The 230686-nt window shown below is 43.9% G+C and carries 206 protein-coding genes, 11 tRNA genes and 5 pseudogenes (1 of these 222 running past the window's edge); 84 read left to right on the top strand and 138 right to left on the bottom strand.

Annotation, left to right across the window (positions count from 1 at the left end; all coding sequences use genetic code 11):
* Positions 1–8 precede the first annotated feature (8 nt).
* A complete protein-coding gene (gene fabV / locus HRQ85_RS06150) occupies positions 9–1208 on the bottom strand; it encodes an enoyl-ACP reductase FabV (protein WP_172379019.1) in 1200 nt (399 codons plus the stop codon).
* Between the two features lie 81 nt (positions 1209–1289).
* On the bottom strand, positions 1290–1907 hold the full coding sequence (locus tag HRQ85_RS06145; RefSeq protein WP_172379018.1) for an arylesterase: 618 nt from the start codon (positions 1905–1907) through the stop codon (positions 1290–1292).
* On the opposite strand from HRQ85_RS06145, the gene HRQ85_RS06140 reads away from it, so the two are divergent.
* From HRQ85_RS06140 to HRQ85_RS06130, 3 genes are all read left to right on the top strand, one after another.
* Entirely contained in the window at positions 1906–2580 is a 675-nt protein-coding gene (locus HRQ85_RS06140) for an ABC transporter ATP-binding protein (protein ID WP_048608335.1), read from the top strand. The genes HRQ85_RS06145 and HRQ85_RS06140 overlap by 2 nt on opposite strands.
* A gap of 1 nt (position 2581) precedes the next feature.
* The gene (locus tag HRQ85_RS06135) at positions 2582–5020 is read left to right on the top strand and encodes an ABC transporter permease (RefSeq protein ID WP_172379017.1); all 2439 of its coding nucleotides are present in this window, start codon (positions 2582–2584) and stop codon (positions 5018–5020) included.
* A 532-nt stretch (positions 5021–5552) separates the two neighbouring features.
* On the top strand, positions 5553–7007 hold the full coding sequence (locus HRQ85_RS06130) for an FAD-dependent oxidoreductase (protein ID WP_172379016.1): 1455 nt from the start codon (positions 5553–5555) through the stop codon (positions 7005–7007).
* A 169-nt stretch (positions 7008–7176) separates the two neighbouring features.
* Here HRQ85_RS06130 and HRQ85_RS06125 read toward each other — a convergent pair whose 3' ends face one another.
* The 3 genes from HRQ85_RS06125 to HRQ85_RS06115 form a co-directional block, all read right to left on the bottom strand.
* The gene (locus HRQ85_RS06125; protein WP_172379015.1) at positions 7177–8127 is read right to left on the bottom strand and encodes a biotin-dependent carboxyltransferase family protein; all 951 of its coding nucleotides are present in this window, start codon (positions 8125–8127) and stop codon (positions 7177–7179) included.
* Positions 8120–8872 carry a 5-oxoprolinase subunit B family protein gene (locus HRQ85_RS06120; RefSeq protein ID WP_172379014.1) on the bottom strand — a complete coding sequence of 251 codons (753 nt, stop codon included), beginning with the start codon at positions 8870–8872 and terminating at the stop codon, positions 8120–8122. Before HRQ85_RS06120 ends, HRQ85_RS06125 begins: the two co-directional genes overlap by 8 nt.
* A 151-nt stretch (positions 8873–9023) precedes the next feature.
* Positions 9024–9767: a 5-oxoprolinase subunit PxpA gene (locus HRQ85_RS06115; protein WP_172379012.1), complete on the bottom strand. Its 744-nt coding sequence runs from the start codon at positions 9765–9767 to the stop codon at positions 9024–9026.
* 158 nt (positions 9768–9925) lie between these two features.
* Here HRQ85_RS06115 and HRQ85_RS26205 point away from each other — a divergent pair, with 158 nt between their 5' ends.
* The 6 genes from HRQ85_RS26205 to galE all read left to right on the top strand — a co-directional run bounded on the left by HRQ85_RS26205 (position 9926) and on the right by galE (position 15571).
* Positions 9926–10975, top strand: coding sequence for a TonB-dependent receptor plug domain-containing protein (locus HRQ85_RS26205; protein WP_253918832.1), 1050 nt, complete (start codon positions 9926–9928; stop codon positions 10973–10975).
* A complete protein-coding gene (locus tag HRQ85_RS26200) occupies positions 10965–11798 on the top strand; it encodes a TonB-dependent receptor plug domain-containing protein (protein ID WP_253918831.1) in 834 nt (277 codons plus the stop codon). The genes HRQ85_RS26205 and HRQ85_RS26200 overlap by 11 nt, the downstream gene beginning before the upstream one ends.
* Positions 11752–11985: a hypothetical protein gene (locus tag HRQ85_RS26195; RefSeq protein WP_253918830.1), complete on the top strand. Its 234-nt coding sequence runs from the start codon at positions 11752–11754 to the stop codon at positions 11983–11985. Before HRQ85_RS26200 ends, HRQ85_RS26195 begins: the two co-directional genes overlap by 47 nt.
* Positions 11975–12499, top strand: coding sequence for a YfiR family protein (locus HRQ85_RS06105; RefSeq protein WP_172379011.1), 525 nt, complete (start codon positions 11975–11977; stop codon positions 12497–12499). The genes HRQ85_RS26195 and HRQ85_RS06105 overlap by 11 nt, the downstream gene beginning before the upstream one ends.
* Entirely contained in the window at positions 12499–14475 is a 1977-nt protein-coding gene (locus HRQ85_RS06100; protein WP_172379010.1) for a sensor domain-containing diguanylate cyclase, read from the top strand. Before HRQ85_RS06105 ends, HRQ85_RS06100 begins: the two co-directional genes overlap by 1 nt.
* A gap of 82 nt (positions 14476–14557) precedes the next feature.
* Positions 14558–15571: a UDP-glucose 4-epimerase GalE gene (galE, locus tag HRQ85_RS06095; RefSeq protein WP_048608318.1), complete on the top strand. Its 1014-nt coding sequence runs from the start codon at positions 14558–14560 to the stop codon at positions 15569–15571.
* 339 nt (positions 15572–15910) lie between these two features.
* Here galE and HRQ85_RS06090 read toward each other — a convergent pair whose 3' ends face one another.
* On the bottom strand, positions 15911–18058 hold the full coding sequence (locus HRQ85_RS06090; RefSeq protein ID WP_048608313.1) for a TonB-dependent hemoglobin/transferrin/lactoferrin family receptor: 2148 nt from the start codon (positions 18056–18058) through the stop codon (positions 15911–15913).
* A gap of 224 nt (positions 18059–18282) precedes the next feature.
* Between HRQ85_RS06090 and HRQ85_RS06085 the strand changes: the two genes are divergently transcribed.
* Positions 18283–19170, top strand: coding sequence for a LysR family transcriptional regulator (locus HRQ85_RS06085; RefSeq protein WP_172379009.1), 888 nt, complete (start codon positions 18283–18285; stop codon positions 19168–19170).
* Here HRQ85_RS06085 and HRQ85_RS06080 read toward each other — a convergent pair.
* Positions 19162–21843: a bifunctional acetate--CoA ligase family protein/GNAT family N-acetyltransferase gene (locus tag HRQ85_RS06080; RefSeq protein ID WP_172379008.1), complete on the bottom strand. Its 2682-nt coding sequence runs from the start codon at positions 21841–21843 to the stop codon at positions 19162–19164. The genes HRQ85_RS06085 and HRQ85_RS06080 overlap by 9 nt on opposite strands.
* Positions 21844–22059: 216 nt before the next feature.
* On the opposite strand from HRQ85_RS06080, the gene HRQ85_RS06075 reads away from it, so the two are divergent.
* The gene (locus HRQ85_RS06075) at positions 22060–22623 is read left to right on the top strand and encodes an SPOR domain-containing protein (RefSeq protein WP_048612674.1); all 564 of its coding nucleotides are present in this window, start codon (positions 22060–22062) and stop codon (positions 22621–22623) included.
* Between the two features lie 179 nt (positions 22624–22802).
* Entirely contained in the window at positions 22803–23798 is a 996-nt protein-coding gene (locus tag HRQ85_RS06070; RefSeq protein ID WP_048612673.1) for a D-alanine--D-alanine ligase, read from the top strand.
* A 157-nt stretch (positions 23799–23955) separates the two neighbouring features.
* On the opposite strand, the gene HRQ85_RS06065 is transcribed toward HRQ85_RS06070, so the two are convergent.
* Entirely contained in the window at positions 23956–24924 is a 969-nt protein-coding gene (locus HRQ85_RS06065; RefSeq protein WP_172379007.1) for a tyrosine-type recombinase/integrase, read from the bottom strand.
* Between the two features lie 100 nt (positions 24925–25024).
* Between HRQ85_RS06065 and HRQ85_RS06060 the strand changes: the two genes are divergently transcribed.
* From HRQ85_RS06060 to HRQ85_RS06045, 4 genes are all read left to right on the top strand, one after another.
* Positions 25025–25393: a DUF3319 domain-containing protein gene (locus HRQ85_RS06060; RefSeq protein WP_052879566.1), complete on the top strand. Its 369-nt coding sequence runs from the start codon at positions 25025–25027 to the stop codon at positions 25391–25393.
* 3 nt (positions 25394–25396) lie between these two features.
* On the top strand, positions 25397–25708 hold the full coding sequence (gene yciH, locus HRQ85_RS06055; RefSeq protein WP_008221404.1) for a stress response translation initiation inhibitor YciH: 312 nt from the start codon (positions 25397–25399) through the stop codon (positions 25706–25708).
* 1264 nt (positions 25709–26972) lie between these two features.
* Entirely contained in the window at positions 26973–28241 is a 1269-nt protein-coding gene (locus HRQ85_RS06050) for a GGDEF domain-containing protein (protein ID WP_172379006.1), read from the top strand.
* A 288-nt stretch (positions 28242–28529) separates the two neighbouring features.
* The gene (locus HRQ85_RS06045) at positions 28530–28742 is read left to right on the top strand and encodes a hypothetical protein (protein ID WP_172379005.1); all 213 of its coding nucleotides are present in this window, start codon (positions 28530–28532) and stop codon (positions 28740–28742) included.
* Positions 28743–28989: 247 nt separating this feature from the next.
* Here HRQ85_RS06045 and HRQ85_RS06040 read toward each other — a convergent pair whose 3' ends face one another.
* The 9 genes from HRQ85_RS06040 to HRQ85_RS06000 all read right to left on the bottom strand — a co-directional run bounded on the left by HRQ85_RS06040 (position 28990) and on the right by HRQ85_RS06000 (position 37610).
* Positions 28990–29142 carry a YoaH family protein gene (locus HRQ85_RS06040; RefSeq protein ID WP_004731009.1) on the bottom strand — a complete coding sequence of 51 codons (153 nt, stop codon included), beginning with the start codon at positions 29140–29142 and terminating at the stop codon, positions 28990–28992.
* A gap of 41 nt (positions 29143–29183) precedes the next feature.
* Positions 29184–30332, bottom strand: coding sequence for a conjugal transfer protein TraF (locus HRQ85_RS06035; protein ID WP_050622381.1), 1149 nt, complete (start codon positions 30330–30332; stop codon positions 29184–29186).
* A 50-nt stretch (positions 30333–30382) separates the two neighbouring features.
* Positions 30383–31270, bottom strand: a complete 888-nt coding sequence (locus tag HRQ85_RS06030; protein ID WP_172379004.1) for a DUF2861 family protein — start codon at positions 31268–31270, stop codon at positions 30383–30385.
* A complete protein-coding gene (vxrB, locus tag HRQ85_RS06025; RefSeq protein ID WP_172379003.1) occupies positions 31270–31929 on the bottom strand; it encodes a response regulator transcription factor VxrB in 660 nt (219 codons plus the stop codon). Before vxrB ends, HRQ85_RS06030 begins: the two co-directional genes overlap by 1 nt.
* Positions 31904–33376, bottom strand: a complete 1473-nt coding sequence (vxrA, locus tag HRQ85_RS06020; protein ID WP_048608294.1) for a sensor histidine kinase VxrA — start codon at positions 33374–33376, stop codon at positions 31904–31906. The genes vxrB and vxrA overlap by 26 nt, the downstream gene beginning before the upstream one ends.
* Before the next feature lie 288 nt (positions 33377–33664).
* Positions 33665–35062, bottom strand: coding sequence for a Re/Si-specific NAD(P)(+) transhydrogenase subunit beta (gene pntB / locus HRQ85_RS06015; RefSeq protein WP_017064580.1), 1398 nt, complete (start codon positions 35060–35062; stop codon positions 33665–33667).
* A gap of 10 nt (positions 35063–35072) precedes the next feature.
* Positions 35073–36620, bottom strand: coding sequence for a Re/Si-specific NAD(P)(+) transhydrogenase subunit alpha (gene pntA / locus HRQ85_RS06010; RefSeq protein ID WP_172379002.1), 1548 nt, complete (start codon positions 36618–36620; stop codon positions 35073–35075).
* A 300-nt stretch (positions 36621–36920) separates the two neighbouring features.
* Entirely contained in the window at positions 36921–37202 is a 282-nt protein-coding gene (locus HRQ85_RS06005) for an HlyU family transcriptional regulator (RefSeq protein WP_004731023.1), read from the bottom strand.
* Positions 37203–37241: 39 nt separating this feature from the next.
* Positions 37242–37610: a late competence development ComFB family protein gene (locus tag HRQ85_RS06000; protein WP_017060104.1), complete on the bottom strand. Its 369-nt coding sequence runs from the start codon at positions 37608–37610 to the stop codon at positions 37242–37244.
* A 461-nt stretch (positions 37611–38071) separates the two neighbouring features.
* Here HRQ85_RS06000 and HRQ85_RS05995 point away from each other — a divergent pair, with 461 nt between their 5' ends.
* Positions 38072–39313, top strand: a complete 1242-nt coding sequence (locus HRQ85_RS05995) for a GGDEF domain-containing protein (RefSeq protein ID WP_048613564.1) — start codon at positions 38072–38074, stop codon at positions 39311–39313.
* A gap of 144 nt (positions 39314–39457) precedes the next feature.
* On the opposite strand, the gene HRQ85_RS05990 is transcribed toward HRQ85_RS05995, so the two are convergent.
* On the bottom strand, positions 39458–40468 hold the full coding sequence (locus tag HRQ85_RS05990; RefSeq protein WP_172379001.1) for a Solitary outer membrane autotransporter beta-barrel domain: 1011 nt from the start codon (positions 40466–40468) through the stop codon (positions 39458–39460).
* 78 nt (positions 40469–40546) lie between these two features.
* Complete coding sequence (locus HRQ85_RS05985) at positions 40547–41518, bottom strand: diguanylate cyclase (RefSeq protein ID WP_170930167.1); 972 nt, start codon at positions 41516–41518, stop codon at positions 40547–40549.
* A gap of 131 nt (positions 41519–41649) precedes the next feature.
* On the opposite strand from HRQ85_RS05985, the gene HRQ85_RS05980 reads away from it, so the two are divergent.
* Entirely contained in the window at positions 41650–42087 is a 438-nt protein-coding gene (locus tag HRQ85_RS05980; protein WP_017069091.1) for a DUF3069 domain-containing protein, read from the top strand.
* A gap of 312 nt (positions 42088–42399) precedes the next feature.
* On the opposite strand, the gene modC is transcribed toward HRQ85_RS05980, so the two are convergent.
* Genes modC through HRQ85_RS05960 form a run of 4 tightly spaced genes read right to left on the bottom strand, consistent with a single transcriptional unit; the run spans position 42400 to position 46483 of the window.
* Positions 42400–43506 carry a molybdenum ABC transporter ATP-binding protein ModC gene (gene modC / locus HRQ85_RS05975; protein WP_172379000.1) on the bottom strand — a complete coding sequence of 369 codons (1107 nt, stop codon included), beginning with the start codon at positions 43504–43506 and terminating at the stop codon, positions 42400–42402.
* A complete protein-coding gene (gene modB, locus HRQ85_RS05970) occupies positions 43503–44201 on the bottom strand; it encodes a molybdate ABC transporter permease subunit (RefSeq protein WP_172378999.1) in 699 nt (232 codons plus the stop codon). The genes modC and modB overlap by 4 nt, the downstream gene beginning before the upstream one ends.
* Positions 44202–44960, bottom strand: a complete 759-nt coding sequence (gene modA, locus HRQ85_RS05965) for a molybdate ABC transporter substrate-binding protein (protein WP_172378998.1) — start codon at positions 44958–44960, stop codon at positions 44202–44204.
* Positions 44961–45016: 56 nt separating this feature from the next.
* Entirely contained in the window at positions 45017–46483 is a 1467-nt protein-coding gene (locus tag HRQ85_RS05960; RefSeq protein ID WP_172378997.1) for a cobyric acid synthase, read from the bottom strand.
* A gap of 294 nt (positions 46484–46777) precedes the next feature.
* Here HRQ85_RS05960 and HRQ85_RS05955 point away from each other — a divergent pair, with 294 nt between their 5' ends.
* Together HRQ85_RS05955 and HRQ85_RS05950 are read left to right on the top strand one after the other, a co-directional pair.
* Positions 46778–47155 (top strand): YgiW/YdeI family stress tolerance OB fold protein, encoded by a 378-nt coding sequence (locus tag HRQ85_RS05955; RefSeq protein ID WP_048608277.1) that lies wholly within the window; start codon positions 46778–46780, stop codon positions 47153–47155.
* Between the two features lie 98 nt (positions 47156–47253).
* Positions 47254–47778: a hypothetical protein gene (locus tag HRQ85_RS05950; protein ID WP_048608275.1), complete on the top strand. Its 525-nt coding sequence runs from the start codon at positions 47254–47256 to the stop codon at positions 47776–47778.
* A gap of 193 nt (positions 47779–47971) precedes the next feature.
* Here HRQ85_RS05950 and HRQ85_RS05945 read toward each other — a convergent pair whose 3' ends face one another.
* The 4 genes from HRQ85_RS05945 to HRQ85_RS05930 all read right to left on the bottom strand — a co-directional run bounded on the left by HRQ85_RS05945 (position 47972) and on the right by HRQ85_RS05930 (position 52833).
* A complete protein-coding gene (locus HRQ85_RS05945; protein WP_081090187.1) occupies positions 47972–49579 on the bottom strand; it encodes an ABC-F family ATPase in 1608 nt (535 codons plus the stop codon).
* A 323-nt stretch (positions 49580–49902) separates the two neighbouring features.
* On the bottom strand, positions 49903–50589 hold the full coding sequence (locus HRQ85_RS05940) for a putative ATP-dependent zinc protease (RefSeq protein ID WP_050053063.1): 687 nt from the start codon (positions 50587–50589) through the stop codon (positions 49903–49905).
* A gap of 11 nt (positions 50590–50600) precedes the next feature.
* Positions 50601–51785, bottom strand: a complete 1185-nt coding sequence (locus HRQ85_RS05935; protein ID WP_017060118.1) for an amino acid aminotransferase — start codon at positions 51783–51785, stop codon at positions 50601–50603.
* 211 nt (positions 51786–51996) lie between these two features.
* Positions 51997–52833, bottom strand: a complete 837-nt coding sequence (locus HRQ85_RS05930) for an AraC family transcriptional regulator (RefSeq protein ID WP_172378996.1) — start codon at positions 52831–52833, stop codon at positions 51997–51999.
* A 203-nt stretch (positions 52834–53036) separates the two neighbouring features.
* Here HRQ85_RS05930 and HRQ85_RS05925 point away from each other — a divergent pair, with 203 nt between their 5' ends.
* Positions 53037–54464: an MATE family efflux transporter gene (locus HRQ85_RS05925; protein WP_172378995.1), complete on the top strand. Its 1428-nt coding sequence runs from the start codon at positions 53037–53039 to the stop codon at positions 54462–54464.
* Between the two features lie 135 nt (positions 54465–54599).
* On the opposite strand, the gene nrdG is transcribed toward HRQ85_RS05925, so the two are convergent.
* Together nrdG and nrdD are read right to left on the bottom strand one after the other, a co-directional pair.
* The gene (gene nrdG, locus HRQ85_RS05920) at positions 54600–55070 is read right to left on the bottom strand and encodes an anaerobic ribonucleoside-triphosphate reductase-activating protein (RefSeq protein WP_050053060.1); all 471 of its coding nucleotides are present in this window, start codon (positions 55068–55070) and stop codon (positions 54600–54602) included.
* A 155-nt stretch (positions 55071–55225) separates the two neighbouring features.
* Entirely contained in the window at positions 55226–57346 is a 2121-nt protein-coding gene (gene nrdD / locus HRQ85_RS05915; protein WP_172378994.1) for an anaerobic ribonucleoside-triphosphate reductase, read from the bottom strand.
* A 303-nt stretch (positions 57347–57649) separates the two neighbouring features.
* On the opposite strand from nrdD, the gene HRQ85_RS05910 reads away from it, so the two are divergent.
* On the top strand, positions 57650–58525 hold the full coding sequence (locus HRQ85_RS05910; RefSeq protein ID WP_172378993.1) for an endonuclease/exonuclease/phosphatase family protein: 876 nt from the start codon (positions 57650–57652) through the stop codon (positions 58523–58525).
* A gap of 108 nt (positions 58526–58633) precedes the next feature.
* Here the strand turns inward: HRQ85_RS05910 and HRQ85_RS05905 are convergent, their stop codons facing one another.
* From HRQ85_RS05905 to HRQ85_RS05885, 5 genes are all read right to left on the bottom strand, one after another.
* Complete coding sequence (locus tag HRQ85_RS05905) at positions 58634–59065, bottom strand: YeeE/YedE family protein (RefSeq protein ID WP_172378992.1); 432 nt, start codon at positions 59063–59065, stop codon at positions 58634–58636.
* On the bottom strand, positions 59062–59541 hold the full coding sequence (locus HRQ85_RS05900) for a YeeE/YedE family protein (protein ID WP_172379349.1): 480 nt from the start codon (positions 59539–59541) through the stop codon (positions 59062–59064). Before HRQ85_RS05900 ends, HRQ85_RS05905 begins: the two co-directional genes overlap by 4 nt.
* 219 nt (positions 59542–59760) lie before the next feature.
* A complete protein-coding gene (locus tag HRQ85_RS05895) occupies positions 59761–60993 on the bottom strand; it encodes a glycosyltransferase (RefSeq protein ID WP_172378991.1) in 1233 nt (410 codons plus the stop codon).
* Between the two features lie 109 nt (positions 60994–61102).
* On the bottom strand, positions 61103–61567 hold the full coding sequence (locus tag HRQ85_RS05890) for a GNAT family N-acetyltransferase (RefSeq protein ID WP_172379348.1): 465 nt from the start codon (positions 61565–61567) through the stop codon (positions 61103–61105).
* Positions 61568–61589: 22 nt separating this feature from the next.
* Entirely contained in the window at positions 61590–62687 is a 1098-nt protein-coding gene (locus HRQ85_RS05885) for a ketoacyl-ACP synthase III (protein WP_050654200.1), read from the bottom strand.
* A gap of 122 nt (positions 62688–62809) precedes the next feature.
* Here HRQ85_RS05885 and trxC point away from each other — a divergent pair, with 122 nt between their 5' ends.
* Complete coding sequence (gene trxC, locus HRQ85_RS05880) at positions 62810–63244, top strand: thioredoxin TrxC (protein ID WP_004731082.1); 435 nt, start codon at positions 62810–62812, stop codon at positions 63242–63244.
* Positions 63245–63330: 86 nt separating this feature from the next.
* Here the strand turns inward: trxC and HRQ85_RS05875 are convergent, their stop codons facing one another.
* Both HRQ85_RS05875 and HRQ85_RS05870 read right to left on the bottom strand, forming a co-directional pair.
* Positions 63331–64980, bottom strand: a complete 1650-nt coding sequence (locus tag HRQ85_RS05875) for a GMC family oxidoreductase (protein WP_172378990.1) — start codon at positions 64978–64980, stop codon at positions 63331–63333.
* On the bottom strand, positions 64973–66556 hold the full coding sequence (locus tag HRQ85_RS05870; protein ID WP_172378989.1) for a long-chain-fatty-acid--CoA ligase: 1584 nt from the start codon (positions 66554–66556) through the stop codon (positions 64973–64975). Before HRQ85_RS05870 ends, HRQ85_RS05875 begins: the two co-directional genes overlap by 8 nt.
* A gap of 369 nt (positions 66557–66925) precedes the next feature.
* On the opposite strand from HRQ85_RS05870, the gene HRQ85_RS05865 reads away from it, so the two are divergent.
* Positions 66926–67951 (top strand): AraC family transcriptional regulator, encoded by a 1026-nt coding sequence (locus HRQ85_RS05865; protein WP_048608247.1) that lies wholly within the window; start codon positions 66926–66928, stop codon positions 67949–67951.
* A 57-nt stretch (positions 67952–68008) separates the two neighbouring features.
* On the opposite strand, the gene HRQ85_RS05860 is transcribed toward HRQ85_RS05865, so the two are convergent.
* Positions 68009–68248, bottom strand: coding sequence for a hypothetical protein (locus HRQ85_RS05860; RefSeq protein ID WP_048608246.1), 240 nt, complete (start codon positions 68246–68248; stop codon positions 68009–68011).
* Between HRQ85_RS05860 and HRQ85_RS05855 the strand changes: the two genes are divergently transcribed.
* The gene (locus HRQ85_RS05855; RefSeq protein WP_029235229.1) at positions 68220–69371 is read left to right on the top strand and encodes an MFS transporter; all 1152 of its coding nucleotides are present in this window, start codon (positions 68220–68222) and stop codon (positions 69369–69371) included. The two genes, HRQ85_RS05860 and HRQ85_RS05855, sit on opposite strands and share 29 nt — an antisense overlap.
* 134 nt (positions 69372–69505) lie before the next feature.
* On the opposite strand, the gene HRQ85_RS05850 is transcribed toward HRQ85_RS05855, so the two are convergent.
* From HRQ85_RS05850 to HRQ85_RS05840, 3 genes and pseudogenes are all read right to left on the bottom strand, one after another.
* Positions 69506–69841, bottom strand: a complete 336-nt coding sequence (locus tag HRQ85_RS05850; RefSeq protein WP_048608244.1) for a winged helix-turn-helix domain-containing protein — start codon at positions 69839–69841, stop codon at positions 69506–69508.
* Positions 69842–69988: 147 nt separating this feature from the next.
* Positions 69989–70411, bottom strand: a pseudogene (locus HRQ85_RS05845) (winged helix-turn-helix domain-containing protein).
* A gap of 84 nt (positions 70412–70495) precedes the next feature.
* Positions 70496–71389 (bottom strand): AraC family transcriptional regulator, encoded by an 894-nt coding sequence (locus HRQ85_RS05840; RefSeq protein WP_086968082.1) that lies wholly within the window; start codon positions 71387–71389, stop codon positions 70496–70498.
* 50 nt (positions 71390–71439) lie between these two features.
* On the opposite strand from HRQ85_RS05840, the gene HRQ85_RS05835 reads away from it, so the two are divergent.
* Entirely contained in the window at positions 71440–72837 is a 1398-nt protein-coding gene (locus tag HRQ85_RS05835; RefSeq protein ID WP_172378988.1) for an MATE family efflux transporter, read from the top strand.
* Between the two features lie 108 nt (positions 72838–72945).
* Here the strand turns inward: HRQ85_RS05835 and HRQ85_RS05830 are convergent, their stop codons facing one another.
* Both HRQ85_RS05830 and HRQ85_RS05825 read right to left on the bottom strand, forming a co-directional pair.
* Positions 72946–73341 carry a nitrous oxide-stimulated promoter family protein gene (locus tag HRQ85_RS05830; protein WP_048608236.1) on the bottom strand — a complete coding sequence of 132 codons (396 nt, stop codon included), beginning with the start codon at positions 73339–73341 and terminating at the stop codon, positions 72946–72948.
* A 2-nt stretch (positions 73342–73343) separates the two neighbouring features.
* Positions 73344–73858: pseudogene (locus tag HRQ85_RS05825) on the bottom strand (GNAT family N-acetyltransferase).
* 97 nt (positions 73859–73955) lie between these two features.
* Here HRQ85_RS05825 and HRQ85_RS05820 point away from each other — a divergent pair.
* Entirely contained in the window at positions 73956–74165 is a 210-nt protein-coding gene (locus tag HRQ85_RS05820) for a DUF2986 domain-containing protein (protein WP_048608234.1), read from the top strand.
* A 140-nt stretch (positions 74166–74305) separates the two neighbouring features.
* On the opposite strand, the gene HRQ85_RS05815 is transcribed toward HRQ85_RS05820, so the two are convergent.
* The 9 genes from HRQ85_RS05815 to HRQ85_RS05775 all read right to left on the bottom strand — a co-directional run bounded on the left by HRQ85_RS05815 (position 74306) and on the right by HRQ85_RS05775 (position 81018).
* On the bottom strand, positions 74306–75229 hold the full coding sequence (locus tag HRQ85_RS05815; protein ID WP_172378987.1) for an ABC transporter substrate-binding protein: 924 nt from the start codon (positions 75227–75229) through the stop codon (positions 74306–74308).
* Positions 75230–75231: 2 nt separating this feature from the next.
* Positions 75232–76107, bottom strand: a complete 876-nt coding sequence (locus tag HRQ85_RS05810; protein WP_065206162.1) for a metal ABC transporter permease — start codon at positions 76105–76107, stop codon at positions 75232–75234.
* Positions 76107–76841, bottom strand: a complete 735-nt coding sequence (locus tag HRQ85_RS05805) for a metal ABC transporter ATP-binding protein (RefSeq protein WP_172378986.1) — start codon at positions 76839–76841, stop codon at positions 76107–76109. Before HRQ85_RS05805 ends, HRQ85_RS05810 begins: the two co-directional genes overlap by 1 nt.
* Positions 76841–77776, bottom strand: a complete 936-nt coding sequence (locus HRQ85_RS05800) for a metal ABC transporter solute-binding protein, Zn/Mn family (protein WP_172378985.1) — start codon at positions 77774–77776, stop codon at positions 76841–76843. Before HRQ85_RS05800 ends, HRQ85_RS05805 begins: the two co-directional genes overlap by 1 nt.
* Positions 77777–77792: 16 nt before the next feature.
* On the bottom strand, positions 77793–78389 hold the full coding sequence (locus HRQ85_RS05795) for a DUF6162 family protein (protein WP_172378984.1): 597 nt from the start codon (positions 78387–78389) through the stop codon (positions 77793–77795).
* On the bottom strand, positions 78386–78721 hold the full coding sequence (locus HRQ85_RS05790) for a hypothetical protein (protein ID WP_017079279.1): 336 nt from the start codon (positions 78719–78721) through the stop codon (positions 78386–78388). The genes HRQ85_RS05795 and HRQ85_RS05790 overlap by 4 nt, the downstream gene beginning before the upstream one ends.
* A 116-nt stretch (positions 78722–78837) precedes the next feature.
* A complete protein-coding gene (locus tag HRQ85_RS05785) occupies positions 78838–79674 on the bottom strand; it encodes a DUF4198 domain-containing protein (RefSeq protein WP_048608220.1) in 837 nt (278 codons plus the stop codon).
* A 111-nt stretch (positions 79675–79785) separates the two neighbouring features.
* Positions 79786–80304 carry a DUF2271 domain-containing protein gene (locus HRQ85_RS05780; RefSeq protein ID WP_172378983.1) on the bottom strand — a complete coding sequence of 173 codons (519 nt, stop codon included), beginning with the start codon at positions 80302–80304 and terminating at the stop codon, positions 79786–79788.
* Between the two features lie 84 nt (positions 80305–80388).
* Entirely contained in the window at positions 80389–81018 is a 630-nt protein-coding gene (locus HRQ85_RS05775) for a PepSY-associated TM helix domain-containing protein (RefSeq protein WP_050633366.1), read from the bottom strand.
* Positions 81019–81361: 343 nt separating this feature from the next.
* Between HRQ85_RS05775 and HRQ85_RS05770 the strand changes: the two genes are divergently transcribed.
* Entirely contained in the window at positions 81362–81682 is a 321-nt protein-coding gene (locus tag HRQ85_RS05770; RefSeq protein ID WP_172378982.1) for a hypothetical protein, read from the top strand.
* A 131-nt stretch (positions 81683–81813) separates the two neighbouring features.
* Here the strand turns inward: HRQ85_RS05770 and HRQ85_RS05765 are convergent, their stop codons facing one another.
* From HRQ85_RS05765 to HRQ85_RS05735, 7 genes are all read right to left on the bottom strand, one after another.
* Positions 81814–82992: a tetratricopeptide repeat protein gene (locus HRQ85_RS05765; RefSeq protein WP_172378981.1), complete on the bottom strand. Its 1179-nt coding sequence runs from the start codon at positions 82990–82992 to the stop codon at positions 81814–81816.
* Complete coding sequence (locus HRQ85_RS05760) at positions 82989–83609, bottom strand: energy transducer TonB (RefSeq protein WP_172378980.1); 621 nt, start codon at positions 83607–83609, stop codon at positions 82989–82991. Before HRQ85_RS05760 ends, HRQ85_RS05765 begins: the two co-directional genes overlap by 4 nt.
* A gap of 19 nt (positions 83610–83628) precedes the next feature.
* A complete protein-coding gene (locus HRQ85_RS05755) occupies positions 83629–84033 on the bottom strand; it encodes an ExbD/TolR family protein (protein WP_172378979.1) in 405 nt (134 codons plus the stop codon).
* On the bottom strand, positions 84030–84635 hold the full coding sequence (locus HRQ85_RS05750) for a MotA/TolQ/ExbB proton channel family protein (RefSeq protein ID WP_172378978.1): 606 nt from the start codon (positions 84633–84635) through the stop codon (positions 84030–84032). Before HRQ85_RS05750 ends, HRQ85_RS05755 begins: the two co-directional genes overlap by 4 nt.
* Entirely contained in the window at positions 84635–86011 is a 1377-nt protein-coding gene (locus HRQ85_RS05745; RefSeq protein WP_172378977.1) for a MotA/TolQ/ExbB proton channel family protein, read from the bottom strand. The genes HRQ85_RS05750 and HRQ85_RS05745 overlap by 1 nt, the downstream gene beginning before the upstream one ends.
* Entirely contained in the window at positions 86011–86778 is a 768-nt protein-coding gene (locus tag HRQ85_RS05740) for a DUF3450 domain-containing protein (protein ID WP_048612625.1), read from the bottom strand. Before HRQ85_RS05740 ends, HRQ85_RS05745 begins: the two co-directional genes overlap by 1 nt.
* A 178-nt stretch (positions 86779–86956) precedes the next feature.
* On the bottom strand, positions 86957–89050 hold the full coding sequence (locus tag HRQ85_RS05735) for a TonB-dependent siderophore receptor (protein WP_172378976.1): 2094 nt from the start codon (positions 89048–89050) through the stop codon (positions 86957–86959).
* Positions 89051–89609: 559 nt separating this feature from the next.
* Between HRQ85_RS05735 and HRQ85_RS05730 the strand changes: the two genes are divergently transcribed.
* Complete coding sequence (locus HRQ85_RS05730; protein WP_048660112.1) at positions 89610–90914, top strand: dicarboxylate/amino acid:cation symporter; 1305 nt, start codon at positions 89610–89612, stop codon at positions 90912–90914.
* A 185-nt stretch (positions 90915–91099) separates the two neighbouring features.
* Here HRQ85_RS05730 and HRQ85_RS05725 read toward each other — a convergent pair whose 3' ends face one another.
* From HRQ85_RS05725 to HRQ85_RS05715, 3 genes are all read right to left on the bottom strand, one after another.
* Complete coding sequence (locus tag HRQ85_RS05725; RefSeq protein WP_172378975.1) at positions 91100–92485, bottom strand: sensor histidine kinase; 1386 nt, start codon at positions 92483–92485, stop codon at positions 91100–91102.
* Complete coding sequence (locus HRQ85_RS05720; protein WP_172378974.1) at positions 92482–93147, bottom strand: response regulator transcription factor; 666 nt, start codon at positions 93145–93147, stop codon at positions 92482–92484. Before HRQ85_RS05720 ends, HRQ85_RS05725 begins: the two co-directional genes overlap by 4 nt.
* 80 nt (positions 93148–93227) lie before the next feature.
* Positions 93228–93701: a LabA-like NYN domain-containing protein gene (locus HRQ85_RS05715; protein ID WP_010429860.1), complete on the bottom strand. Its 474-nt coding sequence runs from the start codon at positions 93699–93701 to the stop codon at positions 93228–93230.
* A 249-nt stretch (positions 93702–93950) separates the two neighbouring features.
* Here HRQ85_RS05715 and HRQ85_RS05710 point away from each other — a divergent pair, with 249 nt between their 5' ends.
* Positions 93951–94502 carry a DUF4174 domain-containing protein gene (locus tag HRQ85_RS05710; RefSeq protein ID WP_172378973.1) on the top strand — a complete coding sequence of 184 codons (552 nt, stop codon included), beginning with the start codon at positions 93951–93953 and terminating at the stop codon, positions 94500–94502.
* A gap of 51 nt (positions 94503–94553) precedes the next feature.
* Here HRQ85_RS05710 and cobA read toward each other — a convergent pair whose 3' ends face one another.
* From cobA to HRQ85_RS05660, 10 genes are all read right to left on the bottom strand, one after another.
* On the bottom strand, positions 94554–95330 hold the full coding sequence (cobA, locus tag HRQ85_RS05705; RefSeq protein ID WP_019822801.1) for a uroporphyrinogen-III C-methyltransferase: 777 nt from the start codon (positions 95328–95330) through the stop codon (positions 94554–94556).
* A gap of 328 nt (positions 95331–95658) precedes the next feature.
* Positions 95659–96474, bottom strand: a complete 816-nt coding sequence (locus HRQ85_RS05700) for a formate/nitrite transporter family protein (RefSeq protein WP_017062558.1) — start codon at positions 96472–96474, stop codon at positions 95659–95661.
* Between the two features lie 123 nt (positions 96475–96597).
* Entirely contained in the window at positions 96598–96921 is a 324-nt protein-coding gene (gene nirD / locus HRQ85_RS05695; protein WP_017058221.1) for a nitrite reductase small subunit NirD, read from the bottom strand.
* 15 nt (positions 96922–96936) lie between these two features.
* Positions 96937–99495, bottom strand: a complete 2559-nt coding sequence (gene nirB, locus HRQ85_RS05690) for a nitrite reductase large subunit NirB (RefSeq protein ID WP_050646228.1) — start codon at positions 99493–99495, stop codon at positions 96937–96939.
* Positions 99496–100111: 616 nt separating this feature from the next.
* Positions 100112–100185: transfer RNA gene (locus tag HRQ85_RS05685), tRNA-Cys, on the bottom strand.
* A 64-nt stretch (positions 100186–100249) separates the two neighbouring features.
* Positions 100250–100336 (bottom strand) — tRNA-Leu (locus tag HRQ85_RS05680).
* Positions 100337–100416: 80 nt separating this feature from the next.
* Positions 100417–100492, bottom strand: a tRNA-Gly gene (locus HRQ85_RS05675).
* Positions 100493–100537: 45 nt separating this feature from the next.
* A tRNA-Cys gene (locus HRQ85_RS05670) sits at positions 100538–100611 on the bottom strand.
* 67 nt (positions 100612–100678) lie between these two features.
* Positions 100679–100765: transfer RNA gene (locus HRQ85_RS05665), tRNA-Leu, on the bottom strand.
* Between the two features lie 309 nt (positions 100766–101074).
* Entirely contained in the window at positions 101075–102886 is a 1812-nt protein-coding gene (locus HRQ85_RS05660; protein WP_172378972.1) for a citrate lyase ligase, read from the bottom strand.
* Between the two features lie 321 nt (positions 102887–103207).
* Between HRQ85_RS05660 and HRQ85_RS05655 the strand changes: the two genes are divergently transcribed.
* Positions 103208–103996 carry a lipase family protein gene (locus HRQ85_RS05655; RefSeq protein WP_172378971.1) on the top strand — a complete coding sequence of 263 codons (789 nt, stop codon included), beginning with the start codon at positions 103208–103210 and terminating at the stop codon, positions 103994–103996.
* 74 nt (positions 103997–104070) lie between these two features.
* On the opposite strand, the gene HRQ85_RS05650 is transcribed toward HRQ85_RS05655, so the two are convergent.
* The 6 genes from HRQ85_RS05650 to HRQ85_RS05625 form a co-directional block, all read right to left on the bottom strand.
* Positions 104071–104144 (bottom strand) — tRNA-Cys (locus tag HRQ85_RS05650).
* A gap of 66 nt (positions 104145–104210) precedes the next feature.
* Positions 104211–104297: transfer RNA gene (locus tag HRQ85_RS05645), tRNA-Leu, on the bottom strand.
* 80 nt (positions 104298–104377) lie between these two features.
* A tRNA-Gly gene (locus HRQ85_RS05640) sits at positions 104378–104453 on the bottom strand.
* 45 nt (positions 104454–104498) lie between these two features.
* Positions 104499–104572 (bottom strand) — tRNA-Cys (locus HRQ85_RS05635).
* Positions 104573–104771: 199 nt separating this feature from the next.
* The gene (gene viaA / locus HRQ85_RS05630) at positions 104772–106217 is read right to left on the bottom strand and encodes an ATPase RavA stimulator ViaA (protein WP_172378970.1); all 1446 of its coding nucleotides are present in this window, start codon (positions 106215–106217) and stop codon (positions 104772–104774) included.
* A gap of 11 nt (positions 106218–106228) precedes the next feature.
* A complete protein-coding gene (locus tag HRQ85_RS05625) occupies positions 106229–107884 on the bottom strand; it encodes an ATPase RavA domain-containing protein (protein ID WP_172378969.1) in 1656 nt (551 codons plus the stop codon).
* 288 nt (positions 107885–108172) lie between these two features.
* Between HRQ85_RS05625 and HRQ85_RS05620 the strand changes: the two genes are divergently transcribed.
* From HRQ85_RS05620 to HRQ85_RS05600, 5 genes are all read left to right on the top strand, one after another.
* The gene (locus tag HRQ85_RS05620; protein WP_172378968.1) at positions 108173–108688 is read left to right on the top strand and encodes an NUDIX hydrolase; all 516 of its coding nucleotides are present in this window, start codon (positions 108173–108175) and stop codon (positions 108686–108688) included.
* A gap of 39 nt (positions 108689–108727) precedes the next feature.
* Positions 108728–109732 (top strand): low-specificity L-threonine aldolase, encoded by a 1005-nt coding sequence (gene ltaE, locus HRQ85_RS05615; RefSeq protein WP_172378967.1) that lies wholly within the window; start codon positions 108728–108730, stop codon positions 109730–109732.
* An 88-nt stretch (positions 109733–109820) separates the two neighbouring features.
* Complete coding sequence (locus HRQ85_RS05610) at positions 109821–110135, top strand: c-type cytochrome (protein WP_172378966.1); 315 nt, start codon at positions 109821–109823, stop codon at positions 110133–110135.
* A gap of 167 nt (positions 110136–110302) precedes the next feature.
* Complete coding sequence (ylqF, locus tag HRQ85_RS05605; protein WP_029405588.1) at positions 110303–111238, top strand: ribosome biogenesis GTPase YlqF; 936 nt, start codon at positions 110303–110305, stop codon at positions 111236–111238.
* A 282-nt stretch (positions 111239–111520) separates the two neighbouring features.
* Complete coding sequence (locus HRQ85_RS05600; RefSeq protein ID WP_172378965.1) at positions 111521–112546, top strand: GGDEF domain-containing protein; 1026 nt, start codon at positions 111521–111523, stop codon at positions 112544–112546.
* A gap of 173 nt (positions 112547–112719) precedes the next feature.
* Here the strand turns inward: HRQ85_RS05600 and HRQ85_RS05595 are convergent, their stop codons facing one another.
* Positions 112720–113265, bottom strand: coding sequence for a GNAT family N-acetyltransferase (locus HRQ85_RS05595; RefSeq protein ID WP_048613495.1), 546 nt, complete (start codon positions 113263–113265; stop codon positions 112720–112722).
* A 167-nt stretch (positions 113266–113432) separates the two neighbouring features.
* On the opposite strand from HRQ85_RS05595, the gene HRQ85_RS05590 reads away from it, so the two are divergent.
* The 3 genes from HRQ85_RS05590 (at position 113433) to HRQ85_RS05580 (ending at position 116699) form a co-directional block, all read left to right on the top strand.
* A complete protein-coding gene (locus HRQ85_RS05590) occupies positions 113433–114575 on the top strand; it encodes an acyl-CoA desaturase (protein ID WP_017062601.1) in 1143 nt (380 codons plus the stop codon).
* Between the two features lie 260 nt (positions 114576–114835).
* Entirely contained in the window at positions 114836–116206 is a 1371-nt protein-coding gene (locus HRQ85_RS05585; protein WP_172378964.1) for an endonuclease/exonuclease/phosphatase family protein, read from the top strand.
* Positions 116207–116408: 202 nt separating this feature from the next.
* On the top strand, positions 116409–116699 hold the full coding sequence (locus HRQ85_RS05580) for a putative quinol monooxygenase (protein WP_172378963.1): 291 nt from the start codon (positions 116409–116411) through the stop codon (positions 116697–116699).
* Between the two features lie 392 nt (positions 116700–117091).
* On the opposite strand, the gene manA is transcribed toward HRQ85_RS05580, so the two are convergent.
* The 4 genes from manA to mngA all read right to left on the bottom strand — a co-directional run bounded on the left by manA (position 117092) and on the right by mngA (position 124335).
* Positions 117092–118279: a mannose-6-phosphate isomerase, class I gene (gene manA / locus HRQ85_RS05575; RefSeq protein ID WP_172378962.1), complete on the bottom strand. Its 1188-nt coding sequence runs from the start codon at positions 118277–118279 to the stop codon at positions 117092–117094.
* Positions 118280–118281: 2 nt separating this feature from the next.
* Positions 118282–119448 carry a glycerate kinase gene (locus HRQ85_RS05570; RefSeq protein WP_172378961.1) on the bottom strand — a complete coding sequence of 389 codons (1167 nt, stop codon included), beginning with the start codon at positions 119446–119448 and terminating at the stop codon, positions 118282–118284.
* 45 nt (positions 119449–119493) lie between these two features.
* Positions 119494–122163, bottom strand: a complete 2670-nt coding sequence (gene mngB / locus HRQ85_RS05565; protein ID WP_172378960.1) for a mannosylglycerate hydrolase — start codon at positions 122161–122163, stop codon at positions 119494–119496.
* Between the two features lie 237 nt (positions 122164–122400).
* Complete coding sequence (mngA, locus tag HRQ85_RS05560) at positions 122401–124335, bottom strand: PTS 2-O-a-mannosyl-D-glycerate transporter subunit IIABC (protein ID WP_172378959.1); 1935 nt, start codon at positions 124333–124335, stop codon at positions 122401–122403.
* 317 nt (positions 124336–124652) lie between these two features.
* On the opposite strand from mngA, the gene HRQ85_RS05555 reads away from it, so the two are divergent.
* The 5 genes and pseudogenes from HRQ85_RS05555 (at position 124653) to HRQ85_RS05535 (ending at position 129882) form a co-directional block, all read left to right on the top strand.
* Positions 124653–125369 (top strand): GntR family transcriptional regulator, encoded by a 717-nt coding sequence (locus tag HRQ85_RS05555; RefSeq protein WP_172378958.1) that lies wholly within the window; start codon positions 124653–124655, stop codon positions 125367–125369.
* A 232-nt stretch (positions 125370–125601) separates the two neighbouring features.
* Entirely contained in the window at positions 125602–126498 is an 897-nt protein-coding gene (locus HRQ85_RS05550) for a hypothetical protein (protein WP_172378957.1), read from the top strand.
* Positions 126499–126695: 197 nt separating this feature from the next.
* Positions 126696–127448 carry a DUF481 domain-containing protein gene (locus HRQ85_RS05545; protein WP_172378956.1) on the top strand — a complete coding sequence of 251 codons (753 nt, stop codon included), beginning with the start codon at positions 126696–126698 and terminating at the stop codon, positions 127446–127448.
* Between the two features lie 192 nt (positions 127449–127640).
* Positions 127641–128657, top strand: a complete 1017-nt coding sequence (locus tag HRQ85_RS05540; protein WP_172378955.1) for a polysaccharide lyase family 7 protein — start codon at positions 127641–127643, stop codon at positions 128655–128657.
* 314 nt (positions 128658–128971) lie between these two features.
* A pseudogene (locus HRQ85_RS05535) lies at positions 128972–129882 on the top strand (2OG-Fe(II) oxygenase).
* A gap of 164 nt (positions 129883–130046) precedes the next feature.
* Here the strand turns inward: HRQ85_RS05535 and HRQ85_RS05530 are convergent.
* The 4 genes from HRQ85_RS05530 to HRQ85_RS05515 form a co-directional block, all read right to left on the bottom strand.
* Positions 130047–133124 (bottom strand): efflux RND transporter permease subunit, encoded by a 3078-nt coding sequence (locus tag HRQ85_RS05530; protein ID WP_172378954.1) that lies wholly within the window; start codon positions 133122–133124, stop codon positions 130047–130049.
* A complete protein-coding gene (locus HRQ85_RS05525; protein WP_172378953.1) occupies positions 133111–134448 on the bottom strand; it encodes an efflux RND transporter periplasmic adaptor subunit in 1338 nt (445 codons plus the stop codon). The genes HRQ85_RS05530 and HRQ85_RS05525 overlap by 14 nt, the downstream gene beginning before the upstream one ends.
* Before the next feature lie 194 nt (positions 134449–134642).
* Positions 134643–135836, bottom strand: coding sequence for an outer membrane protein transport protein (locus HRQ85_RS05520; RefSeq protein ID WP_172378952.1), 1194 nt, complete (start codon positions 135834–135836; stop codon positions 134643–134645).
* Positions 135826–138081 (bottom strand): lipase, encoded by a 2256-nt coding sequence (locus HRQ85_RS05515; RefSeq protein ID WP_172378951.1) that lies wholly within the window; start codon positions 138079–138081, stop codon positions 135826–135828. Before HRQ85_RS05515 ends, HRQ85_RS05520 begins: the two co-directional genes overlap by 11 nt.
* A gap of 358 nt (positions 138082–138439) precedes the next feature.
* Here HRQ85_RS05515 and HRQ85_RS05510 point away from each other — a divergent pair, with 358 nt between their 5' ends.
* The 3 genes from HRQ85_RS05510 to dcuC all read left to right on the top strand — a co-directional run bounded on the left by HRQ85_RS05510 (position 138440) and on the right by dcuC (position 141473).
* Complete coding sequence (locus tag HRQ85_RS05510; RefSeq protein ID WP_172378950.1) at positions 138440–139144, top strand: winged helix-turn-helix domain-containing protein; 705 nt, start codon at positions 138440–138442, stop codon at positions 139142–139144.
* On the top strand, positions 139137–139643 hold the full coding sequence (locus tag HRQ85_RS05505) for a hypothetical protein (protein WP_172378949.1): 507 nt from the start codon (positions 139137–139139) through the stop codon (positions 139641–139643). The genes HRQ85_RS05510 and HRQ85_RS05505 overlap by 8 nt, the downstream gene beginning before the upstream one ends.
* Before the next feature lie 462 nt (positions 139644–140105).
* Positions 140106–141473, top strand: coding sequence for an anaerobic C4-dicarboxylate transporter DcuC (dcuC, locus tag HRQ85_RS05500; RefSeq protein WP_172378948.1), 1368 nt, complete (start codon positions 140106–140108; stop codon positions 141471–141473).
* A gap of 191 nt (positions 141474–141664) precedes the next feature.
* On the opposite strand, the gene HRQ85_RS05495 is transcribed toward dcuC, so the two are convergent.
* Positions 141665–142297 (bottom strand): response regulator, encoded by a 633-nt coding sequence (locus HRQ85_RS05495; protein ID WP_008219279.1) that lies wholly within the window; start codon positions 142295–142297, stop codon positions 141665–141667.
* Positions 142284–144014: a nitrate/nitrite two-component system sensor histidine kinase NarQ gene (gene narQ / locus HRQ85_RS05490; protein WP_172378947.1), complete on the bottom strand. Its 1731-nt coding sequence runs from the start codon at positions 144012–144014 to the stop codon at positions 142284–142286. Before narQ ends, HRQ85_RS05495 begins: the two co-directional genes overlap by 14 nt.
* Before the next feature lie 253 nt (positions 144015–144267).
* Between narQ and napF the strand changes: the two genes are divergently transcribed.
* From napF to HRQ85_RS05460, 6 genes are all read left to right on the top strand, one after another.
* The gene (gene napF, locus HRQ85_RS05485) at positions 144268–144747 is read left to right on the top strand and encodes a ferredoxin-type protein NapF (protein WP_048613537.1); all 480 of its coding nucleotides are present in this window, start codon (positions 144268–144270) and stop codon (positions 144745–144747) included.
* A 23-nt stretch (positions 144748–144770) separates the two neighbouring features.
* Positions 144771–145076 carry a chaperone NapD gene (locus tag HRQ85_RS05480; protein WP_019824440.1) on the top strand — a complete coding sequence of 102 codons (306 nt, stop codon included), beginning with the start codon at positions 144771–144773 and terminating at the stop codon, positions 145074–145076.
* Positions 145073–147562 carry a periplasmic nitrate reductase subunit alpha gene (gene napA, locus HRQ85_RS05475; RefSeq protein WP_172378946.1) on the top strand — a complete coding sequence of 830 codons (2490 nt, stop codon included), beginning with the start codon at positions 145073–145075 and terminating at the stop codon, positions 147560–147562. Before HRQ85_RS05480 ends, napA begins: the two co-directional genes overlap by 4 nt.
* 125 nt (positions 147563–147687) lie before the next feature.
* Entirely contained in the window at positions 147688–148149 is a 462-nt protein-coding gene (locus HRQ85_RS05470; RefSeq protein ID WP_017062614.1) for a nitrate reductase cytochrome c-type subunit, read from the top strand.
* A 29-nt stretch (positions 148150–148178) separates the two neighbouring features.
* Positions 148179–148760 (top strand): NapC/NirT family cytochrome c, encoded by a 582-nt coding sequence (locus HRQ85_RS05465; RefSeq protein WP_009845456.1) that lies wholly within the window; start codon positions 148179–148181, stop codon positions 148758–148760.
* Positions 148761–148771: 11 nt separating this feature from the next.
* Positions 148772–148909 carry a TIGR02808 family protein gene (locus HRQ85_RS05460; protein ID WP_010430103.1) on the top strand — a complete coding sequence of 46 codons (138 nt, stop codon included), beginning with the start codon at positions 148772–148774 and terminating at the stop codon, positions 148907–148909.
* A gap of 127 nt (positions 148910–149036) precedes the next feature.
* On the opposite strand, the gene phaC is transcribed toward HRQ85_RS05460, so the two are convergent.
* The 5 genes from phaC to HRQ85_RS05435 form a co-directional block, all read right to left on the bottom strand.
* Positions 149037–150863, bottom strand: a complete 1827-nt coding sequence (gene phaC, locus HRQ85_RS05455) for a class I poly(R)-hydroxyalkanoic acid synthase (protein WP_172378945.1) — start codon at positions 150861–150863, stop codon at positions 149037–149039.
* Between the two features lie 75 nt (positions 150864–150938).
* Positions 150939–151286 (bottom strand): phasin family protein, encoded by a 348-nt coding sequence (locus HRQ85_RS05450; protein WP_048613546.1) that lies wholly within the window; start codon positions 151284–151286, stop codon positions 150939–150941.
* A gap of 130 nt (positions 151287–151416) precedes the next feature.
* A complete protein-coding gene (locus HRQ85_RS05445; protein ID WP_029236542.1) occupies positions 151417–152628 on the bottom strand; it encodes an acetyl-CoA C-acetyltransferase in 1212 nt (403 codons plus the stop codon).
* Between the two features lie 26 nt (positions 152629–152654).
* Complete coding sequence (locus tag HRQ85_RS05440; protein WP_048613548.1) at positions 152655–153395, bottom strand: SDR family oxidoreductase; 741 nt, start codon at positions 153393–153395, stop codon at positions 152655–152657.
* Positions 153396–153925: 530 nt separating this feature from the next.
* A complete protein-coding gene (locus tag HRQ85_RS05435) occupies positions 153926–154609 on the bottom strand; it encodes an SH3 domain-containing protein (RefSeq protein ID WP_172378944.1) in 684 nt (227 codons plus the stop codon).
* 96 nt (positions 154610–154705) lie between these two features.
* On the opposite strand from HRQ85_RS05435, the gene HRQ85_RS05430 reads away from it, so the two are divergent.
* Both HRQ85_RS05430 and HRQ85_RS05425 read left to right on the top strand, forming a co-directional pair.
* Positions 154706–155281, top strand: a complete 576-nt coding sequence (locus tag HRQ85_RS05430) for a hypothetical protein (RefSeq protein ID WP_060981222.1) — start codon at positions 154706–154708, stop codon at positions 155279–155281.
* A gap of 269 nt (positions 155282–155550) precedes the next feature.
* Positions 155551–155793, top strand: coding sequence for a hypothetical protein (locus HRQ85_RS05425; RefSeq protein ID WP_017062621.1), 243 nt, complete (start codon positions 155551–155553; stop codon positions 155791–155793).
* A 169-nt stretch (positions 155794–155962) separates the two neighbouring features.
* On the opposite strand, the gene HRQ85_RS05420 is transcribed toward HRQ85_RS05425, so the two are convergent.
* Positions 155963–156421 (bottom strand): Lrp/AsnC family transcriptional regulator, encoded by a 459-nt coding sequence (locus HRQ85_RS05420; protein WP_017062622.1) that lies wholly within the window; start codon positions 156419–156421, stop codon positions 155963–155965.
* Positions 156422–156570: 149 nt separating this feature from the next.
* Between HRQ85_RS05420 and HRQ85_RS05415 the strand changes: the two genes are divergently transcribed.
* On the top strand, positions 156571–157500 hold the full coding sequence (locus HRQ85_RS05415) for a DMT family transporter (protein WP_172379347.1): 930 nt from the start codon (positions 156571–156573) through the stop codon (positions 157498–157500).
* A 158-nt stretch (positions 157501–157658) separates the two neighbouring features.
* Positions 157659–158123, top strand: coding sequence for an exoribonuclease R (locus HRQ85_RS05410; protein WP_172378943.1), 465 nt, complete (start codon positions 157659–157661; stop codon positions 158121–158123).
* 48 nt (positions 158124–158171) lie between these two features.
* Here HRQ85_RS05410 and HRQ85_RS05405 read toward each other — a convergent pair whose 3' ends face one another.
* From HRQ85_RS05405 to HRQ85_RS05380, 6 genes are all read right to left on the bottom strand, one after another.
* On the bottom strand, positions 158172–159545 hold the full coding sequence (locus HRQ85_RS05405; protein ID WP_172378942.1) for a sensor histidine kinase: 1374 nt from the start codon (positions 159543–159545) through the stop codon (positions 158172–158174).
* A gap of 66 nt (positions 159546–159611) precedes the next feature.
* Positions 159612–160343, bottom strand: a complete 732-nt coding sequence (locus tag HRQ85_RS05400) for a response regulator transcription factor (RefSeq protein ID WP_059020898.1) — start codon at positions 160341–160343, stop codon at positions 159612–159614.
* Positions 160344–160424: 81 nt separating this feature from the next.
* Complete coding sequence (locus HRQ85_RS05395) at positions 160425–161105, bottom strand: spondin domain-containing protein (RefSeq protein ID WP_050644189.1); 681 nt, start codon at positions 161103–161105, stop codon at positions 160425–160427.
* A gap of 9 nt (positions 161106–161114) precedes the next feature.
* Complete coding sequence (locus HRQ85_RS05390) at positions 161115–161798, bottom strand: spondin domain-containing protein (protein ID WP_172378941.1); 684 nt, start codon at positions 161796–161798, stop codon at positions 161115–161117.
* Positions 161791–161931 carry a hypothetical protein gene (locus HRQ85_RS05385; protein ID WP_172378940.1) on the bottom strand — a complete coding sequence of 47 codons (141 nt, stop codon included), beginning with the start codon at positions 161929–161931 and terminating at the stop codon, positions 161791–161793. The genes HRQ85_RS05390 and HRQ85_RS05385 overlap by 8 nt, the downstream gene beginning before the upstream one ends.
* Before the next feature lie 262 nt (positions 161932–162193).
* The gene (locus tag HRQ85_RS05380; RefSeq protein WP_048606344.1) at positions 162194–162535 is read right to left on the bottom strand and encodes a YggL family protein; all 342 of its coding nucleotides are present in this window, start codon (positions 162533–162535) and stop codon (positions 162194–162196) included.
* 255 nt (positions 162536–162790) lie between these two features.
* On the opposite strand from HRQ85_RS05380, the gene HRQ85_RS05375 reads away from it, so the two are divergent.
* Complete coding sequence (locus HRQ85_RS05375; protein WP_172378939.1) at positions 162791–164818, top strand: PhoX family protein; 2028 nt, start codon at positions 162791–162793, stop codon at positions 164816–164818.
* Between the two features lie 248 nt (positions 164819–165066).
* Here HRQ85_RS05375 and HRQ85_RS05370 read toward each other — a convergent pair whose 3' ends face one another.
* The 3 genes from HRQ85_RS05370 to HRQ85_RS05360 form a co-directional block, all read right to left on the bottom strand.
* Positions 165067–165687, bottom strand: a complete 621-nt coding sequence (locus HRQ85_RS05370) for a LysE family translocator (RefSeq protein ID WP_017062631.1) — start codon at positions 165685–165687, stop codon at positions 165067–165069.
* 166 nt (positions 165688–165853) lie between these two features.
* Positions 165854–167140, bottom strand: a complete 1287-nt coding sequence (locus tag HRQ85_RS05365) for a DEAD/DEAH box helicase (protein WP_019821956.1) — start codon at positions 167138–167140, stop codon at positions 165854–165856.
* A 182-nt stretch (positions 167141–167322) separates the two neighbouring features.
* Complete coding sequence (locus HRQ85_RS05360) at positions 167323–168306, bottom strand: CobW family GTP-binding protein (RefSeq protein ID WP_172378938.1); 984 nt, start codon at positions 168304–168306, stop codon at positions 167323–167325.
* A gap of 552 nt (positions 168307–168858) precedes the next feature.
* Between HRQ85_RS05360 and clcA the strand changes: the two genes are divergently transcribed.
* Both clcA and HRQ85_RS05350 read left to right on the top strand, forming a co-directional pair.
* Positions 168859–170265 (top strand): H(+)/Cl(-) exchange transporter ClcA, encoded by a 1407-nt coding sequence (clcA, locus tag HRQ85_RS05355; RefSeq protein WP_017064484.1) that lies wholly within the window; start codon positions 168859–168861, stop codon positions 170263–170265.
* 206 nt (positions 170266–170471) lie between these two features.
* Positions 170472–171452 (top strand): TDT family transporter, encoded by a 981-nt coding sequence (locus HRQ85_RS05350; RefSeq protein ID WP_050620668.1) that lies wholly within the window; start codon positions 170472–170474, stop codon positions 171450–171452.
* 140 nt (positions 171453–171592) lie between these two features.
* On the opposite strand, the gene HRQ85_RS05345 is transcribed toward HRQ85_RS05350, so the two are convergent.
* The 7 genes from HRQ85_RS05345 to hmpA form a co-directional block, all read right to left on the bottom strand.
* Entirely contained in the window at positions 171593–172408 is an 816-nt protein-coding gene (locus HRQ85_RS05345; RefSeq protein ID WP_172378937.1) for a phosphodiesterase, read from the bottom strand.
* 4 nt (positions 172409–172412) lie between these two features.
* Entirely contained in the window at positions 172413–173495 is a 1083-nt protein-coding gene (locus tag HRQ85_RS05340; protein ID WP_172378936.1) for an ABC transporter ATP-binding protein, read from the bottom strand.
* A 13-nt stretch (positions 173496–173508) separates the two neighbouring features.
* A complete protein-coding gene (locus tag HRQ85_RS05335; protein ID WP_172378935.1) occupies positions 173509–174297 on the bottom strand; it encodes an ABC transporter permease in 789 nt (262 codons plus the stop codon).
* A 2-nt stretch (positions 174298–174299) separates the two neighbouring features.
* Positions 174300–175112: an ABC transporter permease gene (locus HRQ85_RS05330; RefSeq protein WP_172379346.1), complete on the bottom strand. Its 813-nt coding sequence runs from the start codon at positions 175110–175112 to the stop codon at positions 174300–174302.
* A gap of 48 nt (positions 175113–175160) precedes the next feature.
* Positions 175161–176198, bottom strand: a complete 1038-nt coding sequence (locus HRQ85_RS05325; protein WP_172378934.1) for an ABC transporter substrate-binding protein — start codon at positions 176196–176198, stop codon at positions 175161–175163.
* A 23-nt stretch (positions 176199–176221) separates the two neighbouring features.
* Complete coding sequence (locus HRQ85_RS05320; protein ID WP_172378933.1) at positions 176222–177235, bottom strand: substrate-binding domain-containing protein; 1014 nt, start codon at positions 177233–177235, stop codon at positions 176222–176224.
* A 422-nt stretch (positions 177236–177657) separates the two neighbouring features.
* A complete protein-coding gene (gene hmpA / locus HRQ85_RS05315) occupies positions 177658–178854 on the bottom strand; it encodes an NO-inducible flavohemoprotein (protein WP_172378932.1) in 1197 nt (398 codons plus the stop codon).
* Positions 178855–179222: 368 nt separating this feature from the next.
* On the opposite strand from hmpA, the gene norR reads away from it, so the two are divergent.
* A complete protein-coding gene (gene norR / locus HRQ85_RS05310; RefSeq protein ID WP_017072223.1) occupies positions 179223–180815 on the top strand; it encodes a nitric oxide reductase transcriptional regulator NorR in 1593 nt (530 codons plus the stop codon).
* An 89-nt stretch (positions 180816–180904) separates the two neighbouring features.
* On the top strand, positions 180905–181264 hold the full coding sequence (locus HRQ85_RS05305; protein ID WP_017062638.1) for a glutaredoxin family protein: 360 nt from the start codon (positions 180905–180907) through the stop codon (positions 181262–181264).
* Between the two features lie 109 nt (positions 181265–181373).
* On the opposite strand, the gene HRQ85_RS05300 is transcribed toward HRQ85_RS05305, so the two are convergent.
* Positions 181374–182009: an OmpA family protein gene (locus tag HRQ85_RS05300; protein ID WP_017631828.1), complete on the bottom strand. Its 636-nt coding sequence runs from the start codon at positions 182007–182009 to the stop codon at positions 181374–181376.
* A 269-nt stretch (positions 182010–182278) separates the two neighbouring features.
* Here HRQ85_RS05300 and HRQ85_RS05295 point away from each other — a divergent pair, with 269 nt between their 5' ends.
* The 6 genes from HRQ85_RS05295 to HRQ85_RS05270 all read left to right on the top strand — a co-directional run bounded on the left by HRQ85_RS05295 (position 182279) and on the right by HRQ85_RS05270 (position 187876).
* Positions 182279–182905 carry a thioredoxin domain-containing protein gene (locus HRQ85_RS05295; RefSeq protein ID WP_019821972.1) on the top strand — a complete coding sequence of 209 codons (627 nt, stop codon included), beginning with the start codon at positions 182279–182281 and terminating at the stop codon, positions 182903–182905.
* A 76-nt stretch (positions 182906–182981) separates the two neighbouring features.
* The gene (locus HRQ85_RS05290) at positions 182982–183455 is read left to right on the top strand and encodes an FKBP-type peptidyl-prolyl cis-trans isomerase (RefSeq protein ID WP_017062642.1); all 474 of its coding nucleotides are present in this window, start codon (positions 182982–182984) and stop codon (positions 183453–183455) included.
* Positions 183456–183627: 172 nt separating this feature from the next.
* Positions 183628–184218 carry a TetR/AcrR family transcriptional regulator gene (locus tag HRQ85_RS05285; protein WP_050646195.1) on the top strand — a complete coding sequence of 197 codons (591 nt, stop codon included), beginning with the start codon at positions 183628–183630 and terminating at the stop codon, positions 184216–184218.
* Between the two features lie 143 nt (positions 184219–184361).
* Complete coding sequence (locus HRQ85_RS05280; RefSeq protein ID WP_172378931.1) at positions 184362–185393, top strand: NADP-dependent oxidoreductase; 1032 nt, start codon at positions 184362–184364, stop codon at positions 185391–185393.
* Between the two features lie 35 nt (positions 185394–185428).
* Entirely contained in the window at positions 185429–186049 is a 621-nt protein-coding gene (locus HRQ85_RS05275) for a glutathione S-transferase family protein (protein WP_172378930.1), read from the top strand.
* 150 nt (positions 186050–186199) lie between these two features.
* Positions 186200–187876 carry an RluA family pseudouridine synthase gene (locus tag HRQ85_RS05270; protein WP_172378929.1) on the top strand — a complete coding sequence of 559 codons (1677 nt, stop codon included), beginning with the start codon at positions 186200–186202 and terminating at the stop codon, positions 187874–187876.
* Between the two features lie 80 nt (positions 187877–187956).
* Here the strand turns inward: HRQ85_RS05270 and HRQ85_RS05265 are convergent, their stop codons facing one another.
* Positions 187957–188337: a DoxX family protein gene (locus HRQ85_RS05265; protein WP_172379345.1), complete on the bottom strand. Its 381-nt coding sequence runs from the start codon at positions 188335–188337 to the stop codon at positions 187957–187959.
* A gap of 117 nt (positions 188338–188454) precedes the next feature.
* Here HRQ85_RS05265 and HRQ85_RS05260 point away from each other — a divergent pair, with 117 nt between their 5' ends.
* The gene (locus HRQ85_RS05260) at positions 188455–189351 is read left to right on the top strand and encodes a LysR family transcriptional regulator (protein WP_172378928.1); all 897 of its coding nucleotides are present in this window, start codon (positions 188455–188457) and stop codon (positions 189349–189351) included.
* Positions 189352–189402: 51 nt separating this feature from the next.
* On the opposite strand, the gene HRQ85_RS05255 is transcribed toward HRQ85_RS05260, so the two are convergent.
* The 3 genes from HRQ85_RS05255 to HRQ85_RS05245 all read right to left on the bottom strand — a co-directional run bounded on the left by HRQ85_RS05255 (position 189403) and on the right by HRQ85_RS05245 (position 191822).
* Positions 189403–189696 (bottom strand): YkgJ family cysteine cluster protein, encoded by a 294-nt coding sequence (locus HRQ85_RS05255; RefSeq protein WP_081090056.1) that lies wholly within the window; start codon positions 189694–189696, stop codon positions 189403–189405.
* Between the two features lie 175 nt (positions 189697–189871).
* Positions 189872–191056 carry a D-alanyl-D-alanine carboxypeptidase family protein gene (locus HRQ85_RS05250; RefSeq protein WP_048606313.1) on the bottom strand — a complete coding sequence of 395 codons (1185 nt, stop codon included), beginning with the start codon at positions 191054–191056 and terminating at the stop codon, positions 189872–189874.
* A 178-nt stretch (positions 191057–191234) separates the two neighbouring features.
* A complete protein-coding gene (locus HRQ85_RS05245) occupies positions 191235–191822 on the bottom strand; it encodes a DUF4136 domain-containing protein (RefSeq protein ID WP_050634262.1) in 588 nt (195 codons plus the stop codon).
* 268 nt (positions 191823–192090) lie between these two features.
* Here HRQ85_RS05245 and HRQ85_RS05240 point away from each other — a divergent pair, with 268 nt between their 5' ends.
* Entirely contained in the window at positions 192091–192345 is a 255-nt protein-coding gene (locus HRQ85_RS05240) for a YgjV family protein (protein WP_017068159.1), read from the top strand.
* Between the two features lie 135 nt (positions 192346–192480).
* On the opposite strand, the gene HRQ85_RS05235 is transcribed toward HRQ85_RS05240, so the two are convergent.
* The gene (locus HRQ85_RS05235; protein ID WP_172378927.1) at positions 192481–193944 is read right to left on the bottom strand and encodes a sensor domain-containing diguanylate cyclase; all 1464 of its coding nucleotides are present in this window, start codon (positions 193942–193944) and stop codon (positions 192481–192483) included.
* 240 nt (positions 193945–194184) lie between these two features.
* Positions 194185–197352, bottom strand: coding sequence for a chitinase C-terminal domain-containing protein (locus HRQ85_RS05230; protein ID WP_172378926.1), 3168 nt, complete (start codon positions 197350–197352; stop codon positions 194185–194187).
* A 451-nt stretch (positions 197353–197803) separates the two neighbouring features.
* Here HRQ85_RS05230 and HRQ85_RS05225 point away from each other — a divergent pair, with 451 nt between their 5' ends.
* On the top strand, positions 197804–199390 hold the full coding sequence (locus HRQ85_RS05225) for a BCCT family transporter (RefSeq protein WP_172378925.1): 1587 nt from the start codon (positions 197804–197806) through the stop codon (positions 199388–199390).
* 151 nt (positions 199391–199541) lie between these two features.
* Here the strand turns inward: HRQ85_RS05225 and HRQ85_RS05220 are convergent, their stop codons facing one another.
* Positions 199542–199904, bottom strand: a complete 363-nt coding sequence (locus HRQ85_RS05220; protein ID WP_172378924.1) for a RidA family protein — start codon at positions 199902–199904, stop codon at positions 199542–199544.
* 281 nt (positions 199905–200185) lie between these two features.
* On the opposite strand from HRQ85_RS05220, the gene HRQ85_RS05215 reads away from it, so the two are divergent.
* A complete protein-coding gene (locus HRQ85_RS05215; protein WP_017108085.1) occupies positions 200186–200632 on the top strand; it encodes a DUF417 family protein in 447 nt (148 codons plus the stop codon).
* Positions 200633–200707: 75 nt separating this feature from the next.
* Here HRQ85_RS05215 and HRQ85_RS05210 read toward each other — a convergent pair whose 3' ends face one another.
* The 5 genes and pseudogenes from HRQ85_RS05210 to HRQ85_RS05190 form a co-directional block, all read right to left on the bottom strand.
* Positions 200708–201184: a GNAT family N-acetyltransferase gene (locus HRQ85_RS05210; RefSeq protein ID WP_052878581.1), complete on the bottom strand. Its 477-nt coding sequence runs from the start codon at positions 201182–201184 to the stop codon at positions 200708–200710.
* Between the two features lie 77 nt (positions 201185–201261).
* Positions 201262–201726 (bottom strand): acyltransferase, encoded by a 465-nt coding sequence (locus HRQ85_RS05205; protein ID WP_060981195.1) that lies wholly within the window; start codon positions 201724–201726, stop codon positions 201262–201264.
* A gap of 114 nt (positions 201727–201840) precedes the next feature.
* A complete protein-coding gene (locus tag HRQ85_RS05200; protein ID WP_172378923.1) occupies positions 201841–201990 on the bottom strand; it encodes a hypothetical protein in 150 nt (49 codons plus the stop codon).
* A 94-nt stretch (positions 201991–202084) separates the two neighbouring features.
* A complete protein-coding gene (locus HRQ85_RS05195) occupies positions 202085–202441 on the bottom strand; it encodes a hypothetical protein (protein WP_172378922.1) in 357 nt (118 codons plus the stop codon).
* Positions 202442–202653: 212 nt separating this feature from the next.
* A pseudogene (locus tag HRQ85_RS05190) lies at positions 202654–203890 on the bottom strand (RidA family protein).
* Between the two features lie 781 nt (positions 203891–204671).
* On the opposite strand from HRQ85_RS05190, the gene HRQ85_RS05185 reads away from it, so the two are divergent.
* Both HRQ85_RS05185 and HRQ85_RS05180 read left to right on the top strand, forming a co-directional pair.
* Entirely contained in the window at positions 204672–205106 is a 435-nt protein-coding gene (locus HRQ85_RS05185; RefSeq protein WP_172378921.1) for a hypothetical protein, read from the top strand.
* A 12-nt stretch (positions 205107–205118) separates the two neighbouring features.
* Positions 205119–205643: a hypothetical protein gene (locus HRQ85_RS05180; protein WP_172378920.1), complete on the top strand. Its 525-nt coding sequence runs from the start codon at positions 205119–205121 to the stop codon at positions 205641–205643.
* 83 nt (positions 205644–205726) lie between these two features.
* On the opposite strand, the gene HRQ85_RS05175 is transcribed toward HRQ85_RS05180, so the two are convergent.
* Entirely contained in the window at positions 205727–206611 is an 885-nt protein-coding gene (locus HRQ85_RS05175) for an AraC family transcriptional regulator (protein ID WP_108093106.1), read from the bottom strand.
* A 193-nt stretch (positions 206612–206804) separates the two neighbouring features.
* On the opposite strand from HRQ85_RS05175, the gene HRQ85_RS05170 reads away from it, so the two are divergent.
* The 6 genes from HRQ85_RS05170 to HRQ85_RS05145 all read left to right on the top strand — a co-directional run bounded on the left by HRQ85_RS05170 (position 206805) and on the right by HRQ85_RS05145 (position 212784).
* Complete coding sequence (locus tag HRQ85_RS05170) at positions 206805–207953, top strand: iron-containing alcohol dehydrogenase (protein WP_048615371.1); 1149 nt, start codon at positions 206805–206807, stop codon at positions 207951–207953.
* A 224-nt stretch (positions 207954–208177) separates the two neighbouring features.
* A complete protein-coding gene (locus tag HRQ85_RS05165; RefSeq protein ID WP_050644212.1) occupies positions 208178–208924 on the top strand; it encodes an amino acid ABC transporter ATP-binding protein in 747 nt (248 codons plus the stop codon).
* Positions 208924–209721, top strand: coding sequence for an amino acid ABC transporter permease (locus HRQ85_RS05160; protein WP_081230535.1), 798 nt, complete (start codon positions 208924–208926; stop codon positions 209719–209721). The genes HRQ85_RS05165 and HRQ85_RS05160 overlap by 1 nt, the downstream gene beginning before the upstream one ends.
* Before the next feature lie 12 nt (positions 209722–209733).
* Positions 209734–210543, top strand: a complete 810-nt coding sequence (locus HRQ85_RS05155) for a transporter substrate-binding domain-containing protein (RefSeq protein ID WP_017093706.1) — start codon at positions 209734–209736, stop codon at positions 210541–210543.
* A gap of 177 nt (positions 210544–210720) precedes the next feature.
* The gene (locus tag HRQ85_RS05150; RefSeq protein WP_172378919.1) at positions 210721–211647 is read left to right on the top strand and encodes an amino acid ABC transporter permease; all 927 of its coding nucleotides are present in this window, start codon (positions 210721–210723) and stop codon (positions 211645–211647) included.
* 192 nt (positions 211648–211839) lie between these two features.
* Complete coding sequence (locus HRQ85_RS05145) at positions 211840–212784, top strand: ADP-ribosylglycohydrolase family protein (RefSeq protein ID WP_172378918.1); 945 nt, start codon at positions 211840–211842, stop codon at positions 212782–212784.
* Positions 212785–212850: 66 nt separating this feature from the next.
* Here HRQ85_RS05145 and HRQ85_RS05140 read toward each other — a convergent pair whose 3' ends face one another.
* Positions 212851–213735, bottom strand: a complete 885-nt coding sequence (locus HRQ85_RS05140) for a LysR family transcriptional regulator (protein ID WP_172378917.1) — start codon at positions 213733–213735, stop codon at positions 212851–212853.
* Positions 213736–213837: 102 nt separating this feature from the next.
* On the opposite strand from HRQ85_RS05140, the gene HRQ85_RS05135 reads away from it, so the two are divergent.
* Positions 213838–214449 (top strand): LysE family translocator, encoded by a 612-nt coding sequence (locus HRQ85_RS05135; RefSeq protein ID WP_050634279.1) that lies wholly within the window; start codon positions 213838–213840, stop codon positions 214447–214449.
* 68 nt (positions 214450–214517) lie between these two features.
* Here HRQ85_RS05135 and HRQ85_RS05130 read toward each other — a convergent pair whose 3' ends face one another.
* The 5 genes from HRQ85_RS05130 to HRQ85_RS05110 form a co-directional block, all read right to left on the bottom strand.
* Positions 214518–214949: a GNAT family N-acetyltransferase gene (locus tag HRQ85_RS05130; RefSeq protein WP_059020931.1), complete on the bottom strand. Its 432-nt coding sequence runs from the start codon at positions 214947–214949 to the stop codon at positions 214518–214520.
* Between the two features lie 90 nt (positions 214950–215039).
* On the bottom strand, positions 215040–215534 hold the full coding sequence (locus tag HRQ85_RS05125; protein ID WP_172378916.1) for a GNAT family N-acetyltransferase: 495 nt from the start codon (positions 215532–215534) through the stop codon (positions 215040–215042).
* A 46-nt stretch (positions 215535–215580) separates the two neighbouring features.
* Positions 215581–216003: an N-acetyltransferase gene (locus HRQ85_RS05120; protein WP_172378915.1), complete on the bottom strand. Its 423-nt coding sequence runs from the start codon at positions 216001–216003 to the stop codon at positions 215581–215583.
* A gap of 99 nt (positions 216004–216102) precedes the next feature.
* The gene (locus tag HRQ85_RS05115; protein ID WP_004731484.1) at positions 216103–216441 is read right to left on the bottom strand and encodes a zinc ribbon domain-containing protein YjdM; all 339 of its coding nucleotides are present in this window, start codon (positions 216439–216441) and stop codon (positions 216103–216105) included.
* 180 nt (positions 216442–216621) lie between these two features.
* Entirely contained in the window at positions 216622–217785 is a 1164-nt protein-coding gene (locus HRQ85_RS05110) for a threonine/serine exporter family protein (RefSeq protein WP_004731486.1), read from the bottom strand.
* A gap of 525 nt (positions 217786–218310) precedes the next feature.
* Here HRQ85_RS05110 and HRQ85_RS05105 point away from each other — a divergent pair.
* The 3 genes from HRQ85_RS05105 to HRQ85_RS05095 all read left to right on the top strand — a co-directional run bounded on the left by HRQ85_RS05105 (position 218311) and on the right by HRQ85_RS05095 (position 219081).
* Positions 218311–218385, top strand: a tRNA-Gly gene (locus HRQ85_RS05105).
* Between the two features lie 38 nt (positions 218386–218423).
* Positions 218424–218498: transfer RNA gene (locus HRQ85_RS05100), tRNA-Gly, on the top strand.
* 325 nt (positions 218499–218823) lie between these two features.
* A complete protein-coding gene (locus HRQ85_RS05095) occupies positions 218824–219081 on the top strand; it encodes a hypothetical protein (RefSeq protein WP_004731488.1) in 258 nt (85 codons plus the stop codon).
* A 161-nt stretch (positions 219082–219242) separates the two neighbouring features.
* Here the strand turns inward: HRQ85_RS05095 and HRQ85_RS05090 are convergent.
* The 8 genes and pseudogenes from HRQ85_RS05090 to fadB form a co-directional block, all read right to left on the bottom strand.
* Positions 219243–219729 (bottom strand): annotated as a pseudogene (locus tag HRQ85_RS05090) (hypothetical protein).
* A gap of 112 nt (positions 219730–219841) precedes the next feature.
* Positions 219842–220411 carry a copper-resistant cuproprotein CopI gene (gene copI / locus HRQ85_RS05085; protein ID WP_172378914.1) on the bottom strand — a complete coding sequence of 190 codons (570 nt, stop codon included), beginning with the start codon at positions 220409–220411 and terminating at the stop codon, positions 219842–219844.
* 106 nt (positions 220412–220517) lie between these two features.
* A complete protein-coding gene (locus tag HRQ85_RS05080) occupies positions 220518–223661 on the bottom strand; it encodes an efflux RND transporter permease subunit (RefSeq protein WP_172378913.1) in 3144 nt (1047 codons plus the stop codon).
* Positions 223658–225385 carry an efflux RND transporter periplasmic adaptor subunit gene (locus HRQ85_RS05075; RefSeq protein WP_172378912.1) on the bottom strand — a complete coding sequence of 576 codons (1728 nt, stop codon included), beginning with the start codon at positions 225383–225385 and terminating at the stop codon, positions 223658–223660. Before HRQ85_RS05075 ends, HRQ85_RS05080 begins: the two co-directional genes overlap by 4 nt.
* 10 nt (positions 225386–225395) lie before the next feature.
* Positions 225396–226823: a TolC family protein gene (locus tag HRQ85_RS05070; RefSeq protein WP_172379344.1), complete on the bottom strand. Its 1428-nt coding sequence runs from the start codon at positions 226821–226823 to the stop codon at positions 225396–225398.
* Positions 226824–226922: 99 nt separating this feature from the next.
* Entirely contained in the window at positions 226923–227459 is a 537-nt protein-coding gene (locus tag HRQ85_RS05065) for a hypothetical protein (RefSeq protein WP_172378911.1), read from the bottom strand.
* 284 nt (positions 227460–227743) lie between these two features.
* A complete protein-coding gene (gene fadA, locus HRQ85_RS05060) occupies positions 227744–228904 on the bottom strand; it encodes an acetyl-CoA C-acyltransferase FadA (RefSeq protein WP_172378910.1) in 1161 nt (386 codons plus the stop codon).
* A gap of 15 nt (positions 228905–228919) precedes the next feature.
* Positions 228920–230686, bottom strand: the 3' portion of a protein-coding gene (gene fadB / locus HRQ85_RS05055) for a fatty acid oxidation complex subunit alpha FadB (RefSeq protein WP_172378909.1). 387 nt of this gene lie beyond the right edge of the window; only the last 1767 of its 2154 coding nucleotides appear in the window; its start codon lies off the right edge, out of view; its stop codon occupies positions 228920–228922.

Genomic DNA, 230686 nt, shown 5'->3' with positions numbered 1-230686 from the left:
ATTTCAGATTAAGGCTTTAACTTTATAAAATCTTCTGTATTAAGTTTCTGGCTATAATCTACCGATGGTTGAGCAAACCCATTTAATTGCAGAAATTCCTCTTTAAACCCTTGGTAATCGCCTAAAGTTTGGAAGTTGTTTTCATCCATCTGTTTTAGTAGTTCAGTTACGTGCGCTTGGGTTTCTGGGTCTAGTTCCCAGTCATCCATACGGATCAATCGCTCACCATCAAGTGGTACTTTTGATTGACCATAGAGTTTACTGCTAAACAGACGCTGCATTTGCTGGATACAACCTTCGTGGGTCTCTTTCTCTTTCATCACTTTATACAAAGCAAGCAGGTAAGGGCTGAGTCCCGGAATGAACACACTCGCTTTGGTCACTAATGCTTTACACACGGTCGCGTAAGCATTACCGCCAAAGTTTGCTAGTTCAAGGTTAAGTGCGTGGCTGGTTTGATGAAGGTCTATTTTAGCGCGGCCCAAAGTACCGTCTAAGTAGATAGGGTGCGTGACTTCTGGACCAACGTAAGAAAAAGCAATGGTTTTGCAACCCGGAGCAATAGATTCAGCGTTGATGAGTTCATCTATCCATTGTTCCCAATCTTCGCCTCCCATCACTTTGAGTGTGCTTTCGGCTTCTTCTTCCGTCGCGGCTTCAAGCGTGTTGGTGACCCAGTTGTCGTGTTCCAGAGAAATAGTCGCGCCAGTCACGCTTTCACCAATGGGCTTGATGGCAGAGCGCCAAAACTCATCGGAATCTGGTTTAGGACGAACGCCTGCAGCTAAGCTATAGATAATTAGATCCACTTCACCTTCGAAATAGGTTTCAATGGCTTCGACAACTTGTGAACGTGTTTCTTGCGAAAATGCGTCGCCAACGATGTTAATAGCAGTGCGTTGCTCTCGTTCGGCTTCTTTTTTGAAGTAGATGTTGTTATACCAACCAGCACTACCTAGGGATTTTTCGTTTGGACCGCGCTCGAATGAGACGCCGATCGTGTCAGCTTTTGCGCCGCCAAAGGTAAGGGCAATACGAGCGGCAAGGCCAAAGCCTGAGGAAGCGCCGATAATCAGTACTCGTTTAGGGCCATCTTTGATTTGCGGCGCACTCTTAACAAACTTGATTTGTTGCTTTACGGCTTCTTGACAGCCAAGAGGGTGAGCGCTTTTGGCTACCACACCCTTGATAACAGGTTCGACAAGCATAAATAACCTTACAGTTAACGATGATATGCACTCAGGCTAACGTAAAGCTGTGTAAAATTTATTGAGCTAGACCATTAAAACTTAAAGATACTGATATAATTCTTCGGCGACAAATTCAGCAATCCAAGGTTGAGCTTCTGGTTTTGGATGCAGTCCATCGTTCATCATCCACTCAGGTTTGAGGATGATGTGCTCAAGGAAAAAGGGCAAAAGTGGTACGTTTTGTTGATCAGCAAGCGCTGCAAAAACGTATTCAAACTGTTGGTTATAACGCTTTCCGTAGTTCGGTGGGATTTTAATCTGCATCATTATAGGTTCGGCTCCCGCAGCTTTTATCTGCTCAATGATTTGATCAAGATTCGCAGACATCAGCTTAGGTGGGAATCCACGAAGTCCATCATTCGCACCAAGTTCAATAAGAACGGTGTCTGGAGCATGTTCTTCAAGCAATTGTGGTAAGCGAGCTAAACCATTGCCCGTTGTATCACCAGAAATACTTCCGTTAACCACGGTTACCATTTTGTCATGCTTTGCTAACGCGTCTGGTAACAGGCTTGGCCAACTCTGTTTGATGTCCATGTTGTAACCAGCACTCAAGCTATCACCAAGGACCAGTAACTTAGAATCTAAGTCGGTATCTTGAGCCAAAGAAGCGGTTGAAAATAAAATAAAGAATAAAAAGGAAATTAGTCGAGTCATGCATACATCCATCATTAAAGCAGAAGCTGTTTCGAAGACAGTGTCTACTAATCAAGAACATTTAACAATCCTAGAGCACGTCGATATCGATATTCGTGAAGGCGAAACTGTCGCGATTGTCGGCACGTCTGGCGCCGGTAAGTCGACCCTAATGACGCTGCTTGCTGGTCTTGATGTACCAACGAAAGGCGAAATCAGTTTATTAGGACAGCCACTTTCACAGCTTGATGATGAGGCAAGGGCTAAGATTCGCAGTGAGTCGGTAGGGTTTGTATTTCAAAGCTTCTTATTAATTCCAAGCCTTTCTGCGCTGCAAAATGTCACGTTGCCTTGTTTGCTGAAGGGAGACGACGAAGACATCGAACGCGCTACTGCTCTGCTTGAATCTGTAGGCTTGAAAGACAGGCTTGATCACTTGCCATCTCAGCTGTCTGGTGGTGAGCAACAAAGGGTAGCGTTGGCGCGTGCATTTATGATTAAGCCAAAAATCCTTTTTGCCGATGAACCCACAGGTAATCTAGACCAACAAACGGCAGCCAAAATTGTTGAGTTGTTGTTTGAATTGAACTCATCCCACGGCACAACGTTAGTGTTGGTGACACACGATCCTAAGCTTGCACAACGTTGCCAAAGAACACTTAAGATGCATGTCGGTCAGATAGAGGAAGTCTAAATTGAATTCATCAAACGGACTGAATAAACGCCTGTTTTCATGGAGTATCGAAGAGATTCGACACGGTCAATTGTGGCCAGTTTCAATCGCTTTAACGCTTATTATTGCTTGTGTGTTTGCATTGTCGGCGTTGGCCGAACGTATGGAGCAGGTAATTGTTAAGCAGGGCAAAGATGCACTTACTGCCGATAGCGTGTTTATCTCAGCAAACCCAGTACCACAATCCTTGTTAGACCTCACTCAAGTTGAACAATTAGAAAGCTCTCAGTTGACTCGTTTTTCAACCATGGCATTCAGTGACAACTCGATGCAGTTAGTGACGGTGAAAGCGGTTGAAAGTAATTACCCGTTACGCGGTGAAATGATCTTAGAGGGCGCTGACAAAGCATCAAGTAACCATGTTAAGCCGGGTGAACTTTGGCTAGACGAGCGCATATTCGCACAGTTAGAGGTTGAGATTGGTGACAATGTCACTATTGGCGATGCCGATCTAGCGATAACTGGACGAATCACTCAAGAACCAGGCTTAAGCTTTAACCCATTCCAACAGATGCCAGCCGTGCTGATTCATACAAGCGATATCGATGCCACGGGAGCGATTCAACCGGGCAGTCGTGTTAGTTTTAGGCTGTTTCTAAACGGTGATGATACAAAACTGCAAGCCGCGCAAGACAGCGTAGAATTAACGCCAAGTGATCGCTGGCGTACTCAAGATTCTGCAAGTCGCACTAATGATATGTTCGAGAGCACGACTCAATATCTGTCGTTAACTTTGGCTATTGTTGTGATCATGGCTGCGACCACTTTGGTACTCACGTGCCAACATTATGTTGCGAGTCGTCACAAAACCATCGCGATGCTTAAGAGTTTAGGTGCAAGCAAGCAGTGGATCGTTAAATGGTTGTCTGTACAGGTATCTCTATTAGTGGTTATCGGTGCAGTACTGGGAATAACCATCGGTATCGGCTTAGAGTTTTTGCTTCGTATACCTTTGGGCGACTTATTACCAACGCCACTTCCTAGCTATGGTATTGAACCTGCAATCTTGGCGATTTTATCAAGCATCTTAATTGGTGTTCCTGCTCTTGGTATCCCGTTAATTGGCTTGGTCAACACCTCGGCAATCAGCGTTATCCAATCAAGTCACCAGTCCAATGAAAGCTTCAAGAAATACCTGTTGTTACTGGTTCCTATTATTCCAATGATGCTGATGTATGGCGATAATCTATTGGTATGGATAGTTCTAGCAGGTATCGCTTGCTTGTTCTTAGTGCTCGCAATTGTCAGTACGCTTGTTCTGCGTTTGGTTGGCAAGTTACCGACATCTACGTCCATGCGTTTAGCATTGAGTCGAATTAATCGCACACCTTTAGCAACTGGGATTCAATTTGGCTCTTTAGCGCTTTCACTGATGTTGCTGTCTATCATCTGGTTGGTAAGAAGTGATTTACTGTCAGATTGGCAGCAAACCTTGCCAGAGAACGCACCAAATGCGTTTGCACTTAACATTGCAAGCTATGAAAAAGACAGTTATCTCGAGACGATTGATGCAAACGAAGTAGAGCGTACTCAAGCGTTTCCAATAATCCGAGGAAGACTGACGACGATAAACGGTGTTGAAGCGTCGGAATACAGCGATACCTCAGGCGAAACAGACGCACTAAGTCGAGAGATCAACTTCACTTGGGGAGACAGTTTGCCTGAGTACAATGAAGTGCTAGAAGGCAGCTGGACACAAGAGCAGGGCGTATCTGTGGAATCGGATGTCGCGGAGCAATTGGATCTAAAGATTGGCGATGAGCTGTCATTCACAATCAACAGCCAGAATGTCTCGGCCAAGGTGAATAGCATCCGCAAAGTAGAGTGGCGTGAAATGAAGCCGAACTTCTACTTCATCTTTACTCCAGATGTCTTGAGCTCAATTCCATCTACTTGGCTCGTGAGCTTCAGATTAGAAGAACAACACAATCAGATGCTCAACGAACTCTCTCGAAATCACCCAACCGTGAGTTTGATGGATATTCGTAAGATGGGTAGCAAGATCCAAGAGCTGCTCAAACAGATTGTTTGGTCGATTACCGTACTTGCGGCGTTAGGTGTGGTGGCGGGGCTGTTGCTTATCTTCACTCTATTGCGATTGAGCTTATCTCAAAGACAACAAGAGATACGCTTGTATCGAACATTAGGCGCGAGTAAGAAGCGAATTCTCAATACTATTTGGTGTGAGTACGGGTTAATGGCGTTAGTCGCAGGCTCAATTGCAGCGCTCGGTTCTGAACTCAGCGTGGCAGGCGTGATGAACTTTGGCTTCGAGTTACAACCTTCACTTCACCCGATGCTGTGGATAGCGCTACCCGTGCTAACGTTTATCACATTGGCCGCGGTAGTGAATAGCTTAATCAAACGTTTGTTGGCACCAGTAAACAAGGATTTTGGCTAGTCGCTAGCGAGATCTAGCCAAGCGCTTAAAACGGTCTAAAAGTGATATTATTTATACTTAGTCATGCACTATTTATAATACATCGCTTTAGACCGTTTTTTATTTAACCAACCGGTAGCATAAATAAAAAATATCGCACCTTAGATTCCACTGTTTTTAGCATTTTTTAAAACTAATTGTCCAATAATGCCGATTTAATGAACAGCGGTTAGTCCCTGTAAACAAAGGGTTTGCGCAACTTAGCAAGAACGTTATCAACAGTTATCCACAAAAACGGTGGATAACTTTAGGGATAAGTTAACCTCTATGTTTTAAGAGTACTGAGGCAGCCTTTATGTGGCGTCACTTAGGACAAATTTGACTGTTAGAATAACCTTTAAAACTCTATCTGGAGTTATTGAGTCAAGAGATTATTTATGTTTTTTACATAGATATTAAATCCCGCCTATCTAAGACCTTGATAAAAATGTGTTTTAATTCATCGCAGAACAAAAGTAGAATAGCGGCAGTTAATCTTATTCTACAGAACACGATGAACCACAACAAAATGGATACAAATCAACCTTCTATTGCCATTGTTGGTGGTGGTATTGCCGGAACAACGAGCGCGATTCACTTTAGTGAGTTGGGTTTTAAGGTCACTATCTTAGAAAAAGGGCCGAGTTTGGTTAATGGTCCACCAATTTGCCACCTGCACGCTGGCGGCAATTTGTATCGAGATATTTCTGTAGAGCAGTGTCTTCAGTTGCTCACGCAGTCAATTGATACCGTCCGCTTATTCCCTCATACGATCAATATTCGTCCGACAATCATCGCCGTTCCGCACAGTGATGGTGGAGAGCCGTTGGATCTGCTTCCTCGTCTCAAGATAATTAAAAGCGCTTATGCCGATCTTGTTAAACAAGATAAAAGCAACCAAGTGCTCGGTGATCCGGAAGAGTATTACAAGCTGTACAGCAAAGAAGATTTATTAGCGCTTTCTGCGAAAACACAGCCTCTGAAACCAACATCGCTTGATGACTGGTGTATTCCTTTTGCGAAACACACGGATTTAGAGACTCTTAAGTATCCTGTTGCGATGGTTCAAGAATATGGTTGGAGCGTATTCCGACTTTCTGCGACCGCTCAATTGTCTTTAGGGCAACAAACTAACTGTACTGTGTTAACCAGCAGCCGATTACAATCTGTTGAGTCGACAGGTCAAGGTTGGTCTTTGACTTATACCGATGCCGAAAACCAAAGCTGCCAACTAACGACCGATTACTTGATCAATGCGAGTGGGTTTGAAACGGGTATCGTGGACGACTTTGTTGGCTCTAAGCAGCAAAGACTTGTTGAATTTAAAGCGGCATACGTTACAGAGTGGCCATATTCGCAAGAATGTAAGGAAGAGTGGCCAGAGGTTATCTTCCATGGTCCGAGAGGCACACCGCAAGGCATGGCGCAATTGACGCCATATGCTGATGGTGTGTTCCAACTTCACGGTATGACAGAAGGGATTACTCTGTTTGAGGGTGGGCTTGTTTCATCGTCAACAGACTCGTCACAGCCACAGTTACCTTCGAAGCTTCTTAAGAAAATCGTATCGGGTTGGAGTGAAGAGCAGCTTGAATTAAGAACTCGCGCGGCAATAACGCATATGTCTCAGTTTATCCCAAGTTTCAGCTCTGCATTGGTCGGTGGTAAACCTTTGTTTGGTGCACAACAGATTCCGGGAACCGATCCAAGCTTAAGAGCGTCAGACGTTTCATTCTGTGGTGAACGCTATGCTCGACTTGAAGTAGTAAAAGCTTCTTCAACATTAGAAGCGGCACAAAAGGTTGCTGAGCAATGGTTTGATGTATCAGAAGCGGTATCTATTGAAGATACGCACTCGGTGACAATGTCACTTGATCTGAATGATATTGAAAACAGAGCGATAGATTTGACGCAAGAACGTGGATACCCAGAAGCGCTTGCAAAGGTGTCAGGTCAAGATCACGCTTAATAGCCAATCATCATCGACTGCGCTTAACTTCTTCAATTCGGCTTACTGTAATAGGTAAGCCGAATCTTCATTCAAACGCCAACTTAGATACCGAGACTCATCCAAACGACATCTTCCTAGTTGATTATTCTTAGCTACATAGCAATTAGCACATAACACATCGCAAAAACTAATAGCCGAAAAACTGAGCCCATTGGCACCAAACATCTTGTAAGCCTAAGCGATCACCCTTGCTGAACGATATCGCATGTCCAGGTTTTGCTTGTGCCAAGCGTGGTAAATCGATTCTTGCGACACATCCAATCTTCGGATACCCCCCAATGGTCTGTCTGTCATTAAGCAGCACGATAGGTTGTCCATCTTGTGGAATTTGAATCGCACCTAGGGCAATGCCTTCTGACAATAGCGAAATGTCAGGCGAGTCTACGGGCTCGCCACTGAGTCGATAACCCATCCGATTTGAGTTTTGGTCAACGTGATACTGCGCGTTATACAACGTCTCTCTTGCTGACGCGGAGAATAGCTCGCTTTGATAGCCCTCAATCACTCGTAGGTTCACGGGTAGATTGTAATCAGGCGTGTATCGGAAGGTAACACTCAACGCTTTAAACGGGCGCGAGAGTTGATGTTGGGTAAAAGCTATTTGTTGCCCTTGCTGGCATGGCTCTCCATCTTGCGTTAATCCACCAATCTTTTCACGAGTTACTGTAGAGCAGCTATTGAGAGTTGATGGAACATCGAAGCCACCCTTAACCGCTAAATACGCCCTTAGGCCATTTTTAGGTAAACCAAATGAGAGAACTTGCCCTTTAAAAGCTTGAAAAGTGCGCCAGTTAGGCTGTGGTTTACCATCGAGCTTCGCTTGTAAATCACCCCCGCATAGCGCCATCTCACAATCAAAATCGATTCGTAACGCACATTGCCCAAGCGTGATTTCCAACGCTGCTTGGTTTACTGGGTTACCCAATAGATGATTGGCCCAGCTATAAGAGTAATCATCAACCGGCCCACCTTGCGTTAATCCAAGATGAGCAACACCAAATCGCCCGAAGTCTTGAATCAAACTTAACGGGCCGGGCTTAATCACTGTCAGTGTTGGTTTAGCTTTTGTCTTAGCCATTAACAACGCCTTCACTAAGCTCTACAAACTCTTGTTTTGAAATCGCGATGAAACGGACTGTGTCACCAACATTAAGTAGAGACAGCGGTCTTTGCATGATGTCGGCGTTCTTCAATTGGCTATGATCGAACAACGAAAGCGGGCAATTGCCAATAATATTCCAGCCGCCCGGTGAATCCGAAGGGTACACCGCTGTTTTAGTATCCGCGATGGCGATACTGCCTTTGGGCACATTTAAACGGGGTGTGGAGTGGCGGGGTAAAGCAAGCTCATTAACCACATCAGACATAAATGCAAAGCCAGGTGTAAACCCAATCGCATTGACGCTGTATGTCTGTGAGGTGTGATATTGAATAATATCGTCCAGAGATAAGCCTTTGTCTTGATATCGGTCTAAATCGAGCGCCGTTTCTGGTGAGTAATAGGCAGGAAGCTCAATCGTATTACGAGTTTTACTAACACTAGAAAAGGACGACAGAGCGTGACTCAACAAATTATTGAGCTGTTCAATGAGCTGCTGTTCTGATATTCGATAAGGGAGGTAGTCGACCAATATTGTTTGGTAAGCCGGGGTCACATTCATCAACACCGATGCGAAATTTTGGCGAATAGCATCGGAAAAGTGAGCCATGTAATGCGCATATTCGGCGCTAGATTGATTATTTGAAGGCGATAGTGTCAAAGTCACTAAAACGCTGCATTCCGCGACTGGCGCTATATTGAATTCAATCTGATTCGTCGTCATTTCGTTTCCATACGTTTGTTATCTTGCCTTTTATTAGCTTACTTGGCGTGTCTCACTTCCGTGTCCAGACCAATACAAAACAATTAGATCTAGATCTTACGAGCAATTGGTTAGGTGCTCGATTGGGCGAGCGATTAGACCATGCGTCATACTAATTAAAAGCGTTGAGGTCTTGTCTGATTTTTCTAATTAATGCGATGGATTGAGGGTTATCACCATGAACACAGATAGTATCAGCTTCAATAGGCAGTCTTTCGCCCTCTAAAGTCGTGACCGAGCCATAGTTAATGATTTGCATGACTTGGTTATAGATATCGTCTTGATTGACGTAAACCGAGCCTTTTTGAGTACGTGGCGCTAATTGTCCGTTATTTAAATAAGCACGGTCGGCAAACGCTTCAAACAAGAGAGGCAAGTCATGATCGTCAGCAATATCCAAATACTGTTGATTGTCTGATGAAGAGAGAATCATCAACGGGATGTTAAATTCAGCGACGGCTTGGGCTACCGCATTAAACACATCGATGTTTGCCATCATATCGTTGTAAAGGGCGCCATGAGGTTTCACATAGCCAACAGAGGTGTGGTGATAGCGGCAAAGGGCTTGTAATGCACCGACTTGATAGCACACCAGTTCACTGATCTCGTCCATGGTGTGTGGAATAGACCGACGACCAAAACCAATGAGATCTTGATAACCGGGATGAGCACCAATTTGGGTGTGATAGTGCTGCGCCAGTTTTATCGTCTTGGACATAACGTGCGGATCAGACGCGTGGAAGCCACAAGCGATGTTTGCCATATCGACCCATTCCATGACCGACTCGTCATCGCCCATCTTCCAATTGCCGAAACTTTCTCCCATGTCGCAATTAAGCAAAATCTTCGTTGTCACGTGGTGCTAATCCTTTACGTTGAGGTAAGTAATGACGGTCTTATAAATAAGTGACCTAACTCAAACTTTCGACACCGTAGATTTACCAGTATGGCATTTCATATATAGTTGAACTATTGATTAAAGGATTAATATCTATCTGTATATTAGGTGAGCACATGATATCCCGCCAGGTTTGCTTAGGACTAGCATTAACGACACCTGTTTTTGTCTCTGCTCAAGAAAACTCTCTAGACCAGCTCATGTCGATGAGCCTTGAAGAGTTGTCTATGTTAGATGTCGAAATGGAAACGGCTTCGAAAGTGACACAAAAACTCACTGACATTCCTTCGTCGGTGTATGTGCTTTCTAATGAGCGAATTCAGCGTAGTGGGGCGAAAACCATTGCGGAAGTCCTAACGCTTGTCCCTGGACTCAAAGTAACTAAGTTTAACGAAACCTCATGGTTTGTTTCTGCCCGTGGTTTTCATGATGGGCTGTATAACAAGATGCTCGTGATGATGGATGGACGAAGCTTGTTTAGCCCAGTCTATGGCGGTACGTATTGGAGCGACGTTGATTATGTACTTGCCGACATCGAACGCATCGAAGTACTAAAAGGTCCCGGCGGAACAATTTGGGGAGGCAACGCGGTTAATGGTGTTGTCAATATCATTACTAAGTCTGCCAATGATACGCAGGGGACTTATCTCTCAGGTGTCGCTTCTAATACTGATAACTATGAATTTAGTGTTCGTCAGGGATTAAGCCTCAACGACAGTGTGAATGCTCGTGCCTTTTATAAGTACCGAGAAGAACCCACATATCGCACAAACGAATCTGAAAAATGGAAAGCACAAACGGCAGGGATGGTATTTCAGCCAAGTAATGCTGAAGAAAGTTGGTCATTACGTATTGGTGGTGAGAAAAGCTTTTATAAGTCGGATTTGTATACGTTCCAATATGATAATTCAGGATCGTTTGTCGGATCACAAGCCAACGATTTTGATAATAAAAGCCAATCTGTTTATATCCAGTTCAACGATTCTCGCCATTTTGATGAAAGTTCGACACTCTCATATTCGTTATGGGGTGAATATAATGAGGATAACGCGCCAGACGCTCCGGGAAGCTATTCGACCATCGATTTTGACTCTACTTATATCAACCAACTATCGGTAAACCATCAGCTAACACTCGGGGGGGGGCCTGCGATATATGTACCTTGATTTCTCCTCTAGCCAAGTTTCGGACGTGGATTGGTACAATCCCGATTACTACGGTAGAGCCTACAATATCCAATCTGCTAACGATTATATTGCGAACGCATTTGTACAGTCTCAAATTCAAATGACAGAAGCGCTATCGATAACTCTTGGCTTCAAGGCAGAACACTTTACACAGAATGACTCGACAGAACTTTCACCTCAACTACGCGGTTTATATCAGCTAAATCAACGCCATTCTGTTTGGGCTGGCTTGAGTCGTGCGGTGGTTGCTCCTTCTTATATGGATTCAAACTCCACATATTACTTCATCAGTTACTATGCTGATTCTAACGACAGCTACCTTGATGTCTATAAATCGAATTCTGACCTGGAAACAGAGAGCGTCGTAACGGCGGAAATGGGTTATCGCTACTCAAACAATTCAAATTTCGAACTCGATGCGACGATATATCTGAGTGAACATGACAACCTTCGCTTCCACAGTTATGACCCAAATGATATCCCCGCGAATCATGTCTATGTCGGTGTGCTGTCTGATGATTATAAAGCGAAAACATATGGCTTGGAGTTAGGCGCAAGCTATCAGCTCACTCAAGATATCACCAGTTACTTGAGCTATGCCTACACAACATTAGAGGGAAAAAACAAAGGTGATGACCCTAAATCTAGTCCTCAAACGAGTGTTTATTACGATATTGATAATGAACATTTAGCCACGGCACAGTTGATGTGGAATATCACAGAAAGTTGGCAATTCGATGTGATTGGCCAGTACATTGAATTGCCCAGACTATTGGGTAGCAGGCGATGGCACTCAATATGAATGGCAGTCTTACCCACATGAAATAACCTTTGATGCGCGTCTCGCATGGAAAAAGTCGTCCGCAGCGCCTTTAGTTGAAGTGGTTGTTGAAAACATAGGTAAGAGTGACGGCTATCAAGCTGAATTCACATCTCAGAAAAGCGTCAATCAAGAGTCGGTGTATGTGAGGATCTCTCATGAATTCTAAATGGCTTAAGCTCGGCTTCTCTAAACTAGCCTTATCGGCTTTAACGATGCTTATTGTGCCGTTGAACACCTCAGCGGCTAGCTTCAAACCTTATGAAGTGAAAGCGGTGTACCTTTTTAGAATTGCGAATTTTATACGTTGGAATGATGAAAGCTCGATGAACGCTGTGAACTTTTGTGTGATTGGCGATGAAAAGGTAAGCCAAGTGCTGACGTCAATTACAGAGGGAAAATCTATTCGTTCACTCGATATCCAAGTTCAACAGTCGATTACTTCTAAGTGCGATATTACGTATTTGTCTGACCGTGAAAATAACCAATTCCGTAGTCAAGAGCACTCGCCACACACAGTGACAATCAGTGATATCTCTAATTTTACAGACCTAGGTGGAGTCATTGAACTCACGCATATCGATAATAAGCTCAAACCTAAGATCAATCTAGAAAACGCAAGACGCGGTGACTACGTCATTGGCTCAAACCTGTTACGAATCGCTATAGTGGAGGGCCAATAATGTTGTCTTTCATTAATAACATATCGATTAAAAACAAGCTGATATTACCCATTATCATCTTCATCGCAGTCACATTTGTCACGATTCAATCGGTAAATTACACTGTCACGTTTAAGAGGGAGAAAGAGAGCCTTATTCAGCGTGTTAAAGTGCTGGCACACGGTGTTGCTTATAACCTACAAGCTGCGATTTTATTTGAAGACAAGTCATCGGCTCAGGAAATCTTGTCAGCTTTCGTCGCAGATAAAGATATTGTTAGAGTGAAGCTCTATGACATTAACGAGCAGCTTTTTGCCAGCTATCAGGTGAGCAACACTCTGGTTCCAAGGCCAAACGCAGAAGAATTAGAAGATATCGCCGATCATCAATTTGCCATCTCTGAGCATTTCATCTTCTTGCTCGTTCCAGTGACACTGGATGGCGCAGTGATCGCGAATTTGAGAGTAACAATATCGAAAGAGACGTTTAATTCGATCTTAACGAATATTTTCAAGGTTGCGGTCGTCTACCTGTTGTTTCTGGTGATGTTAGGCGGAGTACTGGTCAAATTGGTGCAACGCTTGATTATCGAACCGATGTTTGACCTCAATGAGGCGATGCAAGCCTTTGTTGAGCGTCGTTCGAAGCAGCCTAAATTAGTCGTAACGAACCGCGATGAAATCGGTGATCTGGTTCGAGCTTTCAATACCATGTTAGAAAGGCTTCAACATCGCGATAACCAAATCAATTTTACGTTAGACAAGTTACAAGAAGAAAAATCATTCGCAAATGAGGTCATTGAAACCGTTCAGCACTCTTTGTTGGTGGTAGATGAAAAAGGACTCATTCTTCATGCGAACGCAGCTACTCGGGATATTTTTAAATGCTCGGAAGCCTTTCTTGAGAACATGTTGATCCAAGAGTTGATCGCGACCAAGAAAACGGGTTACTTACAAGATGTTATTGATGCCAATATTGAACTTAATGACGAATTGCTAGAAACCACCGATCTCTTTCAATCAAAACGCTGGCTTCGTGTGAGCAGTCGTTCTCTGACAAAACATGGTCGTATTCTTTATGCAATCCAAGATGTCACCGACATAGAAACGGCCATGAGTCGCCAACGTATTGCTGCGGGTGTTTTCGAAAACAGTAAAGACGGTTTGATCGTGCTGAACTCGTCAAACGTGATAACCATGGTTAACCCGGCGATCACACAACTTCTCGGTTATCACTCTGATCTGCTGGTGGGCAAAACACCATTTGAAGTATTTTCGTGGCAGCAATTTTCATCATTGATGCCGACAATTCGCAGTTCGTTAGACAACTATGGTCAATGGCAGGGCGAAGTGTGGGAGAAGAGCGCGTCCGGCACGTTGGTTCCAATGTTTGTCAAAGTGAATCGAGTTGCCTCGGACAACGAGAAAGACGAGTTTGATATGGTATTAACGCTGTCAGATTTATCCAACGTTAAAGAGATGGAAAGACTCGAACACTTGGCTCATCACGATGCGTTAACCGGATTAGCGAATAGAGCGCAGCTGTATAAGGTTATGGATGATGTTGTCACGTCGAGCCACTATTCGAATCAGCATTTCGCGGTTATTTACTTGGATTTGGATGGCTTCAAAGAAGTGAATGACAATTATGGACACGATGCGGGTGACGAAATCCTTAAACAAGTGTCAAACCGTTTGTTATCTCAGGTAAGAGCGGGGGATTTGGTTGCACGTTTGTCGGGTGATGAATTTGTTCTTATTATTAAACAGACAAACAAAGTCTTGTTAGCTAAGTTAGCCGAGCGATTGTTGGATCTGATCGGGCAACAAGTAAACTACAAACAGCGTTCACTTCATGTTGGAGCGAGCTTAGGTATCCATTTAGTTGATGGCTCAGAGCGTGATATTGACGTGATTCTAAAAGTTGCTGATGAGGCGATGTACCAAGCGAAACGCAAAGGAAAAGGTCAGTTTGTGTTCTCTCGTGAGGGTAAATAGGCACCGGTGTTTGTGAGCTCACCCTAAGTTGTTGTATCATAAGTGATAGGTTGAATATTTTTAATTAAAAGGTCTGCTAAGCATGAATGTTTTAGTTACAGGTGGCATGGGTTACATTGGTAGCCATACAAGTATCCAGATGATCAACGCAGGTATGACACCTGTACTTTTTGATAGCTTGTACAACAGTAAACCAAGCGTTCTAGAGCGTATCGAAAAAGTCTCGGGCGTTCGTCCCAACTTCATTGAAGGTGACGTTCGTGATAAAGCGCTTTTGACTGAAACCATGAAGCAACACAACATCGAAGCGGTTATCCACTTTGCTGGTCTGAAAGCCGTCGGAGAGTCTGTGGAAAAGCCTCTTGAATACTACGACAACAACGTAAACGGCACTTTAGTTCTTGTTGATGCAATGCGTGATGCGGGTGTAAAAACCTTGGTATTCAGCTCTTCAGCAACGGTATACGGCGATCCTGCAAGTGTGCCAATTACTGAAGACTTCCCAACCAGCGCAACCAACCCATATGGTCGTAGTAAACTAATGGTTGAAGAGTGTTTAACCGATTTCCAAAAAGCCAATCCGGATTGGAGCATTACACTGCTGCGTTACTTTAACCCTGTAGGTTCACATCCAAGTGGTGAGCTAGGTGAAGATCCGCAAGGTATCCCAAATAACCTAATGCCATTTGTCTCTCAAGTAGCAGTAGGCCGCCGTGAATTCCTATCTGTATTTGGTAGCGATTATCCAACAAAAGATGGTACTGGCGTTCGCGATTACATCCACGTAATGGATCTGTCTGATGGCCACATCGCAGCGCTTGAAAAAGTAGGGCGCAAAGATGGTCTTCATATCTACAACCTTGGCACTGGTAACGGTTCAAGTGTATTAGACATGGTTAAAGCGTTTGAGAAAGCGAGCGGTAAAGATATCCCTTATAAGCTTGTCGAGCGCCGCCCGGGTGACATCGCAGAATGTTGGGCAGATCCTGCTAAAGCTCAGAAAGAGCTTGGTTGGAATGCAACACGTACACTGACTGAAATGACTGAAGATACATGGCGCTGGCAGTCAACCAATCCTGATGGTTTCCCTGGTTGATCTAGTTATTTCATGAATAGTTAACTTACAAAAAGATGCTTTACGGCATCTTTTTTGATCTAAATCGAATAAAAAGTAAATTAGTGGTTAAAAAGTATCATTCTGTATCTGTTGTGTTATCATCCACGCGAATTATATGTTTAATGTTAATTTTCTTTGGAGTTAATCATGGAACTAGGCCTAATCATCACTTTCATCGTTGCTGCTGCAGTAATGGTTAAGAAAGAAATGGCAGAGAAGTAATTTCACTTTATCCCTTTTTGATACAATTTTTAGTGAAATAATAAAAGCCAGCATTTAGCTGGCTTTTTAGTATCTGCAATTCAGGTTTTAAACGAATTAGAATTCGTATTTAGCTGAAATACCGTAGTTTCTTTCTGCTTGAGAGTTCTCTTTGTAAAGCTCATCATCGCCGCGAATGTCATTCCAACGGTAGTACTCTTCGTTAGTTAAGTTGAATACTCCACCACGAATAGTAAGATCTTTCATTGGCTTGTAGTAAGCCGTCAAGTCAACAACCGTTGCACTCGGAAGCTCAGCTTGACCAGCGTTACCGCCGCTTTCGTCATCGAAGTTGATGTCTGAACCAGACTTGTTAGCCGTGTAGTTTAACTTAAGGCTAGTACCCCAGTTTTGGTTTGGAGCATCGTAGTTAAGACCTAATACAGCATTCCAAGGATTAACACTATTCAGTGCATTACCGTTTCCATCTTCACCTTCTGTGTATGAAGCAACGAAGTGGGTTGAAATACCCTTAGGTGCACCAACCAAAACATCCCATAGTAACGTGTTAGAGAATTCAACACCCTTAATTGTTGCCGAATCTAGGTTAACGTTAGAGTAGTGTGTAGTCCCGCCAACTTTTTTCGTTACCACTGTTTCGATGAAGTCATCGTAATCACTGTAGTAAGCCGCAATTTCAGACGATGAAGCCTGTGTATTATGACGGTAACCTAGCTCGTAAGAGATACTGGTTTCTGACTTAAGGTCCGGGTTTGGGTCGTTTACGTAACCATGTCCTGGGTTGTCGTACGTGTAGTACAGTTCATCGAAAGAAGGGGCTCTAAAGCCTTGGCTAATCTGGCCAAAAATGGTGCCTGTATCAGTAAGTTTGTATGTTGATCCTAAACGTCCAGTTACCGCAGAATCAGAGAAGTCCGTAAGTGACTCACCCGTATTTTTACCAGGGTCTGTAGAGAAGTAATCGAAACGAACACCTGGAGTAACAACAAGTTTGTCGTTCATTAGGCTAATTTCGTCTTGTACAAACAGACCAAACTTCTGCTCTTTAGCATCAGGAGTGTATACATAAAGCTGATCATCAGTATCAGGATCCGAGTTGTACTCCATGTTTGTATTGCTAATATCACTATGTGTGTATGTTGCACCATAAACTAGGTAATGGTTGTTAATCTCTTTGTCTAGCTGAGTTTCGATCTCAAGCTTATCTTCGGTGTATTCATAGTCCTTTGTTTGAAGATTGTCATTGTTAGCAGGGACATAAGGTGGGAAACCAGGACCTGCTGGTTTAAAGCGCTTCGTCACCCCATTTTCTTCTTTAGAGATGTATGACACTTTGCTCGTTACTGTGTCAGCGATAGCGCCATCAGCGAACCAAATGTGTTTAATCGCAAATCGATTTTGCTCTGTATCATCTGCACCCGTGTAACTATCGTAGCTTGAGTGATAAATGTCAGAGTCAGAAGTATCTTTGATTAGCTCAGCTAAAAACTCAATACGATGGCTTTCGTTCAATTGGTATTGCAATTTTACTAAAAGGTTATCTGCAGATGTGTCTTGATCTTCTACTGCGTAATTCTCTAAGTTATTAGAGTCGCGGAAGTTTTGAAGCTCTTCACCGTCACGGCGAGTGTAGGCAACCAATGTTTCTAAATCACCAAATCGATTAGCTAATGCAACGTGCTCACTGAAAGAGTTATCTTCTGAAGAGTAAGACAGTTTCGCTTGGCCACCGAAGTCTTCGCCATCTTTCAAGAAATCAGAAGGGTCTTTAGTTTCGAAAGCAACAACACCACCAATAGCGTCACTTCCGTGTAAACTTGAAGCCGCGCCTTTGATGATTTCAACGCTTTTCAACATATCTGGGTCGATTGAGATACCGCTAGAGTTAATAAATGCATAAGGGCCACCATCAAATGAACCTGGTTGCGATGAGCCATCTACTAAGATCTTAACGCGCTTACCTTCCATGCCACGAATATTGATAGTTTGTGCACCTTGGCGGGAGCTTGAGTTCATCGTTACACCTGGAGTGTATTCGAAGATTTCATTCACGTCTTTCGCCATATTCTCTTCAATTTGCTTATCCGATATAACAGTAACAGAAGCCGCTGTATTGATAAGTGTTTGATTAGTACGAGTCGAAGATACAACAACCTCGTCAAATAGGGCATAATCTTCAGCAAAGGCTGATGTTGATGAAAGCGCTAAAACGATTGACGCAGAGAGTAGGGATTGCTTATACATCTGATAGTTACCTTAATTCCATAGTATTATCTTGATTTGCGAAAGATAATATTGGATCTAAATGATAATTACTATTATTTGCATTTAAATTTATTTGTACTTTTGTCATTAAAACACGCCCAAATCGTATAACCCATTGTATTAAAAGACCTTTAATGGTTCCATTTATCTGGTGAATGCTTCCATTTTTGTGATTAACCTCTCATTTATAAAGTAGGAAACTGATGCATAGTCCAATAACACTTGAAGCGTTACACATATTAGATGCCATCGACCGACGTGGAAGCTTCGCCGCTGCGGCCAATGAAATGGACAGAGCGCCTTCATCACTCAGTTATCAAATACAGAAGCTTGAACAAGATCTGGACATCATGATTTTTGACCGTTCTGGACATCGTGCAAACTTCACAGAAGCGGGCCAGTTGATACTTGAGCAAGGTAGGGTAATTCTTGGGGCAACAGAACGCCTTGTTAACGAGGCAAGCATTCTAGCCAATGGTTGGGAGCTCGATTTGACCATCGCCTTTGATGGTATTATCCCGATTGCTAACTTTTTCCCTCTGGTAGATGAACTAGGAAAAATCAGTAAAACACGTGTTCGTTTGCAAGAAGAGATCTTAGCAGGGTGTTGGGAATCCCTTTCAGACGGCCGAGCAGATTTACTGGTGTGCCCAAAGGTTGACACTATCCCAAACGACATGAAAAGTGACGTTGTCGGTAAAATGGAAATGGTTTGGGTAGCGGCATCGAACCACTATGTTCACAAACGTTCTGGTGAATTCGACCAAAAGGCGAGAGAAAGTTACAGGGTTGTTGCTATTGCAGATACCGCGCGCGATCAGCCTGCACTAAGTATCAATATTCTAGAAAAACAGCCACGATTAACTGTGACAAGTTTTCCAGCAAAAGTAGAGGCTTTGACATCAGGACTAGGGATTGGCACCTTGCCGAATAGTGTCGCTAAACCTTTGATTGAATCTGGCGTACTACAGCAGATCTCAGGTACCGAGCCGCAGCCTATTGACATCGTAATGGCTTGGCGACGCAACAAAATGGGCGACGCCAAGTCTTGGTGTATCCAACATCTTAAAAAGACATGGGCGTTAAAGTAACGGTAACACCATATCTGCAGTACCGTCTTCAAAACTGATATCTAGCTTAAAACCGAGCTTTTGAGCTAGTGTTAGCATCCCTCTATTGGTTGGCATCGTCATACCCGACATCTGTTTAGTCTGCTTCGCTCGGCAGTAATCTATAACCTTAGTCATCAGAATGCGACCTAGACCAACACCTTTAAGGTCAGAACGAATCAATATTGCGAATTCGGCGTCCGTGTTCTCAGGGTTAATCAGCGCACGGGACACGCCGATGATCGCTGGAACGCCTTGCTCCTCGCGAACGACCACAAAGGCGATTTCTCTATCAAAATCAATCTGAGTGAAATTCGCCAACGCCTCATGATTAAATTCACCGACATCACTAAAGAAACGCTTATAGAGATCTTCTTTAGACACTCGGTTAATGAAGTCAGCATGAAGCGGTTCATCTTCGGGAAGAATAGGGCGTAGCAACACTTCTGTCCCATCTTTTAACTGGATGCGTTCTTCAAGCTCGACTGGGTAAGGGCGAATTGCCAACCTTTCTTGCGGATCCCCCTCGTAGGCTTTCAATATGATATCGGCGTCTAATATCGTGAACTTGTCTCCGTTGGCCAGCACTGGATGGATATCCAAATCATGTATTTCAGGGCAATCAACCACCATCTGCGATATACGAACCAATAATTCAGAAAGGCCCTCTATATCAATCGGGTTAGGGAGTTTTTGTAGACGAATCTTGCCGCTTTTTATCGCTCGAATAATCAAGTAACGTGCCAGTGTCATGTTGAGCGGAGGAAAAGCAGCGGCGGCATCAATCGATTCATCCCATTCCGAACCACCTTGTCCAAGTAAAATGATTGGGCCGAAGGTTTCGTCTGTTGTAACCTTAATACGCAGTTCTTGGCCACCCGCGAGCTTGGCCATACCTTGAATCAACAAGCCATGGATGTGCGCTGTAGGGAAGGATAATTGAGAACGATCGAGAATTGCCTGAGCCGCATTGGCAACTTCACTGCTGTTTCGCAAATTGAGCATCACGCCTTGTACGTCTGACTTATGTGCAATATCCGGCGAACGTAATTTTACTGCGACGGGATAACCAATCGTTTCAGCGATGTGTACTGCTTCACTTGGGTCAGAAGCGATCCAAGTTGGTAACACATCGAGGTTGAAGCTCTTGAAAAACTGGCTATTTTGGTGAGTATCAAGACTCACTGTATCTTTACCCAGTAGTTGTCGTTCTATCCAATTTTTCGCATCTGCTAGATCTTCAATGTGTACTTTTTCTGCAGTAGTCGGCGTTTCCATTAACTGACGTTGGTTACGTCTGTACTCGACTAAGTGCATGAATGCGACCACTGAGCTTTCAGGGGTTCGATAGGTAGGGAAACCCGCTTCGGTAAACAGCTTTCGTGCAGGCCTTGCTGTTAGCTCACCAGACCAATTCGTCAGGATGTTAAAGCGCTTGTGGCGAGGGTGCTTTTTAATCGCTTCAATAATTCGCTCTGCCGTTTTGGCTGAATGTGCGACCGCAGAAGGGCTGTGCATGATAAGAATCGCGTCCGCTTCGTCGCCATCGAGTAAGATGTTTATGGTGTCGATATAACGCTGATCACCAGCGTCGCCGACAATATCGATAGGATTGCTATGAGACCAACTCGATGGCAAAACCTTGTTCAACTTATCAAGTGTCTCTTCTGAAAACTCTGCGAGCTTACCACCGCGGTCAAATAGGGTATCCACCGCCATAATCGCAGGGCCGCCACCATTAGTAACAATAGCCAAGCGCTCGCCACGTAAGGGGACTGAATGAGTCAGTGTTTCTACCGCAGCAAACAGTTCATGTAAGTTCTTAACTCGTAGCATGCCGCTGCGTCGAATTGCAGAGTCGTAAATGATATCTAACGTGTCGGCGCCGCCAGTGTGTGCCATTGCTGCGGCTCTGCCTTTCGCCGTTCGACCGCCTTTCAACACCAAAATTCGTCTGTTACGCGAAGCCGCACGCGCTGCAGAAATAAAGCGCCTCGCATCAGTAATGCTGTCTACATAAAGCAATATCGCTTCGGTGTGAGAGTCGGTACTGAGATAATCCAATAACTCCGAGAATTCGATATCGCTACCATTGCCTATAGAGATAAACGCCGAAAAACCGATCTCTTTGTCATTAGCCCAATCGAGAATAGTGGTACACACAGCTGCCGACTGAGAAACAAAGGCGATCTTACCGGGTAATGCTGTCACTGGAGAGAATGAGGCGTTCAAATTTAACCAAGGGACAATCACTCCCAAACTATTAGAACCCAACACTCGAATGTTGTGTTTTTTTGCAATCGCTAGGCATCGTTCATCATACGTCTCACCATTGTCGCTTTCTTGCTGCATGTCGGAAGAAAGCACAATCACAGACGCAATCCCTTTCTCAGCCAGCTCTTCAAAAATAGCGACATTACGGGTCGCATTGGTACACAAGATTGCGAGATCAGGAACAATCGGTAACGACAAAATGTTCTTGTAAGAAAGCACACCGGCCACTGAATCATATTTCGGCGTAACCGGCATCACCGCACCTTTGAAATCCCCGTGCAATAAGTTGTTCATAACAATATACCCTGCGCGCGTTTCTCGTTGAGAAGCACCAACAACAGCGATTGAACGGGGTTTAAGTAGGGGATCAAGATGATTCATAGACATATCCTAGCAATGCACGTAAGTTCATCGTAACTTACTTTGCACTTACGGGTTGATGGCAAATTCACCGAATTCAGATGAATAAGCAAACACTGCATAAAGTTTGTGAAATAGGTCACCCACTAATGGTGTATAATCTCAAAGTTAACTTGATTCTAAACCGACGTATCGGCATGATTTATAGTAATTATTATTAAGGATATAGAGCTTTCCATGAAAAAATTTGCAATTGTGACTTTGCCACTGCTCTTGGCTGCATGTGTATCTGACGACTACGTTACCAATGTCACTTCAGATAGTTATCAAGAAGAGTACAAAACGGCAAAAGTTGAAGCTCCAGTTGTATCTCAATCTGAGCAAACAAGCGTTGTTGAAGAAAATGTTGTCAACGTTATCAGAACCGAACCTGTTGAACAGAAAGTCGCTCAAACGACTAAAACTAAGCCAGTTGCAGTAGTGACAGGCCCAACCAAGAAACAACAAGACATGAACCAACGTTTTGGTTACACAGTTCAAGTTGTTGCTGTTGGCAGCCAAAGTAAAGTCGATTCTTTCGTGAAAATGCTACCTACGACTTCTCAACCAGTTTGGGAAAACTACAAAATGGTTAACGGCACTAAGTGGTTCACGGTACTTTATGGTGACTACGCAACGCGCTTAGAAGCTAAAAAGGCAATCTCAACACTGCCGAACACTTTCCAAAACTTGAAGCCGTTCGTTAAGAGCATTGATGACATCAAGAACTCTGAATACCCAACGCTTAACAAGTTGAACTAAGTTTTGATTCATAAAGAAGGGGCAAGTGCTCCTTCTTTTGTTTTAAGACTCGCTGTTTTGTTTAATAGTTAATCGCTCGATCTTTCGAACGCAATTTTAACAGTCAAAACACTGTACCTATCTCGACTTTTGTTTATCATTGAAGTCAGTACTCCTAGTTTCAAGGACCGAATTTACCCATGAACACCACAAACATCCTTCTACTTTGCGGCGGTGGATCTTCAGAGCATGAAGTGTCTTTAGTTTCAGCCAACTACCTTTTTGAACAACTCAATACCGTTGCAGATTTTAACGTTGTGAGAGTTGAAATTAAAAACGAAGGCTGGTGTCTTGATTCTGGTGAATTGGTTTATCTTGATATTAATGACCAAACCTTACGCGGTGACAATTTAGCATCTAAAGTGGATTTCATTGTGCCTTGCATCCACGGCTTCCCAGGTGAAACAGGTGACATTCAATCACTGTTTGAAATGGCTAAAATTCCATACCTAGGTTGTGGTTCAGAAGCGAGTAACAACAGCTTTAACAAAATCACGTCAAAGCTTTGGTACGACGCACTCGGTATTCCAAACACGCCGTACCTGTTCTTATCAGACAACAATGACCAAGCTCACTCACAAGCAATTCAAGCATTTGAAAATTGGGATAAAGTGTTTGTGAAAGCGGCTCGTCAAGGTTCTTCTGTAGGTTGTTACCAAGTTAACCAAGTAGAAGATTTAAGCGAGGCTATCAACAAGGCGTTTACTTTCTCGGACCAAGTATTGGTTGAGAAATCAGTGGTGCCTAGAGAGCTAGAAGTTGCTGCTTATGAAATCGATGGCGAGCTGCATATCAGCAAGCCGGGCGAGGTGATTGCACCTAATGGCGCATTTTACTCTTACGAAGAGAAGTACAGTGCGGACAGTCACTCGATCACTGAAGTTGAAGCAAGTAACTTAACAGACGAACAGCGTGAATTGATTGCAGACAGCGCACGAAAAGTCTTCACTCAGATGAAGCTTCGCCATTTGTCTCGTATCGACTTCTTCTTAACGCAAGACAACGAAATCTACCTGAACGAAGTCAACACCTTCCCAGGTATGACGCCAATCTCCATGTTCCCTAAAATGGTTGAGCATGACGGCCACAAATTCAGCCAGTTCTTGGAGAACTGCGTGAGAACTAGCCTTTCTTAGGTTTCTAACTCGTTTTCGTTCACTTAGAGCGGAAGCCAAAAGTGCCTTAAGCTTTCGCCAAGGCACTTTTTGTTTTTAAAGCCAGCCGTTTTTACGAATCTATCATTTTAGCCACAACTTATATCAACGTAGTAATATCCAAATTATCTAGGAACCGTCATTGCCAAGGTATTAACGCCTTAAACTTCATTTTTTCACTCTCAGCCGTTCCCGTGAAACCGACATATTGGGCTGGCATTGCCGGGCTAAGCCAACGACCAAAGTCCTGAATCTCTCTAACCTTAAGACCTTGTTTCGACAACTCTTGTGCAGCACCAACACGAATCGAATTTCCAGAGAAATGGAGATTTTCTGGCAGTTGAAGTAAGTCGCTAGCTCTTCTCAATATCCTATAGATGGACGAATCATCTAAAGGTTGCAAACCAATATTCTCATGCTTGTCTATCGCACGAAATACTGGCAACTCATCTTGTATACCAGTAAACGAAAGCCAACGTTGAAGTGCAACACTGGCTATTTGTGACAACTGATAAGCCGAATCTTTGACTGTTACTTGGTAATGATCTTGAACGTACTCAACATCACTCATCGATAACACCTTAAGCTCTGAGCGTTTTAAAGCACACTCGAACATCACGTTATAAATAGCGATGTCTCTGATCTCTTTCAAGTTTGCTTTCTCATGGGAGAGTAACGTATTCAAATCAGTGAGATGCACAGATGTCATAGCACTAGTTTGTTTAGCGTCACCGGCCATATGAGATTGTAAGTGGAGTAGGGTAAAGCGAACTTGCCTGTGCTTGATCGGGTTAGCAAAGCTCAACACAGTATGTAACATGCTAAGCGTTGCAGTGTAACGTTTTAGCGATGCGTATTTTCTATCGTTGGACTCCGTTTCAAGAAAACGACGAACAGCAGTTATAGATGCGGGAAGTGTGTTAATACGATGTTTGGTACAGAACGCATGATAGCGATTCCAATCACTATAAATGCCCAACAGTGAATTGCGAGAGTATTGAAATCCTGTCAACTCATCTATAATTTCTATTGTCGCGTTGCTGTTTAATTTTTCAACAAATGAATTAATTATCACAGAGTCGGTTAAAATAGGGACTTTTTTTCTCAAATTACCATACCTCGACAGGTGTTTTTACCATATTATGCTTGATATCATTATTAGTATACTTATGATTAATGCAGTGAAAACAGAAAGATGATTAATAGATATGGCTAATTCAATTTACCGAAGCGTCCATCTTCAATCGATAGATGCTAACAACACAGTTTGGCGTGCTAAGTTAAAAAACAACGTTATTCAGGGCAACCTAGCTGCCGTGAAAAAAAGTATTGATTGGTGGATTGATACCGCATCTATTATTGATCCAAAAGAATTCATGTCATTAAATAAGTCGAGAGGAACTGGTGGCTCTACTGAAAACTTCAACGGCTACCAAATCAAGAATGACACCGGTGAGCCTAATGCGTGGTATTGCATGTTTAACGGTCGCTTAATCAAAGGCGGCAAGATTGCAATTCAACGCCATATAGAAGCTTACTTACTCGCAAAACAAAAAGCAGAGCAACAAAAGAAGTAAATTATGAGCCTAGTATATTCAACAGAAACAGGTCGTATTAAGCCTGAAGAAGAGAAAGTCCAACGCCCTAAAGGCGATGGGATCGTTCGAATCCAAAAAGAAACCAAAGGCCGTAAAGGCAAAGGCGTTTCTGTCGTAACTGGCTTAGACCTAGATGACGCACCATTAAAACTAATGGCAGCAGAACTCAAGAAAGTTTGCGGCTGCGGTGGCTCAGTAAAAGATGGCAACATCGAAATTCAAGGTGATGCTCGAGACAAGATCAAAGCGCACCTTGAAAAGAAAGGCTACAAAGTTAAATTTGCTGGCGGTTAATCTCTAACTAATACCAGGGCTAAAATCGAAGATTATTATCACTGGTTATTAGGTATTTTATGGTAAATAGCCAGTATGGTTAAATACACAGTATAAATAAGAGACTATCGACACAATACAAAGGCAGGGCATCACACAAAGATACCTGCCTTATAAACACCAAAACTAATTTAACATAACGTACATAATACGCAGTCACGTATAGTTAATTCTAAAGGTAGTATTCTCATCTTTTGTTCTTAAACCCTTGTTCCGACTGACTCTCACGCTTCTTGCGCCGTTCAGAGTTTTCTTAGCGCATTTGAATTCTAATAATTATATGTACGGCCAGCGTCTACACAATTCAATCTTCATTCAGAAAATCTAATTGACGAGAAACTTTGTCCGTCTGGGTTTGCATTCATGGTTCGCAGCGCTGTGTGCAATTCTTGTGAGCATTGTTGTTGTTTCTTTTTCAGATTTCACACACGCGACCAATGTTTCCTATCAACTGCACATGCTGAGCTTTCGTTTAAATCCATCAACTAATCAAGTTCGTCTTTACATAGATTCGCACACAGATTTGTCAAACCTTCCTAACGACACTCTAGCGTTAGTACTTTGTGTTTAGCGAGATTATTAAACGGCAATGCTTGTCCTATGTTGTTTGAAACACCATGCCGAACAAGCGCAAACATGTTTGCATAGATTCATTACACTTATTGCTGGTACACAACACCGATACTTGGGAGATCCATAATCACGGTTTGCCCTGAAATTACGTTCAATGGAATTTAGGTAGCTTTGGTAATAAACCTAAGAGTTGCTTGAAACCCATTGCTCTTTGTTTTGCTTTACCTGTTTTCTCTAGCTGATATGCCCGCTTTTGAAGTCGCAATGGTGTTACCGCCTGAGATTAGAAAACTTAGAAAGCGTTTATTGGTTTATCGACACATGTAATTAACAAATAAAGTGACACTGTAGCTAGCTGTACTGGTAAAGCTTAGTCCTATGGAACACAAAATAAAGAACCCAAACAAATACTGTTTATTTATACAGTTGCATTATTAACCCCTTAAAACGGCACCTTTCGTATAAATACCGAACAAAAACAACGCTATTTAGGCATATATCGATCGCTGGGCGTGTATTTTTTGGTGAAGAACGACTGTATCTGGCTTGTTAACCAAACGATATTAGCCATACTCAATCCAAAATCGAATCCCTAGTTGCGCCTGCATACTCCATCACGCATAATGTTACAGGTTTACGTACGAAATATATTATGAGCGACAAAGCATTCAGACAACTCAACATCTTCTTCTCTGTTTTTTGCCTGGCAATGACCGTGCTGTCGCTGATCTCTTTCCATACCATCATGGATAAGAATTACATAATCACACCAGACAGATACCCTACACGCGTAAACACAGATAGAGACCATGATGGCGGCACTATAGGGTCATTACACAAGTCAAAGGACAAAATTGAGTTACAGTGTGACTTTAATCGTACCTATAGTTCACCTTTCTGTGAGGTTGAATTTGTTCTTTCAACTGAAGGTAAAGGCTTAGATCTCTCCAGATTTGATTCTGTGACCATCAATATGGAATATGAAGGTCAAGAGGATCCAAGGTTTCGATTCTACATACGTAACCACGACGAAAACTACAGCGTCCAAGGCGACCCTATTTCTAACAAGTTCAATCGCTTAGATTTCTCATTTCCGGATAGAAAACACATCGACTTAGACTACTTCAATGTACCTTTATGGTGGATTGACTACTACAACCACCCGATAACCAACAGCGGAGTCGATATTACTAACGCTGTTTCAGTTGAATTGGGGCTGGGAGCTAGCACGCTCGATGGCCACCATACTCTGACGGTCGAGAGCATCGTTTTCCACGGTAAGATTATGGACAAGGTTATGCTATGGAAGATCTTGACCAGCTTATGGGTAATCTACGCGGTCTGCTATGTCTGTGGGGCGTCATACGTGGCTAGACGAGCGAGACTGTTTTCTGTAAACCAACAGCATTTGTTAGCCCAAGAAATCGAAGAGTTAAAGATAAAGGCGACTACCGACCCTCTAACTGGCTGCCGTAACAGAACCGAAGCGTTAGATACCTTTTATGATTTTGAGCGTCTTGCACAACAAGGAAAGACAATCCATATAGCTCTGTTTGATTTGGACCATTTTAAGCAGGTCAACGACCATTACGGTCATGAAACCGGTGATCAAGTTCTTATTTTGTTTGTCTCAACAGTGATCGACAACCTTGGTGAGCAATACTTATTGTATCGCTGGGGCGGCGAGGAGTTCTTATTAGTTTGTATAGAACAAACAACGCTACAGTGTAACGAAACTATTGCCAAACTATACTCTTCAATGGACGAAACCACTTGGCCCAAAGGGCTTCACATCACCGCATCGGGTGGTTTTACCCAACTTACACAGAATGAATCGATTCGTGCAGCCATAAAGCGTGCAGACAAGGCACTCTACCAAGCTAAAGATAACGGGCGAAACCAAGTCGTTACTTTTGACTAAGCCTCGCGAGACTGGCCTGCATCTAAATATTAAACGCTCTATCAACACGCATCAACACCCTGTCGATATCTACTCTCTATTTAGTCAGCAATTACATATTTAACGACTGACTAAACAAGCCCATAAGCTTTGCTCTCTCATCAGAATTCTAATCGATTCGCACACACTATCAGTAATAGCGCCATCATTAGCATTCTCAAATTGATACGCGTCGTTTCTTAATCGACTTCTACACAACTCCTTTACGCCTCGTAAGCTACCTAAATATTTGTTCTGTAAAGCACATATGTGGCAACGAAGCTCACTCTAAGCGGTGGTAAGTCATTCGCGGTATCGGTTTTGGACATTACCGCGGTGGCTTGTCTCGCCCTGTTCTTCGATGAACTACTCATTTGTCTTCTTCTGAACATTCATGGATTCTCATCCGTTCAAAATACAAGTCACAACGTCACTAGCCATAAAAAACGCCATATATTTAACCACTTAGATGTGGTGACATAAATGCTGACACCTATAATGGCAATTGTTTTACTTTCATATCTTACTGTAATTTAATTACAACTCAAAACCAAGAAAGGCCTGAAAAGTGGATCACTCTGACGTAACTAATTGAATAAATGGTATTTAAGGGTTTTGGGTAGAGCGGGGGTTAGGCTAACTAAAGAGTTGGGATGTACGAGATAATATATTAGAGGGTAAAATATTTAGTTATAGTGCACTAAGGTGTTAAAAAAGAAGGGCTGATGCCCTACTCTTCTTTATTACTCATTTCTTCACGAATTTGCTCAGCAACGATTTTGATAGCTTGTGCTGTGCTGATGCCTTGGGTCATCATTTCTTGAATTCGTTCAACAGCTTTCTGTTGTTCTTCGTGAGAAAGGGTTGGTAAGTCGTTTAGCATGTTCTGCTCCTTTATTTAGGAGCAGAACTATATAAGGACTGTTAGTAACTAGCAAGGAAATTGATTGATGCACCCATTGCATTTTCGTTTGTGTAGTTCGCACTTAGATCTAGCTGAAACAGGTTCAATGGTGAGATACCAATACCAGCTGTCACTGTTCCTTCTGAATCAGAGTAAGCCAGGTTCTTGTAATACCCTCCCCTTAGCTTAAGCTGACGTAACAGGTCGACTTCAGTACCAACACGAATCATCTGTTCGTTGTCTTCGAACGAAGTAAACTTCTCTGTCTCGTTTAGGTCGTAATCAACACTCAACGTAAAGTAATCAGAAACGATACCTGCACCCACTGTGTATACCGGCTCTAGTTGGTAAGTGTATTTACCACCAACTTGGTGGGTCGCGCTACTTGTGCTGCTGGTAAGTGTTCTTGTTGTATCTTTGGTTTCGATATCTCTAGAGATCAAGTTAGTTGCTGCAACACCCACTCGGAACGGGCCGAAAAACCAAAGTGCACCGGCATCCATGTTGAACGCAGTGTCGCCATCGCTGTTTTCTCTAACGTCAGACAAATCGTAATCATTAACCGACGCAACATAGTTGTACGTGTAAATACGTTGGATCTTAGGTGTGATACCAAATGAGATGTGTTGCCCCATAAAGGTTTGGTATTTTGCTAGAGAAAGGCCAACTTCTGCTACACCGATTGAAACCGCTTCAACAGTAGACAATTCTACTTTGTCTTCATCTGAACCTGTCGTGTAAACGTTAGGAGTCGCAAATGATTCTGTATAGGCTTTAGCGAAAAGGTTTGCCGCGACAAACTGATTAGGAAGCGCAAACGCGACAACACCACCCAATTCTACATTAGCTTGGTTGCCATCAAGTTTATTAAGCGCTGCATCTAAGTCTGCGGTGTTTGACGCATCAACGACACTATCGATATTCGATTTCATGTCGTTAGGGTCATTATAGTTACCGCCGAAACTTGGCGTGATCATTCCCATGTCATCATTACGACGATAAATCGCAACAAGTGCGGGGTTATAGAATGGAGCTGTTAGGAAGTTTGCTGAAACAACACCAACACCACCCATCGCATCACCACGCGCTTCAATGGCGTAGTTTGCTGCTGAAAGAGGAAGACTGGCGAATGCAATTGACGCTGCGAGTAGTTTTGTAGTTTTTTTCATGCCGTTTATCTTTGTTAGATCCCTTACATAGTTAACGGCACAATTTTAAATTACTTTAACTCTTCTTCGCTAGAAATATCATAAGTTTTACTGATAGTTTGTGCTTGTTCTATCGCTATGTCGCCTTGCCAGCGTGAATGCACCATTGAAACCGTTAAAACATAGCGATCATTGGGAAGTTCTTCGCCAGTAAGGTTCATTGGATAATCAGATTCGTAGCTCTTTCCCCACACTTGTTCATAGTGTTCATCAACGTAATCGTACAAACCGATTTCGAGCTTAGGGAGCGGACAATAAGGATTGAGTAGTTCTTTTTTATCGATTCGCCACGTGTCTTTTGATGCCCAGCGAACTTGTTGACGCATGGCCACTTCACCCAGAACAACCCAAGTGCTCCAAGACTTTCCGCCATCATCTTTTACGCTTAAACGATATAAACCGGATTCAAGTTGAGAGGCTAAATTGTAACGCTTGCGGTATAGACTCACCGATGCGTTGTTTACCACTTCACTGTCTTTGGTTAACTCACTATCCGAAGAAACGATCTTATCGACCCACTTCTCGAAGGTAATGTCTTGAATGTTGTTTTCGGATTCGACATTAATCGATACACGAAAGGTGTCTCGGCCAGGGCTTTGAATGATGTGTCTTTTTACGACGACTGAACTGATCCAGTCTGGAAGTGTTTTTCTGGTGAGGGTTTTACCACAATCTTTGTTCAATGCTTGATCGAACAGTTCATTGAGGTGATCTTCTCGTGATTGAGAAGAGTTGATTTGCCAAACTTCCACTAATGAATCAAACATCTGAGGTAAATCATTATCTAGCAGATGTTTATGAACTTGGGTCAGGGCATCGCTGCTCTTAAACCAATCCGTTGCTTGCGCGGTATTCGCTACGCAAGAAAACAGTAATAGTGGAAGTAAGGCTATTCTCATTACGCTTTCATCTTGTAACCAACGCCACGCAGCGTTTCAATTTCTAGACCCGGCAGTTTCTGTCTTAGTTGCAGAACATGCGTGTCTACCGTACGTGTTGTTGGGAAATGGTTGTAACCCCATACATGGTCAAGCAGTTCATCACGTGTAAATACACGTCCAAGGTTACTTGCCAAGAACAGTAATAGATCAAATTCAGTGCGCGTTAACGTCACTTCCTGTTCATTGAAAAACACTTCACGTGTCGCTTTATCGATAATAAGATTCTGAGCGATAACTTTTGATGCATCTTGTTCTTCTGAATCTGGTAGGCGAAGTTGAGCACGAATTCGAGCAAATAGCTCAGCCTCTGCGAATGGCTTTGTTAAGTAGTCGTTTGCACCTGAATCTAGGCCCGCTACTTTGTCTTTTACTGTCACGAGAGCCGTCAGCAAAATAACAGGGATATCTTTCTTTTTCTTCCAACCTGGAAGCGAATCTACTGAGTCGCCATCAGGAAGTTGACGGTCTAGAATCACTAGATCCGCTTGTTCCCAGTAGCCTTCAACTTCAGAGATCAGTTCTGCATGCAAACATTCATATCCAGCTTGCTCAAGGCTAACTAATAAACCGTCAGCTAAATTTTTATCATCTTCAACGAGAAGCAATGTCTGTTTCACAAGGTATCTCCAAAATAAATGTTGTTGGGGGGCCGATAAGCGTCATGTGACCGCCCATTTTTCCAACCATAGATTCCACTATCGTCAGACCTAAACCGAGTCCACTCTTACTTACGAATGGCTTTCTTAGTTGCCCCCAATCTTTGCGAGACAAGTCTCCATTATCTATAACTTTGAATGTCAGCTTCTTGTCAGAAGTATTCAGTTCTAGAATTACTGGAGCCACACCGTATTTCACGGCATTTCTGATTAGGTTATCGATGCACGTTCCTAACCAATATACGTTCACTTTTGCAGCTATATCTTTGTTTACGCGGAGTTCAATCCCCGGTGCAAAGTCTTCTTCAACTTTGTATTGGAGCCACTCTTCAACACTTGGTACCCACTCTGTCGCGAGCGGTTGGTTGTCTGATTGCAGGTAATCTTTACTTGCTTCCGCCAACTGTCTTAAACGGCGTGTATCTTCACACAGCCTACGGAACTCATCATATACTGATTCTGGCAAGTGTTCGAACTCACGCCTGAACCCTTCCACCGTCAATGATAAACTCGCAATCGGCGTTCTTAATTCGTGCGTTAGGATTTGAAGAACCAGCATACGACTCTTCATCTCTTGTTTCTTACTGTTCCAGCGGTAAATCGCCCAACCTAAGACAAGCATGATGTTGGCAATAACCAAGATAAACATGGCGACTTGCAGAAGCTCTGAATGATCTTCTATTTCCCAACACACGTTACCACGCTGGACAAAACAGCTATTGCCTTCTGAAGACAAACTAAACGATAACCCAGCAAGCGTGGCGTTTTCATTCCAGACTGATTCTTTATACAGGTAATATCTGTCGCCACGTTTTACCCACATCTCATCGAGCTCAACAAACATACTCGCACCCGCTAACAGCGCGGTAATGGCTTCACTATCCATTTGTTGCAAGCGAGACAGCAGTTCGTCGTGTTCGGTGTTTGGTCGCTCTTGAATATGCATAAAGCGCTTCAGAGAGTCGAACTTTTCTGGGTACTTCTCAACGTATCGTGCAGCATAAGAACCACCACCAGGGTGAATCAAACCACTGCGGCTAAACCAACGGTCAGAAAGCTTGGTCCCTTTACACATTGCACGAGTAAAAACTAAAGGCTCAGTAATCAACGGGCTTAACGGCAGTTTACCGCTACAGGTTTTTGATAACTGGTATAAGCGCTGGATGTCTTTTAATGGATACTCTGCTGTTTGTGGCAGCATAGAAGACGGCATGATCAAACGTGTTGGATAATCAGCCTGTAGCACTCGAATATCGTAAGATTCGATTGCCGTTTCATGATCAAAGAGTTTGGTGAAATTATCGATACGCTCAGGTAAAGAGTCAGCAAATGCGTTTGCAGACACAGACAACGTAGCGATAAGAAGAGTAAATGTTCTTTTGATGATCACAAACCAACGCAAATTCATATAGATCAACCAAATATATACCATTCGCTATCAAAGATAAATTTTTAACCGCATGAAAAACAGTGAGAATGGCGAGTTACAGAGATAAAGTCCGATATATTACGGCCATACTGTACAGACGTACTAGTAGATTGATTGACCAGCCCAGCCTAAATTCGAACAAGTTTTGCATAAGCTTGACCAGTATCGTAGCAACTGAGCCCACACATAGCATCGCTTTCGTAAGATAAAAAAAGGAGCTCAAATGAGCTCCTTATCGAGTTGTTACAGATTACTTAGAGGTGATCTCTATAGATGCTCTAAGATGCTTAGGCAGCTCTTTTTAGCGTCGCCAAACAGCATCTGCGTGTTCTCTTTGAAGAACAGTGGGTTTTGCACACCGGCGTAACCTGTGTTCATCGAACGTTTGAATACTATCACATTCTGAGCATTCCAAACTTCAAGTACTGGCATACCAGCAATTGGGCTGTTTGGATCTTCAAGTGCTGCAGGGTTTACGGTGTCATTCGCACCGATAACCAATACAGTATCTGTCTCATCGAAGTCATCGTTGATTTCGTCCATTTCCAGAACGATATCGTAAGGCACTTTAGCTTCAGCAAGCAGTACGTTCATGTGACCCGGTAACCTACCCGCTACAGGGTGGATACCAAATCGAACATTAATGCCCTGCGCTCGTAGTTTCTCAGTGATTTCATGTACTGGGTATTGTGCTTGAGCTACTGCCATGCCGTATCCAGGAGTGATGATTACTGACTTAGAGTTTTTCAGCATATCAGCCACATCTTCAGCTGATGTTTCGCGGTGTTCACCCTGCTCTTCATCGCCATCAGACACAACCACTTCTTGGCCGAATCCACCAGCAATAACGCTGATGAAAGAGCGGTTCATCGCCTTACACATAATGTAAGACAGAATCGCACCCGACGAACCAACCAATGCACCAGTTACGATAAGCAGATCGTTTGCAAGCATGAAACCTGCCGCTGCTGCTGCCCAACCAGAGTACGAGTTAAGCATAGAGACAACTACTGGCATATCTGCGCCGCCAATCGATGCCACTAGGTGGTAACCGAATGCGAATGCGATAAGTGTCATCACCATTAGCGCGAACATGCTGCCGTCCGCTTTAACGAACATGATCATCAGTAGCGTAGAAACTACGATAGCCGCTAGATTCCACTTGTGCTTATGAGGGATGTTCAATGCAGACGAAGAGATAACTCCGCGAAGTTTACCAAACGCAACAATAGAGCCCGTGAACGTCACCGCACCGATAAACACGCCAAGGAACACTTCCACTAGGTGGATAACGTGCTCTGCATGAATATCTGCAGGGTTGATAGAAACAGCAGCAGGTGGATCGATGTAGCTGTTGTAACCTACAAGTACCGCCGCCATACCTACGAAGCTGTGCAGAATCGCCACCAGCTCAGGCATTTCAGTCATTTCTACTTTTCTTGCGTAGTGGATACCAATACCACCACCGATCACCATAGCAATGATGATCCACACAATACCTGCAGAGTGAGGGCCAAAGATCGTTGCGATCAACGCGATTGCCATACCCGTGATACCGTAATAGTTACCTGCACGCGCAGATTCCTGTTTCGATAACCCAGCCAAGCTCATAATAAAGAATACAGCAGCAACAATATAAGCTGCTTGTACTAATCCTTCAGACATCTGTTACTCCTTAGTCTTTACGGAACATTTCAAGCATACGTTTGGTTACAGTAAAGCCACCAAAGATATTGATACTTGCAATTAATACGGCAATAAATGATAAGAACGTGACGACGCCACTTCCTTGTCCTATCTGTAACAGTGCACCTACTACAATGATCCCTGAGATCGCATTAGTCACGGACATCAAAGGCGTATGCAGAGAATGGCTTACATTCCAAACTACGTAATAACCCACCACACAAGCGAGAACAAAAACGGTAAAGTGAGATAAGAACGCAGCAGGAGCAACCGAAGCTACCCAAGCGAATGCACCAACAGCTACCGCCATACCCGCCGCTTTCTTAATTGGAGAAACAGGTTCTTCAACTTTAGGCTCTGGTTTGGCCGCTTTTGGCTTAGCTTGTTGTGGTTGAGCTGAAACTTGAATTGGTGGAGCTGGCCAAGTGACCTCACCCTCTTTAACGACAGTAACACCACGCAAAACAACATCTTCAAAGTCGATATTGATGTTGCCATCTTTCTCTTTGCAAAGCAGTTTCAGCAGGTTAACTAGGTTCGTTGCATACAGTTGAGATGATTGAGTCGGCAGTCGGCCAACCATATCAGTGTAACCAACCACCTTCACGCCGTTAGCCGTTGTAATGACTTGATCCGCAACCGTGTATTCACAGTTACCGCCATTGGCCGCCGCAAGGTCTACTATCACACTACCTGCACTCATACTGTCTACCATCTCTTTGGTAATCAGCTTAGGAGCCGGGCGACCTGGAATCAGGGCCGTTGTAATGATGATATCGACGTCTTTTGCTTGAGCTGCATAAAGTTCTTCCGCTTTCTTATTGAATGCGTCAGACATCTCTTTTGCGTAGCCGTCACCAGCACTGGTATCTTCCTTGAAATCCACTTCCAAGAATTCAGCGCCCATCGACTCAACTTGTTCTTTAACTTCAGGACGAACATCGAATGAACGAACGATCGCACCTAAGCTACCCGCAGCACCAATTGCTGCTAGACCAGCAACACCTGCACCAGCAACCAGTACTTTTGCTGGTGGAACTTTACCCGCTGCCGTAATCTGACCCGTGAAGAATCGACCAAACTCGTGCGCCGCTTCAACAACAGCACGATAACCCGCGATGTTTGCCATAGAACTCAATGCATCTAACGCCTGAGCTCTTGAAATTCGTGGTACAGAATCCATCGCCATCACGTTGATGTTACGACTGGACAATTGTTCCATTAATTCTGGATTTTGAGCAGGCCAAATAAAACTGACCAATGTTGCGCCATCTTTAAGAAGATCGATTTCATTTTTAGACTCGTCAACGATCGGAGCGTTAACTTTAAAGATAATATCGGATTTCCAAGCTTCATCTGCGGTGACAACTTTTGCTCCAGCTTGTTCATAAGCTGCATCTTCAAAACTTGCTAACGCACCTGCTTGTGATTCAACACAAACTTCAAATCCTAATTTTAGAAGCTGTTCTACCGATTTCGGTGAAGCAGCAACTCGCGTTTCACCTGCGAGCGTTTCTCTTGGTACACCAATTTGCATAGCTATTCCTTGACTATTGGCACGAATGACTTATTCGTTTGTATCTAACGACAACTAATACTTCAAGCGTTTTGTTCAAAGAACAGGAAAAGTTATTACTTATAACGATTTGGATGGAATTTGAGCGCTTCATTTGGATAAATGACGACCGTCTCGAACGAAGAGGTCAAACCACTTGCAAATAATCCTTTTAATAACAACCTACTAGCTGTTCTTTGTCCCTAAAACTAAAAAGAGCTTTCAGCATATACACTGAAAGCTCTCTAAATTATGACCAACATCAATTCTAACCCTAATTGGTTAGCTAAATATATTGTCGCCCATTTGGTCGATGAACATCTGCGATTTTTTGAGCATCAATTCATCGGCATCTTGTTTGTTTGAAACAACATCTGAACGAATAAAACGGTGAGTTTTGATTTCACCATCGAATTCTTTCTCGATTCGCCCAGCAACACGGTATTGACCAGATTCTGCAATGGCATCTTGATAGATATTGAAACCCTTATATTCGACTGGCTCAATCTCTACTTTTTGTTCGGTTTTTTCTTTGCCACCAAATAATCTAGAAAAGAATCCCACGTTTTTTACTCCTTAAATGACCGTATTCACCCTAAACTATCATGACTGTTTACGGTTCAACAACGGCTTTTCATACCATTGCAATTCTACGTCATCATCAAAATTGTGTTGACTAAATATAACAGGCACATTGTCGTCACGTTCGCGTCTTCGATCGTCAATAATCATACTTTCAGCATTTTTGACCGCGATCTCACTATTGCGTTTATAGAGCACCAATTTGTCTTCTGGTAGTGCTGACAGAAAATCGATATCAAAACGAATATAGATAGGTTTTAGCTGACCTAAAGCCAAGCACGCGAGATCGGCCAACTGTTCGTTGGTATAACTAGATACATATTCCTCGGTAGCCAATACATGACCTACCAGAGTTTCCATATAGTTATGTACATCAACACTAATTTGCATACCACACCTCCATTTGTAGCGGTTTTTTCTCGTCGCAGTCGTTTCTAAAGTTACTTGAGACCATGCAATTCCTAAATGCTCTTTATAACTCAGTTATAGGTTTTACTGTCCATAGTTAAAACTAAGGCGTTACTTAATTTTACTCTAACTTCATTACAAATCTTACGTCGCTTAATGATAAGTGATCATCAAGCCCTTTAAGTGACAGCGCCAACGTAAGAGCCGCAGAATAGATTTTGTTAAGTATCTATAACGACTAATTAATTTCTCATATATACTATGTAGTTCGTTCTATGGTTAATAGCAACTCAAATACATATAAAAATGATTGCACTAATAGCGACCTATGACTATGTTTTTGCTCTAATTTAGGCAAAAAGCTTGGCAATCGCTTGTTTAACCGTATCCTACGCATAGTATTAAATAATAAGATCATCAATATAGTTAGGCTCACCACATAAATGGCATCATCTTTTGTAACGTCGAGCATGTTTCGATTTTGCTTCCCTTTAGTCCTGTTAACAATCCTGCTCGTTGGTATGGACAACGTCATTCTCGTGACGGACTCAAATTTAGGGTTTGCTAGCAACCTTCCTTACATTTTATTGAGCGTTGCGGTTCTGCTATGCCACACATTCAGACAAGGACGAATGGCGATGGTATCGGTGACCATGCTTGTCGCTTATCTGATCATCCAGGTTCGCTTACAAACACCTCTCAATACTGGCACAACGCTATTAGAGCTCTCGTTACTTGCGGCATTAGTACCTGTCACTTGCTTACTTGTTTATGCCTTCCCTGATAACGGCGTAAACTCAAAGTCGATGCTGCTCTACGCCATCGTTCTCATTCTATTTATGGTGTGGGCGCAATTGATCGTCTCTCACTTCCATGCCGGCGGTTTTGAATCATGGAGTGAAGGTCTTTTATTTATTGTCAGAGACTTCTCCAAACTGCCTTTTGTTTTGGTGTTGTATAGCCTTTGCTTACTTGGCCTTACTGCCATTCTAGTGTTGGTGTATAACCGCTCTATCGATGTTGTGGTTTACAGCGCTATCCTGCTTTCTTCTTGTACGTTCATCTTCTTCGATATTCAGTACATCTCGAGCACCATGTTCTCACTGTCAGGCACACTGATCATCGTCTATGTGATGTCTGCTAGTCATGATATGGCCTTTAATGACCAACTGACTAACATCCCCGGTCGACACGCCTTAGAAGTCGATATGAAGCACTTGGGGCGTAAGTATTCGATGGCGATGGTCGATATTGATCACTTTAAACAATTCAACGATACCTACGGCCATGATATTGGCGACGATGTGTTAAAACTGGTGGCGCGCATTCTGAGGGAAACCACAGGCGGCGCTAAAGCTTATCGCTATGGTGGAGAAGAGTTCACGATTATCTTCAAAGGCAAACATTCGGAACAAGTTAAAGAGCACCTTCAAGCCCTGATTTCCGAGGTTCAAAACTACGACATGACGATTCGGAATAGTCACGAGCGCCCTGACGATCATGAAGTGGGTATGAAAAAGCGTGGTAAGAACGGCAAACCATCGGAAGTGGTGAATGTGACGGTGAGTATTGGACTTTCCGATAGCACAACCACCAGACATCCTGAAGAGGTGTTGAAGCTTGCTGACCAAGCGCTGTATAAAGCGAAAGAAACCGGTCGAAATAAGCTGTGTATTGACCGTTAACGATGGTTAAAAGCTAAAGATATTGAGTACTAGAGAGCTAAATAACTTAAGCCATTAATAGCGAACTGCTTCAATAACTATCACTTCCAAGTTCAACGAGCCTCATTGATTTGAGGCCGTATAGCTCAAGTGGAAGAAGAGAGCTTAATCTTGGTTGAAGAAGATAACCAAGCTGCCACCTTTTAAGCTACTTCCGTAGTTAATCGTAAAACCTATTCCCACGTTATCGACCCACTCATTAAACAGGTTTGGGTTAAGCAACCAGCCAACACTACCCTCGTAGTAAGATGTGGTGCCCATAGACGCCACCGTGTCACCACCAATATCAATTCGTCTTATGCTCGAGTACATCGATGTGATGTTCTTATCCCAACGCACGAGATCATAGAAAACCTTGGCTTCATTGGCGATATACCACCCTTCTGGGTGACCGACATTGCCATTATTCGCCTCGCCCCAGCCGATGCCATTAAAGTAATGCCAACTGGTGCTCAATTTATACTTTCCCCAGTCATTCTTATCTTCGTACATCAGCTTGATTTTAGGCTCGATGATGTAAGCCCAAGCATCAGTATTGAGGTATACGCCATCCAGTTGGTCTTGAATAGGCTTTAGCAATGAAGCGCGATATTCATAATCATTGCGGTAGTAAGAGATGTGGTTACCGATTGCAGAGCTGAAGCTCCAATATTCATCTAACTGGGACACATTCGCGAATTCGACGTAGCCAGACACTACCGACTCTTTTTGAAAATCGTTTCTGTTTGCTGCAGCATACTCAACATCGTTCTCGATCCGCAATGCAGACAAGCGCAGCGTCACCTCTTGATGGTTGTCTTCAATGTAACTGGGTAGTTCAAATGTGTAAGGCAAACTCAGGGAGGTAATGTTTTGTCGACGACTCACCGAATCATTCGAACCGATGTCTTCATTGTCCAAACTAAATACTTTATTGGGATCAAAGTTATTGATACCAAATGTGAAAACATCGGTGTCGTTGAGCAATACACTGGTGGCAAAACTCTGCTCTAGATCCTTTCGAAAAAGATCAGACAGCGAATTGGCATTAACCGTGGTCGGCAAAGCGGTAAAAAAGAGAGGAACCGCAAGCGTCCAAGATGTGTTAGTCATAGAAAATGACTTCGAATGTGGCATTTCTTTTATCACTTAAAGCACTTCCTAGCTCAAACGCTATTAGAAGTATAAATTCAAATATCTAAAAGAGCTCGCCAACTAACGAGCAAGCTCCAAAATGTTGCGTTGTACAAAGGTATTTCTACCACTTTGCTTCGCTTGATAAAGCGCTTGATCGACCTTTTCATAAATAGAGGCAATAGATTCGCCACCTTCTGGCACAAATGACAACACACCTTGTGACGCTGTCACTCTATCCGATACCGTTGAGTGGTCATGAGCGTAGTTCATCTCGTGCAGTGCTTCTTTAACTCGAGTCGCGTGTACCTTAGCGCCTTCACTGTCTGTATCGCTAAGAATCAAAACAAACTCTTCACCGCCATAACGACCGACAAATTCTCCCGCACGAACAAACAGCTGTTTCAAGGTATTAGCAAGCCCTTGTAAGCACTTATCCCCTTGAATATGTCCATAATTATCGTTGTAAGGCTTAAAGAAGTCTACATCTAGAAGTATGACTGTCATGGATATATTACGTCTTCCGTGCCACGCTATGCTCTCTTCAAGCTTAGTATCCATATATCGACGGTTATACAATTTGGTCAGGCCATCTTCGTTGGCTTGTTGCTGCAGAAGGATGTTCAGTTCTTCGAGTTTGGCTGTGCTTTGTTTTAGCTCTCGTCTCATGTGCGCGATACGTTGCATCGCAATCAACTTAGAATTTAAAACGACCTTGTTTACTGGCTTGATCAGGTAATCGTCGCCACCAGCGTCAATCGCTTTAGCGATCATCTCAGGTTCTTCGTGACCACTAAGAAAGATGATGGGAACCCATTCTGGAAATCGGCTTCGAACCTCATTAGCGACTTCAAAACCATCCATCTCTGGCATGCTGATATCAAGTAACACGAGTTCAGGATCAAAATCAGAATAAACACTCAGGGCTTCTTTTCCGCTACCGACAGCTTCTACAATATGACCCAGTTGCTTGAGTCGGATAGCAAGTTGCATCCTATCTAGTTGAACGTCATCAACCAGCAATATGCGCATCGAAGATCCCTTTTCTATCATCACATCACCTTTATCTAGTGTTGAATATTCAAAGTAGCTCAAATTTGGGCTTAAATCATGCCCTAATCTCTATATTATATTGACTTTTTTACAGATCTTTTTAGCATTGTTTCTTTTTAAAGAGAAATACTATGTCAGACGCTACAAACAACGAACAACAAGAAATCGATTTAACCACCATCTCACCAGAACTTCGTCAAGTTATCGAATTTGATGGCGTGCCAAAAGAGATGCACTTTATGGTTACTTCTATTCACGAAGTGTCTGAAGAAGCAGTACGCGAAGCTTGGGACAGCCTTCCAGCAAGCGCACAAAATGTTTTAGACAACTTCGAGCAGTTCCACGCTCTAATCTCAGTTAGCCAAGCTTTCGCTGGTGTTAACGTGATGGAAGAGTTCCCTACTCTTAAACTTCCAGAAGACATGACTGACGAAGAAAAAGAAGAGTACCGTGCTCAGCTGCTAGACCAAGTTCTACACAACTGTGTAAAAGACATGGTTAAACAAATCAAGAAAGCTCGTCGTGATGCAATCTTGAAGCGTGATTTCAAAGAAGTTTTTACTAAGTAAGTCGCTCGTTGCCTAAAACTAGGCTAAGCGCTAACAGTAATACTTAAGATTAAGCCGCATGTTGCTTTAAACACGCGGCTTTTTTATATCCGCTATTTTCTGTTCGTCGATCGTTACGTCTGCTTGTTCGTGTGACTAATGTTCATATGATTCGACAAATAATATGCTTTAACACTCATACAGTTTGGCGCAAAACTGGCAGTTATACCGTATAAAAATGACGCATGTATCCATTCATGGAATCAAGATCGAATTTTCAGAACCTATAACAGGCAGTATCGCGACAATATCGAAAAGCTGACCTTGTCAGGTTTAATGCGTTACCGCGATATCTCTTTGAGCGACACTCACACCTTTAATTTGAGCGTAAACACGCTGCCCGATTTCTAGATTCAATTCATCCAGCGCCCACAATGTAATGGTTGCCCATAGGTAACACCCGGACTCTAACTCTAGCTCGACAGCGACACTCTGCTTATTTGTGCCTTGCTGGTGCGTCTCTACGCTTTTAATGGTAACAGGAAGGATATTACGTATCGAAGTTCCTTTCGGCTGTTCTAGCGTGATAGAGACATCATTTGCCCTAACTTGTAGCCTCACTGTCGTTCCAAGCTCACTCGACACTTTCTGAACCCATAACGACGTCGACTTTCCTAACATCAGGCGAGACAGCGCATAGTCGTCATTGTGTTCCGCTAATGTCGCTTCAAACAACGAGCTTTGTTCTGAGAAAGATTGCCAAGGTTGCATAGCTCTCGATGCCCACACCTCTTCCGTCACGCCCGACGAAATAACTTTGCCTTGGTCAATAATCACAAGGTGATTTGCCAAGCGTAAAATTTCATTGAGGCTATGAGTGACATAAATGATCGGGATTTGGACGGTTTCGGATAAGTTTTCCAGAAATGGCATCACTTCGCGCTTACGAGGCAAGTCGAGAGACGCTAAAGGCTCATCCATCAACAAAATGCTCGGCTTGGATAACAACGCGCGGCCAATCGCCACACGTTGCTTCTCACCGCCAGACAAACGAGCTGGGTATCGGTCAAGCAATGAACCCAAAGACAGCAGCGAGACTATTTGCTCAAAGTGTGCTTTATCGACGCTTTTCATGCCGTATTTAAGGTTCGTTGCCACCTTCATGTGTGGAAACAATCGCGACTCTTGGAACACGTAACCGACGTTGCGTTTGTGAGTCGGCAAATTAATGCCATTTTCACTATCGAACAGTGTCGTTCCAGATACGCTGATCAAACCTTTATCGGGCTGTTTAAGGCCACTGATCGCATTGATAAGTGAGGTTTTACCCGCGCCAGAACGACCAAAAATTGCCGTAATGCCACTACTTGGTAATTCCAAGTCGATATCAAAGAAGGTTTCACCGAGTTGTTGTTGATATTGGAGGATCAAAGCACTCATGCATTGCCTCCCAAACGTTGTGCTGACTTTTTGTTGAGCCACTCAGAAAGCATCAATGATCCCAGAGCTATCACAATAGAAATGACACACAAACGCGCAGCTTCCATTTCCGCACCAGGGGTTTCAATAAAGGTATACATAGCCAAAGGAATGGTTTGCGTTTCACCGGGGATATTTGAAACGAAGCTGATGGTCGCGCCAAACTCCCCTAAGCTTCTTGCGAATGAAAGCATGGTGCCGGTGATGATCCCTGGGATCATCAAGGGTAAAGTGATCGTGAAAAACACACGAACAGGTGAAGCGCCTAATGTTGCAGCCGCCTCTTCAAGCTTACTGTCTACGGTCTCTAGGCTCAGTCGGATAGAGCGAACCATCAGCGGCAGCGCCACAACCACACAAGCGAGTGCCGCGCCCTTCCAGCTAAAGCTAAATACAATACCAAACACGTCATTGAGCCACGAGCCTATAATGCCTTGCCTGCCCATCATCACTAGCAGTAAATAGCCGATGACCACAGGTGGAAGTACCAAGGGTAAATGGACAATGCTCTCTACAATGCTTTTGCCTACAAATTGTTTCTTAGCAAGCAGCCATGCTAAACCAATGCCGATAGGAATAAGCCATAATATGGCAAACCCAGCGACTTTTAAGCTCAGCATTAAGGCTTGGTATTCGTATTCCGATAAATACATCATCTAACGCACTTCAAATCCAAAACTGTTCAAGGTGTCTTTCGCTTTTTCGCTCTTTAGGAAAGTATAGAACTCTTCTGCCACAACTTTATCACTCAACTTAGCTACAGGGTAACGTATTGGTGTGTGCAGTTCTGATGGGAAGGTCGACACTAGGTTTACTTCTTTAGAAAGCAACGCATCCGTTTTGTAGACAATGCCAAGCTTAGCTTCACTGCGCTCGACTAAGGCTAAGGCCATACGAACATTGTTACTTGGAGCTAATCGAGTCTTCACATCATCCCATACACCCAACGTTTCTAACGCTTCTTTCGCATAGATACCAGCAGGAACCGACATGGTGTTACCCACTGCAAGCCTCTCATTAGTAAGCAGTTCAGCCCATTGTTTACCTTTTGATAGGTCTAATGTTACCGATGTCTCGTTCGGTGAAATCAGTACCAATTCGTTTTCACATAGATTTGTGACATTGTCACTAGAAACCAATTTGCGATCGACTAAATGCGTCATCCATTTTTCATTTGCCGAGATAAAAATGTCTGCTGGTGCTCCTCTTTCGATTTGTCGCACCAAAGACGACGTACTCGCATACACAGGAATCACATCGACAGAATGGTCTTTCTCAAATTCTTCAACCAGCAAATTAACCGCATTGGTCATCGACGATGCAGCGTAAACTCGTAGCTTTTCGGCAGCAAAAAGATGAGTAGAAGTCAGTGCCGAAGTTAAGGCCATGGTTAAAAGGAAGACTCGCTTTTTCATTGTTATCACTTATCTATTGTTCGTTTAGTTTCTTTAGCTAACTTCTAAATGGCGGCTTAAGCAGTTAATTCAGGCCAAAGCAGGTCAAGATTTAAGTACTCTTCGATGGCATCAGCGATTCGATTAATACCCAGCTCTTTAAGCTGTTCGTGCTCAATCGCGGTCACATCGTAGGCTCCTGCCCATTCGCAAATAAGCGATAACGCATCACTGTTATCGAATACGCCATGCAGGTAAGTACCAAAAATCGAGTTATCTTGATTCACAGCGCCATCTAGGCTGCCAGATTCTAACTGAACCGGTAAGGCTGTTTCTTTGACATCAGTCTTACCTACGTGGATTTCATACCCTTTTACCTCTGCTGTTTTGCCACCCAGCGTCATGGTGCCGCGTACGTTAGTTAAGGTTTTCTGCTGTGTAAGGGTCGTTTCAGTATCCAGATACCCTAACCCTTCGCTGCTGCCGGGTTCCCCTTCAACGCCATCAGGATCGTGAATAATGTTACCTAACATTTGATAGCCGCCGCAGATACCCATCACTTTGCCGCCTAAGCGCAAGTGGCGTTGAATATCTTTATCCCAGCCTTGTTGTTTTAGGTAATCCAAATCTGCTCTTACCGACTTTGTACCCGGCAAGATAATTAAATCAGCGTTGTTTACACGTTCACCTTTACCGACATAACGTAAATCAATCGAAGGATTCAGTCTTAACGCGTCAAAATCTGTATGGTTGCTGATTCGGGTTAGCACTGGCACCACCACCTTAAGCTTAGCTTCTCCGTCAGACTCTTGAGCAGAGGTAATGGCATCTTCCGCTTCTAAGTTAAAACCATGCAGATATGGCAAAACACCAATGACTGGCTTTCCGGTTTTTTCCTCTAGCCAATCAAGGCCAGATTGAAGAAGTGCGATATCGCCTCTAAAACGATTTATCACAAAGCCTTTTACACGAGCTTGTTCAGATTCAGACAATAGAGCTAATGTCCCGTAGAGGTGCGCAAAAACACCACCACGGTCAATATCAGCAACGATGATGACTGGGATGTCCGCTTTCTCAGCAAAACCCATGTTAGCGATATCATTTTCGCGAAGATTGATTTCGGCTGGGCTACCCGCACCTTCAATCATCACGCTTTCATATTCTTCAGAAAGTCGGTCAAACGAATCGATAACCGTATCCATCGCAACTTTCTTGTAATCATGATAACCCGTCGCTTCCATGTTACTCAGCGCTCGGCCTTGCAGAATCACTTGCGCGCCGGTATCTGAATTAGGCTTTAGCAATACAGGGTTCATGTGAACGGTTGGCTCAATATTACAAGCTTGCGCCTGAACCGCTTGAGCACGGCCAATTTCGCCTCCATCTTTTGTCACAGCACTGTTTAACGCCATGTTTTGTGGCTTGAAAGGTGCCACTTTGATTCCTTTCCTTGCCAAAACACGGCATAAACCTGCCACCAAAACACTTTTTCCGGCATCTGACGTTGTCCCTTGAACCATAAGGGCACTTAATGGTGCTCGCATTTGTACTTAAATCCTTAATTTCTTAATTTCTTAATTTCTTAATTTTCAATTTAAAGCTATGGGCAATCTCTCTCTGCAACCATCTTAACGTCATTGCCGAGTAGATGCTCAATAAAATGAATGGAAAATGAATGTGTTACTCACTCTGGATTCAACCCCAGTGTTGTTTAATAGCTCCATCGAAACGAAGCTTGTGAACGATAACAGGCGACTCAACAAAAAACGTACTAACGAAAAGAAACGCTTCAAATTTAGAAAAACGTTTCTACTAAAAACAACATTAAAGGATTCACCATGAAAAAGACTGTATTAGCTATCGCATCTACTATTATCCTTGCTCCTACTTTCGCAATGGCTAGTGATCACAACAGCAACAAGCACGAAAGCGCGATTGCTTACACTGGACCGATTGAAACCGTTTCTGTTGCGACACTGCTTGCCGACACAAGCATGTTCGCAGAGCAAGAAGCAATTGTGGATGGCAAGATTGTTCGTCAACTAAAGAATGACACGTTTGTCTTCTCTGATGGCCAGAGTGAGATTCAAATCGAACTGGATGATGATATCCGCCTAGCACAACCACTGACCGCTGATACAAAAGTTCGTATCTTCGGCGAATATGAAGGCGGCAAGACACCGGAAATCGAAGTGGACCACATCCAGGTTCTATAAGCGATTAATATAAAAATACTGACTTCAAATAATTGGCCTGCATATTGCAGGCTTTTTTGTATTATACTGCCGAAAAATACAATTTATATGGAGTCACCATGCTAGGTTGCACGAATAAGACTGTCCTTTTAGGACTCGCTGCACTGTGTTCATTCTCTGCGTCTGCAAACAACTTTAACTACAACACATTCGAGCTGCGCATGGGTACTAGCCCAAGTACTTTCGGTGGTGAAGTCACAACAATGTTCACTCAGAACTCTCACTTTGTTGCTCGTATCGATTCAGAATTTGAAAGTGATTGGGATGCAGCGGTAGGTATGGGATTCAACGGTCCAATCAGTCAATTTGCTGACGTTACTGGCCAAATGTTGCTGCACAACATTGAACGTAATGACGACAACCACATCAAAACAGAAATTAACCTTGGCTTGAGAGCTTGGTTAATGGCAAACGTTGAAGTTAACGCACGCCTTGGTCAACTGATCGACAACGATGACACTCGTTCTATTGTTGGTATCGGTGCTCGTTTCCATTCAACTGATCAACTGTCTGTTGGTCTTGATATGCGCAATAACGGCACATACGGCCACCAAATCTTAATGTCGGCTCGATTCGGATTCTAATCTAGATTTCGTACCTAGATTTTATTGATAAGCTTATGTTTGGTTACTGAGTAATAAATAGCTGAACATATTACATAGAAAAGCCCCGAACATATTACATAGAAAAGCCCCGAACATATTAATGTTCGGGGCTTTTTTGTTTGTTAGTTTCGCTGGCTGTTAGTCGTTCAACAGCCTAAGCCAGCGACTTGCTTTATAAATTAACCATCAGCATCTTTTTCTGGTGGTCTAAGTACTCTTCATAAGTACCTTGGAAGCTCACTAGCTGTTGGTCTTTTACATCAATGATGTGTGTTGCCAGTGAAGAAACGAACTCACGGTCATGACTTACGAAGATAAGCGTGCCCGTGTAAACCTTCAACGCGTCGTTCAGGGCTTGGATTGCTTCCATGTCCATGTGGTTGGTTGGTTCGTCCATTACCAGCACGTTGATGTCTTGCATCATTAGCTTGCCGAATAACAGGCGGTTCTTCTCACCACCAGAACAGTTTCGCGCTTTTTTGTTCGCATCGTCAGCAGTGAACAATAGACGACCTAGAATGCCACGTACCATAAGGTCATCGTGCTTCACTGTGCGCCATTGTGAGATCCAATCGAAGATGCTCAGGTCGTTATCAAAATCCTTAGTGCTGTCTTGTGGGCAGTAGCCTACTGATGCGTTTTCAGACCATTTAACGATGCCTTCGTTTTGCTCTAGCTCTTGAACTAGGCAACGTAGCAGCGTGGTTTTACCCACACCGTTCTCACCGATAACCGCAAGACGAGTACCGGCTTCAAGCAGCAAGTTACCACCAGCAAACAATGTTTCGCCATCGAAGCCGTGACCAAGGTCTTGAAGTTCAAGCGCTTGACGGTGCAGTTTCTTACCTTCGCCAAAATCAATAGATGGGCTCATACGGCTCGATGATTTAACTTCATCAAGCGTGATTTTGTCCATTTTCTTAGCACGAGAGCTTGCTTGTTTTGCTTTAGATGCGTTAGCACCAAAACGGTTTACGAAATCTTGAAGCTCGCTGATTTCAGCCGCTTTCTTAGCATTGCTTGCTAGAAGCTGCTCACGAATCAAGCCAGATGCTTCTAGGAAGTACTCGTAGTTACCAGGGTAAACACGTAGCTCACCGTAGTCGATATCTGCCATGTGCGTACACACAGAGTTCAGGAAGTGTCTATCGTGCGAAATGATGATCATTGTACATTTACGCTGGTTTAGCTCTTCAGCGAGCCAGTTGATCGTGTGAATGTCCAAGTTGTTGGTTGGTTCATCAAGAAGCAGGATGTCTGGATTTGCAAACAGAGCTTGCGCCAATAGCACACGCAGTTTCCAACCTGGAGCGACTTGCTGCATCAAGCCGAAATGGAACTCTTCTTCAATACCCGCTTGGATTAGGATATCGCCAGCACGGCTTTCTGCAGTGTAACCATCCATTTCAGCGAATTCGCTTTCAAGTTCCGCAACTTTCATGCCGTCGTCTTCGCTCATTTCTGGCAAAGAGTAAATGCGGTCACGTTCTTGTTTTACTTCCCACAGTTTTCTGTCGCCCATGATCACAACGTCGATAACGCTGTATTGTTCGAAAGCGAACTGATCTTGGCTTAGCACACCCAGTTTTTCTCCTGGAGTGATAGAAACGTTGCCCGAGCTTGGCGTTAATGCGCCACTTAGGATTTTCATGAACGTTGATTTGCCGCAACCATTAGCGCCGATCAAACCATAACGGTTGCCGTTACCAAATTTAGCAGAGATGTTTTCAAACAGCGGCTCTGCGCCAAATTGCATTGTGATGTTCGCGGTAGATATCAAAGAACTAATTCCTAAGCGTGTACTGACAGATAATTATTAGGCTATTTCAAGAACCTAAATAAGAAGTACGAAAGTATGGATTAAACAAAAATCGAAGCGCGGATTATATAGAGATCTCGATCACGTTGTCGAGGCTAAACAGTAAACGAACAGTAAACATAGACCATTTAGATGCTTTTCATGCGTTATTGGGGTGTAAATAGAAAAATCCCCACCAGCAGAACTGGCAGGGATTTCATTTATCAACACTAAAAGTCTTTTAAACTCGTCACCTTTGAACTATCGCTCTTCAAAACGAAAAGCTTTGATGACGAGCAGAATTGTTATTTAGTGATTTTCTTTTGAACGTATTTTTGGCTTACATCTACTACCGCAACATCTCTAAAGAAGCTTCTACCCAACAGAAGTGGGAAAGAAAGATGCGTTCGGTCCGCTAGAGTAAACTCAGTTTTGTCTTTCAGATCACCGATTTGAATTGAAGCGACAACCACAGCACGTCGTTGTGTACCTTCCGCGCTCGACTGCTTGATCTTAACCCAACGCTCTACCGGTAAGCTGACCTCTTCCGTTGTGATGCCGTCATGTTCAATTTTGAACTTAACCCAATCTTTTCCGTCACGTTCAAAATCAACAATATCAACCGCACTGATTGAAGATGTTGTTGCACCTGTATCTACACGTGCTTTAAACGCTTCTTTCAAACCAGGAACATACACCCACTCTTCTTCACCAAGAATTAATTTACCATCGCTTGTTTTAGTCGGCTTTGGAGCTGGCTTTTCTTCAGGCTTTGGTTTCGCTTCTGGCTCAGTCGGTTTTACTTCTTCAGGCTTTTCCGTAGGTTCCGTTACTTTCTCGCCTTCAGTTGCGTCAGTCTTTGAAGAGTCATCCACAACAGGTTGTTCTACTTGAGGCTTTTGCTCTGGCTCGACAGGAACTTGAGTCGTCGTCGAACAAGCAAACAGGCCACCACTTAGCATTAAAACTACAATCGCTTTCCAGTTATACATTCAGTCACCTTCTATTTTGAAACGTTGGCTATCGCTTTAGCTACATAAGGAATATGAGATTCGGAAAGGCCTGCGATATTGATGCGTCCGTCACCAACACCATAGACTCCATATTCTTCACGTAATTGATTCATTTGAGTTTCTTTAAAGCCTAGTACACTAAACATGCCTTTATGGCTTTCAATGAAGTCAAATTGTGACGTGTTATAAGTATTTCGCAATTCATCACATAAACTTTGGCGCAGATTTAACAAACGTTGCTGCATTTCACTCAATTCTTGCTTCCAAATCGAGGTTAGCTCTTGATTCTGTAGAATTGTTTTAACCAAAGCTGCACCATGATCTGGCGGCATTGTGTAAGTTGAACGAGCAAGCGTTAGAAGCTTACCTTTAGCATTGCCAACGTGTTCGCTGTTCTTGCCAATCACGATAGCAGCGCCCGTTCTTTCACGGTATAAACCGAAGTTCTTCGAGCAAGATGTCGTAATCAACATCTCTTCAACGTTGTTAGCCATGTGTTGAAGACCTTTTGCGTCTTCTTCTAGGCCATCACCAAAGCCTTGGTAGGCAATATCAACGAACGGCAAGAAACCATTCTTCTGAGATAATTTGGTGATTTCCTGCCACGCTTCAAAGTCGATATCAGCACCCGTTGGGTTATGACAGCAACCGTGCAGCAGTACCACGTCTGATGGACCCGCTTTTGAAAGGTCATCCAACATTCTTGCAGTATCAACTTGCTTCGTTTCAGGACTGAAGTAATTGTAGTATCGAACTTTTAAGCCTGCCGCTTCCATCACCGGTTTATGGTTAACGTAGCTTGGGTTTGAAATCCAAACCGTGGTGTCTGGTTGAGAAACTTTCATTAAATCACCCAACATACGAAGTGCACCACTTGCACCCGGTGTTTGAATCGCAGCAACGCGATCCATTGCAGAAGTCCCTTTAAGCAGCAGATCAACCATGCTCTGGTTGAACTCTTCACAGCCTGCTAGGCCAACGTAAGCTTTGGTTTTCTGCGTTTCAACAACGATATCTTGAGCCATAGAAACGGCTTTCATGATCGGAGTTTCGCCTTGATCGTTTTTGTAAACGCCAATGCCTAAGTCGACTTTATCAGTACGAGTATCGCCGCGGTAAGCAACAGAAAGAGATAGAATTGGATCTAAAGTTGGTTTTGGTAGATGTGAAAACATGAAAGTCACAACCCTTTGAAATTCAAGTAATGAGTTTCACGTTAACATTATCGTAGACAAATCAGAAACATTTTTTAATAGAAGCGCTTAGTTAGAATAAGTAATCAGAGATTGGTCATTTTACGTCATGAAACAGCGCAAATTTCGAACACTTTTAGTGCTTTATCAGAAGATCAGTAGCTTGTTTAAGAAGTACCTTGTTGATTCTCAGCTAAATACCTTGTTTGAATTGCCTTGGTGTCATTCCCGACCAAGCCTTAAATCGAGTACTAAAGTTAGCCGCATTCGGGTAACCCACGATCTCGCCAATATGTTGAATCGACCAATCACTCGATTTCAACAAACGAGCTGCGTATTCCATTCTCATACGCATGATATGACTCATTGGGCTATGTGAATAATAGCGCTGGCACAAACGATGGAAATGCGGCTCTGAGCACGGGAACAAGCTCGCAAGCTCATGAACGTTCCACTCTTTATGGAGTTGTTTTTGTACGTTGTCGAACACGTGTCTTAAACGAATCAAATTGCGTGATTGCTGCTGCGGGACTGGCGCATTAATCATGAACTCTATTTGAGCCACACTGTGATTGGCGATCGCTCCTCCCAAATCAATGGGTAAGGCAATGCTCCTCAATAGAGTATGAATGCACGACGACACCACCTCTGCTGCTGGCGAAAGCGTGTAGCTAACTTCATCACTCACCACTTTATCCCATTGCTTATCTGGCGAGAGAAAAATCCATGCGATTTGCCATGTTTCTTCTTCAATCCCAAAGCCATTCTCAGTGCCCGCGGGAACTGTAATGCATGATCCTGGCTCTAGAATATAGCGACACGCGCCACTTTCTAACCACCCTTTGCCCCTAATCGTGTATAGCAGCATGTGTTTCTGGGGATTCTTCCGATGTACCGAAAAGAAATCTCGGCACGACGCCGTCCCACACTGAACGATACCCAATTCTTCGAATGCCAATACATGGCTTTGATCGACAAACTCTTGATGTGTCTTATCTGAGATCTCGTAGCGTTCGTGTTTCTCACTCATTTCACTGGTCGCTCATTAGGTTTGCCCGCAATTAAATCGCCACATTAGTCATTCGATAGTTTTGAAATAGATGATTTTGAAAACAGATCGTTTTGACAAATAGATCGTTTTGACAAATAGATCGCTTTTGAAAATAGATAGCTTTTGAAAATAGATAGCTTGGCAAAAGTTTTTGATGAACCTGAACAATACAGCCAAAACAAATGCCGATAAACTTCTCGCATATTAACCACAGGGGAAATGCGATGCGCTCGACATATCGTCATCTAGACAAAGATTTTTGGCAAAAGCTGTTACACATCGGTTTGCCTGTATCGCTTCAAACCATGTTGTTTTCATTACTCGGAGTGGTCGATATTTTTATGGTTAACCAACTGGGTGACTCTGCAACCGCAGCGGTTGGTGTGGGTAACCGTATATTTTTCTTCAACCTAATCATGGTATCCGGGATTAGCGGCGCCGTCAGTGTGCTAGCTTCACAATATTTCGGTGCGGGAGATTTCAACGGAATTAGACGCACATTAGCGCAATCATGGGCATTGTCTGTCTTTGCCATCATCCCCTTTGTGTTGATTTATACACTGGCTCCTGAATCAGTCGTGTCTGTGGTGGCCTCAGACCCTGATTACGTCCGCTTGGCGACGGATTACCTTTGGATAACAGGAGCCAGCCTTATTGGTACCGCTATAGTTGTGCCGCTAGAGAGTGCACTTCGATCTGTCGGTGAAGCCAAGCTACCAACCAAAATCAGTATTTGGGCGATCATCGTTAATGCGATTCTCAATGCATTGCTGATATTCGGCTTATTTGGCTTCCCAGAACTGGGCATAGTTGGTGCAGCAATTGGCACCACTGTCTCTCGATTCTTTCAAACGATTGCCCTACTTGTGATGGCGAAGAGACACTACGCTCACCTGTTTCCAACACTGAGTAATTGGTGCGATGCGATATTGCCGAAGCATAGAAAGAAGTATTTCAAGATAGCAATTCCGATGTTGGTTCATGATACGGCTTGGGCGGGTGGAATACTGATTTATAACGTTATTGTTGGTCAGATGGGCGTTGGAGAGCTTGCGATAATCTCACTGTTATCGCCAGTAGAAAGCATCTTGATCTCGGCGTTCATGGGGGTTGCGGTCGCGGCTTCAATCATTTTAGGCAACGAGATCGGCGCGAAAAACTATCAACGTGTTGAGAACACCGCTTGGGGTTATGTATTGGTCAGCTGTGGGCTCGCCGCTCTATTAGCCTTGTTATGCTGGTTTGCTAAACCCGCGATCGTATACATGATCGGTCTTACTCACTTAGAGCTCAAAGACACGGCCGTTAACGTCACCTTAGTTATGGCACTCGGCATGATACTAAGAGTCTTCAATATGGTTGGCATTGGTGGTGTGCTGAAAAGCGGTGGAGACATCAACTACAGCATCTTCATCGACCTGTTTGGCCAATGGGCGATTGGTATTCCCCTTGCCTACTTTACTGCGCTGGTATTGGTTTGGCCGCTAGAATGGGTTTTGATGATTGTACTGCTGGAAGAGCTCGCCAAAATAGTTCTGACCAGTCATAGGATTCAATCTAAGAAATGGATAAACAACCTAATCGACGAGCCTGAGCACATTCCTATTTAAGTAAGCGCCAAACTGACACTGACGTGCAGGCGATAGATTCAAAGAACTCACACCCAAGGGCTGATTTGTAGCATTGCGCTAACGATGAAGCCCTTTTTTCTGTTTCTTATACGAGAGTCCTGAATCAGAACACGCTTATAAGTCAGTAAATCGATGGATGATTTGGTTTGAACTACCACGCCAATCTAACATCGGATCCGCTTTATCTTGTTCAAAGCGACCGTCAATTAAGGTATCAACGTATTCAAGCACTTGCTTCTGCTTATCATCGAGTTCGTCGAGTTCGTAACCCGTCCACATCCAGATGTCTTTGCCTTCACATTCTGCTTTTACACGCTGAACAAGCTTAAGCACTTCTGACACGTTTGCAGGATGCAGAGGATCACCACCAGAAAGCGACAAGCCACGACGCTTAATTCGCGGATCATTGAGATCAGCGATAATGTGGTCTTGCAGTTCTTGAGTAAACAAATGCCCTGAGTCCAACCTTTGCGTCGATTGGTTATAACACCCGCGACACTGGTGCACACAACCCGACACAAACAAAGTGCAGCGTGTTCCTGGGCCATTGACAACGTCGATTGGGTGATATTGGTGATAATTCATAAGGCAGTATTGAGAACTCGTGATGGCTTAATGGTTTAACTCGAAAAGTAGCGAGAGTTGAAACAAATGAATTGGTATCGACATAGCGCCGATACCAATCCTATTTCTTGAAACGTAGCTCTTCTAAGTAAGCTAGCTAATAATCTTAGAGCTTACTAAAGATGCTTCACTCGGCGTTTAACTTCTTCTTGCTTACCGAAGTTAAATGGTCGTGCATCAGGGCTACCAAGGTAACCACAAACACGGCGTGTTACCGATACTTTGGTTGAGTCGTGGTTGCCACACTTAGGACACGTAAAGCCCTTACTGGTACAGTCAAACTCACCGTTGTAACCACACTCGTAACACTCATCAATCGGTGTATTCGTACCGTAGTAAGGAACGCGTGTATAGCTGTAATCCCAGACGTTTTCTAGCGCTTCGATGTTCTTCTGCATATTCGGGAATTCGCCGTAACAGATGAAACCACCGCTAGAGATTTCTGGATAAGGCATCTCAAAATCGATCTTGTCGTATGGGTTCACCTTCTTCTGCACATCTAGGTGGAAGCTGTTGGTGTAGTAACCACGATCTGTTACACCATCAATCACACCAAATTCTTTAGTGTCGATGCTGCAGAAACGGCTACATAGGTTTTCACTTGGTGTGCCGTATAAGCTGAATGCGTAACCTGTCTCTTTCGTCCAAGATTCCACTTCACGCTTCATGTATTCCACCAGCTCAAGCGCTTTAGCACGCATTTGGCCGTCGTCGTACAAGTGAACGTCTGTGCCGTAAAGCGCAGTCATTGCTTCGTGGATACCGATGTAACCAAGAGAAACAGACGCACGGCCGTTCTTGAAAATATCAGCAATAGAGTCGTCTGCTTTCAAGCGAACGCCACATGCACCTTCCATGTATAGGATTGGAGCAACACGCGCTTTCACGTTTTCTAGACGAGAAATACGAGTTTCTAGCGCACGACGAGCCAGCTTCAGTTTTTCATCAAGCAGTTCGTAGAACTTAGTCATATCTTGTTTTGCATTAATCGCAATACGCGGCAAGTTCAAGCTAACAACACCTAAGTTGTTACGGCCTTCATGAATCAACTCACCGTTTTCTTCGTAAGTATTCAAGAAGCTACGGCAGCCCATAGGCGTTTTAAATGACCCTGTCACTTCTACTACTTTGTCGTAGTTAAGAATGTCTGGGTACATACGCTTAGACGCACACTCAAGCGCTAATTGCTTGATGTCGTAGTTTGGATCTTGCTTCTGGTGGTTCAAACCATCTTTGATTGCGAACACCAGTTTAGGGAATACCGCTGTTTTGCGGTTCTTACCCAAACCTGCGATGCGGTTTTTCAAGATAGATTGCTGAATCAGTTTTGAACCCCAGCTTTCGCCTAGACCAAAACCAAACGTAACGAATGGTGTTTGACCGTTAGCCGTGTGTAGCGTGTTTACTTCGTATTCCAAAGATTGGAACGCGTCGTAACACTCTTTCTCGGTACGAGAGATAGCAAAAGCTTCTGGGCTATGAATGTCCCACTCTTTCGCTAGCGATAAGTGCTTTTCGTAGCTCGCCATCACGTAAGGTTCTAGAACCTCGTCGATACGGTTAATCGTTGTACCGCCGTAAATGTGGCTCGCCACTTGCGCGATGATTTGCGCCGTTACCGCTGTCGCTGTAGAAATCGACTTAGGTGTATCGATTTCCGCGTTACCCATCTTGAAGCCATGCGTTAACATGCCTTTCAAATCGATAAGCATACAGTTAAACATTGGGAAGAACGGTGCGTAGTCTAGATCGTGGTAGTGAATGTCACCACACTCGTGAGCTTGTACGATGTCACGCGGCAAAATGTGAGTTTTTGCATAGTGTTTAGCCACGATACCCGCCAGCAAGTCACGCTGAGTTGGGATAACTTTACCGTCTTTGTTGGCATTCTCATTGATCAGATCAACATTGCTTTCTTCGATCAAACCTTCGATCTCGCGAGTTAAAGCGCTTTGCTTCTCACGTGCGATGTCGCGGTCGTGACGATATTCAATGTAGGCACGAGCCAGAGACTTGTATGGCCCCTGCATTAGCTCGTTCTCGACCATGGTTTGAATTTCAGAGATATGAACTTCATCGTAGTCTTCGAGCTTCAACTCAACTGCTAATGCCACATTCAGTGCATAAATAGCAATTTCCTTATCGGCTTTGTCTGATGCTGCTTCCACTGCAGCTTGGATGCGATCTCTACTGAATGGAGCTCTTGAGCCATCACGCTTGATTACGATTGATTTCACCACTTCTCCTTACTCTTGAGGTATTCACAGACTTATCCACAAACACACTATATAGAGCGATTTATCGTTTAACTAACACTAGATATTGTGGCGTATTTAACGAGAACCACCAACTTCGAGTATTGATTTGGATCAATAAAACTCTCACGCTGACTAAGATCAATTCAATATTATTACGTGAGTTCTCAAGTCAAAAAGAAACAATGTAACAATAAAAAAACTGCTAAAAAGAGTTGAATTTTTGGTAAGTGTTGTAGGATAAAGGCTCAACTATATTGGACGACAAAATTAGGGATATTTGGGATGAAACGACTTCAAAACTGGATAATGTTGGGTTGCTTACTCAGTAGCCAGACATTTGCTGAACCTTTGAGCATATCCAGTTGGAATATCGAATGGTTATCAACCAACGAGGCTGTGAATAAGTTTTCTGCCCAACGTGATCAAGCTGATTTCGACAAACTTGAAGAATACTTTCAATCTTTAAATGCGGATGTGGTCGCCTTTCAAGAAGTCGACGACGTAAATGCCATTCAGCGCATCGCCGGCGATCAATACAAGATATTGATGTCTGACCGAGCATTACCAGAAAACAGTAACCATCAGTTCAAAGAAGTGAACCAATACACAGGGTTCGCGGTTCGTAAAGGAATCACACTCACCGACCACGCCGACTTCCCTCTGGAATCGAGCGCTAACAGTAAGCTTAGGTTTGCCAGTTACATGGTTGTAGAAACGGAAAGCAAGCCTATTCACATGTTGTCTGTGCATTTAAAGGCGGGTTGCAGCGGCGCTTACAAGTCGAACCGCGATTGTTCAAGGCTCAAAGACCAAGCACAGCAACTTAATAAGTGGATTCAGCAAAGAGAAAGAAACGGTCAGGATTACGCGATACTAGGCGACTTCAACCATAACCTATCCTACTCAAGAGATTGGATGTGGAAAGATATGACGCAAAATACCGATGCTCAGTTGGCAACAAGAAAAACGCGAGCAGATTGTAAGGTGCGATCTAACCGCAATAACCATCGCACGCACCAGTTCCGCTCTGTGATTGATCATATTGTAGTGAGTAAGTCGCTAAATGCTTCTCCTGCAAAGCAGAAGGTATTTGAAACGCAGGATGTGCTTGATTACAAACTTAGCGACCATTGCCCAGTTTCAACGACTATCAGATAGATATAAAAAAGAGGTGACTGGCTTTTTCTGAAAGCGAGTCAACCTCTAGACTTGGTCAGCTCAGAGCGAATGACGTCAAAGCCACTTTAATCAGCGTTAAGCTTTCTACTAACAGGTTTTATTCGCTCGTCCCGCCAGCCACATTCCCACCAGCATACTTAAGACGAACAGCCAAACCGTAGGGTTGCCGCCACTAAGGCTGGTTACTGCTGGGCCCGGGCAAAAGCCTGCAATCCCCCAGCCCAAACCAAAAGCAGTTGAACCTAGAATCAGCTTTCTGTCGATTAGCGGGTTGTTACGGCTATCTAACGGCTCGCCATTGACCGCTTTAGCACGCTTTTTAATGACCAGATGATAAAACGGTGCGAAGACCAATAACGCGCCACCCATCACGAATGCCAAGCTGATATCCCAGTCGCCAATAATGTCTAAAAAGCCAAGTACTTTGTTTGGATCAACCATGCCTGAAATGATCATGCCAGAGCCGAAAAGAAGACCTGCGAGCAAGCCAATAACGATAGTAAATGAAGAGTTTTTCATTGCGCCCCCAAACCAATCATATTCTTAACCAACACAGTTGCCATTGCCACACCCATAAACACACAAGTGGCGACAATTGAACGTTTAGACAAGCGAGCCATTCCCACAATACCATGGCCACTCGTACAGCCATTTGCGACCTTGGTGCCGAAGCCCACCAATAGTCCGGCTATGATAACCACTGCGAAATTGATCTCTTCTAACTGAGGAAGTTGATAGCCTGTTGGAATCAACAACCAACCGCTCACAACCATTCCGACAACAAAGGCAAGTCGCCAATGTTTCTCGGTTTTCTCAATACGCGTGTCCGAGCTGGATTCAGATCCTGATTCTAAGCTTTTATTCTTTCTAGACGGTAATAAACGACTAACGATTCCGCTGATTCCTGCTACTCGCCCGATGCCCAACATCAGAATAATTGCCGACGCGCCCAGCAGCATGCCGCCGAAAAACGCATCCCAAGGTATAAAACTAATCACTGACCTCTCCTATCCACAAACTCTAATCTAACTCACCACAAGTTAAATTAGAGTTTACTAATAAATATAAATTAGTCAATGCTAATGTAATGACACTATGTTTCGGTTTGCAAGTCTAGTGTCTAAAGCCAAAAGCCAACAAGCTTCACCCATGAAAAAAGCCCCTAGGCGTTAACCTAAGGGCTTAATATTTATTCTGTCTTTGGTAAAGAACAGCTATTTGATCTTGTTCTTCTCAGCAATCCACTGCGACATGTACTTAGTGCTCGCCATGCTGTGGTGCTTCAGCATAGAGCCAAAGAAGTTATCCAGCCGGTGAGACTCAAGCTCAGCATCTAGCGCAATCAATCGCTCGATCAATTTATCGCCCAGTTGATTCTGTTCATAGTGCGCTTCAAGAATTGAATGACACTGACTTTGAGCCTTAAGCCACTTCTCTTCCTCTTTATAAAGAGCAACAGCTTGTTCAACAAACTCGTCGATATCGTCTGCAACTGCGCCAGGCCATTGCAACTCACCTTGCGGTAACATGCCTTCACTACCAATTTCGCTCGTCACATTCGGAGTTTGTAGCTTCATCGCATCAAGCAATTTACCTTTAATGCCCGCGCCAAATCGCAGTGGTGCAACACACACACGAGCTTGCTCCATCACTTCTTGCGCGTCTTTCGCCCAACCTTTGATATGGAAACCGGTTTTAGGGTTATGCAAAGCCGTTGCTTTTGGCGGCGGGTAAGATCCATAAATATGAAGTTCAGTGTCAGGTAACTGCTTGCGAATCTTCGGCCAAATCTTCTGTAACTGAAGCACAGCATCCCAATTCGGGGCATGTCTAAAGTTACCTATCGTCATGAAATGCTTACGTTCTTCAAAGCCTTTCGTACTTTCAGGCAACGTATTAAGATCAACCATGAACGGCAAATGATGAAGCAGTTTGGGATCGATATTGAACTCGGATTGAAGCAGTTCTATCTCGTAGCTTGAGATGATCAACGAAAGATCACAGCGCAGAATCGCGGCAATTTCACGCTTAGCTAAATCACTGTATAAATGTGCTTTGGTCAGTTCCGTCTCTTTCTTAACGGCTTCATGGCGCGCATTACGCAGGAACTGCAAGTCTTCAGTATCCAACAACTTAAACGCGTTCGGACATACCTTCTCGACACGCCAACCAAATTGTTCTTCCATCATAAAACGGTCAAACATCACGACATCGGGCTGCAGCTCTTCAATGTACTGATCAAAGCTATCGCAATTTAATTGTATAGATTGGCTCGTGATGCCCTCTTCAGAGAGATCAATCATGTGCTCGGTTTCTTGAGCGGGTGTTGCAAATTCAACTGACCAACCTTGTCTCTTAAATAGACGTAAAAGAGACATCATGTGGCTGCCAGCCGCCGATGAATTCGGTTCTGGCCAAACGTAGCCAATTGCTAAAACTTTCTTCAAAACACTTCCTAAGAAATAACAAAAGGGACTAACTTAGCCCCTAATAAAACGTTTATCGATCGTGGTCGACTTATATCGCTGATTATAATGAGTTCTAATCATTCAGCGATCAGATTCGCTCACCTACATTGCGAGCTATCATAAGCACTTCATCAGCAGAGTACAGGTTTGAAATCGTGGTTTCGACTTCTGCGCCTAATGTCGACTGATAGAGCTTTTGTGCAAAGTTATCCGCTCTGGTCGTCACTAGCACATGTTTTAGTGTCGAACCTTGCTCTGCTAGCTTCTGTTTCACTTGCGGCAAAGAGTCCAGAATCAGCTTTTTACCCAATCCTTTGCCCTGCGCAGTTGTTAACACGGCAAGTTGCTCTAGTTCTAAAACAGCTTCAGGCCTAAACCCGCTTTTCTGCACCCAAATAATGTAGCCAACAACTTCACCTTCGCTTTCAACAACAAAGTTAAGAAAGCGAGGTGAAGCGTTTAAGTTACATTGTAACCAATCTCGTGAGTTTTTCTGTCGAACAAAGGTTGATTGATGAACCAAAGCCGCCCCGTTGAGGTCGGCTTCTGTCATAAAACGAACTTGCGGCATGCTGCTACTCGTTCTCAGAATTAGGACGCGTTTTACAGTGTAAAATGGCTCTTTCTAAAAGCTCTAAAGCAGACTTATCCGCTTCTGGAAGCTTAGCATCCGATTGGCCTAGCGGTTCAACGCGGCTGCCCCACTTAATATGGCCAGCACCCCAAGTTAAACCAGCGCCAAATGCTGCGACAAGAATGTTTGAGTTAGGTTTAACAAAGCCTTGCTCTAGCGATTCACACAGTGCAATAGGTACGGTTGCAGCCGATGTGTTGCCGTAGTTTTGGATGTTCACGAACGCTTTCTCGCGCTCAATACCCGCCATATCACACAAAGTTTGAATGATTCGGATGTTCGCTTGATGCGGAATCACAACATCGATGTTTTCAGTTGAGATGCCAGTGCGGCTCAATACTGTATGTGCTGCAGCGCCCATGCCTTTTACTGCACGCTTGAAGATCTCTTTGCCTACGAAATCAAAATCCCAGTAGCCGTTATCAGCAGCAAAGCGGTCCATAGAAGTACCGAATTTTGGTACTGCTAGAATGTCACGGCCCTCTGCGTCACAACCTATTTGAGCTTCTTGCAGACCCACTTGCTCTTCAGTACGTGATAGAACCACAGCGCCAGCACCGTCACCGAAAAGAACCGCCGTATCGCGCTTGGTCCAGTCGATGAAGAATGAAAGACGTTCTGCACCCACTACGATGGCATTACGGTAGTTGCCCGCTTGAATCAGTCGAGTTGCTGTTTCAACGCCATAGATGAAGCCAGTACACGCGGCGTTAAGGTCGAAAGCCGCTGCACTTTTAATGCCTAGGTTCTGTTGAACCTTAGATGCGGTATTTGGGATAAGAGAATCAGGGCTGCACGTCGCGATGATAACGAGGTCAATGTCTTCAGCCGTTAGACCAGCACACGCCATGGCATGTTTCGCAGCAACAGTCGCTAGCTCAGAGGTATTTACATGACTGATACGACGGTTTTCGATACCAGTTCGAGTTCGAATCCACTCGTCAGACGTATCAATGAAAGTGCTTAGATCATCATTGGACAGCACGGCTGGTGGCAGACACTTTCCCCAGCCAGTAATTTCGGCGTAAAATTTTGTCATCATTTACCTGTTTATTGTTTGTTTTTATTTAAGTATCGTATTCTTGTTTTAAACAGTATAAGCGCTCTGTGCGTGATTCGTAAATCGCGTTAGCCACGGAGTTGCAATAAAAAGAGAAAGTTATGTCTACATTCAACACACGCTGCCCTTCTTGCAATGGCGTAAACCGAGTTCCTTCAGAAAGAATTTCAGAAAGCCCAACTTGTGGTAAGTGCAAAACAGCACTGCTCGATGGCGCTCCTATCGAGGGAACGTCACTTAATTTCCAATCTATCTTGAACAGTTCACAACCTGTAGTTGTCGATTTCTGGGCAACATGGTGTAACCCATGTGTGGGCTTCGCGCCTGTGTTCAGCGACGTTGCAAAAGAGCGTTCTGGAGATGTTCGATTCGTTAAGATTGATACTGAAGCTCAGCAGCAGCTCGCGGCAATGTATCAAATCAGAAGCATTCCGACCGTGATGGTGTTTAAAGACGGTAAACGTGTCGATACGATTAACGGTGCACTGCCAAAAGGTCAATTTGATCAGTGGCTTAATCAAGCACTAACTAAGTAATCACACAAAAATAGGTTAGAGAGCCTTACCAAATCAAGACTCTCTAACCTACTGTTTTATTTATGGTTATCACTTAATTCTTTGAATCAAACTACAGCTTCGCCTTTCGCTTGAATGCCAGCTTCTTGCTTGCCAAACCCGTATTGCTGTTTGATCTGGGCTGCGACTTTCTCGGCAATCATAATGGTTGGCGCATTGGTGTTCGCCCCAATCAGTGTCGGCATCACAGAAGCATCAATGACTCTCAAGTTATCCAATCCATAAACTTTGAGATCTTTATTCACCACGGCTAATGAATCACTATTAGGTCCCATTTTACAGGTACCCACCGGGTGATACTGAGTGTCTGCACGATTGCGAATATCTTGCTCGATAGCCTTGTCATCACTGGCGTCCACAGGGTAAAAAGCATTGCCACGGATATCATCAAACGCGGAACTTTCTAACATTTGATACTGCTTCTTCCAACCCTTAATCATGATCTCCATATCTTCAGGATGACTGAAAAACGCAGGATCGATCTTAGGCGGATCATAGGGATCATCACTATTCAGCGTTACGGTGCCATGGCTCTTCGGTCGCAACAAAGTGACATGAGAGGTAAAACCATGACTGGTATGGATTTTTCTTGCATGGTCATCAACCACAGCGACCACAAATACAAACTCTAGATCCGGCACAGCGATATGATCTTCTGAACAGAGAAAACCTATCCCCTCTGCAAAATTACTGCTCATCTTACCGCGGCGTTCTTTGTGCCAGAGCGGCAAGGCTTTGGTCATTTCAGAGGCCATTTGCAGCGAGATACCAAAAGTTTCACGCTTTTCACTGCATTTATACGAATGTACTAAATCGATATGGTCTTGCAGGTTCTTGCCCACTCCAGGTAATTCATGAACTTGTTCGATGCCATGCACCTCTAGTTCAGTTTGAGCACCGACACCAGACAGTAGTAGCAATTGCGGAGAACCAAACGCGCCAGCAGATAGAATCACCTCTTTGTTGCATTGGATCTGATAACGCTTGCCGTTAGATCCATATTCAACGCCAACCGCTTTCTTTCCTTCAAATAAGACCTTATGTGTGGTGGCTTTAGTCACGACCGTGAGGTTCGATCGTGAAAGGTTTGGCGTTAAGTAAGCCTTAGCAGCACTGCATCGTTCGCCATTCAACTGTGTTACCTGCGTCGGCATCGCCCCAAACTGCGCAGCGCCGTTAATATCCTCATTGCGAGGTACACCTATCGATTCACACGCAGTTAAGTAGCGTTCCAACATAGGGCTTGGCGATCTAAGATTGGCCACATTAAGAGGACCACCTTGGCCATGAAATTCATCTTGGTGAACTTCGTTGTGTTCTGCTTTCTTAAAGTAAGGCAGACACGAATCATAGCTCCAACCTGCATTACCCAAGCTTTCCCATGTATCGTAGTCGGAACGGTGTCCACGTGCGTACATCATGGCATTGATAGAGCTAGACCCACCAAGTGTCTTACCTCTTGGCTGATAGCCTTTACGACCATTCAAACCTGGCTGTTCAACGGTTTCGAATGCCCAATTGTTGAGCTTGGTTGGCATCATCGCAACAACGCCAACAGGTGTGTGAATGAATGGGCTCGTGTCCTTACCGCCCGCTTCTAACAAGCAAACCGTCACATTAGGATCTTCCGATAGCCGAGAAGCCATCACACACCCAGCTGAACCACCGCCAACAACAATAAAATCATAATTATCCATTTGCCATCTCCGCTATTTCTAGTGGGTGTAACTCACGCTTCAAGATTTTTCCGGTTGCTGTCATGGGTAAGGCTTTACGAATGAATACCTTACGCGGGTATTTGTAGTCGGCGAGTTGCTCACGACACCATGCTATCAAGGCTGCGCTATTAGATTGCGTATGTTCGTGAAGCACCACATGCGCGTGGATCTCCTCGCCTAAATGATCATGATGCTCGCCTACCACCGCGACCATTTCGACATCGGGGTGACACATCAACACTTCTTCAACTTCACGTGGATAAACGTTATATCCACCACGAATAATCATGTCTTTCACACGGTCAACAATGAACAAATTGCCGTGCTCATCAACGCGTCCAATATCTCCCGTTAAGAACCAACCGTCACGAATAGATTCAGCTGTCGCCTCTGGCCTTTGATAATAGCCTTTCATCACACTTGGACTTTTAATGCAGACTTCGCCCAGTTCACCCATAGCGACAGAGTTGCCTTGTATATCAGTAATCTTGATGAGGTGGCCACATAAAGGCTGACCGACACTACCTGATAAACGATCGCCATCAATATGATTAAAGGTCGCAACCGGCGCCGTTTCCGAGAGCCCATACCCTTCTAAGACTGGTAATTCAAAACGAGACTCAAACTGTCGTATGACCTCAAGCGGCATAGAAGCACCACCAGAAACACCTAACCTCAAGCTGTGTTTAACTTGTTCAGAGCGCTCTAATGACTCTTCTCCGGCTCTAAGAAGCGCGATGTACATGGTAGGAACGCCAGCAAAGACACTGACTTTATGGCTAATGATCTGTTCAATAACCAGTGATGGTTCAAAACGAGGAATCAACACCATGGTAGAGCCCGTTAACACACTCGCGTTCATCATCACTGTCTGGCCAAAACTGTGGAACAAAGGAAGCGTAGCCATCGTGGTATCGCTGTATTCCAATCTCATTAGATACTGTGACGACATCGCATTGGTCTGCATGTTGGTGTGGGAAAGCTCAGCTCCTTTGGGTTGACCCGTCGTGCCAGAGGTATAAAGGATCACAGCGGTATCATCACCATGGCAAGCCACAGATTCAAACGGAGTAAAAGGTTGTGCCAACCAGTCAGCTATTGATTCATACTGCTCATTACTTTCTAAAGTAGTGTCTGCACTTGTTAGAATAGGCATCTCGACAAAGTGTTCACAGTGGTTTGCCTGCTCAAAACCTTGTAAACCATAGCGACCAATTGGAAGCTCTTCACTGCCTTCAAAACATAAATAGGCTTTCGCGTCAGAGTCATTAAGGTGATAAGCGATCTCTCTGGCCTTAAATAGCACGTTCAAAGGCACGACTACACAGCCCGCTTTTAGAATCCCGTAGTAGGCTATCGGAAAGTAAGTGACGTTCGGACATGACAATGCGACCTTATCTCCTTTCTGCAACCCAAGTCTTTTCAAGTTAGCAGCCACGTTTCCAGAAAGTTGTTCTAACTGAGAAAAGCTGATTTCATCTGATCCCATACGCAGAGCGGCTTTAGTTGGAAAAAGCGAAGCGCTACGCTCCAAATTAACAGCAAGATTGTGCATCCATGATCTCCTTATGCGGCTTAGACCTGTTTGTGACGGTCACCGTAGACGTTCTAATCGTTGTAATAAGTGTCATTCTTGTCATCACGAGCCTGCACATTGGTGTGTCATGTAGATAAGAGTCGTTATTGAGCAAAATGTTGGTGACGCTCCAATGTGCAACCCAATAAATTACAACATTTTGATAACATTCCGAACAGGTTTCAAAAAGACAAAAACCGATGATATTCGGACATGACCTGCGCAAGCCCAATAAAACCTTGCACACATAAACTAAAATTTGGAACAAGCTTGCGAAAGTGAGAACAAGCAACAGGCATAAATGTTAAAAGTTCGGTTAAGATACCGATATTCAACAAGAGGCAGCTTATGGAATACACCGCAGTTTACGAACCCGACATGCAAGCATTCGGCATTCTGGATCTTCAGTTGCTGCATCGTTACCTGTCGCCTGTTCTTAGTATTGAAGAGTTGCTCGAAGGCAGTAACATCGATGCTCTCCAACTCAACACTCCTGATACACACATCACTTTGGCGCAAAAGCTTGCTGTGTTCAGTAATGCGTTAGCGAATTCCAACGAAGACGGTTTGGGGCTTAAAGTCGGCCAACAAGCGAGGTTCAGCGACTTCGGCGTGCTCGGTTATGCGGTGTTTAGTAGCGAAACACTACTCGATGCCTTTTTAATCGGGTTCAAGTACCTGCAACTTGCTGGCCCTGTCCTCAGGAAAACCATGTCTGTAGAAGACAACATTGGTTACTTTCGCGCAGAGCAACTGATCGAACTCGATTCTTTACTGCCCTTTTGTTGTGAATACTGGTTTGCGGCGATACACAGTTTATGTGAAGAAGTTTTGCAACAGCCCTTTCCCTCTCAAGTGATCCGCTTCCCTTACCCAAAACCTGAATACGGCGATCTATACACAGAGATTTTCCGCTGCCCGGTTGAATTCAATAGTGACCGTCTTGAATGGGAGTTCGACGCAACCACCTTGTATTCGTCTCTTCCTACCGCCAACCCCATCACTTTACAGATGTGTTTAAAATCGTGTGATGACATGTTGGCAAAAGTAAGTGCTCCGACTAGCCTCAAAGAGAAAGTCTCTCAGATGCTGATAGAAAGGCCAGGATGTTACCCATCGATAGAATCCATTTCTTCAGAACTGGGCATGTCTTCTCGAACACTGCGTCGTCACCTGAAAGCAGCGGATACGAGCTATCAGAAGATACTGGATCATGTGCGTTTTCACCTTTCCCGGCACTACCTTTCTTCAACTCGAATGAGTATTGAAGAGATATCTGAACGCGTTGGTTTTTCTGATAGCGCTAACTTTCGTCATGCCTTTCGTAAGTGGAGTGGTAACTCGCCACGCCAATACCGTAAAGAAACGGCCTAACACTTAAACTCCCATTCAATCCAAATTAGAAACAGACAATCACGCTGCAATCTTTTTCTAAATTAAACTACCAATGAACAAGGGCTTAACGACTTTTTGACCGCATAAAATCTCGTCAAACCACCAAATATCGCAACCGTATTTTAGTTTCGTTAGTCGATAAATTTCTTTTATCTTAACGACCATTTTTATTCGTTTTACCCAATTCAGTTTCTCCCCCATAGTCGCGGAAAATTCATCGTTTCTTTTACTATCAGAGGCTCCTGCATTGGACAACATCCAACCAACAACTCGCATAACGGTTCCTGTTATTGCATTGTCTTTTTACGCGATCGCTTCAGGCTACTTAATGAGTTCATTACCATTAATGCTGTCTGAGTATGGCTTAGACAAAGACCTATCGAGTTGGTTGGCGAGTGCATTCTATGCAGGGCTACTGGCTGGTACATTATTGATTGAACGTGCCATTGCGCGTGTTGGTCACAAAGACGCTTTCGTCATCGCATTGAGTGTGTTCATCGCAACGATCCTTGTATTGCCATTGATCCCACATCAAGCAGTATGGCTGTTAGCTCGCTTTGTGGCTGGTGTGGCGGTTGCAGGTATCTTCGTGATTGTAGAGTCTTGGCTAATGAGCGGTGACGAGTCACAACGCGCAAAACGTCTCGCTATCTACATGTGTTCACTTTACGGCGGTTCAGCAGTTGGTCAGCTTGGTATCGGTTACTTAGGTATTACTGGTGGCGTACCTTTCATCGCAATGTTCACCCTTCTGTTTGGTGCGATCATTGTTTTGATGTACGGACAAGCAACACCACCACAGATCCACGATGCGCAATCTTTGTCTTTAAAGCAGATCAGCAAATTAAGCCACAGCGCGCTAATTGGCTGCATTGTGTCTGGATTAACGCTAGGTGCGATTTACGGCTTGATGCCAGTTGAACTTGCTCAACGTAACATTGCACACGAAGACATTGGTGGTTTGATGGCTTTGGTTATCATGGGTGGCATGGCTGTACAGCCGATGGTGACTTGGTTATCTCACCACGTAGGACAAGTGCTATTAATGGCTTTGTTCTGCCTGCTAGGGGTTGCAAGCATTGGTGTGCTGACGATCAATCACGATTTCTACGTACTAGGTATGAGCTTGTTCGTATTAGGCATGGCGACATTTGCGCTATACCCAATCGCGATTAACTTAGGTTGCCGTAACCTTGACCCAAGCTACTTGGTGTCAGTGACTCAAATCATGCTACTTTGCTACAGCATCGGTTCTGTTGCGGGACCAATCGTTGCAGACAGCTTTATGGATTCACAAGCGGGATTGTTCACTTACCTGTTTGCGTCTCTACTTGCTACAACGATCTACATGTTGATTGCTAGCCTAAAGCGCTCTCACCTACAGATTGCAGGCGAGTAAGCTTAAGCGTGTCATTAGGGCTCCGAGTTAAGATTTTATATCTAAACGAAGGGCCCTTTTTGTTTATGTCGTCTGGAGGAAATAACGACAATAAACATCAACAATCAGAAAATAAAATCGATTACCTCTGAACGTTAAGGTTGAAATACATAACCTTCACCAGTAATGGTAATGATTAGTCCATCTCCGAATAATGATCTTATTTCAGATATAGCAACAATCACAGAAGAGTTAGTTACTTTTTCACTTTCCCAGCCAATCTTCTTTAATTGGCCAACGCTGAACAATTCACCTCGATGTCGATTCATAAATAAAATGATCTTTCGGTACGCCAAAGGCATGGTAGCCAGTACGTAGCCATTCTCTACATTGCGAATAAGTTTAGTGTTGAGTTCAACAATTTTTCCGTTTAATTCAAGTATTACGTTGTTTTCAGAGTGGTTCGTTTCTATTACAGGATAAGAGTCCATTTTTGTATCATTCCCTTACTATATAGCCAGCGACAAAGTCAGATTCAGTCGTATTTATATAACGTCGCTTATAACTGGACGTTTTAGATTTGACGATAATCAATGGAATTCGTACGGTAAAGAGATTAAATTTTTATTATTAAGATATTAACAGGATATAAATAGAGGATTATTTAGTCCGCCATAACATACCCTTCGTTAGAAACGGTTTGAATACAACGACAATCAAGAACTCTTCTGATCTCGTAAATAGCCACCAATACAGAAGCACATGTCACCGCTTTACCGGCCCAACCTACACGCTTCAAAATTTGCTTACTGACTACTTGGCCTTTGTTCTGGTAAAGATAAAAAAGTACTTTACGGTGAGGCCCTGAAAGCGTTCCTACAATCGAACCACAGCCCTGCTTACGTACGATTTTAGTGCCTGAACGAAACTCTTTGTTGTTTAAAATGAGCTTTGACGGGAGATCTAAATCATCCGTCTCGCTGATAACTTGTTGCATTAATTCCTCATGTTGCATAAGCAGTCGTCTTCTGAGATATTTCCAATACTATCGAATAGAGCAAAAATACTAAATTGATCGATAGCTCAATACAGTAATATTACTGAAAAGTTTGATCTTGCGTAATTGATCGAGGAAACATGTAAGGCTAACCAGGAAGTCGATGGCTCTTTCGATATTGACTGGGTGACAAACCGAAATGCTTTTTGAAACGATGCGAAAAGTTATAGGGATCTTTGTAGCCTAAGCGATTAGCAATCATAGAGACTGACCAATCTTGATATTTCAGCAGACTGGTGGCTTTATCCATGCGTAATTGAATCAATTTACTGCGTGGTGAGAGGTTGAATAGCGTCTTGGTGACTCTATTGAGTTGCTCTTCACTGATGAACACTCTTTCGGCCATCCCTGCCACTGTCCATGGCTGGTGCAGACTACTTTCAATCTCATTATAGAGCGCTTGAACACGTGCTGTGGTACTGGTCGACTTAGGCTCAAACCCCGTCAATGTTCGGATAATTTCACTCAAGAGTAACTTACGGTAACTGGCTCTGCCGCCTATCTCAAAGTAAACCAAGTTCATTAATGACCAGATCTGCTCACACTCTCCAAAAGGCACAATCCCCTTTCCTAAACTTGCTATGTGCTGCCATTGCTTAGTGTCAGGCGTCAACATCCACGCCATTTTCCAATAATTATATTGAGGATCGAGTTCAAAACGAAATGGGGTTTCAGCAGGAAGCACCACGAGTGTATAAGGTGTAATCGCTTGGACCGATGTTGCGGTTGTTAGAATGCCGCCACCTTCCATAGTGAAAATCAACGTATGAACATTAACCGATTCGCGCTCAACCCAGTAGCCATCATATAGCTTCGCCATGCCGCCCATATAGACACCAAAGCTTTTCATCTCTGGAATATCTTCAACGGTCAAAAAACGTTCTTTGCACTGTTCAGCGAGAAAAACATCATCATGCCACGTTGATTTTGGTCTCATTGAATCAATGACGGATTCGCACAGGTTTTGTTGTTTTTTAAACATGTTGTTACTTCGCTCAAATCACTATAGTTCTGCCATAAATCGGAGAGCTTATGACAACTAACATCAACCCTAACTCATCTATGAATAACAAGCCAGAGAGCATCTTACCTCGTATCGTTAAACTTGGTTTACCTGTTGCTTTACAAAGTGCGCTTGTCGCTATTCTTGCCCTTGCTGACGTATTAATGGTCAGTGATTATGGTATGGAAGCAGCTGCGGCTGTGGGAATTGCATCAAAATGGCACTTCGTTGCTATTATGATTATGGCAGGGTTGGCCTCAGCAAACGGAACATTGGTTGCTCAATACTGGGGAAAGAATGACCGAAAAAGCGCGCGAACGGTATCATCTATCGCGATGGTGTTTGGCTTAAAAGTTCTGTTGCCTGTTACTGCAATCATCACTCTTGGTTCTCAGTTTTTAATGATGTTGCAAACCAGCGATCAAACCGTGATTGAACTTGGCGCGACTTACCTATGGTATGGCTTCCCTGTTCTACTTCTGACTCACATTGTCGTCGTGGTGGAAGCCAGCATGCGCTCATCAGGTGACACCGTAACTCCGCTACTATTAGGCGCGGTGACCATTGCACTCAACATTGCACTTAACTTCGTTCTAATCAAAGGTGCTTTTGGTATTCCTGCTATGGGCGTCGCCGGTGCAGCACTGGCGACAACACTCGCTCGCGCAATTCAAGTGGGCTTGATGTACGGCTACATGCGCATGCGTAAACACTGGTTGTTAACCACGCCTAGCTCACCACATCGTCCGTCATTATGGTTGTCTTACCGTCGTATTGCTTTGCCACTAACGATGAATGCGGTGTTATGGGCAATGGGCACTATGGCGTACCAAATGATCTTCGGCCACATGGGCACAACGGAGCTCGCAGTCTTCTCAATGCTCGCGCCTTTTGAGTCGCTGTGTTACTCGATATTCTTTGGTATCTCGGTTGCGTGTTCCGTGTTGCTTGGTCACTCACTCGGTCGTGATGAGTTTGATGACGCTATGAGTATGGGTCTGACGTTCATCAAAGCCGTGGTTGGTTTTGGTGCGGTTGTAGGCTTGCTATTGTTTATGGGTAAAGAGCACGTTCTGTCATGGCTAAACCTGACCACAGACGCTTTATACCCGCTTGCTTCACCTGCGATGATGATCATGTGCTTTGCGGTCGTGATTCGCATGCTCAACATGGTGATCATTAACGGTATTATTCGTGCTGGTGGTGATAACGCGTTCTGCCTTCGCATGGATTTCATCGCAATGTGGATGGTGGGCATTCCAGTATGTGTTTATGGCGCGTTTGTCGCTGGATGGGACTTCAAATACATCTATGGTCTGATGTTGGTAGAAGAAGTGGTGAAATTGGCCATCTGTTCACACCGTTACCTGAGCAGACGCTGGATCAACAACCTAACGGTGACTTACGAAGAGCCTCAAGCGGCGTAAGTTTCAGTTACCTGGCTATATTCAAACTTAGATAAAACGTATCTACATCAAAAAGGTCTGAGCAATCAGATCTTTTTCGTTTCTTCAGCAACCACTTTAAAACGCCAGTTACTTCTTATTCATTCGGATATGGCGGTTCGACACATTCGGCAGCGGCTTCTCAGGCACTTTTCGCTTTTCATGTATCAAATGTCTGATCGCTAAAATCGGATGCTTGAGTAACATTCTTGGCCCAGCATAGCGCATCACTAAACGCATCTGCTCTTTCGGATCGGGCTTATAGCAATGGATCGGACACTTATTGCAGGTCGGTTTGGCTTCACCATAAGGGCAACGGTCAAGTCGTGTTTCGGCATAGCGTAACAGTTGATCACACTCCTGACATAACGCGCCATTCTGACGCACTGCACCGTGGTGATCTTTACAGTAGATGTGCACCATCGCAATCACGGTTTTGTACTCCGTTGCGAGTTCGCCTTGTAGAATGTTGTTATGTTGAAACATGATTAATTGCCCAGAGATAAACCGTACAGGTTGAGATTGACGCTTTCACTTAATACGTCTTCGATTCGCTCAAACACAAAACCCAACTTAGTCAGTAATGCGATACTTCGAATGTTATCAGAGGTGGTGATGGCAACTAAATGATCGATATCAGCATTCTGCTTAGCTTGTTCAACTATTGCTTGTGCCGCTTCTTGAGCAAAACCTGCCCATACACCTCCGGAACAAAGCCATAGCCAATATCATGCGAGTCTAAGGTATCTCTTTTAATTAACCCGCAAATACCAATTGGCGTTAATGAGCCCTTCATTTCGACCATCAATAGGCAAACACCCTTCTCTTCATGCATCTTAAGAATGTTGTTTTTGATGTATTCAACGGCCTTGTCTGTGTCGCTGATTTCCTTATCACCAATGTAACGCAGGAAATCTTCTGAGCTGTATAATCGCTGAATAAACGCCGCATCTTGAGGCGTGATCATTCTTAATCGTAAACGTTCGGTCTCGACGGCCTGCATAGTGATCTTTTCCTTGCTGAATACCATGTAAATATTGAGTTCTAGAGCTAAAATGATTATCCTCCACCGCCTAAACTAAATACAAGGCTATGCAGCAATGAACCGTAAGAAAAAAATCAATCAAATTCTAAAAAAGAAGCAGAAACAGGCGAATTCTAAACTGCATAGTAGCAACAAGCCTCGCTATATTTCTAAAGCTGACCGTGCAAAAATGGAAGCTGAAGAACAGGCTAAAGCCGCTCAAGAGCAAGCTGAAGGCACAGTTGAAGCGACTGTTGAAGCCGAAGAGACAAAAGCTGCAGAGTAAGTTTTTAACTCTCGATACTCTTGCTCAGCACTCTTGCCCTAAACTCTGACCAGAGCCAACGGACAAGAACAAAAAAAGCAGCCTCTACTTGGGCTGCTTTTTTGATCCGACCGTTTTAATCTAACGACTTGGCTATTTTATTAACCTTTGAAGGGTTCAACTTCCCAACGTGCGAACGGCGCTTTTGCGTTAATCCCCGCTCGTCCCCAACGGTCAACGGAATCAACCACTAAGATACGCTCGTTAGGTACTAAAGACTTAATTAAGTTAGTTGGCTTTTTTGCTGTGACTAACCATAGTGCATCGTCTTCTGAAAACGTCGCTTTGAGTTTGGCTTTGTCTTGTTCTGTCCATTCCAGTTCAGCTTTGAACATACGCTCTTCAACAAACAGTTGAGTACCTGAAGCGAAATCTTCCAAGCTTTCTGAAAGCAACAAGACTGAATCTACGTCGTTATCCAATAACACCGCTTGTTGTTTGTTAATCAGTTCACGCACATCAAGCATTACACGCTGTAGGTTGCTATCAATGGTTTCAGCTTGCGCTGGCCACAATAACTTAAAGTCGTCAGCCACAATCGCTGCCATGCGCGTTAAGTTGGTTGGGTTTAACCATGCGTATTTAGACACATCGCCATTTGATAACGTCAGCGCTGCAACACCTTGAGCACGCGGTGTGATCGCTTGAGCAGCATCCACTTCAACCAAACGGATATTGCCCTGTCTTGCGTAAACAAAAGTTGGGTCAGCTTGCCAGATGGATGACAACGTTAATGCTACGGTCGCCTTTTTGCCGGATTGAAGGACTTTACTTGCGCCCTTGGTACCAAACCAGTTTGGCAGACGATCAATGCCGTAACGCTTGGGTGGCAGATATTCGGTGGTAATGTCTGTGCCTTTAGTTAGCTCTGTCGCTAATGCATAAGTCACTGGTGTACTGGTTAGAATGTCTTCAGCATTAACGTTCAGTGACATCACAGAACCAGCCATTAATACACTACCAAGTACACTCACTTGAGCCGTTGCTTTTACTGAGCTCGCGATACGATTCATTAAACAAGTCATGATTACGCCTTTCTTACAATTCGGTATAGCGTTGCTGCTAGGAAAAACGTTGCAGAAACGATGATGATTGACGCGCCCGATGGCACTGGCAGTTTGAGTTCCATAGGCAACACGGTTCCAACCAAACATGCGATGGTTGCGAGTAATGCCGACAAGAGAACAAAGCTCCCCATACGTTTAGTTAACAATCGAGCTGTCGCACCTGGAATCAGCAATAACGCGCCAACCAGAACCGCACCTACGATCTTCACGGCCGCAATTGTCACTAAGGTGATCATCATGACAAACAAGTAATCGTAAAAGCTGGTGTTGTAACCACGAACCTTCGCAATATCCGGGCTGATACAAGTCAGGAGAATGCGGTTGAATGTCGGTATCAAGAGCAAGATGATGATCGCGCAACTACCTGCGAGAATCGCTAAGTCTTGGTCTGTTACGGTAAGAATCGAGCCAAACAATACGTTTTCAAGCATGTGGATGTTGATCTTACGAGCAACGTACATCAGTAACGCCGCACCCACAGCCAACGCTAGCGCAAGGAAAACACCCACTAAGGTATCGTATGGAACGTTGGTCCTGTTTCTTACAAAGTGAAGAAGCAGAGCGAAGATCATACAGAAGCTAAACAAACCAATAATTGGGTTTTCTGGTGGCTCGCCAAGCAAAACACCAATAGCGATACCGGTTAACGCTGCGTGACCGACGGCTTCTGAGAAGAAAGCCAGACGCTTGGCAATCACCAAAGTACCCAGACCACCTAACAGAGGACCAAGTAGTAACGCTGCAACCAAAGCATTGACCATGAAGGCATACATGAAGCTGTCTGATAACCAACCCGCTTCCACGCCACTAATGGCAAGTTGTCGTAACCAATCCATTACGCAACCTCCTTCGATTTGGTCATGGCAGAGCCACTGCTGTAGTGCTGAAACAAGCTCTCAATTTTGCTCGGATGTAAAACTTTTTCGTGTGGGCCACTATCAACCAAGAATCGATTCACAACATGTACGTTCGCTTCGAGTCGACGCACTGCCGTGACATCGTGGTGTACCGCAAGAATCGTACGACCTTCATTAACACATTCACGAATCAGCGATTCAAGATAACGAACGCCCTGCTCGTCCATACCCGTGGTTGGTTCATCCAACACCAGTAGACTTGGGTTATCTAATAGCGCTTGGGCAAACAGCACGCGTTGCTGCTCACCACCCGATAACTGTCCCATGCGGCGGTCACTACGAGTCGCCATACCAACGCGATCTAATTGTGCGAGTGCAAGATCCAATTGCTTAGATTTACGACGCCAAAACAATGGGATTCGCGTTTGGTTAAGCAGTACGAAATCCATTACCGTCAGGGGTAAGCTCGATTCGAAAGTCGCTTTTTGTGGAACGTAACCAATACTTGGCTTTTCTGGCCAATGAATATTGATTTGCCCAGAGAAAGGCGTCAATCCAAGAACAGAGCGCAGCAAAGAGGTTTTACCACCGCCGTTTGGCCCCATGATTACATGGCACTCACCCGCTTTAAACTCTAGTGAGATATCGTCAAGAATGACGTTGTTGTCGTATTGCAGACCAAGTTGATTGATTGAAATCGATGGACCTAACATTATGCGTTCCCGCTTTTAGCTTGATTCGCAGCCGCAAATTTCATTGCTTCGATCAGCGTTTCTAGGTTCTTCTTCATCTCAACTTGTACTTTGTCATCTTCATACTCGCCATGCGTCATGTGAGAGAAACGGTAAAGCTGAACACCCGTTTCCGCTTCAATCGTGTCAACAAAACGGTTTGGCATGTTTAGCTCGTAGAACAGAACATCAATGCCCGATGCGCGGATCTTTTCGATCGTCTCTTGCAGCTGGCTCGCACTTGGTTCAACACCGTGTGCAGGCTCAATCACCGCCGCTACATCCACACCAAACTCTTGAAGGATGTAGCCATAAGCATTGTGCGTGGTCGCCACCTTCATACCTGATGTATCTAACTCACCTAAGGACAACATCGCATCACGCTTCATAAAACGGAATTGCTTAGCGTACTTACGTGCGTTCTTGCGATAAAACGCAGCGTTGTCTGGGTCGAGCTTAGACACTTCACTAGCGATGGTGTAAACCTTTTGAATCGTTGTTGAAAGCCCAACAAAGGTATGTGGGTTTACGGCACCTTGACCAACAGACTGACCAAGTGCAGGAAGTAGAGGCACTTCTTTATTTGCTTCGATCACCACTAAGTCATCACGTTGCGCAGCTGAAATCACTTTAAGCGCGAAGTCATCGTGACCAATACCGTTTACTACGATTGCATCCATCTGGCTCAATCGTTTTAAATCATTTGGTTGTGGTAAATAGTTATGTGGGTTGAAACCTGCGTCAACCAAAGGAAGAATGTTCACTTTGTCACCTACTACAGCTTTCACGTAGCTGTAGTAAGGTTGAAGCGTGATACCAATCGTCAGTTTATCGCTGTCAACCTTATATTCTTTTGCCAATGCAATGGGTGCCATGAACACCGCTAATAACGACATGAACAGAGTCATAATTCGCATAGTAATTCTCTTATTATTAGTGAGCATCGATTTCATGATGCTGTTCAATTTCTGATTCATTGACGACCATTTTCCAGCCAGCAGATTCGAGTGTGTTCTCATCAAAATTAGTCGGTTGACTTGCTACGCCACCCAGGTAAATCCAGATTTCAGGAGAAACGCTGTTGGCGTTCAAAATAAAGGAATCAGCGAAGCCGTGTTCGGTTGGCGTAGCTTGTTCACTTGGTGCAGTATCTTCACTTGGCGTAGAAAAGTAATAACCACGCTCGTCCAATAACCAAGTATGAGAACCTTTGCGCTTCCAACTCTGGTCTTCAACAAATGGCGCGACCCATTCATCTTTCAGTGACGCAACACTTGGCCATTCGCCGTCAGAGTCCATATGCAGGTCGCGAATCTCTTCATGAGCCAAGCGAAGCTCTGATAACATTGCCAAGTTTTCTTGCTCGACATCGGTCACTAAGATTTGATGATCAAGTACCGCTTTGATATGCGATTCTGCTTGATGAAATGGGATAGCAACCGTGGCAAAGCTCAGAATGAACACAATGATCAGCCCTACCCATTTGCCTTCTCTGCCGCCCGTGTCAGCACGTACGCCTTGAATCATCATTTTTCGCTGATCTCAACAACGTCTACTTCAACAGGAAACTCGTGGCCTGAATCAAACACAAGGTAGAACTCAGTGTCAGGGTTTGGAAACTCAACAATGGAGCGCTTATCCGTCATCTCTTTTGCAATCAAGTTGTCTTCGTAGTCATACATCTCAACCGCGTAATCAATCGCTTTACTACCGTCTGAATAGCCCGCTTCGCAAGCCACAGTTTTGCCTTCAAACCAGCAGCTCATCAATGGAAAGTGTGCTTGCGCAGGTAATGCAGCGAAACCAAGTCCCAGAGCCAAGCATGGAGTGATTATCGATTTTAGTTTTGTTTTTATTGTCATGGTTCGTACCCTAGCCACATTGCAAATTCTCAGTAGTAAACTGAGCGATAAAGGGCTCAAATGAGCCCTTAAGTTTTTTGGTTGCTTAATCAGGGATCTAGCCCCGACATCACAGACTATTGAAGCAGTGCTTCGAACGTTAGGTGAACGTTCGCGCTTGCTTTGTCTGCCAGTGGGTTGTCAATCAACTCACCTTTGTAGTTCGCTTTCATTACGTAACGACCCGCTACATCTGGAGTGAACGTGATTTCGCCGTTCTCGTCGCTCACTACATCAATCTGTTCTTGGTGGTTGCGGTAAAGCGTGCCTTCACGAGTGATCTCAGCTTTCACGTCTTTTTGAATTTCACCGTTGTAGAAGAATTGGAACGTGACTGGTTCGCCTTCAACGATGTCTGAAGGGTGTGTCACAGGCTTCATTTCTAGAAGCTTCCCTTCAATTTTGAATACTGAATCCGTTGGCTTACCTACTGTGATGTAGCTTTCAGCACGAGTGAAGCTGATTTGTGTTACCACGTCACGTGATTTTTCAGGAAGTACAGAGTCACGTTCCGCTTTGTTTGCTTTGATCCATTTCACAGTGTCACGACGGCCCGCTTTGTACTGTGTGTAGTAAGATGGCTGGTTGTTAATCGCAACTTTGTGTGTACCTTCTTCTTCGAAGTAGAAATCGAAGATTGAACGACGTTTACCGCGAACAACAAAGTTTGGACGCTCGCTACGGCCATCAGGCATGATGACATGTGCATTTTCGCTGCCTGCAGGCTTATCAAAAACAAACGTACCGTGAGACGCAGTCACGTCGAACGTTAGCCAATCACCGCCTTCTTTCGATACGGTAAAGTGTGATGGCAAAATCCAGCGTGGGTGGGCTTGTGCTGTTGTCGTAGCCGCTAGGCCGAACGCCATAACACCCGCTAGAGCAAGTGCCTTTATTTTTGTCTGTTTCATCATGTTCATTCCATTATTTATAATTGTTAGCCGTGTCGCTCAATCTGAGCCTACGATGACTACTATCGATTCTGTTCTGATTCTTAAACCAATCGGTGTTCACTACTGCGTTGTCTATTTAGCGACGTAATTCAGTGTGATTTCACCCGTCTCTTCTGTTGCCTTTAGCTCATAAGAAGCGTTTGAATCTGTGAGTGAGACTTTTTGACGAAGATAGTTACGGCCGCCGTGTTCACGAACAACTTCGATATGAACCGTGTATTCGCCTTGCTCTAGTGCTTGGCCATCATCACTCTTACCATCCCAAACGAAACGGTACTTGCCAGCTGGACGCGTAGCGGATGTTACAGCGTCAACGAGCTCACGATCGTAACGTCCAACTTTTCTCCACCAGCTGCGTAGATCTTTCAGCCATTCATCTTTACCGACCCAAAGCTCAATAGTTTTCACTGATTTTCGTTCGCTGTTCTCGACCCACACCGCCACATAAGGACGCGCATACATAGAGGTATCAATCTTTGGAAGCTCGAAGCTCACATCAAGTTTTGCCGTATCAGAAATCGCTTGTGCCATACCTAGGCTTGGCAAAAGTGATAAAGCAAGAAGCGCCTTGCTCCAGTTTATTTTTTTCATGTTTAACAACCTTTTAAATCCGTTTAACCTTTAATTCGTTCTTCAAGCTGATTCATCAAACCGCTTCATCAAACTAATTAAGGGTTAAGGTACGGCGACAAAATAGATAGCAAGTGAGATTGCAGACCCAAACACCGTCCATTTAATGGAGGTATTGAGTGTTTTTTTCTTAGGTAACAGTAAGCACACGCCGGTAAGTACAAAGAAGACCATCAGTAGTGCAGTGATATCGATGAACCATTTCCAGACCTCACCGCTGTTACGACCTTTGTGTAGGTCGTTCAACAGGGCAATCACGCCGTAATTAGTGGTTTCGACTTCTACAAATTCAGACGTGACGTCAACAAACACGGAAGCGTTGTAGCCTGGTCCTTTGAAGTCCATAGACACTTCACCGATGAGCAACTCACCGTCTTCAATCTCTGCGTAGATGTCCAAGCCTGAAGGAACACCAGACAGATTGGCTTCTTCAAACAGAAACGTTTCAAAGGCTGTCTCGTCAGCTTTTAAACGTCCGTCTTGGACCGTAAATAAACTTGTAGGAAGCGTTAGCGTAGAGCGTTGGATATTGGGTTGGCTTGATTCAAATAACTCAGGTCGGTTCAGGGTGATACCTGTGACTGAGAAAAAAAGAACTACGAACAGAAGCGCCATAGAAATATAAACATGAAGTCGACGAGCCCATGACTGAACCGCCCTACTTTTTAACGACATACAAACCAATACCTATAAATTTTATGGCGACAATTTAGTTGATAATCATTCGTATTGGCATTCAATTTACATTGTTTACGTTTGCCGAGTGGCGTAAGGAAATTTACATAACATTACATGGGAAGTAATCGAACTGTATGCATATTCTTGCTAACGTGTACTAAAGGGATTTGATTCGTTCTATTAGAGGTTATCGATAACAGGGGCAAAGCTCAAAAAAACTCAATCTCAACACGCTTGATTGAGATGGGTTTAAGGTAACAGTCGTAGCTTTATGGATAGAAAGTTGGGACTATTTGATCACTGGTTTGATGATAGCTAATTAAGCTTAAAAGGATTTGAAATGCGTATTTTTGTTTTAGCTTTTGCTGCGCTAGCGACGGCGTGTACCAGCCAAGTAATCAGCACGGAAGAACATATTCAAGAATACATCGGTTCAGACATAACCGATGTACAAGAACGTTATCTCACCGAACGGTCACGCCCTATCAGTTTTTGGGCATCTCGAAACTATGCTTGGATTGAGACAAAGAAGCCGTTAGACAATGGTTATACAGTGCATGCCTTCAAAAACCCCTACCGTGATTGCACTATTAACTGGGTTGCTGATACCAGTGGCGTAATCCAAAACGCAACGTCTACAGGCACAATGTGCGAGCCTTAATTGACGCACTGGAACGATAAAGATCAAAAAACCTTAACCGCCAAAAATTAAAAAAGGGTGTCATTTGAACCATCAAATGACACCCTTTTCTCTTGATTATTTTCTCTTGTCTTCTGTTTTGTTAATAGCAGTTAAACGTTGCCGTTATCACTCACTGTTCTTAACTGAGTCAGATATTTAATCCAACCTTTTGCTTCAGAAGAAGGCTCAATGTTGTTCGCACGTTTCGCTTGAGCAAGAGCATTATCAAGATTCTTTAGCTTGTACCATGAACGTACTTTCGCTAAAGCAACATCGGCTTGCTTGTTCTTGTCTTTCACTTTATCCAAAACAACCAAAGCACGATCGTAGTAACCTTGTTGAACCAGTAACTGGGCCACGTTCCAGTGATATTGCGTGTCTTTTTTAGACGCTAACGTCCACACTTCAATAGCACTGTCCCACTCTTTCGCTAACTGCCAGTAGGTTGCTTGCTCAGCCAGAAGTTGAACATCGCTGTTCGCGTCATCTAACTTAGCGATCTCTTGTGCCGCACGCTCTGGAATGCCGCGTTTCGCGTAAAGCTGTGCTAACAAGCGGCGATCTGAGTTCTTCAGATCAACACCTTGTAAATCAGCCAGTGCTAACGTGTTCAATGCATCGCGATTACGTTCTAGTCTTAACTGAATACCCACAAGTTGACGCCACCAGTTGTCTTTTTCTGGTTGAAGTTCAATGAGGCTTTCCAGTGTAGGAATCGACTGTTTCCATTGCTTTAACTGAAGCTGTGCACCCAGTTTTAGCGATAGGGGCGACAGTTCTGATTTTGCATTGAACTTGTCACGATTACCAATCGCTACGAGTACTTTTGACCAGTTTTCAATTTGGTATTCCGCTTGTGCAATTCGCATCCAAAGCACGTCTTTCTTTTCCTTTTCAGGCGCTGTTTTCACTAACTCGTAGTAGTGCGGAAGCGCGTTTTTGAACTGCTGATCATTTAATAACAAATCAGCAAGCATGCGCTTCGTTATCCAAGCTTGTTCATCTACCAATAAATCGGTATCGACGGCGTATGTAAGCTGCTTAATCGCCTTATCGGTTTTACCGTCTTGCCAGTAAAACACACCCAACATACGAGCTACATACGCTTTGTCGTAGCCTTTAGAAAGCTCCAAGCCTGCAAGTACATCAATCGCCTGCTTAACCTGCTCATCTTGAGCAAGCTTATGCGCCTTTTGAACACGAATGGCAGTATATTGAGATAGCTCTTGCGCTTGTGTTGTAAGGGGCATTAACAACAAGCCCACTAATATCCATATCTGTTTCATCATTTTGCCAACTTAAACTCTAGTTTCACGGTTTGACCAACCTGAGCTATCGCTTTTCCATCGACGACTTTCGGTTGATATTTCCATTTTTTAAGTGCTCTCATCGCTTCACGTTCAAACATACGACGTGGGTTTGCGTCAGTGACTTGAATGTCAATTGGGCGTCCCGTTTCGTCGATGGTAAAAGACATAATGACATGGCCTTCAGCGCCACGCTTCAACGCTTTAGCTGGGTAACGAGGTTCTACTCGATACAAAGGCATTGCCTGTTGGTTTGACCCAAAATCAGAAAATGTCGGTGCGTTAATCGCTAGGCCATCAATCGATGTATTCAAATCCAAAGAAGGCAGTGAAGACATCGAATTCAGAGGCGTAACTTCAGCTTGTGACTGAGACGTTTGCGCTTCCGGTGGCGGCTCTGGCATTTCTGGTTTTTCAGGGACTGCACGTTGTCTTCTTTGAACTTCTTGTTCTTGTTCCACCATTACCATGTTGAAACTTAACGTCTCGCTATCATCTGGTGAACGTTGGTGGCCATTATCGACCATCCAAGCCATGAAAGAAAACAGAGCTAAACCCAATACACCAGCTAGCGGTAAAGCAAGAAATAGGCGAATCATTTATGAAGATCCTCCAAGATCATAGCTTATCAGCAGCAAGCGCAATGTTTTTAACACCTGCACCTTTCGCGGCATCCATCACTTTAACAACCGTACCGTTGTAAGCGTGTTCATCCGCTTGAATAACCAAAGGAGCATCAGGTTGTTCTAGCAACAAGTGTTCTAATGTCGCTTGAACACGCTCAACATCAACAACACGTTTATCGATGAAGATGTCATTCGCAGAAGTAATCGCAACAAAGATGCCCGCATCCTTTTGGCTTACTACGTTAGACGCTTGTGGGCGATTGACTTCAACCCCTGATTCACGAACAAATGAACTGGTCACAATAAAGAAAATAAGCATGATAAATACAATATCAAGCATCGAAGTAAGGTCTATTTGGGCCTCTTCGTTTTTAGAATGACGTCGACCGAGTCTCATCGTTGACTCCTTAAAGATTTTTCTAATTTCAATTCTAAGCGGTTACACACTTTCGCTAAACGAGCGTGAACAAACATGCCCGCTAATGCAGCAACCATACCCGCCATGGTTGGCAGTGTTGCCAACGAGATACCTGAAGCCATACCCGCCATGGTTGGCAGTGTTGCCAACGAGATACCTGAAGCCATCAATTTAGGGTCACTGCTTCCTTGAGTCGCCATGACATCAAAAACAGAGATCATACCGGTGACGGTACCTAACAAACCCAACATCGGACAAATAGCGACTAACAGCTTAATAAAGTTCAAGTTTTGGTTAAGTAAGATACTCGCTTGCCCCAACCAACCTTCACGAATGGCTTTGGCATGCCAAGAAGAGTGATCTTCTCTTTCATGCCACTTAGTAATCCAAGCTTGGCGCTGCTTTGGAAAGTAGAACGCAAGATAAAGCACGCGTTCAACCACAAGCACCCAATAAACTAGGACGACAGCCGCTAGCCACCACAGGACGAAACCGCCCTGCTCCATAAAGCTTGATAAAGACAGCAGCCAGTCACTCGTTAACCAACTCGCTGGTAATAGAGAACCCGACAAAATATCCATTACGCAGCAGTCCCAACTGGTGAAACCACAGCTTTTGATTCAACCGTTTTTTCTGCCTGCTCAGCAACAAGGCCAATACCTTGTTTCTCAAGAATATTGCGAATATTTTCAGCCTGAGTGCTAAGAATGTTGTGTGCTAATAGAAGAGGCATTGCTGCAACAAGACCAAGTACGGTTGTTACCAGTGCCATCGAAATACCACCCGCCATCACTTTAGGGTCGCCATTACCAAACTGTGTGATCACTTGGAATGTTTCGATCATGCCGGTTACAGTACCTAGAAGACCTAACATTGGTGCAAGTGCCGCTAGAAGTTTTAGCATCGATAAACCTTTCTCTAGGTGAGTTTGTTCATCCACTACCGCTTCTAAAAGTCGTAGTTCTAGTGCTTCAACGGTTTGGTTTTGCTCTTTGTTGTAAACCGCAAGAACACGACCTAGAGGGTTATCACCCGCTTGCTCTGGGTTCTTAAGTTGAGCGCGAATTTTCTGGCGAGCGATAGCCAAAGAAATACCACGAACTAATGCGATGATTAAGCCAATTGCAAGCAAGCCAAGAATCACTTTACCAACCACACCACCCGCTTGAAGGCGATCAGTTAGGCTTGGTGTTAGCGCTAGTTGCTCTAGCATGAACCCACGAGAAGGATCGACAACCACGTTAGACACGTCGCCATTCGCTAATGTAGATAGCGATGCTAAAGTTGGACCATTCGATGGCTGTTTCAGATACGCAATCGCATCTTCACGCTGAGTGTTCCAGCTAACATAGCCTTGGTCTGTTACTAGGCCGATTGAACCTAAACGATAAGCGTCGACAGTTTGTGTGTTGCCTTCACCATTGATAAATGCAATTTGAGATTTGCTAAGCTCAGAACTCGCTTGAATCTGCTCAACCATGCTCATCCACAAACCGGTCAGCTGTGGCATTGAAGGCAGTGATTTAGCATCAATGATTTGATCAACAGTTGCAGTGTGTTCAGCACGATCAACACTATTCACGGTTGAGCTAAACTCTGCGCCGAGTTCTTTTGCGTTTTGACGAACGACACCGAACAGTTCGCCTAAGCTACCGGTTTCTAAACGCAGCTTCTCTTCTAAGCGAGCAAGCTTGTTTTCGTTATCACTGAAGGTTTGAGTCAGAACATCTGTCGCACCTTGGATAGAGGTACGTTTCGCTTCAAGCTGAGCTTTGATCGCTTTCAGTTCTTGTTCTGTCTTTTTGAAATCAGCTTCACGCACTACGTTGTGAGAAGCTTGAGTTCGGCTCTCTGATTTTGCTTTATTAACTAGCTGAGCCGTCGTGTCTGATGCAGAGAAAGCAGAAAATGAAATAGACGTAATGCAAAGCAATGCTGCTAATGGTTTTAAGTTCATTACTTAACCTCCGCAACAGTTAGAGAAACAGGTAAAGTAATTAGGCTTGGCGCCGCTTGTTGGCTTGCAATGTCGTAAGCTTTATCTAGCTCAGATTTCATTGAAGAATCTAGCTCTTGCCACTGATTTTGTGTTTGATTCCAAGACCAGTATTGGCTGCCATTTAGGTTACGAGCCACCAAAGAGATACGACCTAGGTGCAACACGTCAGCTTCAATCGTCCTGTCGTTGCTCAATGCAACACGACCTTGGTAAGCACCGAGCTTGATGCCGTAGTCCATCTCGATTTGGTAAGCTTCTAGGATACGACGATATTTCTCAGCATCACTCACATCAGCACGAGTCATCATTGCTTGCAGCTTTTCAACTCTTTCTAGACGCTGCTCTTTCCTGATTGGCACATCTTGCTCAACTAACTGCTGAAGGCCATCAATCATCTGATACATCAGAGGCACAACACCTTGACGTGTGTATTTGATTTCGTCGATCTGCCCTTCAATGCTCTGAGCTTCTTGATTCTGGCTTTCAACCAATGCAGCAAGGTGATCGTGATAGATTTCTAGATTTTTCACTTCTTCTTGCAGACGCTCAATCTCAGCTTGCAGCATTAAAGTCGCTTGTGAGCTTTTATCAATAACCTTTTGGCTCGAAGCCGACGCGTTATTGGTCTTGTTTTGAATTGATTGAGCTTGATCCAAGCTGTTTGCCATAGAAGACGTTGCAACCAAACTGATGGCAAGCGCTAGGCTAGTTTTTAAAAGATTCATAATTGTAGTCATTTACTATAGAAGAAGGTCAAATGAATTTTATTGATAAGCACTCTCATTATCATTAAAAGTCACTCGCATTACTAGGGATATTTTTACTGAATAGCAGAATCACGAAAGGGGAAAGCCGAAACTTTCCCCTTAGTATTTAGGCTAACAATAGTACCCTACTAACAAATTAGTATTTTACCTGTAAAGTCGCCATGTAGTTACGGCCTTCGCCAATTACTACGTTTTTAGCGCCGTCTTGGCTTGAGCTTGTTGAGCCACCGCCTGCAAAGTATTCTGTATCGAATATATTTTCTACATTCAAACGAGCAACAATGTCTAAGTCTTCATTGTATTTATGTGTGTATGAAGCACCCATATCAAATCGTGCATAGCCGTCTTTCTTGAAAGTATTTGCAGCATCACCATAACGCTCACCTTCATAGATTAGACCAAAGTTAACACCTGTACTTTCGATGATTTTGTAAGTAGACCAAAGGCTTGCAGATAACTCTGGAACATCTGCAGGTTTGTTACCTTGATAAGTGTCGTCCTTAGTAATCTCAGCATCCAGATACATAGTTGATGCACTAAGAGAAAACTTTTCGGTTACAAAACCTTGAGCTAAGAGTTCAACACCACGATGTTGTTGCTCACCTCCCTGAGTCTTGTTATATAAAGTATCACCATTACCGTCGACACCAACTTCTACATCAAGAGTAATATTTTCTTTGGTAATGTCGAATAATGCACCACTTAGGAACAATCTCTCATCAAGTAATTCCCACTTCGTACCCACTTCGTAAGAGATGCCACGCTCCGCGTCTAGCTCTTCCCCATCATTTACGTACTCATCACCATTAACAGTACCTTGAGGCATAAAACTCTCTGAGTACTGTACATAAATCGAGCCGTTTTCCGCTGGAAGGTAAATAACACCAAGCTTTGGAGAAACTTGGTTCTCTTTAAGATCATCAGTTTTCTTTTCATCAAAGCGTAAACCAACGAGTACTTGCCATTGGTCATTTATAGTCATCATATTCTGAAGATAAACACCGTATGCTTCATATTCAGAATCAGATTCTTTCACTTTTCCTGAGTAGCCTGGTTTACCAACAGTTTCACTAGGAGCTTTAGATACTGAGTTATAGTAAGTTTGATGACGATCGTAAGAGTAACCTAACCAGTTACCACCTATTAGCAAGGTATTCTCAGTTCCCAGTAGCTTAAAGTCCTTGGTTAAATCAACATATGCTGTATCGAACACCCATTTATCTGAACGCTCATTACCCGAGTGCTTGATAAGGCCTGTCTCTTCATAGTCAGAAAAACTTGGGTATGATTCCACATCAAAACGTTCAAAGTTCTGGCGGTTATACCCTACTTTCAAACCAACTGTATCGGTAATCAGAGCATCAACTGCAACTCCATAATTCTCTACATCGTTTTCAATTTTTGACCATTCCGCATCCCAAATGTGTGTATCCCCAAGAACTGGCTTCCCGTTCACAACATATGCACCAGAATCGACGCTACCGTGATCTTCTGTTTTGTCGTAATGTGCAGAGATCATTACTCGATCTGTAATGTCATATTCGACAAATAAGCCACCTACAAAACGGTCTGTATCTGGCTCTGTTCCATCACCATAAGAACGGTATGAACCGTATGTTTCTTTAGAAAGCACTGTACGAGCACGAAGTGTCTCATCTGAGTTTAGAGAACCGCTTACATCGAGTGTCGTACGATAATGGTCATCAGAACCCACATCTTGGCTTAATGACATCTGAGTATTCGTAGTCGGTTTTTTTGTAACCATGTTTACAAGGCCACCCGGTTCCGACTTACCGTAAAGTAAGCCAGATGGACCTTTTAAAACCTCAACACGCTCTAAAAGCTCAATAGGTTGGCGGTAATGAGACCAGTGTTGATGTCCATCACGTAAAAAACCATCAGAACTGCTCAATTCAAAACCACGTAGAGAGAAACGCTCACGGTTACGGCTTGTACCACCAGCACTAACACTCGCATCGTTTTGTAAAACTTCGCCTAGTGTACTAGCACGTTGCTCATCGATAAGCTGCTCATCAATGATCGAAACTTGTCCCGGAGTCTCTAATTGAGTCGCCTCCATGCGCATTGCTGTTGTGTTCGTGTCGGCTTTGTAACCGTAGTCACGACCTTCAACAACCATATGCTCGTCTGTTTTTACTGTTTCTGCCAATACTACTGGTGAAGTTAATACTGCGCCGATCACTAAAGCCAATGGGCTCTTTGAAAACATGTCCTTTACTCCGTTTTTATTCTTTTAGACGAGCACTTTGTTATTTATTCGATGTGCTCGCTGAACCGTTTCCGGTACCACTGAATTATTCCGAGAGAGAATATAAGTGATAACTATTACCATTTGCATTAAATTTACATTCTTTGCATTCGTAAAGTTTTGTAAAGGCGTGTCGGGGAGTCGTTTCTATAAAGTTAAACAAAACCAATTTAATACAAATGGTTAGAGAGCATTTACGCTAATAAGTGGTTATCGATGTCAAATCTTTTGAAACAGCGTTATTAGCCCGGCCTATTTAAGGTGGCCAGATTGATAAGAAAATTATCTCTTCTTATTTACTACCTTTGAAACGGCAGTCTTATGTATAAAACTCTCGATAAATGTAAATTTATGGTGAATTATTTTGTTTAATTTTGTTTAATTGACGAAATTATCAGTGATTTTGATCACATCTATAATTCCAAACTCATTTTTTGTTTTTCGATTTGAACAACCGACTGCTAATCTCCTGCTCACTTTGAAAAGGTATCAAAGTTATAAATAATAAGGAGTGTTCTAAATGAATACCAAGAAACCTATGTCTCTGACTGGTCGAGTAATCCTCGGTATGGTCGTAGGTATATTAACGGGATTCGCCATTCAATCCCTTTTTGCAGACAGCGGATTTGTTAACAACTACATCGTTAACGGACTCTTTGAAGTAGGCGGGCAAATCTTTGTCGCCAGTTTAAAAATGCTTGTTGTGCCACTCGTCTTCGTTTCACTAGTGTGCGGTACAAGTTCTCTTAAAGACTTATCAACTCTTGGCCGTATGGGTGGAAAAACGCTTGCACTTTATATCGGTACTACTGCCGTTGCCATCACTCTAGCATTAACTATCGGTAACCTGTTCCAACCTGGAGCTGGTGCAGATCTTACTGCTGCGAGCTCTTTCAAATCAGCGGATGCCCCTTCTCTGGGCCAAGTAATCATCGACATGTTCCCAACCAACCCTATTCAGGCGATGGCTGAGGGCAAAACGTTACAAGTTATCGTATTTGCAGTGTTGTTTGGTATCGCAATCAGTGCAGCGGGCAAACCCGGTGAACGTATCGCTGCCGTTTTCTCTGATCTAAACGAAGTGATCATGAAGCTAGTTGCGCTACTAATGAACCTTGCTCCTTACGGCGTATTCTTCTTGATGGCGAAACTGTTCTCTGGCCTTGGCTTAGGTGCAATTTGGAACCTAGCAGAATACTTCTTAGTGCTTGCTGGTACCCTGCTGTTGCATGGTTTGGTGACTTATAGTGCGATGCTTAAAGGATTCACAGGTCTTAGTCCGATTACGTTCCTACGTAAGATGGAAGATGCAATCATGTTTGCATTCTCAACAGCATCTTCGAACGCAACAATTCCAGTAACTATGGAAACGGCTAAGAACCGTATGGGCGTAGACAACAAAGTCGCTTCTTTCACTGTACCACTAGGTGCAACTGTGAACATGGACGGCACTGCGATCATGCAAGGTGTTGCGACTGCATTTATCGCGCAAGCGTACAACATCGACCTTTCAATGGGTGATTACCTAATGGTTATCCTAACGGCGACACTGGCGTCTGTTGGTACTGCAGGTGTCCCTGGTGTTGGTCTTGTTATGCTAGCAATGGTATTGAACCAAGTGGGTCTACCGCTTGAAGGTATTGCTCTAATCATGGGTGTTGACCGCCTTCTTGATATGATTCGTACCGCTGTAAACATCACAGGTGATAGTGCCGTATCTATCATCGTTGCTAAGTCTGAAGGCGCTCTAGACGAGTCTCGCTTCAACGACCCAGCAGCAGGTGAGAAAGAAGAAGAAGTTAAGCTAGCTCGCCAACAGGCATAGTCTAGCTTATCTGATGCTCTTGTCTTCAAGCTCAGGCGTAATTAATGGCTACGCCTAGCCCATACCAAAGCGCATAAAGAAAAACGCCACTGCAGATGTAGTGGCGTTTTTTATTGGGTATCGCTTAAGTCAGTACAACTGAGTTGGGACAATTATTTGTTTAGCGTTCTTCTCAATAGAGAAAGCTAATCACCGATTGGGAACATCAAGTTCACTCTCAGTCCCCCACCTTCTCTATTCTCAGCGGTTACATGTCCATTCATCACACCCATCGCTTCTTTAACAATCGCAAGGCCTAGACCGTAACCGCCAGACTGTTTGTCTCGGGCTGATTCTATTCGTGTAAACGGGTCGAATATACCTGCAATCTTGTTATGAGGAATGCCATCACCGTCATCTTCTACAGATATGACACTGTAACGTTTATCTGTGACCTGTTCGTATGTCGTCACGACAACATGAGCGTTCTCACCCGCGTATTTAATGGCATTCCCGACCAAGTTACCAATGACTCGAAGCAGTAGCCTCTCATCAACGTTCACCATTGATGTCGGTGTCTCTAGAGAGCCAATCAAAGTTTGATTCGGTTTTAAATCGTTTTGCATCTGCGCGATCAACATCGAGCAATAGTGCTCTAGGTGCATCAAGCTTAACTTAGAGTCATAGCGAGAGGTTTCCAAGCGGCTAAATTCAAGTATCTCACCCACCAGCTTGTTCATCTCTTCTGTTTCATTTTCCATTCGTTCTAGCAAACCAATGCTTTTATCATCAACCTTGCTGCGCAGCAGGTGTAGTGCGAGGTTTTGCCTTGCTAACGGTGTTCTTAACTCGTGTGAGACATCACGAATCAAACGACGTTGCTTTTCAGCCAGAGATTTAATCTCAAAGGTCATATGATCAAAATCGTGTGCAAGCTCGTTGAATTCACGCGTGGTGGAGTTCAACTCCGACACCACACTGACCGTGAAGTCACCTTGAGCCAGTCTGCGGCTCGCTTCTCTCAATCTATCCAACGGTTGCTGAAGGCTTTTGGCCATGATAATCGAGAACAGAGACAATACGACCAATGCAATCAATGCTTTAAGCATATAGGAGTATGGCGCAAAAGATTTAGCGGGATGAAATTGGTGCGGTAGTTGGATAACCAGTGTTTTACCGTTATCCAGTGGTAGACCGAAGATGGGCTTACTCACACGATCACTAAGTTGGTGATCTAACGTTCTTAAGTATTTGAGCTTAAATTCAAAATGTGGGTGCATGTGACGATGTGTGATCGGGCGATTGTCTTTGTCGATGACGAACAGATAATACTGCTGAGCATTACCCCAGTCCGCGAGTTCATCCATGTCCCCTTCTTCAATCAACACATTCGCTTGGTAAGCAAGGTCGAGCATTTCCGCTTTTACCGATTCTGGCACTTTAAGCAGCGCTTTCATCAAGGCTCTTTCAGCAACACCTTGCAGGATCAAAATACTCACCAAAATGACGGTCAGGTAACTGAACAATTGGAAAGTGAGTCCGTCTTTACGTTTAGTAATAAAATCAGGGCATCGCAGCAGTTTTTTACTCATGCTCCTGCCAACTCTAGGTAACTGTAACCTTTACCACGAACGGTTTTAATATGTTGTTTAGACAACCCCGCCTGAACGAGCTTTCTACGTATATTGCTGATATGCATATCTAAATTACGATCGAAGGGGCACAATTCTTTCTTGAGTACATGGATTTGCAGATCAGATTTTGAGACGACAATACCGTCATTTTTGACCAAATAATCAAGCAAGTCTTTTTCAGTGCCAGTTAATGGCAAACGAGAGAGTTGTTCACACAAGCCGTGATTAGACGAAGCTAAAGATTGTCTTTGGCGTTCAAAACCCACTCGGCGCAAGATCACCTTAATACGGGTTAAGAGTTCTGGAACATTGAAAGGTTTGGCGATGTACTGGTCGGCGCCTGCTTGGTAGCCATCGAGCATTGAGGCATCGTCGTTAAGTGCGGTTAGCATAAGAATAGGAGTAGCAAAACGCTGACAAATGCGTCTTGCTACTTGAATGCCGCTTAAGTTAGGAAGCATTACATCGAGTAGAACCAAATCGACAGGATGAGTTTGAATAAACTCAAGCGCGGATTCACCGCAATGAACAGTATCAACGTGATACCCCTCATTTTCTAACACTTCACCCAGTAATTCACACAACTGAATATCATCATCAACAACTAAAACGCGAGACATTACACATACCGATAAATAAGAACTGTTTGCATTCTAATTATCGTTATTATTGATTTCAATTATAAAGTGCCCGATTTCCTCTATAGAAGAAAATCTTTTTCAATCGGTACAAATTTTGAGGCAGAATCGATAAGATTTTGAGCAGTTAACCCCGGAACACCATACACTTCAACAGGTTTGCCAAAGCGCTCTTTGATTCGCTCTACAAGGATTTCGAAATCACCATCGCCAGAGACTAAAACAATCGTATCGACTGTCTCAGCAAGCTCTATCGCGTCTAGTGCTATACCTACATCCCAGTCACCTTTTGCACTACCATCTCGACGCTGAATAAACGGTTTTAGCTTCACATTAAAGCCAACACCACGCAGGATGTGATGAAATTGGCGCTGCTTAGGGTCTTGGCTTGAGATTGCGTATGCATTAGCTGCAATAACGTTACGCCCTTCCGTGGCAACATACCAAAACTGGTTATAGTCGAAGTTAGAACGGTATTTGTCGCGCGTCGTGTAGTAAACGTTCTGAACGTCGACCAAAATTGCTATGTTTTCCATAAATTCATACCTTTAGATTTTCCGTATACCCTATTCTATTCACTTATAAAATGCGAGTCGCTTTACTCAATAAAAATGAACTTGTTCCCTTCCGTTAACGTAAATCTCCGTATGTTTAGCGTAATCCTAACTATGCTTAATGTAGGTTGATTTGTGTCGTACGTTTATCGAATGGTTCTGAGCTTCACTTTCTTCTCTACGTAACTTTCAAATCATTCTCAGACTTTGAGTTTTCAAGGGAGGTTGGCCATGCTACACCGACAAATACACAAATCGTGCGTAAGCATCGACACAGCCAAAGCAGCGAAATCAATGAATTATTCAGCACGTTTTCGCGTCTGGTTTAGCTTGATTAAACTACTGACTATCAGCACAGTATTGGTCATGAGCTCAACCATTCACTCGGTACTTGCCTACCCTGCCTATTCACATTCAAAACCGTTACCGCACCGTAGCGTGATCTACTTTGCACCAAAGGAAGATTCCGTCGTCAAAGAGTTTCTCAATGAAGTGTTGATCAACAACTGTCAATTGGATGAAAGAGACGTAGTTATCATTGTCATTGCGGAGAGCGGCTACACAGTCCCTACTTGGCTTGAAGAAGAATTTAACCTAGAAGCCGTAACCGATAGCTATGGAATACCAAAAGGTTCACATACTGCTGTTTTGATAGGTAAAGACGGAAAAGAGAAGCACAGGTGGAGCGGTAAGACAGACTGGCAGAAAATCACCAATATCATCGATGAAATGCCGATGCGCCAACAAGAAATGCAGCGACAAGGAAGCCGCTGCAGTATTTGATTCTTGCTGAGCTCAGTAGTGGCTTAGAGAGCTAACTAGAAGGTCAAACGATTAAGCTTGTTTGTTAAACCAAGCCAGTTTTTCATGGAGCTGAGCCACGCTGCCTACAACAATCAACGCTGGGCTCTTTGCGACACTAGCAAGGTCAGCCAAATCACGTAACCCACCTCTAAACACCTTTTGGTCTTGGCGAGTACCGTTTTCGATGATCGCAACCGGCATGTCCGCTCGCATACCGTTATCCAGTAAGTTTTTCTGAATGTTTGGACTCTCTTTCAAGCCCATGTAAAACACGATGGTATGGTTGTGCTGAGCAAGAGATTGCCAGTCAATATCTTCGCCATCTTTCTTCAAGTGGCCGGTAATAAACTGCACGCTTTGTGCATGATCACGGTGCGTCAACGGAATGCCCGCATATGCCGTTGCGCCTGCAGCTGCTGTGATGCCCGGAATCACTTCAAATCTCACATCATTCTCAGCTAACGTTTCACACTCTTCGCCACCACGGCCAAAGATAAACGAGTCACCACCTTTTAAGCGTACTACGTGCTTGTTCTCTTGCGCTTTAGTGACCAACAGTTGGTTGATCTGATCTTGCGGTACACAGTGATGATCAAGCTTTTTGCCCACATACAGCATTTCTGCTTCTGGATTAGCCATCGCCAAAATATCTTTTGATACCAAGCGGTCATAAACCAACACGTCTGCTTGTTGAATCACTCGTGCAGCTTTTAGCGTAAGTAAGTCTGGGTCGCCCGGACCTGCACCTACCAATGAAACAAATCCTTTGTTTACTTCTTTAACATTCGATGACGATACTTCTGACATGCTGCGCTCCGAAGGTTTGCTTGTTATATTTCAAGCTTAATTCTGTATGACGATTCATCGTTGTATGAATCACCAATATCCCTACTTCTTAGACTATCAGTTGTTGCCATAAAACTTTACGATTAATTCTAATCAAGATAGAAGTTTATATAACAAAACAATCTATTACGTTGGAAAACCCTGACATTTGCACCATCATCAAGCACACATTGCTCGCCTTAGGTGCACGGTTATCAAAGTAGAGAGTGTTAAGATCAAAAAAGCCCCAAATCAACAGCTTGGGGCTTAACACACATTATTAGTTGCTCATTAACCTAGAACTATCTAATTACTTAGCGCCTAGAGAAGGAGCTGTTTTAGCGTGAGTTAGGTATAGAGGAACACACGTCATTAATAGACCACCAACGATGTTACCTAGGATTGTTGGGATAAGGTTGAAGTTCAACCATGTCGCGATACCAAAATCAGCGCCAAGAATCATACCTAGTGGGAATAGGAACATGTTTACCACTGTGTGCTCAAATACGAGTGCGAAGAAGATGAAGATTGGGAACCACATCATTGCTACACGGCCTGACACTGTACGAGCAGTCATGTTGCCAATCACACCTAGACATACCATAAGGTTACAGAAGATGCCGCGTACGAAACACGTGATCCATCCGTCCATTCCCATATTTTCAAAACCTAGGCTACGGCCCGTAGAAACAGCAATGAACTTTTGAGCAACAGCGTTTGGTTCTAGAGAGAAGTTACCTGTTAAAGAAACAGCAACTAGGAAAGCAACAATAAGAGAACCGATAAGGTTACCAAGACCAACAATACCCCAACAACGTAGGATACGGCCCCAAGTGATACCTGGGCGGTTGTCGAATTTCGCTAAAGGTGCAAGGCCGAATACGCCAGTTACTAGGTCATAACCCATTACACTTAGAATGACGAAGCCAACTGGGAACACAAGTGCGCCAACAAGGCCAATACCTGTTTGAACCATTGCTGTAATAGCAACAACAACCGCTAGAGAAAGGATGATACCAGCCATAGTGCTTCGAATCAGAAGATCGCGAGTACTTGTTTTCGTTTTCGCTTCACCCACATCAATCATCGTTTGAACGAATTCAGCTGGTTTGTAATCAGGAGACATAAGGTTGTCCTTAAAAAGTTTAAATTAAAAGTTAAAATTGGATAGGAAAAGGCTCTAGTTGCCGAGTTAAGGCAATATCGAGAACTAGAACCCTTGAACTATCAAATCTTACTCATCCGAAGATTAAGCAGAGATTTCTACAGCGCCTTTGGCAACACGAGCTTTATACGCTTTCACGTTGAAGTTCTCGTCTTCCATGCACACACCTGTTGCTAGGTTAAAGCGTTGCTTCTTAAGTGGACTTGCCACCCAAAGCTCTTCTTTGTGCTCAACAATCAAACCGCGTGATAACACGTTAGATTGGAAGTATGGGTCTGTGTTGCTAATCGCGAATACTTCTTCAGCCTTAGTTGGGCGGAAGATAGCCACTTGCTCACCACCAACCAACGCACAAACACCTGTACCTGGGATAATGTCTTCGATCTTACAAACTTTGGTAAATGCCATAATGTCGTCTCCCAATTAAACCAGTTCAACGTGAAGGATATCGCCCTTCGCTTCAGGGTGTTTCTCGGTGAATGTTGCTGGACGGTGTTGTTCACGGCCATCTTCAACAAACACAACGTTATCATCACGGTCATCAGCATTGATGAAGTGTGCAAAGCGCTTAAGTTGAGCTTCGTCGTTGATTGTATCTGTCCATTCACAAGCGAAGTTATCAACTAGGCCAGCGATGTCAGTTTCAAGTTGGTCATTGATACCAAGCTTGTTGTCTACAATCACTTCACGTAGGTAATCAACACCACCTTCTAGGTTGTCCATCCATACCGAAGTACGTTGTAGTGGCGCAGCCGTGCGGATGTAGAACATCATGAAACGGTCGATGTACTTGATTAGCGTTTCTTGGTCTAGGTCGCTTGCCAGTAAGTCTGCGTGACGAGGTTTCATACCACCGTTACCACATACATACATGTTCCAACCTGCGTCAGTCGCGATAATACCTAAGTCTTTACCTTGAGCTTCAGCACACTCACGAGTACAGCCAGACACACCAAACTTCATCTTATGAGGAGTACGGATGCCTTTGTAACGGTTCTCGATCATCACGCCTAGGCCAACTGAATCTTGAACGCCGTAACGACACCAAGTAGAACCTACACATGTTTTCGCCATACGAAGTGCTTTTGCGTAAGCTTGACCCGTTTCGTAGCCTGCTGCGATTAACTTCTTCCAGATTGCTGGTAAGTCATCTTTCTGAGCACCGAAAAGACCGATACGCTGTGCACCCGTAATCTTGGTGTACAAGTTGTATTCAGCAGCAACATCAGCAAGAACACTTAGCGCTTGTGGTGTTACTTCACCACCCGCCATACGAGGGATAACAGAGTAAGTACCGTCTTTTTGCATGTTACCTAGGAAGTTATCGTTGGTATCGTGCAGCTTCACTAGCTCAGGCTTAAGGATGTGCTCACCCCAGCAAGAAGCAAGGATAGAACCCGCTAGAGGCTTACATACTTCACAGCCGTAGCCTTTACCGTATTTCTCTAGTAGCTCATCGAACGTTTTGATTTCTTCAATACGAATCAGGTGGAAAAGCTCTTGGCGAGAGTAAGCAAAGTGCTCACACACGTCGTTCTTCACTTCAACACCGGCTTTAGCAAGTTCAGCGTTCAGTACTGAAGTCACAAGTGGAATACAACCACCACAGCCCGTACCTGCGCCTGTTACTGCTTTGATATCACCAATGGTGTGGTGACCTTCAGCAACGGCTTGTGCAATCTTGCCTTTAGTTACATCGAAACAAGAACAAATAACAGCAGACTCAGGAAGAGAATCCGCGCCAAGTGTTGGCTTTTCAGCACCAGCGTGAGCAGGAAGAATCAATGCATCTGGATGTTCTGGTAGGTCGATTTCGTTCAGCATTAACTGAAGAAGATCACCATAATCAGACGTATCACCAACCATCACTGCACCAATAAGCTTCTTATTGTCTTCAGAAACGATGATACGCTTATAAACTTCTTGCTCTTCGTTTTGGTAAACGTAGCTCTTACAACCAGGAGTACGACCGTTTGCATCACCGATAGAACCTACTTTCACGCCCAGAAGTTTAAGCTTCGCAGACATGTCCGCACCTTCAAATGTGCTTTCGTTACCGACAACGTGGTCAACAGCAACTGTCGCCATTTTGTAACCAGGAGCAACAAGGCCGTAGAACGTTTGGTTCCAAGACGCACACTCACCGATAGCGTAGATATCTTTATCAGTCGTTTGACAGTGATCGTTAATCTCGATACCGCCACGAGGCGCGATACCTAGACCCATTTGACGAGCAAGTTTGTCTTGTGGGCGAATACCAGCAGAGAATACGATGAAATCAGTTTCTAGCTCTGTACCGTCTGCAAAACGCATTACGTTACGAGCTTCAGTGCCTTCAGGAGCAATCTCAAGCGTGTTCTTACTTGTATGTACGTTTACGCCCATACGTTCGATTTTTTGACGAAGTTGGTTACCACCCGCTTGGTCAAGTTGCTCAGCCATTAGCTTAGGAGCGAACTCAACAACGTGTGTTGTCACGCCAAGTGCTTTTAGTGCGCCTGCCGCTTCAAGACCAAGTAGACCGCCACCCACAACAACACCAGACTTTGAGTTCTTAGCGGTTGCTTCGATAGCTTTCAGATCTTCGATTGTGCGGTAAACGAAACAGTCTTTACCCTCGTTGCCTTTAATTGGCGGTACGAATGGGAAAGAACCGGTAGCAAGGATAAGTTTGTCGTATTGAATTTCACGACCAGTGCTTGAGTAAACTGTTTTCTTTTCACGGTTAACGTTAATTGCACGTTCGCCGATCAGCATATTGATGCCGTGTTTCTCGTAGAAGCCTTCTTTAACTAAAGAAAGTTCGTCTGCAGTGTGGTGTGAAAAGTAAGAAGAAAGGTGTACACGGTCATAGGCTACACGTGGTTCTTCACAGAACACCGTGATGTCCATGTTTGCAACATCTGTCTTCTCGACTAAATCTTCGATATAGCGATGGCCGACCATCCCGTTACCGATTACGACTAGCTTCATCTTGCTCATAAGAATTCCTGAAGGTTATATATTTCTTAACTGAGCGAATAATGAATTATGAAAGAAAATGAAAATATGATGTAAATCAATTACGAAATCGAACTACCCTAAAGGGGTAGAACAAAAGAGGTAGATCTGCTGATTTATCATACGAAGCAAACGAATAACCGTAGGTTTAATAAGGTTTAGCGGGGTTTTATATACACTTTCGTGCAGTAGATAAGATGTTGTAAATTTTCACAATAGGTTAGCAGCAACGTAGTTAAATGACAATCATTTTCATTTGTAGTCATAATAAGTGTAATAACTCATGAAAGCGTTACAGGATCATGAGCAACTATGTATAAATATGAAGAACTTAATGACGCAAAAGACAGTCGCCCTTTTCCATTCCCCACTAATTCCACTCACAAACGGCACAATTGGTTAACAGATGCTGTTGGTTATTTAGTGAATGATAGATTTATACAAGGAAAAGACCGGCACAAAAGTGATCTGATATGGCTTGTTCCTAGAGGTGCTACTGATTAGAGAGCATACGTGGGAGTTTGGAGATAGCATGAGGGTTTAGAATTTCAGATAGCAAAAAGGCCAGCATTTCTGCTGGCCTTTCAACTTTGAATAGTGGAGGCGCCTCCCGGAGTCGAACCGAGGTCCACGGATTTGCAATCCGCTGCATAGCCACTCTGCCAAGGCGCCTTCAATAGTGTTTAAAGAGAACAACTCTTTTGATTAATACCAAGTAAGGTAACAATCATATAGATGGTGCCCCGGGCCGGACTTGAACCGGCACAACGCGAACGTCGAGGGATTTTAAATCCCTTGTGTCTACCAATTCCACCACCAGGGCACGCAATTCTTTATTGCGATGCCGATTACTGAAAAGTAAAACACCATCTTAATGTCGAAATGAATCAACATTACAAAATTTGGAGCGATACATCGGGTTCGAACCGATGACCTCAACCTTGGCAAGGTTGCGCTCTACCAACTGAGCTAGTATCGCATTTTCATTCTTATTATCTCTTACTTATCAAACTAAGAGAAAGAATGGAGGCGCCTCCCGGAGTCGAACCGAGGTCCACGGATTTGCAATCCGCTGCATAGCCACTCTGCCAAGGCGCCTTTAATAGTGATTTAAGAGAACAACTCTTTGTTCATCACTCTACTCAAAAAGTAGAAGCTAGATAGATGGTGCCCCGGGCCGGACTTGAACCGGCACAGCGCGAACGCCGAGGGATTTTAAATCCCTTGTGTCTACCAATTCCACCACCAGGGCAACGCAATCTTGCGAGGCCGATTACTGAAAAGTAAAAACACCATCTCTCAGCGACCTAAGCCGTGAGAACGAGGTGTACTTTAACGGAAGGAAAAAATTCGTCAACAATAAATTTTATCTTTTAATTCAAGTGATTAATTATCGAACTTTGACGGTTGAATTTACTACTGATTGCGCAAATGGCAAACACAATCTCCTCCTCCAAAGCCGGTTCAAAATCATTCATAATACATGGAAACGCGAAAACTCGAATAAAAATGCCAGTCGAAGGACTGGTTTTACCAGTAATTCTGGAAACCTCGAACCTAATTAATAATTTTCTTTCAAAAATTGATATGTCGGCTTTGGCACTATTGCTTCTATACTGCTGAAATCTCGGCTTGCTAAGAACTCCCTTACTTTAGAAGCACTGATCACATCACCGTTTGTTGAAATACGTTCAATGATTTCAACTTCAATATCATATGTAGGGAGTAGCTCCTGCATTTTTTCGTTATATTGTTGGGTGATTTGACACTTTGGCTCATTTCCAAGGAATATCTTACTAATATTCAGCGCCTTAGCTATGTATTCACAGAAAAACCATGCTTCCATTGATGCATCAGCTTTAGCTTCAGAAGTTTCTTTATCGAAGTAATCTGGGTAAGTCAATTCAGTACAAATAAACTTTCCGCCTCGAATAACGGTTACGTTGCCAATATGTTTCGTGCTTTCAAAGACTAACTTAAATCGGTCTTCGAATTTAAAGAAAGATTTATCTTCTTCAATAACAAAAATGAACAACTTATCGACACTTCTTGCAGCGTGCTCTATTAGGTGCAAGTGCCCTTTAGTAATTGGGTTACAATTGACTGCTACGCTACCTATAACACCTTCATTATCTGTAGCATGTTGATCTAATAGTTCTAAGTACGACTGCATTTCACAAGATTCAAGCGCCTGAGCAGTGTGTCTAAATAAGAAATACTTGAACTTTTCTAGGACACACAACATTCTATTATCTAAATCGAATTGAGGCGGTACAGGCTCACTTTTACTTTTCAACATAGATATTAACTTATTTGTTACAATCTCTCCCATTGCCTTATTTCCCTTAGGAGAGTAATGACAATGACGCGCGTTTAGATCAATGAAAAAGTCGCCACCTCGGTCAACATCATTAAGATCAATCGATAGTACATCCGCATCTTCAACATTTTTGAATTCATCAAAGTTGAAAAAAACAATGACATCACCCTGCTTGATCTCAGTTTGTACCAAATTATTCATTGCTAGAAGCAAATTCATCCCTAGTACGCCATGATTTTCAACTCTAACATTATCGGTTACTTTATTAATGTTTTTCTGAACCTGACTGACAATCGTATTTTTGTCGCTCATACCATACGAAAAAGTTGTTGATGCTCCGAAGAAAAGCACTCGGCGATCTGATGTTTCTGGTTGACCTATGGTTGCTCTAAACCCATTTTTTACTGATATAACTGAGCTGCCATGATCAGATAAAGATACTTTGGTCGCTCTTACAATAGGCAGCACATCACTAAACAACTCATCAAATTTGTTCTGCTCATCTTTGCTATAGAGCGACTTGATATAAGTCGGTGGACTATTCCTACGACTCCAATCTCTTCGCTGCTTTAGATAGAGCTTTGTGTTGTTAATAAGGTCCCTTTCCTCTTTAGACAACTTAGTTAAATGTTCTCCTCCACTTTTAACATCAATGAGAACTGAAGATGCTCCTTTGGTCGCAATGTACGATTTGATAAAGGCCACTTTATCAGAGTCGTTCACACTTGAATTTAGGATATCCAAACTCTTTACAAGATTAGTACTTTCACTTGTGGAATCTAATGAAACTTGAAGCTCTTTTGATTTTTCTGAGTCACCATTCATTAAATATAAATTCAATAACATAAAACAAAATTCATTTTTTTTGAATTTGTAGACTAACTCTTCTATAAGATTAGTCGCTTCTTTATAGTCTTTATTTTGTACATATAGCTCAGCAAGCCTAAGGTTTTTAGATATCTTGATTTTTGAAGGTAGTATAGGAAGTAATCTATATAAGCTTTTTAATACCCAGTAAAACGTTAACTTATACGATTGACTTTTTGATAGCATGAATAGAGCCTTTTACATTATCTTTATAACTTATAAATTTAGAAGATACTATCATATTAAATTTTCAATAATGTAAGGTTAAGTAAGACATTGTATTCATCTTAGTTACAAACTGTATTGCATAAAAAAAGCTTACTTATTAGACAAAGTCCAGATTATTATTAAAAGATATTAGCCAATGTTACAAGTTAATGTTATATAGTTTATTTAGAACGGATTTGATACAAACTGAATGTCATTCCATCGTTTATTCCTTCCTTCATCTCTATTTCACAATCTAAGACTATAGTATTTAAAATACTGTCAAAACCATGAGTACCCGTGAAACCACTAAAACGATATCAATATGAGCGCTATGCCGTTCTTTGTAACCTCGCCTACCCTAGGGTTTTTAAACAAACTCGCTATGGTTTTGACCCTAATGGACAACGCATCATCAAGAACCAGTTTGGTAAAACTATGATTCGAGTGTTGTGGAGTAGCGACAAAGATGAAGTGGTTGTGGTTATCAAAGGATCGCACAGTATCTCAGATTGGCTACTGACCTTTGCTCTATGGACAAGAAGCTGTAAGAGAATTGGGCTCAATTATCGTGTGCATGCGGGCTTCTACCATCTGATGTTTCAAGAGAGTCAGCCAAGTCGTAATGAAGATAAGCTTGGTTTAACCGTTATTGAGCGCTTAGAAGCCACGCTCACACCTCTCATCGAACAAGGCAAAAGAGTGTCTATTACTGGCCACTCTTCTGGAGGCGCGATCGGTTGTGTCTTCGCTGATTACTTTGATCAAAAGTACCCTGGCTGTATTAAGCGAATAGTGACCTTTGGCCAACCCGCCATTGGTGACTGGAGCTTTCGAAAGCACTATCGCATGAGTAAGAAAACCTACCGAATTTGCTGTGACATCGACGTCGTGACCTTCATGCCACCGGTACCCTTACTCTATTGGCATGTAGGCAAAGTGCTTTGGCTTTATAACGGACGAATCTACGAGAACACCCCAACCTTAATCCGCCTTGGTCGCTCTATCTTTAGTTGGTTGATAAGACCTTTCTCTTACCACTTAATGAGCAAGTATATCCGTAACAAAGATTTCTTTGATAAGCATTGAAATGGGTGCGTAGGAAGCTTTTAGCGGGGCCAGAAACGAAAAAACCAGTCACTAGGACTGGTTTTTCTGAATGATGGAGGCGCCTCCCGGAGTCGAACCGAGGTCCACGGATTTGCAATCCGCTGCATAGCCACTCTGCCAAGGCGCCTTCAATAGTGTTTTAAGAGAACAACTCTTTTGAGTATTACCAAGTAAGAGGTAACAATCAAATAGATGGTGCCCCGGGCCGGACTTGAACCGGCACAACGCGAACGTCGAGGGATTTTAAATCCCTTGTGTCTACCAATTCCACCACCAGGGCACGCAATTCTTTATTGCGATGCCGATTACTGAAAAGTAAAACACCATCTTAATGTCGAAATGAATCAACATTACAAAATTTGGAGCGATACATCGGGTTCGAACCGATGACCTCAACCTTGGCAAGGTTGCGCTCTACCAACTGAGCTAGTATCGCATTGTCATTCTTAATATCTCTTACTTATAAAACTAAGAGAAAGAATGGAGGCGCCTCCCGGAGTCGAACCGAGGTCCACGGATTTGCAATCCGCTGCATAGCCACTCTGCCAAGGCGCCTTTTTAATTCAACACTTTAGGGACTTAAGTAAGCAGCACCGCTGTGTTCGGGTGCCTACTTTACGGATTGAGGGGAGATAGTCAAACAAAAAAGTGAATTTAAATTCCGTTTGCTGACATTTAAATCAAATTGCTGCATGTTCGATCTCTTCAATCAAAAAACACACAGCAAAATCGAGTTAAACAAGATGTTCTAGAGCTACCACTTTTTCATGAAACGACCGACAAGACTCGGATGATATGCCCAGCAGTGGTCAAACATCGTCATAAGTTGAGGGTTACCATACTTAGAAAGACTAACCGCATGAAAACGGTTTTTGTGTTCTTTCAACTTTTCAACCTGAGCAATCATTTCGTCAGATTGTTTAGGTGCAATAAAGTCAGAAAGTACGATTAAATCGGCATTCTTGTATTTATCACCCGTCATCAAGTCAATCGACTTCATAAGAACAGGTTCTAAATCCGTACCGCCGTGAAATGAGTAACTTAAGAAGTCGCTCGCTTCACGTAAGCCATCTTGCCTTGTTAACTCATAGGTAATCTGCTCAGAAGAGAACAAAATCACGTAACAGTCCCTCTCTTCTGCAAGAGCGATTTGCATTAAGGCATAAGCCATAGCTTTAGCTGACTGCTCAGGGAAGCCACTCATAGAGCCCGAAGCGTCCACACAGACGATAAACGGACCCTTTTCAATATCGATGTTCTTGCTATCTGGTTTTTGCGCTTTCACTTTGCGTAACGTGCGTGATTTACCTTGCGAACGATAGCTAAGTAAACGCTTGTCGGCCAAGTGCTTGTAAAAGATAACCTCAAGTTCAGGATAAGCTAGGAACATGGTTTCGTTTGGCAGCATTTTGTTCAGGTCATCACTTTCATGAATCCCTACAATATCATCAACCGCTTCATCACTTTTCTCTTCAACCATCTGCAATTCTTCTACAGGGGCTTTGTGTAGCGAAGGATCGTCTTCCTCACCAGCCATACGGCCTAGCTTTTCAGCAATCTCTTGCAAGCCCTTGTGCTTATTCAAGAACTCAGCATGACGCTTCATTATGGTAAGGTCTGTTTTGCTTAACTTGGCAGATGCCATGTCCCACAAGCGCCCTACACTGCCTTCATCCCCCGATTCCGTGACTTTGTCCATGTTTTTCATGGTTTCCATGCGCTGATAAAGATCGGCTAAGACTTTTTCTTTGCTTGTTTCAAGCTCGGTTACTTGAGCTTGTTTAATCGCATCTGATAGTGATTGGTACCATTGGTCGCAAAAGTAGTGTGGAAACATCGCGTTATAAACACCCTTATTGTTCTCCATAAGGCGTCTAGCTTGTAGATAAAACGCTGAGTGCCACTCCAGCTTTTTGATAACACTGTCAATCTCATCAAAGAACTTAGGTTCATCCCAATAAATCACTTCTTGGTAAAGGGCGATTTCCTCTTGGAATCGATCAGTTTCACATACCTTAGTAACGCGTTTTTTAACTTTACCGCGCCATTTAACTAAGTGGTTTTTCACTGATGTTTTCACACCTTTGTTCTCAGCAGCCATCATGACTTGAGAACGAGCGATGAGATCGTTCATCGCGGTATCAATGATTCCTGAGTCAGCTACCATCAAAGCGAGGTTTAAGCCGTCTACTCCTAACATATGCTCTCCTCTTACTCGAAGTACTGGCTCATAAACTTAATACGCTGAGCGATCTTGGCACTCTTCACTTTCGTTGTTTCAAGATCTTGCGTTACCGCCTGCAAACTTGCTTCCATTGCCTTTGGTAAATCAGGATCAATATAGTTATGAGGTAACGCATCATGGAATTCAGTACGAACGCGTTTTAACTTGAATTCAGCTTCAGTTAACTGTTCTAAGGCTTTCTCGGCGCCACTCAACCACTTGTTGTACTGTTCTTGGTCTAAACCGTCAGTAGTAACGACACTGACAAGTACAGAGCGATTGGCGATGTCTTTAATCACTAATTGGTTTGATGCATCCAAGTCGAGTTTTAAACGGCACAGGTTTTTATTTTCGTTTACGTAACCGTAAATATCCCCGTGGCCTTCTTTGAGAACACGATCAAAATCGTCTTTGGCTACGTATACCCAACGGCTATCGCCTTTCTCAGATTCAGAAACCGACATGTTGCTTTGCAGCATAACCAGTTTCACTAGATTGTAAGCACTGCCCACGCTGTACATTTTCGCGTTCTTGATGTCATTCTGGTAAACATCTTTACGCAACAAGCCACTGGTTGACTCCATAGAAAGCGCCACCGACAACGTTGATTCAACATCGTCTTGAATCTCTTCTAACTCTTCACGAGACATTTCAATTTGAGCTTTCGACTCTTGTTGATCAAACGCTCGGTTCAATGCAAAGTCTTTCACCACGCTACGAACCACATCGCGTGATTCTGGGCTATGCCACAAACAATCTTGCAGAAGCATGATATCTAGCGGGTTCACGCTATCGCGACCGCTGAAGAACGCACTCGCTTTCAATAGTTTAACGGCCTTCTTCCAGCGTCTATCTGATACATACAATTCTGACTCTGACGCAGAGCCTTGCTGCTTAACCGTCTCTTCAAGCATGGTTTTTAGTTCAAACAACTTATCAAACGAATTGTCTGTCAGTTCTAGCTTATCGAGCTCTTTCTGCCATTGATGGTATTCAATATCCGTAATCGCCAAACCTTTTGGAATTACCGCTTCTTGAGAAGTACCCGTCGTCAGCATCGATTTGAAGTTTTGTTTGTTTTGAATACGGTTTACGAACACGCGTACCAACATACGGTCATAAAGTGCTTCCAAGCCACTGTCTTCATCTGGAAGTTCGTTGGATGCCGATACTAGTAGACGCATCGGTACACGTTCAATATCGCTGCCGTTTTTGAAAGTCTTTTCGTTAACGACAGTAAGTAGCGTGTTTAGGATTGCAGGGCCGGCTTTCCAGATCTCATCGAGGAAGACGACTTGTGCTGTTGGTAGGTAGCCTTCGGTCAGTCTTACGTAACGACCGTTGTCTTTTAATTCTTGGATACTTAGTGGACCGAATACTTCCTCTGGAGTAGAGAAACGAGTCATCAAATATTCGAAGTAGCTACTGTTGTCGAAAGCCTGAATGAGACGTTTAGCGATAAGACTTTTTGCGATGCCCGGAGGGCCTAATAGAAACACGCTTTCACCAGCCAAAGCAGCCAGTAAACAAAGCTTAATCGTGTCTTCTCTTTCGTAGACACCATCAGAGAGAGCATGCGCTAATTTATTGATTCTTTCAGAGAGTAGCGCCTTGTCAGCATGTGAAGAAATAGAAGGGTTCATGCGTTACTCCGAAAATCTTTGAACAGTTGAGAGTGTAGAATTGTTTTTATACATTTGTTAGCACTTTGTTACAAGTGTATTTTATTATTGAGTTGCATTTATATCAGATGGTTACGTTGGTAATTTTGGCGCAATCATAGATTCCAATGATGAGAGTAACATCACGAACGGCGTGAAACTAAATCTATTGCGAAACCTAATTTTTCTTTTATTTTCGACACCATAGACGTTATGGTGGTGCACGTCTTCCGTTATACGAAAAATTGGCAAGGAATGTGGCCAGACTGCATGAGTAAAGTTATCCATAAATGGAAAAGTATTTCTCTCATAGAAGAGAACGTGACGCTCCCTACGAACGTCGTGGTAAAACATACAACAATCAACCACCCTGGCGCGGCAGTTATTCTTCCTATCACTTCGTCTGGAAAGATCATCCTCATTAACCAGTTTCGCCCTTCTCTTAAGAAATGGCTTTTAGAACTACCCGCAGGCACGATGGAAGTAGATGAAACACCTCTTCAATGTGCTCAACGCGAACTGGAAGAAGAAACAGGTTACAGTGCAACTTCTTTTCAAAGCTTGGGGCAAGTCACCCCTTTAGCTGGCTTCTGTGATGAGATACAACATCTGTTCGTCGCAAAAGACTTAAGCCTCACTACCCGCTTTGAATGCGATGAAGATGAAGTAATAGAAGTGATCGAACTGAGTTTAGAAGAACTGCACGATAAAATACGACACGATCAAATCACCGATACCAAAACTATCGCTTGTTTAAGCAAAGCCCAACTATGTGGCCATCTATAGCCAATTATATGGCTACCTAAAGTACTCTAGGAGAGAAACATGGACTTTCGTTCTGATACCGTAACTAAACCTTCGCAAGCTATGCGTGACGCAATGGCAAACGCAGAAGTGGGCGATGATGTTTATGGCGATGACCCAACCGTCAACGAGCTAGAACAGTGGACAGCAAATGAAACGGGCTTTGAAGCGGCAATGTTCACTTCTTCAGGTACACAAGCCAACTTACTTGGTTTGATGGCGCACTGTGAGCGTGGTGACGAATACCTTTGCGGCCAACAAGCGCACAACTATAAGTACGAAGCTGGTGGTGCTGCAGTACTTGGTTCTATCCAACCTCAACCAATCGAGAACAACCCAGACGGCACTTTAGACTTTAAAAAGCTTGCCGCTGCAATTAAGCCCGACGACAGCCACTTTGCTCGTACTAAGCTTCTTAGTTTAGAAAACACGATCAATGGTAAAGTCCTGCCAATGTCTTATCTAGCGGAAGCACGTGAATTCGTAAACCAACACGGACTTCAAATGCACCTAGATGGCGCTCGCGTCTATAACGCAGCCGTGGCATTAGACGTACATATCAAGGAGATCGCTCAACACTTCGATTCTATGACGATTTGCTTATCGAAAGGTTTAGGCGCTCCTATCGGTTCACTACTACTGGGCAACAAAGAATACATCGCGAAAGCACGTCGACTGCGTAAAATGGTCGGCGGTGGCATGCGCCAAGCAGGTATTCTTGCGGCTGCGGGTAAAATGGCTTTAACAGAGAACGTTACTCAACTTAAAGCTGACCACGAGAACGCAAAAAACCTAGCGATTGGTTTAAGCAAGCTAGAAGGTTTTTCTGTTAACCCTGATTTCATTCAAACTAACATTGTATTTGCTAAGTTAGATGAGTCTGTGGATATCAACCGAATCGCACGCGAACTGGGCGAACAAGGCATTACGATGTCACCAGGGAACCCTGTTCGATTTGTTACTCATAGAGATATCAGTTCAGAAGACATCACGACTTTCCTAACTAAGTTAGAAAATGCGCTTTAAGCCATACTAAATGTTCACCCAGAAAAAATAAGACTTGAGCTTCCTCTTAGGGGAAGCTTTATAATCATGTTTTTACCGGAGTAAAAACGTGCATTACCCATCCTTCACTCTAATATTACTAGCGCTTTCCTCTAGCCTTCATGCCTCTGATTTAGGCGCCCCTGAACTAGGTAAAGTGAAATCACCAAGCTGCGTTTTTTGTCATAACCCCACCAGCCCGTCGACTGATAACTCCTATCCCAAACTTTCTGGACAAGATCCAACCTATCTCTTTAATACAATGAAAGCGTATCAAACCGGAGATAGGCAGGGCGATTACGCGGATATGATGCGAGCGCAACTAAGTAAGCTTAACGATCAAGATTTGAAAGACATAGCGACTTTTTACGCTTCACAAGATTAGCGGCTCCCACATTCATTAGGTCGATCATAAGCTAAATAAGCATCACCAAGTCGCCTATACTTCAAGCAAACTCACTGAGCTCATTGAAGGTCGGGATAGATATACCTTTACACGTATCATCCAACCCTTACAATGTGCAGCAAATATATTTATCAAGGTTTATCTCTATGTCTATTCAATGGTTTCCGGGTCACATGCATAAAGCCCGCAAAGAAATCGAAGAAGTTATCCCACAAGTTGATGTGATCATCGAAGTACTGGACGCTCGTATCCCGTTCAGTAGTGAAAACCCAATGATCTCTTCACTGCGCGGCGATAAGCCTTGTGTAAAAGTGTTGAACAAGCGTGACCTTGCAGATCCTGAACTGACTCAACGTTGGATTGAACACTTCGAGAAAGAGCAAGGCGTTAAAGCGATTGCGATTACGACTAGCGTAAAAGAAGAAGTTAACCACGTTATGGAGCTAGTACGTAAACTGGCGCCGCACCGTGAACAGATGGGCAAGAACATTCGTACAATGATCATGGGCATCCCGAACGTGGGGAAATCGACCATTATAAACTGCTTGGCTGGACGTACGATTGCGGTTACTGGTAACCAACCTGCGGTAACTCGTCGTCAACAACGTATCAACCTGCAGAATGGCGTAATCCTCTCTGATACACCTGGAATTCTTTGGCCTAAAGTAGAAAACCCACACAGTGGCTTCCGCTTGGCTGCAACAGGTGCTGTAAAAGATACAGCAATGGAATACGATGAAGTGGCATTCTACACAGTAGAATACCTAGCAAAGCAGTACCCTAACCTTTTGCAAGAGCGTTACCAAATTGAAGAGCTGCCAGAGTCTGACATCGAATTGATGGAAGCGATTGGTCGTAAGCGTGGTGCACTTCGTGCCGGTGGACATATCGACATTCACAAATGTTCAGAAATCCTGCTTCACGAATTGCGTAACGGCACTTTAGGTAAGGTAACGCTTGAGTTACCTGAAATGATCACACAAGAGCTGATCGAAGTTGAAGAAGCGGCTGCACTGAAAGCCGAACAACAGATTAAGAAAAAAGAAGAGCGTCGTAAGCGTTACTTGAAGAACAAGCGTTAATCGCGATTAGTTTTTATAATCTACTTTAGTTTCTGTTTACCACTCTTACACCTACCTCTAGATATTCACGTTCTATCGATAATAGAGCGTGAATATTGCCTGCTGCCGTTTGTTGATCTAGCTAACATACTGACAAATCTATAGAAACGGTCGTTTACAATCCCAAGCACTGTGACATACTACGCAAATTATTGTGTATCAATCTCGGCTAATTTCTCAATGCGCTCTTATTCTGGGTTCAAGAATCAAAGATTTAAAACCTATTTCGATAATGAAATTTATTTGCCGTACATAAATTTCATCTACATCCCGATCTCAATATTCTGTGCATTCATCATCACTGACTACATCCACTTTGGTAGTGAGAGCCTTGCACCTATCATTTTCCGAGTCATACTTTTTCTATTGATGATGGCAGCTGCCAGATATTGCATCACCAACAAACCCAACGTCTTAGAACCCGTAGAAAGTGTCTTCCTTGTAATTAGCTCGCTTTTCTTAGTTTATGTCGGTCGGCTCGCCATTGAGTTGAACAACTTCGACTACCAAGGCGGTATCATTTTAGTCATGATCTACATTGGTACGTTTTCACGACTGTCAGCCAAATACAGTATCTCTACGCTGTCGTTTATCTTTTTGGCTTATCTCATCGGCCTTGCGCCACTGCTTTACGAAGCAGAGCCAAAACATGAAATAGAAACAATTTCCGTTTATATTTCGGCTTACATCCTAATCTCAGCGGCCTGTATTAGACGTGACTTGGAAGTACATAAACGTTTCGCTCAATCCGAGCAACTGCGCAAACAAGCGATTCAGCTTCGCAAGCAATCAAATATGTTTGAGGCCCTTTCCTATCAAGACGCACTAACGGGCTGCTACAACCGCCTTTATCTTCACCAGGTGATAGAGCCGAGCATAGACCGTCAGCTATCCATTACATCGATCATGATAGATATTGATCATTTCAAATCGATTAACGATACCTACGGCCATCAAATGGGCGACATGGTGATTAAAGAACTGGCCGATGAGATTCAAAAACGACTACCGACTAGCAGTAACTGCTTTCGATACGGCGGTGAAGAGTTTTTGGTGATGGTCCAAGGAGAAACCGAGGCTTCAATTCAATCGCTGGTTAATTCCCTTTTAGAATCCCCTGCTCGTCTTAGATTAGAAGTAACGATTTCAATCGGTGTGAAACATGCGCCTCAAGCCCTTGGTTCTGTCGAGCAACTTATCGACGACGCTGACCAAGCACTTTACATTTCGAAGAAAGGCGGTAGAAATAAGATCACATGGTGTGATTAGTCGGCCAATATTTCACGCTCCTTAGCGATTCATTTAATGACCACCAATTCAATCAAAAAAGCCCCGAACAATTTAATGCTCGGGGCTTTTGTCTTTGTTCTTTTGCTTTAAATTAGCTTCGATAAGAACCTGCTATTTGCTACTCAGAAAAACCAGTATTCAACAAGAATCGACTAAGAATACACGACGCTTGCTGTTTTCTGTTCAAGTTCAACGGGAGAGTTCCAAGAAATCACTTTCTCGTTCACTTGGCTGCCGCATGGTGCGTTCCAAACTTGCTCTAGTTCTTCTTTACCACCAATCGCTTCATAAAAAGCTATCGCTTGATGGTTCTCAGACATCACCTCTAAGTAAAGCCCTGAGTCCGAATAGTATTGCTGCAACCACTTCGATAATTCAGACAACAGACGCTTGCCTACACCTCGACCGCGATAATTATTGTCTACGTGTAACGCATCAATGAACGTGCCACGCTCAAAGTTGTGATTACCAAACGCACAGACGAAACCAACCAGTAAACCACCTTCTTCAAGCAATAAAACATGTTGGTTGAAAGGAGGATTAATCAAACGAGTCTGCCAAATAACAGATCTGTCCTCCAAAACATCGTTTTCTAAGTAATCATCAGCAAGAATGCCACGGTAATATAGCTTCCAGCTATCCGCGTGTAATTGGGCAATCCGCTCATAATCTTTATATTCAGCTACCTTAATTTCCATTTATTAGCCCTTAGTACTTCCATTTATGACTTGCTACTACATTTCACACTACCTTTATACAATATTTAAGCAAAACATACTAATACACGTTTACACTTTCAATATTGACTTACACGTGTACGCTGATATTCTAGCGCACAGATGTAAGCCCAATTGGAAATTTGCTAATGAATAGTGCCGACAAACAATCTACAAAAAAGCCGCCATTAATCTGGCTCAATATTTTTGTGTTCTCTTTTAGTATGCTGCTTGCTGTTGTAGCAGCTCCCGTTTATGGCTACTTTTTTGGCTATGGCATGGAGCACTGGATATGGCTAGCAATCTGCTTTACGTTCTGTAACCTTTCAATCACGACGGGTTATCACCGCTTATGGTCACACAAAGCGTTTGAAGCGCATTCAAGCCTAAGATTCCTGTTTGCTTTAGGTGGCGCATTTGCCCTGCAGAACAGCGCGCTACACTGGTCTTCTGATCACCGTGTCCATCATAAGCATGTCGATAACAACGACAAAGACCCATACTCTGCAAAACGTGGGTTTTGGTACTCACACATTGGCTGGATGATTCGTAATTACAGCACTTCAATGTACGAAAACTACGAAAACTGCCGTGACCTTAAAAAAGACAAGATTGTTATGTGGCAGCACAAGCACTATGTTCTGTTGGCATTACTAATGAACTTCGGTGTTCCTATCGCTTTAGGTGTTATTTACGGTGACGTAATTGGCATGTTGTTAATCGTAGGCGCTGTTCGTTTGGTACTTAATCACCACACAACATTCTTCATTAACTCCCTTGCTCACATCTGGGGTAGCCAACCTTTTACCGATAAAAACACGGCCCGTGATAACGGTGTGTTAGCGGTTCTTACTTTTGGCGAAGGCTACCATAACTTCCACCACATCTTTGAGAACGACTACCGTAACGGCATCTACTGGTGGCAATACGATCCAACAAAGTGGTTGATCAAGAGTGCTTCGCTGATGGGACTGGCAAGTAAGCTTAAGAAAACCCCTCAAGCCCGTATCGAGAAAGCTGAAGCGTCAATGTTACTTAAACGCACCCAGCAAAAAATCATGCATCGTGCCGACAAGCAACAAATCGCGGAGAAGCTTCAACAAGAGTTTGATGCTCTAGTATCAAACATGAACGAGTATTACGAAGTTAAAAAGCAGCTACTTGAAAGTAAGCGCGAAGACGTTGTGAAGAAGTACGAACACTCAGTTCTTAAGGTTCGTTATCAGCAAATCAAGATGAACTTTGAACAACAGAAGAAAAATTGGGCAATGACGGTTGAGCAATACGCTTAACACCCCAGTAACAACACAGTTTGATTCTTATTCAAAAGCCCTCATATTGCTATGAGGGCTTTTTTAATTCAAAGCTCTAATTAAACCCATGAGTTTTAAGTCTTTATTCTAATAAAAGACACTAGTTCCAAATGTCACATTTTCAATGCAACAACATGTCACCTTGGATTATTACCTGTGACAGGTGTCACTTACAGAATGATATCCATCTCATAACATGCGCGTCCCAAATTTCTTTCAGCAAATAGCGGACTCACTTTATGAAATTGTTAAAAACATCTATCGCTTTCGCCATCTCTTCTGCACTTTTGATCGGGTGCAGCAGTGACACAGATTACGTTCAACCTGAAGAAGTAAAGATCGCGACTTACAACTTGTCTTTTGATCGTGCCACCTTCCAAGAGCTTGTAACGGAAATGCAGATTGAACCAAGCGCTCAAGCGACATTGGTGTCCGATTATTTAGATAATACAATTAGTGCTGCTGACAAAGAAACAGCAGCGAAAGTTATTCAAATCCGCAACGTCGCAGCCGTGATTCAAAAGAATCGCCCTGACGTGCTTATGATGGCTGAATTTAACAATGACGGCACAGGTACTGATAAATCAGCGCTAGAAGGTTTTCAAAAGAACTATCTCTCTGTCGCTCAAAGTATTGAAGGTGCAGGTGGCGACGCAAACTTAGAGCCAATCTCATACCCATACTTTGAAAGCTACTCAACTAATACAGGTTTACTAAACGAATTTGGTTTTGATTTAGACAATGATGGTAACGCTGGAACACTGCCAGGAGATGCGTGGGGCTTCGGTTTGTATCATGGGCAATACGCATTTGCTCTGATGTCAAAATATGAAATCGACACAGCCAACACGCGTACATTCCAAGAATTTAAATGGAAAGATCTCGAAGGTGCTACTATTCCAACAATCACTGTTTGCGACGATCCTAGTAAGTTCCCAACAGGTATGGTTTGCGGCGATGAGTGGTACACGAACGACGAATGGGCAGAAGTTCGCTTGTCTTCAAAGAACCACGTTGATGCGCCAATCCTCATCCCAACCAAAGATGGCACAGAAACTGTTCACTTACTGATGTCACACCCTACTCCGCCTGCTTTCGATGTAGGTAAGAACATTGAACAGAACGCAGCCGAAGTAGACTTCTGGCACCAATATATCCAGAACAAATCGTTCATCTATGACGACTCTGGAAAAACGGGTGGCCTTGAGCAAGGGCAACACTTTGTCATGATGGGCGATCAAAACCTAGACCCAGTAGATGGCGACGGTATTAGTTCTGTGATGCAAGACTTGCACAACGATGCATTAGTTAACCAAGATGTCACCAATGGCAGCTTGTATCCGACAAGTTACGGTGCTGCTGAGCATGCCGTCGATAAATCATCATCTCACCCACAGCCAAACCGTATCACTTCGACGTTTGGACTTGCTGTTGATTACGCACTGCCGTCAGCTTCACTGAACATTGTTGAATCTGGTGTTTATTGGTCAGCTTCGTACGAAGAAGGACGCAAGCTATTCAATGACTCACGAATTGGTGATTATGGTAACGGAAAGGATGTTTCTTCAGATCACCGTATGGTTTGGATCAAAGCTGATTTCAGTCACTAACCCAATTAATTGAGATCTAAGAAGCCCTCATCTTGCCATGAGGGCTTTTTATGAGCGTAACCTAATCGCCACCAGCTTTTGGCTTTCAACTTGAATTGTGGATGCTAAGAACCATAGTTATTGGATCCCAGAACTCTTTTTTCAGTCTGAATTTATACTTATATTACTTGCACTTATTGAGTGGAACACCGAGGAATAAAGAATGGGCAAGCTAACGATTATTGCAACAATCGTCTCTAAAGAAGATAAGATTGAGTTAGTTAAATCAGAGATGATTAAATTGATCGATAAAACCCGTGTTGAAGATGGTTGTATAAATTACGATCTGCACCAAGATAACAGTAACCCTGCTCACTTCGTTTTTCATGAGAACTGGGAGTCTAAAGCTCATCTAGAGAAACACTTAGCGAGCCAACACATCGCCGAGTACATGGCTGCGACTGAAGATTGTATCGAAACCTTTGTGCTTAATAAAATGACGCACATTGCCTAACCAGTCACTCAGTACTGATTCAATAGAAAACCCTGCTCTGATCGCAGGGTTTTTCGTTTCTACAAGCTTATATCTGCTCATTCTAATAATGAAAAAACCCGCCAGAGTAGCGGGTATGGTCAATAATCATGACTGTCAAAGACAGATAGATAATACCAATCGTAGTAAATAACTGTCAGCCTAGCTGGTTCAAAAACTTGATAACTGCGTTAGAATTTTTGATTGTAGAATAACTACTTATCGAAAAATTCTGCCTTGTTCTCCAGTCTTTTTCCTGCGCTATTTCTGATCACTTACTTACTGTGATTGGTATAACAACCATCAATCCAATATTGAGTACCACTTTACAGTGGCACTCTGACATTTCTTTTGCTTTAACTAGCACGGGGGCACTAGTTAAAAGCACGAGCCAAAATGCCATTCCCTTGATATTGGTAAACACTTGAATTACTGCTTACAAAGACCGATTCTCCGGGCTTAAGAGAAACTGTACGACCTTCTGAGGTGACGGTCGCCTCTCCTTCCACACAGAACAAGATCTCCGCGCTACGTAGATACTGTGACTTGCTCTCATCAGTCGCAGATAAGATATCAAATCCAAAGTCATCCACAGGAATCGGATAGCTCATCTTGCCCTCTTTCAATACAGGCTTAAGACGAATATCTTCTGGCTTAATCGGCTCAAAGATCGTGTTATCGATAAGTTCAGCAACGTCTATGTATTTGGGTGTAAGACCGGCGCGCAGCACATTGTCTGAGTTTGCCATGATCTCTAAACCCGTACCTTGCACATAAGCGTGAGGTGTTTCTGCGAACAGGAACATCGCTTCACCCGGCGCCAGTTCAACCGTGTTAAGCATCAATGGGGCAAATAAGCCAATATCACCTGGATAATGCAGCTTGAATTCAATGCTGTATTGCAGAGCTTCACGCCCCATGACCGTTTTAGCTGGTCGCGCATGTGCAGCATAAAGCTCATCAAGTGCGGCTTCTTTACGTTCACCTTCAAGCGACATAATTGCGCTAAAGAAAGACTTCAGAGAATCACTGTCGGCATTGGCTTTAAGTACATTAAGCTCAATCGCTAACGAAGGAATATCCGCTTCTTCGAACAAGGCAATAATATCGTCGATTGGACGAAAGCCATTCATCGCTTTGTAGAAGGTTAACGCATAAACCAACTCAGGTTTATGGTTTGGATCTTTGTAGTTTCGATTGGACGCATTCAAAGGGATGCCAAGTGCATTCTCTCGCTCAAAACCTAATTCTGATTTACGCTTGTTGGGGTGAACCTGAATCGATAACGGTGTTTCAGCGGCTAACACCTTAAACAGGAAAGGTAATTCACCGAAACGTGCCGCCGTGTACCCGCCTAAGACATCGATTCTATTTTCATCAATCATGTGAGAAAGCGGCTCACCGGTATCGCCTACTTTTGAGCAACCATTTGGATGAGCACCCATCCAAATCTCTGCTTGAGGTTCTTGGTTTGGGTTCACAATACCAAACAGTTGGTTGATGGAGTCTTTGCTTCCCCATGCGTAGTTTTGAATAACGTTGTCGAGTTTAAATAGAGACATAATTACTTCTCATTAAAAATCTGGCCGCCAAGCTTGAGTGTGGCTGCAATATTACGGGCACTGCGAGTCAGATTTTGGCTCGCTTCTGATAAAACTTGGTCTAAAGACTGAGGTGAACGTACGGTTCCAAATAAGCTAGACATCGAGCCGTAAAGCTTTTCAACGTCTTTACCCAAAGAGCCAGCAATACCAATGGTTGGAATGTTCTGCTTAAGAGCTCGCTGTGCGATGCCAAAAGGTGTTTTTCCTTGCAGAGTTTGATTGTCCATCTGCCCTTCTCCAGTAACAACCAGTGAAGCGCCTTCAAGCACCTTGTCCGCATCTAAAGCGTCGAGTACCATCTCAATACCCGCTTTAATTTGGATATTGAATGCCAGACTTAACCCTAGGGGTGTGCCACCAGCAGCACCAAAACCCTTGCTGTCGCGATGATTAACGCCTGTATGGGTTTGAGCAATATCGGCAAAATGTCCGATAGCAGCATCAAGTTGTTGAACTTGAGTTTGTGAAGCCCCTTTCTGAGGACCAAACACGGCACTTGCTCCGCTTTCGCCACACAATGGATTATTCACATCACACGCAACCACGAACGTGACTTCTTTGCATCTCGGATGCAACCCATCAAGTTCGATGCTTGCTAGCTGACTTAATTCGGCGCCGACACCAGATAACTCGTTGCCTTGCTTGTCTAATAACTTGCCTCCCAACGCTTGTAAAATGCCTGCACCTGCATCGTTGGTTGCGCTACCGCCCAAGCCGATAATGATTTGTTCAACGCCTTGATCTAACGCATCTTTAATCAATAGCCCAGTGCCAAACGAAGATGCGGTTAAAGGTGATCTTTCTTCTACCGTTAATCGGTCTAAGCCCGACGCTTGAGCAAATTCCAACAAGGCAGTTTTCACCTTAATTCCATCAAAAGTCTGCTCTAACGATGCCCAGTAAGCTGTGCATTCACGTCCGATTGCGTCCATCGTTTGCAACCGTTGTTTCTTACCATTGAGCGCCTCTAGCAACACGTCTACCGTGCCTTCACCACCATCAGCGAGTGGCATTTTCACAAACTCTGCATGAGGGAAAACTTCGGCAAATCCGCGCTCAATACAAGACGCAACTTGATGGGCGTCGAGTGATTCTTTAAATGAATCGGGGGCAATTACAATTTTCATTGTCGTTCACCATTCCCGCCCACCAAGGTGAGCGGGTGATTGAAATTAGAATTTGATTTGGAATGTTTTCGCTTGGCAAGATGCCAATTCACCAAAAGATAAGTCGCCAAAAGACAACTCACCAAAGGTTTCAGTTGCTACATCACCTTCACGAACGCGCTCGTCCATGCTTGTCTCTTTCCAACTTGAAACAGTTTGAGTGAAGGAGATTGAATCTGACACTGAACCTGTTTCTGCCGGATTGTAGACACGCATGACCAACGCATCTTCATCTTCCGCTTTCTTCAGCACACTCAGCACAGCGCCTGATTGTTGCTTAGACAAAAGGCTAAAACTCATCGGTAGGTTTTGCTCACCTACGTTTAGCTTCATCGCGTTGTAAGGGATCTTGTTGTAGCATTCGATTTGAGTGACATTGTCACGTGCTTGCACCATGACGTTCGCGTCAATATGGTTGCCAGAGAAGCCACACAGCGTGAATTCACACACTAGCTTGCCGCGCACTTGTGAATCAGGGGTCGGGATCTTGATACCTGAAGGACGACCCGGACGAAGCAATAGTTCTTCTTTACCTAACACGCCGATACCGCGGAATAGTGTCAGTGCGAAGGTATCTCGGTTTTCGTCACCTTGAGATGCAATCACTTCAAATTCACGCAGACCATTCGACATAATCGCCATACCCGCTTTGCCGTTTTCTAGCGCTGCGAAGTTCATTAACTGATACACAGGAACTGGCGCTTCTTTCCACTTTTCTTCTTCCCAAACCGCCATTGCTGGGTCATTGGTTGGTCGAGTAATACAACCGAACTGGTTATCCGCAACCACAGTTTCAGAAACGAATGGCGTTGGTACTAAGACACGTACACGGTGGTCGTCGGCTTGGTTGTCTAGTTCCATACGTACTTCAATGCGGCGAGAACCTTGCTTCAATACCACTTGGCATTGCGCTTCAACGAATCCGTTTTGACCCGTGCGTTCTTCACGCTCTGCAAGGTTTGCAGGTACGTTCATTCGGATAGCGATGTTCGCTACCGATTGGAAGCCTTGGTGGTCAATCGATGTTTCGACTGGGAACTCGTCTGAGTACAGTAACCATTCTTGACGAGATGGAGAGTAATCGTACTCATCGCCGTCATCAGAACCGTCTTCCAAACGAAGTACTTGGTCGAACACTTGCTCTGTCTCTTTATCGAAAATAGTCAGAGTACCGTTGTCGTTCACATTGATTCGGTAGTACTCGTTTTCTAATAGGTAGTCCTTTTGCTCGGCAACTTTTACAGCGCCCTTCTCGTTACCTTGGATATGTAACGTGGTGAAGCCCATAGCTGGAACAGTGCGTTTGATTTGAATATCAAACTCCATGAACGGGTCGTAGTTACCGTAGTGAACGATTTGGCGGTCTACTTTACCTGGGTCAATTTGGCGCTTGTCTTGGATGAAGTACTCAACTGGGTTTTCGTTTTCATCAAAGATTGAAAATTCTTGAGCACGGATAGTAATGGTTGTGTTCACCACTTCTTCACGCTCGTACGGAGAAAGGTTAAACATCGCCAGTTTGTCGCAACCTTCGCGATCTGGCATGTGGTCAACAATCTTACGCTTGTAGAAATGAATCAGGTTGGTCGCCATGTCGTCCGCAAGGATGTAACGGTTTAGGATTTCAGCGTGAACCTTGTCAGAACAGCAGCAGCCAATCGAGTCATGAGCGTGGTTCTTCATGCTCTCTTTCCACATTTTCTCAATCAAACCATGGTGGTATTCGAAGCCTAATGTCCAAGCGATAGACGCTAGAGGCTCCAAGATGTTTACAATCTTGTTTTCGATTTCTGCGTGGATCAGTTTGATGTCCATACGCGTAGAAGAGATCGTACGGTGAACACGCATGTATTTACCGTCGTTGAATTCGCCTTTGATTGTATCGAGTTGGTCGCGTGCTGCTTCTACTTTTTCGAATACTTCTTCAAAGCGGCTCATTGAGAATTCGCGATCTGGGTAGATTTCGCGAAGTTTGTCCATTACTTCAAAGATGTCTTTTTGAATCGGCATTTGGTCATGGCCATTCGGCAGCAAAATGTCTTTCGTTACCGATGGCTTTTCTAGCACTGGGAAGTACTTATCTAAACGAGCACGCAAGCCTTCTTCGTCTTGTGGAAGGTATTTGCCAATTGCGTAACCTAGCGGAAGCACTTGTGCCGTAACTTCACTGCCGTCGTTTGATTGCCATAAGAATTCTGTTTTATTGGTGCCATGACGCTCTGAACAACCACGCCAAAACATTGCACGCGTGATGTCGAAACCGTTATAGATCATCGGCAGTTGAGAACTCATGCTGAATGAATCTGGTAGGTAACCAATCTTCATTGCGTCGCCAAATTTCATACAGTCACGAATGCCATACATCATGTTACGTACAATTGACTCACCAGAAACTTGCATTGTGTCGGTTTGAGAATACCAAGGGCCAATAATAAGCTTGCCCGCTTCAACCAATGCTTTTACGCGTTCTGTGTTCTCTGGTTTGATCGCAAAGTAGTCTTCTAGAACAGCGGTTTGACCATCTAGAACGTAGTATTTGTATTCTGGATCACTCTCCAGACGGTTCATGATTTCTTCCATGTTGTTCACTAGAAGAATACGAGACTCTTCTGTTGTGAAATACCATTCACGATCCCAGTGCATGTGTGGAGTAATATGTACGCGTGATGTAGTCATAATCATTTACCTAAATGTGTCGCTTCGAGTAAATCTAAAATTCGAACTCAAATACGACTAAATTAAAGTTTTTCAAGGGGTTAAAATTGGCTGCCACTAAATTTAGGGTGCAGAAAACCACGCCCAGAATCTGTGTGAATAAAACCGTTAGGAGCACAGGTATTTAGGACAGCCAAGTTGTTCGTTATTTTTTATATGGTGTTTTAATTGCGAGTTAGAAGTTAGCTCAAAATTTAGTTAGTTCTGTGTTGCAGTACTTGCTTCAAACTTACCCTTTTTTACAGCATGACCACGCCACATCAGAAGAGTAACAGTTGAAATCACTGTGCCGACAATCGCAGCACCGAACCAGATTGCAGCAGCAGAGAATGCGCCCAAACCTGAATCGTGTAACAAGAAGATAGAGAAGATACCTGCGCCCGGAGTCGATAGACCAATACCTGCCGCGCCAACCATCGCACCTGTAACCACTGATCCTAGTAAGAATGAGCCGATTACACGGATTGGATCTTCAATCGCCATTGGGATTGCACCTTCGGTAATACCCGCTAGGCCAAGTAGCCATGTAGATTTACCGGTTTCAATCTCAAAGTCTTTAAATAGGCGTGGAGCAATCATGGTTGAAGCCGTTACGGTGAACGCTGATACCATTTTTACTGAACCAAAGATTGCGTATGGGCCATAAACACCGTTCGCCATTGCACCTAAACAGAATGCGTAAGCGGCTTTGTTTACCGGACCACCCAAGTCGAATGATACAAACAGACCAAGAATCGCACCCAATAACAGCGCATTGGTGCCTGACATACCGTTCAACCAGTCCGTTAGACCTTGGTTTAGGAACGCTACAGGTTTACCGATAACAAATAGCATCAAGCTACCTGCCACCAAAGTACCGATCACCGGATAAAGGTAGAAAGTAAGGAAGCCGTTAAACGCAGGGCCTAAGCGAACATGCTCTTTTACCCAACGCATCACGTAACCAGCAATCAAACCACCAACAACACCGCCTAGGAAACCAGAGCCAATGATGTTTGCTGCAATACCTGCGGCAAAACCAGGACCAAGTGCGGGTTTGTCTGCTAATGAGTAAGCTGTGTAAGCCGCCAATACTGGCACCATCAATGTACCCAGTAGGCCGCCACCTAGTTTGCGATACATCCATAGCCAAGAATCTTTTGTTGCGTAGAGCTCTTGCAGGTCAAAAATTTGCGCGATAAGAACAGCAACCGCAAGAACAGTACCACCAGCAACGATAAGAGGAACCGCGTAAGAAATACCAGAAAGCAGTGCTTGTTTAAGCTCAGTTTTCAGTGGCAGTTTCTTCGGTTTGTCATCAGTAGCAACTTTACGCTCTGCACCGTTGCCTTTTTTCGACTCTTCAATTGCTTCATTTAGAATGCGTTCACCGTGTTTAATCGGTTCTGCAACTGGGGTTTCAACACGAGGAATGCCATTAAAGCGCTCAGATTCTTTAATCGCAACTTCAGCAGCAAACACACAAGCCACTGCATTGTTTAACTGCTCAGCCGTTAAGCGATCTTCAATACCGTTTGCGCCCTGTTTTTCAACATGCACGTTATAGCCAAGCTTTTTGCCCGCCTTTTCAAGATATTCTGCCGCCATATAGGTATGAGCAATGCCTGCAGGGCACGCCGTCACACATACAATTGTCGGTGCATTTGTATCTAAGTTGTCTTGTTTTTCATCTTGTTGATTGTCGCCATCAAGAAGCGCAAAGATTTCTTCAGCGGTTGTTGCTTTTAATACTGCTTCGCGAACATCGTCGTCAACCAATGTAGTTGTCAGTGCAGTAAGCAGATGCATGTGGGTAGAACCCGCTTCTGCATTTGGAATCGCAATTAGGAAGATTAGATTTACATCTTCGTCTTCATCCAAGCCTTTCCATTTCATGTCTTCTTTAAGCGTTGCTACAGCGAAACCAGCTTCTTTAACCGCGTCAGTCTTGCCGTGCGGTACTGCTAGACCTTCGCCAAGCGCTGTCGGGCCTTGCTCTTCACGAGCAAATACTGCATCAAGGTACTCTTGCTTGTTATGCAGTTTGCCTTGCTGATCCAGTTGGTCAGCAAGTGCGTAAATCGCTTCTTCTCGACTGCTAAACGTAGTTTGCAGATTTACGAGCGACTTATTCGTTAGAGTAGTAAGTTTCATAACCTTTGTCCCATAGTCACGGATTAGTACGACAGTCGTCCCTGTCGACGAGAAGAATAATACAACTTCAAGACATTTAATCCGTGATCACGATCTCACCAATACACATTTGTATTTAATTTGTATTTAAATCGTATTGGTAAATCCTTTAAGAAAGCTTGTTATGTATCGTTTAATTTGTATTATATGTACTACAAAACGCCGATACGATGCTCACACTAACCTTTAAAGCAAGGCTTATATAGAGCAAATTTACGTATTTAAGGTACAGGTTCTTAATCAAAGTCTAGTTGTCCTAGCGCACAAATGAGGCAAAAATGGCAAGACTCCCTATGTATCGCCAAATCGCCGATGCAATAAGAGAAAAGATCAGTTCTGGAGAATATAAAGTTGGAGAAGCACTCCCAACAGAAGCGCAATTGCGTGAAGTATTCTCGGTAAGCCGTGTAACGGTTAGACAGGCGCTGAAACTACTGATCGAAAACGATGAGCTTGAAAGCGTTCAAGGCAGCGGCACTTACGTCAAAGAGAACAAGATCAATTACGACATCTACAAACAGTCGAGCTTTCAAGAAAAGTGGGCGCATTTGGATGTGGTCACACACAGTGAAGTTCTGGCCTTCGAAATGAAGCCGTGTTCTTTGGCTATGTCTGAACATTTAGATATCAAAGAAGGCGAATTGGTTTTCTACGTAAAACGTGTTCGTTTCATAGACAACAATCCAATCACGGTTGAAGAAACTTGGTTACCTGTTGCGCTATTCCCAGATCTCACCTATCAAGTGATGCAAACATCAAAATACGACTTTATTGAGAACACCAAAGGCCTGGTGATTGATCGAAGTGAGCAGGAATTGGTACCGATTCTTCCGCCTGTAGACGTTGCTAAACAGTTAGGTATTGACCCAGCTCAGCCTATCATTGAAAAACGTACTCGCGGTTACCTCGCCAATAACACGGTGTTTGAATACAGCCGTAATTACTTCACGTCTAATGATTACCGATTTACTTTGGTCGCAAGACGCCAGAGATAAGACTCATCAACGAGTTTCTATAATAGCAAAATGACCAACACAGAGAGCGCCTTGCTCTCTGTGTTTCTATGCTGTTATCTCAATCGTAAACCCAACTTTCTTCCCCAAATATTCCTAAACCAATATCAAGCAACCTCACGAAAGATCATTCACATTCATTTAAATACTGTTCGCGGGCTTTGACCATAAACTAAGCGCCAAATGACAAGAACAACAGTCGACAGGAATGTAGATGAATACCAAACAACTTGAGGACGCTGTAAGTGAAGTGAGCTTATTCAATCAGCACCTCCACTTAATCCAATCCGTGCATACCATTCCGACCCCAAAAATGAATTGGGAGTCGATTGCGATGGAACCTGCACCGACAATGCCAACGGTTCGATTCGATCATAAAGTCAAAGCAATGGAAGCACTCGATGAGTACAAGCCTAACTGGCTAGATATGCTGCTAGGAAACAAGTCGAAGTTGTACACCCTCACCAACAATATCGAGCGTGCCGCCGAACAAGACATCGAGCAATACAAGACAGAGTTTGTGCATTGGGTTCAAAACTACAGCTACTGGGCCAAGGGCAATCAATTATCGAAAGGTATATTAAACAACGATAGTGAAGCAAAACTATCAGCCCTTTCCGAAGCTCAACAAAACCCGATTAACGCTGCGGTAGTCGACACTAAGCTGATTAACCATAACTTTAATACCTATAAGAATGGTCACCTGCTAGAAATTAATATTCAGGTTAGTAAGCGCAACGTGATCCCTAAAGAAAAAAAGATATTGAGCCAAGGCGAAGTGAAGCTTGAAACGATGTCTCTTTCTGAAAGTAATGCCTTATATCGAGAGTATGTCTGCAGCTGTATTCTTAAGTGCGCGGAAGATGCTTTCAATGTGTTACCCGAGACGAGCGTTGTGATCAATGTTGAACAGATTTCAGCTGATCAATCGAGCGAAACCATCGTTTCATGCCATGTCGAACAAGGGCTACTCGAGTTCTTGTTAATCGAAGACGATAAACCCTCTGAGATACTTGAATTCTTTGTCCACATTGAAGATTTCAATCCTCATCGAGGTAACGGATTCTCTGCGATAAAGACGATTTTTTCGCCTTTGCCTATGGCGTCGTAACTAACACTCATTTTCGATTAAATCATTGACGACTCTTCACGACTAGCCTTGCGTTCGTCGTGTTCAATCACCTTATATACCAAATCATTATGTCGACACACGCTATCCCACAAACAACGCGCCCATTACCATTAACCAATACAGTTTCATACACACGATCCCGATCAAAACTGCCTTTATTTCTCATCGCGTTCTCTATGCCCGTATTTGGAGAAGAGGTTGAAGAAGTGGTACTCGAGGACGAAGTCATATTAAGCGAAGGTTCCGAGTTACAAGAAGAAGCTGAAGAATCCCCTTTTACGACCCTGACCAAGCTCGGATTTATCTACTCACAAAACACCAGCTCATCTTTGTCGATCAACTCTGGAATCTCTGTTGGATACAAAAAAGAGAACTGGGGCCAACGAGTTCAGTTTGATACCTACTATACCGATGCTGAAAACGATGAAGACGGCACCAATCGCTATACCACCAACTATGGCATCAGTTATGACTTGAACGAAGTCACCTATTTGGTCGCGACAACACGTTTTGAACACGACCACTTTGGTACTTATCGTAAGCAATTCATAACGGCTACAGGATTGGGTCGCCACTTTTATGATACTGAAAGAATCAAACTCCAAGGCTCTGCGGGTCCGGGTTACCGAATAAGTCAACGCCAATCCTCCGATGAAGAGTTCCCGAACAAAGAGAACTATGAGCTGATCGTCAATGCCAGTGTTGATGGCTCTCTAACGCTCACAGAAACGTTTTCTATGGGGGCAACCGCTAACATGGCTTACGGTGAAGAGAACACCAATTACAACCTCAAAGGCTATCTAAAAAACATCTTGATGGGCAATTTGGCGCTGACTTTTGATACCGAATACATTTACAACACCACTGTTGCATCAGACCAAAGTAACGCCGAAATCTACAGCTCAATGAACCTCAACTACGATTTCTAAATAGCGCTTCCCCCATCGAACATGCAAAAGGATTTGCGTGATCGTTCAGAAAATCATTACTAAGCCGTATGGGAAAACCAACCTCATTGACTCTAGCTCTATTTCAATAACTAGAAAAATTGTATTGAGATGTGCTTTTGGAATCGGTAGCACAAAGCTCTATCAACAAAATGTAAAACCGCTCTTTATCCAATGAAAAACTCATGGTTTATCGATAAAGTTCGCTCACCTTTTGTATTACAAATCATTTTTATGTTCAACTATCAACAACCTTTAAAATACCTAAAAATTGCTGCGTTTATCTCTAGTGGATTATTACTCGCTGGCTGTGAAGCCAACGCTAAAAGCGAACAAGCAGAGCTTAAAACATGCACCGATTGCAATTGGAACATCGAGCAATGGAAGATTACCCTTCCAGTAAGTGGTGATGATTACTATAACAATGGCCGCACTAGCGCAGCCGAGCTCATCCCACAAGAGTGTAGTGGTAAAGAGTATCTAACCAACGACACTCATCTCCCTTGGTTTTCGCGTGAATCGGTTAACGGTAAAGAGCGTCTCAAGTTCACTGTAGATCTTGGCGGCCAAGTTTCCACAACGCCAAACACAAAGTACGTTCGCTCAGAGCTTCGTGAGCTTTACAACTTTGATTCAGAAAATCGTTGCAGTACTAAAGAGCAAAACTGGGCAGTAACCGGAACGCACGAATTAAAAGCGACATTAAGCGTTGACCAATTTCCGAATAAAGATGTAACAGGCAGCGACCCTAAAGTGGTTCTTGGCCAAATCCATGGCAAGGACATTAAGCAAGCGCTGGTCAAATTGCAGTGGGATGGTGAAAACAAACCGGTACGCGTTGTTCTGAACGATTCATTTCTACCAGGAAACAAGATGTGTAGCGACTGTCAGCCGTTCAGTGTCAACCTAGGGGTTGCACCTGCAAACCTGGATTGGGATTACACGATTCGTCTTGATGACCAAGGTATTTACCTTTCAACACTCATTAATAATGAATTAACAGAACAATTCTTACCTTGGGGCATAGAAACAGAAGATCGTGATGGCAACAAAGTTACATTGTCAAAAGCATGGTTAGAGGAAGAGTACTACTTTAAAGCCGGTCTTTACGCCCAAATAAAGCCATCAAGAGAGTTTGCTGGACAAGTATTCTCGGTCAGCTTCTCGAAGATCAATATTGATCATAGATAGCTTACTCATATATAGAAAGTCACCCCATCAGTTGTGTCTCAAATCACTACTGATACTTGAAGACGGCGTGTGGGTATCTCATCCATACGCTGTTTTATCACTGATGCGCCCACGACATCGCAACTCGCTAAGCAAACCTTGCGTTCATTGTTCAAATGACCACGTCTAAGCAAGGACTGACAGCTTCTTAAAGTAACCCCTCCTTTACGCTGATTATATAGAAAACGTTAATTCTGTTTTGCCCAGCGCCCCGTTTATCTACAAACCTTGGTGTAATAGATTGGTTGCAAGCAAACAAAAGGAGCGAACACATTATGTTATCTAATCAACTAGAGCGCGCACGCGCCATCGATTTACCGACACGAGAAGCGATGCTTCAACGAGCTCCTTCTGTACAACAGTTTTGGGACAACAATAAGGGCTTGTTCAGCGAGGCTTGGAAAGAATGGGAAGCAAGTGCGGAAGGCAGCCAATTGGATTTCGATGATTCGCTGTTAGATGCCCGCCTTCGTGAGGCTGTTAGAGAAGCTTGGCAAGATCCAACGAAAGAAATCGCGGTAAAAGATTTACTCGAAGAGATCTCTCCTGGGGTGTTTAAGTTTCAGTTCTTTGATGCTGAACGTCTCGCTGAGTTGCGTGATTACTTGGAAGCGGTCTCTAACGCTCAAATCCCGCTGCGCCCGCCATATGGTATAGTGCTTAACCGTGGTGGAGCAATGTTAGACAGCCGATCTGAAGGGTATTTAGCCGCGCCAAGTTTCCAAGCGTTTTACCGAGATTTACTCGACAGTTACATGCGCCCTATCGCTCGCTTATTGTTCCCTGAAATCATGGGTTACGACACGCAAACTTTTGGGTTCTCGATTCAGTATCAAGCGAACAAAGATACGTCTTTACGCCTGCATACTGATGCGTCTTCGGTCACGCTCAACATTAACGTAAATATGCCAGATGAAGAGTTTTCAGGCTCAGAACTTAACTTTATGACCCTGCTACGGGTAAGATGAACGAAACGACATTCACGCCCGGTGTCGCTATGATTCATCGAGGAAACGTTGCCCATGCGGCGCTGCCGATAACAAGTGGTGAACGTTCGAACTTAGTTTTGTGGTTGTATGGCGACCGTGGACAAATACCACACCACAATCCGGTGCTAGAGCCTATAGATGCGCATCAACGCTGGACAGTACCAACCGTGGTATATGACAATTTTGCTCCGTTCTAGACTGTTTTGCACAGTTCTAGTCAGCTTCGTACCATGTTAAATGATACAAACTCTCCTGGCTTTTCACGGTAACCGAGAGAATAAATACAAAACGCGCCTACCATGGTTCATGGTAGGCGCGTTTTAGTTTTCACTTCAATTGACTGGTCAATCTATATGGCGAGTTATGCGGGTTTCGTTCTCAACCGAGTCAGTATGTCCATCTGTTTTAGATTCGCCATGCCAACGTAAGCCACTGGCACTAAGAACAATGAAAAGAAGGTTCCGGCTGTCAAACCGCCGACTAATACTAAACCAATATTGATTCGACCTAATGAACCCGGTCCATCCGCCAGTGCCAATGGCAATGAACCGAGGATCATCGTCAGTGCGGTCATCAAGATTGGACGCAGCCTTGAACGTGCACTGCTGATCGCCGCTTCTTTGGCACTCGCGCCAGATTTGCGTTTCTCGTTGGCAAACTCCACCAGCAAAATACCGTGTTTGGTCACGAGACCAACCAGTGTCAGCAATCCTATCTTCGAGTAAATATTCAGGCTTTGGCCAAATACCGAAAGCGTCAATATCGCGCCCACAATACACAGTGGAACCGTCAGCAAGATGATCATCGGGTCGACAAAGCTTTCAAACTGCGCCGCCAAGATCAAGAAGATAAAAATCAACGCCAACACGAACAGCACTTGTGCGCCCGCGGTTGAATCAACTAGGTCTTTAACTATGCCATTAAACTCGTAGCTCTGAGCAGGTTTCAACAGGCTTGGTACCGTGTCATCAATGTATGCCTTCACGTCGCTCGCCGTATATCCGGGCATCAAGTCCGCGGTGATTTCAGCGCTGTCTTTACCCATGAACGTCTTGAAGTTAGATTCCGATGTCACTTGTTTGATTGATACAAACTGGGATAAAGGAAGCCTTTGCCCCGACTGTGAATCCACATACAACTTATCAAGCACCTTGAAATCACCAAGGTCACTTCGGTTTACTTGAACTTGAATTGGGTATGTATAACCGTCGTCCGCTTGCAAATCTGCGGCTTTAACAGAACCAAGGAACGTCGATAACGCATTGGTTACGTTACCGTAATCAACACCAGACAATACAATCGCATTGCGATCAATCGACAAATCATAACGTAATTGGTCACGCAACATTGAGTTCTTAATGTTGGTCACACCCTCGTAATCCTCAAGCGCCTTAACGACTTCGCTTGCGGTTTCAGACAACACAATGGTATCACGGTTAACCGTCGTCAGTTCAAGGATCATGTTGGTTGCAATGTTCAAATTATCTGCTGAGCGAACCTTGAAAGACATGCCGTAAGCAGAGACTGAACTTTGTGCTTTAGCGATAAATTCGTTTACCAATTCATCAGCGGACTGGTCACGTTCGCCCCATGGCTTCAATAGAACGTGATTGGTCGGTGTGCCTTCGATGTAAGATAAGTTCGCTTCTACTGAGCTATCACCTTTGAACACATTGTTAAGTTGCTCATTGTTATCTAGATGATACTGACGACCAACACCTGTTGGTGGCGTAGAAGTCACCTCAACAAAACCGGTATCTTCGGTTGGAAGTAACACTTGAGGCATTTTCCAAACCGCGAAGGCCGATAAAGCGATCAGCACTAAAGCAATACCACTCATCAGAGCCTTACGATCAAACCATTTGCCTAACTCTTTGGTGTATAAATCCGATAACACATTGAGTTTCGCATCAACTTTTTGATACCACTTCGCCGGAGTTGATACTGGCTTCATTAAGTAAGCACTCATCATTGGTGAGAGTGTTAACGCCACAAACCCAGAGATGATCACCGCTGCAGCAAGTGTGAACGCGAACTGCCTGAATAGATCGGCGGTTAAGCCAGCCATCAAGCCAATTGGTAAGTAAACAACCGCCAAAGTTAGCGTCATCGCAATCACTGGGAAGACGATCTCTCGACACCCTTTAATTGCAGCATTGAACGGCGTTTCACCTTCTTCGATATGACGGTAACAGTTTTCAGCCACAACAATCGCATCATCAACCACCAAACCAATGGCGAGAATGATAGCCAGAATCGTCAGTACGTTGATGCTAAATCCAAGTAAATGCATAACGGCAAATACACCTATTACGCACACAGGAATGGTGATGATCGGAATTGAAGCGACTCGAAAAGATCCAAGGAACAGAACCACCACTGCTGAAACCAGAACAATCGCTTCAACTAAAGTCATGAAGCCTTCATCAATTGCGGTTTTAATGAAATCAGCTTGGTTGTAGACCATCTTCATCTCAATGCCTTCTGGCAACTGCGGCTGAATCAGATCAATTTGTTTCTTAACTTTATTCGCAACGGTAACTGGGTTTTCACTTTTTAGCGGCAACACCTGAATCGACATCGCTAGGTTGTCGTCTACGCGAAGAATACTCGGTGTAAGGTTCTCTTCACCCATTTTGACTTCAGCGATATCGCCGATGCGAATGATCTTGCCGTCATCAACACGGACCACCAAGTCTCGCACATCATCAACGCTGGTTACTTGGTTGACTGGGTTGATGGAGAAATCTCGCACCTGCCCCTTTATAGTACCTGCGGTAAACGTTGCGTTGTATGAGCTCAATGTTCCAACCACATCGGATGCACTCATATTGAGCGCCATCATGCGATCCGGTTGCAACCAAACACGCACCGCCTTCTCGCTGCCACCATACGGTCCCCAAATACCACCCACACCTTGGATGTGCTTAAATTGAGGCACGACTTGCTGACTAATGTAATCGTACATGTCTTGCTTAGACATCTTGCCTGTATTCACAAACGTGATGATGTTACTCGGCATACTGGTGTCAGAAGAGTCATCCGTTACCGTTGGCTTATCCGTCATGCTCGGCGGGAAATCACCAATCGCTTCGACGCTGCTGCGCAAGTTGTTCATCAAGCTCGTGTATTCGACGTCATCAATGTCATCTTCAAAGATGATCTTTAGATTACACGTGCCTTCCTGACAGTCCGTAGTCATGGTTTTCACGCTATCGAGGCCCGTTGCAGCGGTAATGAGCTTATCTGCCACATTGCGCGACATAAACTCAGCACTAGCGCCATTGATCGCAGCCGTTACCGTTGCTGACGGTGTTTTATGTTCTGGAAAGTATTGGATTGAGAGCTTTTGAAATGACAAAAGCCCAAGCAAAACAATGGTGATGCTCAGAACTGACGCAAACACAGGGTGCTTGATACAAATCTCAGGAAGCTTCATTCAGATTCTCCTTCGTTACAGCTTCCTTGCTTTGGTTTTCCTTACTGTGAGTTTCCTTGCTTTGAGCTTCGCTCGATGAATCCTCAACAGTCGCGCTAGTCTCTGCTTGCTCGCTGTTTTCGTTGATCGCTTCATCTACACCTTTCGATGCTTCCGTCCAATCAACCGAAGGTTCAATAGGATGTGCTTCATCCACCTGTGTTACAGTCTTTTCTACTTTGGGTTCAGCGGTCTGTTGAGTGTTCTCTTTGCTGGTCGGTTCCGTGATTAACTCAACGGTTTTCTGTTCAGCATTTGGGTTCATGACCTTAACTAACGACGCTTTCTTAAGGTTCTGTTGTCCAGTCACAACGACGTTATCGCCAAGCTTCAAGCCTTTCTCTACAACAACGTAACCATCGTTAGTATTCACGCCTAATTCGACAATGCGTTGCTCGATTTTTTCACCATTCACGACCCAAACAAAACGCTCTGTATCTTTGGCTTGAACGGAGTTTTGAGAAACCACCATCTGCGTTGAATCTTCGCTCGTCATCTGACTTACTTTGGCAAACATACCCGGAACTAAGCGATGCTCAGGGTTAGTCACGTGCGCGTGTACTTCGACACGGCCTGAGCTCTCGTCCACCGCTGGCGCAATGTAATCCACAACGCCAGAAAACGCTTCATCGACAAATGCATCAACTTGGATGGAAACATTCTGCCCAAGCTTTGCGTTTCCTAAATCCGACTGGCCAATGGAATACTGAACTTCGACAGGATCGAGCTTGATCAAACTGACCAACGCGGTTGCGCTATCAATCTTACTGCCCACTGAGTGAGTAAAGTTAGTTAGCTGCCCATCAAATGGCGCGACCAATAAATAGTCATTCATCAGCGCTTCTTTCTGACGGAAATCAGCTGCGGCTAGGTTCGCCTGTTCTCCCAGTTCTTCCACATCTTGTTGAGACATAGAGTCAGGCTGTTTCTTTAGTAATTCTTGTACACGCTTTAATTTCGACTTTGCTAACGCTAGAGAGCTTCTTGCTTTGTCTAAATCAGCTTTCGCTTTGGTATTGTCCAGTTGAGCGATCAGTTCGCCTTTTTTAACTGAATCTCCATCTTTGAAATGGATGTTGAGAATTTTGTCGGAAGCACTAAATGTCAATGCAGCAGAATCCGTTGCCCTGATTTTGCCAACCTCGTTGATTGAAGAAGTGAATGCTTGTTTGTGAGCTTTTTCGATAGTCACAGGAATTAAGTTTGAGTCTTGGGCAAACGATGGAGAGATATGTAAGGCAAACAGTGCCAAACAGATTGTTTTACTAAGCTTTGTAAATTTCATTTTTAATAACCATAACCGTTGAATTCGTCTGAATTAAAACGTTTTTCTAAGCAGCTATTTCTTACTTAATGAGCTTCCAGCTATTTAAATAATGCTAAAACAGCTAATAATGAGAAAAGGGCTCAACTCACTGTCGAGCCCTGCAATTTTTATATGATTCCTAAATTTTTACGTTCTGAACTCCAAAGTAAAAGTTAAAAACGATGCTGATACTGTACACCTAGGAGTAAGGCATCAGCAGTCACATCAGCAGTTATATTGGAACTCGTTCCTGGGATCGTCGTCAGGCTTTCGTCAATATCTTGTGATTCTCCGATGATAAATCCGACACCAATATCCACAGAACTGGCAGCCGTGAAGTTATATGTCCCTCCGACCGTTAGCCAATGACGGTTAACATCAGGAATTGATAACGACGTGAGTTCATCAGTCGGGGAAATGTCGTACATGTAACCCGCTCGTAGAACGATGTCTTTCGACATGGTGTACGTACCACCAACAGAAACATGCCCTGCGTCTTTCCATTGATACTCTTTAATTGAGTCGTCATAAGAGTCAGATGTTAGCGAATCAAATTCAGACCAGTTCACCCACTGCAGGCTGTAGTGAAAAGCCCACTGTTCGTTGAGCTGGTGCCAACCGGAAAACTCTAGAGTGTCTGGTAATGGAACATTCATCTTGTCGGCAGGGACACCGCCTTTGGTAATGTCACCTTCCACTTCTATATCTGGGCTGTAACGGTAAGTAATACCAAACTTGTTATGTTCGTTGACTTGGTAAGTCGCCCCAACGTTAGCCCCCAAACCGAAGCCATCGGCATCTACGTTTAACAAGTTTTGGCGGTATATTTCACCCTCACCGTAAATAACATCTAGCCCTGCGCCCAAATTGATTTTTTCAGACAACTCATAAGCCACAGCGAAGCCAACATTGATACTGGAAAGCGCCGTTTTTCCTCCAAACTCATCCGCTTCAAACGACTCGTCAAACTCTACGTCCGTACCAAAGTTAGAGTGCACAGTGGCGCCTAAGGTAAATTTAGAGCCTTGAATTGGATGAACGTAGTGAACATTTGGAACCAATGTTCCGGCATCTAAAGATTGATCATCGAGTGTTTCTGTATCGCCTTTCATTGGTGTGTAGCTAACACTAGACACATCAATGCCACTATCGATATAGATAGCGCCGATAGAAAGTGTTGGTTGCTCGATGTAAGCCATCGCTGCACTGTTTTTAGCAACAATCGCAGCGCTATCTGCCATCACAGCATCACCGGCGAATGCACGGCCTAAGCCTGTTGCAGACTGTGCGTTAAGTTGAAAGCCCGCCGCGTTAGTCAGGCAAGGAATAAGAGCAGCGGCAGTGCCCAATAAAAGTTTATTCTTCATCTTGAGGCACCTCTGTTTCGATATGATCTTCATCCTTAATTTTTACTGCTTTGCCATTGGTAATGACCATGGATGCTACAGCTATCTGTTGGGTTTCAGTTGCATCAGAGACTTCTTTTAGCTCAGCTCCCGTATCAGGCATACTTGGTAAGCCGTTTTCATCCATAGTTCCCTCATAAGGAAACAAATATGTGCCATGCCCACCAGTTGTTGTTCTTACCGCTCCACGCTTAACATCTATATTTTCTGATGTACTTGTAATTGGGTCTAAGCCAAGCGCAGTAATGAGCGGCTCAGTTCCGGTACGAATGTTATCTGGCGCGGTATTCGGGATTACGCTATCTGGGACATAATCAACACCAACGTCACAAGTCTCCCCGCAATCTCCAACGGCAGCCAACAAAAGAGTGGGTTGCTCAGCAGCGACTTGACGAGAGATAAAGCTAGCAGGGTCTGCACTATCAATTGTGGCTTGGACCCCTTGTTTAAGGTCTGTCACAACTAAATCGAAGATGTCATTCTCTAACTGGCTGACAAGCAGCGCGTTATCAGATGAAAGCTCTACAAACTCACGAAGCGCTTCAATGCACTGCTGATTTGTTGCTTCTGTTGTACATGTATCTGGTATCACCGTTTCAGCAATGCCGCGCTGAACATCTGGAGACTTCTTAACACCTTCAGACATTTCAGGGCCTAAGGTTTGAGAAGACAGAACCAAGTTAGTTAACCCCTGCCCCGGAACAACAAAGTTCACGGTATTAAATGCAAAGTTGGAATTAGAGTGAAAGTCAGGACTAGCTTGGCTAAACTCACTCACCATTACCGACATGATCCCACCTAACGATTGTCCGATTAAGTGAACGTCATCTTTTTTCACCCAAGCTTCTTGGCTTAGCGCATAACGAAGACCAAGAAAGTCTGAAACAGACTGCTGGAGATTCGAACGAAGTGCTAAAGGAGAGTCAATATTGATGAAGAACGCCTTGTTCGCTCGAGCACTAATTTCAACGCCTGTTATTTTGTCATCGTTAGGGTCAGTATCAGTGTTGTCATAACGAATTCGTTCCCCGTGATATGGCATATCGATAGCAACGACGGCGTAACCTTTTTTTGTATATTCCGCAGCCATCAAAGAAGCAGTGCCTCGCTCCGCAGTAACGCCGTGAATAAAGATCGCGGTCGGTAATTGTTCACCTTTATTCCAATCCCAGTTGTTTGGAACATATATATCTGCGGTTATTTCTAGCTCTTCAGTTATCTGAGGCATAGGGTTATCCGCAGTAGGAAAGCCACCCGAAGTGTTGGTAATCCATTCGTAGAGCGGTGGACAATTTTCTTTAGGGTCAAATTCGTCAACGGTACACTCAGCCTCCCTCTCTTTTGTAAAAGGTAAGTAAGACGGAATTTTGAGCACTTTTGTATATAGGTTGTACCCGCGTTTTTCCTCTTTAAGTTCAGGAAGGGCACTAGAGAAAGAACTTCCATACAATAAATGGCTTCTTCTCATCGCATCCAGAGGAGAATAAGCACTCTGAGTTTTAAATTGCGCGGCATATACAGGAAGACCGTCACCCGGATATAACGCTTCATATGAGCTAATGGCATTAATTATCTGAGCATGAAGAACTTCTTCTTTTTCGCTATTTAATGGAACCTCTGAATCAATCAACTCATCAAAGCTCGCATCTGCTTTTAAAGGCTCATTAAATTCAGTTTTTACCCCATCCGTTACTACAAGCGAATAAGTACGATTCTCGACTAAGCCTGATTCACATTGAATTTTAATATTGGAACCATCAGCGGATATTTGAGTACCAACTTCCTCACCTGTTACGTCATCAATTAATACAACATTCCCGGCTAAGGTTTCGTTATTGAGTGGATAACGTTTGTCCGAATTAACACTTTGAAGCGGAATTAAAATTGGTTCTGCACAAAGTCCCCAACCGTCTAGGGCTGCGTATGAATTGTTGTAGTCCTGATAATAAGCATCGTTCTTAGATGACATCGTCACAGCGTGTTCACCGACACCGGATATTGTTCCATCGTCGTCATACCCATAACCATCGTTTGGTTTTGGTAGTTCATTAATGTTGTAGGGAACCAATACCGAAACGGGATCTTGAGTCGAGTCTTCAGACTGACAGCCGAGTAAGGCAAGCGTAATTAGTCCACATATATATGGCTTATTGAAATCTTTCAAAACAGCTCCTTCGTAGCTTTCGCATTTAACTGGTGTGGTCATGCGATTTATCGTTATTTGAGTTGCCGATTGAGTCGGAGGTAAGCTCGACTTTTTATTCGTAGAGAGCAAGGCAACACAGAGTTGGAATGACACGTTGATAAAACTACGTAAGAAATTTGAGCAATTAACCCACACCCACTAAATCAGCGTCACCCGTTAATGATCCAATAGCTACTAACGGCAAGCACCTGAAACCGCATTAAACAACCTCAAAAAGGTATATAAGGAAATCTAATTAGGTTAATAATCAACATAAATTCAGACACTTAAACATCAAAGGCGATGAAATCAGTAAGTTTATGTTTGTTGTAAGATTTGTTATATTTAGGTTAGAACGCTTATAACAATGAGAACCCAGATGTCTGCTGAATTTATTATCAATGATGATATACAGGTCAATTTAGAAGAAAGTGAAATCCATCACTTTAAGACGGGCCGTACCTACCCAATAGGTTCTAATGAATCAGAGCTGCTTAAGTTTTTTATCTCGAGACCCAATGAGGTGATCACTCGCCAAGTTCTTATTGAACAAGTGTGGGTGTCTAAAGGTATATATGTTGAAGATGGCAGCCTAATGCAGACCATCTCGATTTGCCGAAAAGCGTTAGAAGATAAGAGCGGGATGATCATCGTCACTGAGCGCGGTAAAGGTTACCGGTTTGCAGGACAAGTGACACAAGACAAAGAACGCGCGCTGAGTAAAATTCAATCACAACCAAAGCAAGAAACGACACAACCTGAAAACAACACAGCGCCTGAAAGCTCAGCAACCGAGACAACGGCCGCTACGAAAAAAACAAACAGTCTATTAGCACTGGTTGCATTATTTGTAGTGGCTGCAGGTTTATCCCATTATTTGTTTTCTTATTTAGATAGAAATAGCCTAGGCGAAGATCTCGTGGGTCAGCATTTTATCTCTTGTAAAATCGAATCCGACGAATTCACTTTTAATGAGTTATTCAACGTTACGCTTTATGAATATAAGGGACGAAACATCATCATCGATAATTCAGGAAAATCTCTGAGCTTCCCTGCCGGATTTAAAGGAGTGACTTGTGAATAATAAAACGATTACAGAAATTTTTGTGGTACTGCTTGGCGTATTAGTCGGCTGGGGTTCTACCTTTATTCCCAAGTCACATCTTGAAGGGCATTATTTAGCCAATACAGCATCGATTATTAACCCGTCCAATAATATGATTCATAGCCAGTCTTCTATTAACATCGAATTTAAGAAGAATGACAGTTATGACCTATTGTATGTATCGACTAAGCAAGTCGGCTTTACGTCATCAGGTTCTTACTCTGTCACTCAACACGACATCTCACTGGATGAGAACCAACACCAGCAAATCATCCCGAATCGCGAGTTGTCGTTTTACGAAAAGGTGATGATAAGTGAAGGGTCTACCCTATCGTCTGATGCCATGCCTTACATTCCATTGAATAGAGAAGAGTTTTTACTCATTACTCGCTATGGGATGATTCATTTTTGTAAGAAGGTTATCTGTTCTGAGTTACCAACGTATTCAAATGACACTCCTGACGTTGATATGAACTAAACTCGCTCGGCTATTTTTCAGCCTAATTATATTTTGGTGCCAACTTGTGTTTTAGCGCTTACTTAAGGGAAGTAAGTAAGCGTTAAACATAAGTAATCTTTAAACCTAAGTAAGCATCAAAGCTAAGATTCTCACCTCTTTACTCCGATAAATACCCACTTCGTTACACGTTTCCTTCCAAAGTACAAAAACACTCACGATTTATAAAACAACACCTACATATGCAACTAGAACAAGCAAAGGTGATCCAAGTTATATTCTAACCAGCCACAAAATTTGTTTATTAACATCTAAACAACAGTAGTTAATCACGATTTACAACCACAATTAACATCGAAAAAAATGTTTGTCTTAGATCATATCAACCTCAACTATGCCTCGTGCCACAGTGCAGTTTTCTGTACATTCATTGTCATATTCTGAAACACTTTCTTATATTTTTTAAACTTTGTGGAGATTTCTATGTTAGAGCTCTTGATCGGATTAGTGATTACTATTGCTGTTGGTTACTTTATTGTAAAAGGCTATAAAGCGGCGGGTGTATTACTAACTGCTGGCCTTGCCCTACTTCTTATCACCGGCCTTATTGGTCACACAGTCTTACCAGCTAAAATCGCTTCAACAGGTAACATGGTTACCGACTCACTAGAATTTGTTAAGTACATGCTTCAATACCGCGGGGGAGGCCTAGGCATGCAAATCATGCTTCTTTGTGGTTTTGCTTCTTACATGACGCATATTGGCGCTAACAACGTGGTAGTGAAGCAGTTCTCTAAACCACTAGCTGCGATCAAATCTCCCTATGTACTTCTTGTTGCGGCTTACATCGTAGCGTGTCTGATGTCTCTAGCAGTAAGTTCTGCAACGGGTCTTGGTGTGCTATTGATGGCAACCCTATTCCCAATGATGACGGCAATGGGTATTTCTCGCCCAGCGGCAGTTGCAGTTTGTGCATCACCTGCAGCCATCATTCTTTCACCAACCTCTGGTGATGTGGTTATCGCAGCAGAAAAATCAGGCATGTCTCTTGATGTGTTTGCTGTTCAAACGGTACTGCCTGTTTCTATCTGTGCGATCATCGTGATGGCGGCTGCGGCTTTCTTCTGGAACAAATACCTGGATAAGAAAGAAAACACACCAATGGAAAAAGTAGACGTTTCTGAAATCGAAACAACAGCACCAGCTTTCTACGCTGCACTTCCATTCCTACCTATCATCGGCGTTTTCCTATTCAACGGTCGTACGATTCCAGGGCTGTCACTTGATATCTACACTATTGTGGTCGGTTCTATCTTCGTGGGCGCAGTTATCGATTACGTTGTTAAGAAGTTTGACGGCGAGAAAACACTAGAAGATTTAGACTCTTGCTACCAAGGCATGGCTGACGCGTTCAAAGGCGTGGTAATGCTGTTGGTTGCGGCGGGCGTATTTGCTCAAGGTCTAATGTCTATCGGTGCGATTGATAACCTAATCGGTCTTGCTGAATCGGCAGGCGCAGGCGGTATCGCATTGATGCTTATTCTGACGGGTCTAACGGTGGCTGCAGCTATCGCAACAGGTTCTGGTAACGCGCCTTTCTATGCATTCGTAGAACTGGCTCCATCACTGGCGGCGAAAATGGGCTTGAACCCAGCGTTCCTAATCATCCCAATGCTTCAAGCATCGAACCTAGGCCGTACGATTTCACCAGTATCTGGTGTAATTGTTGCGACATCTGGTATGGGTAAAATCAGCCCATTTGAAGTCGTAAAACGTACGTCTGTACCGGTAATCTGTGGTCTTATTACGGTTATCTTCGGTACGCTTGTATTGGTTCCAATGGCGGCGTAAGCCTTAAGTTTCTAATCTCAAAGAACGAGAACAAACGAACACCAATACTGATATAAAATGCGTAAACATAAAGGCGCTGAACTTAATAAGTTCAGCGCCTTTTTTAATGTCACTTTCTCAACACCGTTAAAACTATCGAGATATGTATAAACAGTCAGGCTTGAAATAGTGTTATCTCAAAGGAACAAGCCCTACTTCATTTCACCATAGCGTTCTAGATACAGAACCGTTGCAGCGGTACGGGAAGGCACTTGCAGCTTTTTCAACAAGCTTTTCATATGTACTTTAACTGTCGATTCAGAAATAAACAGGTGATCGGCGATCTGCTTATTACGGTAACCTTTTGCGACTTCTTGAAGGATTTGCATTTCGCGTTCAGTCAGCTGGTCGAAGATATCATTGCGGCTACCAGCATCATTTAGGTAACGAGCAACCACACTGCTGTAAGCCTTGTCACCGCTATGTGCTTGCTTAAGCAGTTCGATTAACTCATCGGGTTCTGTGTCTTTCAACAAGTAGCCATCAGCGCCTGCTTTTACAATCGCTTCAATGTCTGCAGGGCTATCAGAGACCGTTAGAATAACGATATTAGCGCTTGAGCCATCAGTACGAAGTGCTTTCAGCGTATCAAGTCCAGACATGCCTTTCATATTAAGATCCAAAAGGATCAAGTCAGGTTCTTCTTCATGGGCAAGAGCGACTGCTTCAGTACCGTTACTTGCTTCTGCAATCACTTCGAATTCATCTTCAAAGCTCAGTAATTGGCTTATACCTCTGCGCATCAATGGATGATCATCAACCAGCATTACTTTACAAATCGTCAACTTTAACTTCCTTCAAACTTTTATATTTCAATATGACTGTACAGCCTTCACCTTGAGCCGCTTCAATCGTTAAGTCGCCATTCAGTCTTGCCGCACGCTCCTGCATAATGCTCATCCCGTAGTGGTTCGTCTTGGAACTACTAGAGTCAAAGCCATCTCCATTATCTTTAATCACGACTAATACTTCACCTTCCTCATCGATACAGCATACATCTATCAAGTCGGCATTGGCGTGTTTTATTGCGTTTATTGTTGCTTCACGAATCAATTGAAGCAAGTGAACTTGACTGTGTGCATCAAGCTCTATGGATGAAAGATTATTGGTTAGGTTAATCTTTGCATCTGTTCTTTCACTGAGCTCTTCAAGCATGGTGCTTAAAGCATCTCCGAAGTTGCCCTCTTTTATGGTCAACCTAAAGGTTGTGAGCAACTCTCGTAGTTGAGTATAGGCATCCGCTAAACCGTTGCCGATTTCCGACGCTATTTGTTCAGATTGCTCTCGGTGCTGTTGTTCTGGCAATTTGCCAATCACGCGCTTCAACAACGTCACTTGGATTTTCAAGTACGACAGTGATTGAGCCAATGAATCATGAAGTTCACGGGCAATCGTTGCACGCTCTTCCATTATAATAAGCTGTTCTGCTTTCTTCTGCGCGCGATTATAATAGATCGCTCGTGATAACAGTTGGATAAAGCTCTCAATCAGCGTCTTGGTTGAATGACCATGATGATATGAACAATATAAATAGCCCAAGATAAGCTCGTTATCATCCAACTTCATTTCAAACTTTTCATAGTCCAAGTTCGAATCATACCCTTCGTCCATAATCAACGAACGACCCGAACTATCAGCAATCTCAAGCCTTAACGACTCTATTCCTTCTAGACTGACGAGGTGCTGCAGAATAGCTCGGAAATTTTCTGGGGCGATACGCGTAACCGTAAGTTCTTGTGAAGAGTGATATAGCGCCTGCAAAGATTGGTTGGCGTTTTGCAACTCGACCGTCTTAGCGTCGACAACCGACTCAAGGTTTCGATAGAGCACGCCCAAATCTTTCGCCATCGAGTTAAACGTCTTAGTCAGAATGCCGAGTTCATTATTGTTGGTTACCTTTAGCTCTACCTCAAAGTCACTGTTTTTGATCCGCTGACTGGCTCCAACGAGCGCATGGAGTGGCTTAACAACTTGTTTACGTACAAAGTGAACAACAAAAAGAGATATGACCAGAATTCCACCAAGGCCGATACCACCAGCCCACGCTAACTTTATTAACTTGTCTTCAGAGAACTCTTGCAGCTTATAAACGAAGCCATCGATTTCAGCCACGAAGTTTTCAACCAACACGAGATAGTGATCGCGCTCTTCGCTATTCAAGACCTGTTTCAGCTCATGCCAACGGCCGATAATTAAATAGTAATCTTGTGTGATGTCTGTCGGAACATTCCAACTGACTAAATTGGTCATGGATGGCGAGTAAAGAGAACTTTCGAATTCACGAATATGAGATTCATAATCGACGGATTCTATTTGAATATCATGGGCTAAACGGTAGCTTTGCATTCGCATTGAACCCGCCACGTTAAGCGCTTCCGCATCATTCAAACTTGAAGCCAAAGTAAAGATGGCAAAGCCAGTCGTAGCAACCGACAACAGCAGTATAGAGAGCAAAGATTTTGCTATCGTACTTGTTACAGATGAAACCGGTTTTATAAGCAAAAGTGCCTTCCTATTGATAAATGACTTGCCAGCGATATCGTATTGTCACACATCAAAAATCATAGCTCCATTCAATATGTGATCACTCGCTCCGTAATTTATTGATCTAAGACAATATATGCCCCCAATTAGCCCTTAGGGGGTATTTATACAATTGTTTCTAAAACTACACTACTTATGAGGACTCATTACAAGATATTAATAGAATAATGGCCTACAATTACAACATCTTAGCAACATCTATAGGTATCTAGTGGTAGATCTATCAAAACGCCGTCTTTTTTCAAGACGAAAAGTTGACTCAAGCCAGATTCGTTTGCCTTGGATTAACAGCCTAGAAAGCTTTACAGATGACTGTACTCGCTGCGGTAAATGCATCGAGAGTTGTGAGACTAAGATAATCATTGTAGGCGATGGTGGTTTTCCCACTGTCGATTTCTCTATTGATGAGTGTACGTTCTGCTATCAATGTGCAGATGTTTGTCCTGAACCCATTTTTAAGCCAAAGCAAGGAGAGCCTTGGCAAGCAAAAGCACATATCTCTGATAAGTGTTTAGCGCAACAAAATGTTGAATGCCGAAGCTGTGGTGACATGTGTGAACCTATGGCCATTCAATTTCAACTTAGAGCAGGCAGTGTTGCTCTACCAAAAATCAAGTTAGATGAGTGTAGCGGTTGTGGAGCCTGCGTAGCAGTTTGCCCTACTTCAGCTATTCTTGTGAGTAATGCATAAAACAAAAATAACGAGAGCAATTTATGGCACTAAATGAAGTGCATATATCAAGTTTAGTCGTGCATGTGAGCCCAGAGCATCTAGACGAGATCAAAGCACAAATCGAACAGTTCGATAATGCAGAGATTTACGGCAGTAGCCCTGAAGGCAAAATCATAGTGGTCCTAGAAACCGAAAACCAAGGTTTTGTAACGGATACCATCGAAGAAATTAATAATATTACGAACGTTTTAGGGACAGCTTTGGTTTATCACCAAATCGAAACTGGACTGGACGAAACGGATTTAGAAACTGGAAGCAACAATTCTCAACTTGAGGGTGAAGTATGAAAATGACAAGACGTGCGTTTGTGAAAGCAAACGCAGCTGCATCAGCGGCAGCCGTTGCAGGTGTAACTCTACCAGCAACAGCAACCAACCTGATTGCTAGCTCTGATCAAACAAAAATCACGTGGGATAAAGCGCCTTGTCGTTTTTGTGGTACGGGCTGTTCGGTACTGGTAGGTACTCAAAACGGTAAAGTGGTTGCGACTCAAGGCGACCCAGAAGCACCGGTAAACAAAGGCCTTAACTGTATCAAAGGCTACTTCCTTTCAAAAATTATGTACGGTAAAGATCGTCTTGAGACTCCTCTACTTCGTATGAAAGACGGTGAGTTCCATAAAGATGGTGATTTCGCACCCGTATCTTGGGACAAAGCGTTCGACGTAATGGCTGAGAAATGGAAAGCTTCACTGAAGAAGAACGGTCCAACAGGTGTTGGTATGTTCGGTTCAGGCCAGTGGACAGTAATGGAAGGCTACGCAGCCGTTAAGATGATGAAAGCGGGTTTCCGTTCTAACAACATCGATCCAAACGCTCGTCACTGTATGGCTTCAGCGGTAGGCGCATTCATGCGTACTTTCGGTATCGATGAGCCAATGGGTTGTTACGATGACTTTGAACACGCAGACGCATTCGTACTGTGGGGTTCAAACATGGCAGAAATGCACCCAGTACTATGGACTCGTATTACAGACCGTCGTCTAAGCCACCCACACGTTAAAGTAAACGTACTGTCTACTTACTACCACCGTTCTTTCGAGCTTGCAGACACAGGTTACATCTTTGAACCTCAATCAGATCTAGCAATTGCTAACTTCATTGCTAATTACATCATTCAAAACGATGCAGTTAACTGGGACTTCGTGAACAAACACACGAACTTCAAGCAAGCAACGACAGACATCGGTTACGGCCTTCGTGACGACGACCCTCTACAGAAAGCAGCAGCAAACCCTAACTCAGGTGAAATGACTGCTATCTCTTTCGAAGACTACAAAGCGTCTGTTGCTGAGTACACAGTTGAGAAAGCGTCTGAAATGTCAGGTGTATCTCAAGATGACCTTATCAAGTTGGCTAAGCAATATGCCGATCCAAACATCAAAGTAATGTCACTTTGGACTATGGGTATGAACCAACATACTCGTGGCGTATGGATGAACAGCCTTGTGTACAACATCCACCTTCTAACAGGTAAGATTTCTACTCCAGGTAACAGCCCATTCTCACTAACTGGCCAACCATCTGCGTGTGGTACAGCTCGTGAAGTTGGTACGTTCTCTCACCGTCTACCTGCCGATATGGTTGTTGCTAACCCTAAACACCGTAAGATTGCAGAAGACATCTGGAAACTTCCAGAAGGCACTATCCCTGCTAAACCAGGTGCTCACGCTGTTGTTCAAGACCGTATGCTTAAAGACGGTAAGATCAACGCTTACTGGGTAATGTGTAACAACAACATGCAAGCGGGTCCAAACATCAACACTGAACGTCTGCCAGGTTACCGTAACCCAGATAACTTCATTGTATGTTCTGACCCGTACCCAACAGCAACAGCTCAAGCGGCTGACCTTATCCTTCCAACAGCAATGTGGATCGAAAAAGAAGGTGCTTACGGTAACGCAGAGCGTCGTACACAAGCATGGTACCAACAAGTGAAAACTGTAGGTGAAGCTAAGTCTGACCTATGGCAAATCATGGAGTTCTCTAAGCGCTTCACTATTGAAGAAGTTTGGGGTGAAGAACTGGTTGCGAAAATGCCTGAGTACCGTGGCAAAACCATGTACGACGTGCTTTACAAAAACGGCAATGTTGATGCGTTCCCACTGTCTGAAGCTCAAGAGCTTAACGACGATGCACAAGCTCAAGGTTTCTACGTTCAAAAAGGTCTATTCGAAGAATACGCAGCCTTTGGTCGCGGCCACGGTCACGATTTAGCACCATACGATCGCTACCACCAAGTTCGTGGTCTACGTTGGCCTGTTGTTGACGGTAAAGAGACACTATGGCGCTTTAAAGAAGGTTCAGATCCATATGCTAAGAAAGGTTCTGATTGGGACTTCTACGGCAAACCAGATGGTAAAGCACTGATCATCAATGCACCATACGAAGCGCCACCTGAAGTACCAAACGATGAATACGATATGTGGCTATGTACAGGCCGTGTTCTTGAGCACTGGCACACAGGTACTATGACTCGTCGTGTACCAGAACTTTACAAAGCAGTACCGGATGCACTTTGTTACATCCATCCTGCTGATGCTAAAGCTCGTGGTCTTCGCCGTGGTGATGAAGTTCTTATCGAAAACAAACGTGGTGAAGTACGCGTTCGTGTTGAAACTCGTGGTCGTAACCGTCCACCACAAGGCTTGGTATTCGTACCATTCTTTGATGCAAGAATTCTGATCAACAAGTTGATCTTGGATGCAACGGATCCTCTGTCTAAACAGACGGATTACAAGAAGTGTCCAGTTAAGATCACTAAGGTTTCTTAAGAGCCAAGCGCTTTTCGAACCTAGATACAAGATCTAACGTATTTAATATTGCGACTACTTTTTTCGTTACTTTTTGAAAGAAGTAGTCCACTCAAAGAATTAGCCTTTAGGCGGAGAAATTAACCATGAAAAAACTGATTACTGCCCTACTATCAGCTGGTCTTTTGCTAGCTGGTGCAGTTCAAGCTGAAGCTGAACTGGATAACCCAGGCGGCATTGGTGGCGTAGAATCTCTACGTGGTGCAAGTGAACTTGAAGCAACTCGCGCAGCAGATGACTTCAAAAAGTTCCCTCGTGACCAAGTACTTGAGAGTGACTACGTATACCAACCACCTCTAGTGCCTCATACTATTCGTAGCTATGAAGTTTCTCTTAACGCTAACAAGTGTCTTTCTTGCCACAGCTGGAAAAACGCAAAAGAAATGGGTGCTACTAAAGTGAGTGTAACTCACTACATGAACCGTGAAGATGCGGTACTTGCAGACGTATCACCTCGTCGTTACTTCTGTCTACAGTGTCACGTACCTCAAGCTAATGCTAAGCCACTAGTTGAGAACGAGTTCAAACCTGTAGATTCACTGCGTTAATCGTAGCCGGACTGTAAGAGAGGCTATATATGATAAAATTACTTAAAGCGTTTTGGAAAAGACTCGCGACACCAAGTAAAGCAGCCGTAGGCGTTGTTTTATTCTTGGGTTTCTCGGGTGGTCTTTTGTTCTGGGGTGCATTCAACACGGGTATGGAGGCAACCAACACGGAAGAATTCTGTTCCGGCTGTCACGCACCTATCGTTGCTGAAATCCAAGAGACAATTCACTACTCTAACCGCTCTGGTGTTCGTGCTATTTGTTCAGACTGTCACGTACCTCATGAATGGACAGATAAAATTGTTCGTAAGGTTCAAGCATCTAAAGAGCTATACGCACACTTTATTGCGAAAACCATCAATACTGAAGAAAAGTTCAAAGCACGTCGTGCTCACCTAGCGGAACGCGAATGGGCTCGATTGAAAAAGAACGATTCACTTGAGTGTCGTAACTGTCACCAGTTCGATTACATGGACTTCTCAGAGCAGAGCCCTCGTAGTGCGAAACAACACTCGACTGCGCTAGCTTCTGGTGAAAAAACGTGTGTAGACTGTCACAAAGGTATTGCACACAAACTACCAGACATGCACGGCGTTGAAGGCTGGCAATAAGGAGCGATTGAATGAGTACTTTAGAAAGCGTAATTTGGCACATCCTAGGTTACAGCGCTATGCCAGTTATCATTCTTGGCGGCTTCGCAGGTGTTGCAGCCGTATCTCTTTGGATTTTATCTATGGGTAAAGACAAAGAAATCGATTAACAATCGAGATTACATCAACTTCTACCAGATAATGCTGATATGAGTTGATACGAAAAAGCCACTGATTTCAGTGGCTTTTTTATTATCTGACGTTGTGTATCTTTATTATTGAATGTGACTTAACACCCTAAGCTTCGTTTTCTGGCGCTTGTTTATCTGCGGTCTCTTTATCAACCTGCTCTTGATCGACAATCGGCAGCACCTGTTTTACATAGTTGCCTGGCGCTTTGCCTATCACAAGGTTAAGCTCTGAGCCTTGATTGAAAGGTTCGATTTTTTCGTCAGTTTCAAAACCTTGTAGCCACTGATTCCAGTGTGTCCACCAAGACCCCTCATTATGAGTCGCATTAGTTAGCCACTCATCCGCCGAGTCGTCTAGGTTGTCATTCAGCCAGAACCCGTACTTCTTCTTGTCTGGGTGATTAACAATACCCGCAATATGACCAGATTCACCAAGAACGAACGTCTTATTGCCACCGGTATTCAACGCACCACGGTAAGTACCCTGCCACAGAGCGATATGATCTTCTTTGGCTGAAATGAAGTAGCTTGGTATTTTTATCTTATTGAGGTCAATCCAAACACCGCCCACTTTGACGCCTTTGTCTTGAACCAGTTTGTTTTCAAGATAAAGCTCTCGCAACAAGAAGTTATGACACTTGGCCGCCACGTTTGTGCTGTCACTGTTCCAGTACAGAAGATCAAACTCCATCGGGCTGCTGCCTTTGAGGTAGTTATCAATGTAGTAGTTCCAGTACAGGCTGTTTTCGCGAAGCAAACTGAACGTCACGCTCAATGAGCGACCATCCATGTAGCCTTTGCCATCGTTCTGCTTCTCAATCGCGTTAATAATCGTTTCGTTGATATACGCACCCACCTCACCCGGCTGCGAGAAATCCAACAAGGTGGTAAAGAACGTCGCTGTTTTAATACGTTTCTTCATGCGTTTTGCAGCGTAGTAAGCCACCGTCGAAGCCAACACCGTGCCGCCAATACAGTAACCCGCCGCGTTGATTTGCTCTTTACCTGTGATGTCTTCAATCGCAGCAACGGCTTTAACCACGCCTTCCGTGACATAATCACCAAACTCAGTGTCTTTCTGCGCTTCACCTGGGTTGCGCCAAGACATCATGAATACGCTATGTCCTTGCTCAAGTAACCAGCGCACCATCGAGTTCTTCTCACGAAGGTCAAGAATGTAGTACTTATTGATGAACGGCGGAACGATCAACAAAGGCGTAGCGTTAACCTGAGGTGTCTTTGGATAGTATTGAATAAGCTCAAACAGCTCGTTTTGAAAGACAACATCACCTTCGGTGTTCGCAACATCCACACCCAATCGGAAGGCGTTGTTGTTGGTCATGCGGATCTTGAGTATATCGGCGCTTGCTTCAACGTCTGCTTGTAACTGCTCTAACCCATCGAGAAGGTTTTCACCATTTCGCTCAAGTGTCAGTTTCATCAACTCTGGATTCGTTGCAATAAAGTTGCTTGGAGAAAGTGCATTGATTGCCTGACGAGAAAAGAACGCCACTCGCTCTTTAGTTTTTTCGTCAATACCTTCGATCGAGTTGATGGTGTCGATATAGCTTTTACTGAATAACAAATAGGATTGTTTGATAAAGCTGTAGAACGGGTCGTTTTTCCACGCTTCATCAATAAAGCGCTTGTCGCTGCGGTCTTCTGAGATAACACTCTCGGTGTTGCCCATCAGCGCGGCATTTTGCCAGATCTTAAGTTGCTGTTCCCACCATTGAGATTGTAACTGAAGCAGAACGGCGGGTTGGTTGGCGGCTTGCTCGAAGATTTTTGATGCATCATCAAAGTTCAATTCTTGCATCGCTTGGTTTAGGGGAGATTGCGCGGCTTCCTTGTTTTGTTCAAAGCTTTCCCACCATTGCTGGTTCGTTTGTTGAAGTTTAACAAGGTAGTCCGAAAAGAAGTGTTGAAACATAACATGACTCCAATAATCGGAAAATCGCCACCGAGCCTCACAGTAAATACTGCGCTAACTCGATGGCGATTAAATTTATGCAGGTGTAACTGTTTTCAAGTTTTCAGTTGTTAGTGTTTCAACATCTTCTTTGAACTCTTTTGCAGCAGCTTGCATTTTTGAACTATCACTCATCATCTGTTGAGACAATTGAGTTAGCGCTGCTAGTTGCTGGCTGTTGAACGCCGTTAGGCTAGTCACGTCTTTGATTTCAGTCACTGCTTTCATTTGCGCAAGACCCATGTCCGTGTAAGTCTGCATTGCATTCATTTGCAGTTCAGTCATCGTTTGGACGTTCTTTGCAACCAACTTGTTGAACTTTAAGTACGGTTCAAATTGCTTTTCAGTTTGGTCAGTAATTGTTTTGAAAATATCCGTGTACATAAGTAACTCCTGATGAATACATAGTTTAATAAATTTGTGTCACTATCGTTTCAGCCAACGCCCATCGATTAACTCACGATGCTTTGAAAAGCTGATCCGATATTTAAGCTTGCTACCGATATATCAGGCTCTAACCTTCAATACCTTTTAGCAAAACAGCGGTTCCCATTCCTCCACCCACACAGAGTGAAGCAACGCCATAAGTCGTTTTCTGTTCAAGCATTTCATGGATGAGTGAAACAATAATTCGATTGCCTGAAGCACCTAAAGGATGACCAAGTGCGATTGCACCACCATTCACATTGACCTTTGGCTTAAACTCATCAAGCGGTAAGTCATGCTGCTCCGACAATTGGTACATTACGCCAAGAGCTTGTGCTGCAAACGCTTCATTCAATTCAAACAAATCTACTTCTTCTAGAGTGAGATTCGCCTTATCAAGCGTTTTAGAAACGGCTTCTACTGGGCCTAAACCCATAATCTTTGGATCTAATCCAGACTGTGCGTAGCTCGTTAGCTCTACCAGTGGAGTCAGTCCGTATTTCGCTACTGCACTCTCTGAGGCTAAGATAATTGCACTCGCACCATCATTGATGCCCGAAGCATTACCCGCCGTGACAGACCCTTCACGGTCAAAAGCTGGACGAAGCTTTTGTAGACCTTCGAATGTCGCGTCTGACTTTGGATACTCATCGGTATCAAAAGTGACGGTTTGTCTGCGCTGCTTAACTTCTACAGGCACGATTTGCTCGTTGAACTTACCCGCCTCAATCGCAGCAACGGCTTTCTGTTGGCTTTCTAAGGCATAGTTATCTTGAGCTAGACGCGAAATATTCAACGTGTTCGCAATATTTTCAGCGGTCATGCCCATGTGGTAGTGATTAAACGCATCGGTTAAGCCATCACCAACAAGTAAGTCTTTCATTGAGATGTCACCCATTTTGTGACCATTACGAACGCTCGCTGGTACCACAAAAGGAATTTGTGACATCACTTCAACGCCAGCAGCAATAACCACTTCAGCATCTTGTGCTTTGATGTGCGCCGCTGCGTCCATCACTGATTTCATGCCGCTTCCGCAAATCATGTTCACACCGTATGCTGGTGTTTCTTCAGGAAGCCCTGCATAAATGGAAGCCTGACGAGCAACCCCCATGCCTTGACCTGCCGAAATCACGTTGCCGACGATCACTTCATCAATCGCATCTAACGAAAGATCGACAGACTCAAGTGCACCTTTGATCGCAACGCCAGCCAGCTCACCTGCAGATACGTTTTTTAGCGACCCGGTAAATGCACCAATAGGAGTGCGCTTAGCCGCAACAATAAATACTTTTTCCATCATTCCAATCCCTTCGCTTTCGCCAATTAGTGCATGTACAAGCCGCCATTCACAGACAATGTTTCGCCTGTAATGTACGCGCCAGATTCACTCGCTAAAAAGCCCACTGCGTCTGCAATTTCAACAGGTGTTGCTAAGCGTTTCATCGGAATTTGGTTCTTGATTGAATCCAGTACTTCAGGTTTCATTTGCTCAACCATAGGAGTTGCTGTGTAGCCAGGAGCAATTACGTTCACGGTTACGCCGCTACGAGCGCCTTCCGCAGCCAATGCTTTAGAGAAACCAATCATTCCAGCTTTTGCTGCCGAGTAGTTAGTTTGTCCAAATTGACCTTTAAGACCATTGACGGAAGAGATGTTGATGACTCGGCAGTTACCCTTTTCACACATAGGAGCGAACAAAGGTTGAGTCACGTTGAACAAACTGTTTAAGTTCGTTTCGATAACCTCTTTCCACGCTTCGGCATCCATCTTTTTAAAGACGCTATCACGTGTAATACCTGCGTTATTGACTAGAACATCCACCGTGCCTTCTTCTTCTAACAACTTGCTTAAGCTCAGCGCACATTCCGCAGTATTGGTAACATCTAATTCAAACAATCTCACTTGATCTTCGGTGAATTGTTTTTCGTTAAACCAATCCAAGGCACATTGGTAATTTCCAGTAAAATAAGTCGCGATAACACGATAGCCGTCTGCAACTAATTTAGAAGAAATTGCTGAGCCGATACCGCCTTTTGACCCTGTAATTAAAGCAAGCTTTTTCATTAATGGTTCCATCCCTTACAAGCAATTAAATAACAATGATGTTAATAAGATAATGTCTTAGTTGATAATTAAACTTTACGTTTTGCTTTAATTAAACCCTACAGCTCAAAATCAAAAAGTATTATTACAAATATAAAATATTTTCGTATTATGATTAAAAACTAGACCTACATCCCAAAATCAATGAAATGTTACGAATATGTAAATCTACGTAAGACTCTGATATTAATAAGTTTTATTTAATTTTACTTTTATCACCAAGCAGATAAGCCTTTGTAAATACGAGATAAATCTATATCTCTCAGCTTGTTTCAAGAATAATGCAATGTGGGAATTTGAAATGATTGATCACGAGAATAATAGCAAAACTCTTATTAGCCATTAATAAATGGTTCCTAATAATTCTATATGAGCTTCAATATAATTAACGTTCTAAATGGGGAAGATGAGCATAATGAATAGACAAAAAAAGCCCACTCAATCTATGAGTGGGCTTAAGTAAATAGTATTAATAAATAGAGCGTGGGATCTTACTTCTTAAATATTTCATTTGTATTTACATCAAGATAAATTTTGTTTTCAAGGGACAACCCACCACAATAAATAAAATAAACATCTCTGTGACTGTACTTAACAGATTTCACCCATCCGCCTAATTCTTCAAAATCACTTGGGGCACACTCCCCTTCAGAGATCAGTTTAGCCACCGAATTACGGAATTTTTCTTGATGGATCTTGAGGTCATCAGACTTAACCAAATAGGAATCCAATATCTCTTTGCTTTCTTTTTCCGAAATAATGACTTCATCATTCGATAAGCCTGACATAGAGACCCATTCCGCCGTCTGTGGGCCGCCTTCTTTAAGGACTATATAGTCTGAGATACGTGCCCATTCGCCTTGTTTCTCGAGTACCACCACCTTTTCTCCTTTATAGAGGTAATCTGTTATCAAGCCATCAATTTCAGGTTGCTCGACCACTTCAAGCTTTCTCTCCAAAACGTAAAATTCCGTCTGCTCGGTTTCAGGCTGAAGATCCATGATGGGTACAAGGTCAGATTCAGATTGCTCGGTAGCTTCTAACGCCGGCTCTTCCGTTTTCTCTTGTGAGATTGGGTCTTTATTCATGACCAAGAAGTAGTATGCCGCTCCTCCCCCTCCGCCCAATATCAACAACACAAGTAAAGCGATCAGCGCTTTTTTCATCAAATCCACCAGCTCTTCCGTTATAGGTATGTCTCAAGTGTACATCAACTCATGCTGCTGCTCATCTATACTCTCAATAGAGCGCACGGTAAGTAGAGGAAAGTCATGAGTTTTTGGGGGAAGGTTATCATTGTAAGCGTAACTTTGAGTGCCAATGTCGCTCTAGCGAATCATTGTGACCGTGAAAACTGGCAAACACTTTTGGATCGTCAGCTCTCTTTTGAAGGTCGCTATAATCAGTACACCAAAGAGTTCAACCAAGTTCTCTCAACCTACGAATCACAAACATTGTTATCTAAACACTTTAATGAAAAGCAGATCATTGAACTTTGGGCTAAGTACGAAGAAAGGTTTAATGTGCAGCTCAATAGTCATATGAATACCGCGTATGACGTCTCCGAGGTTTTGCTACAACAGGCGTATGTTGTGTCTAGTGAACTTGAAGGCGCTGACTCTCTAGCGTATTCATGGCAAGCCGTCGCCAAACACTGCACCAAAGCAAAACTCCCACGCCAGGCAGAAAGCGCGCAGGTGCACGTCCAAAGCTCACAATCACTCTCCCGAGATCTGCATACACTCAGTGAAAAATTCCGTCAGCTGTCTTCAAAATACCGCAGAGAAGCGACGATGATTGATGAAGCACGCCACATAAACCAACCGGTAAACGATGGATCAAACTGAAATCACCATTAGATTCTCTCACTCGTTCGACTGGACTTTTCCAATAAATATGCTCAATCCCATTCATAATATTCTAAGAACTCGTTAATCAAAGCTTTATCAATAGGTTGTAAAAGTAATGTGCTATCTATCAACAATGAAGTTCAATTTCCGACCAATGCAAGCGAGTATGTGAGATATTCATCACAAAATAGATTTACAAACGCCAGAAAATTGTTATCATGAATCTTCATATAACTTAATAACAAGAAACATTTTGGCTAGGTAATATGCAAAAGACTATGGCTTTCAACTGCTTGAGTAACACGGAATGGACTGCAGAGATAAGAGGTAAACTTTTATCTGTAGCTAAACACATGGAAGAGTTCGGTTCAGTAAGTGAGCTAGAGCTATGTAAGATATTTGGAGAGACAATTTGGAATGACGGCGTGGATTATCATTCACATGCTTTTTCATTCAGAATTAATGCACAAACTGGGGATTGTTCAATCTCTAACTTTAAGTATCACTAAGTTTTGCACCTATCATATACGGAGTACCTTTCACGAGGTGCTCCGTTTTTTATTGCCTGAAGCCTAACACTTAATGGATGATTTTTGATATTGACCGCGCTTCTACTTCAGGAGTAAACCATTTCGTTTTCAGCTCATTCTTCCTTCGTGTTACTGCTCAGAGTTTGGCTTAATCGGTATAAATTGGCAGTGGTGCATTGCCTTTTACTTGTCTTATCGCAAGGTGGGTATGAATATCTTTCACGTTAGAGAGCCTTTGAAGTTTTCTTGTAAATGCCTCGTAGGCCATCAAGTTCGGGCTAACCACTTCTAGCAAATAGTCATAAGCCCCAGATACAACGTGGCAACTGATCACCTCTTCCATCTCTACAACAGCCGCTTCAAACTTATCTATCGACACTTCTTGGTGGTTGTTTAGGCTCACCTCAACAAACACACTCATTGCGATGCCGACTTGTTCTCGTGACAAGCTCACACGATAACCGTCAATAATGCCCTTTTCTTCTAGCCTTTTGACTCGTCTTGCACAAGGTGAAGGTGATAACCCCACTTCATCAGCAAGTTCAGCCGTGGTTAACCTGCCATCTTTTTGTAGCAGTTCGAGAAGATGTCTATCAATTCTATCCATAGCAAATGCCAAACATTAGTTAAATCCGTTAATTATTTGGTAAATGTTAGCAGAAATCATCAACGATAGTTCAAGTTAGGCCAAAACTTGCCAACCTGTGGCACAACAACTATTCCATAATGAGTCATCACCCACTTTCCTTCAATATTATGAATCTTGGCTACTTATCTATTACTGTCACCCTACTCATTTGGGCGAGCTTTTTTCTTTCTCTTAAAGGCGGTGCAAATTCAGATTTAACACCTGCCGATATCGCCCTCACAAGATTTCTCATACCGGCTTTGGTGTTATTGCCTTTGATGTGGAAAGCACGCAGCACGATTGCTGAAGTCCCTAAACGATATCTAACGGGTATGTTCGTAGGTAGCGGATTACCTTATCTGCTCGTTGCAGGAACGGCGATGCAGTTTGTTCCGGTATCACATGGCAGTGCTCTTGTTTCGGGCACGCTCCCTCTGTTCGTCACTGGAATTGCGGTACTCTTTTTTAAGCAGCCACTCAGCCGACACCGTGTTGTTGGTTTAGGTTTGGTTTTGCTCGGTATACTGTTGTTTTTAGGAAGTAGCTTAAGCAGCTTCAACTTTGAATACACCAAAGGCCATTTGTTGTTTTTATGCGGAAGCTTAATGTGGGCGACGTTTACCATCTCAGCTCGTGTCGCTAATCTTAATGCGTTAGTCAGTGCCGGTTTTATTTCTCTCTGCTCTACTTTGCTGTTACTCCTCCTAATCTTTACTGGAACCCTCCCAAGCCACCTAATGGACACACCAATCGCTAATTGGCCCTTCACAGAGCTTGCCGTTCATTCAGCAGTGCAAGGCGTTGGGGCGGGTTTAATCGCGGCGTTCACTTACCTTTATGCGGTTAATACCTTAGGGGCTGAACGCTCTGCCGCTTTTGGCAGTGCAACACCCGCAGTGGCGACCCTGTTGGCGATCCCACTATTCAACGAGATTCCTGATGCGATGACTTGGCTCGCCCTTGGTTCTATTTGCATCGGCAGTTTGGTCGCGAGCAACATATTCATGAGAAACGACCAGTCGATGCAGTACCAACCGCCAAGCCATAGCAAAGCCTGATACTGCGTTCAAACCTAAATACAGTTCCCCTAAGCATCGATTTTAGGGCTTGTAGTACACAGATAAGCCTGCCAACGTAGGCTTATCTAAAATCTGCTTTTTCTGAGCTCGCTTCTCCATTAAACTGTCAGACCTTTTTGCAGATCCAAGAGAACACCATGCAACGCGACTACACCTTAAATTGCTTAATCACCATGCCTCGCCATGAACTAGAAGAATTTAGTTTAAGAATGATTCATCGCCTTGTTCCTGAAGATGCAATGACGGAATTGTTTACGTTCGAGCAAGAAGAAGTCACCAGCGAAGAACGCATGCAATCAGCGAAATTTGACGCAATGCTTCGAATGACCGCTATCGCGCTTGGTGAAGTAAACCTAGCCTTCTCAGAGTCGGATAACTCGCAACAGAACATCGAGCGAATGACTCGCCTACTGCTTTGGCACTTCTACTCAATTTCTTTCAACCTTGAAGAAGCAATCGCAATCGAAGTGCACTGTGAGAAAGTTGAGAAGATCTTAAAGAACGCACCTAAAGATGCGTTTGGCTGGGTTAAAGAATTAACTGAGCTGCTTCACTTCTACGCGAAAGTGAACGCAGGCAACGAAGACAGTAAAGACGCTTAACGTTAGTTCTACGCAAGAACACATCAAGCTAAACGAAGGCAGGTAGAGCTATACCGAAGGCAAGTAAAAACTTTGCTGGAAGGAGTTCTCTGCCTTTGTTGTTTCTAGCACACTGTGATGTAACATCAGTATCGACTGCGCGATTTTAGTGCCGATACCTAACGAGCCATTCGGCGCTTCCTGTTCAACCTCATTATGAATCACCACCTTCACCCGTTTTGAATCCGCTTCAAAATCAACATCTAGCGACACCACGGTTCCACTTGGGCTATGCCTCAATGCATTATCTAACAGATTCAAAATCAACCTCTCAAGCAGATCACTGTCACCCACAGCCTTGATTCCATTAGGCATATTAACGTTCAACTCAACATTTTTATGGCGATATTGGCTTTGTATCGTTTCTAAGCATTCGCTCATCAGCCCATTGAAATCGATTGAAGCGTATTGATATGTGGGTACCGGGTTATCATTCTTGGCGCTATCTAGCAGCGAATGGAGTTGTTCAGACAACTTGTTGCCATTACGATAAGCAACGTCAATTAACGGGTCTAATTGCGGGTTTTGAATCTTCCACGTTTCCAGATAACCCAACACACTCGACAATGGCGTTTTCAAATCATGACTGAGCTGTAATAAGCTTTGTCTGCGGTGTGATGACTGATATTCAAGTTGCAAAAACTGCTGTTGAATGTGCTTCGCCATCAACTGATACGAGCGTGCAATCGGCACCAATTCTGGTACTTGATGAATAAAGTTCGGATCCAATCGAAAATCTTGCTCTGCTTGCTGTTGCAACTTGTTGGTTACTGCTTCTATTGGGTTTAACAGGCTACGTTTGACCAACAGATAAGCCCCAACCGCAAAACCTAAGATAGAGATCAGCATGAGCCCCGCTAGCGCGATGTATGGCGTGTCGACCTGCGAATTGGCAATCACGGTGTGGCGATTACTGCCAATCAAAACGTACAGATAGCCAACGGTCGAACCTAGCTCTTCAATCGCTGCTACGGAAAACACCTTACGAGCCCCCGGATTGATCGGATCTTCCCCCAGAATGGGATAAGGCTCGTCGTTTAAAAACTGTTGAATGGGCGCTAAGTCTATCTGGTTGGCTAACACAGTGCCTTCTGGCGCAGCATGAGTCGTAATCTTGCCCTGACTGTCGAGGAAATAGATATCAAAATCTGGCCCTATCAACATCAAGGTGTGGAAAATGGATTTGAGCGCTTTAGGGTTGTAGTCGGTACCAATCATCAGAGGATTATCATCGCGCATATGAACCGCGAGCTCTTTGTGTAAGCTCTGCTTAGTTCTTTGTTCTATGGTCTCTTTTTGCCAATGATAGGTGTAAGCAATCACCACACTCACGAGCAGAAACCACAAACTGGTGAACAACACTAAACGCGATTTGAAACTCATGTTATCTCCTCGGTGGCGCTTGAGTCTTACTGGCCTTTAAGTAAGCTTGGGACGCGACACATAGGCTTAAGCTTTTGACTCAAACTTATAGCCAACACCCCAAACGGTTTTAATGAAATCATCATCACTATTCGGCATCGCAAGCTTGGTTCTTAGACGGTTGACTGTGCTACACACGGTATGGTGATAGCCAGAGTGATGAGTATTCCAAACATGATCAAGCAGCTCGTCTTTGCTATACACACGTCCCGGACGGGTTGCTAAGAAATGAAGTAAGGTAAACTCGGTAGCAGTCAGCGGTACGTCTTGGTTATTGAGTGACACTTGATGCCGTTCAGGTTGAATAGTGAGCCCACCAAAATTCATAATCGATTCTGCTGTCACAACCTCTTGAGTCGCTGATTCGACATGACTTAAACGGCGAAGCACGTTCCTTACTCTTGCTTGAAATTCTAGAACGCTGAAAGGTTTCGTTATGTAGTCATCAACACCGGCTTCTAAGCCTGAAACCTTATCTAGCTCAGCATCTCTTGCGGTTAGCATGAGTACTGGCGTCCAATCCTCTTGCTGACGCAACATTCGACAGAAATCGAGTCCATCACCGTCTGGTAAGCCACGATCCAGTACGATCAAATCGAAATGACCCTCTTTATAGAGCGCCTGAGCCTTTTCAATCTCATTAGCTCTGATTACGTTATGCCCTTGGAACTTAAGATGCATCTGCACCAGTTCAGCCAAGTCATCATCGTCTTCAACCAACAATATGTTTGCCATCAAATTTACCGCAGCACTATTCATGTTCCCTGCTCTATTCTGAGTCTGCCCACCTTTCAATTGACCGGAACAGAGCAGGAATTCTTTCATCATGCTTTCAACCTGTTACTCAGTTCGAGTAATGGTGATTCTTGCACCGGGGTTAAGGAAACGATGATTTGCACTTAAAGTAGAAGTCGTAAGGCCGTCATCTTGGCTGATTACGCCAGAGTGGAAACTCACTACATCGGTGTCGTCTCGTGTGGTATTAAAACCTTCACCACCGCCTGCTGGTCCCGGAATCGTTGCAGCAAGCTCATCGTTCAGCTCAGTTCCCGAATCCCAAACATTCATGTTCATGGTAAAGGTTTCACCCACCGCCAAGGATTTGAGCGATAAACCGGATTCGCCGACAAACGCATCATTGGTGTTCACCAACATTGAAGCGACAGAGATATACCCTTCTTGATTTGGGTCGACACGAATAGAGACCGTGTCTTGCTCACCTGAAAGAATCAGTCCATTGCCTGAGATACCTTGATAAACATTGGCGTCACTGTCACTGAGCGCAAGCAATTGTGCATTACTGCCACCTTCCGCCAAGTATTCAAGATCGACAGAGGCACTTTGCCCAACTTCGAACAGGTCAAAGTTCGTATTGTGAGTCAACACCGCGAGTGGTGACATTGGTTGATTAGGAGTGAGGTTAGTAACACTCACATCATAGCGATAGTAATCGTCGTCATCGTCCGGACAACCCGCTAACACAGCTACTGATGCAGCGATAAATAGAATTCTAGCTTTCATATATCCCCCTTACTTCACAACAATAGTGATAGTTGCAACAGGGTTTAACCAACGATGACTACTGTTATCGAGGTCACTGATGCCGCCCACCGCGTCACTATCACCAATGTTACCCGGATGAATATGAACCTTAGCGTTTGATACTGCCGTTTCTACACCAGAGCCACCAGCGCCAAAGGTAATGAATGGAGGGTTCGGCATGCTGCCCGCCAGCTCATCATTGGCTTCTGTGCCTGCGTCATAACCATTTAGAGTCGCTTTGTAAGTGCCCGCTTGAGTTGGGATTTTCCAGCTATCTAGACCAACAAAGCCGTCGTTAGTCGGCAGTAGCATGGCACCCAATGATAGGTACTCTAAATCGCCAGTACTGATATCAAACGTCGTTGCGACGCCCGGATTGAGGATTCCGGCGGCTGGATTCTCAACTACCACGCCTCCCGCGTTAGCAATGACACCAGATAAACCTGAAATATCGCCACCTTCGGCCATGGATTCTAGTTCCGCAGAAGCCGTTTCACCCGTTCTAAACATGAACAGGCTTGAGTCATGAGCCGCCGCTAAGATAGGTGTAAAGTAGATCCCTTTCGTTGCATTAGTGACAGTGATTTTAAGCTCAGCAGCCTGAACTTGAGCCGCTCCGAAGGCCAGCATAGCCGAGCTGATCACTAAGCTGATTTGAGTACGTTTATTCATTTTGATTCCATCCTTTATCGAGTCCTATCGTTACCAACAAAACGAATAACAGCGATATACCGTTACCTTTGCCAGAACGAACTGTGGTGTTGTTGACTCTAAGAATGGCGATCAAATCTATCAGCAACTTCATTGAATTCTCATAAAACTATCACAAGTTTATCCAAACTTATTACTGCCAATAAAAGTAGAGATAAGGTGCTCATATTTAAACAAAAGTTATTGATTAATTATTTACGTAGAATGGATAGAAAAGAAAGTAAAGAATAGAAATGGAGCGAATTAAACGCAAAAAGGCCGAATCGATTTACCGATTCGGCCTCTATTTTTGTGTATTGTTACTCGTTCTAAAAGCCGTGTAGACCTCAAAGCAAAGCTAACCGTACAACATCAATTTAGAACGCGTAGTTTGCGTCAATCAGTTCGCTAACTTCCACTTTGCTTACTTCAGCACGAGCTTCAAGCCATTGTGCAACTTGCAGTTGTTCTGCTTCTGTTACTGAACGGTAGCGCTCAATTGAGCATAAGAAACCTTCAAACAGCTCAAGGCCGCCGCCACCAAAGCACAGACCGATGCTGTCGATGAAATCAATGAACTCGTCAATGAACACATCGTATTGGTCAAAATCAGCAATCGAAGTCTTGCAGCTTACTTCAAAACCCAGAATCGCGAATTCACCTAGGTATAGCTTTTTGCGTAGGCGGCGATTTTTGTTTTCGATTTTATCTAATTTCATAACTGTCTCTCTTTTCGTTTGATAAAGCATTTATACACAGTTCTCCCCTAATCCCCAAGAGTTTTGTATTGCACGAGAGTGTTAATGGCAAAATTCGTGCTACAGAAACAAAACCTTAATCAAATCTATAAAAATCTGTCACTTAACTGCTTCACGATTAGTCACACATTGACCCAACTTATTAACCAATTAGTTAGTAACTAGGTTAGTCATGAATAACGAATTAATAAAATCAGCCAATAGGAAGCAGTCGAGATGAGCAAGGAAACATTTGATAGCACTCGTTTTAACAAGAGCAAAAACAAACCCTTCGAAGAAGTTTTAGATGCGAACCTTTCAAGAAGAAATGTTCTCAAAGGCGGTTTAGGCATCAGTGCAATGACTGCATTTGGTGCTTTTGGTTTAGCAGGCCACAGCACAGCACACGCTGCAACAGCATCATCTGGCGCACCGCAAAAAAGCACTGCTACACTTGCATTTGAATCGGTTAAAGGCTCATTGACAGACAGTGTCGTTGTGCCAAAAGGCTATACAGCACAAGTATTGGTTCCTTGGGGTACTCCACTTAACAAGCAAGGCAAGGCTTGGTTAAAAGACGGCACCAACAACGCACAAGATCAAGCAAACTCACTGGGCATGCACCACGACGGCATGCACTTCTTCCCGCTTAATGGCAATAGCAACGACGGCTTGTTGGTGATCAATCACGAATACATCGACCAAAAAGCACTGCACACTAATGGTCCGACATACGATGAAGGCAACCGCCCTAGCCTTGATGAAGTTCGCAAAGAGATCAACGCGCATGGCGTCAGTGTGGTTCGTGTAAAACTTGAAGGCAACCAATGGGTGATGGTCGATAACGATCCTCTGAACCGCCGCTACACGGGCGCGACCGTAATGGATCTGTCTGGTCCTGTTGCTCACAGTGAATTTACCAAAACCAAATTCTCACAAGACGGCAGCCAAGCTCGTGGTACGTTGAACAACTGTGGTAATGGCTACACGCCATGGGGCACTTACCTAACGTGTGAAGAAAACTGGCCGGGTTATTTCGTTAACAAAGGCGAGACAACGCCAGCACAAGAGCGTATTGGTATCGCAACCGACAAAACACGTTACGGTTGGGACACACTTTCAGGTAACAAACAAGAACGCTTAGACGAGTTTGCACGCTTTGATGTGACACCAACAGGTGAGTCAGCAATGGACGATTACCGTAACGAAGCACACGGTCACGGCTACATTGTTGAAATCGACCCATACACAGCAAACTCTCGCGCTAAAAAACGTTCTGCACTGGGTTGTTTCCGTCACGAAGGCTGTACGTTTGGTCAGTTGACCGAAGGCGAGCCAATCGTATTCTACTCTGGTCACGATTCTCGCTTTGAATACCTGTACAAATTCGTTTCTGAAGAGAAATGGGACCCACGTGACGCAGCTCCAAGCAATCGTCTAAGTGCGGGTGACAAGTACATGGACAAAGGCACACTGTATGTGGCTAAGTTCAACGATGATGGTTCAGGTACTTGGCTACCACTAACGTTGAGCAGCAAGACTACAAACGGCGGCAAGCTAGGTGATTCATTTGATTCTCAAGCAGCGCTTATCATCAATACTGCAGGTGCAGCCGACCTTGTTGGTGCAACGCCAATGGATCGCCCTGAATGGTGCTCTGTTGACCCAATGACAGGTACAGCTTACCTAACGCTGACTAATAACAACAAGCGTAAAGAAGCGAACTCTGCGAACCCTCGCGTAGACAACAAGTTCGGTCATGTTATCCGTTGGGATGAAGGCAAAACGGCAGGCGATTTCGATTGGGATATCTTCGTATTTGGCTCTCCAGCAGTGGAAGACAAATCTATTAACCGCTCTGGTCTCACAGACATGAACCAATTCGCGAGCCCTGACGGCTTAGCGTTTGATGCTCGTGGCATCTTGTGGATTCAGACAGATAATGGCGCAGACGAAGTAACTGGCTACACCAATGACCAAATGCTGGCAGTGGTTCCATCTCAGTTAACGGATGACAGCGGCAACAGCGCGGTGATTGATGCAAACAACCAAGCACAGCTTAAGCGCTTCTTTGTGGGTCCAAACGGTTGTGAAGTAACTGGCTTTACTATTAGCCCAGATTTCAAGTCACTGTTTGTGAACATTCAACACCCAGCAAACTGGCCATCGTCTGAAGATGCAACAGCACAAACTCAAGGCAATGTTCGTCCAAGAGCATCTACGGTTGTGATTCGTCGTGAAGACGGCGGTGAAATCGCGGTTTAATCGGAGCTTTAAAGCTAGTCTCTTTTATAACAATAGTAATTCAAAACGGCTAACTCTAAAGACTTTACAACGAAAAAGAGCGATAAGGCCAAATGCCCTATCGCTCTTTTTATATTCTATTCATTCTTTGATTCAACAAAGAATCAGTGGCTTGGCAAACTGCTCTTCACCTCAAAGCATCCGTCGTCATCCTCGAGAGGGAGGAACGACTGAGTCGGGGATCTCTTCTCGTTGTAGACTAACAAGAATTAACTCACGAATAACCAAACACCAACGCCCATCATCAACGTACCTGCAATGCGGTTCATCAACTTAACGTTATCTGCTTTGCCCAGCATATGCTTTAAGCTCTTTCCGCCTGTCGCGTATAAGGTCATGCAAACAAACTCAGAAACCAGAATGATCGACACGAGAATGAGTAACTGCGGTGCTAAGTCTTTATTGCTGTTAATAAAGGGAGGTAGCAGAGAAATCATAAATGCCCAGCCTTTTGGATTCGCAATTGCAGTGACAAAACCCTGAACCACCAAATCCCAATCGTTGCTGACTTTTGTTGTTTGGTTGTCAGTACTGATCGCCAGTTTGCCTCTCGAACGCCACATCTGAACGCCTAAATAAAACAGGTAACCCGCACCAACAAACTTAAAGCCTGTAAATAGCCATGGGTAGTTCAACATGATAGAAGCGATACCCAATACCGCTGCAATAGAAACCACAGCGACACCAGCCAATTCACCGATCATCATCCATAATGTACGCTTGTATCCAACACTCATGCCTAGCGTCAACGCCAAAGTCATACACATCCCGGGCGTGATTGACACGAAGAAAAACGTGGGAATAAAAGCCCAAAGTAGTGCGCTATCCATATTATTACCTTATCGACTTATTTTTATTTAATAGTTCTTGTTTCTTGATCGGGCTTGAAATGAAGCGAGGTTGAAACGAAGCAGTAATGACAATAAACAATATTGCGATCAATACAAACAAAAAGAGCCACATAACAGTGGCTCTTTTTCATTACCAACCGTAATTTTACTTACGACGGTTTTTAATTCGCTTCATCATAGTTAAACGACGTTCAGCGCTTGCTTGATCTTGTGGCTCTTCGTTCGCGTTGTTCTTACGACCCTGACGGTTTTTGTAAGCCGATTTAGTGTTCAGCTTCTCGATGTAAGCATCACGTTTCTTCGGTTCATAACCCGGTTGTTCAACACGGCGAATACGTTGTTGAATCAGTTTTTCAACTTGAACAACAGTCAGCTCTTCTTCGCGGTTAACGAAAGAGATTGCGTGACCTTGTTTACCAGCACGGCCTGTACGACCAATACGGTGGACGTAATCTTCCGCTAGGAAAGGCATGTCGTAGTTAATTACGTGTGGTAAGTCTTCGATATCAAGACCACGAGCCGCAACGTCGGTTGCTACCATCACACGAGCTCTGCCTTCTTTGAAATCATCCAAAGCACGACGACGAGCGCTTTGCGCTTTATCACCGTGACAAAGTACCGCTTTAATACCGTCAAGCTTAAGCTCTTTAACCACATCATTCGCTGTTTCTTTGTAGTTCACGAACACAAGTACTTGGCGCCAGTTTTTACGGCCGATAAGCTCAGAAAGCAGTTCAGTTTTACGTTCTTGATCCACTGGGTAAACCACGTGACCGACAGTAGCAGCCGTTGAGTTTTCGCGCTCAACACTAATACGTTTTGGTTTACGCAGAATATCAACAGACAGTTGGTTTAACTGAGTAGAAGTCGTTGCAGAGAACATCATGATTTGCGGTGATGTTTCTACATCCAACATGATCTTACGAACGGCATTGATAAAGCCCATATCAAGGATACGGTCAGCTTCATCAAATACTAGGAATTCTAGGTTAGCAATAGACACGTTACCCGCTTCTAAGTGCTCTTCTAAACGTCCAGGTGTTGCAACCAAAATATCCACACCCAGTTCTAGTTGACGAACTTGTGAAGACATCTTGTTACCACCGTAAACCGCAGAAACGCTTAGATCCGTGTATTTAACGTAGTCTTTAATGTTTTGAGCGATCTGCGCAGCAAGCTCACGAGTTGGAGCAAGAATAAGGCCACGAGCCGTTCCTCTAGACGCTTTTTTACCGCTGTTCAAAAGGTGTTGGATAACAGGCAATGAAAATGCCGCTGTTTTACCCGTACCGGTTTGAGCAGTAGCAAAAATATCATGGCCTTTACGAGCCATTGGAATCGCTTTTTGTTGAATTGGAGTGAGTTTTTCATAACCACACTCAGTCAACGCTTTGACTAATTCAGGAGCAAAACCTTGAGAGGAAAATGACATTGTTACGGGTTCCTTAAGCAGACAGCCTACATTCTTATTTCAGCCGAGCACTATAAAGTAATTAGAGTGATTTATCTCACATTTATCGTGATATAACGCAAACTTTCTCATTTAATCTGGTGTTTATCCCGCCTTCAACGAGGTAAACACCAATATCCTTGGTTCAAACAGCAAAAACAGGGCTATTTGATACCACACAGCTCGAGAAGAATCTGCTCGAGGTCGCCCCACGGCATGAGCTGAGAGTCGATCACTTCCAATCGAGATTCAAAACCATCAAGCGTAATTTCGTTCACAGACACAACTTGATTCGCCACATTGAATGCGTAGCAACCTTGGTCGGTGTTCACGACGGCTTTTACACGTTCAGCCGTTAGATCCGACAACATTGAGAATAGCGCATCGAAGTCGAACTTATGCTCTGCGCCAAACAGCCAACCACAACTGAAATAGCCCTGTCCTTTATTCTCTTTTCGGATGAAAGCTTCACCGGGAGGAAGTTGGAATTGAGGCTCTTGTTCAGCGTGATCGTGATGATGTGCTTCAATATGAGAGGAAGCACTGCCGTATACTCTTTCAATGTCTAACACTTCCAATGGCACTTCACCGTCATGGATTAGCTTGTGGAAGACTTTTGCCGGCGTTTGATCCGTCACCCAATCGTTAAACACATCGATATCTTCAGAATGAACAAGGTCAACCTTAGTACCAAGAATCACATCTGCACTATTTAGTTGATCATTAAAATTCTGATTCGAGGTGTACTTTTCATTAGACAGATTTCGTGGGTCAACCAAACCAAGCGTCGCTTTTAAATCAACATAAGGTGTGTACTGATCGGAAGTCAGTGTCGCAATCACTTGTTTGGGGTGACCAAGCCCTGTCGGCTCAATCAATAAACGGTCTGGTTTTTGGCGAAGTAAGGCATTAATACCTACCGACATAGGCACGCCCGCAGTACAACACATGCAGCCACCCGGCACTTCTTTAATCAAAGCGCCTTGATCTGTCATCAATGCACCGTCAATACCGATTTCCCCGAACTCATTAACCAGAACAGCCCAGTTTTCATTCTCAGGTTTATTTTTTAGCAGGTTCAAGATGGCTGTCGTTTTACCAACACCCAAGAAACCCGTAATGATGTTCGTAGGAACTTTTTTAGTCATATCAGTTCTCCTTTTTAAGGGAGTATATACTCAATCACCAAAAAGTTGACCCCAATCGATTGTTTATACTGAGATTCGTTAATAGAGGTTGGCGCGACAATAATCAGAAGAGATAAAGCAGTAGAAGCGGAATGTGGAAATGGGATGCTCCAGACGAACTAAAGGCGTACTTACTCAGTACGCCTCACCCTCGTTACTCAATCGTGAGTTCGCGAATCAGGAAGCCTTAAATATCGACCTGAACATTTAACGAGGAACTAAAACTTTGTTTCTGAATCCATCCAAATTGTGTGTAAAACCTCACTTCTCCTTGCGGTTCGTTATGTTGCTTTACGATTTAACTATGGTTCATTTTTGGGGATATTCAAGCCGCCGCCAGAGAATCGATCAAAATTGTGACGGTGATTCCACTATTGGCCATAGATTCCATTTATGTAACACGTACATTCCATAAATGAAATTCAACTTTTCATCTTTGTTGCTATAGGATATGCAGAGGAAGCGTATAATTTAATGCAACACCGCCTTAACTCATTCAGGAAACTTATCTCTATGACCAGAAGAGAGAAAATTAAGCAGTCCTTACTAGCCAAAATGCCAAGGGATGCTATTAATCAATTTCTCTCAAGAGATAAGACCCCAGCTTCGGTTCTCTTTCTTTCTTGTATTGTGGGTGTACTTGCGGGCGTTGTGGGTACCTATTTCGAAGTTGCGGTTCATTTCATCACAGAAACCCGTACCGATTGGCTTAAAGATGAAATCGGTAGCCATCTACCCCTTTGGCTTGCTGCTTTCCTTATTAGTGCTGCATTCGCCTTTATTGGTTACTTTCTCGTTCACCGTTTTGCTCCAGAAGCTGCCGGTTCAGGTATCCCTGAAATCGAAGGGGCAATGGACGGTATGCGTCCTGTTCGGTGGTGGAGAGTATTACCCGTAAAATTCTTTGGCGGTATGGGCGCGTTAGGCTCTGGTATGGTTTTAGGCCGCGAAGGGCCAACCGTTCAAATGGGCGGCAGTATCGGTCGCATGGTCACTGATATCTTTCGAGTCAAAGACGATGACACTCGCCACTCACTGTTGGCGTCAGGCGCCGCTGGTGGTTTAGCCGCCGCATTTAACGCACCACTGGCAGGAATCATGTTTGTGGTTGAGGAGATGAGACCACAGTTTCGCTACTCACTCATATCAATCAAAGCTGTCATCATCTCAGCAGTTTCAGCCAACATTGTATTTCGTTCTATCAATGGCCAATCTGCCGTTATCACAATGCCTCAGTACCAGCCGCCTGAACTCGACGCACTTTGGTTGTTCTTATTGTTAGGTGTGTTATTCGGTCTGTTTGGTGTAATTTTCAATAAGCTGATTACGCTTTCCCAAGACCTGTTTGTGGCGATCCACAAGAATGACCGTAAACGCTACTTGATGACAGGCACCCTACTTGGCGGTTGTTTTGGCTTGTTGCTACTCTATATACCTGAATTAACTGGTGGTGGTATTGGTATCATCCCGAACATCACGAATGGCAGCTACAGCGCCAATGTGTTGTTGCTGATTTTCTTAGGTCGAGTCCTCACTACCCTGCTTTGTTTCGGCTCTGGTGCACCAGGCGGTATCTTTGCACCAATGCTTGCGCTAGGAACACTCTTTGGTTATGCGTTCGGGCTTATCGCAGCGGCATTCTTTCCTGAACTGAATATTGAACCGGGTATGTTTGCCATTGCTGGCATGGGAGCATTATTTGCCGCCACCGTGCGAGCACCTATCACTGGCATACTATTGGTTATTGAAATGACCAATAACTACTACCTTATCCTGCCGTTAATCATCACTTGCTTAGGCGCGGTAATCATTGCTCAAATGTTAGGTGGGCAGCCAATTTACAGTCAACTGCTTAACCGTACGCTGAAAAATGAGAAACTAAGACAACAAGATCTCCCTCAACAAGAGGAAGTGCGTTAATTACAAATGACTCATAAAACAAAAGCACACATTCAACGTGCTTAATCTCCCGATTCTGTATCAAAATCAAAAAAGCAAACGTTAAACTTGGTATCATCCACTCAAAATTAGTTGAGTGCCCTCAAAATCTATTGAAGGATGACCTACACGCTCTAACTAAAGCAAATAGTCCAATATTCTGTAATTAACTAAGTCGGAGCAAGTCGTTGAACTGGAGAAGATTAACCCAAGTAAAAAATGTACCGCCATCTCAGGCATCTTTAGCACTTGGCGTTATTGGGTTAGGACAAGCTTGGGCGTTATATATCCCGGGCATTGGTGAGATCATTCGTCCCTACCTCGCTTCATTCGGCGCGCTATTATTGCTGCCCGTTTTACTGCGCTATTTAACGAGCTTTAATACCTTCCTTAATGACATTCGCCACCCGTTAAGTGGAAGCTTGATGGCACCAATGAGCATGGCTTTACTGATTCTGTGCGACTATTTAGCCGAGATATCGCCAGCTATCGCCTACCCAGTTTGGTTCTGCGCGCTATTGCTGCACTTTACCATGATGGTGTTGTTCTTTAGTTTTCAGATCATCAACTTCAAAATGTCGAACATTGTACCGAGTTGGTTTCTATATCCGGTCGGTTTGATCAGCAGCTCCTTAGCTGGCACACAGTTCGGGCACACCGTATTTTCAGAAACACTTGCGGTTACTTGTATTGGTATCTATTTCCTTATGTTGCCAGTGGTGTTGTACCGCTTGGTATTCGAAGGCAATCTTCCTCGCCGAGCAAGACCAACACTCGCTATCATGGCGGCTCCGGTTAACTTATCTTTAGCCGCTTACTTGGTTAACTTCGATAACCCAGATCCAATTCTAACAGGCGCATTGGCTGGCATTGCCATCACCATGACACTATTGATTTACTTGTGTTACATCCGCCTAATGCGTTTGAAGTTCCAACCTTCGATTGCTGCCGTCACCTTCCCATCTGTGATCAGCGCTATTGCCATGCATCGTCTAACCACATTTTTCGGCACGGAATACCCACAATGGTACTGGCTGCACAAGTTTGGATTCTTTGAGCTAACCATCGCCACCATCTTAGTGATTTGGGTGGCTGGTGGTTACGTGAAAATGTACTGGCCTGAGTTTTTCGATTCTGATTACATGTCTAAGAAGGTTAAACGTTCTTAGCGTTTACTTAATAAAACTCTGTTGTTTATCTGTGCAAGCAAAACTTAGCTCCTAGCTCCTAGCTCAAAAAATAACGTCATTTGTCACGTGTAACAAATGGCGTTATTAGTTCGCGCTAAATCAACTTTCGACCGTAATGTTTAATCGATCAAAGCCCCATATTCGTCAAAGAATGGATAAGGACCGTCACTATCTTCTATATAGCTGATATGAGAAACCACGGAACTCTCAGCTATTCTCAGAAGCTGTATCGCTTTAGGTTCTAATGAAAAAGACGAATTTGCCTTTGGGTTTAGATCTAATGTGACTGAATGACTATGAGAAGGCCCTACCCAAACTGGAATTGAATTCCAAACTGCCGTAATTGGCCGATGTAGGTGGCCAGCACAAATACCCAGAATATTGCTAAAAGGCTTAATGACTTCGTAAAATTCATCAGCATTCTGCAAGTTCTGCACATCCATATGATTCAAGCCTACGGCCATCGGAGGGTGATGGATAAACAACATTATTGGCCTATCTCGATATTGCTTTAAGACCAAACTAAGCCATTCCAAAGTATCCGCAGTTAAATATCCATAGGGTTTACCAAGGACTGAAGAGTCTAATCCAATAAGCACTTCGTCATGGCTATCTTCGACAAAATTACAATATTCATCGTGATCAAACGAAACAAGATTCGACAACCCTTGACGCAGATTATGCCTATCGTCATGGTTACCAGGAATGACATATAACGGCATTTCGAATTTCTCAAGAGCTTCGTTAATCAGTCGGTACTCTTCGAGCAAACCAAAGTCACCTAAATCACCAGTAACCACTACACAATCAGGCCTCGGACTTAAGTCGTTAATATGATTTACAGCATCATGTAAACATTTTAACGTATCAACTTTCTTATAGGCCTGCTTGCCCCCCTGCTTGATGTGCAGGTCTGTCAGTTGTGCAATTAACATAGTATTACTTCTTTAAAAGAATTAGCCGCTCGGGGGCGAATGAGACAGCGACAACTTGACCAATTTGATAATCAACTCGAGCAAAACAATCAACCATCAGAGTTCTGTTTTTCTGTAAGCCCGACAACGTTACGCGCGTACGGTCGCCAAGAAATACAGTGCTAGTAACCGTTGCAGATAGTGCGCTGTTTTCATTAGTTACTTGCGTTAACACAATATCTTCAGGTCTTAGCATTACACTGATATCTTTATTAATAGATACCTGTGAGAGAACTTGATCAGACAAAGTAATCTGTTTGCCTGTATCCAACATCAGTTGTCCGTCATCCACACTCCCTTCAAGTCGGTTCATTTGACCAATGAAATCGGCAACAAAGTTGTTAACTGGCTTTAAATAGATATCTTTTGCTGAACCAATTTGCGCAATTTCTCCATGGTCTAAAACCGCAATGCGATCCCCCATAGCCATTGCCTCTTCTTGATCATGAGTGACATATACCGCTGTAATGCCGAGTTTTTTTAAGAGATTTCGGATATCACCACGTAACCTTTGTTTCAACAGAGCATCTAATGCAGATAACGGTTCATCAAGTAAAAGAACATCGGGCTCAGTGATTATTGCTCGTGCTAAAGCAACACGCTGACGCTGTCCTCCAGAAAGTTGATGGATATTTCGACTCGCATATTTTTCTAAGTCGAACATGCTAAGCATCTCTTTTAGCTTTCTGGTTATCTCAGACGGAGCGACTCCACGAACCTTAAGCCCATAAGCAATGTTTTCGCTAACATTCATATTAGGGAATAGAGCATAAGACTGAAACACCATCCCAACTTTACGCTGTTCGATAGGCAAACAAGTAACATCATGCTCACCAAACACAATCGTGCCGCCATTTTCATCAGCAAACTCTAGGCCTGCAATCATACGCAATGTAGTTGTTTTGCCGCACCCTGACGGACCAAGCAAAACTAAGATTTCACCCGCCTCAATTTTGAGGTTTGTCGGCTTTAACGCCAAAGTTCCATCTGGGAATGTCTTCGTAATATTATTTAGCGAAATTTCCACGCCATTTTGTTGTTCTAACATATTGATTTTGATCTTAATTATTTGTCACTGGTTTCTTGTTCAACGCTTGAGCCAAGACCAATAGAGGGAGAATTAAACAAAGGAAAATAAGTGTGTACGCAGAACTTATTTCAAGTCGCATAGAAGCATATGAATCAGCAAGTCCGACTGGCAGCGTTTTCGTCAGTGGCGTGTGTAGCATCCATGTCAGGTTAAACTCGCCAATAGACAAAGTGAGTGTCATCAACATGCCTGCAACAATGCCAGCCTTGCAGTTGGGAACAATCACATCAAAAAATCGCTGCCAAAAAGTTGCTCCAAGACTTGCAGCGCCTTCCTCAAGAACACGGAAGTTAATACTCTGCAAAATTGACAGGACAGACTTAACCATGAAAGGCAGTGTGAAAATCACATGACCAACGAGAATAAACATCCAACTTGAACGGAAGTCAGTGAATCCTCCATACGCCAGAATCAAACCTAACGAAATTGCCATCCCCGGAATTGCAATGGGTAGTGTAAGCAGCTCATCAAAAATAGAAGCCCATTGACTTTTACTCTTCGCAAGTACGTAAGCACAAGGTACGCCTATGACAACGTTGATTAACGTGGTTGCAATGGCTATTTGTAGGGTTAACCAAATCGTATCTGAATACAGTGCCCATACTTGTTCAACCCAACGAAAGGTAAAACCACTTTTAACACCGACAAAATAATTATTTGTAAGACCAGCGACCACCGACATAAACACCGGCACAATTAAGAATGCACATACCGTCAATGTGAAAAACAGCTGCATGTAAAAGTATTTGTCTTTTTTCATTATTATCCCCCCATCGCTGCAGATGCGTTGCCATGACGCTTAGCCAACGCCAAACAAAACCACGTCACTAGGCCGAGAATCAAACTCAGTGCAGCTGCCATTGCGAAATTAGCATTGAGCGTAAATTCGGTATATATCGTCATAGGAAGAACGTTGATATTGGTCGCCAACGTAAACGCGGTACCAAATGCGCCCATAGATGTAGCAAAACAAATCGAACCCGAAGAAATTAGGCCCGGGGTTAGCGCCGGAAGTGTCACATCTTTAAAGACCTGCCAACGATTTGCACCTAGGGAGCGACCGGCTTCAAGTAAATTATGATCAAGCTTTTCCGCCGTTCCCATTACGGTCAATACAACCCGTGGAATAGAAAAATATAGATAACCCAAAAACAGCCCAGCCATCGTATAAGCAAACATCCAACGCTCGCCCGTCAACATCAATCCAAGCTGAGCGAAAAGCCCCTGCCGCCCTGAAAGCATGATGACAAAAAAACCAATAACAACACCTGGGAAAGCCAGTGGAAAGCTCAGCATAGCGACCAAGACTTGCTTACCTTTAAAGTCATAACGAGTCAAAAACAGCCCTGAAATTGTCGCTATCGCTAAACTAACCAGTGTTACTAAAACAGACAGTCCAACTGTTGAAATCAAACTTTTTAAGTAGATAGATCTGGTTAAAATATGCCAGTAACTTATAGCGCCGCCATCTATTAGCGAAACCTTGATTAACTGCACGACTGGCAATAGGAAAAATGCACAGCTAACGGTGATGGCTGGCAAAATCAGAAATAAGGAAATACGATCATTTTTCATAGAGATATTGGCGGGTGTAACCCCGCCATCCAACATTTTGATAGGCTATTAGTTCACTTCTCGAATATACATATCCGCAAATGTAGATTGATTTTCAGACATTTTTGCGAAATCAACAGAGCCTACGCGTTCGTACTCTGAAGCTGGGAGGAACTTACTTTGCGCCTCTTCGCTCATCACACCATCAATTACCGGGCGTAAGTAAGCTTCTGCCCATAACTGCTGACCTTTTTCAGACAATACAAAGTCTAAAATCTTCTGAGCATTCTCTGAATTCGGAGCATTCTTCACTTTACTCATTACATAAGGAACAGCGATCGAGCCTTCCTTGGGAATAACAAAGGCTGCATTAGTAAAGTCGTTGTATTTTGCGCGATACGCATTGAAGTCGTAATCGATTAAAATAGGGATCTCTCCAGAAATCACACGGGCATAAGAAGTTTGTCGAGGTACGATTGGACGATTCTTCGATAACTGCTGAAAATACTTAATAGCTGGTTTGAAATTATCAGTATCGCCCCCCATAGCTTCATTAACCGCTACAGCACTTGCGTAACCAACAAAAGCACTCGTTGGATCTAAATACCCAACCATGCCTCTATAATCAGGCTTTAACAGATCTTCCCAGCTCGTCGGCACCTCTGCGCCATCAAGAGCATCAACATTCACAAAAAAGCCAATCGTTCCTGAGTGAATAGCAAACCAGTTCCCGTCAGGATCTTTCATACCTTCTGGAATCTGGTCCCAATTTTTAGGCTTATATGTATCAACAACGCCTTGTTCTGTTGCGTTAATACCAAAAGAAACACCGTAATAGACCACATCTGCAACTGGGCTATTCTTCTCTGCAACCAACTGAGATAAAGACTGACCTGAGTTCTTATTATCCATAGGAACTCGAATACCCAACTCTTTATTAATTAACTGAAGCTGCCCTCCCCAGTTAGCCCATTCCGGTGGACAGTTGTAACAAATCGCGTCCGATGCTTGCGCTTGAAAAGCGATGCCAGCAAAACCAAGAATTAAGCTCGCTAATTTTCTAGTTTTTGATGACTTTTTAACTCGTAGTAATTGATGTGGTGCCATTATGTTCTCCAACGAATTTTCCATTAATTAAATTGGGTTATAACGGGAACCGCACCAAGCGATCCCTTCATTTGTAATTCATACTTCAACGCAAATTCGAACCGCTCGATTGAGCCTGCTTTTGCATTAAACAAAATATCGACGGCCATTTTCCCCATATCAATATGAGGAACAGCCACAGTAGCCAAATTCGGACTCACTAATTGCCCAAGCCCCATACCATCAAAACCCACAACTGAAACGTCTTGTGGGATTCGTCTACCTGTACCCTTCAACGCATTCATTGTTTTCAGAGCGAGCAAATCATTGCTGCAAAACCAAACCGTAGGACCACACTCACCACTTAGTAACCTCATCTCAGAGTCAGTGAACGGGACAAGCTTGTTTTGGTCGACTTCAAGAAGCTGGCTTAATTCAACACCTTTCTCGTAGAGACCTTGTTTGAATCCTTCATAACGTTTTTTTGCACGGTCAGATGAAGCAAAGTGCCCTGTAATCATTCCTATTTTGATATGGCCATATTCTAGAATTTTCTGCGCAACATCCTTTCCTGCCTGATAGTTATCAACGTAGACACAAGGTTCGTTTTCAACAGATTGGTTGTGAAGCAAACAGTAAGGAAACTTAAAACTGCGGAGTAATTCGAGTGCAGCGTTATCAGACACATCGGCAATCGTTAAGATCACACCTTCCACTCTTTGACGGATCAGATCGATAACGGCTTGTTGTTCTTGTTCACTGTTATATTGAGTGTCCAACACTATAGTCGAGTAGCCAAAATGCCGTGCGCGCTGCTGAATACCTGCAACAACTTCTGAAAATACGGGATTCAATAGACTCGGAATCAATACGCCAATCGTTGGGTTTTTATTTAACTCAAGAGCATGCGACTTCCTGTCTATTCGATAACCTGTCGTATCGATGACACGCTCGATCTTTTGAGCTGTAGCTGAAGCCACAGATCCTGGAGTGTTAACGAATCGAGAGACTGTCGCAGGGGAAACTCCCGCGAGAACTGCCACATCCTTGATATTCACTCGTTGTCCCTAGCCATCCGTTGATTGATGAACGCAAGACTAGATGACGGGTGTGACAGTTTTATTAATGAAATCAGGCAATATCTACACTTTTAACCAATGTTAAAAGCACTTTCAAAGCAAATAGCGACACTTTGATTTATGAAACAAATTTGTTTCACTCAATAACACGGATTTTCTAATGATTTATTTCGAGTGAAAAAAGTCATTTATAAAAGATGTAGCTCATAAGATCAGAGTAAAACGATTCGACTAAATAGAATTGGGGATTTCGACGACTCAATCTAAATTGCATATTGCACAGCCATGACGAACACGATTTGAAGGGACGAAAACCAAAAAAGGCCTCACACTGTGAGGCCTTTTGAATAGGCAAGGTTTTTAATAGATCAGGCGAGTGTTAATAGAACTCTCGAGTACTATTAGAAGTTAGCGTGAGGGCCGAATACTTCGTAGTGTACGCGTGAACGATCAACGTTAAGTGCGTCTAGTTGTTCCACGATGTTCTTCATGAAACCAACAGGACCACAGATGTAGAAATCGCTCTCTTCAAAGCCTTTAGTATCAGAGATAGACGCTAAATCCATTTGGCCTTGATGCGTGTTTTTACATTCAGATTCGTCTTTGTTCATGTACCACGTTTTCGCTTCCCAACCTTTGTCGGCAACAATATCTTTAACGCGAGTCGTGAAAGAGTGTTGGCCTACGTTCTCACAAGCATGAAGGTAAAGCACTGGCTCGTTTTTATCTTCCGTGTTTAGGAACTCAAGCATAGACTGCATTGGCGTTACACCAACACCTGCAGAGATAAGCGTTACTGGCTTGCTGCGCTCTTGATACATGAAATCACCCGCTGGTGCGTATAGGCTAACCTCATCACCAACAGCAACCGTATCGTGTAGGTGGTTAGATACAACGCCTTGTGTCTCTTGGCCTTGTCCTTCACGTTTAACAGAAATACGGTATTGCTTGCCGTTTGGCTTATCAGACAGTGAGTATTGACGAATCTCGCTGTATTGAGAGCCTTCCGGCTTCACTTCGATACCGATGTATTGACCTGGTGTGTAATCCAGAACTTCACCGCCGTCTTTTGGCTGAAGGATAAAGCTAGTTACTAGCGCTGACTCTTCGATCTTGTCTGCAATCATAAACGCACGTGCCGCTTCCCAACCACCAACAGCTTGCTTACGCTGTAGGTAAAGTTCAGCTTCACGATCGATGAATACTTGTGCCAAGAATAGGTAAGCGGCTGTCCATGCATCTTCCACTTCTGGAGTAAAGGCGTCAGCAGCTAGTTCACGTAATGTTTCAATCAGGTGTAAACCAACAATTTGGTAGTGCTCTGGTTGAATGTTAAAGCTTGTGTGTTTCTGAGCAATACGTTCAACGGCTGTTGTTAACGCTGCTAGATTTTCAATGTTCTTTGCATATGCCGCGATAGCTTCAAACAGTGCTACGCCTTGGCGACCTGTTCTTTGGTGAGTCATATTGAAGATATCTTTCAACTCAGGGTTATGCGTGAACATACGTTGATAAAAGTGCTGAGTTAAAGCTGGGCCTGCGCTCTCAAGTAGAGGGATAGTAGATTTGATGATTTCGATATGTGCATTGTTAAGCATGAATTTACTCCGAACACTGAGCCTTATGACCTATATGTCATTTTGACTACTTAAAAATAAGAATGACTTATCGATTTTCTGAAATCTTAGTTATTTTTAGAAACTGAGTTATTTTGACTCGTTTTCATTTCAAAAAATCGCGAAACCTGATTAATGCCACCTGATTGATTGAGATCAAGAATAGTCCGTTTAATCAGCGCTATAATTGGGCTTCGCTGTATCTTTTGCACAATCAGTGCCAACTCTATCAATCCCCGTCATTACTGGTTTTCTTCTCAAAACTCATCTTATAAAAATGTCAAAAAGACCTTTTTTTTAAGTCAATAAGACTCTATTATGTAGATAAACACACACAGTTAGAGTTTTTTATGCAAGATATCTCCGCATCTACCCTCATGGAAATGACCATTGGCCTCGCAAGTGGTGTCAACGATCAAGATCGTTTCAATCGCCTGATCGATGCCATTCGCAAAACCATAACGTGTGATTGTGTCGCGCTTTTAAGTCTTCAAGGCGACACGCTAGTACCTATCGCAATGCAAGGGCTCAGCCGAGATACATTCGGTCGTCGCTTTATCATTTCAGAACACCCACGGTTTGAAGAGATCTGCGCGTCTCGCTCTCCTGTTCGTTTCGATGCTGACAGCTCCTTACCCGATCCTTTCGATGGTTTGCTTATTGACCATGATGGCGATTTACCAATGCATGCTTGTATGGGCTTGCCTTTGCTATTTGGCGATAAGCTCTTAGGCATTCTGACTCTAGACAGCTTGAAACCTGATGTCTTCGCGAATATTCCGGCGCGTAACCTTGAAGTGCTGGCAGCGATTGCAGCCTCAACGATGCAGATGGCACTGACCTTCTCGCAACTTGAACATCAAGCAAAACAGTCAAAGCAATTACTCGAAGAGTTGAACGTAGAAGCGTGGGAACGTGACGGCGGTGAGTTGATTGGTAACAGTGACACCATGGTCGCGCTTAAGAACGACATCGCTGTTGTAGCTCCATCTGAGTTTAATATCTTGATTCATGGTGACACCGGGGTTGGTAAAGAGCTAGTGGCTCGTACCCTGCACCACCAATCTCAGCGTAAACGTAACCCACTCGTCTACGTAAACTGTGCTGCAATTCCTGAAAACTTAGTAGAGAGTGAACTGTTTGGTCACGTTCGTGGCGCGTTCACGGGCGCAGACAAAAACCGCTTAGGTAAGTTTGCTTTAGCCGATGGTGGCACACTGTTCCTTGATGAGATTGGTGAATTGCCTTTAGCTGCGCAAAGTAAACTTCTACGTGCGCTACAAAACAACGAAATCCAACCTGTTGGCCAAGACAACATTCAAACCATTGACGTTCGAGTATTGGCAGCGACAAACCGAGATCTAAAACAAGAAGTTGAAGACGGTCGATTCAGAGCCGATTTGTACCACCGATTGAGTGTGTACCCTATCGCGGTGCCAGCACTTAAAGATCGTGGTGACGACATCAGCCTATTAGCGGGTTTCTTCTTAGAACAAGCGCGTCGTAAGCTTGGTATCAACCAAGTTAAGTTCCGCTCCGACGTTCTTTCGTTCCTAAACCGTTATGGTTGGCCGGGTAACGTGCGTGAACTTGAGCACGTGATCAGTCGTTCAGCATTGAAAGCGTTAGCGCGCAGCACCAATAAAAACTTGGTGACAATCACCAAGGAAGATTGTGGTCCACTCGACCAAGACCAGCCTATTGCGACGACACAGGTGAAAAACACACCATTATCGACACCAACGATCGACCTTTCTGCAGGGCTACGTGGTGCAACGGACGATTTTCAACGCAGTATCATTACTGAGGTGTTGGAAGATGCCAACTTTAACTGGGCACAAGCAGGACGAGTTCTGAAAACAGACCGAGCAAACCTAACTCGACTGTCGAAGCGTTTAGGGCTAAATGTGGCTAAGTCTCACACGATCGAACGGACAAAATAGATATTAGCGGTTTGTTGCGAGCATCTGACAAAACTTGTGTATATAATGCTGCAAATTGTAACGCTAATTTTAAATATGTAGAGAGAGTTATGAAGTTTATCCGTTGGTTCTTAGGTCGTGTCATCTTGTTATTGAATTTTGTTTTCAGCCCACGTGGTGTGAAGCGTTCTCAAGAAGAACAAAGCAAAGTGAATGAGCAAGCAAAAACGCACACGTTATACCAATTCGAAGCGTGCCCATTTTGTGTGAAAGTGCGCCGCGCGATGAAACGTCAGTCGGTTCAATTTGAACTTCGTGATGCAAAAAACAACGAGCAACACCGTGCTGAGCTTGAAGCTGGCGGCGGTCGTGTGAAAGTGCCTTGTCTACGTATCGAAAAAGACGGCAAAACTGAGTGGATGTACGAATCTTCAGATATCGTAACTTACTTAGAAAAACAGTTTGCATAAGCAAAAAAGCTAAAAGTGCCAGATACAAAAAATCCCTCGAATGTGAGGGATTTTTTATGTCTGTTATTTGGCACAAGTCGTTTCAAATTAGGAACAAAAGTTCAAACCACTACTTCGCTACAATCAGCATCAATTCCACACGGCGGTTACACGCCTTGCCTTGCGCAGAAGCGTTGGTGCAAGCTGGTACGTATTCGCCAAATCCACGAGTATAAATGGAGCGACTTGATACGTAGTTACTCTCTAATCGAGCCTTCACTTCTTTTGCTCGCTGCTCTGAAAGCGGATCATTGATTCGATCTGTGCCCGTATTATCGGTGTGCCCTTCAATCACCACATCAATATCTTGGCGTTGAGCAAGGTAGCTGCCTAGCGTATCTAACCATTGATTATAAGCAGGCTCAGGGAATGCTGAACCTGTTTTAAAGTTCACGTGCTGCTCAAGCTTTACCATCACATGGTTGCCCGGCAACACTTCAAAATCGATACGGTTTTGTCTTAAAAAGACTTCCAGTGGATCGTTAGTCGAAACGCCACGTCCGTAGTTGGTCGTGATGGTTCTTTGTTGATGAGTGCTGCTCTGAATCGAGTACCCACGATTGCTTGCTACATGAGTCGTTTGAACCACACCCCATTCAGGATGCATCAAGTCGTAATCGGTTTGCGGTGCAGTCTCTAGCATGTCACCACCAAGTAAATCAGTTGGTGACGTGGCTTCACACCCCGCCAAAGCTATGCTTAACATTATCGCTAAATATCTCATTACTTCACCAACCACTCATGCAGATAAACCATTCACTAATGTCTATATCGGCACCGTGAAAAAAACTTTAGACAAAAACTTTCGACAAAAGAGCCTGCATCAAAAAAAGTGCTTTTGATCACAGTTAACCGTCTACTAGCCTGTCTTCAGCCGCTAGTTCGAACTGTTTGCATTTATTTACCTTATAATTGTTTTCCAATTCGTACTAAATAGTTAGAATCTCACGACTTCTCAACGCTAGAGCAAACATTATGTTTAAACCATTTACTAAATTCATCATAGCACTCGCTGCCGTACTTATTATTGCGGGTTGTAGTGAAACAGACGAGCCACAAAAAGGCGTTCAATACGAAGCGCTTCCAACTGCTCTAACAGAATTTAACTTGTCTCCGATCACTGAAATCTTCTCTCTTAACTGTGGTCACTGCCGTCAAATGGAAAGTGCCATTCCAGAGATTGAATCTCTAACAGACCAAACTATTGGCAAGATGCACGTGACGTTCAACGAAAGCGCTCAAATCAGCGCAATGATCTACTACACAGCAGTGATGCAGCTTGATGCGACGCCTGACCACGCATTCATGGACGACCTATTTGGTGCCGTTCAAATGGGTGCAGATGCAACACCTGAGCAGCGCCAACAAGCACTAGAGACAGCGTTTACTTCTCGTGGTTTGGTTAGCCCATACCAACTGAACAAAGAACAGCAAGTCGCTCTTTTTGACTACGTTAAAAAAGCAGAAGAGATCTCAGTAAAAGGTCAGATCAACTCAGTACCAACCTTTATCATCAACGGTAAATATCAAGTACTAACAGCAGGTCACCAAGACGTTGCTGGCATTGCAAAAACGATCAACTACCTTTTGACTCAACCATAATCACGGCTTTAGTCAACTGGTTAACACATTTTGTATTAACTACGAAATTCAGCACTCAATATAAATAGGTTTTACTATGTCTAAATTTGTCATCCCGGTCATTGTCTTTCTTTTGGCGGGTTTCATGATTTACCGTACTTGGACGAATCATAAGTCTGGCGGAGAAAACTTCGAACAAGGCCAACAATTTCTAATTGAAAACGGCACTAAAGAAGGCGTGATTACGACTGAAAGCGGTCTTCAATACCTTGTTCTTGAAGAAGGTACAGGCACAGAGCACCCAACTAAGAACAGCAAAGTAACGGTTCACTACCACGGTACGCTGATCGACGGCACTGTTTTCGACAGTTCTGTTGAGCGTGGCGAGCCAATCTCATTTGCTCTTAAGCAAGTAATCAAAGGCTGGCAAGAAGGTTTGACTTACATGGTTGAAGGTCAAAAAGTTCGTCTATTCATTCCAAGCACTCTCGCTTACGGTAAAGGCGGTTCAGGCCCTATCCCACCATCATCGACTCTAATTTTTGATGTAGAGCTCATCTCTATCAAATAATCGAAGTGACTGATTTAAGCCCCAACATACGCGCTATGTTGGGGCTTTTTTATATCTGAACATTTGAAGCCACTTTGGCTATTTGGCTACTTAGCTACTGTAACAACGACCAAATATACCCTCGAAAATCGATCACTAGACGACTGGTCTAATTTAACTTATAGTACCGCCCATGAACGAAAAAACGAATGACACACGCCTGCATGTTTTAGATGTTGGCTATCAACTAATAGTAAACAACGGCTTTAACGGCGTTGGCCTATCGCAATTGCTTAAAGAAGCGGACGTTCCGAAAGGATCTTTTTACCACTACTTTAAATCTAAAGAGCAATTTGGCGAGGCGTTGATTCAACACTATTTTGAAAACTACATCACTAAGATTGAAGCAATTTTAGTACACGGTGAAGGTAATCATTATCAGCGAATCTTGAGTTATTTCTCGCTATGGGCGAAGACCGAAAACGGTACCTGTAATGCTCATAAATGCTTGGTCGTTAAACTCAGCGCGGAAGTTTCTGATCTTTCTGATCCTATGCGCCAAGCGCTATTAAAAGGTGCAGAGAAAGTGACGAATACCATCGAGCAGTGCATTGTCGGCGGTATTGCAGATGGCTCCATAAAGGTAGAAGACAGTCAAGAAGCCGCTCAGAACCTATACTCAATGTGGTTAGGCGCTAGCTTATTAAGCAAACTGAGCCAAAGTTCCCATAGCTTACAGTCAGCTTTGAGCCTTACTGAACGAATTTTAAAAGGTGAAAGCTAATGACGCGCATCGCGTTTTATTGGCTTTAACTTAAAACAAATAACCCGCCCTCTTATCAATTTGATGACGGCGGGATTTTTAGACAGCAAGACTAGACGACTGGTCTAATTCTAAATATATAAGACATAAATTAAGGATATCCAATGACTCAACAAGACAATCGCCGCATCGTATTGGCTTCTCGCCCAGTTGGCGCACCGACTCAAGACAACTTCCGTTTAGAGACAGTAGCCGCACCAAGCATCAAAGACGGCGAGATGTTACTTCGCTCAGTTTACCTTTCTCTAGACCCATACATGCGCGGTCGTATGAGCGATGCTAAATCCTACGCAGATCCCGTTGCGATTGATGAAGTGATGGTTGGCGCAACCGTATGTCAAGTTGAAGAATCAAACCACGCTGATTACGAAGTTGGCGAATGGGTTCTGGCTTACACAGGTTGGCAAGATCTTGGAGTTTCTAACGGTGAAGGCCTAATCAAACTAGGCAAAGAACCAACGCACCCTTCTTATGCGCTTGGCATCATGGGTATGCCTGGTTTTACCGCTTACATGGGCTTACTTGATATCGGCCAACCTAAAGAAGGCGACACGCTAGTCGTTGCGGCAGCAACAGGTGCTGTAGGCGCAACCGTTGGACAAATCGGCAAACTAAAAGGCTGTCGTGTTATCGGCGTTGCAGGCGGTCAAGAGAAGTGCCAATACGCGAAAGAGGTTCTTGGTTTTGATGAATGTATCGATCACAAAGCTGACGACTTCGCAGAGCAACTGGCTAAAGCGTGTGACAACGGCATCGACGTCTACTTTGAAAACGTTGGTGGCAAAGTATTCGATGCAGTAATGCCTCTGCTTAACACAGGTGCTCGTATTCCTGTGTGTGGCCTTATCTCTCAATACAATGCGACGTCACTGCCTGAAGGCCCAGATCGTATGTCTAGCCTGATGGGTATGCTGCTGGTTAAACGAATTAAGATGCAAGGTTTCATCATCTTTGATGACTACGCGCACCGTTACAACGAGTTTGCTGTTCAAATGACAGAATGGCTATCTCAAGGCAAGATGCACTATCGTGAGCACCTGGTTGAAGGTCTAGAGAATGCCCCACAAGCATTCATGGGCCTATTGGAAGGTCAGAACTTCGGTAAGCTTGTTATCAAAACGAACGAAGCTAAATAAATTCAATAAACTGAACCCGTTAACTAGGTAGAATCATGATTACTTTACATCACCTGAATAAGTCGCGCTCAAAGCGCATCATTTGGCTATTGGAAGAGCTTGGGGTGGATTACCAAATCAAACCGTACCAACGCGACAGTGTCACTTTTCTTGCGCCACCAGAGCTTAAATCCATTCACCCATTGGGTAAATCTCCTGTCATTGAAGACGATGGCGTCGTGATCACTGAATCTGGAGCTATCACGGAATACCTAATCGACAAATACGGTCAGGGTAAGTTCGCACCTACACGCGGCACCGCAGACTACGTCGAGTATTCGCAATGGCTTCACTTCGCTGAGAGTTCAGGTATTTTACCAATGTTGCTTAAGATCTTTGTGATGAAAGACGGCTGTGAAACTAACTTCCTAGGCGGTTATGCAGACGATGAAAACCAAAAGATCTTAACTTACGTGAATAATGCACTTGAAGGTAAAACCTACTTGGTTGCAGACACACTAACAGGTGCAGATTTTATGATGTCGTTCATCGTAGAAATCGTGGGTAACTTTGGTGCAACTGCGCTCTACCCAAACATCGCTAAATACGGTGAACTTTTAACAAGCCACCCTGCTTACAAAAAAGCTGAGCAAGTAGAGCTAGAACACTCGAACTGATCGAGTTTCACTCAAACACGTGCTTGCTAGGGTAAACCCAAGAAACTAAATGAAGCCAAAGCCGATTTATCTTCTGCTTTGGCTTCTCATTTGTCTTCATTTCGACAACAATACCGAACTCTAACTGAACAGCCATAGAGTTTGATCTTAATGCCAGCAAACCTCGCTCAATACACACCTCTGCACCTAGCAAACACGAATGTCGATTTAGCGCTACCGACTCGCTTTACGTTTCCGTATTACTATACGCCGCACCCTACGTGTGAATTAGCTATGCTACAGCTTCAGCAATCGCTTATCGACTGTGGTGTGAATGAAAGCTCGCAAGGTAATCTCTACGCTGTGCTTCTTGTTCAGAATCCAACAACACAAGAGTTAGGCTACCTTTCTGCGTTTTCTGGCTTGCAGTTAGATACGGCTTTGGTATCTCAGTTAAACAACATTCACTTTGTTCCACCAGCCTTCGATTCAAAACAGTTTCAATCTCAAAACAGTGCGAACCTTGCTCACCAATTGCAACTCGCGGACGACATTGAAAAGCTGCAACAGTCGCACAGTCTAGACGCATTATTGGCCGAGCTTGCAGGGTTAAAAATCGAATCAGCACAAGCTATCGAAGCCTTTCAGTTTGCAATGGCCGCGAACAAAGCTCAGCGTAACGAACTCAGAGAACAAGCTAATCAAGAAAAAGCATTAGGGAATTTAGAGTCGGCGACGAATTTGCTCAAACAACTAGGTAATCAAAGTAGCCAAGAGAAACGTGACCTAAAAGCACTTCGTATTGAGTGGAAACAGAAGATCGCAGAGCGCCAATCACACGTTGATTTGATTGAAAGCGAACTGAAAAACCGTAAGCAAGATCACCAAGCAGTTTCACAGCAGTTGGAAACTCAACGTCTCTCTCACTATCGCTTTATCAATCAAGCCAAGCAATCTAAGAACTTGCTCGAATTACTTGATGGCAAAGACGCGCTTGAAGGCTCTGGCGACTGCTGCCTACCTAAGTTGCTTAACTTTGCGTTTGAACACGGATTCAAGCCGTTAGCATTATCTGAATTTTGGTGGGGATTACCGCCTACAGATATCATTCGACAACACGGAAACCTCTACCCGGTTTGTCAGAGTAAAAGCTTTGAGATCCTCGACCACCAGCTGAGTTGTATTGAACTAGAAGATAACCCACTTATCGTGAACCCTGCTGTAGGCAAGTCTTTTGATATTGTTTATGAAGACGACGAGATCGTGGTCGTCAATAAGCCTGAAGAGTTCTTGTCGGTTCCCGGTAAGTTCATTGAAGATTCTGTTTATACTCGCATAAAAGCGCGTTACCCAGATGCGACTGGTCCTTTGATTATCCATAGATTGGATATGTCGACGTCAGGTTTGTTGATCTTGGCGCTCACGGCAGAGTCAAACAAGCACATTCAGAAGCAGTTTATTGATAGAACCGTACAGAAGCGCTACACCGCTTTGTTAGATGGTGAGATAACGGGCGAATCTGGCGATATCAACCTTCCTTTGCGCGGCGACATCACAGACAGACCAAGACAACTAGTTTGCCACCAACACGGCCGAAATGCAGAAACCCACTGGCAGACGGTGAGCACTAATAATGGCAAAACCAAGGTTCACCTGCACCCTAAAACAGGGCGAACCCACCAGCTGCGGGTGCACTGTGCTCATCCATTAGGGCTTGGCGTGCCTATTCGTGGTGACGACTTATACGGATACAAACGCGAGCGCTTACACCTACACGCTGGCTACCTAAAGTTGATTCACCCGACAACCGGTGAATGGATGGAGTTTGAAGTGCCTTCTGAGTTCTAAACCGCTTCCATTTGGTAGGGCTTCGTGCCCTACTCTTATTTCCTTTGCCCCCCATTGCTATCGCTTCATGTCGAATAAACTTAGTACGAAGCAATGACCAAGAAGCCAGAACCCAACAGTGTCACCATCGCGGGAATACCATCCTTCCACGTATCGAATCTCAAATGAAAGTAAATTGCCCCTAGTGAAGTACTCGCTAATATCAAACCTCCCATCATTTGCGTATGTTCAGGTGCTAAACCAACCAAAGCACTGAGCAACAATACAGCTCCAGTAAACTCAACCATGCCAACTAGAAACATGATCACTCGGTTTAATCCATAGCTTTTAAAAAAACCAAGTTGGATTTCAAACACTTTACGCTGCCAAGCAAGTGTCTTGATTGAGCTTGCCAATAAAAAGAACACCACCAGTAATACACTCACCACTGAAATCATATTGCCACCTTTCTTAAGAGTTATTAACGTCAGTGGGATTATTTAACCATTCATAAATCGAGCGATAAATGCTAATTTTATGATAGTTGAGATTCCAATTTGGAATGGTTGAGTTTAGATAGCAGACATAAGGTAAGTGGAATGGATAAAATTGAGTGTATTCGTATCTTCGTGGAAACTGCGCAGCTAAATAGTTTTACTGCTACTGCCAATAAGCTCGATATGACACAAAGTGCCGTCAGTAAAAAGATTGCGTGGTTAGAAAGTGATTTAGGAATGACGTTGTTTCAGCGAAACAGTCGCAAAGTATCCCTAACCCATGCAGGTAAAGACTACCTCACTTATTGTGTCCGCTTCCTAGAAGAAATGTCCGCAATAGAAAGTCAGCTCAAGCGAGAAACTGAGTCCGTAGAAGGTGAATTAAAAATATCCGCTCCAAGTGCCTTTTCAACCATATTACTCAGTGAACCGCTTCAAGCATTCATTGAACAACACCCGGGGATACGGATTAATCTCAGTGTTGACGACCGTATCGTTAATCTCAATGAACACAATATTGATGTCGCCATCCGCGCATCACAGCTGAAAGACTCAGGGCTAAAAGCACGCTTGCTGTTTAATAACAAAGTTCACTACTTCGCATCACCCGCATACCTAGAGAAACACGGAGCACCGCAACAGCCTCAAGAATTACTCAAACACCAGTGCTTGACCTATTCACTGATGACGCCTGCGAATGAGTGGCGTTTTACCGACAAGAGCCACAAAGCCATCAGTATTAAAGTAAATCAAATATTCACTTCAGACAGCCCAGAAATGCTGCTTAAGATGTCCCGTCAAGGTTTAGGTATTGTCGCTTTGCCGAATTGGATGGGTAAAGAGTTTGTAGAGAAAGGGGAATTAATACGGTTGTTGGCAGATTGGAGTAATGACCAGCTACCAATGTACGCGGTGTATCATGCGAGCGACTATTTGCCCCAAAGAATCCGAGTGTTTATCGATTTTCTTGCGGAGTATTTGAGTTCAAGAAATAGTTAAAGCTCTAAGAACAGCTAGAGCTCAACTGAGATCGATAGCTAAGATAAAGTCCTAGCCCATTACATCCTTGCGCTGATCAACGCATTCATAAGAGCCCATTTCGAACTCACGACAGATCCATGGTCGGTTTTCGTAGATAGTACACATCAGTGTTTCTCTATCCACCGCAGAACACCAGCCGTCATCTAAGCGCTTCATGGTTTCACCGCCCCATTCATCGTAAGCGATGTGCTCTTCAGGTACGCCCGTATCTGTGATGATCATAACCTCTAAGCGACAACAGCATGCCTGACAATTGGCACAGGTTACTTCGGGCTCAGTTACGTTCTTTATCTCTATCGTCATAAGTGACTACACTGCTAAATTTTGCGTATAGTAATCGAAACCGCCCGCTACGGCTAATAAAGATAGTGCGGCGCGGTGTTTTCATTGATGTAGAAATAACAAAGGGCGCTGTGATTCACTCACAACACCCATAATATTTCGACTTTTCAGCGCGGCTTATCGCCACAAGCTCTATTTAGAATAGGCTTGCGAAGAACAGCTTAACGTAGTCCATTAAACGTTTGAACAAACCGCCCTGCTCAACCGCTTCCAGAGCGATCAAAGGCTGAGTTTGAACATCTTCACCATCAACGGTGTAATGAACCACACCTAGAGTTTGACCTTCTGCAATTGGCGCTTTCAGTTCAGAGTTAAGCTCGATAGATGCAGTCAGCTTTTTACTGTCCGACTTAGGCAGCGTAATGAATGTGTCTTCTGCCACACCTAGTTTCAATGTGTCTTGCTCACCAAACCATACCTTCTCTTCAGCCACTTGATCGCCGCCTTTGTGCGGGTTTAGTGTATCGAAGAAACGGAAACCATAGCTCAACAGCTGTTTGCTGTCTGATTCACGGCTCTTAACGCTTGATGCGCCCATCACAACCGCGATAAGTCTCATCTCACCTTGTGTCGCTGAACTCGCCAAACTGTAGCCAGCACCAGAGGTGTAGCCCGTTTTCATGCCATCAACGGTTAAGCTTCTATCACGCAACAAGCCATTACGGTTGTGCTGTGTGATGCCGTTGTAACTGAAAGAGCGTTCGCTGTATAAGCCATACACATCCGGTAAATCACGAATAATGGCACGACCGAGTAGCGCGATATCATAAGGAGTCGAATAGAGATCGTCAGCGTCTAAACCATGTGCATTGGCAAAATGGGTGTTTTCTAGCTTCAGAGAGGTCGCCCAAGAGTTCATCAGGTCGACGAATGCATCTTGCGAGCCCGCAACGTGTTCCGCAATCGCAACACTCGCATCGTTACCGGATTGAATAATCAAACCACGATAAAGGTCCATCATTGCTACATCAGTGTTTACTTCGATGAACATTTTTGAGGAGTCTGGGAAGTTCTTCGCCCACGCATTTTCACTGATTCGTACCTGATCATCAGCAGAAATGTTGCCTCGCTTCATCTCTTGACCTGCCACATAGCTGGTCATCAGTTTGGTCAAGCTCGCTGGGTTTAACTTAGTGTGTGCGTTTTTTTCTACCAGCACATCACCAGAATTAAAATCAATTAACACATACCCTTTTGCGCCTAGGCTAGGTGGGCTCGGTACTATAGAAGGTGCTGCGATAGCTGCATTACTTACCATCGCTGCGTTACTTACAATGAATATACTTAATAGAGGGAGAGAGTATTTGGAAAACAGTTTCATTGAATCAAACCTAAGTTAACGTTTTGAGCAGTATAGACAAATGCTAGCAAAAGAAGCGCGAACTTTACGTTGCTTTACGTATTTGTACCATTCGTTACAAATAAAAAAGTATAATCTGCGATCTGACCATATTTTCAACAACTAATATTGACTCAACAAATACATCTAACGCCTAATTCTATCGCTCAGGCATACGTCTAAATAACATTTCAACAAAGCCAGTAATACGCTGTTTGCTCTCGCTTGGCTCTAAATCAGGTTGGATGCCTGATTGTGCTAATGCTTGCCATTGTACGACCTCAGAGTTAGGTACGAAAAACGCAATGTACAACGATCCTTTCTCCGCAACTTTACCTTCACCATCGTAAAATGGCACACCAGTAGATAGCTTAATCGCATCGAAGATTGATTCATCGTTCAGTTCCGATTCTTCCGCTAATCCAAAGCCTACAACAACATCGCCGACACCATCCTGTTTTAACTGGTAACCTTTACTTGAGAGCTGTTCTTGAATCGAATCACGCACCAAATCGGTCACCACGGTTTCATCGTATTTTTGAGAAAGGTAAACCTTTTCTGATTCAGGGTGCCAAGAGTACGTCATCACGCCGTGTTTCATAAAATCAAAGTCACCGCTAGTGACCACACCATAATTGTGCGAGGGTGGTATTTCTTGCGTGGTGCATGCGGTCAGCCCAATAGCCATCAAAGCCAATAGTGCTGCTTTTGTTATGCTTTTTGTTGCACAAATGGATCGCTTTATCATTCGAGGCTTCCTTACCTATATAAGAATAACTATCAATTTAACCTCCAACATAAATAGTAATTATGTTAATAGAAAGGTCATTAAACGTTTGCGTAATCGCTAACCTTCACTTCTGTCCGTTTTGGGGGTTTAATCACAAAAACAGAGTTGGTATAGTTCATCCCGTTAAACAAAACCAGACCATTCGAGGCACGGAGCTTCCTCAATCATCTCATGAAGAGAAGAATTGGTACCGACAAAGTATCGGCAAATTTAAGAGGGTCAAACAATGGAATTCAATATGGTTGAAATTTTAGGTTACGCTGCGTCTATTATGGTCGCAATTTCATTAACAATGAAAGATATCGTTCGTCTGCGTGTCCTTAACTTTATTGGCTGTGCACTCTTCACAGCATACGGCATCATGATTGACGCATGGCCAGTTGCAGCCACCAACGGCTTTATCGCTTGTGTAAACATCTACTTCCTTGCAAAAATGCAAAAGGAAAAAAAAACGGAAGCGATGAAAGCAGCGAAAGCTTAAATTAGCGATTAGCCTTTCAAATAATTCTGAAAAAGCCCAAATAGAGCGATCTATTTGGGCTTTTTTGTGTTTGTCGTTCTCAAGAGCTCGATTTGTGTGCACAACACTTTTCAATTCAATGAGACTTTCAACCGATCACATGTAAGCAACGTGATATTCGTTCTCTCGATACGCTTGAGTGTTGTTGCGCCCGCTCTCTTTTGCTTGATAAAGCGCTTTGTCGGCTTTATCGATAGCGGTTTCAATATCAGTCAGTGCTTGAGTATGGCAACAACCAGCGCTGATTGTTACTGGCGACACCAAGCCTTGAAGTTGCTCAACACATAACCGTAACGCCTCTGATAACTCGAATAACTCATGTTCATCACAATCAAACGTCACCAAAATAAACTCTTCACCGCCATAGCGTGCAATCAAACGACGACGGTTAACAAATCTCTTAAGTGACTTTGCGACCGCACAGATAACTCGATCGCCTTGAGCGTGACCATATTGATCGTTGACCCGTTTGAAATGGTCAATATCAAGCAAGATAACGCCGACATTCGTTATTGGATAAGGTGAATTCTGAGTAATTTTCAGTTTTAGCTGCTCGATAAAACTCCGTCGGCTGGGAAGCCCAGTAAGGTAATCTAGGCTTGCCACATCCAAGATTTTAAGATGACGATGCCGCAGGTAAAGCACCAACACGACAATAATGCTCAACAAACTTACAACCAAAGCCATCAAACTAATAAACAACAGGCTATGATTCCGATTAAGCTCTTGCTCTAAGATACCTGCAGAAATGACCCAATTAAGATAAGGGTAAAACTTATAGAAGATGTTTTTGTTGGTCGTGCCACTATCACTGGAAATCGAGTAACTGAAGTGACCTTCTGGTTTGGTTGCAATGCGATCAATAAGCAGTTCAGACGAGTAACCTATTAAGGATTTCAATGACTTATGTTCATAATCCGGATGAAGCACTAAGTTACCTTGCAGATCGACAATGTACACATATCCGCTATCACCAAACGCGTACTTTCTAAGTTTGTCTTTTAAACCTTCAAGATCGACCAAATACATCAGTTCTTCTTTATAGGTCGTCGCAACCAAAGTGTTGCCACTCGGGAGCCTCATCGAATAGGCGACTTTGGCTCTACGGCTTATTTCATGAGGATTAGCGTGAAAGTACTCGATCATGCCAGAGTCAATAGTGAGCTGTTTTTGGATATGAGTAAGATGTCCGCGCTTCTTACCTTGCAAGAATGGATGATAAAGGTGGACGCCTTGTGGTGACATCAAATAGATATAACCCGATTGTCCAATGTGCAATTCACGGGCAATTTGGCTTACCTGTTCAACTTCTTGTTCTGGCGTGGTATGCCATACATGAGACGCAACGGTATCCGTAATTCCTTTAAGATATGTCTTTATCGCCTCATTAACTGTGGTGTCGACAATATCGTAACTCGCGTTCACAATCGTACGAAAAAACAGTTGGTTAGATTCCAACAATGACCTTTCAGTTCGATTAAATTGAAAGGCAGAAAGAATCATCGACACGACGGCGAGCGCAATTGAAAAATTAAGAATGTATTTACGTCTGACTTTCAAGATTACCCCGTAGATTTATAATTTCAGGTAACGCTGTGACTTCTCTTATATACAGACTGTTTTATATCATGTTTTTGTTTTTTACTGAACGAGTGTCGATATTTTTAAGGGTTTCTATACGCAATCTGTGACTTATAACAAAAACGCCGAACTGGATTCAGTTCGGCGTTTTGATTTTACGTTTAAATTGATGACTTTATTTATACTAAAGCCCTGATAAATTGACTTAAAAGCATCAAATTAAGAACAAACCTGAGTCCAGCTACCATCGCTACCCGGTTCAGAACTTGTCCACCAGTTTGCTTGGTAAACACTACCGTTGTGAACCACTTGGTCTCCTGTGTTTGCATGGCTTGGGTTACCCGCCCAATCTTTCTGAGGTAAGTCTGGGTAAACCGCTAAACCAGCTGTATCACATGTACCAGGGTTGGTGCCGCCATCGCCAGGGTTACCGCCACCTGAACTGATATCACCTAATGGTAGATCTGGCTGCTCGAAGCTAAACGCGTAATCAACGCCACCGACATTCACCGCGTAGTTAGCAGGGCCTGAGATTGGTAAGTAATACACCATATCTAGCTCATACACACCGCCAGCAGGAAGCTCTTCCCATGTCGGCAAAGTAAACGCTACTCGGTGCATGGTTCCATCTAATCCACCGATGTTATCCGCACGAGTATGACCTGAAGCAATCACCGTCAAACCACCACCCGATTGATCTTTTGCATTATCAGGCGCAGACACAGGAATATCGAATTGGAACTCGGTACCGCCCGGAAGTGCTTGCCCTGTGTTGTTTGTAAACGTGATCTTAGGGTTAATTGGGTAGTTTTGGTCACCAACTTTGAAGCCACCAACCGATACCGAAATATCTAATGCTTCTGTTGGAATAGCACCCGTCGCTACCTTGTTTCCATATGGAGTCGCAGACTTAAACTTATCGTAGATAGCTTTCGTCATGGTGTTACCCATGTGGAACTCACCGTTACCGCTATTACACGCTTGTTCAGTTGTATCGATAGACGTTCGATTGCCATTCGCATCGAGTACATAACAGTTGTAATCCCCTGCTAGTTCCCAGAACATGATGCCGCCGATCTCTTTGTCGATAACGTAGTCCGCTTTCACGTCGATAGACTGTTTATCTTCCGTCGAAAGGAATACACCCTTCTCTGCGTTCCACAACCAAGGCGCAACCGCCACGCTGTCATAGTTTCTCGTGTAAGTGCCCGTTAGAACATCTGAAGGATCATTCACTGGATCAAGCTTGTAAGCGTCAGCATAAGAACCCCAAATACCTTTCTCTAGGTTCTTCGCGTGCCACATTGGGTTAGAACCCGCGCCCATTTCGTTACCTTTTGGATCGGTATCATGCCACATGTTATCGATACCAATAGCGCCATGGCCACAGTTGTTTTTCTCGCCTTCACCCGTACCCGCTGAACATTCAGATTGGTTTGGCAGTGCTGCTCGGCCCCAAAGACCATTCTCACCACCCGTTACGCCTTGCCAACCACGAGTGTAGTAAGGCACACCAATGTTAATACGGCCTGCTGGCATAGAACCACGGAAGTAATGGTAAGCCCAATCCGTGTTCAGATAACCAATACCACCGTAAGCCGCCGTGCCGTAAACGTTCCACTGTGCTAGCTCTGAATCTTTACCTGTATCAAACAAGGCTGCGTTATGACCTACGTGATCGTTCCACGCACCATGAAGGTCGTAAGACATGATGTTCACGTAATCGAGGTACTTAGTCACATCGAATGTTTCCATACCGCGTAATAGGTAACCAGAAGAAGGCGCCGCGATCGTTAACATGTAGTGATTGCCATCTTGCGCAGAGGCAGCATCGAGCTTCTCACGTAGCACTTTCATCAACACTTGGTACGAAGCCCATAGGTATTGACGACGTGGTTCCATGAAGTCTTTGTCGTAAGGGTTACCAGCACCTGCCATTGAGGTTGGGTATTCGTAATCGATATCCAGACCATCGAACTGGTACTTACGCAACATTTCAACAGCGGAAGTTGCGAATGTTTCGATACCTTGATGATTTATTGATCCATCGGCATTGGTTGTCATTGTGTAGAAACCGCCATCAGCCACTCGACTGCCGTCAGTCGCGAAGTGACCACCGGTCTCTGCCCAACCACCGATTGAAATTAGCGTTTTCACGCCATGTTTTTTCTTCGCTGTCGCTAATGCACCAAAGTGACCTTTGAAGCCCAATGCAGGGTCAACTTCAACGCCCGGCCACTCTTTGCCAACCGCTGCGTTTTCAGGATCATTCACATCACCGACGTTTACTTTGCCGTCTGAGCCGATGCTCACAAACGCGTAGTTAATGTGTGTGAGTTGTTCCCAAGGGATGTCATTTACTAAGTAAGCGGCTTGTGGGTCATCCCCTGCACGCCAACTTGTGAAGTAACCAATGACACGACGTGGGTGATCCGCGCCCATTTTCTCACGACCTTCATCATCGTAAATCGTACAGTAAGGAACATCGACACCTTGAGTTTGATATAAGCCATCAGGGCGACATGTGCTCACTGTTGGAGCGCCATTCACAGTCAACGATGCCAACGCAGAATCTGCAGTCGCACCTTGGTCGTCTGTTGCTTTCGCGTAAACCGCTAAAGAACCCGCTTGAGTCGTTGTGTAATCTAACGTGTAAGGGCTCGTTGCTGCTGTACCCACAAGAGCACCCGCTACGTAGAAATCAACCTTATCAACCGTGCCATCGCTATCTGCTGCCGTTGCTGTCAGTGTGACTACACCACCAACATCAACAGATGTCACTGAAAGTGCAACTGAAACTGTCGGTGCTTCATTCCCTGGTTGTGCTGAATCAACAGAAACAGAAACCGCACTTGCAACACTTGCTGCGCCTTCATTATCCGTTGCAACAACAGAAACCTGATGATTACCCGACGTTGCAGCCCAAGTCGCTTCGAAAGGTGCCGCTGTGACTACCGCAACTGATGTGCCATCAACAAAGAACTCAACCGAAGCCACACTGCCATCAGAATCTAGTGCTGTTGCACTCAATACAACATTATCGCCTTCAGTAATCACGTCAGAAGCAGAGGGTGCCGTTAATGAAGCCGTTGGTACTTCATTTGGCGTACCGCCACCTCCGTCGCCGCTACACACATCGATTTTCTTCCATTGTGCGTAGTCGCCTTCAAATTGGCTTGGGTTGTTATTTTGATTCCAGTAATTTGCCGTATAAGCACTGCCGTCATGTGAAACCTGATCACCACCTGTGTATACAGTGGCAGAGTCCCACGTTTCTAACGTTGAGCAATCCACAGCCGCATAGCTGTTGAACGCCATTAAGCATGACGCGGTGAGCGTACTGAGTGTAAAAACCTTCTTGGCCACTCTTCCTTGATTTAGGTGCATGTTAGCTATCCCTTAAGTTGTTGTTTCAAGATGTTTAATTTAAATGGGACTTTCCTCACCACTTAAATCTCTTCGCAAAACAACTGTAGGTAACAGCGCCAATTTAACACCTAAAATATTCAGTATTTATAAAATGACTCGCATTAATTTGTTTATAGCATGCAATAAGTCGACACTTATTTTGCACCAACAACTAATATTAATTTATTTCGGAAAGCTAAAAAATAACGTCTCAAAAATCAGAAATGTGATTTGGATTCGAGAAAAAAATTCGTATCAAAACTAGCCAAAAAGTAGTGATTTAAAAGCGATTTGGGATTCTTTTGGGAATTCGCCCACTTTTTGATAACAAATGTGTTAGTATCGGCGGCTTTTTTGACGAACCTCACATTTCTATGCAAGTGTGGGAGAAATACATAGGCTTGAAAGAGCCAAATATAGCGAAGAAATAATGTCCAACTTGACGCAAGTCGCCAACGAAAACATCAACGCAGAATCTACTTCTATCGATTTCAATAAAGCTCAATCTTTGGGTGAAAAACTGGAACTCGGAAACCCAGTCTTTTGGCTTAGTGGCAGTTTTTTAACCCTCTTTGTCATCCTAGCCTTCACCAACACCTCCGTGTTGTCCGAACTTGTAAACATCGGCTTTAGTTATTCAACTAAATGGTTCGGTGCTTTCTGGCAAGTCCTACTACTTCTCAACTTCATTATCGGTTTAGTGCTTGCACTAGGTCGCACCGGCCACGTTCGCTTAGGAACGCTTGCCCTACCTGAAATGACCACCTTTAAATGGATGTCTATCGTCCTATGTACGCTGCTAGCCGGCGGTGGTGTGTTCTGGGCAGCGGCAGAACCTATTGCTCACTTTGTTTCGGCTCCGCCACTGTATGGCAACGCTGATCCACAAGCGATGGCGTTTAACGCCCTATCACAATCTTTCATGCACTGGGGTTTCCTTGCATGGGCAATCTTAGGTGGTTTGTCTTCTATCGTGTTAATGCACCTGCATTACGACAAAGGCCTTCCTCTTAAGCCTCGTACTCTGCTTTACCCAGTACTAGGCGACAAAGCAATTAATAGCTGGATTGGTAACGTAGTCGACGCATGCAGCATCGTGGCCGTAGCCGCAGGTACTATCGGCCCTATCGGCTTCCTTGGCCTACAAATCAGCTACGCGCTAAGCGAACTGTTTGGCATTTCAGACAGCTTTGCAACTCAAAGTGTTGTTATTATCTTTGCTATCGCAATGTACACGCTTTCTGCTTTGAGCGGCGTGAACAAAGGTATCCAACTAGTAAGCCGTTACAACATCATCTTGTCTGTGTGTCTAATCGGCTACATCCTTCTTGTTGGCCCAACGAGCTTCATCGTTGATGGCTACCTGCAAGGTATGGGCGAAATGGTTGATAACTTCATCCCAATGGCGCTATACCGCCAAGATACAGCATGGCTAGGTGGCTGGACTGTATTCTTTTGGGGTTGGTTCTTAGGCTATGGCCCAATGATGGCTATCTTCATTGCTCGTATCTCACGTGGCCGTACTATTCGCCAAATGATCGTTTCTATCAGCATCGTTGCACCGCTTGTAACATGTTTCTGGTTCAGCATCGTTGGTGGTAGTGGTTTAGCGTTTGAACTAGAGAACCCAGGTGTGATTTCTAGTGCGTTCGAAGGCTTCAACCTTCCGGCGGTTCTTCTAGCAATTACCGCGCAACTGCCGTTCCCAGCTCTGATTGCAATTCTGTTCCTGATCCTGACGACCACGTTCATCGTGACAACAGGTGACTCAATGACTTACACCATCAGTGTAGTAATGACGGGCACGACAGAGCCGAACGCAGCCGTACGTACCTTCTGGGGTATCATCATGGGTGCGGTAGCAATTGCACTTATCTCAATGGGCTCTGGCGGCATCTCCGCTCTACAGTCGTTCATTGTAATCACAGCGGTTCCGGTATCGTTTATCTTACTGCCGTGTCTATGGCACGCGCCGAAGATCGCGAAGCAGATGGCAAGAGATCAAGGTCTCGCTTAATGCATAATCCGATTTAGTTTCGGATAACGTAGAACACTAAAAAGCCACTCAAGTGATTCACCTGAGTGGCTTTGTTTTATCTGCTCGCTGTCTAATTGATTGGCTGATTAGCGTTTATATCGACGAAGCTTATTTCTACCGATAGTTCGCCTTATTGAAACTTTTCACCCGCAGCAACCATGAATGACATTTCAACCAATAGTTCAGGGTTAGCAAGCTCTGCTTTCACGCATGCACGGCTTGGCGCACAGCCTTCAGGGAACCACGCTTCCCAAACTTCATTTAGTGCATCAAAGTTAGCGAAATCCGTTAGGTAAATAGTCACCGACAATACGCGAGATTTGTCGCTGTCTACCAAACTCATCATTTCTTCAGCTTGTTCGAAGATTTGCTGAACCTGACTCTTAATTCGTGCTGTTGTATCCGTCTCTGCCACTTCCACAAAGCTTGCGATACCGTTAAAAACAGTTACATCAGACCAACGTTTGGTCGGGTTAATTCTATGAATTTTCACTGGTTATACTCTTCTTATAATTAGGGTGAACATCAGCGTAATCTAATCCAAATTCCTAATATTGAAAACAAAAATTGGTAAGCTCGCGGCACCTTTTGAACAGCACTATCGCTTCCCCATTGCTTTGGTTCTCAACATCACTAGCCTTTAAGTTCCTATCGAGACAATAAGTCGTTACCTATTAAGTTTTTAGATAAATATATTAAGTATTATTCACAGCGCGAAATTTAATCTGAGCTCTTGCGGTCATATTCAGGGATTTTATTAAATGGAGTACTTTTATGCATGTTCAAACCTATGATTTAAAACAGAGTAATGTGGGATACAACCTAGGCGTGATTGGCGTAGCATTGGTGTTAGCTTGGATTGGTATTTATAAGTTTACGCCAACCGAAGCGATGCTCATTGAACCGCTAATCGCAAATCATCCTGCAATGAACTGGCTTTACAATCTGTTCTCAGTCCAAGCTGTGTCTAACATGGTGGGTGGCGCGGAGATCATTGTCGCGATTGGACTGATCGTTGGATTTAAGAAACCGACAGTAGCTTTCTACTCAGGCATTGCTGCAGCGGCTATCTTTGTTGTGACACTCAGCTTTCTAATTACAACGCCAAACGCTTGGAAAGTATCGGATGGCATCTTAGTCACTAACTTCTTTTTAGTGAAAGACATCCTGTTTTTAGCGATCGCAATTAGCGTAATCGAACGTAATAAACCTCAGAAGTAACCGTAACGTAAACCTTTAAATAAAAAGGCTCGAAGCTGGCTAGAAGGACGCTGCCAGCTTCTGATGTATAAGGTTTTACTTGGTAATACCATCGTGATTAAAGCACTGTCTCGTTACTAAGCCCCATTTTTCGTCCTGATACTGGTCTTCAACGTAGTTGCCTGAAGTGTAGTCATTGACCACCTCTCTCCAGAATTTAACTGCATGCTCTGCACCTAGTACTTGCTTGATCTCCCAACTGCCCTTTAGATGTTCAAACAGTTCAGAAATAAACTGTTTTCCTACTTTATTTTTTCGAAAATAAGGCACTACATAGAAGTCGCAAATCTCAAACTCGTTTGGCGCTTTGGTTTCAATGGCGGTTAACGCGGCAGGAACTCCATCAATGTAGAGTAAGTAACCCGTAACGGTATCACCAAGCGTCGGGTAGATCTCAAACAAGCCGTACTCGTCTGGTTTATCTCCAATGATCTTTGAAAACTCGGCCGCATACCCCTGATACAAATTCGCGTATACCTGTTGATTACCGCTATAGACGGTCACAATGTTCATAAGCAACTCTCTATTCTAACAATCACTATTGATGCCATATATTATGAATCATCAACAGCTAGTTTGTCTCTTTTAACCTATGATAAGTCCCTTAACTTCTTAGCCGGATTACCTGCGTAAATACCTTTTTCGGTAATGTCTTTCGTCACTACACTTCCCGCGCCAATCACCGCCCCTTCACAAATGCTGATAGACAACACTGTCGCATTGGAACCAATGGTAACGTTATTTGCGATAACAGTGCGTCCCCAATTGTCTGGGTTTGGATCTGGTTTGCCCTCTTTGAACAAGTCATTCGCAAACATCACGCCGTGGCCAACAAAGCAGTCACTGCCAATAGTCACATACTCGCAAATAAAAGTATGAGATTGAATCTTAGTTCTTGCGCCTATCACGGTGTGCTTTTGAACCTCAACAAAGGGGCCAACGAATACATCATCTTTAAGCTCACAGCCATAAACGTTACTTGGCTCGATGATAGTGACATTCTCGCCACAGGTAATATCAGTAATCTGTGCCTTTAACACTCTTGGACTTGCCATATTTCCTCTCAACATTAGCGTCACAACTCAACCTAAGCGATTGTGTCGTAAGTATTTAAGTACAAGCAAGTCGGAATAGAGAGAGTCGGCTATGGATCAAAGATTCTGCATAAATTAAAACAGTGCTACCAACACAACTGACAACAACACCCCGCCAATAAAACTCGGGGCGTGGAAAGGCCGAGATCGAGATTTAACGTACTCTTTCTGAAGGTCTTCTTGGTAAGTTTTAACGGCAAGTTCTTTTACGTAGTTATTTTGCATAATAAGCTCCTTCTCATTGGGTCAGAGAAGCTTAAGACTTGAAGTTAGGTTGAGGTAAAGCAAAAAATCAGATTAATTGAACACTTTATTTTTGTTACTCAAGAATCACCCTAAAAATATCGTTATTCACGCCGCCAACATCTACTAACTCTCCAGGTTTCATTAGAAGCGAGGTGTTCAGCTGTCGTGTTGAACGTGGCTCTTTTGTTTCTCGAATCACTAACATATCGACAAAATAGCCTGAGTCTTGCTTTGATATTGAGCCTGAAAACGTAACGCTTTCAACCCTATCGGCGAGGACTGAATTGAATGTTTTATCCTCTAAAACACCCGCAGAGATAGATGTATCACCATAAAATAGCGTAATGGTTGTTGGGTCGGGTACCAACTCTTGATTGGACGTACACCCTATTAGGGTAAGACATAGCAGTAAAATGGCTCGAAATTGCATAAACGGGTTTCTTTATTACGTTAAGCGTCTGTTTTTCATATTAAAACACTTCAACCTTATAAATACCATGTTTACGGGATAAGCTTAGGTGTGTCGATTCGATGAACTTGAGTAATGAGGTGAACGGATCAGATCTCGGCCTGTTGAATTTGCTCCCTATTTGGAAGCTAAACCGAGATCTGAACGATATTATCGAGAAGGGTTCATTTGATTTAAGCAACAACGTCTTGTGGAGGGGTCCCTTCACAGTTAGAAACGACAGCATCAATTTGTACTAAAGCATTCATTGGGATTTCTGAAACCCCTACTACCGTTCTTGCAGGCAACTCAGCATTAAAGAATGTGGTGTAGATTTCGTTTACCGCATCAATATCTGAAATATCTTTAAGTTGAATATTAATTTTCACCGTATCGTCCATGCTATGGTCAACGCTTTCAATTATCGCCTTAATATTGTTCAGCTTGTTCTTTTACCCCACCAGCAACAATTTCATTTGTTTTCGGATCTAAAGGTAATTGTCCTGAAATATGATTGTAGTGAGAGAAAGCAACAGTATGCGAATAAGGCATAAATGATGCAGCATCGGTATTATTGGCTTCTATTACCAGTAAACGAGTGTCTTCAGATAATTGTGGCGGTGTACCGTCGCCATGTGAAACGGATGTATCAATTTGAATTAAAGCACCCATTGGTAATTCAGCGGCATTAACAACGGTACGAGCAGGAACATAGCTAGGGAAGAATTTAGCACATACTTCATTTACCACTTCCGCGTCTGCGATATTTTTTAGGTAGATAGTCGTTTTAACCACATCATTCATGACATGACCGATACTTTCTAAAATAGCTTTGATGTTTGATAGACATTGCGCAGTTTGCGCTTCGATACCACCATAAACCAACTCACCAGTGGCTACATCTATAGGCAACTGAGCTGAAAGATTGTTGTAGTGAGAAAAAGCCGCAGTCTGCGTGGACACAGCACTTTGAGGCGCATTATCCGTATTTCTTGATACCTTAATTAGCGCGCAAGGTGCTTGTGGTTTAGTGCCTTCACCGTTAGAAATGAGAGCATCCATTTGAACTAACGCATCGCTGTTTGGCAGCGCAGCGACACCCACGACAGTGCGTGTTGGCAGGCTGTTGTGGAAGAAGCTTTTGTAAACTTCATCAATAGCATCGATATCAGAAATATTCTTAACGAAAACATGAATCTTCACGACATCATCCATAACGTGGTCGATGCTTTCAACAATCGCTTTAATATTATTCAAACATTGTTCGGCCTGATCTTTAATATCACCGATGACTATTTCACCCGTTTTAGGGTCAATCGGAAGTTGAGCAGAAAAGTTATTATAATGAGAAAAAGCGACCGTTTGTGTAGATACAGAATTAATTGGTGCGTTTTCAGTGTTTCTTGAAATTTTAATGATATCGCTACTCATCGGTATTATCCTTTTAATAAAATAGGCATACGTATTTATATTTAACAATCGTATTTGGAAGAATGATTAAAGTAGCGCCATGTTAGTTTAATTGTTTTAGGAGAAACGTGATAACCGTCAGGCTATCACTTGACTATAAATCAGCACGTTACAGAATAATTAGTCACAACACGACTAATTATCCGCAATATGAACGCTAACCGAGCAATAAATTCTTTCTATTTTCAGATATATTCAACAATCATGAATACTCTCTCAGATAGACTGAGGAATAATTTTAGTAATTTAGAAAGAATTTGATAGGCCGTTCACACTAAAGTTCTTAAAAAGCACTTATTGACTGTATTGTTTGATTTTTATTCTTATATACGTGCATAAAGTCTTAACCTAAATAACTAATTATTTTAGAGCGCTTTTAATATATAAATACATTAATAATAAATTAGAAATTCAAATACCAACATACTGAAATTACCTACAATTCAATACATTTGCTCATCTTGATTAACAAGGGAGTGATATTCTCATAAGTTGTCCCTTTTCTAAGCCTGCTCTCTCAAAAACAGCCTGAGTAAATAGCTCATAGCTGAAACATGTTATGCATCAGACAAATAACTCTTATGTTTCAAGGTCATTATCCAACATATGCCCACCAAGATAGTATGCACACAACATGAAGATAACTTATCGCTTCATTACGTTTAAATCTATTTGTCGACCTCGAAGAGAGTTCAATATCAATGATTAAACGAATTTGTTTGGTCAACTTGAGGATTAGAAAGTGAACAAAAGAACGAAACTGTTAGGCCTGAGCCTAGTTATGACCTCCCTCTCTGCTCTTGCTGGTAGTGGCTACATCACAGACCCAACCACTCACATTTCATTCAATTACGACAACGTGACGCTTGAGGTTGCTCAGCAAGAACTTGCAACATGCCAAGGTGTTGCTGAGTCAACGCTGACAGCACCTACAGAAACCAAGAAAGGAAGCGGCGTAAAAGGCGCAGCGAAAGGGGCGGCGGCTGGCGCTGCTGTTGGCGCTATCTCTGGTGGCTCTGGATCTGACGCGGCCAAGACTGGTGCGGCGATTGGTGTGGTATCCGGTAGAGTTAGCGGCCGACGAGCAGGCGCTCAGGCCGCAGAAGATAACAAAGCCATGTATGCGACGGTGTTGAGAAACTGCATGATTGATAAGAAATACAACGCCCTGAACTAAGGAGATTCGGCAATGACAAAGCGCATTAAAACAAGAGTGATAGCTGCCCTATTAGCAGGATTTTCAGCTCCCTCTATGGCTGATATTGCGTTCGGCTTGGGGTATCAGGAGGGAGATAAACTCTCATCTCAATACGTCGACCTGATGTTTCGTGGTGACCTATTTGAGATTGGTGGTGAGTACCAGCACAGAAAGCGTGATGACCAACTAGAAGACTACGACCAAAACGCGATCAGTGAAGGCATGGCGTTTGTTAAGGTAGGCGCAGGTTACAGCTTCCCGCTTAAACGCATCACGGTTCGCCCTTATTATAATTTCGGCATAGGTGGCGCTCAGCTCAGCGACGAGGTTAATGACGCGGCCAACCCTGACGCAACCTATTTCAACGCCCTCGGTGTATCGACTAAATGGAAGTTTGCAGAGCTAAAAATGGAGTGGAGAAACTACCAAGTGGACAGCGGCGAGTCAGAGGGTGAGGATCTACCTTATGACATTGATGAGGATACGTTTAACGTCTCTATTGGTATGGCATTTTAGCGACTGATTTTATGGGGCTAAACAAACTCGTTAGAGCAGTGAAGCCTTCTACTTCCTCTCCCGCCAATCAACAATATACAGAACTAAACCGCTCTTGGAGTAGTATTGAAGTGGCGCTTAAATTCGCGACTGAATTGGGATGGGCTAGAATAGCCGACTCGACGTGCAGCATCGCTGATTCGCAGGCCTTCTAGTTGAATCAGCTCTTTGGCTTTGTTGAGCCTGACCTTCTTCAAATATTGAAGTGGTGACTCAAACGTCACATTACGGAATGCATTGTGAAAGGCAGACACACTCATGTTGGCTTCGTCAGCAAGCGATTGAACGGTGATGGTTTGGTCGTACTCTTCATGCACTTTTGACAGCGCTTTGGCAACACGTGCGTAATGGCCATCATGATGTGCTAAATCAAACAGCACACGCCCTTCTGAACCGGTTAATGCGCGGTAGACAATCTCTGTCACCATGGCATCGCCCAAGATGTTGGCTTCAATGTCGCAATGCAGCGTTTTCACCAACCGGGTAAAGCTCTCTAGCATTTGCTCTTCCATCGGCGTCGATTCTAAGCCACTCGAGTTCTGTTTATGCTTGTTGCAGTAGCTCTCTAAGAAGCCTTGGTCTTCGAGCTTTTTTACTAAGCTATGCAAGCGTTGAGAATCAATGCTAATCGACAAGCCAAGCAATGGTTCACCATTAACAGGCAAGGCTTCGCACTCTAACGGCATTGGCACACCTACCACAAGATAATCACCCGCAGCGTAAGTCACTGGCCTTTCGCCAATGTAGATGTTCTTTTTGCCCTGTCCGAGCATGATAATGCCAGACTGGTAAGTAAATGGCTGACGCTGATTCCCACCACTGCTTCTATACAACCACACACCGCCAATTTCAGTTTCTCTGATCCCTTCGAGATCATCCCAACCTTTGTGTTCTACATAAGACTGTAATAACTGAGCGAGTGTTTTCATAAGTGGCGACTTTCCATTCCAAGTGCTAAGAGTAAGTAAGCTAAAGCAGAGGAAGAATATCAAGTTTGTAGAAATAGGCAATTTATTTGGAGGAACAGCTCTTCATTGACCTAGATTACTGTACTAATATGCAAATATAGAAATTGAGCAATAAACCAAAATAACAAATTTCGCTTTACACAAGGAATCTCTGATGCAATTTACTTACGTTAACCCTACTGTTATCCATTTCGGCCAAGGCCAAATCAACGCTATCAGCCAAGCGGTTGATACTTCGAAGAAAGTACTGGTCATCTATGGTGGCGGTTCAATCAAGAGCAACGGTGTTTACGACCAAGTTGTAGAATCTTTGAAAGATCACTCTTGGATTGAGTTCTCTGGCGTCGAAGCAAACCCTACAAAAGAGACGCTAGACAAAGCAGTCGCTCTTGTTAAAGAAGAAAACGTAGAGTTCATTATCGCGGTTGGCGGTGGTTCAGTAATCGACGGTTCTAAATACGTTGCTGCAGCGGCTAAATACGACGGCGACGGTTGGGATATCCTAACGGGCAAACACCAAGTAACTGAAGCGACGCCAATCGGCGCGGTACTGACTCTTCCTGCGACAGGTTCTGAATCTAACATGGGCGCGGTAATCACGCGTAAAGCGACTCAAGAGAAGCTTGCTTTCCTTAACCCTGCAGTACAGCCTAAGTTTGCAGTTATGGACCCAGATGTAATGAAGTCTCTACCGGAACGCCAACTGATCAACGGTTTAGTTGATGCGTGGGTTCACGTATGTGAGCAATACATCACGATGCCAACAGACGCTATGGTTCAAGACGGTTACGCGGAAACACTGCTTAAGAACCTACTTGTCCTGGGTAAGCAATACGACGAGCGTGACAACGATGCATGGCGTGCAAACCTAATGTGGACAGCAAACCAAGCGCTTAACGGCCTGATTGGTACGGGTGTTCCTCAAGATTGGGCAACACACATGATTGGCCACGAATTCACTGCACTATGGCACGTAGACCACGCACGTTCGCTTGCGATTGTTCAACCTTCGCTACTTCGTAACCAAATCGAAGCAAAACGTGGCAAGCTAGAGCAAATGGGTCGTAACGTATTTGGCCTAGAAGCGGGTGCTGATTTAGCAGAGCGCACAATCGCTGCAATCGAAGCCTTCTACCACAGCCTAGACGTAGCAACCATGTTCGACGGCTACGAAACAAACAAAGCAACGGCGATTGACAATGTTGTCGCTCAACTTGAATCACACGGCTACCTACAACTTGGCGAGAACCAAGCAATCACGCCAGAGAAAACACGTGAGATTCTAGAGTCTGCGATTCACTAAGAATCGGGAAAAAGAAAGAAAACAAAGATAGTGGTCATACAAAGATGAATTTTCACATCTGACTGAACCCATTACTTTTTTCTTTCGTACAACAGAAGCAGCGTTCATTTTGGGCGCTGCTTTTTAATTTGCCCTACAAGATGCTATTAAATTCTCATAAGTCCCTAATTTTATGTGCAATCATATTTCTATATTGTTAAGGTAAACCTGTGTCTTTACTAGGTATGAACAACGATTTGAACAATCTCAAGGAAATGGTTAAGTTTAAGTCACTTAACAAGTGGTATGGTGATTTTCATGCCCTGAAGGATATCGATTTAAATATTGAACAAGGAGAGATAGTGGTGATTTGCGGGCCGTCAGGTTCGGGTAAATCAACCTTGATCCGTTGCATCAATCAGCTAGAACCTTTCGAAAGTGGCGAACTTTCCGTGCTAGAACAAGTACTTCCGAGTAAGTTCAACACACCAGGCCAAGTCGGAATGGTGTTTCAGCACTTTCATTTATTCCCCCATCTTACCGTGCTTGAGAACCTAACTCTTTCTCCAATTCGTACGCTGAAAAAAAGCAAACAAGAAGCCGAAAAGATAGCAATGCACTATCTCGAGCGCGTGCACATTGCAGAACAAGCCAACAAATACCCAGTGCAACTTTCTGGCGGCCAGCAACAACGTGTGGCTATCGCCCGTTCTCTGTGTATGAAGCCGGAATTACTCTTATTCGATGAACCCACTTCAGCGCTTGATCCGGAGATGATCAACGAAGTGCTCGATGTGATGGTTGAACTGGCGAGCGAAGGCATCACCATGGTGTGTGTGACCCACGAAATGGGCTTTGCAAAACAAGTGGCCGATCGCGTTATCTTCATGGATGAAGGACAAATTGTGGAATCGAATACTCCACAAGCGCTCTTTGAAAACCCTCAACATGAACGTACTCAAACGTTCCTAAATCAGATCCTGACTTATTGATGTTGATTCGAATTATTAAACCCGCCCTTTCCGCTCTAATACAAATAGTTGTACTGGTGGCCGCTGTTGTTTGGATTCTCGATTCTGGCGCACAAACCATGGGATACAGCTGGCAATGGGAGCGCGTGCCGGACTATATTGCTTTCTATGAAGATGGCGAATGGTGGCCTGCAGAGTTAGTCGAAGGGTTGTTGGTTACTATCAATATCTCTCTGATTTCTTTGGTCGCGACGCTGTTCATCGGCTTAACGACAGCGCTATTGAGAAACTCAAATTCTGTGGTTGGACGCACCTTAGCCACCAGCTATGTTGAGTTGATTCGTAACACGCCGTTATTAGTACAAATTTATTTACTCTATTTTGTGTTTGGCCCCGTGTTAGGGCTGGATCGTTTTAGCACTGCCGTTTTAGCCTTGGCACTTTTCCAAGGTGCTTACACCGCCGAAATCTTCCGTGCTGGTTTAAATGGTATTGCGAGAGGACAATTTGAAGCAGCTCAATCTTTGGGCTTATCAAAGACCTATACTTACTGGGATGTGATTCTTCCTCAGGTGGTGCAACGCACCTTGCCACCTTTGACTAATGAAGTGATCTCTCTTATCAAAAACTCTTCGATTGTGAGTGTCATGGCTATCTTTGACCTAACAACCGAAGCCAGAAACATCGTTTCTGAAACCGCGATGCCATTTGAGATTTGGTTCTCTGTGGCAATCATTTACCTTGCACTTACACTTTCACTTTCTGCCGTTGCAGCTTGGCTTGAGCATAAGCTCGGAGCTAACTGGCGAACACAATAAGGATTTATCAGCATGAAGCTATTTAAAACCGCAATTACAGCCCTACTTGCGCTTGCCGTCAGTTTGCCTGCACTTGCTTCTGAAACGCCTAACCTAGACAAAATCAACGAACGCGGCTCTCTACGCGTTGGTATGTCGACATTTGTTCCTTGGGCGATGCGTAACAAACAAGGCGATCTTGTTGGCTTTGAAATCGACGTGGCGAAACGCCTTGCCGAAGATTCAGGTTGGAAAGTCGAATTTGTACCTACGGCATGGGACGGCATTATCCCTTCTCTATTATCGAAGAAGTTTGATGTGATCATCGGCGGTATGTCTATTACTGAAGCGCGAGCTAAAAGCGTACTGTTCACTGAACCATACTCGCACTCTGGTGTTCAACTGGCTGCTAATAAAGAGCTAGCGGAAGGTTTTACTCAGATCTCTGATTTTGATTCTCGTCGCGTGAAAATTGCTGCTCGTCGTGGTGCGTTCACAGTTCAAGTGGCTCGTGAAACCTTCCCTAAAGCGAAAGTTCTACAGTTCGATGACGATGCTCAAGCATTCCAAGAAGTGTTAAACGGCAACGCGCACGCGGTTATCGCGTCTAGCCCGAAACCAGAACACGAAGCGATCAAAAACGCAGACACGCTATTTATTCCATTTGAAGAGCGTCTATCCAAAGGTAACGAAGCATTTGCAGTTCGCCTGGGTGAAACTGACAAGGCAGAGTTCTTCAACGAATGGATCAAAGCACGTACTGAAGACGGTTGGTTGAAAGAGCGTTACGAGTACTGGTTCTCTACTTTAGATTGGCAAGACCAGATTGCTCAAGGTCAGTAATCTGAAGTTGAGCTCACTTTTTAATATGAGCTAATCTGTCGAATCTAAATCAAGGCAGTGCACTGTTTGCACTGCCTTCTCATCGACGATTTAAGTAGCCTTTTTAAGTAGCTTTATTTGATTCGTCTTAGATCCAAGCAACAACCCAATAATAATTAATGTTTAAACAGGAATGACGTGAGTAAAACTAGCGCATTAACAACACCTAAGCCCAACGTTCATATGAAGCCTTGGTATCAACGCCTTACTCTTTTAGATGGTGTGTTACTCGCTGTCATTTGTGTGTTTGCAGGCTGGCTTTATTATCGCTCTGCTGTTGGTATTAACTACCAGTGGCGCTGGGAAGATGCGTTTACCCTGATTTTTATTCCGCCATCCGAAGGTAACGTCCCGTACTTTTTCCAAGGCTTGATCGCCACACTGCGCTTGAGTGTCTGGAGCATGGTGTTAGCACTCTCTTTTGGCACATTACTTGGCGTTGCAAGACACTCTAAAATTGCTTTCTTTCGTACCCCTGCACTGATTTTTATCCAGCTGGTTCGAAATATTCCACCACTGGTTTTTGTCTTCATATTCTATTTCTTCGTTTCTAACCAACTGATTCCATTACTTGGTTTAGAAAGTATCTTACGTGAACACAACAGCGAGATTAACGCTGTTCAAGCCCTTCTGTTTGGTCCTGCTAACCTTTGGGAAAACCTGGCGTCTGGTGTTATCTGTATTGGTTTGCTCTCTTCGGCTTACATCGCAGAAGTGATTCGAGCTGGCTTAGAAAGTATTCCAAAAGGCCAATGGGAAGCGGCCGATTCACTCGGCTTATCGGCGTTGTCTAAGTATCGATTTGTGGTTGGCCCGCAAGTATTAACGGCCATCACACCGCCATTGGCTGGCCAAGCAATCTCCTTGGTCAAAGACACGTCGATTGTGTCTCTGATTTCGATCCAAGAGATGACGTTTGTTGGTACTGAGATGGCAAACTCTTCAGGTTTGATCTTCGAGATCTGGCTGATTGTTGGCTTCGTATATTTTACTTTGTGCTTTGCGCTTTCACGTCTTTTCAAAGTGATTGAGCAGCGCTCTAGTGCCTATCTCAACCATCAATAACACCACCAATCAAAAATACGAATTCACCAGACTATTCATCGCCCTTATCAATTTCACCTGATTGGTTTAAGCTATTGACCAATCAGGATTTATCCCTTCATATTTCTTCTCAGAAACACAGCAAAATGCTCGCCTAATCACTATACTTAATGTAACGAACTACGTTGATTCATCTCAAGGACATCGTTCAGTATGGACAATCATAAAGAAAGAGCTTTTTACGCCGTTGTCGGCGCATTGGTTGGAGACGCCGCTTCAATGGGGCTGCACTGGCTGTACGACCAAGAGAGGATCTTACACGTAGCGGGTTTTGAGCCAGAATTTCGCTCACCGAATCAGTCCGATTACCAAGACAAGGGCTACTTTGCGCACCAAGGTAAAACCGCAGGCGAGCAATCGCAATATGGCGCTCAGTTATTGGCGATGGTCGATAGCTTAGTCGACAACCAAAAATACGATGAAGCGAGCTACATCAAGCACTTCCGCTTCTGGTTTGATTTCGGTGGTAGTTGGAAAGGCTACATTGATAAAGCGACTCGTATGAGCTTGTTGAACATCCATCAATTGGAATTGGCAAACGCCCCAATTACAGCGTGTGGTGCGGATGATACTCAATTACCTGCTGTTTCAAAAATCATCCCTTTGGTCGCGTGTACTTACACCTCTCACACTTTACCAGCAATGGTAGAGAGTGCGGTACGAGTGACCAACAACAACGGCAAAGCCGTAGAATGGGCGCAAGCCATCACCCTACTGATTCAAGCGGCAATTCAAGGCAACTCGCCATTGCAATCGGTAGAAATGGTGCGACAAACCTGTAGCAAGTTTATACACGATCAAATCGATGAAGCATTGGCTGAACCTGAGCTTTCGATTACAGATGCCGCGAAGAAGTTCGGATTGCATTGTGAACTGAGTGCCGCATTTCCCTTGCTGATTCGCATCATTGCGGGTGCTCAGAGCTATAAGCAAGGTATTCGAGACAATATCTTATGTGGCGGTGACAGCTGCGGGCGTGCGATTGTTATTGGCGCGGTATTAGCGGCGTGTTTCTACGAAGAAGATGGCGAAATTCCAACCGAATGGCTAAAACAAGTCGAACTCAATGGTGGCGTGCTGTCTTTGCCTATTGAGTGATTTTCACAATAACGAACTAAAGTCTGACATAAGACAAGCACACTTCTAGGTCGGAGGCTGTCGTTCCTATAAGGTTGGAACACACTGTGACAACTCATTCTTCAGCCAAACCACAAACGGGCTTTCAGACTCATCATGGTTGCTATCTTGTGTGAGCAATATGTACTGATGACCGGAAGGTACAAAGCCAAACGGTGCGATTAAGTTGCCCCTATTCAAATCATCAACCACCAATGGATAAGATCCAAGAGCCGCTCCTAGCCCATCAACGGCCGCTTGAAAGCAGAAATAGAAGTGTGCAAAGGTCTGGTTTGAAATAGCTTGCGGCACCATTCGGCGATCAAATTCACTACCTTTGGTGATGGATGTCCAGTGGCTCCAAGCGTTTGGTCGCGTGCTGCTGTGCAGTAATTTCACATCGGCTAGCTTGTCTTTGACCTGTTGCCAATAATCAGGCGAGAACACTGGGCCAACCCATTCTTCAACTAACGGAATCTGTTTGTAGTGCTCGGTTACGTTGAAGTCGTCTCGGCGAATGGCCATATCTAAACCAGTTGCGCCTAATGTCACAGGTCCACCTGCGGTAGACAATCGAACATCAATTCCGGATTCGTTATAGAAATCACCGAGTCGAGGCATTAACCAACGCATGGTCAATGTGGGTTCGCATGAAACTTCCAACGCTTGATGATTCAACTGATTAAGCTTATGGACTCCAGTTTCCAAGGCTTGGAACGCTTGCTCTGTGTAACCTTTGAGTAATTCCCCTTCTTTGGTAAGACACACATTCCTGCCCTGTTTGTAGAACAAAACTTGGGACAAGTGATTTTCCAATACCTTGATCTGCTTACTCACTGCGCCATGTGTGATATTGAGTTTATCCGCCGCTTCACTGTAACTGCTCGAATGCGCTGCTACGTGGAAAATATGGAATGCTTTCAAATGTCTCATGTGTGATTTTTTCTCACAGATAGGTGGAATTCATTTCGATTATAGGCAGCAATAAAAAACCATACAATGCTGGCTCATTAAATATAAAGAGTTGGAGTCATTATGGAGTGGTTAAGCCTAGCAGTATTGGGACTATTGATTGTTATTAGTCCAGGAGCTGATTTCGTTTTAGTTTTGAAAAACAGTGTCAATCAAGGAAGACAAGCAGGGATTTGGACTGCAATAGGTGTGAGTTTAGCCATTTGTGTTCACATCAGTTACTCAATGCTTGGGATCAGTTACTTAATCTCACAGAATGAGCAGCTGTTTGATATGATCAGATACGCAGGCGCAGCCTACCTTATTTATCTAGGGCTAAAAGGTATCTTGAGTGCGGACAACAAGCTTGCACCTATGGAAGATGCAAAGCAAAGCACCAGTGTTTGGCGCTATTTAGCCCAAGGCTTTTTATGTAACGTGCTCAACCCAAAAACCATGTTGTTCTTCTTGAGCATCTTCAGCCAAGTCATCTCACCTGATGCAGAAAACCAGCATGTCGCACTCGGCTATGGGCTTTATATGATCGTTCTTCACGGCTTATGGTTTGGAATTGTCGCTATGCTGTTTACTTCGAATACATTGCAAAAGCATCTATTGAGAGCAAAGAAAAGGCTTAATCAAGCGTGTGGATTTGGCTTAGTGACGTTCGGAGCACTGTTGGCGATTAAATCTTAAATTGAAAACCAAAACAAAAAACCTCAATGGCGAACTGTGCCGTTGAGGTTAATAACTAATGCTTGGAATTACTGACGCCACATATAGACAAACTGATCGTTTTGCGAGGTAATTTCAAAGCCAAACCTCAAGTACAGATCTCCAACTCGATTACCTTGCAGGTAACAAAGTTCGACGGGTTTATTGAGGCTGTCAGCCTTAGTTAAGCAATCTTTCAATACTAGGCTGCCAATGCCCTTTCCATGATACTCAGGCAATAAGAAGAATCGACAAAAATAAAAGTGCTCGCCTTTGTCTTGTAACAACACACTGCCAATCGCTTTACCTTGATATTCAATGATTTCAGGTCGTTCTTCTGCCCACTCTTCAGCGTGTATATCTCGTTGAACCTGCTCATCCCAGCCAAATACGGCTTTGATTGGTTCAAACTCAGCGGCTTTCTTAAGCTCAAACAGAAATTCATAATCTGATGACTGAGCAGATCTTGTTGAATACTTCAAAATACCTCCAACAATAATTGGCTGTGGTTTCATTTTCGCTAAAACCGGAATTCAGCGCCCCCGATAAAACTAAATGCCACGCTTAAATGTTCATTTGGGTTCTAGTTGGTAACGTAAGACTTCGTGTTTATCTTGCTCTGAGTAAAAGGTATTCAGGAATTGTCCACCGCACTTCTCAATCACTTTTTGCGAAGCAATATTGCCCCTCTCACACGTAATAATAGCGCTTTCGGACAATACGTGCCGTTGAACCCAAGACAACATATGACTTGCGATACCCCGCCCTCTGGCTTGCGGCAGCGTCTCATATCCGATATGTCCAATGACATCGTGGATGTACGGACTGGTACCATGACGAACTCTTATGACACCAAGGATTTGACCAGAGTCGATACAAAAATACGTAGAAGCAGGCGTCCACCCTTCTGGCAAACCCTCGCCTTTTGAATAAGCAATTCGTCTTTCTAAATAGGCATCACTGCCATCGGAAATCCCCGTGTAAATATCTAACCCATCTTCAGCACAGGCGTTCACATAGTGATGAAAGGCAATTGAATGCGAAAGAGCAGCTTTAACCATGTCCATATGATGTTGATTCCTTTTACTTTTCTACCGGGTTTAGTTATCAAGCCTAAGATAAGTGCATTGTGTATTCTTGATGTCCTGTGTGCTCATCAGTTTGTTCGCTGGCAATAGAGAAACCTTGAGACAAGTAGAACTCAATGGTCGCTTGGTTCTCTTTATACACATTCAAAGACAGATTCGGGCATTCAAGCTTCGCGTGTTGGATAAGTTGCTTACCAACACCACAACCTTGATGCTGCGGGCTCACAAAGATCGCAGCTAAAACCCCTTCATAAAGCGAATAAAAGCCACGAACCTCACCGTCTATTTGATACACGTAAGTTGTTGATGCTGGGATGTATATATCGCGCATATTACCCACTTGCGACTCCCAGAACTCAGGAGCCACAAAATCATGCGCCTTGATCGAGGCGGTTAACCAAATATCTATAACGGTTTCATTATCGGCTGGACGGTATTCTCTGATCATCTTCATTCTCTGAAATTATTGCGGTTCAATATGCGAATCAGTATGCCGAGAAGCGACTTAAACTTATTGAAGATTTACGACAATTGTTTGAAACAATGGTTACTGCTTCTTAACGTACTTCGCTGTAACCAGCATTTCACCGCCACCATCCAGCTTGCAATCTAGCTGGTGGTCTTTACCTTCGTTGATACGTCGAATCACGGCTTTAGTGCCGATTTTCAATACGCTAGAACTGCCTTTAATTTTTAGATCTTTAATGAAGGTAACTTTATCTCCACTTTCCAATACAACGCCATTCACGTCCTTAACACGCGCGGCTTCTCTTTCTAAACGCTCTTCTTCTGGGTTCCATTCGTAGGCACACTCAGGGCAGATTAGGTTGTTTTGGTCTGGGTAGACATATTCAGATTGGCATTGCGGGCAAGGAGGTAGAGACATACGTTAATACTTCATTTAAATAGAATTTGTTCCATTTTAATGGCTCTTGTCAGGCTTAGCGAGCATAAATCTAACAAGTTTTACGAAGAGTTAATTGTCTTTAAAAAAAGAGCCGTACCTAAAACGAACAAACACAGCCGCTAAGCTGTGTTTGTTTAAAAACTTGAGAAGCGAAAAGGTTTAACGTTCGACTTTTGGTGAGTAAATCGAGTAAGCGGTGATTTGCCCTGCCACGATTGCAGAGAACATGAATAACGCCGACAAACCGATACTCGGGATAGGCAAAATCGATTGTTCAAACACCGACTGGCTAGCACTCACTAATACTCGGCTACCCGGAACCAAGATGATGATCCCTTGCACGATATAAATAGATCCCGTGAGCTCCATCTTCTTAGCAATCCATGTTCCGTACAAAGTAATAAGAACCGTCGTAACCCAAGTACCGACAACCCAACCACTATCAAAACCTAGATAGAATGGGCCCCACATACCGAGAACGGCAACTGGCAAACCAAGTAAGATGTCTTTAGGACGTGCATTGAACATCACACCGATAGACACAGAGATCAGCACCAAGCCAGATATATGCATCCACATCGGTACTGCATTGGTATAGTCGATGGAGACCGCTTGTCCCCATATCGCTTCACCGATGTTGAGCCCCATGATAATCCCGACAAACAGCTTAATCAGCGTTAAGGCGCTCTGCCCTAGCAAGCTGGTACCAGAAACCAAGTCATTAAACGCCAAACATTCTAATGCGTTGGCTATGGATAAACCGGGGACAAACAAGACAATCGAGGCGATACACAACGCCCACACCGGAATCGGCAACCCTGTACTTGCCAAAAACGCCACAAAGATGCCCGTTAACAATGCCGAGATGAATTCAACCGCGATAGCACGACGTGAATGAAGAACTTGCTGACATACCCACACCATCAAACCCAATAACGCAGAAAAGCCCACCGCTTCCAACGTACTGCCCACCAGCATCAAATAGGCAGGCGGAATACCCATATTGGCAAGTGCTGTCACAAATTTAGAGTAGCCGACAGGCTCAGGTACTGGCTCACTGCTTGGCTGGTTAATACGAATGATCGTATTGGCCAACAAACTCAGATTAATCGACGCAGGCTTTAGACGCTTAAGAATCACGGCGTTGTTATCGTCTGGAAATTGATAGTTAATCGCAGTTGGCGTAGCTTGGATCATCACATCAACACCATGCTTTTTTGCATAGAATTGAGTGTATTTCTCTAGCTTGTAAGGGGCACAGCCACTGCGGTGAAGAGTGTCACCAATTTCAACAATTTTGTTAATTCGGAACTGAGAAGGCATGGGTATTTTAGGGGAGACAAAATGTGCGGCAAATGTACCAAACGATAGATGGAATGACGAGACTTTTGCGTGAATTATCAACTGAACTCGTTACTTTTTTCTGCAAAGCCTTAGAAGTGCCTATAACTCTACTCATTTGGGATTAGTTTACTGAATGTTTTGACAAACTAATAAGTTAAATTTATGCATTCAGATTGTTATTAGTGGACGCCAAAACACAAATAAAAATCAGTTTATGTTAACACTCCAAATTCCTTAATTTTCATGAGATTTATGACAGCCAAGTACCACTAAAACAGGTTTATAAATTAAGGCGGATTTATCGCAAAAAACAGCATGACATTTACTATTATTTCTCGCCCTCCTTTTTTAGAGATTTTAGTCACATTTTATTCACTCTGAAAACGCCGAACATGATGGAAAAACTAGCGGAGTGGTGGTTATGCGAGCACTTAGAATAAAAATGAAAGAAAAAGGTTTCGTTTTCAGTTAGATGTGGCATTATCAAACTCGTTAAGACGATGTGCGTGCATCGTATAATGGCTATTACCTCAGCCTTCCAAGCTGATGATGCGGGTTCGATTCCCGCTGCACGCTCCAAGTCTCTTAATGCCTTAGTCTTACTCATAAGACAGTGTGCGTGCATCGTATAATGGCTATTACCTCAGCCTTCCAAGCTGATGATGCGGGTTCGATTCCCGCTGCACGCTCCAACTTCTCCTTAAGCTTCATTAAGCACTTTCTTCCAGCGATACCCTATTCAAAAATTTTCGCCGTTTGCTAAGTCCACAGTAATTAAATCTATACTGATTAAACTTATTTTATTTAAGCTTAGATTGACGAATCAACGCTAAGTGACCAACCAAAGCTATTAACTCCTTAAATTGCTTCGTATTTCTGACACCTATCCAAATCACACATTGCAGTTCAGCTTTTAATGATTTTCAAAATTGTTCCAATTTAATAATCTTGGTCAATATCTGCAAAAATCATTGTGTTAATGTGCGCGCATTAGCAACAACCCATAAATAATAAAAAATGTTTAAAAGCAATGAGTTAACAATTAACATCGAAGCAATTAATGTCGCGCTAGCAAAAGTTGAAAATGCCAATAAAATTCAGCTAGATACATTGAAAGGTTATGTGAACAGCGAGCCTGAACAGGCTGTACTGGCTTTTCGATCGCTGAATGAAGCAGAGTCAATCGATGACAAGTTTAAAAAGATCATGGCAGAGCTACCGCACCTGAGCGGCGAAGCACACCACCTGCTTGAAACTTCTATCTTGCTACAGTGATTCTAACTACAGATAAGCCTCAGCCAATACAAGTTAGTTCATGTATTCCTGAACAGGTTGAGACTTATCTTTAACTGGTCATAATGTTTAGCCAATGACTTAGCTGCCACACAAAGCTGTGCTGATAGGTTGAAATGAATTGGTGATGTAAGGCCCTCGCATTACTCCCAGAAGTTCCACCACTTTTTGCTGTTTTCTTCACGCTGCTGTTGGCCTTTCTCTGACCCTTTTCCTTCTTCTTTACGCTCTTGTTCCGCTTTCTTGTCTTTCTGCTTTTCTAATCCCGACTTTTCTTCGTCATTATCCATATCATCTTCAAGCTTTTCTTTCTTATCTTTGAGCTTCTCTTTACTCTCTTCGAGGGCTTCTTTCTCGTCTTCCAAATCGTCGAGTTCTTTATCTAGTTTCTGCTTATCTTTTTTTGTTCTTACTTTTTTTCGCTTTCTTATTTTTCTCTTCGATCATTGAATCAAGCTGCTTCTCACGATCATCAATTTCGCCTTCAACTTTTTTAGCCTCAGCGAGCGTTTTTACTTCTTCTAAATCGGGCTTACCTTTACCAGCCCACTCAGGTTTAGCAGCAATGCTGTGGGTCGACCACGTTATTAAAGCACCCGTTATTGCAAGTACTAGAACTGTCTTATTCATCCTTAAGCTCCTATTCCTATAGTCTTTTAAAGCTAATACCTAAATAGCACTAAAACAAGGTAGCCATATCTAGCACTCATCCCTTTGAACTAGATATGGCTTGTGTATCACCTTATAGCGTTAACGACTTCATCATACCCGCTTCAGCGTGACCAGGAATATTGCACGCGAACTCTACGTTATTATCACCATGGAAATGCCACAGCAATTGCTTCGCTTTACCCGGCTTAACTGTCACTGTGCTACCCGAGTCATGAGCGTGATTACCCATGTTTTTCATCATTTCACGGTGCTCTAATTGCTCTGAAGCAGAACCAATCGAGAATTCGTGATCAATCTTGCCTGTGTTCATCACAACAAACTGCACCACGTCGTTCGGCTCAATATCAATCTTGTTCTTAAATGTGATTTTCATATCGTCACTTAGCAGAACATGAACCACTTTATCCGGCTTTGCGCCTGTCGCAGGCATACCCACTTCAGACATGCCTTCCATATTCATCATCGAATGGTCCATCTTTCCATCCTTCATCATGCTGTGATCCATTTTTGAATGATCCATCTCTCCACTCTTCATCATCGAGTGATCCATATTTGAGTGGTCCATATTCGAATGGTCCATTTCAGCAAAAGCCGTTGCAGTAGTTAACGTCAGTGCAATCGCAATAAGTGTCTTTTTCATGATCGTTCCTTAGATTAATTCAGTTATTTATTTGTTAGTTTCACATGTTCATGTGGTACGCCCTTACTCACTCTGTATTGGTAAGTAAGGGCTAATAATCAATACGTTATTTGTTTGTCTCGTTTTGGCTGTGCGTGATCTCACGCTGTTTCCAGAGCTTAAAGATTGCAGGCAACACCAGTAGGGTAAGCAATAGTGCAGACGCCATTCCGCCTATCATTGGCGCAGCAATTCGCTGCATCACTTCTGAGCCCGTACCCTCGCCATACATAATTGGAATGAGGCCAATGATCACCGTAAGTACCGTCATCATCACTGGGCGAACACGCAGTCCTGCGCCCTCACGAATCGCATCCGTCAAGTCTTCACTCTGAAGTGCTTGCTGGTTCTGCTCCGCATCCAATTTCTTGTAGTGCCATGCTTGGTTTAGGTAGACCAACATGATCACACCTATCTCAACAGCAACCCCGGCAAGGGCGATAAAGCCCACACTCACCGCAATCGAGAAGTTGTAATTGAGGACATGCATCAGCCATAGGCCACCAACCATCGCGAGTGGCAATGTCAGCATGATCATCATCACCTCACCGACACGGCGGAAGCTGAGGTAGAGCAACAACATGATGATGGCGATTGTGATTGGCACAACGACACTCAAACGCTCCTTTGCACGCTCCATGTATTCGTATTGACCAGACCACGCCAGTGAATAACCCGCAGGTAAGACTATTTGATCTGTAACGACTTTTTGCGCCTCTGCTACATAAGAACCAAGGTCGCGACCTTCGATGTCAACGAACACCCAACCATTAGGACGCGCGTTCTCCGTCTTAATCATTGGAGGCCCATCTTCATAACGAATATCCGCAACATCAGACAAAGCAATTCGCGCTCCATTTGGTGTCACTAACGGCAGGTTTTGCAGTTTAACGACAGAATCACGATAGCTTTGTGGGTAACGGACATTGATTGGGTAACGCTCTAGCCCCTCAACGGTTTCACCCACGTTCATGCCACCAACCGCAGTCGAGATAACCTGTTGCACTTCTTTAATGCTCAAGCCATATCGCGCAGCCGAGCGACGTTTAATGTCTATCGTCACGTAACGACCGCCCGCAACACGCTCGGCGTAGACAGAAGCCGTGCCGCTCACGCTGTTGAGGATGGGTTCAAGTTGCGAACCAATATCTTCAATCACACTCAGCTCTGGGCCAGCGATTTTGATGCCGATTGGAGTTTTAATACCGGTCGCTAACATGTCGATACGGGTTTTGATTGGCATAACCCACGCATTAGTTAAACCTGGGAACTGAATCAGATCATCAAACTCTTTACGCAGAGACTCCGTAGTGACACCGTCACGCCACTCATCTCGCGGTTTAAGCTGAATCACGGTTTCAATCATGGTTAACGGTGCAGGATCGGTTGCTGTCTCTGCTCGACCAATTTTGCCCCACGTGGTTTCGACTTCTGGAATGGTTTTGATGAGCTTGTTGGTCTGCTGCAACAACTCACGCGCTTTACCAATTGAGATGCCCGGATAGGTGGTTGGCATGTACATCAAATCCCCTTCGTCCAAAGGAGGGATGAACTCGCTACCAAGCTTACTGGTTGGGTAATAAGCAGACGCCATTAAGCCAAGTGCGATAACAATCATCACCTTTGGATATTTTAAGCTGAGGTTCAGAAGCGGTTTGTACATCGCCACTAGGCTGCGGTTAACTGGGTTTTTGTGCTCAGGCAACACGTTACCGCGAATGAAGTAACCCATTAGCACAGGCACAAGCGTGATAGCCAAACCCGCCGCTGCCGCCATTGCATACGTCTTGGTAAACGCAAGTGGCGAGAACATCTTGCCTTCTTGCCCTTCTAGTGCGAACACAGGCACAAAGCTCAAGGTAATGATAATCAGAGAGAAGAACAGCGGTGCGCCAACTTCTTCTGCTGCCTTACCAATCACCTGCCAACGGTTTTTATCAGTAAGCGGAGTCCGTTCAATGTGTTTATGAACGTTCTCAATCATCACGATGGCACCATCCACCATGGCACCAATCGCAATCGCGATCCCGCCAAGAGACATGATATTGGCGTTGATACCCTGCCAATGCATCACAATGAATGCACCTAAAATACCAACAGGCAGACTTAGTGCGATAACCAACGACGAGCGGATATGGAACAAGAACAGCGCACACACCACAGCGACCACGATGAACTCTTCAGCCAGCTTCTTCCAAAGGTTTTCAACGGCTGAATCTATCAAAGTAGAGCGGTCATAAGTCGCGACAATCTCGACACCATCAGGTAAGCCAGCTTGCAGTTCAGCGAGCTTGGATTTGACTGAGTCGATCACTTCACTGGCATTTTCACCAAAGCGCATCACGATAACGCCGCCAACCGCTTCTCCTTCACCATTAAGTTCAGAGATACCACGACGCATTTGCGGGCCAAGGTTAATGTCAGCAACGTCACCTAATAGCAGCGGAGTACCTTTGTCGGTCACTTTTAGCGGCAGAGATTGAATGTCTTCGATGCTTGTCAGGTAACCGGTGGTACGAACCATGTGCTCGGCTTCCGCAATCTCAACAACAGACGCACCGGTTTCTTGGTTACCATCTTGGATTGCCTTATTGACTTGCTGAAGCGTTAAGTCGTAAGCACGTAACTTGGCAGGATCAATCTGTACTTGGTACTGCTTCACCATGCCGCCAACGGTCGCCACTTCAGACACGCCTTCTACGGTTTGCAATTCATACTTCAAGAACCAATCTTGCAAACTGCGAAGTTCTGCTAAGTCGTGCTGACCGGATTTATCTTGCAACACATAGCTGTAAACCCAGCCCACACCGGTTGCATCTGGCCCTAGTGTTGGCTTAGCACTCGAAGGTAAGTTAGGTGCAACTTGGCTTAGGTACTCCAACACTCGTGAACGCGCCCAGTACATATCGGTATCGTCATTGAAGATGATATAGACATAGGAATCACCAAAGAACGAGTAACCACGAACCGTTTCAGCTCCTGGTACAGCTAACATGGCGGTGGTTAATGGATAAGTCACCTGATCCTCAACCACTTGTGGCGCTTGCCCCGGATAACTGGTTTTGATGATCACCTGAACATCTGACAGATCTGGAATGGCATCGACCGGTGTATTTTTAACGCTGTATAAGCCGCCAAATACGATGGCTACAGTAGCAACCAGCACTAAGAAGCGGTTGCTAATAGACCAGCGAATGATTGCATTGATCATAGTTCGCCCTCACCCACTTCTAAAGATTTGAGCACATAATCAGAACCTTGCTTCGCCACTAGAAATCGAATAGTTTGACCCTCGGCAAACTCAGATAAATCAAGGTCATCACTGGCTTGGAAATTCATTTCACCCGCTTTCCAATTCCACTCAGGGACAGGCTGATGTTTTACGGTGATCATGCCAAAATCTGCCATCAACATGGTGATGTCACCCGTCACCCAAACTTCGCCAGCGATTTTGTGTTTATTGACCTTGTAATCAACAACCTCGTACTGCCCTGACTCTGTCTTTCTCATCTCAAAATCAATCGCCTTACCACGTTGCACGTCACTCATGTCTAAGCCTTCCGCAAAGGTGAAGTTCATCACCATGCCCGGCCAATCCCATTCAGGAACTGGCTGATGGTTAATCGTCACCATACGACTGCCTTGCATAACATCGGAAATTTCACCGTTTGCCCATACGGTTTCAGCTTCTTCCTCAACACCATTGATGCGTGACAGATCAGCAGATTGGCTCGATTCAGAATCCAACATGAAGTGCGCAGAAGTGACAATGCTTTCGCCTTGCTCTAGCCCTTGAAGCACCTCTATTTTTTGGCCAGCTTCACGACCAACCTCAATACGAGCAGAGCGATACTTGCCAGAACCTTCTGACATCACCACTCGAGTCATACCACCGGAGTGAATCACCGAAGATCTTGGGATAGTAAGAACGGCTTCATCACTGATAGGTTTCAGCGCAATATTGGCGAACATATTTGGCTTAAGCTCGCCATTTGGGTTGGAGAACTTCAAACGAACGCGCAAGGTTCGAGTTTTTGGGTCAAGAATTGGGTACACGTAATCGACATTACCTAACCACTCTTTGCCGGGAATGGCATCTAGAGTCATCACCGCATTGCTGCCTGACGAGATCCAGTGCGCTTGACGCTCAAACACCTCAGCATCAACCCAAACTTCGCCTAATGGACCAGCACTGATCACCGCTTGTACAGGTGAAAGGTAACCACCTTCTCGGATATTCAGACTTGCGATGACACCATCGGCTGGCGCTTTGACTTCAATGGTTTGTGAGGCTTTGCCTTTGCGCGTAATAGAGCGGATTTGAGTCTTATCAACACCCAAGGTAATTAAGCGTTCAGTCGAGCCCTTGATCAAACCTTTACGACCCGTTTTATAAGCACTGATCAACTCTTCTTGTGCTTTAACAAGCTCTGGAGAATAGAGTGTGAAAAGCACATCACCTTTGTTTACCTTCTCACCTACTGCGTTGATGGAGAGTTTTTCCACCCAACCAGAAACACGCACGTTGGTTTGCCACAATGTACTTTCATCGAACGCCACATAACCCACGGTTTCAATCCGAGGAGACAGCGCTTCGAACTTAACTTTCGCTGTTTTGACACCCAGATTATTTTCTACCGACGAATCAATAAACACGGTTCCGGGCTTGTCTTTAACACCACTTGAGTCATCCGCGTAAACAGGGATTAAATCCATCCCCATAGGTGACTGACCCGGCTTGTCTCGCTGATAATTTGGGTCCATCGGAGCTACCCAATACAAAGGCTCATCGCTGGCCTGTTTACTTACATCTGCGCCTGTACTCGTTGCCATTGCTGACATGTCGTGTGCTGGATTAATCAGAAAATGGTTCACACCAAAACCCAATGCACCACCGACCAATAAAGCGATTGTTGCTACTTTTACTGAACTCATTATCTATCCCTTACTGATTCTCTGTGGTTACAAGCTGTGGTTGATTTACTTGGTATTCAAAGCCACTGACTAACGCCGCCAGTTTGCTGTTAACGATGTTGAGATCGGTGATCAAACGTTGTTGCTCTAACTTAAGCGCCAGCTCATCGGTCGTTGCTAAAATGACATCGTTAAACTGGGCGGTATTGTTTTGATAGCCCCTTTCAACCGCGCTGATTCGGGCTGCGGTTTGAGGAAGCAAGGACGTTTGATAGCGATCTAATCGCTGCATCAGATTTGATCTATCCACCAGCAATGCGTTCACTTGCGCGTTCATTTGGGAAAGTAAGGTGTCTTTTTGAGATTTAGCCGCACCAACTTGATACTGAGCAGCCGATAAGTTTTTATCTTGTCGGTTCCCTGTAAACAGCGGGATGTCGACTGTCAGATAAGCACTTACCAGATCAGAAGCTGGTTCACCCGCCATGTTATTGGCTTGACGGTGTGCATACATCACTTCCACCCCAAACTGCGGGGTATAAGCTTGCTCGGCTAACTCAACCTGAGTTTGATTAGAGGAAATGCTGACATCGGAGATCTTAACCAAAGGATGGTCAGTCAGTAGCTGGTAGTGCTTGGTTGAATCGATATTGGTCGCTAATTTGCTTTCCAACAACGACCAATCGATTTGGTTAGTTGCATTCAGTGTGCCCTGAGATTCAAGAACCTGAGAGCCTAGCCAATCAGAACCCAACCATTCAGAAAGCTGAGAGATTAGACGACGCTGAACCTGCTGGTTTGCCTGAAGTTTCTCATCAAGCTTGCTCACTTGAAGCTGAGCATTAAGCAGATCTTGTGCTTCACTTTTACCAATCGAGTAATTGGTTTGTACATAGTTTTCAAGCTCAACCAACAAGCGACGATTTTGACGAATTACCGACTCAGCTTTTTGTTGATAACCTAACTCAAGCCAAAGCTGCGTCATGCTATTCGCAACCGTCAATTCTCTTGCTTGCACCTGCAAAGCTAAAGCATCTGCCTGTTGGCCTGCCTTTTTCTGTTGAAGGTTAAGCGTATCGCCACGCTCAAACTGCTGCATCAGCCCTACCGATATATTGGTCATCGGGTCTTCGTCGAATTGAAAGCTATCGACAGGCAAACCGCCAAATCCAACTTTTAATTTAGGATCCATTAAGGTCGAGCTGGCAATGCCCGTTTCTCGCATCGCTTGAGACTGAGCAAAGTACTGTTTGCGATTTCCATCTTCGCTTAAAGCAATCTCAATCAGTGTATTGAGTTGCTGCGTCGAGCTTGCTTGGTCATGTGCTGAAATGTGTTGAGCATTTGAAGCTGACGCTGTGGTAGCCGCGAGCGTAGCACTTGAAAACAAGGCCATAGGCAAGGCAGCAGCAACCACTAAGCTCGTGTTCATGACAAACACAGAGGTTGTTGGTTTCATATTCACAATGAATGTCCATATCTAGCGCTAATTAGCGCATAAAAAAGAATGGCTTATCAGGTTTATCTAACTGATAGAGCTGTATTTTTAGATATAGATTTATGCGGAAGGTGGGCGTAGCAAAGATTGTGCACGAGTCACTTTTTGACCGATAGTCACAGAGTGATGAAGTGCGAATGAAGAGGAAATTTGGTAGTTGGCTTGAAGCGCCTGAATTGTGTGTGATGCGGTAGAACAAACAGAATAGCAACAGATATGAGCAGAATCCGAACCGCCACAACAGTTGTTGCTCATCACATGCTCTCCGTGAGCATCCATTGATTCTTGATGTGAAGCCATCTTGTCATCAGCAGACAGCTCAACATAAATAGCGTGGTCATCATGGGCAGAGTGAGCTCCATGAACATGATAGATCATGTCGGAATCGCTAACGGTCACATGACAACCGGCAGCAAATTGATTTGCGGCATCAGGATCGCTCGGCGAATCGTTGTGCTGGCAGATAGACTTATTCGACATCATCTGCGTTGCCATGATATTAGCCATCATGGCTGAAGAGCTTGAGGCATAGCTAGACATCAACATCGCAATGATGCTGAAAACAATAATCCAAGTTTTTCGGAATGTGTTTGTCATAGCTTACCTTTGAATTTACACCGCAACTATAAACGTTACCCTTAGGGTAAGGTCAATGCCATTGTGCCGATATTTGCCTGACCGTTGAAAAAACATTCATTCATAACCATGGTTTGTCGATTATTTGAACTTAAGGCATGTGTGTCCTTCAATGATAGTTCTCGATAAGCAAAAAGTGCAACTCACTAAAAAAGCCTTCAACACAGGTTGAAGGCTTGAATCGTTACCCTAATTTATTGTCTTGGTCACCTAGATGACGAGCTCATCTCGAACCATTAAGTGACTCACTCCACTCTTTCGATAATCGTCGCAATACCTTGCCCCATACCAATACACATAGTTGCTAGCCCGTATTGACCACCACGCTGTTCCATAATATTGATAAGGCTACCGACGATGCGAGCACCCGAACATCCTAAAGGATGACCCAGTGAAATCGCTCCACCATGCAGGTTCACTTTATCTTCACGCTGCTCCCATAAGCCTAAATCTTTTAAACACGGGATAGCTTGCGCTGCAAAGGCTTCATTCACTTCAGCAAAATCGATATCTGCGATCGTTAGATCAGTCTTGGCTAACGCTTTTTGGGTTGCCGGTACGGGCCCATAACCCATAAGCGCCGCTGGCACTCCCGCAGAGGCAGAAGAGATAACTCTAGCTCTTGGTTTAATGCCGAGCTCGATGGCTTTATCTTCACTCATCACCAGCAAACAAGATGCGCCGTCAGACAAGGCCGAAGACGTACCTGCCGTTACGGTTCCTCGCGGGTCAAACGCAGGGCGAAGCTTAGACAAAGATTCAGCGGTGGTTTCAGGACGAATCACCTCATCATGCTTAACCAAGATTGGCGCACCGCTTTCGTCATGACCCATGGTTGGGACAATCTCGTTATCAAAGCGACCTTCAAGTGTCGCTTCGTGCGCGAGTCGGTGTGAACGAGCGCCCAGTTCGTCTTGTTCTTGACGCGACACGTTATGCAGTTGACCAAGTGCTTCCGCCGTTAACCCCATCATCGCAGAAGCTTGTGCCATATTGCGGTTGTATGGGTTTAGGTTGATGCCTTTTGTCATCGGGATATGACCCATATGCTCAACACCACCAACGAGGACAATATCGGCATCACCCGCTTTGATCGAGCGCGTTGCCATGTGCAAAGCATCCATCGACGATCCACACAAACGGTTCACTGTTGTTGCTGGTACTTTTTCAGACAGCCCAGCTTGAAGTGCTGCGACCTTCGCAAGGTTAACGCCCTGCTCTTCGGTTTGCTGTACACAACCCCAGATCACATCATCAATCAGAGTGGATTCAACCTTTGGCTGACGCTTCAGCATTGCACTCATTAAGTGAGACGAAAGATCATCGGCTCGAACATGTCGAAATACACCATTTTTTGAACGCCCCATTGGAGTTCGAATCGCATCTACAATCACTACGTTTTTCATATTTCTTGCTCCAGGTTACGCGTAAAAATTACGGTTCAGTTCAACACGGTCACGAAGACCTTGAGGGATCGCATATAAAGAACCTAAGTCTTCATATTGTTGGGCAATCTCTAGCAGCTTATCTAGACCCATGCTATCCATGTAGTAGAAGATTCCGCCACGGAATGCCGGGAATCCAGTGCCGTAGATAAACGCAATATCACCCTCGGCCGCTGAAGAAATAATGCCGTCATCTAAACAGCGAATCGCTTCATACATCATCGGTAACATCATTCGCATTGTGATGTCTTGAGGCTCCATTGAGATTGGTGCATCACAAAGGCGTTCAATAAGCGCAGTGGTTTCCAAGTGGCTTTCTGGCTGTAAGCGACCTTTGCGATCCGCTTTGTACAGATAGAAACCCTCTTTTGTTTTTTGTCCTAAACGTCCTTTCGCCACAGATTCCGCGATCAGATTCGCTTCAGGCTTAGCTAAACGCGTAGGGAAGGCTTCGCTCATCACATCAATGCAGTGATCCGCGGTATCGAGTCCAATCACATCAAGCAGATGCGCTGGCCCCATTGGCCAACCAAACCCTTTGCTCATCACTTTGTCGATTTGAGCAATATCACCGCCCGCAACCAACAGTTGGTTGAAAGCCAAGAAGTAAGGCGTTAGGCAGCGATTAACCAAGAAGCCAGCACAGTCGTTCACCACGATAGGCGTCTTGCCAAGTGCTAGAACATAGTTAACTGCGGTTGCAATGGTTTCCGGCGATGTTTGCTCACCTTTAATCACTTCAACCAACGGCATGCGATGCACCGGGTTAAAGAAGTGAATGCCACAGAAGTTCTCAGGGTTCTTTAATGAGTGCGCTAAGCCACTGATCATCAGGGTAGATGTGTTTGATGCAATCATTGCGTTTGGCGCAACCTGTTCAAGCTCAGCTAGCACCTTTTCTTTTACGATTGGATTCTCAACGACCGCTTCTATCACCAAATCACAGCTGTCTAACGCTGCATTGTGCAAAGTCGGCACGATACGATTAAGCACTTCACCCATCGCCTCTGGGCTCTTACGACCGCGAATCACTTGCTTTGAAAGCAGTTGATTGGCTTCATTTAGCCCTAACGCTAAGCCCTGTTTGTTGATGTCTTTAAGTACCACATCCAGCTTTTTATCCGCGGTAACATAAGCGATACCACCGCCCATAATACCCGCGCCGACCACACCCACTTCTTCGGTTTTCTTGCCGCCTTTAGCGTGTTTCTTTGCGGTCGCTTTTACTGCCATGTCGCTCAGGAAAACATTCACCAAAGCGTCTGCTACACCACTTGCGACACATTTGATGATTCCCGCTTGCTCAAGCTTTAAGGCTTCATCGCGAGAACAACGAGCGCTTTTAGAAATCGTGTTCAGAATAATGCCCGGTGCCGGATAATGCGGACCAGCTGCTTTCGCGACCATGCCTTTAGCCACATTAATCGACATCGCCAGTTCCGGGTCATTCAGAGTCAGTGGCGCTTGTTTTTCTGCATAACGCTGTTGCCAATCAAAGTCACCAGAGATGCACGATTCAAGCATGGTTAACGCGCTTTCGATTGGGTTTGTCTTACTTGCATCGATCACACCGTCAACAACATGATGTTCTAACGCTTGCTTCGCCTTAAAGGTTTTACCCGTTGTTAGCCATTGCAGTGCCGTATCCACACCTGTGATGCGCGGTAATCGAGTCACACCACCCCATGCTGGCATAATGCCAAGCTTAACTTCAGGCAGGCTCATTTTTAGATCCGTCGTCGC

Origin of the sequence: Vibrio sp. Vb339, assembly GCF_902751245.1 — a bacterium.
GTDB classification, from domain to species: Bacteria; Pseudomonadota; Gammaproteobacteria; order Enterobacterales; family Vibrionaceae; genus Vibrio; species Vibrio coralliirubri.
Note: the sequence above shows the minus strand (reverse complement) of the source record. Positions and strands in the feature narration are given on the sequence as shown.

Bases quoted from the DNA above. Each gene is read 5' to 3' on its own strand.
- fabV (WP_172379019.1), bottom strand. From the start codon at position 1,208: ATGCTTGTCGAACCTGTTATCAAGGGTGTGGTAGCCAAAAGCGCTCAC.
- HRQ85_RS06140 (WP_048608335.1), top strand. From the start codon at position 1,906: ATGCATACATCCATCATTAAAGCAGAAGCTGTTTCGAAGACAGTGTCT.
- HRQ85_RS06145 (WP_172379018.1), bottom strand. From the start codon at position 1,907: ATGACTCGACTAATTTCCTTTTTATTCTTTATTTTATTTTCAACCGCT.
- HRQ85_RS06130 (WP_172379016.1), top strand. From the start codon at position 5,553: ATGAACCACAACAAAATGGATACAAATCAACCTTCTATTGCCATTGTT.
- HRQ85_RS06125 (WP_172379015.1), bottom strand. From the start codon at position 8,127: ATGGCTAAGACAAAAGCTAAACCAACACTGACAGTGATTAAGCCCGGC.
- HRQ85_RS06120 (WP_172379014.1), bottom strand. From the start codon at position 8,872: ATGACGACGAATCAGATTGAATTCAATATAGCGCCAGTCGCGGAATGC.
- HRQ85_RS26205 (WP_253918832.1), top strand. From the start codon at position 9,926: ATGATATCCCGCCAGGTTTGCTTAGGACTAGCATTAACGACACCTGTT.
- HRQ85_RS26200 (WP_253918831.1), top strand. From the start codon at position 10,965: ATGTACCTTGATTTCTCCTCTAGCCAAGTTTCGGACGTGGATTGGTAC.
- HRQ85_RS06105 (WP_172379011.1), top strand. From the start codon at position 11,975: ATGAATTCTAAATGGCTTAAGCTCGGCTTCTCTAAACTAGCCTTATCG.
- HRQ85_RS06100 (WP_172379010.1), top strand. From the start codon at position 12,499: ATGTTGTCTTTCATTAATAACATATCGATTAAAAACAAGCTGATATTA.
- galE (WP_048608318.1), top strand. From the start codon at position 14,558: ATGAATGTTTTAGTTACAGGTGGCATGGGTTACATTGGTAGCCATACA.
- HRQ85_RS06090 (WP_048608313.1), bottom strand. From the start codon at position 18,058: ATGTATAAGCAATCCCTACTCTCTGCGTCAATCGTTTTAGCGCTTTCA.
- HRQ85_RS06085 (WP_172379009.1), top strand. From the start codon at position 18,283: ATGCATAGTCCAATAACACTTGAAGCGTTACACATATTAGATGCCATC.
- HRQ85_RS06080 (WP_172379008.1), bottom strand. From the start codon at position 21,843: ATGAATCATCTTGATCCCCTACTTAAACCCCGTTCAATCGCTGTTGTT.
- HRQ85_RS06075 (WP_048612674.1), top strand. From the start codon at position 22,060: ATGAAAAAATTTGCAATTGTGACTTTGCCACTGCTCTTGGCTGCATGT.
- HRQ85_RS06070 (WP_048612673.1), top strand. From the start codon at position 22,803: ATGAACACCACAAACATCCTTCTACTTTGCGGCGGTGGATCTTCAGAG.
- HRQ85_RS06060 (WP_052879566.1), top strand. From the start codon at position 25,025: ATGGCTAATTCAATTTACCGAAGCGTCCATCTTCAATCGATAGATGCT.
- yciH (WP_008221404.1), top strand. From the start codon at position 25,397: ATGAGCCTAGTATATTCAACAGAAACAGGTCGTATTAAGCCTGAAGAA.
- HRQ85_RS06050 (WP_172379006.1), top strand. From the start codon at position 26,973: ATGAGCGACAAAGCATTCAGACAACTCAACATCTTCTTCTCTGTTTTT.
- HRQ85_RS06040 (WP_004731009.1), bottom strand. From the start codon at position 29,142: ATGCTAAACGACTTACCAACCCTTTCTCACGAAGAACAACAGAAAGCT.
- HRQ85_RS06035 (WP_050622381.1), bottom strand. From the start codon at position 30,332: ATGAAAAAAACTACAAAACTACTCGCAGCGTCAATTGCATTCGCCAGT.
- HRQ85_RS06030 (WP_172379004.1), bottom strand. From the start codon at position 31,270: ATGAGAATAGCCTTACTTCCACTATTACTGTTTTCTTGCGTAGCGAAT.
- vxrA (WP_048608294.1), bottom strand. From the start codon at position 33,376: ATGAATTTGCGTTGGTTTGTGATCATCAAAAGAACATTTACTCTTCTT.
- pntB (WP_017064580.1), bottom strand. From the start codon at position 35,062: ATGTCTGAAGGATTAGTACAAGCAGCTTATATTGTTGCTGCTGTATTC.
- pntA (WP_172379002.1), bottom strand. From the start codon at position 36,620: ATGCAAATTGGTGTACCAAGAGAAACGCTCGCAGGTGAAACGCGAGTT.
- HRQ85_RS06000 (WP_017060104.1), bottom strand. From the start codon at position 37,610: ATGCAAATTAGTGTTGATGTACATAACTATATGGAAACTCTGGTAGGT.
- HRQ85_RS05995 (WP_048613564.1), top strand. From the start codon at position 38,072: ATGGCATCATCTTTTGTAACGTCGAGCATGTTTCGATTTTGCTTCCCT.
- HRQ85_RS05990 (WP_172379001.1), bottom strand. From the start codon at position 40,468: ATGCCACATTCGAAGTCATTTTCTATGACTAACACATCTTGGACGCTT.
- HRQ85_RS05985 (WP_170930167.1), bottom strand. From the start codon at position 41,518: ATGATAGAAAAGGGATCTTCGATGCGCATATTGCTGGTTGATGACGTT.
- HRQ85_RS05980 (WP_017069091.1), top strand. From the start codon at position 41,650: ATGTCAGACGCTACAAACAACGAACAACAAGAAATCGATTTAACCACC.
- modC (WP_172379000.1), bottom strand. From the start codon at position 43,506: ATGAGTGCTTTGATCCTCCAATATCAACAACAACTCGGTGAAACCTTC.
- modB (WP_172378999.1), bottom strand. From the start codon at position 44,201: ATGATGTATTTATCGGAATACGAATACCAAGCCTTAATGCTGAGCTTA.
- modA (WP_172378998.1), bottom strand. From the start codon at position 44,960: ATGAAAAAGCGAGTCTTCCTTTTAACCATGGCCTTAACTTCGGCACTG.
- HRQ85_RS05960 (WP_172378997.1), bottom strand. From the start codon at position 46,483: ATGCGAGCACCATTAAGTGCCCTTATGGTTCAAGGGACAACGTCAGAT.
- HRQ85_RS05955 (WP_048608277.1), top strand. From the start codon at position 46,778: ATGAAAAAGACTGTATTAGCTATCGCATCTACTATTATCCTTGCTCCT.
- HRQ85_RS05950 (WP_048608275.1), top strand. From the start codon at position 47,254: ATGCTAGGTTGCACGAATAAGACTGTCCTTTTAGGACTCGCTGCACTG.
- HRQ85_RS05940 (WP_050053063.1), bottom strand. From the start codon at position 50,589: ATGTATAACTGGAAAGCGATTGTAGTTTTAATGCTAAGTGGTGGCCTG.
- HRQ85_RS05935 (WP_017060118.1), bottom strand. From the start codon at position 51,785: ATGTTTTCACATCTACCAAAACCAACTTTAGATCCAATTCTATCTCTT.
- HRQ85_RS05930 (WP_172378996.1), bottom strand. From the start codon at position 52,833: ATGAGTGAGAAACACGAACGCTACGAGATCTCAGATAAGACACATCAA.
- HRQ85_RS05925 (WP_172378995.1), top strand. From the start codon at position 53,037: ATGCCGATAAACTTCTCGCATATTAACCACAGGGGAAATGCGATGCGC.
- nrdG (WP_050053060.1), bottom strand. From the start codon at position 55,070: ATGAATTATCACCAATATCACCCAATCGACGTTGTCAATGGCCCAGGA.
- HRQ85_RS05910 (WP_172378993.1), top strand. From the start codon at position 57,650: ATGAAACGACTTCAAAACTGGATAATGTTGGGTTGCTTACTCAGTAGC.
- HRQ85_RS05905 (WP_172378992.1), bottom strand. From the start codon at position 59,065: ATGAAAAACTCTTCATTTACTATCGTTATTGGCTTGCTCGCAGGTCTT.
- HRQ85_RS05890 (WP_172379348.1), bottom strand. From the start codon at position 61,567: ATGACAGAAGCCGACCTCAACGGGGCGGCTTTGGTTCATCAATCAACC.
- HRQ85_RS05885 (WP_050654200.1), bottom strand. From the start codon at position 62,687: ATGACAAAATTTTACGCCGAAATTACTGGCTGGGGAAAGTGTCTGCCA.
- trxC (WP_004731082.1), top strand. From the start codon at position 62,810: ATGTCTACATTCAACACACGCTGCCCTTCTTGCAATGGCGTAAACCGA.
- HRQ85_RS05875 (WP_172378990.1), bottom strand. From the start codon at position 64,980: ATGGATAATTATGATTTTATTGTTGTTGGCGGTGGTTCAGCTGGGTGT.
- HRQ85_RS05870 (WP_172378989.1), bottom strand. From the start codon at position 66,556: ATGCACAATCTTGCTGTTAATTTGGAGCGTAGCGCTTCGCTTTTTCCA.
- HRQ85_RS05865 (WP_048608247.1), top strand. From the start codon at position 66,926: ATGGAATACACCGCAGTTTACGAACCCGACATGCAAGCATTCGGCATT.
- HRQ85_RS05860 (WP_048608246.1), bottom strand. From the start codon at position 68,248: ATGCGAGTTGTTGGTTGGATGTTGTCCAATGCAGGAGCCTCTGATAGT.
- HRQ85_RS05850 (WP_048608244.1), bottom strand. From the start codon at position 69,841: ATGGACTCTTATCCTGTAATAGAAACGAACCACTCTGAAAACAACGTA.
- HRQ85_RS05840 (WP_086968082.1), bottom strand. From the start codon at position 71,389: ATGTTTAAAAAACAACAAAACCTGTGCGAATCCGTCATTGATTCAATG.
- HRQ85_RS05835 (WP_172378988.1), top strand. From the start codon at position 71,440: ATGACAACTAACATCAACCCTAACTCATCTATGAATAACAAGCCAGAG.
- HRQ85_RS05830 (WP_048608236.1), bottom strand. From the start codon at position 73,341: ATGTTTCAACATAACAACATTCTACAAGGCGAACTCGCAACGGAGTAC.
- HRQ85_RS05820 (WP_048608234.1), top strand. From the start codon at position 73,956: ATGAACCGTAAGAAAAAAATCAATCAAATTCTAAAAAAGAAGCAGAAA.
- HRQ85_RS05815 (WP_172378987.1), bottom strand. From the start codon at position 75,229: ATGACTTGTTTAATGAATCGTATCGCGAGCTCAGTAAAAGCAACGGCT.
- HRQ85_RS05810 (WP_065206162.1), bottom strand. From the start codon at position 76,107: ATGGATTGGTTACGACAACTTGCCATTAGTGGCGTGGAAGCGGGTTGG.
- HRQ85_RS05805 (WP_172378986.1), bottom strand. From the start codon at position 76,841: ATGTTAGGTCCATCGATTTCAATCAATCAACTTGGTCTGCAATACGAC.
- HRQ85_RS05800 (WP_172378985.1), bottom strand. From the start codon at position 77,776: ATGCGAATTATGACTCTGTTCATGTCGTTATTAGCGGTGTTCATGGCA.
- HRQ85_RS05795 (WP_172378984.1), bottom strand. From the start codon at position 78,389: ATGATGATTCAAGGCGTACGTGCTGACACGGGCGGCAGAGAAGGCAAA.
- HRQ85_RS05790 (WP_017079279.1), bottom strand. From the start codon at position 78,721: ATGACAATAAAAACAAAACTAAAATCGATAATCACTCCATGCTTGGCT.
- HRQ85_RS05785 (WP_048608220.1), bottom strand. From the start codon at position 79,674: ATGATGAAACAGACAAAAATAAAGGCACTTGCTCTAGCGGGTGTTATG.
- HRQ85_RS05780 (WP_172378983.1), bottom strand. From the start codon at position 80,304: ATGAAAAAAATAAACTGGAGCAAGGCGCTTCTTGCTTTATCACTTTTG.
- HRQ85_RS05775 (WP_050633366.1), bottom strand. From the start codon at position 81,018: ATGTCGTTAAAAAGTAGGGCGGTTCAGTCATGGGCTCGTCGACTTCAT.
- HRQ85_RS05770 (WP_172378982.1), top strand. From the start codon at position 81,362: ATGCGTATTTTTGTTTTAGCTTTTGCTGCGCTAGCGACGGCGTGTACC.
- HRQ85_RS05765 (WP_172378981.1), bottom strand. From the start codon at position 82,992: ATGATGAAACAGATATGGATATTAGTGGGCTTGTTGTTAATGCCCCTT.
- HRQ85_RS05760 (WP_172378980.1), bottom strand. From the start codon at position 83,609: ATGATTCGCCTATTTCTTGCTTTACCGCTAGCTGGTGTATTGGGTTTA.
- HRQ85_RS05755 (WP_172378979.1), bottom strand. From the start codon at position 84,033: ATGAGACTCGGTCGACGTCATTCTAAAAACGAAGAGGCCCAAATAGAC.
- HRQ85_RS05750 (WP_172378978.1), bottom strand. From the start codon at position 84,635: ATGGATATTTTGTCGGGTTCTCTATTACCAGCGAGTTGGTTAACGAGT.
- HRQ85_RS05745 (WP_172378977.1), bottom strand. From the start codon at position 86,011: ATGAACTTAAAACCATTAGCAGCATTGCTTTGCATTACGTCTATTTCA.
- HRQ85_RS05740 (WP_048612625.1), bottom strand. From the start codon at position 86,778: ATGAATCTTTTAAAAACTAGCCTAGCGCTTGCCATCAGTTTGGTTGCA.
- HRQ85_RS05735 (WP_172378976.1), bottom strand. From the start codon at position 89,050: ATGTTTTCAAAGAGCCCATTGGCTTTAGTGATCGGCGCAGTATTAACT.
- HRQ85_RS05730 (WP_048660112.1), top strand. From the start codon at position 89,610: ATGAATACCAAGAAACCTATGTCTCTGACTGGTCGAGTAATCCTCGGT.
- HRQ85_RS05725 (WP_172378975.1), bottom strand. From the start codon at position 92,485: ATGAGTAAAAAACTGCTGCGATGCCCTGATTTTATTACTAAACGTAAA.
- HRQ85_RS05720 (WP_172378974.1), bottom strand. From the start codon at position 93,147: ATGTCTCGCGTTTTAGTTGTTGATGATGATATTCAGTTGTGTGAATTA.
- HRQ85_RS05715 (WP_010429860.1), bottom strand. From the start codon at position 93,701: ATGGAAAACATAGCAATTTTGGTCGACGTTCAGAACGTTTACTACACG.
- HRQ85_RS05710 (WP_172378973.1), top strand. From the start codon at position 93,951: ATGCTACACCGACAAATACACAAATCGTGCGTAAGCATCGACACAGCC.
- cobA (WP_019822801.1), bottom strand. From the start codon at position 95,330: ATGTCAGAAGTATCGTCATCGAATGTTAAAGAAGTAAACAAAGGATTT.
- HRQ85_RS05700 (WP_017062558.1), bottom strand. From the start codon at position 96,474: ATGTCTCCTGATTACAAACCAGCTGAATTCGTTCAAACGATGATTGAT.
- nirD (WP_017058221.1), bottom strand. From the start codon at position 96,921: ATGGCATTTACCAAAGTTTGTAAGATCGAAGACATTATCCCAGGTACA.
- nirB (WP_050646228.1), bottom strand. From the start codon at position 99,495: ATGAGCAAGATGAAGCTAGTCGTAATCGGTAACGGGATGGTCGGCCAT.
- HRQ85_RS05660 (WP_172378972.1), bottom strand. From the start codon at position 102,886: ATGCTATCAAAAAGTCAATCGTATAAGTTAACGTTTTACTGGGTATTA.
- viaA (WP_172378970.1), bottom strand. From the start codon at position 106,217: ATGTTAGGAGTAGACGGCTTAAACCTCGCTTTGATGGTAGCTGACTCA.
- HRQ85_RS05625 (WP_172378969.1), bottom strand. From the start codon at position 107,884: ATGAACCCTTCTATTTCTTCACATGCTGACAAGGCGCTACTCTCTGAA.
- HRQ85_RS05620 (WP_172378968.1), top strand. From the start codon at position 108,173: ATGAGTAAAGTTATCCATAAATGGAAAAGTATTTCTCTCATAGAAGAG.
- ltaE (WP_172378967.1), top strand. From the start codon at position 108,728: ATGGACTTTCGTTCTGATACCGTAACTAAACCTTCGCAAGCTATGCGT.
- ylqF (WP_029405588.1), top strand. From the start codon at position 110,303: ATGTCTATTCAATGGTTTCCGGGTCACATGCATAAAGCCCGCAAAGAA.
- HRQ85_RS05595 (WP_048613495.1), bottom strand. From the start codon at position 113,265: ATGGAAATTAAGGTAGCTGAATATAAAGATTATGAGCGGATTGCCCAA.
- HRQ85_RS05590 (WP_017062601.1), top strand. From the start codon at position 113,433: ATGAATAGTGCCGACAAACAATCTACAAAAAAGCCGCCATTAATCTGG.
- HRQ85_RS05585 (WP_172378964.1), top strand. From the start codon at position 114,836: ATGAAATTGTTAAAAACATCTATCGCTTTCGCCATCTCTTCTGCACTT.
- HRQ85_RS05580 (WP_172378963.1), top strand. From the start codon at position 116,409: ATGGGCAAGCTAACGATTATTGCAACAATCGTCTCTAAAGAAGATAAG.
- manA (WP_172378962.1), bottom strand. From the start codon at position 118,279: ATGTCTCTATTTAAACTCGACAACGTTATTCAAAACTACGCATGGGGA.
- HRQ85_RS05570 (WP_172378961.1), bottom strand. From the start codon at position 119,448: ATGAAAATTGTAATTGCCCCCGATTCATTTAAAGAATCACTCGACGCC.
- mngB (WP_172378960.1), bottom strand. From the start codon at position 122,163: ATGACTACATCACGCGTACATATTACTCCACACATGCACTGGGATCGT.
- mngA (WP_172378959.1), bottom strand. From the start codon at position 124,335: ATGAAACTTACTACTCTAACGAATAAGTCGCTCGTAAATCTGCAAACT.
- HRQ85_RS05555 (WP_172378958.1), top strand. From the start codon at position 124,653: ATGGCAAGACTCCCTATGTATCGCCAAATCGCCGATGCAATAAGAGAA.
- HRQ85_RS05550 (WP_172378957.1), top strand. From the start codon at position 125,602: ATGAATACCAAACAACTTGAGGACGCTGTAAGTGAAGTGAGCTTATTC.
- HRQ85_RS05545 (WP_172378956.1), top strand. From the start codon at position 126,696: ATGCCCGTATTTGGAGAAGAGGTTGAAGAAGTGGTACTCGAGGACGAA.
- HRQ85_RS05540 (WP_172378955.1), top strand. From the start codon at position 127,641: ATGAAAAACTCATGGTTTATCGATAAAGTTCGCTCACCTTTTGTATTA.
- HRQ85_RS05530 (WP_172378954.1), bottom strand. From the start codon at position 133,124: ATGAAGCTTCCTGAGATTTGTATCAAGCACCCTGTGTTTGCGTCAGTT.
- HRQ85_RS05525 (WP_172378953.1), bottom strand. From the start codon at position 134,448: ATGAAATTTACAAAGCTTAGTAAAACAATCTGTTTGGCACTGTTTGCC.
- HRQ85_RS05520 (WP_172378952.1), bottom strand. From the start codon at position 135,836: ATGAAGAATAAACTTTTATTGGGCACTGCCGCTGCTCTTATTCCTTGC.
- HRQ85_RS05515 (WP_172378951.1), bottom strand. From the start codon at position 138,081: ATGACCACACCAGTTAAATGCGAAAGCTACGAAGGAGCTGTTTTGAAA.
- HRQ85_RS05510 (WP_172378950.1), top strand. From the start codon at position 138,440: ATGTCTGCTGAATTTATTATCAATGATGATATACAGGTCAATTTAGAA.
- dcuC (WP_172378948.1), top strand. From the start codon at position 140,106: ATGTTAGAGCTCTTGATCGGATTAGTGATTACTATTGCTGTTGGTTAC.
- HRQ85_RS05480 (WP_019824440.1), top strand. From the start codon at position 144,771: ATGGCACTAAATGAAGTGCATATATCAAGTTTAGTCGTGCATGTGAGC.
- napA (WP_172378946.1), top strand. From the start codon at position 145,073: ATGAAAATGACAAGACGTGCGTTTGTGAAAGCAAACGCAGCTGCATCA.
- HRQ85_RS05470 (WP_017062614.1), top strand. From the start codon at position 147,688: ATGAAAAAACTGATTACTGCCCTACTATCAGCTGGTCTTTTGCTAGCT.
- HRQ85_RS05465 (WP_009845456.1), top strand. From the start codon at position 148,179: ATGATAAAATTACTTAAAGCGTTTTGGAAAAGACTCGCGACACCAAGT.
- HRQ85_RS05460 (WP_010430103.1), top strand. From the start codon at position 148,772: ATGAGTACTTTAGAAAGCGTAATTTGGCACATCCTAGGTTACAGCGCT.
- phaC (WP_172378945.1), bottom strand. From the start codon at position 150,863: ATGTTTCAACACTTCTTTTCGGACTACCTTGTTAAACTTCAACAAACG.
- HRQ85_RS05450 (WP_048613546.1), bottom strand. From the start codon at position 151,286: ATGTACACGGATATTTTCAAAACAATTACTGACCAAACTGAAAAGCAA.
- HRQ85_RS05445 (WP_029236542.1), bottom strand. From the start codon at position 152,628: ATGGAAAAAGTATTTATTGTTGCGGCTAAGCGCACTCCTATTGGTGCA.
- HRQ85_RS05440 (WP_048613548.1), bottom strand. From the start codon at position 153,395: ATGAAAAAGCTTGCTTTAATTACAGGGTCAAAAGGCGGTATCGGCTCA.
- HRQ85_RS05430 (WP_060981222.1), top strand. From the start codon at position 154,706: ATGAGTTTTTGGGGGAAGGTTATCATTGTAAGCGTAACTTTGAGTGCC.
- HRQ85_RS05425 (WP_017062621.1), top strand. From the start codon at position 155,551: ATGCAAAAGACTATGGCTTTCAACTGCTTGAGTAACACGGAATGGACT.
- HRQ85_RS05420 (WP_017062622.1), bottom strand. From the start codon at position 156,421: ATGGATAGAATTGATAGACATCTTCTCGAACTGCTACAAAAAGATGGC.
- HRQ85_RS05415 (WP_172379347.1), top strand. From the start codon at position 156,571: ATGAATCTTGGCTACTTATCTATTACTGTCACCCTACTCATTTGGGCG.
- HRQ85_RS05410 (WP_172378943.1), top strand. From the start codon at position 157,659: ATGCAACGCGACTACACCTTAAATTGCTTAATCACCATGCCTCGCCAT.
- HRQ85_RS05405 (WP_172378942.1), bottom strand. From the start codon at position 159,545: ATGAGTTTCAAATCGCGTTTAGTGTTGTTCACCAGTTTGTGGTTTCTG.
- HRQ85_RS05400 (WP_059020898.1), bottom strand. From the start codon at position 160,343: ATGAATAGTGCTGCGGTAAATTTGATGGCAAACATATTGTTGGTTGAA.
- HRQ85_RS05395 (WP_050644189.1), bottom strand. From the start codon at position 161,105: ATGAAAGCTAGAATTCTATTTATCGCTGCATCAGTAGCTGTGTTAGCG.
- HRQ85_RS05390 (WP_172378941.1), bottom strand. From the start codon at position 161,798: ATGAATAAACGTACTCAAATCAGCTTAGTGATCAGCTCGGCTATGCTG.
- HRQ85_RS05385 (WP_172378940.1), bottom strand. From the start codon at position 161,931: ATGAAGTTGCTGATAGATTTGATCGCCATTCTTAGAGTCAACAACACC.
- HRQ85_RS05380 (WP_048606344.1), bottom strand. From the start codon at position 162,535: ATGAAATTAGATAAAATCGAAAACAAAAATCGCCGCCTACGCAAAAAG.
- HRQ85_RS05375 (WP_172378939.1), top strand. From the start codon at position 162,791: ATGAGCAAGGAAACATTTGATAGCACTCGTTTTAACAAGAGCAAAAAC.
- HRQ85_RS05370 (WP_017062631.1), bottom strand. From the start codon at position 165,687: ATGGATAGCGCACTACTTTGGGCTTTTATTCCCACGTTTTTCTTCGTG.
- HRQ85_RS05365 (WP_019821956.1), bottom strand. From the start codon at position 167,140: ATGTCATTTTCCTCTCAAGGTTTTGCTCCTGAATTAGTCAAAGCGTTG.
- HRQ85_RS05360 (WP_172378938.1), bottom strand. From the start codon at position 168,306: ATGACTAAAAAAGTTCCTACGAACATCATTACGGGTTTCTTGGGTGTT.
- clcA (WP_017064484.1), top strand. From the start codon at position 168,859: ATGACCAGAAGAGAGAAAATTAAGCAGTCCTTACTAGCCAAAATGCCA.
- HRQ85_RS05345 (WP_172378937.1), bottom strand. From the start codon at position 172,408: ATGTTAATTGCACAACTGACAGACCTGCACATCAAGCAGGGGGGCAAG.
- HRQ85_RS05340 (WP_172378936.1), bottom strand. From the start codon at position 173,495: ATGTTAGAACAACAAAATGGCGTGGAAATTTCGCTAAATAATATTACG.
- HRQ85_RS05335 (WP_172378935.1), bottom strand. From the start codon at position 174,297: ATGAAAAAAGACAAATACTTTTACATGCAGCTGTTTTTCACATTGACG.
- HRQ85_RS05330 (WP_172379346.1), bottom strand. From the start codon at position 175,112: ATGAAAAATGATCGTATTTCCTTATTTCTGATTTTGCCAGCCATCACC.
- HRQ85_RS05325 (WP_172378934.1), bottom strand. From the start codon at position 176,198: ATGGCACCACATCAATTACTACGAGTTAAAAAGTCATCAAAAACTAGA.
- hmpA (WP_172378932.1), bottom strand. From the start codon at position 178,854: ATGCTTAACAATGCACATATCGAAATCATCAAATCTACTATCCCTCTA.
- norR (WP_017072223.1), top strand. From the start codon at position 179,223: ATGCAAGATATCTCCGCATCTACCCTCATGGAAATGACCATTGGCCTC.
- HRQ85_RS05305 (WP_017062638.1), top strand. From the start codon at position 180,905: ATGAAGTTTATCCGTTGGTTCTTAGGTCGTGTCATCTTGTTATTGAAT.
- HRQ85_RS05300 (WP_017631828.1), bottom strand. From the start codon at position 182,009: ATGTTAAGCATAGCTTTGGCGGGGTGTGAAGCCACGTCACCAACTGAT.
- HRQ85_RS05295 (WP_019821972.1), top strand. From the start codon at position 182,279: ATGTTTAAACCATTTACTAAATTCATCATAGCACTCGCTGCCGTACTT.
- HRQ85_RS05290 (WP_017062642.1), top strand. From the start codon at position 182,982: ATGTCTAAATTTGTCATCCCGGTCATTGTCTTTCTTTTGGCGGGTTTC.
- HRQ85_RS05285 (WP_050646195.1), top strand. From the start codon at position 183,628: ATGAACGAAAAAACGAATGACACACGCCTGCATGTTTTAGATGTTGGC.
- HRQ85_RS05280 (WP_172378931.1), top strand. From the start codon at position 184,362: ATGACTCAACAAGACAATCGCCGCATCGTATTGGCTTCTCGCCCAGTT.
- HRQ85_RS05275 (WP_172378930.1), top strand. From the start codon at position 185,429: ATGATTACTTTACATCACCTGAATAAGTCGCGCTCAAAGCGCATCATT.
- HRQ85_RS05270 (WP_172378929.1), top strand. From the start codon at position 186,200: ATGCCAGCAAACCTCGCTCAATACACACCTCTGCACCTAGCAAACACG.
- HRQ85_RS05260 (WP_172378928.1), top strand. From the start codon at position 188,455: ATGGATAAAATTGAGTGTATTCGTATCTTCGTGGAAACTGCGCAGCTA.
- HRQ85_RS05255 (WP_081090056.1), bottom strand. From the start codon at position 189,696: ATGACGATAGAGATAAAGAACGTAACTGAGCCCGAAGTAACCTGTGCC.
- HRQ85_RS05250 (WP_048606313.1), bottom strand. From the start codon at position 191,056: ATGAAACTGTTTTCCAAATACTCTCTCCCTCTATTAAGTATATTCATT.
- HRQ85_RS05245 (WP_050634262.1), bottom strand. From the start codon at position 191,822: ATGATAAAGCGATCCATTTGTGCAACAAAAAGCATAACAAAAGCAGCA.
- HRQ85_RS05240 (WP_017068159.1), top strand. From the start codon at position 192,091: ATGGAATTCAATATGGTTGAAATTTTAGGTTACGCTGCGTCTATTATG.
- HRQ85_RS05230 (WP_172378926.1), bottom strand. From the start codon at position 197,352: ATGCACCTAAATCAAGGAAGAGTGGCCAAGAAGGTTTTTACACTCAGT.
- HRQ85_RS05225 (WP_172378925.1), top strand. From the start codon at position 197,804: ATGTCCAACTTGACGCAAGTCGCCAACGAAAACATCAACGCAGAATCT.
- HRQ85_RS05215 (WP_017108085.1), top strand. From the start codon at position 200,186: ATGCATGTTCAAACCTATGATTTAAAACAGAGTAATGTGGGATACAAC.
- HRQ85_RS05210 (WP_052878581.1), bottom strand. From the start codon at position 201,184: ATGAACATTGTGACCGTCTATAGCGGTAATCAACAGGTATACGCGAAT.
- HRQ85_RS05205 (WP_060981195.1), bottom strand. From the start codon at position 201,726: ATGGCAAGTCCAAGAGTGTTAAAGGCACAGATTACTGATATTACCTGT.
- HRQ85_RS05200 (WP_172378923.1), bottom strand. From the start codon at position 201,990: ATGCAAAATAACTACGTAAAAGAACTTGCCGTTAAAACTTACCAAGAA.
- HRQ85_RS05195 (WP_172378922.1), bottom strand. From the start codon at position 202,441: ATGCAATTTCGAGCCATTTTACTGCTATGTCTTACCCTAATAGGGTGT.
- HRQ85_RS05180 (WP_172378920.1), top strand. From the start codon at position 205,119: ATGACAAAGCGCATTAAAACAAGAGTGATAGCTGCCCTATTAGCAGGA.
- HRQ85_RS05175 (WP_108093106.1), bottom strand. From the start codon at position 206,611: ATGAAAACACTCGCTCAGTTATTACAGTCTTATGTAGAACACAAAGGT.
- HRQ85_RS05170 (WP_048615371.1), top strand. From the start codon at position 206,805: ATGCAATTTACTTACGTTAACCCTACTGTTATCCATTTCGGCCAAGGC.
- HRQ85_RS05165 (WP_050644212.1), top strand. From the start codon at position 208,178: ATGAACAACGATTTGAACAATCTCAAGGAAATGGTTAAGTTTAAGTCA.
- HRQ85_RS05160 (WP_081230535.1), top strand. From the start codon at position 208,924: ATGTTGATTCGAATTATTAAACCCGCCCTTTCCGCTCTAATACAAATA.
- HRQ85_RS05155 (WP_017093706.1), top strand. From the start codon at position 209,734: ATGAAGCTATTTAAAACCGCAATTACAGCCCTACTTGCGCTTGCCGTC.
- HRQ85_RS05145 (WP_172378918.1), top strand. From the start codon at position 211,840: ATGGACAATCATAAAGAAAGAGCTTTTTACGCCGTTGTCGGCGCATTG.
- HRQ85_RS05140 (WP_172378917.1), bottom strand. From the start codon at position 213,735: ATGAGACATTTGAAAGCATTCCATATTTTCCACGTAGCAGCGCATTCG.
- HRQ85_RS05135 (WP_050634279.1), top strand. From the start codon at position 213,838: ATGGAGTGGTTAAGCCTAGCAGTATTGGGACTATTGATTGTTATTAGT.
- HRQ85_RS05125 (WP_172378916.1), bottom strand. From the start codon at position 215,534: ATGGACATGGTTAAAGCTGCTCTTTCGCATTCAATTGCCTTTCATCAC.
- HRQ85_RS05120 (WP_172378915.1), bottom strand. From the start codon at position 216,003: ATGATCAGAGAATACCGTCCAGCCGATAATGAAACCGTTATAGATATT.
- HRQ85_RS05115 (WP_004731484.1), bottom strand. From the start codon at position 216,441: ATGTCTCTACCTCCTTGCCCGCAATGCCAATCTGAATATGTCTACCCA.
- HRQ85_RS05110 (WP_004731486.1), bottom strand. From the start codon at position 217,785: ATGCCTTCTCAGTTCCGAATTAACAAAATTGTTGAAATTGGTGACACT.
- HRQ85_RS05095 (WP_004731488.1), top strand. From the start codon at position 218,824: ATGTTTAAAAGCAATGAGTTAACAATTAACATCGAAGCAATTAATGTC.
- copI (WP_172378914.1), bottom strand. From the start codon at position 220,411: ATGAAAAAGACACTTATTGCGATTGCACTGACGTTAACTACTGCAACG.
- HRQ85_RS05080 (WP_172378913.1), bottom strand. From the start codon at position 223,661: ATGATCAATGCAATCATTCGCTGGTCTATTAGCAACCGCTTCTTAGTG.
- HRQ85_RS05075 (WP_172378912.1), bottom strand. From the start codon at position 225,385: ATGAGTTCAGTAAAAGTAGCAACAATCGCTTTATTGGTCGGTGGTGCA.
- HRQ85_RS05070 (WP_172379344.1), bottom strand. From the start codon at position 226,823: ATGAAACCAACAACCTCTGTGTTTGTCATGAACACGAGCTTAGTGGTT.
- HRQ85_RS05065 (WP_172378911.1), bottom strand. From the start codon at position 227,459: ATGACAAACACATTCCGAAAAACTTGGATTATTGTTTTCAGCATCATT.
- fadA (WP_172378910.1), bottom strand. From the start codon at position 228,904: ATGAAAAACGTAGTGATTGTAGATGCGATTCGAACTCCAATGGGGCGT.